213 protein-coding genes, 3 tRNA genes and 1 riboswitch (1 of these 217 running past the window's edge) are annotated in these 225,434 nt (G+C 63.4%); of the genes, 105 read left to right on the top strand and 111 right to left on the bottom strand.

Annotation, left to right across the window (positions count from 1 at the left end; translation table 11 throughout):
• The 3 genes from IB267_RS29925 to IB267_RS29915 form a co-directional block, all read left to right on the top strand.
• Window positions 1-2,242, top strand: the 3' portion of a protein-coding gene (locus IB267_RS29925; RefSeq protein WP_192451044.1) for an ABC transporter permease. The gene continues 311 nt to the left of window position 1, outside the view; the window shows 2,242 of its 2,553 coding nt (coding positions 312-2,553); its start codon lies off the left edge, out of view; the stop codon is at window positions 2,240-2,242.
• 221 nt (window positions 2,243-2,463) lie between these two features.
• Window positions 2,464-3,210, top strand: a complete 747-nt coding sequence (locus IB267_RS29920; RefSeq protein ID WP_192451043.1) for a Bax inhibitor-1/YccA family protein — start codon at window positions 2,464-2,466, stop codon at window positions 3,208-3,210.
• A gap of 122 nt (window positions 3,211-3,332) precedes the next feature.
• Window positions 3,333-3,887, top strand: a complete 555-nt coding sequence (locus IB267_RS29915) for a GNAT family N-acetyltransferase (RefSeq protein WP_192451042.1) — start codon at window positions 3,333-3,335, stop codon at window positions 3,885-3,887.
• Between the two features lie 116 nt (window positions 3,888-4,003).
• Here IB267_RS29915 and IB267_RS29910 read toward each other — a convergent pair whose 3' ends face one another.
• From IB267_RS29910 to IB267_RS29895, 4 genes are all read right to left on the bottom strand, one after another.
• A complete protein-coding gene (locus IB267_RS29910; RefSeq protein ID WP_034802844.1) occupies window positions 4,004-4,408 on the bottom strand; it encodes a DUF2794 domain-containing protein in 405 nt (134 codons plus the stop codon).
• A 314-nt stretch (window positions 4,409-4,722) separates the two neighbouring features.
• Window positions 4,723-5,496, bottom strand: coding sequence for a thioredoxin family protein (locus tag IB267_RS29905; RefSeq protein WP_192451041.1), 774 nt, complete (start codon window positions 5,494-5,496; stop codon window positions 4,723-4,725).
• Between the two features lie 205 nt (window positions 5,497-5,701).
• Complete coding sequence (gene acnA / locus IB267_RS29900; protein WP_192451040.1) at window positions 5,702-8,392, bottom strand: aconitate hydratase AcnA; 2,691 nt, start codon at window positions 8,390-8,392, stop codon at window positions 5,702-5,704.
• Between the two features lie 115 nt (window positions 8,393-8,507).
• Window positions 8,508-8,663, bottom strand: a complete 156-nt coding sequence (locus IB267_RS29895; RefSeq protein WP_192451039.1) for a hypothetical protein — start codon at window positions 8,661-8,663, stop codon at window positions 8,508-8,510.
• Here IB267_RS29895 and ccmA point away from each other — a divergent pair.
• The 5 genes from ccmA to IB267_RS29870 all read left to right on the top strand — a co-directional run bounded on the left by ccmA (window position 8,662) and on the right by IB267_RS29870 (window position 11,748).
• Window positions 8,662-9,312, top strand: a complete 651-nt coding sequence (gene ccmA / locus IB267_RS29890) for a heme ABC exporter ATP-binding protein CcmA (protein WP_192451038.1) — start codon at window positions 8,662-8,664, stop codon at window positions 9,310-9,312. The two genes, IB267_RS29895 and ccmA, sit on opposite strands and share 2 nt — an antisense overlap.
• A gap of 63 nt (window positions 9,313-9,375) precedes the next feature.
• Window positions 9,376-10,035, top strand: coding sequence for a heme exporter protein CcmB (ccmB, locus tag IB267_RS29885; RefSeq protein WP_192451037.1), 660 nt, complete (start codon window positions 9,376-9,378; stop codon window positions 10,033-10,035).
• A 164-nt stretch (window positions 10,036-10,199) separates the two neighbouring features.
• On the top strand, window positions 10,200-10,970 hold the full coding sequence (locus IB267_RS29880) for a heme ABC transporter permease (RefSeq protein WP_192451036.1): 771 nt from the start codon (window positions 10,200-10,202) through the stop codon (window positions 10,968-10,970).
• The gene (ccmD, locus tag IB267_RS29875; RefSeq protein ID WP_192451035.1) at window positions 10,967-11,143 is read left to right on the top strand and encodes a heme exporter protein CcmD; all 177 of its coding nucleotides are present in this window, start codon (window positions 10,967-10,969) and stop codon (window positions 11,141-11,143) included. Before IB267_RS29880 ends, ccmD begins: the two co-directional genes overlap by 4 nt.
• Window positions 11,140-11,748, top strand: a complete 609-nt coding sequence (locus tag IB267_RS29870; protein WP_192451034.1) for a DsbE family thiol:disulfide interchange protein — start codon at window positions 11,140-11,142, stop codon at window positions 11,746-11,748. The genes ccmD and IB267_RS29870 overlap by 4 nt, the downstream gene beginning before the upstream one ends.
• Window positions 11,749-12,014: 266 nt before the next feature.
• Here the strand turns inward: IB267_RS29870 and IB267_RS29865 are convergent, their stop codons facing one another.
• The 6 genes from IB267_RS29865 to IB267_RS29840 all read right to left on the bottom strand — a co-directional run bounded on the left by IB267_RS29865 (window position 12,015) and on the right by IB267_RS29840 (window position 18,440).
• Window positions 12,015-12,599, bottom strand: coding sequence for a DUF2585 domain-containing protein (locus tag IB267_RS29865; RefSeq protein ID WP_192451117.1), 585 nt, complete (start codon window positions 12,597-12,599; stop codon window positions 12,015-12,017).
• Window positions 12,600-12,604: 5 nt separating this feature from the next.
• The gene (locus IB267_RS29860; RefSeq protein ID WP_156134322.1) at window positions 12,605-13,237 is read right to left on the bottom strand and encodes a septation protein A; all 633 of its coding nucleotides are present in this window, start codon (window positions 13,235-13,237) and stop codon (window positions 12,605-12,607) included.
• A 108-nt stretch (window positions 13,238-13,345) separates the two neighbouring features.
• Complete coding sequence (ftsY, locus tag IB267_RS29855; RefSeq protein WP_192451033.1) at window positions 13,346-15,133, bottom strand: signal recognition particle-docking protein FtsY; 1,788 nt, start codon at window positions 15,131-15,133, stop codon at window positions 13,346-13,348.
• A gap of 18 nt (window positions 15,134-15,151) precedes the next feature.
• Complete coding sequence (gene mtaB / locus IB267_RS29850; RefSeq protein WP_192451032.1) at window positions 15,152-16,426, bottom strand: tRNA (N(6)-L-threonylcarbamoyladenosine(37)-C(2))-methylthiotransferase MtaB; 1,275 nt, start codon at window positions 16,424-16,426, stop codon at window positions 15,152-15,154.
• On the bottom strand, window positions 16,423-17,334 hold the full coding sequence (dapF, locus tag IB267_RS29845; protein WP_192451031.1) for a diaminopimelate epimerase: 912 nt from the start codon (window positions 17,332-17,334) through the stop codon (window positions 16,423-16,425). The genes mtaB and dapF overlap by 4 nt, the downstream gene beginning before the upstream one ends.
• A gap of 92 nt (window positions 17,335-17,426) precedes the next feature.
• The gene (locus IB267_RS29840) at window positions 17,427-18,440 is read right to left on the bottom strand and encodes an MBL fold metallo-hydrolase (protein ID WP_192451030.1); all 1,014 of its coding nucleotides are present in this window, start codon (window positions 18,438-18,440) and stop codon (window positions 17,427-17,429) included.
• Between the two features lie 78 nt (window positions 18,441-18,518).
• On the opposite strand from IB267_RS29840, the gene IB267_RS29835 reads away from it, so the two are divergent.
• The 6 genes from IB267_RS29835 (at window position 18,519) to trmD (ending at window position 22,982) form a co-directional block, all read left to right on the top strand.
• Window positions 18,519-19,001, top strand: coding sequence for a MarR family winged helix-turn-helix transcriptional regulator (locus tag IB267_RS29835; protein ID WP_192451029.1), 483 nt, complete (start codon window positions 18,519-18,521; stop codon window positions 18,999-19,001).
• A gap of 255 nt (window positions 19,002-19,256) precedes the next feature.
• Entirely contained in the window at window positions 19,257-20,822 is a 1,566-nt protein-coding gene (gene ffh, locus IB267_RS29830; RefSeq protein WP_192451028.1) for a signal recognition particle protein, read from the top strand.
• Window positions 20,823-20,835: 13 nt separating this feature from the next.
• Entirely contained in the window at window positions 20,836-21,171 is a 336-nt protein-coding gene (locus IB267_RS29825) for a chorismate mutase (RefSeq protein WP_192451027.1), read from the top strand.
• 37 nt (window positions 21,172-21,208) lie between these two features.
• Complete coding sequence (gene rpsP, locus IB267_RS29820; protein ID WP_043625614.1) at window positions 21,209-21,571, top strand: 30S ribosomal protein S16; 363 nt, start codon at window positions 21,209-21,211, stop codon at window positions 21,569-21,571.
• 145 nt (window positions 21,572-21,716) lie between these two features.
• Window positions 21,717-22,280: a ribosome maturation factor RimM gene (gene rimM / locus IB267_RS29815; protein ID WP_192451026.1), complete on the top strand. Its 564-nt coding sequence runs from the start codon at window positions 21,717-21,719 to the stop codon at window positions 22,278-22,280.
• A gap of 9 nt (window positions 22,281-22,289) precedes the next feature.
• Window positions 22,290-22,982, top strand: coding sequence for a tRNA (guanosine(37)-N1)-methyltransferase TrmD (gene trmD, locus IB267_RS29810; protein ID WP_192451025.1), 693 nt, complete (start codon window positions 22,290-22,292; stop codon window positions 22,980-22,982).
• Here the strand turns inward: trmD and IB267_RS29805 are convergent.
• Complete coding sequence (locus tag IB267_RS29805; protein ID WP_192451024.1) at window positions 22,964-23,710, bottom strand: sulfite exporter TauE/SafE family protein; 747 nt, start codon at window positions 23,708-23,710, stop codon at window positions 22,964-22,966. The two genes, trmD and IB267_RS29805, sit on opposite strands and share 19 nt — an antisense overlap.
• A 326-nt stretch (window positions 23,711-24,036) precedes the next feature.
• Between IB267_RS29805 and rplS the strand changes: the two genes are divergently transcribed.
• The 5 genes from rplS to IB267_RS29780 all read left to right on the top strand — a co-directional run bounded on the left by rplS (window position 24,037) and on the right by IB267_RS29780 (window position 28,638).
• Window positions 24,037-24,555 (top strand): 50S ribosomal protein L19, encoded by a 519-nt coding sequence (gene rplS, locus IB267_RS29800; RefSeq protein WP_043625625.1) that lies wholly within the window; start codon window positions 24,037-24,039, stop codon window positions 24,553-24,555.
• Between the two features lie 125 nt (window positions 24,556-24,680).
• Window positions 24,681-25,490: a transporter substrate-binding domain-containing protein gene (locus tag IB267_RS29795; RefSeq protein ID WP_192451023.1), complete on the top strand. Its 810-nt coding sequence runs from the start codon at window positions 24,681-24,683 to the stop codon at window positions 25,488-25,490.
• A 9-nt stretch (window positions 25,491-25,499) separates the two neighbouring features.
• On the top strand, window positions 25,500-26,321 hold the full coding sequence (locus tag IB267_RS29790) for an amino acid ABC transporter permease (protein WP_192451022.1): 822 nt from the start codon (window positions 25,500-25,502) through the stop codon (window positions 26,319-26,321).
• 242 nt (window positions 26,322-26,563) lie between these two features.
• Window positions 26,564-27,973 carry a 3-isopropylmalate dehydratase large subunit gene (gene leuC / locus IB267_RS29785; protein ID WP_043625634.1) on the top strand — a complete coding sequence of 470 codons (1,410 nt, stop codon included), beginning with the start codon at window positions 26,564-26,566 and terminating at the stop codon, window positions 27,971-27,973.
• A gap of 128 nt (window positions 27,974-28,101) precedes the next feature.
• Window positions 28,102-28,638, top strand: coding sequence for a histidine phosphatase family protein (locus IB267_RS29780; RefSeq protein WP_192451021.1), 537 nt, complete (start codon window positions 28,102-28,104; stop codon window positions 28,636-28,638).
• 18 nt (window positions 28,639-28,656) lie between these two features.
• Here the strand turns inward: IB267_RS29780 and IB267_RS29775 are convergent, their stop codons facing one another.
• Window positions 28,657-29,205, bottom strand: a complete 549-nt coding sequence (locus IB267_RS29775; protein WP_192451116.1) for a L,D-transpeptidase — start codon at window positions 29,203-29,205, stop codon at window positions 28,657-28,659.
• Between the two features lie 144 nt (window positions 29,206-29,349).
• On the opposite strand from IB267_RS29775, the gene IB267_RS29770 reads away from it, so the two are divergent.
• Window positions 29,350-30,033, top strand: a complete 684-nt coding sequence (locus IB267_RS29770) for a response regulator transcription factor (RefSeq protein ID WP_034802783.1) — start codon at window positions 29,350-29,352, stop codon at window positions 30,031-30,033.
• A gap of 119 nt (window positions 30,034-30,152) precedes the next feature.
• The gene (locus IB267_RS29765; RefSeq protein WP_043625643.1) at window positions 30,153-30,608 is read left to right on the top strand and encodes a cyclic nucleotide-binding domain-containing protein; all 456 of its coding nucleotides are present in this window, start codon (window positions 30,153-30,155) and stop codon (window positions 30,606-30,608) included.
• A gap of 19 nt (window positions 30,609-30,627) precedes the next feature.
• Here IB267_RS29765 and IB267_RS29760 read toward each other — a convergent pair whose 3' ends face one another.
• The 7 genes from IB267_RS29760 to tesB form a co-directional block, all read right to left on the bottom strand.
• Entirely contained in the window at window positions 30,628-32,811 is a 2,184-nt protein-coding gene (locus tag IB267_RS29760) for a TonB-dependent siderophore receptor (protein ID WP_192451020.1), read from the bottom strand.
• 320 nt (window positions 32,812-33,131) lie between these two features.
• Window positions 33,132-33,938, bottom strand: a complete 807-nt coding sequence (locus IB267_RS29755) for an exodeoxyribonuclease III (protein ID WP_192451019.1) — start codon at window positions 33,936-33,938, stop codon at window positions 33,132-33,134.
• Window positions 33,939-34,125: 187 nt separating this feature from the next.
• Window positions 34,126-34,788 (bottom strand): outer membrane lipoprotein carrier protein LolA, encoded by a 663-nt coding sequence (locus IB267_RS29750; protein WP_192451018.1) that lies wholly within the window; start codon window positions 34,786-34,788, stop codon window positions 34,126-34,128.
• 206 nt (window positions 34,789-34,994) lie between these two features.
• Window positions 34,995-37,652, bottom strand: coding sequence for a DNA translocase FtsK (locus IB267_RS29745; protein ID WP_192451017.1), 2,658 nt, complete (start codon window positions 37,650-37,652; stop codon window positions 34,995-34,997).
• A 235-nt stretch (window positions 37,653-37,887) separates the two neighbouring features.
• A complete protein-coding gene (locus tag IB267_RS29740; RefSeq protein WP_192451016.1) occupies window positions 37,888-39,243 on the bottom strand; it encodes an ammonium transporter in 1,356 nt (451 codons plus the stop codon).
• Window positions 39,244-39,270: 27 nt separating this feature from the next.
• The gene (locus IB267_RS29735) at window positions 39,271-39,609 is read right to left on the bottom strand and encodes a P-II family nitrogen regulator (RefSeq protein WP_192451015.1); all 339 of its coding nucleotides are present in this window, start codon (window positions 39,607-39,609) and stop codon (window positions 39,271-39,273) included.
• A gap of 235 nt (window positions 39,610-39,844) precedes the next feature.
• The gene (gene tesB, locus IB267_RS29730; RefSeq protein ID WP_043624878.1) at window positions 39,845-40,729 is read right to left on the bottom strand and encodes an acyl-CoA thioesterase II; all 885 of its coding nucleotides are present in this window, start codon (window positions 40,727-40,729) and stop codon (window positions 39,845-39,847) included.
• A gap of 84 nt (window positions 40,730-40,813) precedes the next feature.
• Between tesB and IB267_RS29725 the strand changes: the two genes are divergently transcribed.
• Window positions 40,814-42,028, top strand: coding sequence for a ubiquinone biosynthesis hydroxylase (locus IB267_RS29725; RefSeq protein WP_192451014.1), 1,215 nt, complete (start codon window positions 40,814-40,816; stop codon window positions 42,026-42,028).
• A gap of 135 nt (window positions 42,029-42,163) precedes the next feature.
• Here the strand turns inward: IB267_RS29725 and IB267_RS29720 are convergent, their stop codons facing one another.
• The 4 genes from IB267_RS29720 to IB267_RS29705 all read right to left on the bottom strand — a co-directional run bounded on the left by IB267_RS29720 (window position 42,164) and on the right by IB267_RS29705 (window position 44,780).
• Window positions 42,164-42,352, bottom strand: a complete 189-nt coding sequence (locus IB267_RS29720; RefSeq protein WP_192451013.1) for a Trm112 family protein — start codon at window positions 42,350-42,352, stop codon at window positions 42,164-42,166.
• 10 nt (window positions 42,353-42,362) lie between these two features.
• Complete coding sequence (locus IB267_RS29715; RefSeq protein ID WP_034802753.1) at window positions 42,363-43,043, bottom strand: LON peptidase substrate-binding domain-containing protein; 681 nt, start codon at window positions 43,041-43,043, stop codon at window positions 42,363-42,365.
• A 194-nt stretch (window positions 43,044-43,237) separates the two neighbouring features.
• Window positions 43,238-44,212: a thioredoxin gene (gene trxA / locus IB267_RS29710; protein ID WP_192451012.1), complete on the bottom strand. Its 975-nt coding sequence runs from the start codon at window positions 44,210-44,212 to the stop codon at window positions 43,238-43,240.
• Window positions 44,213-44,270: 58 nt separating this feature from the next.
• Window positions 44,271-44,780: a prolyl-tRNA synthetase associated domain-containing protein gene (locus IB267_RS29705; protein ID WP_082006222.1), complete on the bottom strand. Its 510-nt coding sequence runs from the start codon at window positions 44,778-44,780 to the stop codon at window positions 44,271-44,273.
• A 251-nt stretch (window positions 44,781-45,031) separates the two neighbouring features.
• Here IB267_RS29705 and IB267_RS29700 point away from each other — a divergent pair.
• Window positions 45,032-45,106: transfer RNA gene (locus IB267_RS29700), tRNA-Gly, on the top strand.
• Between the two features lie 166 nt (window positions 45,107-45,272).
• Here the strand turns inward: IB267_RS29700 and IB267_RS29695 are convergent.
• The 9 genes from IB267_RS29695 to IB267_RS29655 all read right to left on the bottom strand — a co-directional run bounded on the left by IB267_RS29695 (window position 45,273) and on the right by IB267_RS29655 (window position 52,278).
• On the bottom strand, window positions 45,273-46,289 hold the full coding sequence (locus IB267_RS29695; protein WP_192451115.1) for an aldose epimerase family protein: 1,017 nt from the start codon (window positions 46,287-46,289) through the stop codon (window positions 45,273-45,275).
• 195 nt (window positions 46,290-46,484) lie between these two features.
• A complete protein-coding gene (locus IB267_RS29690; RefSeq protein WP_192451011.1) occupies window positions 46,485-47,669 on the bottom strand; it encodes a VWA domain-containing protein in 1,185 nt (394 codons plus the stop codon).
• A gap of 6 nt (window positions 47,670-47,675) precedes the next feature.
• Window positions 47,676-48,602, bottom strand: a complete 927-nt coding sequence (metA, locus tag IB267_RS29685) for a homoserine O-succinyltransferase (protein WP_192451010.1) — start codon at window positions 48,600-48,602, stop codon at window positions 47,676-47,678.
• Between the two features lie 61 nt (window positions 48,603-48,663).
• A riboswitch (SAM riboswitch) is annotated at window positions 48,664-48,741 on the bottom strand.
• A gap of 124 nt (window positions 48,742-48,865) precedes the next feature.
• Window positions 48,866-49,306, bottom strand: a complete 441-nt coding sequence (locus IB267_RS29680) for an NUDIX domain-containing protein (protein ID WP_192451009.1) — start codon at window positions 49,304-49,306, stop codon at window positions 48,866-48,868.
• Window positions 49,303-50,142, bottom strand: a complete 840-nt coding sequence (locus IB267_RS29675; RefSeq protein WP_043620012.1) for a MoxR family ATPase — start codon at window positions 50,140-50,142, stop codon at window positions 49,303-49,305. Before IB267_RS29675 ends, IB267_RS29680 begins: the two co-directional genes overlap by 4 nt.
• A gap of 103 nt (window positions 50,143-50,245) precedes the next feature.
• On the bottom strand, window positions 50,246-50,626 hold the full coding sequence (locus IB267_RS29670) for a RidA family protein (protein WP_034802728.1): 381 nt from the start codon (window positions 50,624-50,626) through the stop codon (window positions 50,246-50,248).
• Between the two features lie 10 nt (window positions 50,627-50,636).
• Window positions 50,637-51,242, bottom strand: coding sequence for a 3-isopropylmalate dehydratase small subunit (leuD, locus tag IB267_RS29665; RefSeq protein WP_192451008.1), 606 nt, complete (start codon window positions 51,240-51,242; stop codon window positions 50,637-50,639).
• Between the two features lie 155 nt (window positions 51,243-51,397).
• Window positions 51,398-51,814, bottom strand: coding sequence for a glyoxalase/bleomycin resistance/extradiol dioxygenase family protein (locus IB267_RS29660; protein WP_192451007.1), 417 nt, complete (start codon window positions 51,812-51,814; stop codon window positions 51,398-51,400).
• Between the two features lie 209 nt (window positions 51,815-52,023).
• Window positions 52,024-52,278, bottom strand: coding sequence for a hypothetical protein (locus IB267_RS29655; RefSeq protein ID WP_043620010.1), 255 nt, complete (start codon window positions 52,276-52,278; stop codon window positions 52,024-52,026).
• 125 nt (window positions 52,279-52,403) lie between these two features.
• Between IB267_RS29655 and IB267_RS29650 the strand changes: the two genes are divergently transcribed.
• Window positions 52,404-53,309, top strand: a complete 906-nt coding sequence (locus IB267_RS29650) for a CoA ester lyase (RefSeq protein ID WP_192451006.1) — start codon at window positions 52,404-52,406, stop codon at window positions 53,307-53,309.
• Complete coding sequence (locus IB267_RS29645) at window positions 53,306-53,512, top strand: DUF1737 domain-containing protein (protein WP_043620008.1); 207 nt, start codon at window positions 53,306-53,308, stop codon at window positions 53,510-53,512. Before IB267_RS29650 ends, IB267_RS29645 begins: the two co-directional genes overlap by 4 nt.
• Window positions 53,513-53,747: 235 nt before the next feature.
• Here IB267_RS29645 and IB267_RS29640 read toward each other — a convergent pair whose 3' ends face one another.
• Window positions 53,748-54,182 (bottom strand): metallopeptidase family protein, encoded by a 435-nt coding sequence (locus tag IB267_RS29640; RefSeq protein WP_043620007.1) that lies wholly within the window; start codon window positions 54,180-54,182, stop codon window positions 53,748-53,750.
• 169 nt (window positions 54,183-54,351) lie between these two features.
• Between IB267_RS29640 and IB267_RS33555 the strand changes: the two genes are divergently transcribed.
• The 5 genes from IB267_RS33555 to bfr all read left to right on the top strand — a co-directional run bounded on the left by IB267_RS33555 (window position 54,352) and on the right by bfr (window position 61,266).
• On the top strand, window positions 54,352-55,305 hold the full coding sequence (locus tag IB267_RS33555; protein ID WP_246764938.1) for an ImuA family protein: 954 nt from the start codon (window positions 54,352-54,354) through the stop codon (window positions 55,303-55,305).
• On the top strand, window positions 55,190-56,773 hold the full coding sequence (locus IB267_RS29635; protein WP_246810895.1) for a DNA polymerase Y family protein: 1,584 nt from the start codon (window positions 55,190-55,192) through the stop codon (window positions 56,771-56,773). Before IB267_RS33555 ends, IB267_RS29635 begins: the two co-directional genes overlap by 116 nt.
• Entirely contained in the window at window positions 56,770-60,138 is a 3,369-nt protein-coding gene (locus tag IB267_RS29630) for an error-prone DNA polymerase (protein WP_192451004.1), read from the top strand. Before IB267_RS29635 ends, IB267_RS29630 begins: the two co-directional genes overlap by 4 nt.
• Before the next feature lie 359 nt (window positions 60,139-60,497).
• Window positions 60,498-60,809 (top strand): (2Fe-2S)-binding protein, encoded by a 312-nt coding sequence (locus IB267_RS29625; RefSeq protein ID WP_034803108.1) that lies wholly within the window; start codon window positions 60,498-60,500, stop codon window positions 60,807-60,809.
• Window positions 60,775-61,266, top strand: a complete 492-nt coding sequence (gene bfr, locus IB267_RS29620) for a bacterioferritin (RefSeq protein ID WP_192451003.1) — start codon at window positions 60,775-60,777, stop codon at window positions 61,264-61,266. The genes IB267_RS29625 and bfr overlap by 35 nt, the downstream gene beginning before the upstream one ends.
• A gap of 76 nt (window positions 61,267-61,342) precedes the next feature.
• Here the strand turns inward: bfr and IB267_RS29615 are convergent, their stop codons facing one another.
• The 10 genes from IB267_RS29615 to obgE all read right to left on the bottom strand — a co-directional run bounded on the left by IB267_RS29615 (window position 61,343) and on the right by obgE (window position 71,728).
• Window positions 61,343-61,864 (bottom strand): RNA pyrophosphohydrolase, encoded by a 522-nt coding sequence (locus tag IB267_RS29615; protein WP_043620001.1) that lies wholly within the window; start codon window positions 61,862-61,864, stop codon window positions 61,343-61,345.
• A gap of 52 nt (window positions 61,865-61,916) precedes the next feature.
• Window positions 61,917-63,131: a divergent polysaccharide deacetylase family protein gene (locus tag IB267_RS29610; RefSeq protein ID WP_192451002.1), complete on the bottom strand. Its 1,215-nt coding sequence runs from the start codon at window positions 63,129-63,131 to the stop codon at window positions 61,917-61,919.
• A 245-nt stretch (window positions 63,132-63,376) separates the two neighbouring features.
• Window positions 63,377-64,699, bottom strand: coding sequence for a S41 family peptidase (locus IB267_RS29605; protein ID WP_192451001.1), 1,323 nt, complete (start codon window positions 64,697-64,699; stop codon window positions 63,377-63,379).
• Window positions 64,689-66,086: a murein hydrolase activator EnvC gene (locus tag IB267_RS29600; RefSeq protein ID WP_246810891.1), complete on the bottom strand. Its 1,398-nt coding sequence runs from the start codon at window positions 66,084-66,086 to the stop codon at window positions 64,689-64,691. Before IB267_RS29600 ends, IB267_RS29605 begins: the two co-directional genes overlap by 11 nt.
• A 159-nt stretch (window positions 66,087-66,245) precedes the next feature.
• The gene (rlmH, locus tag IB267_RS29595; RefSeq protein ID WP_192450999.1) at window positions 66,246-66,728 is read right to left on the bottom strand and encodes a 23S rRNA (pseudouridine(1915)-N(3))-methyltransferase RlmH; all 483 of its coding nucleotides are present in this window, start codon (window positions 66,726-66,728) and stop codon (window positions 66,246-66,248) included.
• A 371-nt stretch (window positions 66,729-67,099) separates the two neighbouring features.
• Window positions 67,100-67,531, bottom strand: a complete 432-nt coding sequence (rsfS, locus tag IB267_RS29590; protein ID WP_192451114.1) for a ribosome silencing factor — start codon at window positions 67,529-67,531, stop codon at window positions 67,100-67,102.
• Window positions 67,532-67,633: 102 nt separating this feature from the next.
• The gene (locus tag IB267_RS29585) at window positions 67,634-68,221 is read right to left on the bottom strand and encodes a nicotinate-nucleotide adenylyltransferase (RefSeq protein WP_192451113.1); all 588 of its coding nucleotides are present in this window, start codon (window positions 68,219-68,221) and stop codon (window positions 67,634-67,636) included.
• 37 nt (window positions 68,222-68,258) lie between these two features.
• The gene (locus IB267_RS29580) at window positions 68,259-69,542 is read right to left on the bottom strand and encodes a glutamate-5-semialdehyde dehydrogenase (RefSeq protein ID WP_192450998.1); all 1,284 of its coding nucleotides are present in this window, start codon (window positions 69,540-69,542) and stop codon (window positions 68,259-68,261) included.
• Entirely contained in the window at window positions 69,535-70,704 is a 1,170-nt protein-coding gene (gene proB / locus IB267_RS29575; RefSeq protein ID WP_192450997.1) for a glutamate 5-kinase, read from the bottom strand. The genes IB267_RS29580 and proB overlap by 8 nt, the downstream gene beginning before the upstream one ends.
• Window position 70,705: 1 nt before the next feature.
• Window positions 70,706-71,728 carry a GTPase ObgE gene (gene obgE / locus IB267_RS29570; protein ID WP_043619985.1) on the bottom strand — a complete coding sequence of 341 codons (1,023 nt, stop codon included), beginning with the start codon at window positions 71,726-71,728 and terminating at the stop codon, window positions 70,706-70,708.
• 135 nt (window positions 71,729-71,863) lie between these two features.
• On the opposite strand from obgE, the gene IB267_RS29565 reads away from it, so the two are divergent.
• On the top strand, window positions 71,864-72,724 hold the full coding sequence (locus IB267_RS29565; RefSeq protein WP_192450996.1) for an endonuclease/exonuclease/phosphatase family protein: 861 nt from the start codon (window positions 71,864-71,866) through the stop codon (window positions 72,722-72,724).
• Between the two features lie 41 nt (window positions 72,725-72,765).
• Here the strand turns inward: IB267_RS29565 and IB267_RS29560 are convergent, their stop codons facing one another.
• From IB267_RS29560 to rplU, 4 genes are all read right to left on the bottom strand, one after another.
• Window positions 72,766-73,350 carry a GNAT family N-acetyltransferase gene (locus IB267_RS29560; protein ID WP_192450995.1) on the bottom strand — a complete coding sequence of 195 codons (585 nt, stop codon included), beginning with the start codon at window positions 73,348-73,350 and terminating at the stop codon, window positions 72,766-72,768.
• Window positions 73,347-73,979, bottom strand: coding sequence for a GNAT family N-acetyltransferase (locus IB267_RS29555; RefSeq protein ID WP_043619979.1), 633 nt, complete (start codon window positions 73,977-73,979; stop codon window positions 73,347-73,349). The genes IB267_RS29560 and IB267_RS29555 overlap by 4 nt, the downstream gene beginning before the upstream one ends.
• Window positions 73,980-74,105: 126 nt before the next feature.
• Window positions 74,106-74,375 (bottom strand): 50S ribosomal protein L27, encoded by a 270-nt coding sequence (rpmA, locus tag IB267_RS29550; protein WP_043619976.1) that lies wholly within the window; start codon window positions 74,373-74,375, stop codon window positions 74,106-74,108.
• A gap of 33 nt (window positions 74,376-74,408) precedes the next feature.
• Window positions 74,409-74,783 carry a 50S ribosomal protein L21 gene (gene rplU / locus IB267_RS29545; protein WP_034802644.1) on the bottom strand — a complete coding sequence of 125 codons (375 nt, stop codon included), beginning with the start codon at window positions 74,781-74,783 and terminating at the stop codon, window positions 74,409-74,411.
• Between the two features lie 294 nt (window positions 74,784-75,077).
• On the opposite strand from rplU, the gene IB267_RS29540 reads away from it, so the two are divergent.
• A tRNA-Ser gene (locus IB267_RS29540) sits at window positions 75,078-75,167 on the top strand.
• Between the two features lie 126 nt (window positions 75,168-75,293).
• Here the strand turns inward: IB267_RS29540 and rtcR are convergent.
• Window positions 75,294-76,898 (bottom strand): RNA repair transcriptional activator RtcR, encoded by a 1,605-nt coding sequence (gene rtcR / locus IB267_RS29535; RefSeq protein WP_192450994.1) that lies wholly within the window; start codon window positions 76,896-76,898, stop codon window positions 75,294-75,296.
• A gap of 208 nt (window positions 76,899-77,106) precedes the next feature.
• On the opposite strand from rtcR, the gene IB267_RS29530 reads away from it, so the two are divergent.
• Entirely contained in the window at window positions 77,107-78,663 is a 1,557-nt protein-coding gene (locus tag IB267_RS29530) for a TROVE domain-containing protein (protein WP_192451112.1), read from the top strand.
• A 767-nt stretch (window positions 78,664-79,430) separates the two neighbouring features.
• Window positions 79,431-80,834 (top strand): RtcB family protein, encoded by a 1,404-nt coding sequence (locus IB267_RS29525; protein WP_192451111.1) that lies wholly within the window; start codon window positions 79,431-79,433, stop codon window positions 80,832-80,834.
• A gap of 116 nt (window positions 80,835-80,950) precedes the next feature.
• Here IB267_RS29525 and IB267_RS29520 read toward each other — a convergent pair whose 3' ends face one another.
• The 4 genes from IB267_RS29520 to IB267_RS29505 form a co-directional block, all read right to left on the bottom strand.
• Window positions 80,951-82,621, bottom strand: coding sequence for a flotillin family protein (locus IB267_RS29520; RefSeq protein WP_192450993.1), 1,671 nt, complete (start codon window positions 82,619-82,621; stop codon window positions 80,951-80,953).
• Between the two features lie 33 nt (window positions 82,622-82,654).
• The gene (locus IB267_RS29515; protein WP_043619967.1) at window positions 82,655-83,284 is read right to left on the bottom strand and encodes an OB-fold-containig protein; all 630 of its coding nucleotides are present in this window, start codon (window positions 83,282-83,284) and stop codon (window positions 82,655-82,657) included.
• 5 nt (window positions 83,285-83,289) lie between these two features.
• Window positions 83,290-84,435, bottom strand: coding sequence for a PspA/IM30 family protein (locus tag IB267_RS29510; protein WP_246810894.1), 1,146 nt, complete (start codon window positions 84,433-84,435; stop codon window positions 83,290-83,292).
• A gap of 148 nt (window positions 84,436-84,583) precedes the next feature.
• Window positions 84,584-85,087 (bottom strand): hypothetical protein, encoded by a 504-nt coding sequence (locus IB267_RS29505; RefSeq protein WP_192450992.1) that lies wholly within the window; start codon window positions 85,085-85,087, stop codon window positions 84,584-84,586.
• Window positions 85,088-85,330: 243 nt separating this feature from the next.
• On the opposite strand from IB267_RS29505, the gene IB267_RS29500 reads away from it, so the two are divergent.
• Window positions 85,331-85,492, top strand: a complete 162-nt coding sequence (locus IB267_RS29500; RefSeq protein ID WP_192450991.1) for a hypothetical protein — start codon at window positions 85,331-85,333, stop codon at window positions 85,490-85,492.
• Between the two features lie 162 nt (window positions 85,493-85,654).
• Window positions 85,655-85,744: a twin-arginine translocase TatA/TatE family subunit gene (locus IB267_RS33830; protein WP_192450990.1), complete on the top strand. Its 90-nt coding sequence runs from the start codon at window positions 85,655-85,657 to the stop codon at window positions 85,742-85,744.
• A gap of 158 nt (window positions 85,745-85,902) precedes the next feature.
• Here IB267_RS33830 and IB267_RS29490 read toward each other — a convergent pair whose 3' ends face one another.
• Window positions 85,903-87,213 (bottom strand): amidase, encoded by a 1,311-nt coding sequence (locus IB267_RS29490; protein ID WP_371742662.1) that lies wholly within the window; start codon window positions 87,211-87,213, stop codon window positions 85,903-85,905.
• Between the two features lie 259 nt (window positions 87,214-87,472).
• Here IB267_RS29490 and IB267_RS29485 point away from each other — a divergent pair, with 259 nt between their 5' ends.
• From IB267_RS29485 to IB267_RS29475, 3 genes are all read left to right on the top strand, one after another.
• On the top strand, window positions 87,473-89,035 hold the full coding sequence (locus tag IB267_RS29485; protein ID WP_192450989.1) for an alkaline phosphatase: 1,563 nt from the start codon (window positions 87,473-87,475) through the stop codon (window positions 89,033-89,035).
• Between the two features lie 201 nt (window positions 89,036-89,236).
• Window positions 89,237-91,063: a translational GTPase TypA gene (gene typA / locus IB267_RS29480; RefSeq protein WP_192450988.1), complete on the top strand. Its 1,827-nt coding sequence runs from the start codon at window positions 89,237-89,239 to the stop codon at window positions 91,061-91,063.
• Between the two features lie 207 nt (window positions 91,064-91,270).
• Window positions 91,271-91,777, top strand: a complete 507-nt coding sequence (locus IB267_RS29475) for a GNAT family N-acetyltransferase (RefSeq protein WP_034802619.1) — start codon at window positions 91,271-91,273, stop codon at window positions 91,775-91,777.
• A gap of 33 nt (window positions 91,778-91,810) precedes the next feature.
• On the opposite strand, the gene IB267_RS29470 is transcribed toward IB267_RS29475, so the two are convergent.
• Entirely contained in the window at window positions 91,811-92,410 is a 600-nt protein-coding gene (locus IB267_RS29470; RefSeq protein ID WP_192450987.1) for a hypothetical protein, read from the bottom strand.
• Window positions 92,411-92,570: 160 nt separating this feature from the next.
• Here IB267_RS29470 and ppa point away from each other — a divergent pair, with 160 nt between their 5' ends.
• Entirely contained in the window at window positions 92,571-93,104 is a 534-nt protein-coding gene (gene ppa / locus IB267_RS29465) for an inorganic diphosphatase (RefSeq protein WP_043619957.1), read from the top strand.
• 3 nt (window positions 93,105-93,107) lie between these two features.
• Here the strand turns inward: ppa and IB267_RS29460 are convergent, their stop codons facing one another.
• Entirely contained in the window at window positions 93,108-93,425 is a 318-nt protein-coding gene (locus IB267_RS29460; RefSeq protein WP_192450986.1) for a DUF167 domain-containing protein, read from the bottom strand.
• A 2-nt stretch (window positions 93,426-93,427) separates the two neighbouring features.
• On the bottom strand, window positions 93,428-93,721 hold the full coding sequence (locus IB267_RS29455; RefSeq protein WP_139108271.1) for a YggT family protein: 294 nt from the start codon (window positions 93,719-93,721) through the stop codon (window positions 93,428-93,430).
• 235 nt (window positions 93,722-93,956) lie between these two features.
• On the opposite strand from IB267_RS29455, the gene IB267_RS29450 reads away from it, so the two are divergent.
• On the top strand, window positions 93,957-95,198 hold the full coding sequence (locus IB267_RS29450) for an MFS transporter (protein WP_192450985.1): 1,242 nt from the start codon (window positions 93,957-93,959) through the stop codon (window positions 95,196-95,198).
• A gap of 24 nt (window positions 95,199-95,222) precedes the next feature.
• Here the strand turns inward: IB267_RS29450 and IB267_RS29445 are convergent, their stop codons facing one another.
• The 6 genes from IB267_RS29445 to hemC all read right to left on the bottom strand — a co-directional run bounded on the left by IB267_RS29445 (window position 95,223) and on the right by hemC (window position 101,144).
• Complete coding sequence (locus IB267_RS29445) at window positions 95,223-95,954, bottom strand: glutamine amidotransferase (protein ID WP_371742661.1); 732 nt, start codon at window positions 95,952-95,954, stop codon at window positions 95,223-95,225.
• A 1-nt stretch (window position 95,955) separates the two neighbouring features.
• On the bottom strand, window positions 95,956-96,438 hold the full coding sequence (locus tag IB267_RS29440; RefSeq protein ID WP_034802604.1) for a TerB family tellurite resistance protein: 483 nt from the start codon (window positions 96,436-96,438) through the stop codon (window positions 95,956-95,958).
• A gap of 26 nt (window positions 96,439-96,464) precedes the next feature.
• Window positions 96,465-98,099 carry a heme biosynthesis protein HemY gene (locus IB267_RS29435; RefSeq protein WP_192450984.1) on the bottom strand — a complete coding sequence of 545 codons (1,635 nt, stop codon included), beginning with the start codon at window positions 98,097-98,099 and terminating at the stop codon, window positions 96,465-96,467.
• An 11-nt stretch (window positions 98,100-98,110) separates the two neighbouring features.
• Window positions 98,111-99,394: a COG4223 family protein gene (locus tag IB267_RS29430; protein WP_192450983.1), complete on the bottom strand. Its 1,284-nt coding sequence runs from the start codon at window positions 99,392-99,394 to the stop codon at window positions 98,111-98,113.
• Window positions 99,395-99,496: 102 nt separating this feature from the next.
• The gene (locus IB267_RS29425) at window positions 99,497-100,210 is read right to left on the bottom strand and encodes a uroporphyrinogen-III synthase (protein ID WP_192450982.1); all 714 of its coding nucleotides are present in this window, start codon (window positions 100,208-100,210) and stop codon (window positions 99,497-99,499) included.
• A 4-nt stretch (window positions 100,211-100,214) separates the two neighbouring features.
• Complete coding sequence (hemC, locus tag IB267_RS29420; protein WP_192450981.1) at window positions 100,215-101,144, bottom strand: hydroxymethylbilane synthase; 930 nt, start codon at window positions 101,142-101,144, stop codon at window positions 100,215-100,217.
• A gap of 74 nt (window positions 101,145-101,218) precedes the next feature.
• Between hemC and tsaD the strand changes: the two genes are divergently transcribed.
• From tsaD to IB267_RS29395, 5 genes are read left to right on the top strand one after another with little or no spacing between them, the layout of a single operon-like run.
• Window positions 101,219-102,313 (top strand): tRNA (adenosine(37)-N6)-threonylcarbamoyltransferase complex transferase subunit TsaD, encoded by a 1,095-nt coding sequence (gene tsaD / locus IB267_RS29415; RefSeq protein WP_192450980.1) that lies wholly within the window; start codon window positions 101,219-101,221, stop codon window positions 102,311-102,313.
• Between the two features lie 26 nt (window positions 102,314-102,339).
• Complete coding sequence (locus IB267_RS29410; protein WP_192450979.1) at window positions 102,340-103,341, top strand: NAD(P)H-dependent glycerol-3-phosphate dehydrogenase; 1,002 nt, start codon at window positions 102,340-102,342, stop codon at window positions 103,339-103,341.
• 55 nt (window positions 103,342-103,396) lie between these two features.
• Window positions 103,397-103,690 (top strand): YciI-like protein, encoded by a 294-nt coding sequence (locus IB267_RS29405; RefSeq protein ID WP_034802587.1) that lies wholly within the window; start codon window positions 103,397-103,399, stop codon window positions 103,688-103,690.
• 7 nt (window positions 103,691-103,697) lie between these two features.
• Window positions 103,698-104,129, top strand: coding sequence for an EVE domain-containing protein (locus IB267_RS29400; RefSeq protein WP_192450978.1), 432 nt, complete (start codon window positions 103,698-103,700; stop codon window positions 104,127-104,129).
• A 48-nt stretch (window positions 104,130-104,177) separates the two neighbouring features.
• Window positions 104,178-104,837 (top strand): methyltransferase, encoded by a 660-nt coding sequence (locus IB267_RS29395; protein ID WP_192450977.1) that lies wholly within the window; start codon window positions 104,178-104,180, stop codon window positions 104,835-104,837.
• Between the two features lie 77 nt (window positions 104,838-104,914).
• On the opposite strand, the gene IB267_RS29390 is transcribed toward IB267_RS29395, so the two are convergent.
• Window positions 104,915-105,742, bottom strand: coding sequence for a hypothetical protein (locus IB267_RS29390; RefSeq protein ID WP_192450976.1), 828 nt, complete (start codon window positions 105,740-105,742; stop codon window positions 104,915-104,917).
• A 305-nt stretch (window positions 105,743-106,047) separates the two neighbouring features.
• Between IB267_RS29390 and sdhC the strand changes: the two genes are divergently transcribed.
• The 17 genes from sdhC (at window position 106,048) to lpdA (ending at window position 123,801) form a co-directional block, all read left to right on the top strand.
• Window positions 106,048-106,440 (top strand): succinate dehydrogenase, cytochrome b556 subunit, encoded by a 393-nt coding sequence (gene sdhC, locus IB267_RS29385; RefSeq protein WP_034802580.1) that lies wholly within the window; start codon window positions 106,048-106,050, stop codon window positions 106,438-106,440.
• 17 nt (window positions 106,441-106,457) lie between these two features.
• A complete protein-coding gene (sdhD, locus tag IB267_RS29380) occupies window positions 106,458-106,838 on the top strand; it encodes a succinate dehydrogenase, hydrophobic membrane anchor protein (protein WP_043613972.1) in 381 nt (126 codons plus the stop codon).
• 7 nt (window positions 106,839-106,845) lie between these two features.
• Complete coding sequence (sdhA, locus tag IB267_RS29375) at window positions 106,846-108,687, top strand: succinate dehydrogenase flavoprotein subunit (protein WP_192450975.1); 1,842 nt, start codon at window positions 106,846-106,848, stop codon at window positions 108,685-108,687.
• 18 nt (window positions 108,688-108,705) lie between these two features.
• The gene (locus tag IB267_RS29370; protein WP_034802573.1) at window positions 108,706-109,485 is read left to right on the top strand and encodes a succinate dehydrogenase iron-sulfur subunit; all 780 of its coding nucleotides are present in this window, start codon (window positions 108,706-108,708) and stop codon (window positions 109,483-109,485) included.
• A gap of 300 nt (window positions 109,486-109,785) precedes the next feature.
• Window positions 109,786-110,331 (top strand): protease inhibitor Inh/omp19 family protein, encoded by a 546-nt coding sequence (locus IB267_RS29365; RefSeq protein ID WP_043613967.1) that lies wholly within the window; start codon window positions 109,786-109,788, stop codon window positions 110,329-110,331.
• Between the two features lie 59 nt (window positions 110,332-110,390).
• Complete coding sequence (zapE, locus tag IB267_RS29360) at window positions 110,391-111,545, top strand: cell division protein ZapE (protein WP_192450974.1); 1,155 nt, start codon at window positions 110,391-110,393, stop codon at window positions 111,543-111,545.
• Between the two features lie 184 nt (window positions 111,546-111,729).
• Window positions 111,730-112,695: a malate dehydrogenase gene (gene mdh, locus IB267_RS29355; protein ID WP_034802565.1), complete on the top strand. Its 966-nt coding sequence runs from the start codon at window positions 111,730-111,732 to the stop codon at window positions 112,693-112,695.
• A gap of 112 nt (window positions 112,696-112,807) precedes the next feature.
• Complete coding sequence (gene sucC, locus IB267_RS29350; RefSeq protein WP_060521401.1) at window positions 112,808-114,001, top strand: ADP-forming succinate--CoA ligase subunit beta; 1,194 nt, start codon at window positions 112,808-112,810, stop codon at window positions 113,999-114,001.
• A gap of 15 nt (window positions 114,002-114,016) precedes the next feature.
• Window positions 114,017-114,919 carry a succinate--CoA ligase subunit alpha gene (sucD, locus tag IB267_RS29345; RefSeq protein WP_058321727.1) on the top strand — a complete coding sequence of 301 codons (903 nt, stop codon included), beginning with the start codon at window positions 114,017-114,019 and terminating at the stop codon, window positions 114,917-114,919.
• A 247-nt stretch (window positions 114,920-115,166) separates the two neighbouring features.
• Complete coding sequence (locus IB267_RS29340; RefSeq protein ID WP_043613956.1) at window positions 115,167-118,163, top strand: 2-oxoglutarate dehydrogenase E1 component; 2,997 nt, start codon at window positions 115,167-115,169, stop codon at window positions 118,161-118,163.
• Window positions 118,164-118,219: 56 nt separating this feature from the next.
• Window positions 118,220-119,458: a 2-oxoglutarate dehydrogenase complex dihydrolipoyllysine-residue succinyltransferase gene (odhB, locus tag IB267_RS29335; RefSeq protein WP_192450973.1), complete on the top strand. Its 1,239-nt coding sequence runs from the start codon at window positions 118,220-118,222 to the stop codon at window positions 119,456-119,458.
• A gap of 148 nt (window positions 119,459-119,606) precedes the next feature.
• Window positions 119,607-120,023, top strand: a complete 417-nt coding sequence (locus IB267_RS29330; protein ID WP_371742660.1) for an MAPEG family protein — start codon at window positions 119,607-119,609, stop codon at window positions 120,021-120,023.
• Window positions 120,024-120,054: 31 nt separating this feature from the next.
• Window positions 120,055-120,480 (top strand): VOC family protein, encoded by a 426-nt coding sequence (locus IB267_RS29325; protein WP_192450972.1) that lies wholly within the window; start codon window positions 120,055-120,057, stop codon window positions 120,478-120,480.
• Window positions 120,477-121,118 (top strand): LysE family translocator, encoded by a 642-nt coding sequence (locus IB267_RS29320; RefSeq protein ID WP_192450971.1) that lies wholly within the window; start codon window positions 120,477-120,479, stop codon window positions 121,116-121,118. The genes IB267_RS29325 and IB267_RS29320 overlap by 4 nt, the downstream gene beginning before the upstream one ends.
• Window positions 121,119-121,120: 2 nt before the next feature.
• Window positions 121,121-121,621: a hypothetical protein gene (locus IB267_RS29315; protein ID WP_192450970.1), complete on the top strand. Its 501-nt coding sequence runs from the start codon at window positions 121,121-121,123 to the stop codon at window positions 121,619-121,621.
• Window positions 121,618-122,370, top strand: a complete 753-nt coding sequence (locus IB267_RS29310; protein WP_192450969.1) for an SDR family oxidoreductase — start codon at window positions 121,618-121,620, stop codon at window positions 122,368-122,370. Before IB267_RS29315 ends, IB267_RS29310 begins: the two co-directional genes overlap by 4 nt.
• A gap of 24 nt (window positions 122,371-122,394) precedes the next feature.
• On the top strand, window positions 122,395-123,801 hold the full coding sequence (gene lpdA / locus IB267_RS29305; protein ID WP_192450968.1) for a dihydrolipoyl dehydrogenase: 1,407 nt from the start codon (window positions 122,395-122,397) through the stop codon (window positions 123,799-123,801).
• A gap of 149 nt (window positions 123,802-123,950) precedes the next feature.
• On the opposite strand, the gene IB267_RS29300 is transcribed toward lpdA, so the two are convergent.
• Complete coding sequence (locus IB267_RS29300; RefSeq protein ID WP_192450967.1) at window positions 123,951-124,445, bottom strand: acyl-CoA thioesterase; 495 nt, start codon at window positions 124,443-124,445, stop codon at window positions 123,951-123,953.
• Between the two features lie 197 nt (window positions 124,446-124,642).
• Between IB267_RS29300 and IB267_RS29295 the strand changes: the two genes are divergently transcribed.
• The gene (locus tag IB267_RS29295) at window positions 124,643-125,113 is read left to right on the top strand and encodes a DUF2867 domain-containing protein (RefSeq protein WP_192450966.1); all 471 of its coding nucleotides are present in this window, start codon (window positions 124,643-124,645) and stop codon (window positions 125,111-125,113) included.
• Here the strand turns inward: IB267_RS29295 and IB267_RS29290 are convergent.
• A complete protein-coding gene (locus IB267_RS29290) occupies window positions 125,110-125,706 on the bottom strand; it encodes a TetR/AcrR family transcriptional regulator (RefSeq protein WP_192450965.1) in 597 nt (198 codons plus the stop codon). The genes IB267_RS29295 and IB267_RS29290 overlap by 4 nt on opposite strands.
• A 121-nt stretch (window positions 125,707-125,827) precedes the next feature.
• Between IB267_RS29290 and IB267_RS29285 the strand changes: the two genes are divergently transcribed.
• Window positions 125,828-127,066: an MFS transporter gene (locus IB267_RS29285; protein WP_192450964.1), complete on the top strand. Its 1,239-nt coding sequence runs from the start codon at window positions 125,828-125,830 to the stop codon at window positions 127,064-127,066.
• 43 nt (window positions 127,067-127,109) lie between these two features.
• Here the strand turns inward: IB267_RS29285 and IB267_RS29280 are convergent, their stop codons facing one another.
• Both IB267_RS29280 and IB267_RS29275 read right to left on the bottom strand, forming a co-directional pair.
• Window positions 127,110-128,195, bottom strand: a complete 1,086-nt coding sequence (locus IB267_RS29280) for a TraB/GumN family protein (RefSeq protein ID WP_192450963.1) — start codon at window positions 128,193-128,195, stop codon at window positions 127,110-127,112.
• Between the two features lie 99 nt (window positions 128,196-128,294).
• A complete protein-coding gene (locus IB267_RS29275) occupies window positions 128,295-129,230 on the bottom strand; it encodes a tyrosine recombinase XerC (RefSeq protein ID WP_192450962.1) in 936 nt (311 codons plus the stop codon).
• 135 nt (window positions 129,231-129,365) lie between these two features.
• Between IB267_RS29275 and IB267_RS29270 the strand changes: the two genes are divergently transcribed.
• Both IB267_RS29270 and IB267_RS29265 read left to right on the top strand, forming a co-directional pair.
• Window positions 129,366-130,289 (top strand): GNAT family N-acetyltransferase, encoded by a 924-nt coding sequence (locus IB267_RS29270; RefSeq protein WP_192450961.1) that lies wholly within the window; start codon window positions 129,366-129,368, stop codon window positions 130,287-130,289.
• Between the two features lie 69 nt (window positions 130,290-130,358).
• On the top strand, window positions 130,359-131,492 hold the full coding sequence (locus tag IB267_RS29265; RefSeq protein WP_192450960.1) for an AAA family ATPase: 1,134 nt from the start codon (window positions 130,359-130,361) through the stop codon (window positions 131,490-131,492).
• Window positions 131,493-131,545: 53 nt separating this feature from the next.
• Here the strand turns inward: IB267_RS29265 and fsa are convergent, their stop codons facing one another.
• A complete protein-coding gene (gene fsa / locus IB267_RS29260; RefSeq protein WP_192450959.1) occupies window positions 131,546-132,199 on the bottom strand; it encodes a fructose-6-phosphate aldolase in 654 nt (217 codons plus the stop codon).
• 179 nt (window positions 132,200-132,378) lie between these two features.
• Here fsa and IB267_RS29255 point away from each other — a divergent pair, with 179 nt between their 5' ends.
• From IB267_RS29255 to IB267_RS29220, 8 genes are all read left to right on the top strand, one after another.
• Window positions 132,379-134,595 carry a primosomal protein N' gene (locus IB267_RS29255; RefSeq protein ID WP_192450958.1) on the top strand — a complete coding sequence of 739 codons (2,217 nt, stop codon included), beginning with the start codon at window positions 132,379-132,381 and terminating at the stop codon, window positions 134,593-134,595.
• A gap of 138 nt (window positions 134,596-134,733) precedes the next feature.
• Complete coding sequence (locus tag IB267_RS29250) at window positions 134,734-135,120, top strand: hypothetical protein (protein WP_043619162.1); 387 nt, start codon at window positions 134,734-134,736, stop codon at window positions 135,118-135,120.
• A 263-nt stretch (window positions 135,121-135,383) separates the two neighbouring features.
• A complete protein-coding gene (locus IB267_RS29245) occupies window positions 135,384-135,944 on the top strand; it encodes a F0F1 ATP synthase subunit delta (RefSeq protein WP_305728137.1) in 561 nt (186 codons plus the stop codon).
• A complete protein-coding gene (atpA, locus tag IB267_RS29240) occupies window positions 135,944-137,473 on the top strand; it encodes a F0F1 ATP synthase subunit alpha (RefSeq protein ID WP_043619148.1) in 1,530 nt (509 codons plus the stop codon). The genes IB267_RS29245 and atpA overlap by 1 nt, the downstream gene beginning before the upstream one ends.
• A 27-nt stretch (window positions 137,474-137,500) precedes the next feature.
• The gene (locus IB267_RS29235; RefSeq protein ID WP_043619147.1) at window positions 137,501-138,382 is read left to right on the top strand and encodes a F0F1 ATP synthase subunit gamma; all 882 of its coding nucleotides are present in this window, start codon (window positions 137,501-137,503) and stop codon (window positions 138,380-138,382) included.
• Window positions 138,383-138,406: 24 nt separating this feature from the next.
• Window positions 138,407-139,924 carry a F0F1 ATP synthase subunit beta gene (atpD, locus tag IB267_RS29230; protein ID WP_043619145.1) on the top strand — a complete coding sequence of 506 codons (1,518 nt, stop codon included), beginning with the start codon at window positions 138,407-138,409 and terminating at the stop codon, window positions 139,922-139,924.
• A gap of 120 nt (window positions 139,925-140,044) precedes the next feature.
• Window positions 140,045-140,446 (top strand): F0F1 ATP synthase subunit epsilon, encoded by a 402-nt coding sequence (locus tag IB267_RS29225; protein ID WP_192450957.1) that lies wholly within the window; start codon window positions 140,045-140,047, stop codon window positions 140,444-140,446.
• Window positions 140,447-140,633: 187 nt separating this feature from the next.
• Window positions 140,634-142,061, top strand: coding sequence for a mannose-1-phosphate guanylyltransferase/mannose-6-phosphate isomerase (locus IB267_RS29220; RefSeq protein WP_192450956.1), 1,428 nt, complete (start codon window positions 140,634-140,636; stop codon window positions 142,059-142,061).
• A gap of 86 nt (window positions 142,062-142,147) precedes the next feature.
• Here IB267_RS29220 and IB267_RS29215 read toward each other — a convergent pair whose 3' ends face one another.
• Window positions 142,148-143,251: a saccharopine dehydrogenase family protein gene (locus tag IB267_RS29215; RefSeq protein ID WP_192450955.1), complete on the bottom strand. Its 1,104-nt coding sequence runs from the start codon at window positions 143,249-143,251 to the stop codon at window positions 142,148-142,150.
• 125 nt (window positions 143,252-143,376) lie between these two features.
• Between IB267_RS29215 and IB267_RS29210 the strand changes: the two genes are divergently transcribed.
• Window positions 143,377-143,808, top strand: a complete 432-nt coding sequence (locus IB267_RS29210; RefSeq protein ID WP_043619168.1) for an Lrp/AsnC family transcriptional regulator — start codon at window positions 143,377-143,379, stop codon at window positions 143,806-143,808.
• Window positions 143,809-143,844: 36 nt separating this feature from the next.
• On the opposite strand, the gene IB267_RS29205 is transcribed toward IB267_RS29210, so the two are convergent.
• Window positions 143,845-144,759, bottom strand: a complete 915-nt coding sequence (locus IB267_RS29205; RefSeq protein WP_246810889.1) for a DUF6030 family protein — start codon at window positions 144,757-144,759, stop codon at window positions 143,845-143,847.
• A 285-nt stretch (window positions 144,760-145,044) separates the two neighbouring features.
• On the opposite strand from IB267_RS29205, the gene IB267_RS29200 reads away from it, so the two are divergent.
• Both IB267_RS29200 and IB267_RS29195 read left to right on the top strand, forming a co-directional pair.
• Window positions 145,045-145,950, top strand: coding sequence for an aminoglycoside phosphotransferase family protein (locus IB267_RS29200; protein WP_192450954.1), 906 nt, complete (start codon window positions 145,045-145,047; stop codon window positions 145,948-145,950).
• 328 nt (window positions 145,951-146,278) lie between these two features.
• Window positions 146,279-147,028, top strand: coding sequence for a F0F1 ATP synthase subunit A (locus tag IB267_RS29195; RefSeq protein ID WP_192451106.1), 750 nt, complete (start codon window positions 146,279-146,281; stop codon window positions 147,026-147,028).
• Window positions 147,029-147,079: 51 nt separating this feature from the next.
• On the opposite strand, the gene IB267_RS29190 is transcribed toward IB267_RS29195, so the two are convergent.
• The 4 genes from IB267_RS29190 to IB267_RS29175 are packed head-to-tail and all read right to left on the bottom strand — an operon-like array spanning window position 147,080 to window position 150,622.
• Window positions 147,080-147,931 carry a metal ABC transporter permease gene (locus IB267_RS29190; protein WP_192450953.1) on the bottom strand — a complete coding sequence of 284 codons (852 nt, stop codon included), beginning with the start codon at window positions 147,929-147,931 and terminating at the stop codon, window positions 147,080-147,082.
• Window positions 147,928-148,788 carry a metal ABC transporter permease gene (locus IB267_RS29185; RefSeq protein ID WP_192450952.1) on the bottom strand — a complete coding sequence of 287 codons (861 nt, stop codon included), beginning with the start codon at window positions 148,786-148,788 and terminating at the stop codon, window positions 147,928-147,930. The genes IB267_RS29190 and IB267_RS29185 overlap by 4 nt, the downstream gene beginning before the upstream one ends.
• The gene (locus IB267_RS29180) at window positions 148,785-149,720 is read right to left on the bottom strand and encodes a manganese/iron ABC transporter ATP-binding protein (protein ID WP_205237599.1); all 936 of its coding nucleotides are present in this window, start codon (window positions 149,718-149,720) and stop codon (window positions 148,785-148,787) included. Before IB267_RS29180 ends, IB267_RS29185 begins: the two co-directional genes overlap by 4 nt.
• Complete coding sequence (locus IB267_RS29175; RefSeq protein ID WP_192450951.1) at window positions 149,717-150,622, bottom strand: metal ABC transporter substrate-binding protein; 906 nt, start codon at window positions 150,620-150,622, stop codon at window positions 149,717-149,719. Before IB267_RS29175 ends, IB267_RS29180 begins: the two co-directional genes overlap by 4 nt.
• A 121-nt stretch (window positions 150,623-150,743) precedes the next feature.
• Between IB267_RS29175 and IB267_RS29170 the strand changes: the two genes are divergently transcribed.
• A complete protein-coding gene (locus IB267_RS29170) occupies window positions 150,744-151,172 on the top strand; it encodes a Fur family transcriptional regulator (protein WP_034802472.1) in 429 nt (142 codons plus the stop codon).
• 59 nt (window positions 151,173-151,231) lie between these two features.
• On the opposite strand, the gene IB267_RS29165 is transcribed toward IB267_RS29170, so the two are convergent.
• Entirely contained in the window at window positions 151,232-152,143 is a 912-nt protein-coding gene (locus IB267_RS29165) for a DMT family transporter (protein WP_192450950.1), read from the bottom strand.
• Between the two features lie 154 nt (window positions 152,144-152,297).
• Entirely contained in the window at window positions 152,298-153,782 is a 1,485-nt protein-coding gene (locus IB267_RS29160; protein WP_192450949.1) for a nucleobase:cation symporter-2 family protein, read from the bottom strand.
• Window positions 153,783-154,118: 336 nt separating this feature from the next.
• On the opposite strand from IB267_RS29160, the gene IB267_RS29155 reads away from it, so the two are divergent.
• Window positions 154,119-154,571, top strand: coding sequence for a hypothetical protein (locus tag IB267_RS29155; protein ID WP_192450948.1), 453 nt, complete (start codon window positions 154,119-154,121; stop codon window positions 154,569-154,571).
• A gap of 110 nt (window positions 154,572-154,681) precedes the next feature.
• Here the strand turns inward: IB267_RS29155 and IB267_RS29150 are convergent, their stop codons facing one another.
• The 8 genes from IB267_RS29150 to IB267_RS29115 all read right to left on the bottom strand — a co-directional run bounded on the left by IB267_RS29150 (window position 154,682) and on the right by IB267_RS29115 (window position 163,324).
• Window positions 154,682-156,403, bottom strand: coding sequence for an ABC transporter substrate-binding protein (locus IB267_RS29150; RefSeq protein ID WP_192450947.1), 1,722 nt, complete (start codon window positions 156,401-156,403; stop codon window positions 154,682-154,684).
• 82 nt (window positions 156,404-156,485) lie between these two features.
• Window positions 156,486-156,908 carry a DUF2160 domain-containing protein gene (locus IB267_RS29145; protein WP_192450946.1) on the bottom strand — a complete coding sequence of 141 codons (423 nt, stop codon included), beginning with the start codon at window positions 156,906-156,908 and terminating at the stop codon, window positions 156,486-156,488.
• Window positions 156,908-157,726: a carbohydrate ABC transporter permease gene (locus IB267_RS29140; RefSeq protein ID WP_043619107.1), complete on the bottom strand. Its 819-nt coding sequence runs from the start codon at window positions 157,724-157,726 to the stop codon at window positions 156,908-156,910. Before IB267_RS29140 ends, IB267_RS29145 begins: the two co-directional genes overlap by 1 nt.
• Before the next feature lie 22 nt (window positions 157,727-157,748).
• A complete protein-coding gene (locus tag IB267_RS29135; RefSeq protein ID WP_192450945.1) occupies window positions 157,749-158,615 on the bottom strand; it encodes a carbohydrate ABC transporter permease in 867 nt (288 codons plus the stop codon).
• Window positions 158,616-158,617: 2 nt separating this feature from the next.
• Window positions 158,618-159,688, bottom strand: coding sequence for an ABC transporter ATP-binding protein (locus IB267_RS29130; RefSeq protein WP_192450944.1), 1,071 nt, complete (start codon window positions 159,686-159,688; stop codon window positions 158,618-158,620).
• Between the two features lie 21 nt (window positions 159,689-159,709).
• Window positions 159,710-160,780 (bottom strand): ABC transporter ATP-binding protein, encoded by a 1,071-nt coding sequence (locus IB267_RS29125; RefSeq protein WP_192450943.1) that lies wholly within the window; start codon window positions 160,778-160,780, stop codon window positions 159,710-159,712.
• Between the two features lie 130 nt (window positions 160,781-160,910).
• A complete protein-coding gene (gene glpD / locus IB267_RS29120; RefSeq protein WP_192450942.1) occupies window positions 160,911-162,428 on the bottom strand; it encodes a glycerol-3-phosphate dehydrogenase in 1,518 nt (505 codons plus the stop codon).
• A 131-nt stretch (window positions 162,429-162,559) separates the two neighbouring features.
• Window positions 162,560-163,324 carry a DeoR/GlpR family DNA-binding transcription regulator gene (locus tag IB267_RS29115; protein ID WP_034802440.1) on the bottom strand — a complete coding sequence of 255 codons (765 nt, stop codon included), beginning with the start codon at window positions 163,322-163,324 and terminating at the stop codon, window positions 162,560-162,562.
• A 172-nt stretch (window positions 163,325-163,496) separates the two neighbouring features.
• Between IB267_RS29115 and IB267_RS29110 the strand changes: the two genes are divergently transcribed.
• The 7 genes from IB267_RS29110 to IB267_RS29080 all read left to right on the top strand — a co-directional run bounded on the left by IB267_RS29110 (window position 163,497) and on the right by IB267_RS29080 (window position 171,489).
• Window positions 163,497-164,264, top strand: coding sequence for an SDR family NAD(P)-dependent oxidoreductase (locus IB267_RS29110; RefSeq protein ID WP_192450941.1), 768 nt, complete (start codon window positions 163,497-163,499; stop codon window positions 164,262-164,264).
• 144 nt (window positions 164,265-164,408) lie between these two features.
• Window positions 164,409-165,305 carry a LysR family transcriptional regulator gene (locus IB267_RS29105; protein ID WP_192450940.1) on the top strand — a complete coding sequence of 299 codons (897 nt, stop codon included), beginning with the start codon at window positions 164,409-164,411 and terminating at the stop codon, window positions 165,303-165,305.
• A 176-nt stretch (window positions 165,306-165,481) separates the two neighbouring features.
• Window positions 165,482-165,961 carry a formate dehydrogenase subunit gamma gene (locus IB267_RS29100; RefSeq protein ID WP_192450939.1) on the top strand — a complete coding sequence of 160 codons (480 nt, stop codon included), beginning with the start codon at window positions 165,482-165,484 and terminating at the stop codon, window positions 165,959-165,961.
• Window positions 165,958-167,514: an NADH-quinone oxidoreductase subunit NuoF gene (locus tag IB267_RS29095; protein WP_192450938.1), complete on the top strand. Its 1,557-nt coding sequence runs from the start codon at window positions 165,958-165,960 to the stop codon at window positions 167,512-167,514. Before IB267_RS29100 ends, IB267_RS29095 begins: the two co-directional genes overlap by 4 nt.
• An 11-nt stretch (window positions 167,515-167,525) precedes the next feature.
• On the top strand, window positions 167,526-170,405 hold the full coding sequence (gene fdhF, locus IB267_RS29090) for a formate dehydrogenase subunit alpha (protein ID WP_192450937.1): 2,880 nt from the start codon (window positions 167,526-167,528) through the stop codon (window positions 170,403-170,405).
• Between the two features lie 21 nt (window positions 170,406-170,426).
• The gene (gene fdhD / locus IB267_RS29085; RefSeq protein ID WP_192450936.1) at window positions 170,427-171,266 is read left to right on the top strand and encodes a formate dehydrogenase accessory sulfurtransferase FdhD; all 840 of its coding nucleotides are present in this window, start codon (window positions 170,427-170,429) and stop codon (window positions 171,264-171,266) included.
• Window positions 171,256-171,489, top strand: a complete 234-nt coding sequence (locus IB267_RS29080) for a formate dehydrogenase subunit delta (RefSeq protein ID WP_192450935.1) — start codon at window positions 171,256-171,258, stop codon at window positions 171,487-171,489. Before fdhD ends, IB267_RS29080 begins: the two co-directional genes overlap by 11 nt.
• A gap of 145 nt (window positions 171,490-171,634) precedes the next feature.
• Here the strand turns inward: IB267_RS29080 and IB267_RS29075 are convergent, their stop codons facing one another.
• The 4 genes from IB267_RS29075 to rocF form a co-directional block, all read right to left on the bottom strand.
• Window positions 171,635-173,419 carry a PAS domain-containing methyl-accepting chemotaxis protein gene (locus IB267_RS29075; protein WP_192450934.1) on the bottom strand — a complete coding sequence of 595 codons (1,785 nt, stop codon included), beginning with the start codon at window positions 173,417-173,419 and terminating at the stop codon, window positions 171,635-171,637.
• A gap of 423 nt (window positions 173,420-173,842) precedes the next feature.
• Window positions 173,843-174,322, bottom strand: coding sequence for a chemotaxis protein CheW (locus IB267_RS29070; RefSeq protein ID WP_034803080.1), 480 nt, complete (start codon window positions 174,320-174,322; stop codon window positions 173,843-173,845).
• A 296-nt stretch (window positions 174,323-174,618) separates the two neighbouring features.
• Window positions 174,619-175,824, bottom strand: coding sequence for an ornithine--oxo-acid transaminase (gene rocD / locus IB267_RS29065; RefSeq protein ID WP_192450933.1), 1,206 nt, complete (start codon window positions 175,822-175,824; stop codon window positions 174,619-174,621).
• 27 nt (window positions 175,825-175,851) lie between these two features.
• Window positions 175,852-176,775, bottom strand: coding sequence for an arginase (gene rocF / locus IB267_RS29060; protein WP_192450932.1), 924 nt, complete (start codon window positions 176,773-176,775; stop codon window positions 175,852-175,854).
• Window positions 176,776-176,930: 155 nt separating this feature from the next.
• On the opposite strand from rocF, the gene IB267_RS29055 reads away from it, so the two are divergent.
• Together IB267_RS29055 and IB267_RS29050 are read left to right on the top strand one after the other, a co-directional pair.
• Window positions 176,931-177,365 (top strand): Lrp/AsnC family transcriptional regulator, encoded by a 435-nt coding sequence (locus tag IB267_RS29055; protein WP_043614769.1) that lies wholly within the window; start codon window positions 176,931-176,933, stop codon window positions 177,363-177,365.
• Window positions 177,366-177,476: 111 nt separating this feature from the next.
• Window positions 177,477-177,959, top strand: coding sequence for a VOC family protein (locus tag IB267_RS29050; protein ID WP_043614772.1), 483 nt, complete (start codon window positions 177,477-177,479; stop codon window positions 177,957-177,959).
• Window positions 177,960-178,009: 50 nt separating this feature from the next.
• On the opposite strand, the gene IB267_RS29045 is transcribed toward IB267_RS29050, so the two are convergent.
• Window positions 178,010-178,801, bottom strand: coding sequence for an APH(3') family aminoglycoside O-phosphotransferase (locus IB267_RS29045; protein ID WP_246810888.1), 792 nt, complete (start codon window positions 178,799-178,801; stop codon window positions 178,010-178,012).
• A gap of 233 nt (window positions 178,802-179,034) precedes the next feature.
• Here IB267_RS29045 and IB267_RS29040 point away from each other — a divergent pair, with 233 nt between their 5' ends.
• Complete coding sequence (locus IB267_RS29040; protein ID WP_192450930.1) at window positions 179,035-179,529, top strand: MerR family transcriptional regulator; 495 nt, start codon at window positions 179,035-179,037, stop codon at window positions 179,527-179,529.
• Between the two features lie 214 nt (window positions 179,530-179,743).
• On the opposite strand, the gene IB267_RS29035 is transcribed toward IB267_RS29040, so the two are convergent.
• The 4 genes from IB267_RS29035 to IB267_RS29020 all read right to left on the bottom strand — a co-directional run bounded on the left by IB267_RS29035 (window position 179,744) and on the right by IB267_RS29020 (window position 187,905).
• Complete coding sequence (locus tag IB267_RS29035; protein ID WP_192450929.1) at window positions 179,744-183,922, bottom strand: translocation/assembly module TamB domain-containing protein; 4,179 nt, start codon at window positions 183,920-183,922, stop codon at window positions 179,744-179,746.
• A gap of 103 nt (window positions 183,923-184,025) precedes the next feature.
• Window positions 184,026-185,939, bottom strand: coding sequence for an autotransporter assembly complex family protein (locus IB267_RS29030; RefSeq protein ID WP_192450928.1), 1,914 nt, complete (start codon window positions 185,937-185,939; stop codon window positions 184,026-184,028).
• Between the two features lie 264 nt (window positions 185,940-186,203).
• Window positions 186,204-187,433: an MFS transporter gene (locus IB267_RS29025; RefSeq protein WP_192450927.1), complete on the bottom strand. Its 1,230-nt coding sequence runs from the start codon at window positions 187,431-187,433 to the stop codon at window positions 186,204-186,206.
• A 214-nt stretch (window positions 187,434-187,647) separates the two neighbouring features.
• Window positions 187,648-187,905: a glycine zipper domain-containing protein gene (locus tag IB267_RS29020; RefSeq protein ID WP_034802400.1), complete on the bottom strand. Its 258-nt coding sequence runs from the start codon at window positions 187,903-187,905 to the stop codon at window positions 187,648-187,650.
• A gap of 432 nt (window positions 187,906-188,337) precedes the next feature.
• On the opposite strand from IB267_RS29020, the gene IB267_RS29015 reads away from it, so the two are divergent.
• The 4 genes from IB267_RS29015 (at window position 188,338) to hemA (ending at window position 193,624) form a co-directional block, all read left to right on the top strand.
• Window positions 188,338-188,826 (top strand): (2Fe-2S)-binding protein, encoded by a 489-nt coding sequence (locus tag IB267_RS29015; RefSeq protein ID WP_192450926.1) that lies wholly within the window; start codon window positions 188,338-188,340, stop codon window positions 188,824-188,826.
• A gap of 100 nt (window positions 188,827-188,926) precedes the next feature.
• Window positions 188,927-191,272, top strand: a complete 2,346-nt coding sequence (locus tag IB267_RS29010) for a xanthine dehydrogenase family protein molybdopterin-binding subunit (RefSeq protein ID WP_192450925.1) — start codon at window positions 188,927-188,929, stop codon at window positions 191,270-191,272.
• 11 nt (window positions 191,273-191,283) lie between these two features.
• The gene (locus tag IB267_RS29005; protein ID WP_192450924.1) at window positions 191,284-192,081 is read left to right on the top strand and encodes a xanthine dehydrogenase family protein subunit M; all 798 of its coding nucleotides are present in this window, start codon (window positions 191,284-191,286) and stop codon (window positions 192,079-192,081) included.
• 328 nt (window positions 192,082-192,409) lie between these two features.
• Window positions 192,410-193,624: a 5-aminolevulinate synthase gene (hemA, locus tag IB267_RS29000; RefSeq protein WP_043614792.1), complete on the top strand. Its 1,215-nt coding sequence runs from the start codon at window positions 192,410-192,412 to the stop codon at window positions 193,622-193,624.
• A 45-nt stretch (window positions 193,625-193,669) separates the two neighbouring features.
• Here hemA and dxr read toward each other — a convergent pair whose 3' ends face one another.
• Window positions 193,670-194,845: a 1-deoxy-D-xylulose-5-phosphate reductoisomerase gene (gene dxr, locus IB267_RS28995; protein WP_192450923.1), complete on the bottom strand. Its 1,176-nt coding sequence runs from the start codon at window positions 194,843-194,845 to the stop codon at window positions 193,670-193,672.
• 208 nt (window positions 194,846-195,053) lie between these two features.
• Between dxr and IB267_RS28990 the strand changes: the two genes are divergently transcribed.
• The 3 genes from IB267_RS28990 (at window position 195,054) to IB267_RS28980 (ending at window position 196,578) form a co-directional block, all read left to right on the top strand.
• Window positions 195,054-195,776: an META domain-containing protein gene (locus IB267_RS28990; protein WP_192450922.1), complete on the top strand. Its 723-nt coding sequence runs from the start codon at window positions 195,054-195,056 to the stop codon at window positions 195,774-195,776.
• A 146-nt stretch (window positions 195,777-195,922) separates the two neighbouring features.
• Complete coding sequence (locus IB267_RS28985) at window positions 195,923-196,084, top strand: Thivi_2564 family membrane protein (protein WP_089044368.1); 162 nt, start codon at window positions 195,923-195,925, stop codon at window positions 196,082-196,084.
• A gap of 125 nt (window positions 196,085-196,209) precedes the next feature.
• The gene (locus IB267_RS28980; protein WP_192450921.1) at window positions 196,210-196,578 is read left to right on the top strand and encodes a VOC family protein; all 369 of its coding nucleotides are present in this window, start codon (window positions 196,210-196,212) and stop codon (window positions 196,576-196,578) included.
• Window positions 196,579-196,619: 41 nt separating this feature from the next.
• Here the strand turns inward: IB267_RS28980 and IB267_RS28975 are convergent, their stop codons facing one another.
• Both IB267_RS28975 and IB267_RS28970 read right to left on the bottom strand, forming a co-directional pair.
• On the bottom strand, window positions 196,620-196,889 hold the full coding sequence (locus IB267_RS28975) for a hypothetical protein (protein WP_043614800.1): 270 nt from the start codon (window positions 196,887-196,889) through the stop codon (window positions 196,620-196,622).
• A 284-nt stretch (window positions 196,890-197,173) separates the two neighbouring features.
• Window positions 197,174-197,896, bottom strand: coding sequence for an SDR family NAD(P)-dependent oxidoreductase (locus IB267_RS28970; RefSeq protein ID WP_192450920.1), 723 nt, complete (start codon window positions 197,894-197,896; stop codon window positions 197,174-197,176).
• 112 nt (window positions 197,897-198,008) lie between these two features.
• On the opposite strand from IB267_RS28970, the gene IB267_RS28965 reads away from it, so the two are divergent.
• Window positions 198,009-198,911, top strand: a complete 903-nt coding sequence (locus IB267_RS28965; protein WP_192450919.1) for a LysR family transcriptional regulator — start codon at window positions 198,009-198,011, stop codon at window positions 198,909-198,911.
• A 7-nt stretch (window positions 198,912-198,918) separates the two neighbouring features.
• Here the strand turns inward: IB267_RS28965 and IB267_RS28960 are convergent, their stop codons facing one another.
• Together IB267_RS28960 and IB267_RS28955 are read right to left on the bottom strand one after the other, a co-directional pair.
• Window positions 198,919-199,395, bottom strand: coding sequence for an N-acetyltransferase (locus IB267_RS28960; RefSeq protein ID WP_192450918.1), 477 nt, complete (start codon window positions 199,393-199,395; stop codon window positions 198,919-198,921).
• Between the two features lie 114 nt (window positions 199,396-199,509).
• Window positions 199,510-199,586, bottom strand: a tRNA-Arg gene (locus tag IB267_RS28955).
• A gap of 241 nt (window positions 199,587-199,827) precedes the next feature.
• On the opposite strand from IB267_RS28955, the gene IB267_RS28950 reads away from it, so the two are divergent.
• From IB267_RS28950 to metH, 4 genes are all read left to right on the top strand, one after another.
• Window positions 199,828-200,724: an ROK family protein gene (locus IB267_RS28950; RefSeq protein WP_192450917.1), complete on the top strand. Its 897-nt coding sequence runs from the start codon at window positions 199,828-199,830 to the stop codon at window positions 200,722-200,724.
• A gap of 5 nt (window positions 200,725-200,729) precedes the next feature.
• A complete protein-coding gene (locus tag IB267_RS28945) occupies window positions 200,730-201,224 on the top strand; it encodes a heme-degrading domain-containing protein (protein ID WP_192450916.1) in 495 nt (164 codons plus the stop codon).
• Window positions 201,225-201,233: 9 nt separating this feature from the next.
• Window positions 201,234-202,388: an AGE family epimerase/isomerase gene (locus tag IB267_RS28940; RefSeq protein ID WP_371742664.1), complete on the top strand. Its 1,155-nt coding sequence runs from the start codon at window positions 201,234-201,236 to the stop codon at window positions 202,386-202,388.
• 166 nt (window positions 202,389-202,554) lie between these two features.
• Complete coding sequence (gene metH / locus IB267_RS28935; protein ID WP_192450914.1) at window positions 202,555-206,325, top strand: methionine synthase; 3,771 nt, start codon at window positions 202,555-202,557, stop codon at window positions 206,323-206,325.
• Between the two features lie 37 nt (window positions 206,326-206,362).
• Here metH and IB267_RS28930 read toward each other — a convergent pair whose 3' ends face one another.
• Together IB267_RS28930 and IB267_RS28925 are read right to left on the bottom strand one after the other, a co-directional pair.
• Window positions 206,363-207,196, bottom strand: a complete 834-nt coding sequence (locus IB267_RS28930; protein ID WP_192450913.1) for an alpha/beta fold hydrolase — start codon at window positions 207,194-207,196, stop codon at window positions 206,363-206,365.
• 30 nt (window positions 207,197-207,226) lie between these two features.
• The gene (locus tag IB267_RS28925; protein ID WP_192450912.1) at window positions 207,227-208,252 is read right to left on the bottom strand and encodes a DUF1254 domain-containing protein; all 1,026 of its coding nucleotides are present in this window, start codon (window positions 208,250-208,252) and stop codon (window positions 207,227-207,229) included.
• A 251-nt stretch (window positions 208,253-208,503) separates the two neighbouring features.
• Between IB267_RS28925 and IB267_RS28920 the strand changes: the two genes are divergently transcribed.
• Entirely contained in the window at window positions 208,504-210,723 is a 2,220-nt protein-coding gene (locus IB267_RS28920; RefSeq protein WP_192450911.1) for an adenylate/guanylate cyclase domain-containing protein, read from the top strand.
• 27 nt (window positions 210,724-210,750) lie between these two features.
• Here the strand turns inward: IB267_RS28920 and IB267_RS28915 are convergent, their stop codons facing one another.
• The 9 genes from IB267_RS28915 to IB267_RS28875 form a co-directional block, all read right to left on the bottom strand.
• Entirely contained in the window at window positions 210,751-211,254 is a 504-nt protein-coding gene (locus IB267_RS28915; RefSeq protein WP_192450910.1) for a YHS domain-containing (seleno)protein, read from the bottom strand.
• 27 nt (window positions 211,255-211,281) lie between these two features.
• Window positions 211,282-211,872 carry an ankyrin repeat domain-containing protein gene (locus IB267_RS28910; protein WP_192450909.1) on the bottom strand — a complete coding sequence of 197 codons (591 nt, stop codon included), beginning with the start codon at window positions 211,870-211,872 and terminating at the stop codon, window positions 211,282-211,284.
• 135 nt (window positions 211,873-212,007) lie between these two features.
• Window positions 212,008-212,667: an aspartate/glutamate racemase family protein gene (locus tag IB267_RS28905; protein ID WP_192450908.1), complete on the bottom strand. Its 660-nt coding sequence runs from the start codon at window positions 212,665-212,667 to the stop codon at window positions 212,008-212,010.
• A complete protein-coding gene (locus IB267_RS28900; RefSeq protein ID WP_192450907.1) occupies window positions 212,664-214,127 on the bottom strand; it encodes an MFS transporter in 1,464 nt (487 codons plus the stop codon). The genes IB267_RS28905 and IB267_RS28900 overlap by 4 nt, the downstream gene beginning before the upstream one ends.
• 292 nt (window positions 214,128-214,419) lie before the next feature.
• Window positions 214,420-215,262: a MurR/RpiR family transcriptional regulator gene (locus IB267_RS28895; RefSeq protein WP_192450906.1), complete on the bottom strand. Its 843-nt coding sequence runs from the start codon at window positions 215,260-215,262 to the stop codon at window positions 214,420-214,422.
• Between the two features lie 122 nt (window positions 215,263-215,384).
• Window positions 215,385-216,305: a polyphosphate kinase 2 gene (ppk2, locus tag IB267_RS28890; protein ID WP_192450905.1), complete on the bottom strand. Its 921-nt coding sequence runs from the start codon at window positions 216,303-216,305 to the stop codon at window positions 215,385-215,387.
• A gap of 118 nt (window positions 216,306-216,423) precedes the next feature.
• Window positions 216,424-217,902, bottom strand: a complete 1,479-nt coding sequence (locus IB267_RS28885; protein WP_192450904.1) for an aldehyde dehydrogenase family protein — start codon at window positions 217,900-217,902, stop codon at window positions 216,424-216,426.
• 103 nt (window positions 217,903-218,005) lie between these two features.
• On the bottom strand, window positions 218,006-219,211 hold the full coding sequence (locus tag IB267_RS28880) for an MFS transporter (protein WP_192450903.1): 1,206 nt from the start codon (window positions 219,209-219,211) through the stop codon (window positions 218,006-218,008).
• A gap of 255 nt (window positions 219,212-219,466) precedes the next feature.
• Window positions 219,467-219,955: a DMT family transporter gene (locus IB267_RS28875; RefSeq protein WP_043619501.1), complete on the bottom strand. Its 489-nt coding sequence runs from the start codon at window positions 219,953-219,955 to the stop codon at window positions 219,467-219,469.
• Window positions 219,956-220,039: 84 nt separating this feature from the next.
• Here IB267_RS28875 and IB267_RS28870 point away from each other — a divergent pair, with 84 nt between their 5' ends.
• Window positions 220,040-220,966, top strand: coding sequence for a LysR substrate-binding domain-containing protein (locus tag IB267_RS28870; protein ID WP_192450902.1), 927 nt, complete (start codon window positions 220,040-220,042; stop codon window positions 220,964-220,966).
• A 69-nt stretch (window positions 220,967-221,035) separates the two neighbouring features.
• On the opposite strand, the gene IB267_RS28865 is transcribed toward IB267_RS28870, so the two are convergent.
• Together IB267_RS28865 and IB267_RS28860 are read right to left on the bottom strand one after the other, a co-directional pair.
• On the bottom strand, window positions 221,036-222,037 hold the full coding sequence (locus tag IB267_RS28865; RefSeq protein WP_371742663.1) for a Tim44 domain-containing protein: 1,002 nt from the start codon (window positions 222,035-222,037) through the stop codon (window positions 221,036-221,038).
• A 240-nt stretch (window positions 222,038-222,277) separates the two neighbouring features.
• The gene (locus IB267_RS28860) at window positions 222,278-223,873 is read right to left on the bottom strand and encodes a GMC family oxidoreductase (RefSeq protein ID WP_192450900.1); all 1,596 of its coding nucleotides are present in this window, start codon (window positions 223,871-223,873) and stop codon (window positions 222,278-222,280) included.
• A 326-nt stretch (window positions 223,874-224,199) separates the two neighbouring features.
• On the opposite strand from IB267_RS28860, the gene IB267_RS28855 reads away from it, so the two are divergent.
• Window positions 224,200-225,144, top strand: a complete 945-nt coding sequence (locus IB267_RS28855; RefSeq protein ID WP_192450899.1) for a LysR family transcriptional regulator — start codon at window positions 224,200-224,202, stop codon at window positions 225,142-225,144.
• Window positions 225,145-225,434 lie beyond the last annotated feature (290 nt).

Genomic DNA, 225,434 nt, shown 5'->3' with positions numbered 1-225,434 from the left:
GCCGGATGGCTCCAACCAGGCCCTGGTGGAACTGAAGGCCGTCGATGCGGCCTATCCGCTCTACGGCACGCTGGAAAGCGCACCCGACCGGCCGCTACCCGACCTCATCGCCCGCGACGGCGACGTCTTCGGTGCGGTCGTGGCGCCTCTGCTGCTCGACCGCCTGGACGTCAAGGTCGGAGACGAAATCCTTCTCGGCAACGCCCGTGTCCGGATCGCCGGCACGATCACGCGCGAGCCCGACGCGCTTTCCGACGGTTTTGGCTTCGCGCCGCGCATGATGGTTTCAGAAGAAGCCCTGGCGGCGACGGGACTGGTGCAGACCGGAAGCCTCGTTGAGCACACATACAAGGTGAAGCTTGCCGACCCGGCAGGGGTCGCCACCGTTCGCACCGAGGCGGAGAAAAGCCAGCCGGCCGCCGGCTGGTCGATCCGCACCAGCGGCAACGCAGCACCGGCGCTGACGGCCAACATCACCCGCTTCTCGCAGTTCCTGACGCTTGTCGGCCTGACGGCGCTGATCGTCGGCGGCGTCGGCGTCGCCAATGCGGTGCGCGCCTATCTCGATGCCAAACGCAGCGTGATCGCGACCTTCAAATGCCTGGGCGCGCCTGCCGCCTTGGTGGCGATGATCTATCTCGCACAGATCCTGATGATCGCGCTGATCGGCATCGTCATCGGGCTCGTGCTCGGGGCTCTGATCCCCTTTGTCGCAGCGCAATTCCTGGCCGACCTGCTGCCGATTTCGACCGCTTTCCATCTCTATCCGGGCGCGCTTGGGCTTGCCGCTCTGTTCGGTGTGCTGACGGCGCTGACCTTCGCCATCCTGCCGCTCGGCCGGGCGCGCGCCATTCCGGCGACGGCGCTCTTCCGCCAGCAGGGCTTCGATCCCTCGGGCTTTCCGGCATGGCCCTATCTGCTCGGTGCCGTCGCGTGTCTGGCCGCGCTTGCGGGCCTGGCGATCTTTACGGCCTACGACCGCTACATCTCGCTCGTCTTCCTCGGCGCAATCGCCTTCGCCTTCATCGTGCTCAGGGCCGTTGCTCTTGCGATCGCCTGGCTGGCGCGCCGCAGCCCGCGGGTCAATTCGCCGGCTCTCAGGCTGGCGATCGGCAACATTCACCGTCCGGGTGCGCTGACCTCCTCGGTGGTGCTGTCGCTCGGCCTCGGGCTTGCGCTGCTCGTGACGCTGGCGCTGATCGACGGCAATCTGCGCCGCGAACTCACCGGAAGCATGGCGGAGCGCGCGCCGAACTTCTTCTTCGTCGATATCCAGGGCAGCGAGATCGAAGGTTTCCGCTCGGTGCTGAACCAGGCGATCCCGAGGGGCAAGGTCATCGAGGTGCCGATGCTGCGCGGCCGCATCACCGCCTTCAACGGCGAGGACGTGAACGGCCGCAACGTGCCGCCCGCAGGCCAATGGGTGCTGCGCGGCGACCGAGGCATCACGTACGCCAAGAACAAGCCGGAGAACTCGACGCTGTCCGAGGGCACCTGGTGGCCGGCCGACTACAGCGGCGAACCCCTGGTTTCCTTTTCGTCCGAGGAGGCCGGCGAACTCGGCCTGAAGATCGGCGATACGGTCACGGTCAACGTGCTCGGCCGCAACATCACCGCCAAGATTGCCAACTTCCGCAATGTCGAGTGGGAATCGCTGTCGATCAACTTCGTCATGGTGTTCTCGCCGAATACCTTTGCCGGCGCACCGCATGCCTGGCTGGCGACGGTGATCGATCCGTCGGCGACGCCGGAAGAGGAGGCGGCGGTTCTGAAGGCCGTCACCAATGCCTATCCGACGATCACCAGCGTGCGGGTGAAGGACGCTCTCGACATTGTGAATGGTCTGCTCGGGCAGCTGGCAACGGCGATCCGGGCGGCGGCCGCCGTGGCGCTGGTCGCTTCCGTGCTGGTACTGGCCGGCGCGCTTGCTGCCGGCAACCGGGCGCGCGTCCATGACGCGGTCGTTCTGAAGACGCTGGGGGCAACGCGGGTGACGCTCATCAAGGCGTTCAGCTACGAATACGCGATCCTCGGTCTTGCAACCGCCGTTTTTGCGCTGTTTGCCGGCGGTATCGCCGCCTGGTTCGTCGTCAGCCGCATCATGACGCTGCCATCGAGCTTCCTGCCCGACGTGGCGATCGTGACGGTTGTGGCGGCGCTGGTGATGACGGTCGGCATCGGACTTGCCGGTACATGGCGCATTCTCGGGCAGAAGGCGGCGCCGGTCCTGCGCGAACTTTGACCGGGCCGAGTTAACCGTAAATCCCTATTGCACCGGACTGAATCGGTCCGGTGAAACGGAATCCGGGAGTGCCGGGTCTTGTGTGCAGCGGGTTTCGGCATCATATTTGTCCACAGGCATGCTGGAGCTCCGCAGCGGCGCCTGGGCGTGGAAGCTCATCTTCCAGGGCGATACTCGCCGCCCGACACCGTAACATCCACCGGAGCTTGAATGAGGAAACAATGGCTGATCTGAGAAATTACCAAACCCGAATGTCGCCCGCCGGCGCTCAGGCGGGTGCCGTGATTGACGAAGGCCTTCGCGCATACATGCTGAAGGTCTACAACCTGATGGCGCTTGGTCTGGCGATCACTGGCGTCGCGGCCTACCTGGCCTTTCAGATGGCGTTTTCGGATGGCCAGCTGACTGCCTTCGGTGCTGCGATCTACACGAGCCCGCTGAAGTGGGTGGTGATGCTGGCGCCGCTGGGACTCGTGTTCTTCATGAGCTTCCGCATCAATAGCATGAGCGTTTCTGCCGCGCAGACGACGTTCTGGATCTATGCCGCCCTGATGGGCCTGTCGCTGTCGTCGATCTTCGTGATCTACACCGGCCAGAGCATCGTTCAGACGTTCTTCGTGACCGCCGCTTCGTTCGGCGCCCTGTCGCTTTACGGCTACACCACGAAGAAGGACCTGTCCGGCATGGGTTCGTTCCTGATTATGGGTCTGTTCGGCGTCATCATCGCGTCTATCGTCAACATCTTCCTCGGCTCTTCGGCGCTCGCCTTCGCGATCAGCGTGATCGGCGTGCTGATCTTCGCAGGCCTCACCGCCTACGACACGCAGAAGATCAAGGAAATGTACTTTGAAGCCGATGACAGCACCGTTGCCGGCCGCAAGGCGATCATGGGCGCGCTGACGCTCTACCTCGACTTCATCAACCTGTTCATGTTCCTGCTCCAGTTCATGGGCAACCGGAACAACTAAGTCTGAACAGCAGACGGAAAAGGCGGCTTCGGCCGCCTTTTTTGTTTCTTGAAGCAGCTTGAAAGCGTCCGGGCTCCGTGGGAGTGAAAGGACGACGAAACCTTGGGATCAAGTCTAAAGCCATGTCCCTGACCCTGCGCGACGCCACCCTGGCCGATCTTCCCGTCATCACCGAGATCTATCGCGAATCCGTGTTGCACGGCGTTGCGACCTACGAGATCAACCCGCCATCCGAAAAGGAGATGCGGGCCCGGTTCGAAACGATCATCGGCAACGGCTACCCTTATATGGTCGCGGTAGACGAGGGCGGGACGATCATAGGCTATGCCTACGCATCCGGTTTCCGCACGCGCACGGCCTATCGTTTCCTGGTCGAGGATTCCATCTACCTGGCGCCGGAAGCCCGCGGCAAGGGCGCCGGCAAGGCGCTGCTGGTCGAACTCGTCCGGCGTTGCACGGAGCTCGGCTTCCGCCAGATGGTCGCGGTGATCGGTGGTGCCCATCCAGCCTCGATCGCCGTACATCGGTCGCTCGGCTTCGAACTGCAGGGCACGATGAAAGCGACCGGCTTCAAGCACGGCCGCTGGCTCGACACGACGATCATGCAACTCGCGCTTGGCGAGGGACAGGCGACCGACCCGCCGGAAGACGTCTATCCGGACACGCTCTACCAGTGATCGTCGCTTGCTGAAGGGTCTCGGTCGGCGAAGTGCGCTCGCAGCGCGGTAGCCAAATCGGGCCGTTTCCACCTGTGACGTCGGCGTGCGTCCTGATGGCACCCTTTCCCGGGTGGTCAGGTTTCCACCAGCCTCAGCACCTTGTCGAACACCTTGAGCACCTGGGCGAGCTCGTGGCCGCGTTTCAGGATCGTGCCGTGAATGTTCAGCACGCTATAGGCGCCCTGTTTCGCGGCCAGTTTCGGGTTCTTCTCGATCCGGTAGAGCGGCATTTCGCCCGAACGCTTGAACACCGAGAAGACCGCGCGGTCCCTCAAGTGGTCGATGGCGTAGTCCCGCCACTCGCCTTCGCCGACCATGCGGCCGTAGACCCACAGGATCTGGTCCAGTTCGCGGCGATGGAAAGTGATGGGGGGAGCGTTCTTGGCGTTCTTGTATTCGTGAAGATCGACGACCACTTCGGAAGTGGTCTCGCGCTGATGGCGCGCCTCGCCTTGCGGCAAATCCGGCTCATCGGTCATCGGCAATCCGGCCTTCTGTTGTGACAGAACGATTACAGTGTGCCTGACACGAGCCGAAAAGCAAGCCGGAAGCCATGGGACGGTGAGGTCATTTCTTGCCTCTGCCCCATTTCAGTCAAACCGGCGCCCCAATTCATCGCAAAACTCGCGGGCGCTGACGGACAGAGTCGTTGCCACCGTATGTCCGGTCAGATCGTCATGCTGCGGGAGTTCACCGAACGCAGTTATGGCCGGTTCGGTCCGGTAACTTCGAACCCTCAGCCCCAGCCCCTCGATGCTGCCGGGCCGAACCAACCCCTTGCGCTTCGCCGTCCCTACAATTTGCCCTGAGGGCCGGCGAGCACGGCCGCAGCGCCGATGATGGCGCCCGGCGTTTCCTTGTCCTTCATCGATTGCAGCAGGATCGCGCAGCCGCTGTTTCCGGGGCGCTCGGTCAGCACCGTCGCCGGCAGCGTGAAGGTCGCAGGCTGGCCGTCCCACATGCCGATCGTCTGAATGTCACGCACCGCATGCCAATAGGGGACTTCCTTGCCGCTGTTTTCCCCCTTTTCCATCTTCACGATCTTGGCGCGATCGAAATAGACGACGACGACATTGGCCTTGCCGATACCGCTGCCGACGGTGATCTGGATTTCTTCACCAAGGATCTTGGCGTCGACGGGAACGGCAAGCCCCTTGCCTTCCGCCTTCATCGTTTCCAGCCGCGTCTTGATTGCCTGCAGGTTGCCGCCGTTCAAATGGTCGCGGCCATTCAGGATCGCCTGCGGCGTGTAGACGCCGTTGCGACCGAGCATGCGCGCATAGGCATATTGCCGCTCGGTGTTTTCCTTCGATGCCAGCGTGTCGGCCCAGCCGAGATAGTTCCAGTAGTCGACGTGATAGGCGAGCGCCACCACATCGCCTTCGTCGACCAGCGACTTCAGCGCCGCATCCGCCGGCGGACAGGACGAGCAGCCCTGGCTGGTGAACAGTTCGACAACGCCCTTGACCGCCTGTTTCTCCTGCGCCCCGACGGGGGTAGTGGCGGCTGCGAGCAGCCCGAGAGCCAGCGCAACAGGACGAATGAAAGAACGGTCTGCGGATGTCATGGCGTCACTTCGTTACCGGCCGTCGGCCTACTCCTTGTGGGGGAGTTCACTACATACGACGCCCCTGCATCAACGGGAAGTCACGTTGGAGTGAGGTGGCAAGTGAGTGCGATCCAGCAGCCGGATCGCGGCAGTTGCACCTCAAAGAAAGAGCCGGGGCGCCTGTCGGCGTCCCGGCTCCAGAGCCTTGTCTGCGCTCGCGCGATTAAGCGGCGAGGTCGCGCAGAACCGTCTGCAGGATGCCGCCGTTGTTGACGTAGGTCACTTCATCGAGCGTATCGATACGGCAGACCAGCGGCACGTCCTTCACGCTGCCGTCGCCATAGGTGACCTTTGCAACGCGCTTTTCGCGCGGCTGTACGTTGGCGAGGTTTTCGATGGTGACGATCTCATCGCCCTTGAGGCCCAGCGATTCCCAGGTCGTGCCTTCCTCGAAGACGAAGGGAATGACGCCCATACCGACGAGGTTCGAGCGGTGGATACGCTCGAAGGACTGCGCGATGACGGCCTTGACGCCGAGCAGGTTGGTGCCCTTGGCAGCCCAGTCGCGCGACGAGCCGTTGCCGTATTCGACGCCGGCGAAGATGACGAGCGGAACGCCCTCTTCCTTGTACTGCATGGCGGCGTCGTAGATCGACATCTCTTCCTTCGACGGATAGTGGATGGTGTAGCCACCTTCCTTGCCGTTCGGGCCGAGCATGTGGTTGCGGATGCGGATGTTGGCAAACGTGCCGCGCATCATCACCTCATGGTTGCCACGACGCGTACCGTACTGGTTGAAGTCGGCAACGCCGACGCCATGACCGATGAGGTAGGCACCAGCCGGCGAGGCAGCCTTGATCGAACCGGCCGGCGAGATGTGGTCGGTGGTGATCTTGTCGCCGAAGAGACCAAGCACGCGGGCGCCCTTGATGTCGGAGATGCCCGAACCGGACTTGCCCATGCCGACGAAGTAGGGCGGGTTCTGGACGTAGGTCGAACCATCGTCCCAGGCGTAGGTCTGGCCCGGAGGAACCTGAACGGCCTGCCAGTTTTCGTCGCCCTTGAACACGTCGGCGTACTTGGTCGCGTAGAGTTCGCGGGTGACGTACTTGAAGATGAACTCCTGGATTTCCTTGGAGGTCGGCCAGATGTCCTTGAGGAAGACCGGCTTGCCGTCCTTGTCTTCGCCGAGCGGCTCGCTGGTCAGGTCCTTCTGGACGGAACCTGCAAGCGCGTAGGCGACGACGAGCGGCGGCGAGGCGAGGTAGTTCGCCTGGACGTCCGGCGAGATACGGCCTTCGAAGTTACGGTTGCCCGAGAGAACGCCGGCGGCGATCAGGCCCTTGTCGTTGATCGTCTTCGAGATCGGCGCCGGCAGTGGGCCGGAGTTGCCGATGCAGGTCGTGCAGCCGAAGCCGACGAGGTTGAAGCCGAGCGCGTCGAGGTCCTTCTGCAGGCCGGACTTGGCGAGGTATTCGCCGACGACCTGCGATCCCGGTGCGAGCGAGGTCTTGACCCACGGCTTGGACTTCAGGCCCTTGGCGACCGCGTTGCGGGCGAGAAGGCCGGCAGCGATCAGGACCGACGGGTTGGAGGTGTTGGTGCACGACGTGATCGCAGCGATGGCAACGTCGCCATGGCCGAGATCGAAATCGGTGCCTTCGACGGCGTAGCGGTTCGAAAGCTGGCCCGGCTTCTTGTAGTCGCCTTCAAGTGCGGTGGCGAAGCCCGAGGCGATGTTTTCGAGCGGGATGCGGCCTTCCGGACGCTTAGGACCAGCCATGGCCGGAACGACGTCGCCGAGGTCGAGTTCGAGCGTGTCGGTGAAGACGAGCTCGGAACCGTCACCGTCGCGCCACATGCCCTGCGCCTTGGAATAGGCTTCGACGAGAGCGATGCGGCTCTCTTCGCGGCCGGACATGGTGAGGTAGTTGATGGTTTCGCTGTCGACCGGGAAGAAGCCGCAGGTCGCGCCGTATTCCGGGCCCATGTTGCCGATGGTGGCGCGGTCGGCGAGCGTCATGTTGTCGAGGCCGGGGCCGAAGAATTCGACGAACTTCGAGACAACGCCCTTCTTGCGCAGCATCTGGACGACCATGAGCACGAGGTCGGTCGCGGTAACGCCTTCCTTGAGCTTGCCGGTCAGCTTGAAGCCGATGACCTCGGGCAGAAGCATGGAGACCGGCTGGCCGAGCATCGCGGCTTCCGCCTCGATACCGCCGACGCCCCAGCCGAGAACGCCGAGACCGTTGATCATGGTGGTGTGGCTGTCGGTGCCGACGCAGGTATCCGGGTAGGCGGTGATCTCGCCATCTTCTTCACGGGTCCAGACGGTCTGGCCCAGATACTCCAGATTGACCTGGTGACAGATGCCGGTGCCCGGAGGCACGACGCGGAAGTTCTTGAATGCCTGCTGGCCCCACTTCAGGAAGCGGTAGCGCTCGCCGTTGCGCTCGTATTCGAGCTCGACGTTGCGGGCAAAGGCGTTCGGCGTGCCGAATTCGTCGACGATGACCGAGTGGTCGATGACGAGGTCGACGGGAACGAGCGGGTTGATCTTCTCCGGGTCGCCGCCGAGCGAGACCATGGCATCGCGCATCGCTGCGAGGTCGACGACTGCCGGAACGCCGGTGAAGTCCTGCATCAGCACGCGGGCCGGACGGTAGGCGATCTCGTTTTCAGCCGTGCCCTTGTCGTTGAGCCAGGCGGCAATGTTCTCGATGTCCTTCTTGGTGACGGAGCGGCCATCTTCGTTGCGCAGCAGGTTCTCGAGCAGAACCTTCATCGAGTAGGGAAGCTTGGATACGCCGGCGAGACCGTTCGCCTCAGCCTTGGGCAGGCTGTAATAGACGTAGTCCACACCGTTGACGGTGAGCGTGGAGCGACAATTGAAGCTATCTAGGGACTTGGACACTGGATAATACCCCGTTCCGTCTGATCGCCAAAAACTGACGTACGAACGCCCGAGCGCCTGTGAAGCGCGAATTGGGATGCGGGTGCGGCCATTTCCGCTGTCCGTACGTGGAAAATCATTCCATGTTCGGCGCTAGGATGAAATTCACGCCGACCGCTGGCGTGTTGGCCGCCTTATAGATAATTTCTCCAAAACGTGCCAGAGCAACGAAGGTCGAAAGGGGACTTTTTTTGCCCTGCGACAAAGAGAGTGAAGGAAGCTGATAGTTCATGCGCCTCATGGCTGAAGGGTTGAGCGCGAAGCGCGGTGAGGATCTGATTTTTAACGATATTTCCTTTGTTCTCGGCGCCTTCGAAGCCCTTGTCGTGACAGGCCCGAACGGGTCGGGAAAGTCGACTTTGCTGCGGGTTCTGGCGGGGTTGTTGAGGCCCGAAAGCGGGCATCTGAAACTTGAGAATGCCCCCCCGGAAATAGCCCATCCATCCGAGATCAGCCACTATCTCGGACACCGCAACGCGATGAAGCGCGAACTGACCGTCGCGGAAAATCTCTCCTTCTGGCGGGACTTCATGGGTGATTCACCAGGGGGGAAGGGCGCGACGCTCACCGAGGCCGTCGAAGCGGTCGGCTTGCCGGATATCGCTCATCTGCCCTTCGGCTATCTCTCGGCCGGACAGCAGCGGCGCATGGCGATGGCGAAGCTGCTCATTGCCTATCGGCCGATCTGGATCCTCGACGAGCCGACAGCAGCCCTTGACGCCGGCGCCGACCGGCTGTTTGCCGACCTGGTGAAGGCGCATCTTGGCAAGGGCGGCATCGTCATTGCGGCGACCCACCAGCCGCTCGGGCTCGACCGCACGAAGGAACTGCACATGACGGGGTTCGAGCATCTGGCGGGAGACCACTGGCATGATGCATAGGGACGCGATGCCTGGACGCCCATTGCCGGAAAACGCGCCCGTGCCCAGCCGGACACTGCCGCTATGATCGCGCTCTTCTTCCGCGATCTCAAGCTGTCGATCCGCGCCGGCGGCGGGGCGATGATCGGCGTGCTCTTTTTCATGACGGTGGTGGCGGTCATTCCCTTCGGCGTCGGTCCGGACCTGAACCTGCTTTCGCGCATCGGACCCGCCATTCTCTGGATTGGGGCGCTGCTCGCCTCGCTGCTCGGACTCGACCGGCTGTTCCAGGCCGAGCGCGACGATGGCTCGCTCGACCTGATGCTGATGCAGGAAACGCCGCTGCTTGCCACCGTCTTCGTCAAATGCGCGGCCCATTGGGCGGCGACCGGCCTGCCGCTGGTGATTGCCTCGCCACTGCTCGGGCTCTTCATGAACATGAGCGAGATCGCCATCGGCGCCACCATGCTGACGCTTCTGATCGGCACGCCGGCGATCACCTTCATCGGCGCAGTGGGTGCGGCCGTTGCCGTGTCGCTGCCCCGTGGGGGCCTGCTGGTATCGATCCTGGTGCTGCCGCTGGCGATCCCGGTGCTGATCTTCGGCGTCAGCGCCGTCTATGCGGCGATCGAGGATCCGGCGCCGTTCCTGCCGCCCTTGATGATCCTTGCGGCGATCACCCTGTTCTTCGCCGTCATCGGCCCGGTCGCCGCCGCTGCCGCCCTTCGGCACGCGTCCGATTGACGCAATCGCGCCAGAACGGGCGAAAGTGTTTGCGGCGTTCCCATGGATTTGGCGCTAAACTGTTCAGATCGAACACATTTATGGTCCGCGCTCCAACTCGATCGTGATCGGGCGATTGACGCGGATCAATTGCAGCCGGGCGCCTTAAGCGTTAAAGAGCCAACATGAGCGAAAACAGCCTGGCCATCCGCAAATTCAGCGATCTCGCCAACCCGACGCGGTTCCTGGCGCTGGCCGACCGTCTGCTGCCCTGGCTCGCCGGGCTGACGGCGCTGTTCTTCGTTGCCGGCCTCTGGCTTTCCTTCACGACGGAAGGCGACTACCAGCAGGGCGAGACGGTGCGCATCATGTATGTGCACGTGCCGGCCGCCTGGCTGTCGATGATGTGTTATTCGGTGATGGCGCTCGCCGCCCTTGGTACGCTCGTCTGGCGCCATCCGCTTGCCGACGTCTCATCGCGCGCTGCAGCGCCGATCGGTGCCTGTTTCACCTTCCTGGCGCTCGTCACCGGCTCGCTCTGGGGCAAGCCGATGTGGGGCACCTGGTGGGTCTGGGACGCGCGGCTGACCTCGGTCTTCGTGCTGTTTCTCATGTATCTCGGGCTGATGGCGCTCAACCGCGCCATCGACGATCCGGCCCGCTCTTCCAAGGTTTCGGCCATTCTGGTCCTGGTCGGCTTCGTCAACATCCCGATCATCAAGTTCTCGGTCGAATGGTGGAACACGCTGCACCAGCCGGCGAGCGTCATGCGGCTCGACGGGCCGACGATCGATCCGGAGTTCCTGCGGCCGCTGATCGTGATGGCGATCGCATTTACGCTGCTGTTCTTCACGCTGCACATCGCCGCCATGCGCAACGAGATCCTGCGTCGGCGTGTGACCGCGCTGAGGCGGCTTGCCGCGCGTGCCGCCGGCCGGGGAGCCCGCACGAAATGATGAGCCACGCCGCCTACGTCTTTACGAGCTACGGGATTGCGACGCTGACGGTGCTCGGGCTGATCGCCTGGGTTGTCCTCGACGGTCGCGCCCGCCGTCGCGAACTGGCTGAACTCGAGGCTTCCGGCATTCGCCGACGCTCGGCCGGTCAGGGCCCGGGAGAAACGCCATGAGAAACATCCCCCCTCCGCGCGGTGAGGAGCGCAAGCCCGGGCCGATGCGCTTCGTGCTGGCGGCGTTGCCGCTGATCATCTTCGCCGGGCTTGCAGCGATCTTCTGGAGCCAGCTCAACTCCGGCAAGGACGTGAGCGAAATCCCCTCGGCGCTGATCGGCACCAAGGCCCCGAAGCTCGACATGCCGGTGCTCGAGGGCGCCACCCGTGACGGCCAGCCGATGCCGGCTTTGACCGATGCGGCGATCAAGGGCAAGCTGACGCTCGTCAACGTCTGGGCCTCCTGGTGCGTGCCGTGCCGGCAGGAGCATCCCTTTATCCTGGAACTGTCGAAGGATCCGCGGCTGACCGTTGTCGGCATCAACTACAAGGACCAGAACGAAAACGCGCTCAGGTTCCTCGGTGAGCTCGGCAATCCCTTCTCAGCCATCGGCGTCGATCCGCGCGGCAAGGCGGCGATCGACTGGGGCGTCTACGGTATTCCGGAGTCCTATCTCGTCGGCGCTGACGGCACGATCCTCTACAAGCGCGTCGGCCCGTTCGACGAAAATAGCGTGAAAACCGGTCTGCTGCCGGCGATCGAGAAGGCGACTGCGGGTTCGTAACCGCTCCCGGCATTGGCTCTTGATTCAGACGGTGAGGACTTACTTCTCATCCGGCCTGCCGGCCACCTTTCCCCGCAGGCGGGGCGAAGGAAACGCACGGCACCCGGTTGCTCTAAGCTGTCGCCTAGCATCGATGGAACACAACAGTGCTTTTTGTCTGCCGGGTCGTCGCGGAACGCGGCGAGTGCTCCAAGTCCCTTCGCCCCCGCTTGCGGGGAGAAGGTCGCGGCAGCGGGATGAGGGGCAGCGACGATGGCCGAGCCCGCTTAAATTCCCGCCTGCCAGTCCCGGACCGCATCCAGCGGCCAGACGAGCATCAGCACGTTGAGCGTGAGGTTGTCACGGATCAGCCAGCCGGTGAAGAGCTCGAAGACGATGGCGACCGTCACGGTCAGCCAGACCGGCATGCGGGCGGCAAACAGGAAGCCGGCCGCCATGGCCAGCGTATCCATCGTCGAATTCAGGATGCTGTCGCCGAAATAGTCGAGCGAGATCGTTGCCGAGCGGTAGCGGTTGATCACCATCGGCGTGTTTTCGGCGATCTCCCAGGCGGATTCGATCACTGTCCCAAGGAAGAGTTTTGCCGTCAGCGGCTTGCCGCGCAGGAGCAGATGGCCGAGGCCGTAGAACAGGAAGCCGTGGATGATGTGCGACGGCGTGTACCAGTCGGCGATGTGTTGCGAGTTGCCGCTGGATTTGGCGACCGGCTCGAACAGTTTGACGTAGCCGCATTCGCAGATCCAGAGACGACCCATCAGATGCTGGGTGACGATCTGGATGACGAGAACAGCAAGACAGGCGGCGAGCCAGAGGAGTGCGTGCTGGTTGCGGCTGTCATTCTCCTCGAGCATCGTGCTCACTCGGCGTTCTCCTGGTCAAGCGAGTGCTTCATGATCAGCGGCATCTGGGCGAGCGTGAACAGAATGGTGATCGGCATCGTGCCCCAGACCTTGAAGGCGACCCAGAAATCGGTCGAGAACGAGCGCCAGACCACTTCGTTGAGCACCGCCAGGAAGAGGAAGAACACGCCCCAGCGCAGCGTCAGCTTGCGCCAGCCGGCCTCGTCGAGCTTGAAGGCGGAGTGGAAGACGTAGCCGAGCAGCGACTTGCCGAACAGCAGGCCGCCGAGCAGGATCGCGCCGAACAGCGTGTTGACGATCGTCGGCTTCATCTTGATGAAGGTGTCGTTCTGCAGCCAGAGCGTCAGCGCGCCGAAGACGAAGACGACGATGCCCGAAATCAGCGGCATCATCGGCAGGGTGCGGGTCAGCACCCAGGAGACGGCAAGCGCGATCGCGGTCGCGGCCATGAACAGGCCTGTGGCTATGAAGATGGGACCGCCGAGCTCGGCAAGCGCCGGAAAATGCCCGGCCAGCCATTCGCCGCGCGAGTTGGCAAAGAAGAAGACCATCAGCGGCCCAAGCTCCAGCACCATCTTGAGCAAGGGGCTGACTTCCTTCTGCGGCTTGGAAGCCTCGATCGACGACATCTGGGGGTCCTGTTTCTGCATGTACCTGCTGCTCATAACACCAGCTTTGCGGCAAAACCATATCAAGGCAACGGGCCGGCGCAACTACGCGCGCGCCCGATCGCCCCGTCAGGCGGCAACGCCGGCGATCGCCTCGGCAAAATCCTTGGCTTCGAAGGGTTCAAGATCGTCGATGCCTTCGCCGACACCGATGAAATAGACCGGCAGCTTGTGCTTGGCAGAGATGGCCACGAGGATGCCGCCGCGCGCCGTGCCGTCCAGCTTGGTCATGATCAGTCCACTGACGCCGGCGACGTTGCGGAAGATCTCGACCTGCTGCAGCGCGTTCTGGCCGGTGGTGGCGTCGAGCGTCTGCAGCACGGTGTGCGGCGCATCCGGATCGAGCTTGCCGAGCACGCGCACGATCTTTTCGAGTTCGGCCATCAGCTCCGCCTTGTTCTGCAGGCGGCCGGCCGTGTCGATGATCAGCACGTCGGACTTCTTCTCGCGCGCCTGCTGGAAGGCTTCATAGGCGAGGCCAGCGGCGTCGGCGCCGAGTTTGGAGGAAACGATTTCGGAGTTGGTGCGCTCGGCCCAGATCTTCAGCTGCTCGATCGCGGCGGCCCGGAAGGTGTCGCCGGCGGCGAGCATGACCTTCAGGCCCGCGCCCGACAGCTTGGCGGCGAGCTTGCCGATCGTCGTGGTCTTGCCGGTGCCGTTGACGCCGACCACAAGGATGACGTGCGGCTTGTGGCTGAGATCGAGTTCCAGCGGCTTGGCGACGGGCGAAAGCACCTTGGTGATCTCGCCGGCCATGATGCGCGAAACGTCCTCGCCGGAGACATCCTTGCCGTAGCGTTCCGAGGCGAGCGTGTCGGTGATGCGCATCGCGGTTTCGACGCCGAGGTCGGCCTGGATCAGTAGGTCTTCGAGGTCCTGCAACGTCGCTTCGTCGAGCTTGCGCTTGGTGAACAGGCTGGCGATCTGGCCGGTCAGTTGCGACGAGGTGCGCGCAAGGCCGCGGCGCAGGCGCTGGTACCAGCTGAGCTTTTCCTTCGGCGCGGCGACGGGTTCTTCCTTGGGCTTGCGCTCGCTGGCCGAGAAGCCTTTGGGGAGAGCGGGGGCGGCAGTGGGCTCGGCCTCGGTTGTCTCGGTCGATGGGGTTTCGGCCGCACCTGCCGTGTCGGTCTCCGCGGTCTCGACGCTCTCGCGGAGCGCTGCGCCTGCGGCTTCATCCCCCTCTGCCCTGTCGGGCATCTCCTCGACAGGGGGGGAGATTGCGCTGGGCTCGCTCTCGAGCTCGTAAGCGAGCGTTTCGGTCGTTGCTTCCACTTCGACATCGTTGGCGTCGGCTGGCACCGTGTCCGCGGTGTTTTCGATGGTCTCCGCGTGAGCGGCTGCGAGCGTGTCTTCCTCGGTTGCCGGGCTTTCGCTGGCAACTGGTTCCGCAGTCTCGGTAGCTGCTACCGCTTCTTCTGCCGCAGCCTCGGCCTCCGTCGGCTCTCCCTCCTTGTGGGGGAGATGTCCCGAAGAAACAGAGGGGGGTATCTCGGTCTCGGTCTCGGCTGGTGTTACCTCAGCCTCGACCGGGGCGGCATCGTCACGCGCCAGTTCCTCGGCATCATCCGAAGCCGGGCCGCCGGCGGTCTCGATCTCGGCTTCCAGCACAGGATCGCTGTCGGAGAGTGGCAAGGTCTCGATCTCGACGGGCGGTTCGAAAGCAGCTTCCGAGCTCTCTTCGACCTCTGCCTCAACGACGGGGGCGGCCGCTTCGGGACTTTCCGTGGACGGCGGAGACGGCTGTTCCGCTTCGGGCGCAGAGACGATGGTCTCCTCCGGCACACCTTCCGGCGGCTTCGTTTCCTCCACCGCGCCCTTGCCGAAGGTGAAGATCCTCTTGATGAAACCCATTGCCATTCAGGAATTCCGCATAAATCAGGCCGCAGCCATTTGTTTTACCTGCATCGTCAGATGCTTGCCATTGTGGCCGGTGATTGAGACCGGGACAAGCGCACGGGGCGTCAGGCCAACCGCGTCGACGAGCGTGAAGTTTTGTGTGTGGGCAAGCCCGTTGTTCTCGACCAGGATCGTCTGCTCGCTGCCGACCATGCCGTCGAGGTGGTGGGCATAGAGCATCGCGCCGACGGCGCGAAGCCTAGCGGCACGATCCTTGACGAGGCCCCGGTCGAGCTGCGGCATGCGTGCCGCCGGCGTGCCTGGACGCGGGCTGTAGGGGAAGACGTGCAGATGCGCGATCCCGCAGTCCCCGGCCAGCCTCGCGGCATTTTCGAACATCTCCTCGGTTTCGGTCGGGAAGCCGGCGATCATGTCGGCGCCGAGGCTGATCTCCGGGCGCAGGCGGCGGACCTGATCGGCAAAATCGCGGGCGTCGGCGCTCGAATGGCGACGCTTCATGCGCTTCAGGATCAAATCGTCGCCATGCTGCAGCGACAGGTGCAGGTGCGGCATGAAGCGTGCTTCGTCGGCGATCAGGTCGAAGAGGTGCTTGTCGGCCTCGATACCGTCGATCGAGGAAAGGCGCAGGCGGCGAATTTCCGGTACCTGCTTCAGGAGCGTCTTGGCGAGCATCCCGAGCGTCGGCGTGCCCGGTAGGTCGGCGCCGTAGCTCGTCGCGTCGACGCCGGTCAGCACAATCTCGCAATAACCCGTTTCGACCAGTCTGCGCGCCTGGTCGACCACAGCACCCATCGGCACGGAGCGGGAATTGCCGCGACCATAGGGGATGATGCAGAAGGTGCAGCGGTGGTCGCAGCCGTTCTGCACCTGGATGAAGGCACGCACATGGCCGTCGATGTGCTTGACCATCTGGGGCGCGGTGGCGCGCACGCTCATGATGTCGTTGACCCGCAGCTTCTCTTCCGCCGAGACGCCGAAATCCGGCAGCGAACGATAGGAGGCGCTCTTCAGCTTCTCCTCGTTGCCGAGCACGGCATCGACCTCGGCCATTTCGGCAAAGGTTTCCTTCTCGGTCTGCGCGGCGCAGCCGGTGACGATGATGCGGGCATGCGGGTTGTCGCGACGGGCGCGGCGGATCGCCTGGCGCGCCTGGCGCACCGCCTCGCCGGTGACGGCGCAGGTGTTGACGAGGATGGCGTTGTTCAGCCCCGCCTTCTCGGCTTCCGCCCGCATCACTTCGGATTCGTAGGTATTGAGACGGCAGCCGAAGGTTATGACCTCGACGCCACTCAAAGCGCCCGGGCTCCGCCGGCTTCGGCCGCGTCGCGCTGCCAGATGCCGGTCGTCGGGTTCAGCGTGCCGGACCATTCCCATTCGGCAGGTCCCGTCATGACGACATGATCGTCGTGCTCACGCCATTCGATCGTCAGCTTTGCCGGGGCAGGGGCGGATGCGACGTCGATCGCCACCTTGCGGCCGGTGCGGCCGGTGCGCACGGCGCTGACCGCAGCCGCGCAAGCCGCCGAACCGCAGGCAAGCGTCAACCCGGCGCCGCGTTCCCAGGTGCGGGTGCGCAGTGACGAGGGCGAAAGCACCTGCGCCAGCGTGATGTTGGCGCGCTCGGGAAACATCGGATGGTTTTCGAGCAGCGGGCCGAAACGATCGAGATCGAAGGACATCGGGTCCTTGTCGACCCAGAAGATCGCGTGCGGATTGCCCATCGACATGGCCGAGGGCGAATGCAGGACGGGATTGTCGATGGGGCCGATCTGCAGTTCGATGCGGCTCGTATCGGCAAATTCCTCGGCAAGCGGGATTTTGTCCCAGGCAAAGACCGGCTTGCCCATGTCGACCGAGATCGTGCCGTCTTCATGCTCCGTTGCATTCAGGATGCCGGCGATCGTCTGGAAGGTGAAGGCCTTCTTGCCGGTCTCGGCGGCCAGCGCCTGGACGACGCAGCGTGTGCCGTTGCCGCAGGCCTGGGCCATCGAGCCGTCGCAATTGACGATATCGATCCAGGCGTCGGTGCCCTGAGCCTTGGGGTCGTGGATCGCCATGATCTGGTCGAAGGCGGTTGCCGGATCGGCATTGAGCGCGATCGCGGCCGCCGGCGTCACCCGATCCTTCCGACCGCGCATGTCAACGACGAGGATCTTGTTTCCAAGCCCGTTCATCCTGGCAAATTGCACGTTGTCGGTCATGTCGCGATTGTCCAAACGGGCCCACTCCGGGCGGGCCATCCTTCATTCGGCCTGTATATGGCTGAAAAGCCCGGAAAATACCAGTGCCGCCTTTATTTGGCTCCCTCGCTGCCGGCCGGTACATCGAAGATTTCGCCGGGGCGAAGCGGCCGGAAGCGGCTGCGGGCGATGCCGGCCGCATCGAGCGCCCGCTCCAGCGCCTGTCGCGGCTCCTCGACGCCTTCGTCGGTCAGTCGAAACGTACCCCAATGGTGGCCGGCGACATGGGCGGCGGCGCAATCGACCATGCCGCGCACGGCTTCCTCCGGGTTCTGGTGCTGGTCCTGCATGAACCAGCGCGGCTCGTAGGCCCCGAAGGGTAGGTTGGCGAGCCGGAAGGCGCCGTGTTTTTCGCGGGCTGCCCGATAGTTGATGCCGTCGTGAAAGCCCGTATCGCCGACGTGGTAGATCTTGCCGGCCGGAGTCTCCAGCACGAAGGCGGCCCAGAGCGCCATGCGCCGGTCGCGCGAGCCGCGCGCCGACCAGTGGTGGCAGGGCTCGGCGTGAAGAATGACGTCATCGCCGCAATCGAGCTGGTCGCCCCAGTCGACCACGTCGATTTCGGCCTCGGGAACGGCGCGGCGGATGATCGTGTCGTTGCCGAGGGGGGTGATGATGCGGGGAGCATGTTCCTCGTGAAGGGCTGCCAGCGTCTCGACGTCGAGGTGATCGTAGTGATTGTGGGTGACGAGCACGATGTCGATCGGCGGCAGGTCGTCGAGGTCGATGCCAGGCGCATTGTGGCGCTGTGGGCCGGCGAAGGTGAGGGGGCTGGCGCGGCGCGACCAGACGGGGTCGGTGAGGATGTTGAACCCACGCACCTGGATGAGCAGCGTCGCATGGCCGACCATCGTCACGCGCATGCGCTCGCCTTCGACGCTTGCCTCGGGTTTCACCTGCGCAAACGGGCTCGGATTGTTTGCCGGCCAGCGGGCCTTGCCGCCGCCGAACTGCCAGCGCAGCAGGTCGGCGGCGCCTTTGGGCGGCTTGCCGTCGGGGTTGAAGAAGCGGGTGCCGTCGAAATGATCCGAGGCGGGACCTTGGTAGTATGGATTGCGTGTCTTCATCCGGGCGGTTCGCCTTGGTTGAAAGGTCAAGGTTTAATAAATTCTTGAAGACAGCAACTGGATTGCTATCGTGTTTCCATGCTCGTTCGATTCGACCCGCAAGAACGTCTCTACAAGACCCTGAAGCTGGTCCGCTCCATCCATCTCAATATGCAGCGCTCGGCAGAGCATATGCTCGATGGTGCCGGCATATCAGTGGCGGAGCGGGCGGTTCTCGAACTTTTTTACGAAACGCCGCTGACGGTGCCGGAGGCGGCGCGTCGCCTGTCGATGAAGCGGCAGTTCGTGCTCAGGATCGTCAATGGGCTGACAGACAAGGCGTTGCTGGAAAGACGGCCGAATCCGGAGCATCGCCGCGCCTATTTTTGCGCGCCGACCGCCGCCGGGCGCGACCTGTTCGAGGAGATCCATCGCCGCGAGGTGGAGTTGCTGCATGCCCTGCTCGGCGATATCAACCAGACCGAAGTGGTGGCCGCGCTTCGGGTGATGACGCGGGTGTCGACCGCCTTCGAACAGCTGGCCGGCGAACTGGACGAGGCCGATGAGGACGAGGCGCTCTGAGGCGAAAGTGCCTCATTTGCCTGCCGTCCTTGACTTTTGCCGCGCTTTCCTGTTTATCCGCGCCAATTCCTTCGCAAGCTCAAGTCTTCGAAGCCACCGACCGGGTCCCGTAAAGGTATAAAGAGAACCCGGAGGTCAACACCCGACAGCGCGTGGCGCCCTCGGGTGGTTTTTGGCTTTGCGCCTTGTTTTCCGCGCGAAGGAACCCACGTTTCCGGCGAGTTGATCGCCACCGGAAACCAGAAGGAAGTGAGAATGTTCGAGAGCCTCCAGGACCGCCTTGGTTCCATATTGAATGGACTGACCGGCCGCGGCGCATTGTCGGAAGCCGATGTTTCCGCTGCGCTCCGCGAGGTTCGCCGTGCGTTGCTCGAAGCCGACGTCGCGCTCGACGTCGTGCGCGCCTTCACCGAAAAGGTTCGTGAAAAGGCCGTCGGTGCCGAGATCCTGAAGTCGATCAAGCCCGGCCAGATGGTCGTCAAGATCGTCCATGACCAGCTCGTTGAGATGCTCGGCTCCGAGGGCGTCACCATCGACCTCAATGCGCCGGCGCCCGTCGTCATCATGATGGTCGGTCTGCAGGGCTCGGGTAAGACGACGACCACCGGCAAGATCGCCAGCCGGATGAAGACCAGGGACAAGAAGAAGGTCCTGATGGCTTCGCTCGACACGCGTCGTCCGGCAGCCCAGGAGCAGCTTCGCCAGCTCGGCGTACAGACCGGCGTCGACACGCTGCCTGTTATCGCCGGCCAGTCGCCGACCGATATCGCCGCGCGCGCCGTCCAGGCTGCCAAGCTCGGCGGTCATGACGTCGTCATCCTCGACACCGCCGGCCGTACCCATATCGACGAGCCGCTGATGATCGAGATGGCGGAGATCAAGCGGAAGTCCAATCCGCATGAAATCCTGCTCGTCGCCGATGCGCTGACCGGTCAGGACGCCGTCAACCTCGCCCGCAACTTCGACGAACGCGTCGGCATCACCGGCCTCGTGCTCACCCGTATGGACGGCGATGGCCGTGGCGGTGCGGCGCTGTCGATGCGCGCGGTCACCGGCAAGCCGATCAAGCTCATCGGTGTCGGCGAAAAGATGGGCGAACTCGAAGAGTTCCATCCCCGCCGCGTCGCCGACCGTATTCTCGGCATGGGCGACATCGTCTCGCTCGTCGAGAAGGCGGCCGAGAACATCGACGCCGAGAAGGCGGCCGCCATGGCCGCCAAGATGGCCAAGGGCAAGTTCGACCTGAACGACCTCGCCGACCAGCTCGGCCAGATGCAGAAGATGGGTGGCATGGGCGGTATCATGGGCCTGATGCCCGGCATGGCCGGCATGAAGGACAAGATGGCTGCCGCCGGCCTCGACGACAGCCTGTTCAAGCGCCAGCTCGCCATCATCTCGTCGATGACCAAGGCCGAGCGCGCCAACCCGGACCTGCTCAAGCATTCGCGCAAGAAGCGCATCGCAGCCGGTTCCGGCACCGATGCCGCAGACATCAACAAGCTTCTGAAGATGCACCGCCAGATGGCGGACATGATGAAGATGATGGGCGGCAAGGGCAAAGGCGGCATGATGAAGCAGATGATGGGCGGCCTTGCCAACAAGATGGGCCTTGGCGGCCTCGGTGGCGGTGGCATGCCCGATCTGTCGAAGCTCGACCCGAAGCAGCTCGAAGCCCTGCAGAAGCAGGCGGAAGCGGCCGGTCTGAAGCCGGGCGGCATGCCTGGCCTTGGCGGCGGTGGCCTGCCTGGCCTCGGCGGCGCCAAGCTTCCGGGTCTCGGTGGCGGCTTCCCCGGCCTTCCCGGCCTGCCGAAGAAGAAGTGAGGATCGCTAAGACATGATTGATCCCGAAATCAAAAAGGAATTGGCGGGTTACCGGCAGTCGATCGACAACATCGATGCCGCGCTCGTCCACATGCTGGCTGAACGCTTCCGCTGCACCCAGGCAGTCGGCGTTCTGAAAGCCAAGCACGAACTGCCGCCGGCGGACCCGGCGCGCGAAGAATACCAGATCGAACGCCTGCGCCGCCTGGCCAAGGATGCCAATCTGGATCCGGATTTCGCCGAGAAGTTCCTGAACTTCATCATCAAGGAAGTCATCCGGCATCATGAAGCCATCGCCGCCGATCGCTCGCATTCCGCGGGCACCGCCGGCACAAACCATTCCGCTTGAACGAAGCGGTCAAGAAAGCCTGCAAGGAGTTACTCAAATGGCACTGAAAATTCGTCTCGCCCGTGGCGGTTCCAAGAAGCGTCCTTACTACCAGATCGTTGTTGCCGACGCCCGCAGCCCGCGTGACGGCCGCTTCCTCGAGAAGATCGGCTCGTGGAACCCGATGCTCGGCAAGGACGACGAAAAGCGCGTCGAGCTCGACGCCGAGCGCGTCAACCACTGGATCGCCCAGGGCGCCCAGCCGACCGACCGCGTTCTGCGCTTCCTCGACCAGGCTGGCCTCGCAAAGCGTCCGGCTCGCAGCAACCCGACCAAGGGCGTCCCGGGCAAGAAGGCCCAGGAGCGCGCTGCTGAAGCCAAGCAGAAGGCTGAAGACGCCGCTGCTGCTGCTGCTGAATAAGAGCCGGCGAACGGTCTGGAGAGTGATCGGCGGACATCTGCCGACGCACCTTTCCGGCTGGCCGTGACTTAAGGAAACGGGTGGCATTTCCATGCCGCCCGTTTTCCGTTATGTGCACCGAGATATACCGAAACGGACGCGGACGATGAGCAAACTCGAAAACCCGGTTCTGATGGCGACGATCGGCGCGGCGCAGGGCTTGCGCGGCGAGGTCAGGGTCAAGTCCTTTACCGATGATCCGACCGCGCTCGGAGAGTATGGCAATCTGCACAGCGCCGACGGCCGTGTGTTCGAGGTGCTGGAAATCCGCGAGGCGAAGAACGTCGTTATCGTGCGTTTTCGCGGCGTCAATGATCGCAACGCTGCCGAGGCGCTCAACGGCCTCGACCTGTTCATCGAGCGCGACAACCTGCACGATGACGAACTCGACGAGGATGAGTTCTTCTATGCCGATCTCGAAGGTCTGGAAGCGATCGACGGCAATGGCACGAGCTACGGCAAGGTCAGCGGCGTCTTCGATTTCGGCGCCGGCGACCTGCTCGAGCTGAAGGGTCCGGGCCGACGTCCGGTGCTGATCCCCTTTACCGAATGGTCAGTGCTGGAGATCGACCTGGAAGCCGGGCGTCTGCTGGTTGACCCGGTGGCCGCCGGCCTTTCGGACGACAAGGACCAGGATCCGGGCAGCCCGTTTTCCGCAAAGCGCAAGTGAGCTGCGGCAATGACGTTTCGCGCCACCATCCTGACGCTCTATCCTGAAATGTTTCCGGGCCATCTCGGCGCGTCGCTTTCCGGCAAGGCGCTGGAGCGTGGCCAATGGTCGATCGAGCCGGTGCAGATCCGCGATTTCGCCGAGGACAAACACCGCACCGTCGACGACACGCCGGCCGGCGGTGGCGCCGGCATGGTGCTCAAAGCCGATGTGCTCGCGCGCGCGATCGATCGTGTCTCGGAGAACGACGACCGGCCGCGATTGCTGATGAGCCCGCGCGGCCGACCGTTGACACAGGCGCGGGTGCGTGAACTCGCCGCCGGCCCCGGCGTCGTCATCGTTTGCGGCCGCTTCGAAGGGATCGACCAGCGTGTGATCGATGCCCGCGGCCTCGAGGAAGTTTCCATAGGCGACTATATTCTTTCGGGCGGCGAGCCGGCGGCGCTCACGCTGCTCGATGCTGTTGTGCGCATCCTGCCGGGTGTGATGGGCAACGAGCTTTCCGGCGTGCACGAGAGCTTCGAAGGCGGGTTGCTGGAGCACCCGCATTATACCCGCCCGCAGGTCTTCGAGGGCCGCGAAATCCCGGCGGTGCTGACCTCGGGCAATCACGGCGCCATTGCCAAATGGCGTGAAGCGGAGGCGCGTCGGCTGACCGCCGAGCGCCGGCCCGATCTTCTTGATCAGCCCGTGAAGAAATAATAGGCTGCCAGCAGCAGGCCTACGGCGACGACCAGCGCGCGGATGACCGCTTGCGGCACGCGTCTTGCCGCCCAGACGCCGCTGTAGCCGCCAAGGGCGGCTCCCGGCACCATGATCGCCGCATGCAGCCAGGAGACGACCCCACCGGCGGCAAAGACGACGATGGCAATCGCGGCAATCACGATCGAGATGAAGTTCTTCAGCGCATTCAGCCGGTGATAGCCGCCGCCGGTCGCCAGCCCCAGCACCGCCAGCATCATGATGCCCATGCCGGCGCCGAAGAAGCCGCCATAAATGGAGGTGACGAACTGGGCGCCGATGCCGACCGGATTGAACGCATGCTCGTCGACGCGGGCTTTGGGTTTCAGGAGCGGTCCGGCAGCGAAGATCGCCGTTGCGGCCAGCAGCAGCCAGGGCACAAGCGCGCGGAAGGAGGCGTTGGAGAGCGAGATGAGCAACAGGGCACCGGCAAGACCGCCGATTGCCGAGATCACCCCGAGCAGGATCGCATAGCGTTTGTCGGCCCGGATCTCCTTGGCATAGGCGAGCGCCGAGGTGATATAGCCCGGGAACTGGATGATCGACGAAGTCGCGTTGGCGACGATCGGCGAGAGCCCGCCAAGCGTCATCGCCCCGAAGGTCAGGAACGTTCCGCCGCCGGCGATGGCATTGACGACGCCGGACAGGAAGCCGGCCGCAAACAGCATGAGTATTTCGAAGATGTTCATGGTCTCCCCCGACCCCTCATGCTCGGGATAGCCGGTGGTTGTGCCGGCCGCAAGTCCGTTGCATCGGACAATCGCACCGGGTGTGTTTGCGCATTTTCTGATAAATTCGGCTTTCCTGGCGCGGATGCCTTAGAAATTATGGCCTTCAGGGATGACAAGGCAGTGTGATTGGTGTAAGTGCCGCCCCGGTTCGGGTTTCATGCCCGTCGACCACAACAAAGAATGGCGAATCCGCTCCTGCCGTATCCGGCAAGACCTGAAGGCTGGTCCGACAGGTTCATCGAGAGCGCTCTGGCTGTTTCAGAAGAACTTGAAAGGTTAGACCGATGAACATCATCCAGCAGCTGGAAGCCGAACAGGCCGCCAAGATTGCCGCCAAGCGCACCCTCCCGGAATTCTCCGCAGGCGACACGCTGCGCGTCAACGTCCGCGTTGTCGAAGGCAACCGTACCCGCGTACAGGCCTATGAAGGCGTTTGCATCGCTCGTTCGGGCGGCGGCATCAACGAGAGCTTCACCGTTCGCAAGATCTCCTACGGCGAAGGCGTCGAGCGCGTATTCCCGGTTTACTCCCCGCTCGTCGAGAGCGTCGAAGTGGTTCGCCGTGGTAAGGTCCGTCGCGCCAAGCTCTACTACCTGCGCGACCGTCGCGGCAAGTCGGCTCGTATCGTCGAGAACACCGGCACGCGCGCCCGCAAGCTGAACGAAGCCGAGCGTCAGGCGATTGCCGAGGAAAAGGCACGCATCGAGGCTGAAAAGGTTGCAGCAGCTCAGGCGCTCGCCGCCGAGAAGGCAGCAGCCGAAGCTGCCGAAGCAAAGGCAGCAGCGGAAGCCGCAGCAGAATAAGTTTTCAATCCTTTCGGATTGTTGGAAAGGCGGCCTCGGCCGCCTTTCTTTTTTGGTACTATCCGCTTGTCTTTCCGATGGAATTTGTGACATTTTCCGCTGCCACAATTTTCGGGAGCCCTCCAATGACAATCCGTCGCCACGTGCTTGCGGGCATCGCAGCTGCACTTGCCGTTCCTTTCGCATTCTCTGCACCGGCCGTTGCCAGCGACCTGCCGGACCTCGGCGGCAAGACGGTTGTCGTCGTCACGGAAAACGCCTACCCGCCGCTGCAGTTCGTCGATCCGAAGTCCGGCGAAGCCAAGGGCTGGGAATACGACGCGATGAACGAGATCGCCAAGCGGTTGAATTTCAAGGTCGAATACCAGAACACCAGCTGGGACGCGATGATCCAGGCGGTGCATGACGGCCAGTACCAGATCGGCATGACCGGCATCACCATCAAGGACGATCGCAAGGAAAAGGTCGACTTTTCGGACCCCTACATGCGCTCGCAGCAGTTCATGCTGGTGCGCAGCGACGAGGCCCGCTTCAACGATGGCAAGAGCTTCGGCGCCTTTGCCGACGGTCTCGTCGGCGCACAGCCGGGGACCTCGCCGTTCTACACCGCCGTCTACGAAATGCTCGACGGCAACGAGCAAAACCCGCGCATCAAGCTGTTTGAGACCTTCGGCGCGACCGTCCAGGCTCTGAAGGCCGGCGACGTCGACGTGGTCCTGACCGACAGCGTCGCCGCCAAGGGCTATGTCGATTCCTCCGAAGGAAAGCTCAAGGTCGTCGGCGGCCCGCTCGGCACCGAGGATTTCGGCTTCATCTTCCCGAAGGGCTCGGATCTCGTTGCCCCGGTCAACGCTGCGATCAAGGCGCTGAAGGAAGACGGTACCTTCGACGCCCTCGATAAGAAGTGGTTCCTCGAATACAAGATGGGCGGCTGATAGCAGGCTATGGCCGCTCCACAATCTTCAGACATGTCCGGCAAGGGCGACTATCCCTGGTGGTTGGTCGCCCTTGTTGTGATCGCTGTGGCGCTCGCCGCCGTGATCATCAGCAATGACATCTTCTCGGAAGTCTTCACCGTCGTCTTCAAGGGCCTTGGCGTCACCGTCTTCGTGACCCTCATGGGCTTCGTGCTGGCGACGACGCTCGGCCTCGGCATCGCGCTGATGGCGCTCTCCGAGCACTCGTCCCTTCGGCAGATCGCCCGCTTCTATACGGAAGTCATCCGCGGCGTGCCGATCCTGGTGCTTCTGTTCTACATTGCCTTCGTCGGCGCGCCGGGGCTCGTCGTCGCGGCCAATTTCATCTCAGCACCGCTGATTAGCGCCGGCTGGATGGAGCCGGTTGTCGTGCGCGACATCTCATTGATGTGGCGGGCGATCCTGGCGCTGATGATCGGCTATTCTGCGTTCATCGCCGAAGTGTTCCGGGCGGGTATCCTCTCGGTAGACAAGGGGCAGGTCGAAGCCGCCAAGGCGCTCGGGCTTTCACGCTACCAGCGCTTTCGTCTCGTCATCTTTCCGCAGGCGATCCGCGTGATCCTGCCGCCGCTTGGCAACGATTTTATCGCCATGGTCAAGGACAGTTCGCTCGTCTCGGTGCTCGGCGTCGCCGACATTACGCAGATGGGCAAGGTCTATGCCTCCGGCTCCTTTCGCTTCTTCGAGACCTATTCGATCGTTGCCTATGTCTATCTCGTGCTGACCATCGGTCTGTCGCTGGGACTACGGGGGCTGGAGCGGCGGCTCAGGCGCGCGGAGCGGCGCTGAGTCCGTTTCCAGCAATTGCCGACCTGTCAGAAAATTGATATGAACACGGCCATGGAATCCAAATTCGGATGTAGCGAGCAGAAAATCGTCGTGCTGCAGGACCACAAGCGTCTGCCGGCACGCTTCTTTGCGCGCGTCCACGGGGCGCTTACAAGCCGCCTATCCTGATCTCCTGATCAGTGCTTCCGGCCGCCTTGCCGCCGGCTTTCCTACCTCTTTGAAAACTCGATGGATATACCGCCATGAGCGCACCGCGTACCCTCTATGACAAGATCTGGGACGATCACCTGGTCAACGAACAGGACGACGGCACCTGTCTTCTCTACATCGACCGTCACCTCGTTCACGAAGTGACGAGTCCGCAGGCCTTCGAAGGTCTGCGCATGGCCGGCCGCCAGGTCCGCGCGCCGGAAAAGACGCTTGCTGTCGTCGACCATAACGTTCCGACCTCGGCCGACCGCCACCTCGGCATCAAGAACGAGGAAAGCCGCATCCAGGTCGAGGCGCTCGCCAGGAACGCCGCCGACTTCGGCGTCGAATACTACTCGGAAAACGACAAGCGCCAGGGCATCGTGCACATCGTCGGCCCGGAGCAGGGCTTCACCCTGCCGGGCATGACGATCGTCTGCGGTGACAGCCACACCTCGACGCACGGCGCCTTCGGTTCGCTGGCCCACGGCATCGGCACGTCGGAAGTCGAGCACGTGCTCGCCACCCAGACGCTGATCCAGAAGAAGGCGAAGAACATGCTGGTGCGCGTCGACGGCCAGTTGCCGCCGGGTGTTACCGCCAAGGACATCATTCTTGCCATCATCGGCGAGATCGGCACGGCTGGCGGAACCGGCCACGTCATCGAGTTTGCCGGCGAAGCGATCCGCTCGCTGTCGATGGAAGGCCGCATGACCATCTGCAACATGACGATCGAAGGCGGCGCCCGCGCCGGCCTGATCGCGCCTGACGAAACGACGTTCGACTACATCAAGGACAAGCCGCGCGCTCCGAAGGGCAAGGCCTGGGACATGGCGCTCGACTACTGGAAGACGCTGCACACGGACGAGGGCGCGCACTACGATCGCGTCGTCGTGCTCGATGCCGCCAACCTGCCGCCGATCGTCTCCTGGGGCTCGTCGCCGGAAGACGTCATCTCGGTTCAGGGCATCGTTCCCAATCCGGACGAGATCCAGGAAGAGAACAAGCGGGCCTCCAAGTGGCGCGCGCTCGACTATATGGGCCTGAAGCCGGGCACGAAGATCACCGACATTGCCGTCGATCGCGTCTTCATCGGCTCGTGCACCAACGGCCGCATCGAGGATCTCCGGGCCGTGGCCGAGGTGGTCGAAGGCCGCAAGGTCGCCTCGACCGTTTCGGCGATGATCGTTCCGGGCTCCGGCCTCGTGAAGGAACAGGCCGAGGCCGAAGGTCTCGACAAGATCTTCAAGGAAGCCGGTTTCGACTGGCGCGAGCCGGGCTGCTCCATGTGCCTGGCGATGAACGACGACCGTCTGAAGCCGGGCGAGCGCTGCGCCTCCACCTCAAACCGCAACTTCGAAGGCCGTCAGGGCTTCAAGGGTCGCACGCATCTGGTCTCGCCGGCCATGGCGGCAGCGGCTGCGGTCGCCGGTCACTTCGTCGATATCCGCGAATGGAAATAAGCCGGACTTGAGCTTGTCCGGCGTTGATGGCCGCCCTTCGGGGCGGCCTTTTTTATTTGGGCTCTCCCCACCTGTGCGCCGGAAATGCGCTAAGCTATCTGGCGGAGGCATCTTGGGAGAAGGATGGGATGAGCGACGATCTGCCTGTTCAGCGCTACCGTCTGCTGCTGTTGCGCCATGCCAAGTCCGCTTGGCCGGATGGCGTCGCCGACATCAACCGGCCGCTCGGCGAGCGCGGCCGCAAGTCGGCGCCACTGATGGGGGGCTACATGGCGCGGCATGCGCTCGTGCCGGATCTCGCCCTCGTCTCGACGGCGAAACGGGCGCAGGAGACCTGGAAGCTGGTATCTGCCGCCCTGCCGCCCGGCATCGCGGTCGAAAATACCCGGGCGATCTACGAGGTGGGCGCCGCCCAGATCCTCAGTGTCCTGCGCGCAACCGACCCGGCCATCAGAACACTGCTGATCGTCGGCCACAACCCCGGCATGGAGGACCTGGCGCACGAGCTCGTCGGCTCCGGCGATGCGGATCTGCGCATGCGCATGGCGGACAAGTTTCCGACGGCCGCCCTTGCCGTCCTTGAATTCGAAGCGACAGGCTGGCGCGAGCTTTTGTCCGGCGGTGCCAGGCTGGCGCGCTTCGTGACGCCGCGTTCGCTCGATTGAGCCGATCGGACGTCGAGGTCAGATTACCTTCACGACGGTGCCGCGGCGCATATGCGGGATCAGCCGGCGCATCGCGGGCAGGCTGACGGCGACGCAGCCCTGCGTCGGCTCGTAGCCCGGCCGGATCAGGTGGAAGAAGATCGCCGAACCGGCATTTCGACGGCGCGCGAGAAGGTTCCAGTCCATCACCAGGCAGATGTCGTAGAGCCCGTCGTCACGCATCATCTCCTCATGGCTCGGCTGGAAGGGCGCCTTGACCGGGCGATTGTAGAGCGCGTGGCGCGCCGCGTCGCACCAGAGCATGCCCGTGCGGGTGGTCCGGGTCGGCAGCGGCGTCGGTGGTAGCAAGAGCCGGTCGCGCCTGACATAGCCGCCGATCAGCTTCATCGCCGCGCGTGGCGTAGCGCCGTCGCCCTCACGCTTCAGGCTGGTAATGCCGCTTCGCCCGATGGCGGCGTGCTCGACGCGGCCGTCGAACGAGACGAGCGCCCGCTTGCGATCGCGCGGTGCGGCGCGCACGGTGATGACAGATTTGGCTGGTCTTCTTCCCGACGTTTTCTTGCGCATCATTCTCACGGATTTTTGCTTTGCCCGTGATTTGGGGGGGCACCATAAGCACGGTTACGGATATAAAGACGTAGCAACGCTGGTTCGCTTGCCAACACAGGCATTTGAGCTAGTTTGAAAACGGAAGCAAACAGGAATTGTCCCATGGCGACCCGTACCATTCTTCTTGTCGATGACGACAATGACCTGCGCGAGACCCTGGTCGAGCAGCTCTCGCTCTACGAGGAATTCGACCTCATCCAGGAAGCGACTGCCGGCAAGGGCATCCAGACGGCGCGTGCCCAGCAGGTGGACCTGTTGATCATGGATGTCGGCCTGCCGGACATGGACGGCCGCGAGGCGGTGAAGCTGCTGCGCAAGGGCGGCTTCAAGGCGCCGATCATCATGCTGACCGGCCACGATACCGATTCCGATACGATCCTCGGTCTCGAGGCCGGCGCCAACGATTATGTGACGAAGCCATTCCGTTTCGCCGTGCTGCTCGCCCGCATCCGGGCGCAGCTGCGCCAGCACGAGCAAAGCGAGGACGCGACCTTCAGCGTCGGGCCCTATACGTTCAAGCCCAGCCAGAAGCTGCTGACGCTCGAAAACGGCCAGAAGATCCGGCTGACCGAGAAGGAAGCGGCGATCATCCGCTATCTCTACCGCGCCGACCAGAAGGTGGTGACGCGCGACGTGCTCTTGGAAGAGGTCTGGGGCTACAATTCCGGCGTGACCACCCATACGCTCGAAACCCACGTCTATCGTCTGCGCCAGAAAATCGAGCGGGACCCTTCCAATGCCGAGATTTTGGTGACAGAGAACGGCGGCTACAAGATCGTTCCGTAGCCGGAATGCGCAGGGTGGAAAACCGATTCTCGCGCGTTCTCCGTAGACTGCTGTTTGCATGGGTTGCGTGCGCGATCCGGTCTAGGCCGGCACCAACGTGACCGTGGGAGGTTAGCCGCTTGGCGCTTAACGACGATATCGTGCTTCTGTCCAACGTGCCGCTGTTCGCCGATATCAGCGAGGACAAGCTGAGGCTGATCGCCTTCGGCGCGGAACGGCGCCGCATCTTCAAGGGACAGGAGCTGTTTCGAGAGGGCGCGCCGGCCGATTGTGCCTATGCGATCGCCAGCGGCAGCCTGTCCCTGTCGAAGGTCGGTGTCGACGGAGCCGAGACGGCGGTCTCGACGGTCAGCCGCGGGGCGCTTCTGTCGGAGCTGGCGCTGATCTCGATGGTCGAGCGCAAGTTCACGGCGACGGCCGAGGAAGACAGCGAAGTCATTCGCATCAATCGGCCGCTCTTCCGCCGCATGCTCGAGGAATATCCTGAAGTGGCCGAGCTCGTCGAAGCGCGCATCCGCGAAAACCTCCAGGCGATGATCCGCCGGGCCGGCGCGCTCGCCGGCCGTTTTGCCTGAACCGCGTTACGGTTCCCCGTTACCACCGATACTTCAGCGAACCGAGCACCGTGCGGCCCTGGCCGAAATAGCAATAGCCATCGGTGCAGACCCCTTCGCGGCGGTCGCCGAGATTGGTGGCGCTGACGGCGAGCGACAATCCGTCGAGTTCGGGGTTCTTGACGCCGAAGTCATAGGCGATCGAGGCGTCGAAATAGACGGCGCCACCGTTCTCGGCGGTGTTGGCATCGGATGTGTAGGAGCTTGACACCAGCCGCACGCCGCCGCCGAGGCTCAGGCCCGCAAGCTGCGTGTCTTCGGGCAGGAGATAGTTCACCCACAGTGATGCGACGTGGCGCGGCTTCGTCGACGGCACGTTGCCGATCAGCGACGGATCGACGTTTCCGGTGATTTCGGCGTCGTTATAGTTATAGGCGGCGATAAAGCTCAGGCCGTTGTCGAACTCCCGGCGTCCTTCCACCTCGAAACCGTTGGTCGTCACCTCGCCGGCCGACTTGTAGTAGTAGCCGACGGGAAGGGACGGGTCGGACACATATTGCGGCGCGCCGCTTTCGACGATCCGGTAATAGGCCGCGCTCAGAGAATAGGCTTCGCCTTCCGGCTGGTACTTCACGCCCAGTTCGACCTGCTCGCCGGTCGTCGGATCGAGCACGCGGCCATCGGCTGAAAGCTCGGTACGCGGCACGAAGGAGGTGCTGTAGCTGGCATAGGGCGCAATGCCGTTGTCGAAGAGGTAGAGCAGGCCCGCCTGTCCGGTGAGTTCGCCATCGTCCTTGCGATCGACGACGCCGGTGTTCTTGTCGGTGCTGGTCTGGTCGACCCAGTCGTAGCGAAGACCGCCGACGGCGCGCCAGTTGCCGAACTCCAGCTGATCCTGGACATAGATGCCGGTCTGACGCAGATCCCGCCCGCTGAAGCTGGTCAGCGCTGGCGTCGGACCGCCGACGCCGAAGGTCGGGTTGTCGAGGTCGAAGCGATAGGCCGGATCGACGGCGCCGAAGCCGAGGCCGAAGTCGGAGGTGATCCAGGTGTAGTCGAGGCCGGTCAGCAGTGTGTGCGAGACCGCACCGGTGTCGAAGGCGGCTTCGAGCTGGTTGTCGATCTGGTAGGCGCGCTGGTCGTCCTTGATGGCAACGGGCAAGCGGTCGAAGACGCCGGGCGCCACCTCTGTCCCGAATTGCAGGTAACGGGCCTTCAAATCCAGATCGCTGACGCGCCCGTGCTGGCGAAAGGTCAGGCCGTTGTCGAATTCGTGCTCGAACTTGTAACCCGCCTGGACCTGGCCGACCTTCTGGTAGTCGTAGTCCGGGTCGCTGTAGCGCAGCAACCGGCCGTCATGCTCGAGCACGCGCGGGCTGGCGTCGCTTTCGCCCTTCTGCCCGAGGCCGTAGACGGTCAGCGACGTGCCTTCGTCCGGCTTCCAGGTGACGGAGGGCTGCAGCAGGTAACGGTCGTCGGCAACGTCGTAGCTGGTCTCGCCGTTTCGCAGAAGCCCGACGATGCGGTAGAGGACGTCGCCGTCGGCCGTTACCGGCCCACCGACATCGAAGGCGGCCTGGGCGCGGCCGATCGTGCCGTATTGCAGCTCGACTCCGCGGTGGGTCTCCTCTTCGGGCATCTTCGAGATGCGGTTGACGATACCGCCGACGCCGGCAGCACCATACATGACCGAGACCGGACCTTTCAGGATCTCGATCCGCTCGAGGCCATAAACCTCCGTCGGGAAGGTGCCGTAATTCATGTAGGGCTGGCGCAGGCCGTCACGGAAATCGCCGGTCGTCGTCGTCTCGAAACCGCGGATATAGATCTGGTCGAATCGCGGATCGAAGCCGAAAGCGCCGGTGGTAACGCCGGCGGCATAACGCGTTGCCTGGATCATGTCCTGCACGCCGCGCTCTTCAAGCTCCTTGCGCGTGACGACCGAGACGGAACGGGGCGTTTCGATCAGCGGCGTGTCGGTCTTCAGCGCCGAGACGTTGCGTGTCGGCACGATCGTGCCGTTGTCCTCGGCGATCGTCGCAGCCGCCTTGCCAGCCGTCGCTTCGATCTTTTCCAAGCGGGTGGTCTTCTGGTTTTCGGCCGATTGCGCACGGGTCGCTGCCGGCGAAAGGATCATGGCGACAGCGCTCGCGGTCAGAACTGTGGTTGCGGAGAGCGTGCGGCGCGAGGCGCGCAGGAAGGTGATCGGCAAGGTCTTCGACATGTCTGGCCCTCTTGCGGGCGCACGAAAACCTTCCGGCAAAAGCCAGAGAAAAGCACCCGAATATCCGAGCGGGACGACATCCCGCTCTCATTTTTGAGAATCGATCACGGCCATGATTGTGGGCCGAACCGACCCGCAATCATTGTGATCTCGTGAAAACGACAGCCGAGCGGCCATCGGAGGCGGTGTCCCCGCCGCCCGACAAGAGGGATAGTCCGTTTGGAAATGCGCATCAAGAAAAATATGATTATTTTAGTCATGTTTTTCTTGATGGAGCGGTAGGCGCCGGAGGCGCGTACCGCCGCCCGGAAAATCATGTCCTAGATGTCGAAGTGCGCGATGACGGGCACGTGGTCGGAGGGGCGCTCCCAGCCGCGCGCTTCCCGCAGGATGTCGACGTTCTTGAGCGCCGGCGCGAGGTCGGCGGACGACCAGATATGGTCGAGCCGGCGACCACGGTCGGCGGCCTCCCAGTCCTTCGCCCGATAGCTCCACCAGGTGTAGAGCTTGGTCGGGGAAGGCGTGTGCTGGCGCATCAGGTCGATCCAGCCGCCGCCGTTCATGACCGTGGTCAGACCTTCGGTCTCGATCGGCGTATGGCTGACGATCTTCAGGAGCTGCTTGTGCGACCAGACGTCGTGTTCCAGCGGCGCGATGTTGAGGTCGCCGACGAGGATCGAGGAAATGCCGGCTTCGGCTTCCGCGTGCAGCAGTTTCATCTCCTCGACGAAATCGAGCTTGTGACCGAATTTCGGGTTGATGCTGCGATCCGGCTCGTCGCCGCCGGCCGGCACGTAGAAATTATGTAGCCGGATCTTCTTGCCGCCCGCCTCGAAGACGACCGAGAGGTGGCGGGCGTCGCCGACGCCGCAATAGTCGCGCCGGTCGCTAAGCTCATGCAGCGGCAGGCGCGAGATCGTCGCCACGCCGTGATAGCCCTTCTGGCCGTGCATCTCGATATGATTGTAGCCGAGCGCCTTCAAGGGCTTGGAGGGAAACTGGTCGTTCGGGCACTTGGTTTCCTGCAGGCAGAGGATATCGGGCTGCCAGGTCTTCAAGAGATGCTCGACCAGCGGCATGCGCAGGCGAACGGAGTTGATGTTCCAAGTGGCGACGGAAAGGGCCATGCGTCATTCCCTGATCGGCTGAGGCCGGACGCTTGCGAAGGGAAGGCCGGCTCGGGATGGATGTTTGACCCGAGCTTTAAGCAGGTCCGGCGCGCCGGGACAAGGAATGGAGGGGAGGCAAGGCATGAAAAAAGGCCGCACCAATGGAGGGCGGCCTGGTGTCGACAAATCCAGCGATTGAGATTGCTCAGCCGCCCTTTTTGTTGCGAACCTCGTCATAGGGGATCTGGAAGACCTTGTCGTCCAGCGCCATGCCGGTCTGGACGTTGAAGATCATCACCGAGGTATCCTTCTTCTGGGCGTCGGTGATTGTCCACTGGCGCAGGTCGTAGGTCTTCGGGTCGAACATCATGGTGATGGTCGAATCGCCGAAGATCGAGCGGTCGCCGAGCACGATGGTGATGAGGTCGGACTCTTCCTTGACGCCACGCACCATCTTGCCAGTCAGGTCGATCCTCTCGCTCAGCAGCAGATTGAGCGGTGTCTTCGACAGCGGATAGATGTCCCAGGTCTTGAGCTTCATGTTGCCGATGACGACGGACTTGCCGTCGGCGATGACGCGCATCGGGGAGGGGGCCTCGTAATTGAAGCGGATGCGGCCGGGACGGCGGATATAGAACTTGCCGCCGGTCTGCTCGCCGCGCGGGCCGAACTGAACGAATTCGCCGGCCATGGTCTTCACCGAGGAGAAATGGTCGGCGATCTTCTGGGCAGCGCTCGGGGCCTGCGCGAAGGCCGGGCCGAGGTTAAGACCGGTGCCGCCGATGCCGCCGAGTGCCGCAAGCCCGCACGCGAAGAGGCGGCGCGACATCACCGGGTGGTTGCGCTCGCCAGTCTTAGTCTCTGTCATCTCGGTCTCCTTCATTTACGAATCATCTGGAGCGCAAGTGCGGCGCCTTCAAGGCGCCATTTTCGAGCTTTTTCGCTCGCGCTCTCACATGACTGTTACCGGTTTGGCCGTTTATGCGGGGCCTTTGCCCGCGTCCGCCGGGCGTCTTTTCTTTCAATGCCTTCGCTTGACGCGAATCTGCTGGAATCGCCTTGCCGTCCGGTGGCTTACTCTTCGGTCGGAACGAGGATCTCGCGCTTGCCGGCGTGGTTCGCCGGGCCGATGATGCCTTCCTGCTCCATGCGCTCGATCAGCGATGCGGCACGATTGTAACCGATTCCGAGGCGACGCTGCACGTAGGACGTGGAGGCCTTGCCGTCGCGCAGAACGACGGCGACCGCCTGGTCGTAGGGATCGTCGGAATCGGCGAGATTGGAGGTGCCGGCCGGGCCGCCGCCCTCGCCATCCTCGTCGTCATCCTCGGTGATGGCATCGAGATATTGCGGCACGCCTTGCGTCTTCAGATAGGCGACGACCTCTTCGACCTCGGTGTCGGAGACGAAGGGGCCGTGGACGCGCTGGATGCGGCCGCCACCGGCCATGTAGAGCATGTCGCCCATGCCGAGCAGCTGTTCGGCGCCCTGTTCGCCAAGGATAGTACGGCTGTCGATCTTCGAGGTGACCTGGAACGAGATGCGCGTCGGGAAGTTCGCCTTGATCGTGCCGGTGATGACGTCGACCGAGGGGCGCTGGGTCGCCATGATGACGTGGATGCCGGCGGCGCGGGCCATCTGCGCGAGCCGCTGCACGGCGCCTTCGATGTCCTTGCCGGCGACCATCATCAGGTCGGCCATTTCGTCGATGATGACGACGATGTAGGGCATCGGCGCCAGATCGAATTCTTCCGTCTCGTACATGGCTTCGCCGGTCTGGCGGTCGAAGCCGGTCTGCACTGTGCGGGTGATCTGCTCGCCCTTGGCAAGCGCCTGCTCGACGCGGCTGTTGAAGCCGTCGATGTTGCGCACGCCGATCTTCGACATCTTCTTGTAGCGCTCTTCCATCTCGCGCACCGTCCACTTCAGTGCGACGACCGCCTTCTTGGGGTCGGTCACGACAGGCGAAAGCAGGTGCGGGATGCCGTCATAGACGGAGAGTTCGAGCATCTTCGGGTCGATCATGATCAGGCGGCACTGATCGGGGCTCAGCCGATAGAGCAGCGACAGGATCATGGTGTTGATCGCGACCGATTTGCCGGAGCCGGTGGTACCGGCGACGAGCAGATGCGGCATCTTGGCGAGATCGGCAACGACGGGCTCGCCGCCGATCGTCTTGCCGAGCGCCATGGCAAGGCGGGCCTTGGAGGTTTCGAAGTCGCGCGAGCCGATGAGTTCGCGCAGATAGACGGTTTCGCGCCTCTGGTTCGGCAGTTCGATGCCGATGGCATTGCGGCCGGGAACGACGGCGACGCGGGCCGCGATCGCGCTCATCGAGCGGGCGATATCGTCGGCAAGGCCAATGACGCGGGAGGACTTGATGCCGGGCGCCGGTTCCAGTTCGTAGAGTGTAACGACCGGGCCGGGGCGAACGTGGATGATCTCGCCCTTGACGCCGAAGTCTTCAAGCACGCCTTCGAGCATGCGGGCGTTCTGTTCCAGCGCATCGGGCGAGAGCGAGGCGTCGCGGCTGACATTCTTCGGCTCGGCGAGGAAATGCATCGGCGGCAGTGTGAAGTCGCCGTCGTTGTCTTCGACGAAGGAGCGCTGGGCTTCGCGTTCGATCCGCTGGCCGGTCTTCGGGCGGGGACCCGGCGTGACGACGCGCGAGCCGCCCTTGGGCAGGCCCTGCTTCGGCGGCGCCGCCTTCGGCGCCCAGTCGGCAGCCGGATCGTAGTCTTCGTCGTCGGGCAGAATGCCGGCGGGGCGGCGCTCGTCGATGTCGAAGGGCATGTCGTCATCCTCGTCGTCGGCCATGATCGGCGGCGGGGTGAGGATGCGGCGCTCGGAGCGGTCGAGCGAGGGCTCGATGCGGTCGCCGGCGGCCATCGGCTTCGGCCGGGCGGGCTCGTTCAGCGTGCCGAACTCGTCGTTGTTGAAATCATAGGGCTCGTCGTACTGGCGCTTGGGTGTGGCGCGGGTGCCGCTCATGCCGAAGATGCGGCGCATGCGCGCGTGCATGGTGTAGCGCATATGGGCAAAGGAGCCCATCAGCAGGGTGAAGGGGCCTTCGCTGTCGTCCTCGTCCAGTTCGTCGCGCACGGTGCGCGCCTTGCTCGGCGTCGGCTCGGCGATTTCCTCTTCCTCCTCCTCGTCGCTGACGCCGATCAGGCCGGCGCTATAGACCAGGCACCAGGCGGCGGGAACGGCGAAGATACAGGCAAGAATGGTCGCAAGCGTGCCGGTCGGGAAGGCACCGGTAAAGAGCGCCGGGAACCGCAGGATCATGTCGCCGAAGACGCCGCCGAGGCCGTTGGGCAGCGGCCAGGTGATGGGGGCGGGAACGCAGCTGAGTGCTGCGCCGGCAAGCACGGAACCGACGAACCAGAGACCGAGGCGCTTGAAGACCTTGTCGAAACGCTTGCCGCCGATCAGCACCAGGGCCCAGGCGACGGCCGGCAGGAGGGCCACGACGCTGGCCAGCCCGAAGAACTGCATGAAGATGTCGGCAAAGGCAGCGCCGGTGTAACCGAGCACATTGGTCGGCGCTTGTGACGTGGCGTAGGAGAAGCTTGGATCGGCGACATTCCACGTTGAGAGCGCAGCGACGGCCAGCGCCAATGCGCCGAACAGCGCAAAGCCCGCCAGCGACGCGATCTGTCGCCAAACGAAGGTGGTTAGCACGAACCGGTTGGAACGGCTGTCAAGCGCTGCCGGATTGCTTCTGCTCATGTTGCCTGCTGCCCGTCTCGATCTTCACGGCGCATTGCGCGCCATGGAATCAACCTAAGCGGTGTACGGTTAATGCGACATTAACCATGCGTAGTTGGCGCTAAAATAGCAGTCGCAGCCGGACCGATCGGCACGAAAAAGGCCCGGAGCTTCCGATCCGGGCCAAGAGCGATCCGCGTGGGGCGGATCGCGACGGGACTGTAGACGGCGCCGGACTGCCGGCGCCGCGATCCGCTTAGCTGTGGTAGGCGGCTTCGCCGTGCGACGAGAGGTCGAGGCCCTCGCGTTCGGCTTCGACGGAGACGCGCAGGCCGACGATCGAGTCCACCAGCTTGTAGAGGATGACCGAGACGGCGCCGCACCAGACGATGGTGATGGCAACCGCGGTCAGCTGGGTCATGAACTGGCCACCCATGGTGACGCCGTCGGCATAACCGATGCCGCCGAGCGACGAGGAGGCGAAGATGCCGGTCGCAAGCGCACCGAAGAAGCCGCCGACGCCGTGGACGCCGAAGACGTCTGCGGTGTCGTCGTAGTGGAACTTGTTCTTCACGACCGAGACGAAGAAGTAGCAAAGCGGCGAGACGAGCACGCCCATGACGATCGCGCCCATCGGGCCGGCAATGCCGGCGGCCGGCGTGATGGCGACGAGGCCGGCGATCATGCCCGAGGCTGCACCCAGCATGGAGGCCTTGCCGCGGGTGATGGTTTCGACCACTGACCAGGAGAGGACTGCGGCTGCGGTTGCAAGGAAGGTGTTGACGGTTGCGAGAACCGCGCCGCCCGAGGCTTCGAGGTTCGAGCCGGCGTTGAAGCCGAACCAGCCGAACCAAAGCATGGCAGCACCGACCAGCGTCAGCGTCATCGAGTGCGGTGCCATCATGTCACGGCCGTAGCCGGTGCGCTTGCCGACCATGATCGCGCCGATCAGGCCCGCAACGCCGGCATTGATGTGAACGACGGTGCCGCCGGCAAAATCGAGCGCGCCCATGCCGAAGAGCAGGCCGTTGCTGTCCCAGACCATGTGGGCGATCGGGAAGTAGACGAAGGTGGCCCAGAGGATGGAGAAGAGCACTGCGGCCGAGAACTTGATGCGTTCGGCAAACGCGCCGACGATGAGCGCCGGCGTCAGCGCCGCGAAGGTCATCTGGAACAGCATGAAGATGTATTCCGGAATGACGACGCCTTCCGAGAAGGTTGCCGCCGTGCTCTCACCGGTGACGCCGGCAAGGAACATCTTGGCGAAGCCGCCGAAATAGGGGCTGGTCGAGCCGCCGAAGGCGAAGGAGTAGCCGTAGACGACCCAGACGATCATCATCGCCGCGCCGATCACGGTGCACTGCATCAGCACCGACAGCATGTTCTTGGCGCGCACGAGGCCGCCGTAGAAGAGTGCGAGGCCGGGGATCAGCATGAAGAAGACGAGAAGCGTCGAGAAGAACATGAAGGCGGTATCGGCCTTGTCCGGGACCGGCGCTGCGGCGGCTGCAGCCGGAGCTGCTTCCTGTGCGAAGGCGATGGCCGGCGCAAGCAAGGCGGCGCCGAGTGCGCCGAGGCGTCCAAGAGAGGTGGTAAGTTTGCTGGATGACATCGAGAAGTGCTCCCTGAACGGCGTGATTTACAACGCTTCTGAATCGGTTTCGCCGGTGCGGATGCGCACGGCATGGTCAATGGCGTAGACGAAGATCTTGCCGTCGCCGATCTGGCCGGTCTTGGCGGCTACGGCGATCGCTTCAACGGCCTTGTCGACGAGCTCCGAAGGGACGGCGATCTCGACCTTCAGTTTCGGCAGGAAGCTCACGGCATATTCGGTGCCGCGGTAGATTTCGGTATGTCCCTTCTGGCGGCCGTAGCCTTTGACTTCGGTCACGGTCAGGCCCTGGATGCCGACAGCAGTGAGGGCTTCGCGAACCTCATCGAGCTTGAACGGCTTGATAATGGCCATCACAATTTTCATCTGGTTTCATCCTTGTTCGCCTCCGGCGGAGGCCGTCTCTCCTTGCTGCGGAGCGCCCCAAGCGCCGTGCAACCGAACCATGACATTCAAGGGGCGTGCCAGATTCGGATGTCTGTCTTAAGTGTATGAAAAAAAATAGAAAAAAAGAAAGCCGCAGCACGAATGCTGCGGCGCATCAAAAAATCGGCACTTTAGAAGATTAAAAAATAGGCAGAATGAAACTTCTGCTTATTTCCTATTCAGATGCCTTTTTCCGGATCAGCCCTTCCTGCGCGACGGAGGCGATCAGTACGCCGGAACGCGTAAAAAGGCTGCCTCTGGTCATCCCGCGGGCACCATGTGCACTCGGACTGTCCTGGGTATAGAGCAGCCAGTCGTCCATCTTGCAGGGGCGGTGGAACCACATGGCATGGTCGAGGCTTGCGACCTGCAGGTTGCGGTCGAAGACCGACGTGCCGTGCGCGTAGAGCGAGGTGTCGAGCAGCGTCATGTCGGAGAGATAGGCAAGGATCGCCGCCTGGATATGGCGCTCGTCCGGAACGGTGCCCACCGCCTTGACCCAGACATCCTGGATCGGTTTGCCGTCGTCGCGGGTGAAATAATGGTGAAACGAAGCCGGGCGGATCTCGATCGGCCGTGGCCGTTCCCAGTAGCGACGGATCGCCTCGGGCGCATGCACGAGGAACTTTTCCTTCAGCTCCTGCTCGCCCGGCAGCGTCTCGGGCATGGCGAGATCAGGCATGTCGATCTGGTGGTCGAAGCCGTCCTCGTCGTACTGGAAGGAGGCGGACATCGAGAAGATCGCCTTGCCATGCTGGATGGCGACGACCCGGCGGGTGGCGAAGCTCGTACCGTCGCGGATGCGGTCGACCTCGTAGATGATCGGCACCGAAGGGTCGCCTGGCCGCATGAAATAGGCGTGCAGCGAGTGGACGAAGCGGTCCGCATCCACGGTGCGCTGGGCGGCAACCAGCGCCTGGCCGATCACCTGGCCGCCGAAGACCCGCTGCCAGCCGACCTGTGGGCTCAAGCCCCGGAACAGATTTTCCTCGAGTTTTTCGAGATCGAGAATGGCCAGCAGCGCATCCATGGGGGTGGCGGTCTCGGTGGGGCGCGACATTTCGGCTTTCTCCGATGGTAGGAACGTCGATGGCATTGATCTATATAGACATAAAACGATGCTCAAGTGCGACGGAGAAAGCCGATGCTCGATGTCTTGATTGCCGGTGGCGGCTATGTCGGCCTTTCGCTCGCGGTGTCCTTGAAGAAGGCGGCGCCGCATCTCGACGTGATGGTGATCGACGGCGCGCCGGAAGATGCCTGGAAAAAGGACCAGCGCGCTTCCGCCGTTGCGTCCGCGGCCGAGCGCATGCTCGACGTGCTCGGCGTCTGGGATGAGATCGCGCCGGAGGCCGAGCCGATCCGCCGCATGGTGATCACCGATTCGAAGGCGGCCGATCCGGTGCGCCCCGTGTTCCTGACCTTCGACGGCGACGGCGGCGAGGGTCGTCCCTTCGCCCATATGGTGCCGAACACGGCGATGGTCGGCGCACTGCGCCGCGCTTGCGAGGCGCTCGGCGTCGTCAATCGCCAGTCGACCATGGTCGAGAGCTTCAAGAGCGGCGACCATGCGGTGGCCGTGACGCTTGCCGGAGGGGAAGAGCTGCAGGCCCGTCTTCTGGTCGCTTGCGACGGCGTGCGCTCGAAGCTGCGCGATGCCGCAGGCATCAAGACCGTCGAGTTCGATTATGGCCAGTCCGGCATCGTCACGACCGTCGAGCACGAGCGGCCGCACGAGGGCACGGCGGAGGAGCATTTTCTGCCGGCCGGGCCGTTTGCGACCCTGCCGCTCAAGAACAACCGCTCGTCGCTCGTCTGGACCGAGCGCACCGAGGATGCCGAACGCCTGGTCAAGGGCGACGATTTCCTGTTCGAGGAAGAACTGGAGCGCCGCTTCGGCCACAAGCTCGGCCACCTGAAGGTGGTCGGCGGCAGGCGGGCATTCCCGCTCGGGCTGACGCTTGCCCGTGATTTCGTCAAGCCGCGCTTCGCACTTGCCGGCGACGCGGCCCATGGCATCCACCCGATCTCGGGGCAGGGGCTCAATCTCGGCTTCAAGGATGTGGCAGCGTTGGCCGAGACCATCGTCGAGGCGGATCGTCTCGGGCTCGACATCGGCTCGCTTGCGGTGCTTGAGCGCTACCAGAGCTGGCGGCGCTTCGACACGTTCCGCATGGGTGTGACGACCGACGTGCTCAACCGGCTGTTTTCCAACGACATCACTCCGGTCAGGATCGCCCGCGATTTCGGCCTTGGCCTCGTCGATCGCATGCCTTCGCTGAAAAGCTTCTTTATCCGCCAGGCGGCCGGCATTGCCGGAGACGCGGATCCGCGGCTGCTGTCCGGCCAGCCGATCTAGGCTCGTGTGGTTTGGAGTTTGACCCTGTCCTCGGGTTTAACCTGAGGACTGGCCCTCTCCCTGCAAGCGGGGAGTGGCCGGCAGGCCGGATGAGGGGCAGCTGAAAACGTGACGTTCGAGGGGCCGACTCGGCCCTCAATCCTCGATCTTGCGGGCTTCCGAGATCAGCATGATCGGCACGCCGTCGCGGATCGGATAGGCGAGGCGGGCCTTTTCCGAGATGAGCTCGCCGGCTTCCGCATGATAGCTGAGACGGCCCTTGGTCAGCGGGCAGACGAGCAGTTCGAGCAGTTTCGGGTCGACCTTGCTGGCATTGATATCCATTGTCCGTCGCTCACTGCAAAATGCTGTCCATATCGCCGAAGTCGCGCGCGAGCACGATCTCGGTGATGGCGATCAGGGTTTCGGCACGGGTCTTGAGATCGGGGGCCTCGAGCAGCGCCTGTTTCTCCGCCGGGCCATAGGGCGACATCATCGCCATGGAGTTGACCAGCGTGCGGTTGCTCGCGCGCTCGACGCTTTCCCAGTCGGCTTTCAGCTTGTTGGCTTCGAGATAGGCCTTGAAGGCGGCCAGCAGCGCCGCTCGATCGACGAGGGTCTCGTCGTCGCGATTTTCGAGATCGGCGGCAAAGGGGCCGATGCGGAAGCGGCGGTAGCCGCGGGTGCCGCCGACTTCCGAAAACAGCCGGTAGCGGCACACGCCCGTGAGCGAGGTGATGTAGCGGCCGTCGCCGGTCTCGGCAAAGGAAGTGATGCGGCCGATGCAGCCAACCTCGCAGAGCGCCTGCATCGGGCCGGTGGCGGTGTCGTTGCGACCTTCACAGAAGGACGGTTGCACGATGCCGATCAGCCGGTTGCCGGAAAGCGCGTCGTCGAGCATGGCGAGATAGCGCGGCTCGAAGATGTTGAGGGGAAGCTGGGCGCCGGGAAGCAGCAAGGCACCGGTCAACGGAAACACCGGAATGATCTCCGGCAAGTCCTTCGGACCGAGATAGCGTGCATTTCCGACGTGCATTTCCGATAGACCCTGCCGGTATTCGCTTTGCCCCGCCAAGGAAGCGCGGTCAACCAGATCAAAAGATGGTGCGCTGCTTGAAAATCTCAAGGGAGGAGCCTGTCGATCTTCACAGGTGAAGATGGATCGTGATCGGATCCGCTTACGAAAAGGGGCGCCGACGCGCCCCTTTCAAAAAAAACATGCCTGCCGGTTCAGGAGAACAGGATCGACGAGAGCTTGCGCCGGGCAGCGATCGTTGCCGGATCCTTCGGGCCCCAGACTTCGAAGAAGGAAAGCAGCTCGCGACGCGCGCCGTCGTCGTCGTAAGCCCGGTCGCGCTTCATGATCGTGAGCAGATGGTCGGCCGCAGCCATCCGGTCGCCCTCGACGTTGCGGATCTTGGCGAGCAGCACGCGCGCCTCGTGATCATCGGGGTTTGCGGCGAGGCGCCGTTCGAACTCGTTGGGATCGCCGAGCTTGCGGGCTTCCTCGATCTGGTCGAGCTTCTTGCCGAGGGCGGCAATGCCGGCGTCCTTGGCAAGATCTTCCGGCAGGCTGGACAGCGCCTCGCGGGCCTCGGCGAGCTGCCCGAGCGCGATCATGCAATCGACCATGCCGGCGATCGCGACGACGTTTTCGGGATCGGCCTGCAGCACGGCGCCATAGAGGCCGGCGGCGTTCTCGGCATCGCCGGCATCGATCAGCGCCTTGGCGTCGGCGAGAACCGCTTCGATCTCGGCCTTGCTGTCGTCAACGGCGGGGCCGGCGATCTTTTCGATGAACTGCTTGATCTGGCTTTCCGGTACCGCGCCCATGAAGCCGTCGACCGGGCGGCCGCCGACGAAGGCGATGACGGCGGGGATCGACTGGATGCCGAGCTGGCCGGCGATCGAAGGATGATCGTCGATGTTCATCTTGACGAGCTTGACGCGGCCTGCGGCTTCCGTGACCACCTTTTCGATGACGGGGGTCAGCTGCTTGCAGGGACCGCACCAGGGCGCCCAGAAATCGACGAGAACCGGCTGCTGCCTGGAGGCTTCGAGCACGTCCTTGGTGAAGTTGGCAGTGGTGGTTTCCTTGATCAGGTCGCCGCTCGACGCGGCCGCCGGCGCCGGCTGGCCGAAGGAGGCCGAGGCCGTCATCTGAGTGCCGAAAGACCCTGCATAGGGATTGTCGCTGCCCGTCATTCTTCTCTCCTCGCCGGCTCGTCCGCCAGCTTACTGCATTCGCGCCAAAGATCGTATGTCAGGCCGTGACTTTCAAGACAAGCGGTTCGTGTCCGGTCGCTTCCATGAAGCGCAGAAGATCCTTCGAAGCGATCGCGGTCGTCGCGTCATTGGAAAGCGGGTGGCAGTTGACGATATCGAACGTCATCAGCGCCTCGTCGAGGATGACCTTGACGTTGCCCCCGGTGTCGTTGATCGCGCCGAAGGCGGTCACCGCACCCGGAATGACGCCGAGATATTCCATCAGCTTCTCCGGCTTGCCGAAGGACACCTTGCTGGCCGCGCCGATCACCTGGTGCACGGTCTTCAGGTCCACCGTCGCGTGCTCCTCGACGGTCAGCAGGAAATAGTTGTCCTTCTTGTCCTTCACGAAGAGGTTCTTCGTGTGGCCGCCGGGCATCTCGTCGCGAAGCGCCACCGATTCAGCCACGGTGAAAACCGGTGCGTGGGTCTTCGTCTTATGCTCGATTCCAAGTCCATCGAGAAAATTGAAGAGGTCTTCGGCGGTTTTCGGCTGTGATTCACGCATGATTCTCATCCCTTGGGCACTCGTTTCGTCTCAGCTTTAGGGGAGAAGCCCGTCAGGACGCAATCTCACAGGCGGCGAGGCCAGCCAAAAACGCGGCATTTCCGGGCTTTGCGGGGGGTCTCCCAAAAAATATTCGATTTCTCGTCATTTCCCTGTTGCATTCCAAAATCGCTTAGGCCATATACCGCCCGTCGCCGCAAGACAGCGCCGACGCCACGGTCCACCGACTACCCCCGGACCTTGGATGATGAGCGGGTGTAGCTCAGGGGTAGAGCACAACCTTGCCAAGGTTGGGGTCGGGCGTTCGAATCGCCTCACCCGCTCCAATTTCTCCCAACCACTTCATTTCACAGCCATTTCTGGAATGAAACGGCATTTGCCGTCAGGCATTGCATGCGCCGTTAGTGCGAGTCCGCACCATGTGGTTCGGACCGCCGAGACGGCTCCTTTGCGTTTTGCCTTTGTTGGTGAAGCCGGCTGGCGCTTCCGCGCTCAGCTCTTCATGAACACGTAGTCCGTTTCCTGCCGGCGGGTCTCGCCCGGGCGCAGCACGGCGTTCGGGAAGCCGGCATGGTTGATCGCGTCCGGCCAGATCTGTGTTTCCAGGCAGAAGCCGGCAAAGGCGCCGTAGCGGCGGCCTTCGAGGCCGGGGACGGGGATGTTCAGCTTTGCGCCGGTATAGAGCTGCACGCCGGGCTCGGTCGTCAGCACTTCCATCGTGACGCCCGAATCGATGCTGCGGGCAAGCGCCACCGAATGTTTCACCATGCGTTCGTTCGAAAGGCAGAAATTATGATCGTAGGCGACGCGCTCGCCTTCGGTCTGGCGGCTGAGCCGCGTCATCTCCCTGAGATCGAAGGCGGTGCCTTCGACGGCAAGGATCGCACCCGTCGGCACCTGGCGTTCGGTGGTCGGCAGATAGTGGTCGGCGGCGATCATGATGTCGTGGCCGAGGGCGTCGGCGCTGCCGTCGAGATTGAAATAGCTGTGCTGGCAGACATTGGCGAGCGTCGCTCGGTCGGTTTCGCTCTCGTAGACGACGCTCAGGACACCGCCGGGCTTCAGCTGGTAGGTGCAGGTAACCTTGCAATTGCCGGGATAGCCGGCGCGACCATCCGGGTCGGTAATGGCGAGCGTGACGCTGTCGGGCGTGTGCCGAACGATCGTCCAGTTGCGCTTGCCGATATTGTCGCTGCCACCGTGCAGATGCGTGACGCCCTTCTCGTTCAATTCGAGCTGGTAGGCCTCGCCATCGAGCGTGAAGCGGCCGTTGCCGATGCGATTGGCGCAGCGGCCGGGCGTAGCGCCGAGATAGGGCGAATGGGCGAGATAGCTTTCGAGATCGGTGAAGCCGAGCACCAGCGGCGGCTCGTGGCCTTCCAGGCGCAGGTCCTGGATCACCGAACCCCAGGTGAGCACATGCGCGGTGAGGCCGCCACCGGAAAGCACCACACGATGGACCGGCTCGCCGGATGGCAGGTGGCCGAAGATTTCCGTGTTCTGATGCATGTTCACCGCTTACTCCCCTCTTCGCGATCGCAGCAACCTGCGTCATTTCAAAGAGCGCGGCAACTGGAATTCTCACTGCACGTGCCGTTAAATCGTCTCCGCTGCCGGCACGAAAACATGCAAGCCATTCAAAGCGCTACGGCGACCCTGGCGTCTGTTCAAAGGCACACGGCGCTCAAGATTTTCGTGGCGCGTTCAACGCGACAGCTGCTTGGTCGCATCCTGAAGGCCAGCGAGCGTCAAAGGAAACATCCGCCCCTCGAACAGGCTCTTCACCATGCCGATCGACTGGGTGTAACTCCAGTGCTGTTCGGGCACGGGGTTGATCCAGATCGAGCGCGGAAAATGCGCCGTCAGACGCGAGAGCCAGAGGGCGCCTGCCTCGTCGTTCCAATGCTCGACCGAGCCGCCGGGGTGGCTGATCTCATAAGGGCTCATCGAGGCGTCGCCGACGAAGATCGCGCGGTAGTCGCCGCCATAGGTGCGCAGCACTTCGGTCGTCCGGGTGATGTCAACGCGCCGGCGGCGATTGTCCTTCCACAGGCCCTCGTAGACGCAATTGTGGAAGTAGAAATGCTCCATGTGGCGGAACTCGCTGCGAGCCGCTGAAAACAGTTCTTCGACGATGCGGATATGATCGTCCATCGAGCCGCCGATGTCGAAGAACATCAGGAGCTTCACGGCATTGCGACGCTCGGGCCTTGTCACCACGTCGAGATAGCCGTGTTCGGCGGTGGCGCGGATCGTGCCACCGAGATCAAGCTCGTCGGCAGCACCCTGGCGCACCCAGCGCCGGAGGCGTTTTAGCGCCACCTTGATGTTGCGCGTGCCGAGTTCGACCGTGTCGTCGTAATCCTTGAACTCGCGCCGGTCCCAGACCTTGACGGCGCGGCGGTGGCGCGACTGGTCCTGGCCGATCCGCACACCCTCGGGGTTGTATCCATAGGCGCCGAAAGGCGAGGTGCCGGCGGTGCCGATCCATTTCGAGCCGCCCTGGTGCCGGCCCTTTTGTTCCTGCAGCCGCTGGCGCAAGGTCTCCATCAGCTTGTCGAAGCCACCGAGCGCCTCGATCAGGCGTTTTTCTTCCTCGCTCAGATGCTTCTCTGCGAGCTTGCGCAGCCAGTCCTCGGGGATGACGGCCTCTTCGCCCGCCTCCATCGGGTTGACGGCTTCAAGACCGGAAAAGCAATGCTGGAACACCCGGTCGAAGCGGTCGATATGGCGCTCGTCCTTCACCAGTGCCGTGCGCGCCAGATAGTAGAAGGCCTCGACGTCGAAGGTGGCGATGCCCGCCTCCATCCCCTCGATCAAGGACAGGAATTCCCGGAGCGTGACCGGGACCTTCGCCGCCTTGAGTTCGAGGAAGAAGGGAATGAACATCTGACCTCAGCTTTTCCCGGCGCCGATCTCCGCGACATCATACGGCGTCGTCTGGTACATCTCGTTGATCCAGTTGCCGAAGAAGAGATGCGCATGACTGCGCCAGCGATTCTGCGGCGGCAGGGTCGAATCGTTGTGCGGGAAGTAGTCGTGCGGCATCTTGATCGGCACGCCCGCATCCACGTCGCGGAAGTATTCGTCCGACAGCGAGGTCGAATCATACTCCACGTGGTTGAACATGTAGAGCCGGTTGCCCTTCTTCTCGTGCACCAGGCAGACGCCCATCTCCTTCGATTCCATCAGGATTTCGAGGCTCGGCACCTTGTCGATGTCGGCGCGGCGGACCTCGGTCCAGCGCGAGACCGGGACGGCGAAATCGTCGGAGAAGCCGTTGAGGTAGACGGAGGAACGATTGAGGTTCTGGTGGCGGTAGACGCCGAAGGCCTTTTCCTTCAGCGGATACTTCGGCACGTTGTGGAAGTGATAGATCGCCGCCATCGCGCCCCAGCAGACGTTGAGCGTCGAATGCACGTTGGTCTCGGTCCAGTCGAGGATGCGCTTCAGTTCGTCCCAATAGGTGACGTCCTCGTATTCGAGCGTCTCGACCGGCGCGCCGGTGATTATGAAGCCGTCGAACTTGCGGCCCTGCACTTCTTCCCAGGTCTCGTAGAAGGAGAGCAGGTGATCTTCCGAGGTGTTCTTGGCCCGGTGAGCGCCGATGCGCACCAGTGACAATTCCACCTGCAGCGGCGAGGCGCCGATCAGGCGCGCCATCTGGATCTCCGTCTTGATCTTGTTCGGCATGAGGTTCAGGAGCCCGATCTGGAGCGGGCGGATATCCTGACGGATCGCCACGGTCTCGGTCATCACCCGCACGCCCTCATGCACGAGGGTTTCGAAGGCGGGCAGCGTATCGGGAATCTTGATGGGCATGGGCTTCCACTCGATCAATACAAAAAAACCGGCGGCGATTGATCGCGACCGGTCCTCGGAAATCCAACTTTCCTCGGCCCTTTAGCGACTTGTTTAACGTGGCTGCAAGCCGGCCGGCCAAATCACCACAGGGAATTTGATAGCGCGAGTGGGCCGCGGGGGTCAAGAAAAACGATTCGGGGTGTCGTGGTCCCTCATCCCGCTGCCGCGACCTTCTCGCCGTTTTGACGGGGAGGAGGCGCCTTGCTGCTCCCAGTTGGCGTCTACCACTCAACAGTTCGCAGCAGGCTTAGAGCATCCCGCATGCCATAACCGAGCCGGCGCTCAGCCTCATCGAGGCCGAGCCAGAAGAAGCGGAAGCGGATCGGCTCGCCGCCGCCAAAAGGCGTCATTTCCTGATGTATCCAGGTCTGCCGTTGCTCGCCGGCGAGCGCGACGTGAAAGTAGTGCCGCCGATGGCAGATCGTCCTGCCGTCCTTCGGGTAGTGGTAGTCCTGCGTGACGAGATGTGTGAGTGTCTGCGACGGCGTCAGCCCTGTCTCCTCGACGAACTCCCGCAAGGCCGATGTCTGCGGGCTTTCGCCCGGCTCCATCGTGCCGCCCGGCACCTGCAGCTCGATCTCGGGAAAGTCCGGTTCGTCGAAGACCAGCAGCCGGTCCTGCCAGGTGCCATAGATCAGCACCTTATGGGCGTCGGGCGTCATTGGTCGCGGCGGGCCATGAAGGCGAGGCGCTCGAAGAGGTGCACGTCCTGCTCGTTCTTCAAGAGCGCACCATGCAGCTTCGGCAGCATGGTCTTGGCGTCGGCCCTGAGGTCGGCCGGATCGACCTCGTCGGCGACGAGCAGGCGGATCCAGTCGAGCGCCTCGGACGTGGAGGGTTTCTTCTTGAGGCCCGGCACCTGGCGGATGTCGTAGAAGGCGGCGAGCGCTGCGGACAGCAGCGTCTTGCGGATGCCGGGATAATGCACCTCGACGATGCGGGCGAGCGTGTCCGCGTCGGGGAAGCGGATATAGTGAAAGAAGCAGCGGCGCAAAAATGCGTCCGGCAGCTCCTTCTCGTTGTTGGACGTGATGATGACGATCGGCCGGTGACGGGCGCCGATCATCTCGCCGGTCTCGTAGACATGGAATTCCATGCGGTCGAGTTCCTGCAGCAGGTCGTTCGGAAACTCGATGTCGGCCTTGTCGATCTCGTCGATCAGAAGCACCACGCGGCGGTCCGCCTCGAAGGCCTGCCAGAGCTTGCCCTTGCGGATGTAGTTGCGGACCTCGTTGACGCGCTCGTCGCCGAGCTGGCTGTCGCGAAGCCGCGACACGGCGTCATATTCGTAAAGGCCCTGCTGCGCCTTGGTCGTCGACTTGACGCTCCATTCGATCAGTTCGAGGCCAAGGGCTGCGGCGATCTGGCGGGCAAGCTCGGTCTTGCCGGTGCCGGGCTCGCCCTTGACCAACAGTGGCCGCTCCAATCGGATCGCGGCGTTGACGGCGATCATCAGGTCCTTGTCGGCGATATAGTCGGCGGTGCCTTGAAATTGCATGGGCGTCTTCCGGTTCAGCGTAAGTCAGGCGAAGTCATGCCCTATGGACTATCGCATAATGGCTTAAATCGGAATCGTTTTGAGGGCAGGCGTGATCAAGCGGTCAGCCGCGAAGGGCGGTGACTTCGATCTCGATCAGCATTTCCGGGCGGATCAGGTCGCAGACGATCATCGTTGCGGCCGGGCGGATCTCGCCGAAGACTTCGCCGAAGATCGGGAACACCCGGTCGGCGAAGCTGGCATCGGTGACGTAGTAGTGGTTGCGCACCACATCCTTCATCGAGAAGCCCGCTTCCTTCAGCGCGCCCTCGATCGTCTTCAGGCAATTGCGCGCCTGCTCCTCCACCGTCTCGGGCATGGTCATGGTGGCGTAGTCATAGCCGGTCGTGCCGGAGACGAAGCACCAGTCGCCCATCGCGACGGCACGCGAATAGCCTGCCGTCTTTTCGAAGGGTGAACCCGAGGAGATGAGCTTGCGCGCCATGCTTCTCGCTTTAAGCCCAGGGACGCGAAGCGCCGACCGTCTTTTCGAAGTTGTCGATGGCGGTTGCCTTTTCCAGCGTCAGGCCGATGTCGTCGAGGCCGTTCAGCAGGCAGTGACGCTTGAAGGCATCGACCTCGAACTTGACCGAGCCGCCGTCCGGGCCGGTGATTTCCTGGGATTCCAGGTCGATCGAGAGGATGGCGTTGGAGCCGCGCGAGGCGTCGTCCATCAGCTTGTCGAGGTCAGCCTGGCTGACGACGATCGGCAGAATGCCGTTCTTGAAACAGTTGTTGTAGAAGATGTCGGCAAAGGACGTGGAGATCACGCAGCGGATGCCGAAGTCGAGCAGCGCCCACGGAGCATGCTCGCGAGAGGAGCCACAGCCGAAGTTGTCGCCGGCAACGAGGATGCTTGCGTTCTGGTAGGCCGGCTTGTTGAGGACGAAATCCGGGTTGACCGAGCCGTCTTCGTTGTAGCGGGCTTCGGCGAAGAGGCCCTTGCCAAGGCCGGTGCGCTTGATCGTCTTCAGGTAATCCTTCGGAATGATCATGTCCGTGTCGATGTTGACGACGGGGAGGGGGGCGGCGACACCGGTGAGCTTGACGAATTTTTCCATAACTTCAGGCCTTCGATTTCAGAAGAATGTTGCGCTAGCGTTTAGATGAGTTTTGCGCCGAAATGAAGGAAAATCTGTTCAAATACGCTTCGCCGGGCGGGTGAAAATGCCCGCCCGGCGAGAGCTTCGTCCGGATTTCGATTGTCTGCAGGGACTTAGCCTGCCTTCACCGGGCTGTTCATGGCCCAGAGAACGCCGAAAGGATCGCGGAGCTGGCCGTAGCGGTCGCCCCAGAACATCACCTCGATCGGCATCACCACCTCGGCGCCGGCGGCAACCGCACGGTCCCACCAGGCATCGATATCCTCGACGGTGAGCGTCAGGGTGAAGGCCTGCGGCTTTTCCAAGGGATGGCCGTATTCCGGATAGGCATCGGCCAGCATCAGCGAGCTGCCGTTGATGTAGAGGTGGATGTGCATCGTCCGGCCCTGCTCGTCGAGCGGATGCCGGCCCACTTCCTTGCCGCCAAAGGCGCGCTGGTAGAATTCGGAGGCCTTGGTGGCGCCATCGACCTGAAGATAGGGCAGAAGGCCGTTGAGGACCGGTGCCGGCTGCTGCGTCTGGGTATCCATATCGTTCTCCATCCTGTTCGAAGAGCCAGGACCGTGCTGGCCTGCCTCAAGGACGGACATGGAATGGTCGATCCGACATGGGGTCGAAAAAAAATCGCAGCCGGCTGAACGACGGTTTTCAAGGGACGCAAACAGGGTTCGAGCCGATCGTCGATCGGCCCGATTGCGGGGTACCAAGATCGCTGGAGATCGATTCCGACCGCAGGGAATTAGAGGTCGATGATCGTGCCGCGACCGTCGTTCCAGATGCGCATCTCGCGCTGGCCCTGGGCGGGACCTGCGGCAGCCGGGCGCACGGTGGCGCGGGCTGGCCTGAAGTTCAGCCGGGTGGCAATGGCGCTGCCGACCACGACGACGGCCGCGATGCCGGCAAGGGCCAGCGCCAACGAGGCGGTAAGCACAAAGGCCGCGAACGTGATGGTCAGGGCTGCGGCCGTAAAGAGAACAGAGCGAATGCTTTGCATAATCGTCACCTTTCTGATGGCGATGTGGGGGCTCGCCTTCGGACTTGCAAGAGGCGGGCCCTCGAAAGGGGTGCGGCGGTTCGCCTCGTCTTGCGGAACGCGGCAAAGGCGGGCACAACTGAAGCATGAACAAATCGAGCGAACATCACCCGGTACGCCTGCGCCGCTCGGTGCTTTGCGTGCCGGCCGACAATGCCCGCGCGCTTGCCAAGGTCGCGGAACTTGTGACGGATGCTGCGATCTTCGATCTCGAGGATGCGGTTGCGCCCGAGCGCAAGGTGGAAGCGCGTGCGGCGCTGGTGCAGTATCTGACGACAAGCCGGCCGGATTGCGAGATCGTCATCCGCATCAATGCGATCGGCTCGGACTATGGTCAGGGCGATCTTGCTGCAGCGCTTGTGGCCAATCCCGACGCCATTCTGTTGCCGAAGGTCGAAAGCCCGGCGGATATCCAGGCGGCAGCCGACTGGCTCGACGAGAACGATGCGCCGGAAACGCTGCGCCTCTGGGCGATGATCGAGACGCCGCGCGGAGTGATCAACGCGCCTCTTGTCGCCGAGGCCGGCCGCACCTTCAGCGGCAGGCTCGATTGTTTCGTCGTCGGCCTCAACGACCTGCGCAAGGAGACCGGCGTTCCGGATCGTCCGGGCCGGCCCTATCTCATCCCCTGGCTGATGCAGATCCTGCTTGCCGCGCGTGGCGGCGGGCTCGATGTCATCGACGCCGTGTTCAACGATTTTCGCGATGCTGCCACCTTCGACGAGGAATGCCGGCAGGGCCGCGACATGGGCTATGACGGCAAGATGCTGATCCATCCGGCGCAGATCGGCCCGGCGAACGAGCGCTTCGGCGTCGAGCAGATCGCCGTCGACGAGGCCCGCGCGATCATCGCCGCCTTTGCGCTCTCGGAAAATGCCGGCAAGGGCGTCATCAATCTCAACGGACGCATGGTCGAGCGGCTGCATCTCGACCAGGCCGTAAAGCTTGCCGCCAAGGCGGACCTCATCGAACAACGAAAGACAAGATCTTGAAACTCTACCGCTTCCTGACCGGTCCCGACGACGCCACCTTCTGCCACAAGGTGACGGCGGCGCTGAACCAGGGCTGGAGCCTGCACGGCTCGCCCACCTATGCCTTCAATGCCGATACGCAGCACATGCAGTGCGGCCAGGCGGTGGTCAAAGAGGTCGAGGGCAAGGATTACACCCCGGATATCAAGCTGTCGGAACAGTAGGCAGTTTAGCCCTCTCCTCGGGTTTAACCCGAGAACTAACCCTCTCCCCGAGGGCAGGGAGAGGGGACGCGACGGACGCTTGGTCATCGCGAATAGTCGGCGCGTGAAGCCCGTTTCTGGAATTGGGTATGAATGCGAGCGGGTGCCGCGCGTTTCCTTCGCCCCGCCTGCGAGGATCAAAGTGCCTGCAGGCGGATGGGGGCAGCCCTCACCGCGATGATAGGCAAATGAAGCGTCAGCCGCCGACGTGCTCGACGCTGGCCTCGATCCGTTCCATGTCGTCGTCGGAAAGGCCGAAATGGTGGCCGATCTCGTGGATCAGAACGTGGGTGATGATGTCGCCGAGCGTCTCCTCGTTCTCCGCCCAGTAGTCGATGATCGGGCGGCGATAGAGGGTGATGCGGTTCGGAAACTGGCCGGTTTCCATGGTGAAGCGTTCGCTGATGCCGCTGCCTTCGAAGAGGCCGAGCAGGTCGAAAGGCGTTTCCAGCGCCATGTCCTCGAAAACGTCGTCGCTCGGGAAGTCGGCAACTTCGATGACAAGGTCGGTCGTCAGCTGGCGGAATTCCTGCGGCAGGTGGCCATAGGCCTCCAGCGCAAGTTGCTCGAAAGTGGTAAGCGTCGGTGCGTGGCGTTCCCGCCAATCATCGGTCTGGTCAATGCGGGCCATAGGCACTCCTTGTTGCCCTCCATATAGCGATTTTGCCTTTGTTTTTCGAGTGTTGAATTCCTTGACCACAGGGACAGGAATAAATTCTTAGAATTGGCTGTTGACTCATTTAGGAAGCTCTGGAATCTAATAGAACATAACATGAACATACTGATGGGAGTTGACCGTCATGGCCGACACAGCCGTGCAGCGGGAGACGGTACTTTCGCTCCGAGAAACCATAGCCAGGATCGAAAACCGTCGGCTTCCGGGCGTCGTGCGCACCGCCAAGGCGGCCGATCCCGGCGGCTTCCGTCAACGGGAAGAAGACGAACCAGGCCGCAAGTCGCTGGCGCTCGGCGTTCCCGATCTGGACGATCTTCTCGAAGGCGGTCTGCCGCTTGAAGGCATGACGGAAATCCGCAATGCCGAGACGCGCGATGCGGGTGCTGCCGCCGGTTTTGCCGCAGCACTTGGCGTGCTCTGCCAACGGGCGCGGCTTGAGAAGGGAGAGCCGGCCGCCCCCGTTCTCTGGATCAGCCAGTCGATGGCTTCCAACGAGGCGGGCATGCCCTATGGCCTGGGTCTGAAGGCCTTTGGTCTCGATGTCCGCGGCCTCGTCTTCAGCCTGCCGCGCACGATAAAGGACGCGCTCTGGATCGCCGAGGCTGCACTTTCCGTCCCGAGCTTCTGCGCCGTCATTCTCGAAATTCGCGGCAACCCGGCTGCCCTGGCACTCAGCGAGAGCCGGCGCCTGCATGTGCGCTCGCGCGCCGGCCACGTCCCCCTTCTGCTTTTGCGCCAATCCGGACACGAGGAGGCGAGCAGCGCCTTCTTCCGCTTCCTCGTCGAGCCGGCGCCGGCGCGCGAGCGACCGCTACCGGATGGATCGATGCTTCGCGGCAGCATCGGCCATCCCGTCTTTCACGTCATTGCCGAGAAGAGCAGGGCTCCTGCGCCGCTCGGCTTCTTCCTGGAGTGGAACCCCCATGACCGCCGCCTTTACCCCGTCGAGCCCCTATCAGCCGCTGCTGCGGCAGATCCACAACCAGCGCATTCTGTCGCTCGCCTTTCCGCATCTTCCGGCCGATCGGGTCGCGCGCAAGCGCTGGGGGAACTCGTGGCTTTCCCGCGGGCGTCCTGAGCATCCGCCCGTCGTCTTCGCCGACAAGGTGAAGAGCGCGATGCGTCTTGTCGCGCTCGATGGTTTTGCTGAAAGGCGTGGGTTTCACATCGGCCAGGGTGTCGCCGAAGCGCGGGCCATGTGTCCCGAGATCGACGTGCTGCCGGCCGATTCCGCCGCCGATCGGGCGCTGCTTGCAGGGCTGGCGGACTGGTGCAGCCGTTACACCCCGCTCGTCGCGCTTGATGGCGACAGCGGCCTCTTTCTCGACATCACCGGCTGCGCCCATCTTCTCGGCGGGGAAAAGGCGCTGCTCGACGATCTGCTTGCTCGCCTTTTCCATCTGGGCGTCGAGGCCCGGGCGGCGATCTCCTCGTCCGCCGGGCTCTCCTGGGCGGTGGCGCGTTTCGGCTCCGACGCTATCCTTGCCGAGGATGAGGCGGCGCGGGCGCTGGCGCCGTTGCCGATGGCAGCACTCCGGCTGCCGCGGGAAACGATCGAAACACTTGGCCGGGTCGGGCTCAAGCAGATCGGCGACCTCATCGAGGCGCCGCGGGCGCCGCTTGCCCGCCGGTTCGGCGCAACCCTGCTTCTGCGTCTCGATCAGGCGCTCGGGCGCGAGGACGAGCCGCTGTCGCCACGATTGCCGGTCGCAGCCCTTTCGGCAGAGCGGCGTCTCGGCGAGCCGGTCCAGGGTGAAGACGATATATTGGGCCTGGCGGAAGAACTGGCACTGCGGCTGAAACCGGAGCTGGAGAAGCGCGGCGAGGGCGGACGCCTGTTCGAGCTTCTGCTTTTCCGCGTCGACGGTGCGGTCTTCCGCATCGCCGCCGGTACCTCCTCGCCGCTCAACGATCCGCGGCGTGTCGCCGGTCTATTCCGCGAGCGCTTGCAGGCGGTGCACGACGATCTCGATGCCGGCTTCGGCTTTGAAATCCTCCGGCTTTCGGTGCCGAAGAGCGAAAAATACGAGGTGATGCAGGAGGATTTCTCCGGCACGCCGGATCGCGCGCGTCCGCTTGCCGCCTTCGCCGACCGGGTCATGGCGCGGTTCGGCGCAGAAAGCCTCATGGTGCCGGCGCTCTCGGAAAGCCATGTGCCGGAGCGGGCGGCAAGCTTCCGGCCGCTCACGGACTTGGCGGTGATCGGCAAGGCTGAGGAACCGGCGCAAAACATTCCGGCGCCCCTGCTTGCCGCCGCCGCCCGGCCGCAGCGGCTCTTCCCAAGTCCCGAGCCGGTTGAGGCGGTTGCCGAGGTGCCGGAGGGGCCGCCGAGAAGCTTTCGCTGGCGGCGCACGCTGCACCGCATCGCGCGGGCCGAGGGGCCGGAGCGGATCGCCGGCGAATGGTGGCTCGACGGCGAGCCGGCGCTGGAGCGCGACTATTTCCGGGTGGAGGACGATAGCGGCCGGCGGTTCTGGCTGTTTCGCGAGGGTCATTATGGCGCCAGCGCCCCGCCACGCTGGTTCATGCATGGAGTCTTCGCATGAGCGACGTTGCCCCCTATTTCGAGATCGGCGCCTGGTCGAATTTCTCCTTCCTCGAAGGTGCCTCCCATCCGGGTGAGATGGTGGTTGCGGCGAGCCGCCTCGGTATTGGCGGCCTTGGCATTGCCGATCGCAACACGGTCGCCGGCGTGGTGCGCGCCCATGCGCAGGCCAAGGTGGAGAAGTCGGCCTTCCAGCCGGGTGCGCGGCTCTCCTTTGCCGAAGACCTGCCCGACGTGCTCGCCTACCCCCTAAACCGCCGCGGCTGGGGCAATCTCTGCCGGATGCTGAGTGCCGGAAACCTGCGCGCCAAGAAGGGTACCTGCACGCTCTACGAGACCGATCTCATCGAATGGGGCGAGGATTTGCTTCTCGCGGTGCTGCCGGGTCCCGTCATCGGTGCGCCGGAGGCAACCCTGCTTGCCGATTTCCTCAAGCGGCTGAAACCGCATTTTGGCGACCGGCTCTATCTGGCGCTGGTGCCGCGTTATGACGGCTTCGACCAGCTTGCCTTTGCCGGGCTCGCGACCATTGCCCGCCATGCGTCCGTCAAGCTCGTCGCCACCAACAGTCCTCTGTTCCATGCCGCCGATCGACGGCCGCTTGCCGATGTCGTCACCGCCATCCGCGAGCATGTGACGATCGCCTCGGCCGGCTATCGGCTGCATGCCAATGCCGAGCGGCATCTGAAGACGCCCGCCGAAATGGCGCGCATTTTTCGCGACTATCCGGAAGCGATCGCCAATACCGGGCATTTCTTTGGACGCCTGAAGTTCTCGCTGTCGGATCTCGAATATCAATATCCGGATGAGAGTATTCCGGGTGAAACACCGACGCAGACCTTGCGGCGGCTGACCATGGAAGGCGCGCGCGAGCGGTATCCCGGTGAGATCCCCAAGAAGATTTCGACGCAGATCGAGTACGAGCTCGAATTGATCGCCAGCAAGCGTTACGAGCCCTACTTCCTGACGGTGCGAAATATCATGCAGTTTGCGCGCGGTGCCGAGATCCTGTGCCAGGGTCGCGGCTCGGCGGCCAATTCCACCGTCTGCTACTGTCTGAGGATCACCGAAGTCGATCCGCTTTCGACCACCCTGCTCTTCGATCGTTTCCTCTCGACCGAACGGGACGAGCCGCCGGATATCGACGTCGATTTCGAGCACGAGAAGCGGGAAGAGGTGATCCAGCACATCTACCGCACTTACGGCAAAGAACATGCGGGGCTGACGGCCGCCGTCACCAGCTACCGGGCGCGTTCCGCCGGCCGCGAGACCGCCAAGGCTTTCGGGTTCTCGGAAGACGTGCAGTCGGCGCTTGCCGGGTCGGTCTGGGGCTGGTCGGCCGCCGATCTCTCGGAGCGCGAGGCGCAGGCCGCCGGTCTCGATACGAAGGACCCGACGACCGTGAAGGTGCTCGATTACGCCACCGAGCTGATGAGCTTCCCGCGCCATCTCTCCCAGCATGTCGGCGGCTTTGTCATGACCCGCGATCGGCTCGACGAGGTGGTGCCGATCATGAATACGGCGATGCCCGACCGCTTCATGATCGAGTGGGACAAGGACGACCTCGACACGCTGAAGATCCTGAAGATCGACGTTCTGGCGCTCGGCATGCTGACCTGCATCGCCCGGGCCTTTGACCTGCTCGACCGGCATTACAATGAGCAGAAGAACCTGCATCAGCTCTTCAAGGATCATCAGGACGCCGTCTACGACATGATCTGCCGGGCCGATACGATCGGCGTCTTCCAGATCGAGAGCCGGGCACAGATGAGCATGTTGCCGCGGCTGAAGCCGAAGAAATTCTATGACCTCGTCATCGAGGTGGCGATCGTCCGACCCGGACCGATCCAGGGCAACATGGTGCATCCCTATCTGAAACGGCGGGAGCAGCACGCACTCGGCATTCCCATCGAATACCCGAGCAAGGAACTGGAGCTCGTTCTGGAGCGAACGCTTGGCGTGCCGCTCTTTCAGGAGCAGGCAATGCAGATCGCCATCACTGCCGCTGGCTTCTCACCCAGCGAGGCCGACCGGTTACGGCGTGCGATGGCGACCTTCAAGCGCACCGGGACCATCCATACCTTCCACGAGAAGATGATCGAGGGCATGGTCACGAACGGTTATGACAGGGACTTCGCCGAGCGTTGCTTCAAGCAGATCGAAGGTTTTGGCGAATACGGTTTTCCCGAAAGCCACGCCGCGTCCTTCGCGCTGCTCGTCTATGTCTCGTCGTGGCTGAAGACCTATTATCCGGATGTCTTCTGCGCGGCGCTTCTGAACTCGCAGCCGATGGGCTTTTACGCGCCGGCGCAATTGATACGCGATGCCAGAGAGCATGGGGTGCGGGCGCGGCCTGTCGATATCAACCATTCGGTCTGGGATGCCGATCTCGAAGATGGGGGCCTGGATCGCAACGCCATCGAACCGCGGCATCGCGAGATGCAGGATGTGATCAGGACGACGAAAGCGATGCGTCTCGGCTTCGGCTCGATCAAAGGGCTGAAGCAGGAGGAGATCGAGGATAAGCTCGTCGCCAACCGGGGCGCCGGTTACGCAACGGTGCGCGATCTCTGGCTGCGCTCCGGCCTCTCCCGTTCCGCGCTCGAAAGGCTTGCCGACGCGGATGCCTTCCGCTCGATCGGGCTCGATCGTCGCAAGGCGCTCTGGGCGGTGAAGGCGCTCGACGAAAAAAGCGCTGCCGAGCGGCTGCCGCTTTTCGAGGGGGCTGCGAGAGAGGAGTTGCGGCCCGAGCCGGCGATGCTCCTGCCGGAGATGCTGGCGGGTGAGCAGGTGATCAACGACTACCGCTATCTCTCCTTCTCACTGAAGGCGCATCCGGTTTCCTTCCTCAGAGATACACTTGCCGCACAGGGGATCGTGCAGAGCCGCATGCTTGCGACCGCCCCGGTCGGGCGGCGGGTGACCGTTGCCGGGCTGGTGCTCGTCCGCCAGCGCCCGGGTTCGGCCAAGGGCGTCATCTTCATGACGATCGAGGACGAGACCGGTGTTGCCAATGCGATCGTCTGGCCGAAGGTGTTTGCGACCTATCGGCCGGTGGTCATGGGCGCGCGTCTCGTGAAGATCCGCGGCCGGCTGCAGCGCGAAAGCAGCGTCATTCATGTGGTCGCCGAACATATCGAGGACATCACGCCGATGCTCGGGCTGTTGCGCAAGGAGGCGCGGCGGTTCGGCGCAAGCGAGCGTGCCGACGAAGCGCTGAGACCGACCGGTGACGCGCGCATGAAACGGGCGCAAGGCGACCAGCGCCTACCGATGGCCCGCCACTCCGGCAGTAATTCCAGCAATCCGGATCGGGCGACAGCCGAGGTGGCTGAGGTGATGCCGAAGGGGCGCAACTTCCATTGAAAGCCTCCGGCTTAGGCTTTACCGCCTCTCGAGTGAGTGGGCTGTCTGGGGAAGCGCTGCCGGGTCGCCGGAAGGATTCTACGGAATGCTTCCGGCGCAGTTCACGGGCAGGGTTTCCCGCGGTCGCGATCGGAGGTGTGTAAAAATGTCGCAGGCTGCGCGCCTCGCGACCCATTCAGGGTTTGCAGGATCAGTCGCCCGGGAATCTCTAAAATTCTGAAAAGGCGAAGTTTTTTGTCAAGTTTAGAGTCGTTCTAATCCGCCCGCAACTTCCGCTCGCGGAGTTTTTAGTTGACACTAAATGTCCTGTTTTGCTTTATGCGCTGATAAAGGGCGTTGCGTACGACAGGCGAGACGACATGCTGGTTTGCAGCTGCAATTTCATCACGGAAAAGGAGATCGAGGACACGATCATTGGTCTCCTCGACGAGGACTGTTGGCAGCTGATCGTGCCGGCGAAAGTCTACCACGCGATGGAAAAACGTGGCCGTTGCTGCGGCTGTTTCCCCAATGTCGTCGACATCATCATCCGCACCACCGAGCAATATCACGCGCACCGCGACTCGACGGACGCAGAGATATTTGATTTCATGACCCGCCTCAGACAATTCCACGACGACAACCGGAGGGCGGATCTTGAAAGGCGACAAAAAAGTCATCGAGCAGCTTAACGAAGCGCTCTATCTCGAACTCGGTGCCGTCAACCAGTATTGGCTGCATTACCGCCTCCTCGAAGACTGGGGCTATACGCTTCTCGCCAAGAAGGAGCGGGCCGAATCCATCGAGGAGATGCAGCATGCCGACAAGCTCGTCGCGCGCATCATCTTCCTTGAAGGCCATCCCAACCTGCAGACGGTTGCGCCGCTGCGCATCGGCCAGAACGTGAAGGAAGTGCTGAAGGCGGACCTGGCCGGCGAATACGACGCCCGCACCGCCTACAAGAAATCCCGCGACATCTGTCATGCCGCCGGAGACTATGTCTCCATGAAGCTCTTCGAAGAGCTGCTCGCTGACGAGGAAGGCCATATCGACTTCCTCGAAACCCAGCTCGAGCTGCTCGACAAGATCGGCGAAGAGAAATACGGCCAGCTCAATGCTTCGCCTGCCAACGAGGCCGAATCCGACTGAGCCTGGTGAAAGCCTAGAAATACAAAGGCCGGCGATCTCGCCGGCCTTTGTCGTTTCAGGAGCGCGCAGCACCGGTTCACGGCGCCAGATGCGTGAAAGCCGCGACCACTTCCTCGTAGACCTTGCGCTTGAACGGCACGATCAGCTCCGGTAGGTCGCGCATCGGCTTCCATTCCCAGGCGTCGAATTCCGGTTCGTGCCCGCCCGGCGGCGGGTTGATGGCGATCTCGTTTTCCTCGCCTTCGAAGCGGAAGGCATACCAGCGCTGCGTCTGGCCGCGATACTTGCCCTTGAGGCCGATGCCGATCAGGTGTTCGGGCAGATCGTAGTTGATCCAACCGGGCGCTTCCGCAAGCAGCGAGACGGTGCTCATGCCGGTCTCTTCGTAGAGCTCGCGATAGGCCGCCTTCAGCGGGTCTTCGTTCTTGTCGATGCCACCCTGCGGCATCTGCCATTGCTGCGGCGAGCCGTCATATTCGGAATTGCCGACGGCGATGCGATGGCCGGCCCAGACGAGGCCCGACCGGTTCAGCACCATCACGCCGACACAGGGGCGATAGGGAAGGTCGTCCGCCTTCAGTTTCTTGTCCTTGCTCATCGGCTGCCTCTTCTTTGCAAACGTCGATTGGTCCCATCGGGACGGCTTTAAGCTAGTTCTGTTGCGGATCCTTGACGAGCGCGGAAACGCCGACGATCTCGATGCCGCGGGCCTGTGCCTCGCTGACCCAGGAGGCAATCGCGCCGACGCTTTCGTCGAAGGCGGAAGCGACGCCGATGGCAGTACCGTTGCGGCGCGCGATGCGCTCGAGTTCGTCGAGCTTGCGCAGGATCGCGCCGCGGCTGAGTTCACTGTCAAGCGTCAGGTCGGCAAAGCCGTGCGGCACGTCGAAGGCGCCGGCAAGCTTGCCGGAGAGCGATTGCGCCGAGGTCCCGTCGTCGAGGAACAGCAGGCCGCGCTTGCCGAGATCGCGCATGACCGGCTCCAACGCATCGGCATCGGACAGGAAGCGGCCGCCAAGATAATTCATGACGCCGGTATAGTTGGTGATCTCGGCGAGGTTGCGGTGCAGTTCCGCGAGGTTCTTCTTTTCGCTGAGGCCGACGCGCAGCGCATTGGGGCCGGGATCGTTGGCCGGATAGTCGAACGGCTCCATCGGCAATTGCAGCAGGATCTCGTGGCCGCTCCGGCGCGCTTCCTGCATCCAGCGCTGCAGGCTGTTTCCGGCCGTGGCAAAGCCGAGTGTCACCTCGCCCGGCAGGTCGCGGATCGCCTTCTGGGTTCCCGTCTGGCTGAGGCCGAGCCCGCCGACGACAAGTGCGATGCGCGTGCCGCGCGCACCCGACCAGGGGCGTGCATATTGATCGAGTGGACGCAGTCCGTCGGGGCCGATGGTCGGCAGGCGCCCGGCGGGGCTTTCTTCCAGCAGGTCGTCATTGGGCATCGCCGCCATGCGCGGATCCTGGCCGCGGATCGGACCGACATTGATCAGCGCCGGACCCTTGCCGTCGCGGCCGCGTGGCGAGAACGTCGTGACGGTGGAGCCGTCGTCGGTGAGCGTGCGCTCGACATCGGCGCCGGAATAGGCCGTCCCCGGCGTCATCGTTCCGGAACCGACGCCCGTCCGGCCGCTTTCCGGATTGGATGCCTTGTCGCCCGGGCTCTTCGCCTTCTCGGCGGTTGCGACCGGCAACGCGGGATCACGCCGCAAACCGTCCGGCGAAAGCGTGTTCCAGGCGGAAAGGCCAATCACCGCGGCGATGCAAAGGCCGGCAAGAGAAAACCCGAGCAGCCGCCGGGGATTGCGCTTCGACGCTGGCTTGGCCCGCCGGTTCTGGCCGAGCGGTGCATTGAGATCAGTTCCCAAAACGGAGCCTCGGTCGAGCTGTGGGATGTTGCCGCTGGAGCGAGGCCGGCGCCAGGACGCGTGCCGATCCTCTCCCGTCGCACGCCGTATGCCTTCGAAGAATCAGTGGCCGCGGCAGCGCTTGCTAACCCTATAATTTAGTGGCGAAGGCTTGACCAGTGCATCGGCCGGACCAGCCATGGGCCAAACGCAAAGCGCCGCATGTTCGGTTGAACATGCGGCGCTTTGTTTCGTGTCTGTCAGGCTTACTTCTTCAGCTGCGCCTGTTCGGGGCTCGCCGGGAAGGACGGGTCCGTCTTCTTGCCGCGCAGAAGGTCGAGCGCGTAGTTCAGTTGCAGGTCGTCCTTGGTTTCCGGCGGGACATAGGCGACCGAGCCGGAGCCTTCGTCGGTCTCGCTCTGGCCCTGGATGTGGCCACGCAGATCGGACTCGCCCTGAGCCTCGACCTTGCCGAGCAGTTCCGGCGGAAGCGGCTGTTCGACCTTGACGTCGGGCGTGATGCCCGTGCCCTGGATCGATTTGCCCGACGGCGTGTAGTAGAGCGCGGTCGTCAGACGCAACGCACCAGCTTCGCCGAGCGGGATGATCGTCTGGACCGAACCCTTGCCGAAAGAGCGGGTGCCGAGCACGGTTGCGCGCTTCAGGTCCTGCAGGGCGCCGGCGACGATTTCCGAAGCGGAAGCAGAGCCGCCGTTGACCAGCACGATCACCGGCTTGCCATCGGTCAGGTCGCCCGGCGTGGCGTTGAAGCGGCGGGTCTCGTCCGGGTTGCGGCCGCGGGTCGAAACGACTTCGCCGCGCTCCAGGAAGGCGTCGGAGACGTTGATCGCCTGGTCGAGCAGACCGCCCGGGTTGAGGCGCAGGTCGAGCACGTAGCCCTTCAGCTTGTCGGCCGGCACTTCCGCCTTGATCTTTTCGATGCCCTTCTTCAGGTCGTCATAGGTCTTTTCAGTGAAGGATATGACGCGCAGGTAGCCGACATCGCCTTCGGTGCGGAACTTGACCGCGCGAACGGCGATGACGTCGCGGACGATCGTCAGTTCGATCGGCTTGTCCGCGCCCTTGCGCAGGATCGTCAGCTTGATCGGGGTGCCGATGGCGCCGCGCATCTTTTCGACCGCGTCCTCGAGCTTCAGGCCGCGAACGTCCGCCCCGTCGATCTTGGAAATGAAGTCGCCGGCAAGCACGCCGGCGCGCGCTGCGGGCGTGTCGTCGATCGGGCTCGTGACCTTGACGAGGTCGTCTTCCATCGTCACTTCGATGCCAAGGCCACCGAATTCACCGCGGGTCTGGGTGCGCATGTCCTCGGCGTCGGCCGAGTTCATGTAGCTCGAATGCGGGTCGAGCGAGGAAAGCATGCCGTTGATGGCGTTCTCGATCAGCTTGTCGTCCTGCGGCGGCGTCACGTATTGCGCCCGCACGCGTTCGAACACGTCGCCGAAGATTGCCAGTTCGCGGTAGGTCGAGGTGTTGGCAGCGACGGCCGGAACGACAGCCGAATAAACCACGCCCATCGCGGTCGCGCCCATCAGCGCCCCGACCAGAACAAGTGAAGCCCTACGTATCATTTCGCGCCTTTCCAACCTCTGCTGCGGTCCACCATGGTCGGGAATCAACCGGTTTTCCGTCTTTTCGGAATTCAATGTAAAGCGTCGGCCGGTCCGTTTCCAGCGCCAAGGCCGCAGCGCTCGCCACTCTTTTTGCACCCATCGTCGCCAGCGGTTCTCCGGCCACGACGAACTGCCCAGTCTGCACGCTCACCTTCTCCATCCCCGAAAGCACGACGTGATAGCCGTCGCCCGGGTTGAGAATGATCATCTGTCCATAACTGCGGAAATTGCCTGCATAGACGATCCAGCCATCTGACGGCGCGGTCACCAGCGCGCCGGGATTGGTTTCCAACATGATCCCTTGCAGGGAATGCCCCGTGCCGTCTGCATCGCCAAATTTGCGCAACAGCGATCCCGCAGCCGGATAGGCAAGCTTGTTCCTCAGCTCCGAAAACACATATGCGGGCGCAATGCGGTTTTTGTCAGGCACCGCGTTGCGGGCCAATTCCCGCGCCGCTTCGCGCTCGGCCTCGCTCATGCGCCGGCGTTCTTCCTCCTGCGCCCGCGCCGCTTCGGCGGCCTCGCGAACGGAGGAGATCTGATCCTCGAGCGAACCGATCAGGCCCTGGAGATTGGTCGCCTGCGAGGCCAGTTCCTGCGCCTTGCGCTGCTCGGCAGCAAGCTCGGTGGCACTCGACTGACGCAGCTTCTCCTTCTCGGCGACCAGCATCGACATGCGGCGCTCTTCCTCGACATTGGCGGTCATTGCCGCCGTCAGATCTTCGCGCTGCCGGTCGATGCCGGCGCGGATATCGGCGAGCGCCTTGAGGTCGGCCACCAGGTTTTCGGTTTCCTTGCGCAGGCCGGGCACGACGGCGCCAAGCAGGATGGCGCTGCGCACGGAGCCGAGCGCATCCTCGGGCGTCACCAGGATCGCTGGTGGTGGGTTGCGCCCCATCCGCTGCAGGGCGGCGAGCACCTCGGCAAGCACACCGCGGCGGGAGCGCAGCGAGCGGCGGACCGTATCTTCCTTGGTTCTCAGGTCGCTCAGCTTTTTCTCGCCGTCGACGATCTGCTGCTCGAGATCCTGGCGCTTCTTCGCGGACTCGACGATCGCGGCGCGCAGTGCCTCGTTGGTCTTGTCGATCTCGGCAATGGTTTCCGTCAGCGCATTGGCGCGCTCCTGGGAAAGCGTAATCGTCTTGGACAGCGCATCCAGTTCGCTGCGCGTGCTGTTGCGGCGAAGCGTGAGGTCGGCGGCGGGGTCGGGTGGCCCCTGTTCCTGACCGGTCGCGGCGGCGGCGGGCGGCGTGGCCTCCTGGGCGCTCGCCGGCAGGCCGATTGCAAGCGCAAGCGCAAAGGCCGCCGCTTTACGGGCAAGCCGTCCTGCGTCGTCTCTTCCCATGCCGAAAACGCTGGTCCTGTCTCGGGGCGTCATCCGTTGCGTGCGTCCATCCGAAAATATGAGGAAAAAACCTAATCTGATTTGGCGCGCACGACCAAGCATATTCTCGTTATCGCCGCGTGTAGCGGGTGGGGAATCCGGCACGGCAGTCCCGTCGCTTCAGGCCCGATGATAGGGGTGACCGGAGAGAATGGTGACGGCGCGGTAGAGCTGTTCGGCGATCAGGATGCGCACGAGTTGGTGCGGCCAGGTCATCTTTCCAAGGTTGAGCACCGCATCGGCGCGGGCGTGGAGGCTCGGATCGAGACCATCGGCGCCACCGATCGCGACCATCAGGTCGCGCTTGCCGCTGTCGCGGAAGGTTCCGAGAAGCGATGCGAAGCCTTCCGAATCCAGCGCCTTGCCGCGTTCGTCCAGAAGCACGAGCAGGCTGCCTTCGGCCAGTGCCTTTTCGAGCTGTGCGGCTTCCTCGCGTTTGCGCGTTTCGGCGTTCGAAGCGCGGCTTTCATTGACTTCGACGACGCGGGAAAGCTCAAGCCCGATCGCCGGACCGGCCTTGGAGAAGCGATCGAGATAACGGGCCGCAAGATCCTTTTCCGGCCCCGCCTTGAGGCGGCCGACTGCGAAAAGTCCGATACGCATGACCTTGTCCGTCCTCGCTACTGCATGTTTCCTTTAATCGCAGCCGATTAAAGGAAACATGAAGCGATTCAAAGTGCTACAGCGTCCTTTGCGCGTCCGATAAGACGCGCGGCGCTGTAGTGCCTGTAGTGCTGCAACGCGCACTGCATAGTTCCTGAAATCGGGTCGATTCAAGGAGAATCTTATGCCGCGTTCCTGGAGCCTTGCAGCGCCGCTGCGCGCCTCGTCCGGTTGACGGGCCTGAAAGTTACGATCAGTCGCAACAAACATCCGGCTGACAACGCCGCCCAAGGCGGCGCCAGCCCTTCACATTCATGCATGACCGCAACTCGGCTCGTCCGGCATTTAGCTGCGCGGCGACCCGGTCGGTCTCAATGCAAGGTGCCGTCCTCGATCTCGGGAGCCGCCCACATCTTCTCGATGTTGTAGAACTCCCGGATTTCCGGCCGGAAGATGTGAACGATCACATCACCGGTGTCGATCAGCACCCAGTCACCACCTTCCAGACCTTCGACACGGGCATTGCCAAAGCCCCCGTCTTTCAGGTCGGTCGTCAGGTGATCGGCTATGGCCATCACATGCCTGCTCGATCGCCCGGAGACAACGACCATGAAGTCTCCCAGCGCCGACTTACCGGCAATGTTGATGCTGACGATGTCTTCTGCCTTCGAGTCCTCTAGGCTCTCGAGGACCAGTTGAAGCGCACGGACAGCGGCTTCGTCGCTAGATCCCGTGCTGCGCGGGAATGCGGTAACCGCATACCCCTTGGCGTGTGCTGTTGTCAGGGTCTTTCCTTTCCACATGAACAGAACAGGCACTTTCGATTCGAACAAAGATCGAACCGTCCATGAATGTAGGCATCAAACCGTAGCTGTTTCAAGACAGCAGAACTGAATCCCAGGAAATCATACTCCACCGGCGGCGCGCAGCGCCGTCGAGCTCATCGATGAGCGCGGTCCATGGATGAAGGTCCAGGCGGGCGCGCGGTGGAAGGGGAGGCGCCGCGCATCGTCCTCGTCGATGCGGGCATAGTCGAAGGTTTTCGCCATGCGCGAGGAGAGATAGGCGAGCGTCGAGCCCGGCCGATCGATGACGGCGATCGGGAAGGTGCGGGCGATCTTCTGCCAGTTCTGCCAGCGGTGGAAACTTTTCAGGTTGTCGGCGCCCATGATCCAGACGAAGCGAATGTCGCGGTTTCGCGCCTGGACGATCTCGAGCGTGCGGGCGGTATAGCTCTGCCCAAGCGCCTTTTCGAAAGCGGTCACCTTGATGCGCGGGTTTCCCGCGATCTCCTCGCTCATGGCGATGCGGTCGGAAAGCGGCGCGAGATTGTTGTGGTCTTTCAGCGGATTGCCGGGTGTGACCATCCACCAGAGCTGATCGAGCCCGAGCCGCTGGATCGCGGTGTCGGCAACAAGCACATGGCCTTCGTGCGGCGGATTGAAGGATCCGCCGAAAAGGCCGACCACCATGCCGGCTTCGACATGGGGCATGCGCAGGTAGCGGGCGTTGACCTTGCCCGCCGTCACCTCAGGGCCTGACCTGTCCAGCACCACGCACCCGATACTTGAAGGAGGTCAACTGTTCGACGCCGACCGGGCCGCGCGCATGCATCTTGCCTGTGGCGATGCCGATCTCGCCGCCCATGCCGAATTCGCCGCCATCGGCAAACTGGGTCGAGGCGTTGTGCAAGAGGATCGCGGAATCGATTTCCGAGAAGAAGCGCTCGACGACCTCCGGGTCTTCGGCAATCACCGCTTCCGTATGCGCCGACGACCAGGTGGAGATGTGCTCGATGGCACCCGAAATGCCGTCCACCAGCTTCACCGAGATGATGGCGTCGAGATATTCCGTCGCCCAGTCCTCGTCCTTGGCCGCCTTCAACCCGTCGACGATGCCTGCGAGTTCGTCGGAGACGCGCACTTCGCAGCCCGCTGCCAGCAGCGCGTTCAGCAACGGCTTGACCAGCCGCTCGGCGTCGTTGCGGTCGATCAGCAGCGTTTCGGCAGCACCGCAGATGCCGGTGCGGCGCATCTTGGCGTTGACGACGATTTTTTCCGCCATGGCGAGATCGGCCGAGGCGTCGACATAGATGTGGCAGAGCCCTTCGAGATGGGCAAAGACCGGCACGCGCGCTTCGTTCTGGACGCGAGCCACCAGGCTCTTGCCGCCGCGGGGAACGATGACGTCGATCGTGCCGCCAAGACCCGAAAGCATGGCTCCGACGGCGGCGCGGTCGGCGACCGGCACCATCTGGATCGCATGTTCGGGCAGACCGGCAGCCTTCAGCCCCTCGACCAGGCAGGCGTGGATCGCGCCCGAGGAATGAAAGCTGTCGGAGCCGCCGCGCAAGATCACGGCATTGCCGGCCTTGAGGCAGAGCGCGCCGGCGTCAGCCGTCACATTGGGCCGGCTTTCATAGATGACGCCGATGACGCCGAGCGGCGTGCGCACGCGCTCGATATGCAATCCGTTCGGGCGATCCCATTCGGCAATGACGTCGCCGACCGGATCCTTGAATTCGGCAATTGCACGAATGCCGTTCGCCATGTCGCGGATGCGGCTTTCGCTCAGTGTCAGGCGGTCGATGAAAGAGGCGGCGACGCCGCTTTCGCGGGCGTTTTCAAGGTCGATCGCATTGGCGGCCAGGATATCGTGCGTGCGGGCGACGACCGCGTCGGCCATGGCGATCAGGGCGGCGTGCTTGCGTTCGGCGCTGGCGATGGCGAGCGGTCGGCTGGCGGCCTTGGCGTTGCGGCCGATCTCCAGCATGACGCTTTCGACGTCTTGCCTGTTCTTCACCTCGTCAAGCATGGACTTCATCCTTCCGGCTGCCCTCGGCCTCAGCGCGTTTTCCGGTCATCACCATATCGTCGCGGTGCACCATGGCGGCGCGGCCGGCATAGCCAAGGATCGCGGCGATCTCGGCCGATTTCTTGCCGGCGATCTGGCGGGCCTCGTCGGCATCGTAGCCGGCAAGACCACGGGCGATCTCGCGGCCGGAGGTGCCGAGAATGGCGATCGTGTCGCCGCGGCTGAAGCTACCCGTCACGTCACGAACACCGGCCGGTAGCAGGCTCTTGCCCGAGCGCAGCGCCTCTTCGGCGCCGGCATCGACGCGGAGCGTTCCGGCCGGCAGCAATTGCCCGGCAATCCAGGTCTTGCGCGCGGTCACCGGCGACCCTGATGGGGCGAACCAGGACGAGCGGGCACCGTCTTCGATCGCCGCCAGCGGATGATCGGGCTTGCCCGACGCGATGATCATGGCGCAGCCGGCGGTCGTGGCGATCTTGCCGGCGTCGATCTTGGTGCGCATGCCGCCACGCGAAAGCTCGGATGCCGCACCGCCGGCCATCGCCTCGATTTCGGGCGTGATCTCGGCGATCGTTTCGAGGAAACGGGCGTTGGGGTCGAGATGCGGCGGGGCCGTGTAGAGCCCATCGATATCGGAGAGCAGCACCAGCAAATCGGCGCCGACCATGGTGGCGACGCGGGCGGCGAGGCGATCGTTGTCGCCATAGCGGATTTCCGTTGTGGCGACCGTATCGTTCTCGTTGATGATCGGCACGGCGCCGAGCTTCAGCAACTGGTTGATGGTGGCGCGGGCGTTCAAATACCGGCGGCGTTCTTCCGTGTCACCCAGCGTCAAAAGCACCTGGCCGGCGACGATGGCGTCGGTCGAAAGGCTCTCCGACCAGGCACGCGCCAGCGCGATCTGGCCGACGGCGGCGGCGGCCTGGCTCTCCTCCAGCTTCAGCGCGCCCGAGGGCACATTGAGCACGGTGCGGCCGAGCGCGATTGCGCCCGAGGAGACGACCAGCACTTCGACGCCCTTGGCCTTGAGGCCGGCGATGTCGGCGCACATGGCGTCGAGCCAGGCTTTCTTCAGCCCGGTGGCGCGGTCGACCAGCAATGCCGACCCGATCTTGATGACGACCCGGCGATACTTCAAAAGCGGCTTGCGGGTCTTGGTCATCTCAGAGGTTCTCCTCGCCGAAGCCTTCACCGGCCTTGGCGGCGACGATGACGCTGCGCAATGCCCGCAGCGCTTCGGTCATGCCCTTGCCGACCGCGGCGGACAGCAGCAGGGGCTGCTCTCCACAGGCCTTCGCCAGCGCCTTGGCCTTCACCTTCAGTTCGTCCTCGTCGAGCACGTCGATCTGCGACAGCGCCACGATCTGCGGCTTGTCTTCGAGGCCGCCGCCATAGGCTTCGAGCTCGTGCCTGACGGTCTTATAGGCCTTGGCGACATCTTCTTCCTGGGCGGAGACGAGATGGAGCAGCACGCGGGTGCGCTCGACATGACCGAGGAAACGGTCGCCGATGCCCACACCCTCATGCGCGCCTTCGATGAGGCCCGGAATGTCGGCGATGATGAACTCGTTGCCGTCGATGGTGGCGACGCCGAGATTGGGATGCAGCGTCGTGAACGGATAGTTGGCGATCTTCGGCCGCGCGCGGGTGCAGGCGGCAAGGAAGGTCGACTTGCCGGCGTTCGGCAGCCCGACGAGACCGGCGTCGGCGATCAGCTTCAGCCGCAGCCACAGCGTCTTCTCGTCACCTTCGAGGCCGGGGTTGGCCCAGTTCGGCGCCTGGTTGGTCGAAGACCTGAAATGAGCGTTGCCGAAGCCGCCGTTGCCGCCGGCGGCCAACCGGTAGCGCTGGCCTTCAGCGACCATGTCGACGATCAGGGTCTCGTTGTCTTCTTCGAAGATCTGGGTGCCGACCGGTACCTTCAGCGTCACGTCGTCGCCGCCGGCGCCGGTGCGGTTGCGGCCCATGCCGTGCTGGCCGGTCTTGGCCTTGAAGTGCTGCTGGTAGCGGAAGTCGATGAGGGTGTTGAGGCCGTTGACGGCCTCCACCCAGACATCGCCGCCACGGCCGCCGTCGCCGCCGTCCGGTCCGCCGAACTCGATGAACTTCTCGCGCCGGAACGAGACGGCGCCTGCGCCGCCGTCGCCGGAGCGGATATAGACTTTCGTTTCGTCGAGAAATTTCATTGGGCTGCCATCTGTTCGGTGTAAGTGCGCGGTCTTAGAAAGTGCTACGGCGACCTTTGCGTGTCCAAAAGGGCGCGCGGCGCTGTAATTTGCCGCCATCGATATAGGCGGTTTATTCGGAGGTCAAAGAATATCGTGCGGTTCGTAAGCTACAACATCCAATACGGCATCGGCCTCGACGGCCGTTTCGACCCCGAGCGCATTGCCGCCGAGATCGGCGATGCCGATATCATTGCGCTGCAGGAAGTGACACGCGGCTTTCACCGCAACGGCCATGTCGATCTCGTCACCCGCTTCGAAAAGCTGTTTCCCGGCCATTTCTCCGCCTTCCATGCCCCCTGCGACATCGACGTCGGTTCGGCGATCGAGGATGGACGCGCCGTCAGCCGCCGTTTCCAGTTCGGCAACATGATCCTGTCGCGCTGGCCAATCCTTGCGACGAGGCTCATCCCCTTGCCGCGCACCCGCACGATCAGCCCAATGAACCTGCAGCGCGGGGCGACGGAAGCGCTGATCGCAACGCCTGCCGGTCCGCTGCGGGTCTATTCCGTACATCTCGATCATGTGCTGCCGGCCGAGCGCATCGCCCAGATCCGTTATCTCAAGGACCGGCTGCTCGGTTATCCGCTCGAAGGCGGCGCGATCACCGGGGCGGCCGATTTCGGCATGGCCGAGCCGCCGCATCCGGAGGACTTCGTCGTCATGGGCGATTTCAACATGGAGCCGGAGACGCCGGAATACTGCGCGATGACGGGCTCGCGCGACGCCTTCTACGGCCGTTCGCTGCGGCTTGAGAATCCGGTCGATGCGCTTGCCCATCTCGGCCGCCTGACGTCTGAAAGCTATAGCTGGATCCATCCCGAAAACCCCGAAAAACGCATGCATCTCGACTATTGTTTCCTGAGCGCCGGCCTTGCGTCTCGTCTCACCGATGCCTGGACCGACTATGAGGCCAAGGGTTCCGACCACCTGCCCATCGGCTTCACGCTTGCATGACGAAAACACCCCCGCGAAGCTGAGCTTCGCGGGGGTGTCCTTTAGTGCGGTCGGTGCAGATCGGCGGCGGTCAGCCGCGTCTCGATATGGGCGACCATGGCGTTGCGCGCGAGCGCATAAACCTGGGTGCAGCCGGTGATCTGGAAGCCGATCTTCTCCTGCACCTTCAGCGATCCCGGATTGTCGGCAAAGACGCCGGAATGCAGGGTCGTTTCGGGCATGCGGCGGAAGAAGCGCTCGACGGCCGCATAGGCTGCCTCCGAGGCAAAGCCCTTGCCCCAGTAGAAACGGTTCAGCCAGTAGCCGACATGCCATTGGCCGTGGCGGAGTTCGATGCCGACGCAGCCGATATGCACGTCGTCACCGGTGGTGACGGCGAAGGTCCAGTCGGGCGTCAGCCCCGAGGTCTGCGCCGTCAACCAGTCGAGCGCGTCCTGCTGATCGTAGGGCGCGGGAACGCGCGCCAGCATGCGCGCCACCTGGAAATCGCCGAGCGACTGGGCGATCGCCTCGGCGTCGTTCCGTCGGTGCGGGCGCAGGACCAGGCGCTTGGTCTCGATGACCGGGCAGGGGCCGGGACCGGGGCGGGCAACGACCCGCTGGCGTTCGGAGGCGAGCGCGTTCATCGCATGCCTCCCCAGCTTCTCAAGGAGACCCAGGTCTTGCGGTCGAGCCGGTACCATTCGACTGATATCGAGCCGCCGAGCGCCAGGCTGCCGACCATGCCGCTTCCCTGGAACTGGAAGCCGCACTTCTGGATGACCCGGCGCGACGCGAGGTTCATGACGCGGCAGCGCGCATCGATCTGGTCGATATCACGGGTGCGGAAGGCCATGTCGGTCAGGACCTGGGCCGCCTCGGTGGCATAACCCTGGTTCCAGTAAGGCTCGCCCAGCCAGTAGCCGAGTTCCGCCGTCTTGCCGTCGGGATGCGGCTCGATACCGCAGCAACCGAGAAATGCGCCATTGTCCGCTTTGGTAATCGCGTAGACGCACTTGCCAATCGTGCCGGCTTTCGCGCGTCGCACGAAGTCGGCGGCGTCGGCCGTCGTATACGGGTGCGGCATGCGCGAGACCATGGTCGCGACATTGGCATTGTTGGCAAGATGGGCAAGGGCGTCGATATCGTCTTCATGGGGCGCGCGCAGAACGAGCCGGGGTGACAACAATATCGGGCAATCGGTCCTTGACCGTTGGGGCCGCAGCCTCTGCTCGGGAGACCGGGATTGGTCTTCCCTCAACAACTCGGTTTGCATGGTTTCCTCCAGAAACGAAAAAGGGGAGTTGGGTATTGCCCCATCTCCCCTTTGAAGTCTGGCTTGGAACCATCAGGTGCGTCAGCCGGGTCGATGAGACGCCGGCTGTTTTAGAGCGCTACCGGCTTATTCCGCTGCTTCGGCTTTCGGCATTACAGACACGTACACGCGGCCATTGGCCTTCGTACGGAAGTTCACGTTGCCGGCCGTAAGTGCAAAAATCGTGTGGTCCTTACCGAGGCCGACATTGGCGCCCGGATGCCACTTGGTGCCGCGCTGACGCAGAATAATGTTGCCGGCGATGACCTGCTCGCCGCCGAACTTCTTCACGCCAAGGCGCTTGGACTCAGAATCGCGACCGTTACGCGACGAACCGCCAGCTTTTTTGTGTGCCATTGGTGTTCTCCTTTAAACCTTAGATCCAGGAACTCAGTTTGCAGCGGCTTCAGCGGCAGCTTCGGACTTCTTCGAAGCCTTCTTTGCCTTGCCACCGGCAGCAGCGATGTCCAGGATGCGGACGGTCGTCTGGTGCTGGCGGTGACCGCGCGAGCGCTTGGAGTTCTGGCGGCGACGCTTCTTGAAGGCGATGACCTTCTTGGCGCGACCCTGCTCAACAACTTCAGCGCTGACTACGGCGCCTTCAACGAACGGAGCACCGATGGTTGCATCGGCGCCGACGCCGACCATCAGGATCTCGGTGAATTCGATCTTGTCGCCTGCAACGCCTTCCAGCTTTTCGATGGTGAGGACGTCGTTGGCGGCCACGCGGTACTGCTTACCGCCGGTCTTGATGACTGCGAACATTTTTTATCCTTTCATGTTCGATCCGGCTCTCTGCCCGAAGACAAGGCCGTCTTTTTCTCAGTCGACAGTTGAGTGGATCTCCTTTTCGGATATCCACCGGTGAATGGGCGCAAATCACACCCGATGCGGTGAGCTAGGCCACACCACTTCATTGCGCGGATTACAAGGATTTGCACAGGTGTGTCAAGGCGAAAGCAACGGGGCCGTTACATATTCTTCAAACAAGGCCCTTGCCAGCACCCGAATCTGCCGCTATGAACCCGACCGCGCCGAACAAGCGCCGACCAGCAAAGCGGAGAGGTGGCTGAGTGGTCGAAAGCACCGCACTCGAAATGCGGCGTACGGGCAACCGTACCGTGGGTTCGAATCCCACCCTCTCCGCCATGCTGAACTCCGGTTTCGGAGTTTTTTTATGCCTCTGCGGCGATCTCCTTTGTTCTTGAATATGTCGTTCTCACTGGTCTGCCGCGCGCTTGCCTGCGGGCGCTGTGACGTTTCCTCCGCAACGACCTAGCTCCGTTTTATATCGTCGAACCTGATGTCGAAGCGCGCCAGGTATTTGCTCAGGCGGTCGGCGTCGTTGCTGCTTTTCTTTTCCAGCCGTGACTGAGCGAACAGGGCGCGGCCGGCGGCGCTGAGCGTCGGGTGTTCGCGGCAGGCGCGGATCACGGCCGAGAGTTGGACGGCGTCGAAGCGGTCGAGGCGGGCGGCGGCTTCCGTGCCGAGCAGGTCCTGAAGGGTCGCATCGTCTGCGTCCTTGACCGACGACGTGTGCCAGAACGCGTTCAGGCGTTGGACTTCGTCATCGACGACATCAGTCGTGATGCGTCCGTGTGGCGCCAGCGTCGCCATCCGGGTGACGGAGGCCGAGAGGTCGCGGAAATTGGCATTCCAGACGCCCTGAGGCCCGGTTGCAAAGGCCAGATAGCGTTCGCGGGCTTCCTTGTTGAAGGTGATGTTCTCGCCCTCGCGTTCGAGAAAGCGTTTCAGTTCGAACTCCAGATTGGGCTCTATGTCCTCCCGGCGTTCGCGCAGGGCCGGCAGTCGAAATGTCCAGAGATTGAGGCGCGCATAGAGGTCTTCGCGGAATCTCCCCTTGGCGACCTCCGCGCCGAGGTCGCGGTTGGTGCCGGCGAGAAGCTGGAAGTCCGCGGAAACTTCGCGGTCCGCGCCGACCGGCAGAAAGCGTTTCTCCTCGATCGCCCGCAGGCACATTGCCTGTTCGTCGAGGCCGAGTTCGCCGATCTCGTCGAGGAAGAGCACGCCCTGGTCCGCCGATTTGAGCAGGCCGGCCCGTTCGGTGGCTGCCCCCGTGAAGGCGCCTTTCACGTGCCCGAACAGGGTCGACATCGCCTGGTCGCCCCTGAGTGTTGCACAATTGACTTCGACGAAGGCGCCGCTGGCCTTCCGCTGTGATTTCTTCAGTTCATAGATACGGCGCGCGAGCTGCGATTTTCCGGCGCCGGTCGGTCCGGTCAGCAAAACGGGCGCGGTCGAGCGGATCGCCACGCGTTCGATTTCGTCGATCATCCGGTTGAAGGCGACATTGCGGGTCGAGATGCCCGATTTCAGGAAAGAGGCGGCGTCCTCACGTTCCGAGGCAAAGCGTTTGGCGATCTCGTCGTAGCGCGACAGGTCCAGGTCGATGATCCGGTGCGTGCCGGCGAAATCCTGGCCCGGCTCGCGGTCGCGCGGTGGCGACAGTTGAAGCAGTCGGGCGGGAATGATGCGGGCCTCGGTCAGCAGGAACCAGCAGATCTGCGCCACGTGCGTGCCGGTGGTGATGTTGATGAGATAGTCTTCGGCATCCGGGTCGAAGGCATAGCTGCGGGCAAAGTCCCTGAGGCTGGTATAGACCTCCGAGAAATCCCAGGGATCTCGGAAATTGATGGTGTTGCTGCGCACTTGCGTGGCCGGCGATACGGTTTCGATGTCGCCGATGATCCGCCGGGCCAGCGGCGAGGCGTGATTGTCGTGGATCAGTTCCAGTCGGTCGACGAAAAGCCCGGGCTGTTGGCATAGCCCGACATTCGGCCGCCACCGGTTCCAGCGGTCCTCCCATTTGCCCATGTCGAGCGTGGTTCCCAGGATGCTGATGACGACACGACGTTTCATGTTTATCCAAGTTTATAAGAACGTATATTTTTGGATAGTATATCTTGCGTTGCGCCGTTTCGCAAATTTTCGTCGAAATTCGCCGGCGAAAATTTTATTGTTTTAAAACAACATCATGAGTGAGTATTTGCCAATTTTTCTGCGGAGTTTTCGAAACTGGCACGCCTCTTGACTTGTATCTGGCATGAAACAACCAAGAGGTGCCGTCATGGTCAACAAGGCGATCTTCAAGACCTATCTCGGAAAATTGCTTCCGGGCACGGACACGAAAAACCACGCAGCCGCGCCGGCCTATAGGCTGACCCCGCGCGAAGCGCTTGCGCAGTATGCGGTGACGGGAACCTTCAACGGCACGTTTTACGCCGACGGCGCAGAACAGCTCGAGGCGGTCAGGGCGCTGGCAGTCGAGGTCGAGCCGGATTTCGTGGCCAAGGTGGCAGTCTATGCCGCCGAGCGTGGTCACATGAAGGATATGCCGGTGATGCTGCTGGCCCTGCTTTCGAGCCTGCAAAGCGACGTCTTTGCCCGCGCATTCCCGCGTGTGGTCAAGAGCGGCAAGATGCTGCGCGGCTTCGTACAGGTGATGCGTTCGGGCGCGGCAGGGCGCAAGTCGCTCGGCACGCGGCCGAAGAAGGCGGTGCAGGCCTGGCTGGAGCACGCCAGCACGATGCAGGTCCTCAGGGCAATGGTGGGCAACGATCCATCCTTGGCCGATGTGATCCGTATGGTTCACCCGCGGCCGGCCACGCCGGAGCGACAGGCGTTCTATGCCTGGGCGCTCGGCAAGCCGTACGACTACGCGGCGCTGCCGGACGTGGTGAAAGCTCTGCAGGCCTTCAGGCGCGACCAGACCCAGCCGCTGCCGGACGTTCCGTTCCAGTTGCTGACGTCTCTTGCCCTGACGCGGGAGCATTGGGTCGAGATCGCAGCCAAGGGCGGCTGGCAGATGCTGCGGCAGAACCTCAAAACCTTCGCGCGCAACGGCGTGTTCGAGGTGGAAGGGGTCGCCGAGGCGATCGCTCGGCGCCTGGCGGATCCGGACGAGATCCATAGGTCGAAGGTCTTCCCCTATCAGTTGATGATGGCGTGGAAGATGGTCGACGGTCAGGTGCCGGAAGTCGTGCGAGACGCATTGCAGGATGCGATGGACATCGCCATCGGCAATGTGCCGTCGCTCGCCGGCCATGTGGTGTTGTGCCCGGATGTTTCCGGCTCGATGGGTTCGTCCGTGACCGGCTACCGCCAGGGCGCCACATCCGCGGTTCGTTGCATCGACGTTGCCGCGCTGATGACGGCCGCATTCCTGCAGCGCAACCCGCAAGCACGCGTGTTGCCGTTCGGGAACAACGTGGTGAACGTCAGCCTCAACCGGCGAGACACGGTCATGACCAATGCCGAGAAACTGGTTGCCGTCGGCGGTGGCGGAACGAACTGCTCCGCACCGTTGAGGGCGCTCGCAAATGAGAAGGTCAAGGTCGATCTCGCCGTTTTCATCTCGGACAACGAATCCTGGGTGGATGCGACCCGGGGCGGTCAGGCAACGGCCGTCATGGCGGAATGGGCAAGGATCAAGCGGGTCAACCCGGCTGCAAAGCTGGTCTGCCTCGACATCCAGCCCTATGCGACGACGCAGGCGCCGACGCGGGACGACGTTCTCAACATCGGCGGCTTCTCGGATGCCGTCTATGGGGTCATCGCATCCTTTGCCGCCGGCACCAACGGAGCGGACGGCTGGGTGAAAACCATCGAGGCGACCGAACTTTAAAAACAAGGCAATACCCTCGCGCCGCCGTGAACGGCGCGGGGGACCGTGACGAATGCCGGTTGAAACTACAGATCGTTAATCTCCAGGTCGCGGGTTCAAATCCCGTCGGATCCCCCACTTTGTGGACCCGTAGCTCAGCGGATAGAGCAGGACGTTTCACCACACCTCGTCGTCACGGACCAGAGATATGGCGAATGCAAGAGGAACTACATGGCCGCGGCAGGTTCGAATCCTGCAAGGGATCACGCATCCCTTCGGTAGCGGGGCGTTTCTCAATCACTTGTCGCCATAGCCGAACGCAGCGGCGAATGCCGGACGGAACTACATCGCCACCACAACTGGATGGCCTGGCAGGTTCGACTCCTCCTCGGCATACGCTCTCTGGCACGAGCGGGGCCATCCGGTTTCGTCCACCCTCGTCGCCGCTGCATGGCTTTCAATGACGCCCGCCTGGCGGGCGTGAAATGCCCGGCGAATGCCGGCAGGACTACAGGTAGAGCGGCTCGCCGGTTTCGGCGGGCAGGTCGGATGTTCAAGTCATCCCGCTTCCCCGAAAGGCGGAGCGTAGCTCAGCAAACCGTCCTGCCAAAACTCGTCGCCGGGAGACGACCCACGGCGAATGCCGCTGGAGACACCATTGGGTCGCATCGCGCCACGACCGTGGAATGCGAGCGGCAATGTTTCCGGCCTACGCTTGTCGGTTGGGGACAAGATGAAACACAGAGCACAGAAGGACTGCGAACGCAGAAAAGACAATGGCTGAGACAATGAGCGGACAGGATTTGATCGATGCCGGCATGCGCCAGGGCAAGTGGTTTCGCGATGCGCTGGACGCCGCCAACAGGGCGCTCGTCGCCGGCAGCTCCATGACCGATGCGCTGGAAATCGCTCGCGGCTATCAGCCGGGGCCGACCCTGCCGCTGAAGGCCGCCAACGACGTGTCGATCCACATGAACATCCGCGCCGAGAACGCCCACGAACAGGAGAATATAGAGAAGGTGAGCGCGACCATGCGCGAGCTCACCCGCACGCCGGTCGTGCGGTCGGCGGCGATTATGCCTGACGCCTGCCCGTCCGGACCCGTCGGAACGATCCCGGTTGGCGGCGTGGTCGCGTCCGAAGCGATCCATCCGGGCATGCATTCGGCCGATATCTGCTGCTCGATGGCGATCTCCATCTTTCCGGGCGTGGCCCCGAAGGCGTTGCTCGATGCCGTGCATGCCGTGACGCATTTCGGTCCGGGTGGTCGTCCGCGCGGCTCCCAGCTCAAGCCTTCGGAAGCGACCCTGTCGGCGTTTGAGGAAAACCCGTTGTTGAAGGATTTCATCAGCATCGGCATCGACCACTTCGCCACCCAGGGTGACGGCAACCACTTTGCCTATGTCGGACAGATGAAGTCGACCGGCGAGACGGCGCTCGTCACGCATCACGGATCGCGTGCGCCCGGTGCGCGGCTTTACGATCGCGGCATGAAGATCGCCAACCGGTTCCGTGAGGAGCTGTCGCCCGAAACGCTCCGGGACAATGCGTGGATTCCGGCCGACAGCGACGAGGGGGAAATGTACTGGTCGGCATTGCAGACGATCCGTCAGTGGACGAAGGAGAACCACTACGCGATCCATGACATGACGGCGGAAAGCTTGGCTACGCGTGTCGGCGATCGCTTCTGGAACGAGCATAACTTCGTTTTCAGAAAGTCCGACGGCCTGTTCTATCACGGCAAGGGGGCGACACCCGCCTTTGACGGGTGGGCTGGCGATGCGACCGATCTGACGATCATTCCGCTCAACATGGCGGAGCCGATCCTGATCGTGCGTGGGTCCAATGCGGCTCACGGACTCGGGTTTTCGCCGCACGGGGCCGGCCGGAATTTTTCGCGTACGGCACATATGCGCCGGCTCGGCGACGATTTCGGTGCAGACGGTCGCGGGCTCAGCCCGAACAACATCGCTGCCGTCATGGAGCGCGAGACCGTCGGCCTCGACGCACGCTTCTTTTCCGGCCACCCCGACGTTTCCGAGTTGCCGAGCGCCTACAAGAACGCGGCGGCCGTTCGGGAGCAGATCGCCGAGTACGGCCTTGCCGACATCGTCGACGAGGTGATCCCTTACGGATGCATCATGGCGGGCGACTGGCAGAAGGATGCGCCCTGGCGCAAGAAGCGCCGCTAGCATCAAATGTCGAGGAGGAAGGCGGCGATTGCCGCCTTCCTCCAATTTTCCCGAAGGATCGGGCCGTTCGGCTTTGCCCCCCGACCGTCAGATCGATCAGGGAAGGCCGGATCACATCATTTCTTCGGTGTCTTCTCCGCCGGTACTGCCGGGGCCTGCAGGTTGCCGAGAAGCGACGAGATCGCGTTTTCGCCGTTGAATCCTGCCTCCTTCAGCAGTTGGTCGACGATCGGCTTGTTGGCCTGATAGGACAGGAGCTGGCCCGCCAGGCCGTCGCCAAGGCCGATGCCGTTCGTAGCACCGTCGCCGTTGCGGCCGAGCATGCCGCCGGTGTCGAAGATGCGGATGTCGGAGATCTTCTCGATCGGCTTGACCGCTTCGGCGAGTGCTTCGGGAATGATGCGGATGCGTTCGCGCAGGATCTCGAACTCGATGATGGCGGAGCTCAGCTTGTTGCGGGCGTCGTTGAGCAGCGCCTCGCTTTCGGCCGCAGCCTTGCCGGTTTCGAGCACGCCCTTGGCCTTGATGATGGCGGCGTCGGCCTCAGCGGTGGCAAGCGTCTTGATCGCATCGGCCTGGTCGAGGGCCGCCTGCTTTTCGGCTTCGGCGCCGACGGTCACGGCGGTCGCTTCGGTTTCGGCGTTCTTGCGGGCGTCGATGACGGCGATCTGGCGTTCGCGTTCGGCGATTTCCACGGCCTTTGCGGTTTCCACCTTTTCTTCCGCGGCAATGGCGAGCGCGCGGGCGGTTTCAGCCTTGGCCTTGGCCTCGGACTCTTCCCGGCTCTTGTTGGCAACCGCGATGGCGCTTTCCTGCGAAACGATCTGCAGGTCGCGGCGGGCTTCCGTGTCGCGCTGCTGCACGGCGCGGGTGGCGTCGATGTTGGCGCTTTCGCGCGCCTGCTTGGCGAGTGCCTCGCGCTCGGCGATCGCCTGTTCGGCGGCGATGCGGGCCTCCTCCTCGGCGCGTTTGGCCGCCTGTTCTTGTTGCGCGGTTTCGGCGCGGGTGGCGGCCGACTTGTTGGCGATGTCGCGTTCCTGGTTCAGTTCCGCCTCGCGCTTGGTGCGTTCGATCGTCAGCGATTGCTGGCGGGCTTCCAGGTCCTTCTGGGCGATCGCCACTTCGGTATCGCGCACGATCTCGTTGCGCTCCTTCTTGCGGCCTTCGGTGATGCGGGTCAGCGCCGCAAGACCATGGGCGTCGAAGAAGTTGTTGGCGTTGAAGTGCTTGATATCCGTCTGGTCCAGCCTCGTCAGCGAAACGGACTCGAGTTCGAGACCGTTCGACTGCAGATCCGCGCCGACGGCTTCCTGCACCGCCTTGACGAAATCCATGCGCTGTTCCTGCAGCGCGTCGAGGCTCATGGTGGCGGCAACCGAGCGCAGGCCGTCGACGAACTTGGCCTCGATCAGCACGCGCAGTTGTTCGGCGTCGTTGGTGCGGTCGCCGAGCGTCTGGGCTGCCAGCGCGATCGAGGAAGCATCGGGCTTCACGCGGACATAGAATTCCGCACCGATATCGACGCGCATGCGGTCCTTGGTAATCAGTGCATCGCCTTCGCCGCGCCGGACTTCGAGGCGCAGCGTCTTGAGGTTGACGCGGGCGATCGAGTGGAAGATCGGCAGCACGATGGAGCCGCCGTCGAGGACCACCTTCTGGCCGCCGAGGCCGGTGCGCACATAGGCTTCGTCGCGGCTCGAGCGGGTATAGAGCGATGCAAGAACAAAGCCGATGCCGAGGATCAGGACGATGCCGATGCCGGCCGGCACCAAGAGTTCATAAAACATGATTGCTCCGTGAGACTTTAAGACGAGGGAATATTAAGGATTGGGCGGCGTCAGCAGGTCTGCCGGCGCCGATATCGCAATGAAAATGTTGGAAACACGATCGACGACGAGCACCTGTGCGCCGATGGCGATCGGTTGCTCGTTGCGGGCAGCGCGTGCGCGCAGCACATGCCAGTTGCCGTGGCGGTCCTTGAGGCGGATGCGTCCCGGCAGGCCCTGGTCCAGCGGGCCGACGGTGACTTCGCCGCTGCGGCCGACGAAGTCGCCGAGATCGACGGCATAGCTTTCGTCACGCGGCACGATCTTTGCCACCCATCGGCTCGACATCCGAACCGCAGGCAGCGAGACGGCGAGGGCCGGCAGCGCCGCGACAAGGGCCGGCAACGGTGCCCACAGGGCCCCGGCCACCGCCTGGATGACAAAGCCGGTCATCGCGAAGAGGCCGAGGAAAAGCATCAGGAGGACCAGCAGCGGCACACCGCCGACATTGAACCAGGACATCAGTCCGCCCAATGCGTTGTGGTCGTCCAGCCAGGCCTTGTCGATCGCCTCGCCCAGCGAGAAGCCGAGCAGCAGGCAAAGGAGCTCGATGCCGGTGAAGGCGGCCAACATCACCGCCGCAACCGCGAAGGGCAGGGATTCCGGGGCGAGGAAGAACAGCATGGGCGTCAGTGCTGCTTTGCCTTGAGCGCGGCCAGCCTTGCCTCGATCGCCTGGTCGCGATGCAGGCGGTCGAGTTCGTCCAGCTCGGCGCTGTTGCTGTGTTCTCCGCCGGGTACCCCCGTGGCGCGGGAGACGGCGGCAGCGGCGCGGGCCGCACCGTCCACCGGGCTGGGCTTCGCCAGGCCCGAAACCTTGCTGTCGGGGAATTGGGCGATGCTGCGCTTGAGATCGGCAAGCCGCGCCTCGGCCTCGCGGCGGGTGGCGAGCACCGCCTGCAGCGCCTGCTGGCCCTCTTCGAGATCGGTGCGGGCGCCGGCGAGAGCCTTGTCCAGCGCGGCCAGCTGCGATTCCAGGTCGATCTGGCGGGCGACGCCGGCCTTGGCGAGATCCTCTCGCGCGGCGGAGATTGCGGTGCGGATCTTTTCGTCCAGCTTTTCGAGATCGGCGCCGATTTCGTCGCGGCGGCTGAGGATGCGATATTCCTCGGCGCGCGCCTGGCCGATATCGACCCGGGCCTCTTCGGCGGCCGCGTCGATTTCGCGGAGTGCCTGCTCGACGATCACGATCTTGTTGCCGCCTTCCGCCTTGTCGACGGCGGCATTGGCGAGACCGGCGATCAAGCGGCCCATGCGGGACAGGATGCCTTCATTCGTCATCATTTTCTTCTCCGTTCGGTCGGAATGCGGGGTGACGCCGATGTGGATCTGATAGCCGCCGTCCTGCGCAACGAGCTGGGCGGCGAAGATATTCAGGGTGCCGGATGTATAACCGGCGACGTCGTATGGGATCGCGACGCGACCGCGCACGGTGGCGACGGTCAGGTCCGACGGTCCCTTGATTGCAAAAAGCTTGTCGTCCAGCGGCAGCCGGCCGACATTGGCCTGCTGTCCGCGATTTGCCGCGAAGTCACGCAATCCGAGCGTGACCATCCGTGCCGGAAGCCCGGTGCGCTCCCGGACCGTTTCGTAGGCAAGTTCATGCAACGTTACGAGGTTGGCGCCCGCCTTTTCGCCGGCGAGTTCATCGAGCATCGCCAGCATGTCGGCGTAGGCCACGAAGGTTTCTTCCAGCGCGTGTCTGGCGTCCGCGTCCGGCGCGAGGTCGTAGCACAAGATCGACGTGTGGTTGCTCTGAGCCATGAGCAATAACATAAAGCACCGCTTTCGTGCTTTCAAGGATCTGCTCAGGTTTAAGTTGCAATTTTCTTTTGCTGAACGCGCGCAACGGTCGCGGCGCCGGCAATGCGGGTTGCAGCGGCGGAGAAATGGGGCGTCGAAAGCGGACGATTGACCTGTAGGTTCATTCCGCCGCGTTGTTGCGCAGCCAGGTTTCCAGCGCGGCAATCACCGAGAGCCGCAGGCTCGCGCCCTTCGACAGGGCGCGGGTGAGGGACAGGTCGTCGCCGGCAAATCCCATCTCGGCCATGATGTCGTTCGCCCGCATCCGGCGGCGGTTCATGATCGTGCGGATTTCGGCGATCGTTTCGGGCAGCAGGTAACGACCGCTCGCAATCGCGGGGGGCGCTGCAAGCGGTGGATCGATTTGAGCGCGCGGAGCAAACCCGTCCGCGGCGCCGTTGCTGCTCAGCCAATTGAGGAACGTTTCACGCTCGGCCGGGCTTGCCTTGGTCCAGGAATTCTTGAGCTTGTCGAGGCGCGTGCGCTCGTCCTTGAGCCCTGCCGCGATAAGCGCCTTGCGCAGCGACGGGATGCGCCCGGCGATGAGATCCGCATGGATATCAGGGAAATCGAGCTTCAGGCGCTGCACGTCCGCGGTTTCGTCGCTCTTGGTTTTCTTCGACATGCTCATTCCCGCGCCGTTCGTCCGCGACATGCTCTAGCGTGCTCGGCCGCCCGGCGCGAGCGAAATAGGTCGCTATCCTCTATCCTTTGTCGGCCGACCTCGTTAGGGAACGCAGGGAGAGTAACGCGACGTTGCGTGCAGAATGCCCTTTGTCGGACATCATGCATCCAGCTTTACGCAAGTCCCTTCGCCTATCGTCACCGCAATGGCCGGGATGTGACACGGCGAATAAAGGACAATGATATGTCAAACGATATCGAGCATTACCGCGATCCATCCGATTCGATGGTTGCCCTCTATCTCGCGAACAATGACGGCGACGAACTGACCGACGTGCTGGTCGCCGCCCTTGAAGATGCCTTCCGCATCCTGAGCGACGAGATCTCCGGCGAAACGATGCATTGAAGCAGGGCGCGTCTCCCCGGGGAGCTACCCCTCCGGGCTGATCCACCGTCGGTTGCGAATCGGCGAGGAAACATCCTATCTTCGCCCGGTTCTAACCGGCGACGTGTCGACCTTTTCGAGAGAGCTCGGAATGCGCGTCGCTAGCGCAAGGGGTGGAGGCGCATGATGACAATTTCTATCTGGCATTGGGTGGTGATTTTGCTGGTCATCGGTGTGCCCGTCTGGCTGATCCTTCGCGCCCTGAAGCGTTGACGCTATGCGCCCGCAGGCGGGCGCGCGGCGGCAGAGGACAAGGCTTTGCGGATCCTGTTTGGACGGCCCAATCGTCGCTCCGGCACCCTTGTCCGTAACGACTGCCGCCCCGGCCTGCTTGCAGGCCGACCGGCCGTGGCATGACCAGCGGCTGCCGCTCAGTTTTCCTGCAGCAACGCTTCGGCCGAAAGAGCGACGGATAGGACGGTCGCATCGGTTCCGTTTCTCCCCACCAGCATCAGTCCAGCCGGACGCACGAGGCCCGGCATCGGCACGGTAATGGCGGTGAGATCGAACTGGTTGGCGACCTGGCAGTTGCGCAGCAGCAGACTTTCCACGCGGTCGTACTCTTTGGCGTCGTTGTCGACGCTGGCAATCGACACGGCGGCAATCGGCGTCGTCGGCAGTGCGATGAGGTCATAGGGCGAAAGCCGCTCGTCCATGGCGAGGGTGAGCGCATGCCGGGTTTGCAGCAGGTCCGAGATCGCCGCGTCGGCCACCAAGATGCGACGGCGAAGCGAGACTTTGACCCTGTCGTCGACGCGGGCGGTCTCGTCGCCCAGCCAGTCCGCATGGACGCGGCTTGCCTCCAGGCCCGCAATCGAGCCGATGCGTGTCGCTTCGCCGAGTTTCTCGATCAAGTCGTCGATCGTGCAGTCGACAATCTCAGCACCCGCTTTCTCCAACCGGTCGAGGCTTGCGGCGAAGGCATCGGCGACTTCGGGGGAGAGGTCTTCAAACAACCTGCCGCGGGGGATGCCGATCCGTAGGCCCGCAATCGAACGGCCGACGGGCGGTTTTGGTTGCTCGCCGGCCATCACGGCGTCAGCTGCAACGCAATCGGCAACGGTCCGGGCGAGCGGTCCGAGCGAATCCAGAACCGGCGAGAGCGGAAAGCCACCATCGAGCGGAATGCGGTTCGCCGTCGGCTTGAAGCCGACGATGCCGTTCAGCGCCGCAGGGATGCGGATGGAGCCGCCGGTGTCGGAGCCGATGGCGATGTCGCAGGTGCCTTCGGCCGCCGAGACGCCGGCGCCAGAGGATGAGCCACCGGGGATCAGGCTTTCGTCGGTGGCGTTGCCGGGCACGGGGTAGTGCGGATTGAGCCCGACCGCCGTGAAGGCGAACTCTGTCATATGCGTCTTGCCGATAATCACGGCGCCGGCAGCACGCAGCCGCTGGACAACGAGCGCGTCTTCTTGGGCCGGCGGCGCGCCGCGGCGAATGATGGAGCCGGCAAGCGTCGGTTCGCCGGCGACATCCAAGAGATCCTTGATCGAGATGATCTTGCCGTCGAGCGGCCCAAGGCTATCCCCCGCCTGCCGGCGCCGGTCGGCCGCGTCGGCCTCGCGGCGCGCGCTTTCCTCGTAGAGACGGACGAAAGCCTTTTCCGCGTGCCGGCGATCGTTGAGCCGGCTCAGGATCTGTTCCAGGCGGTCGCGGACGGAGACGTTGGCGGCGTGGGGCACGATAATCACCTGTCGAATAGGGGGCCGCCATCGGCGGCAGGGGCGGGGTCGTTGCCTGGGTTCACCGAGGTCAACGACGGTCACCTTGATAGCAGCATTGTTGGCGATTGCCATCGTGCCATTGTCGCCGCGGCCGGCGCCGACCTTCACCGAACTGTCGCCAAACCGTTCAAATAGTTTCATGGCCCTGTTACGTCGCTGACACCCAGATGACCAAAGGTCCGGCACGCACGATGGCGCTGCCGAATCGGAGGTCTGTTTGGCCGATATCCTCAAGACGCTTTCAAGGCGTTCTTTCCTGCTTTCCGCCGGTGCCGCGGGCTTCGTGGCCTCATCCGGTCTCGCGACACCTTTTTATGCGCGCGGCTACGGGCGGCCGGAATTCATTCATGGCGTGCAATCGGGCGATGTCGACACATCCTCCGGCATGATCTGGACGCGAGTGGATCGTCCGTCGAAGGTGTCGGTCGAATATTCGACCACCGAGAGCTTCTCCAATTCCTTTCGCCTTGCCGATCTGACCGCGACGCCGCAGACGGACTGTGCGGTCAAGTGCTCGCTCGATGGGTTGCTGCCGGACCAGGACATCTTCTATCGCTTCACCGCCACGGATCTCTACGACGTGAACCACGTCTCCGAGCCGGTCACCGGCCGATTCCGTACGGCCCCCTTGCGCAAGCGCTCGATCCGCTTCGTCTGGTCTGGCGATACCGCCGGGCAGGGCTGGGGCATCGACGATGTCGGCATGAAGACCTATGCGACGATGCGCCAGCACGAGCCGGACTTCTTCATTCACTCCGGCGATACGATCTATGCCGACAACCCGATTCCCGACGAGATCAAGCTTCGCGACGGCGGCATCTGGAAGAACAGGGTGGTGACGCACGAGAAACGTGACGTGGCGCGCACGCTCGAAGAATATCGCGGGCAATGGAAATACAATCTGCTCGACGAGCATGTGCGGCAACTCAACGCCGTGTGCCCCACTTTCTATCAATGGGACGACCACGAGGTGCTGAACAACTGGTCGGCCTCGACCGACCTGCGCGACGACGCGCGCTATCCGGAAAAGGATGTTGCCGTCTATGCGGAGCGGGCGGCGCGGGCGTTCAATGAGATGACGCCGATCCGCAACGTCGCGACGCAGCCCGGCCGCATCTTCCGCAAGATCGCCTATGGCCCCATGCTCGACGTGTTTTTCGTCGACCTCAGATCCTATCGTGGCGCCAACCAGGAAGACGGCGGCGGCGCGCTGTTCGGCTGGCGACAGGTCGACTGGCTAAAGCGCGAGTTGGCTGCCTCGCGGGCCACCTGGAAAGTGATCGCCTGCGACATGCCGATCGGTCTCGTCGTCTGGGACGATTACACCAACCGGCGCGGTTCGGACGCGATCGCCAATGGCGATAATGGCGCGCCTCAAGGGCGCGAGCGCGAGTTTGCCGATCTTCTGCGCTTCATCCGCGACAACGGCATCGACAATCTCGTCTGGCTGACGGCGGACGTGCACTACACCGCCGCGCATCACTACGATCCGGGTCGCGCCGCCTTCAAGGATTTCACGCCGTTTTGGGAGTTCGTGTCCGGGCCGCTGCATTCCGGCACCTACGGGCCGAAGGAGCTCGACATGACCTTCGGGCCGGAGGTCCGCTTCATCAAGGCGTCCGGCGGCGGCATCGACAGCAACCTGCCGCCATCGGCCGGCCTGCAGTTCTTCGGCATCGTCGATATCAACGGCCAGACGCAGCAAATGACGGTGCGGCTGATGGACCGGCAGGACCAGGAACTCTGGCGCGTGACGCTCGATCCGGCCGCAATTGCATGAGGAATTCGGTTGCGGCCAACAGCTTTCCAAACGGCGTTCGCGAGACCCCTGGCGAGTGCAAACCCATGGCCTACCGGCATTTGACCACGACGCTCATGCGTGCGCCCCCCTTTCGCAATCGCAAAAAAACCTGTATGAGCGCGACCATTGAAAAAGCGGCGTGGCCCATCGGGGCTTGCCCTGAACCTTCCGAGACGAAAAATGAGCATTCGTAACATCGCGATTATCGCGCACGTCGACCATGGGAAAACGACCCTTGTTGACGAGCTCCTGAAGCAGTCGGGCTCGTTCCGCGAAAACCAGCGCGTTGCCGAACGCGTCATGGACTCCAACGACATCGAAAAAGAACGCGGCATCACCATTCTCGCCAAGGCGACCTCGGTCGAGTGGAAGGGAACGCGCATCAACATCGTCGACACCCCCGGCCACGCCGACTTCGGCGGTGAAGTCGAGCGCATCCTGTCGATGGTGGATGGCGCCATCGTTCTCGTCGACGCTTCCGAAGGCCCGATGCCGCAGACGAAGTTCGTCGTCGGCAAGGCCTTGAAGGTCGGTCTGAAGCCGATCGTCGCCATCAACAAGATCGACCGCCCGGATGGTCGCCACGAAGAAGTCATCAACGAAGTCTTCGACCTCTTCGCCAACCTCGACGCTTCCGACGAGCAGCTCGACTTCCCGATCCTCTACGGTTCGGGCCGCGATGGCTGGATGAACGTCAACCCGGAAGGTCCGAAGGACCAGGGCATGGCGCCGTTGCTCGACCTGGTGCTCAAGCACGTGCCGGAGCCGACGGTTGCCGAAGGCCCGTTCCGCATGATCGGCACGATCCTTGAGGCCAACCCCTTCCTCGGCCGTATCATCACCGGCCGCGTTCACTCGGGCTCGGTCAAGCCGAACCAGGCCGTCAAGGTGCTCGGCCAGGATGGCAAGCTGCTCGAAAGCGGCCGTATCTCGAAGATCCTCGCCTTCCGCGGCATCGAGCGCCAGCCGATCGAAGAAGCGCAGGCAGGCGACATCGTCGCGATCGCCGGCCTTACCAAGGGCACCGTCGCCGACACCTTCTGCGACCCGAGTGTTGCCGAAGCGCTGACCGCCCAGCCGATCGACCCGCCGACCGTCACCATGTCCTTCATCGTCAACGACTCGCCGCTTGCCGGCACCGAAGGCGACAAGGTCACGAGCCGCGTCATCCGCGATCGCCTGTTCAAGGAAGCCGAAGGCAACGTTGCGCTGAAGATCGAAGAATCCTCGGAAAAGGACTCCTTCTTCGTATCGGGCCGCGGCGAACTGCAGCTTGCGGTTCTGATCGAAACCATGCGCCGCGAAGGCTTCGAACTTGCCGTTTCGCGTCCGCGCGTGGTCATGCACAAGGATGACAACGGCCAGCTGCTCGAGCCGATCGAAGAAGTGGTCATCGACGTCGACGAAGAGCATTCGGGCGTCGTCGTTCAGAAGATGTCCGAGCGCAAGGCCGAGATGGTCGAACTGCGTCCTTCGGGCGGCAATCGCGTTCGCCTGGTGTTCTTCGCTCCGACCCGCGGCCTCATCGGCTACCAGTCGGAACTTCTGACCGACACCCGCGGCACGGCGATCATGAACCGCCTGTTCCACGCCTATCAGCCCTACAAGGGTGAGATCGGTGGTCGCGTCAACGGCGTTCTCTTGTCGAATGACGCCGGTGAATCGGTTGCCTACGCGATGTTCAACCTGGAAGACCGCGGCCCGATGATCATCGACGCCGGCGAGAAGGTCTATGCCGGCATGATCATCGGCATCCACACCCGCGACAACGACCTCGAAGTGAACGTTCTCAAGGGCAAGAAGCTCACCAACATGCGCGCCGCCGGCAAGGACGAAGCTGTTCGCCTGACGCCGCCGATCCGCATGACGCTCGAGCGCGCGCTCTCCTGGATCCAGGACGACGAGCTTGTCGAAGTGACGCCGAAGTCGATCCGCCTGCGCAAGTTGCATCTCGACCCGAACGATCGCAAGCGCTTCGAAAAGGCCCGCACGGCCGGCGCTGCCTGATCGATCCTGATCGATCCCATGACTTTCAGAAAACCCCGGAGCGATCCGGGGTTTTTTGCTGTGTGTGCCACCGATGGGCGACTTGCGGATAAAGTTAAAAAGGCGTTAACCTTCCATTGGGTGCCGTTAAAGTTGCCTGTGGGTTAACGCAGGCCGGCAACCGGGCGGGATTCCTGTTCGCCTTGTGTGTGTTTAGAGTCGCGAGTCATGAAGACTGTTTCGATAGAGATTCGGCCCGGGGAGCCGCAGGAAGCGTCGGCAATTGCCGATGTGCACCGCGTTTCGTGGCTGCAGACCTATGGTGGTCTCATCCCCCATCGTCCGCTCGTTCAGATGGTCAATCGCCGCGACGAGACTTGGTGGCGCAAGGCGACCCGTGGGCCTGCGACGCTGCTCGTCGTTGACGTGGCCGGAACCATCGCCGGCTATGCAACGCTCGGCCTCAGCCGCGCCAAGGCGCTGCCGCAGGAAGGCGAGATCTACGAGATCTACCTTCGGCCGGAATACCAGGGCATCGGCCTCGGGCGTATCCTCTTCGGCGAGGCCAAGAGCCTGCTGCGTTCGCTCGGCTGCCGTGGCCTCGTCGTCTGGTGCCTCGAGGACAGTGAGCATGCCTACCAGTTCTTCCAGGGTGCCGGCGGTACCGACATCGCCGAAGGCATGGAAGATTTCGGCGACAAACACCTGAAGAAGGTCGGCTTCGCCTGGAACTAGGCGCGATGCCTTCGCAACACTGAAATCAAAGACTTATTCAGGCAATTGGTTGTTGGGGGCGGCCGCCTTGTCGCCCCGCGTGCCGTGATAGGCGGGCTTGTCGATGCCGCAGCGGAAGGTCGGTGCCACCTCGTCGGCGATCTTGCGGGCGAGCGCATTCGGATCGGGATTGGCAAGCGCATCGACATAGGCGGCGACGCAGCCCTTGCCGTCATCCTTCTCGGCCACCTTGGAGATGACGAGCACCTGCCCTTGAAGTGCGGGAACCGAAGCGCCGGACGCGTCGGTGTTCTCGATGAACCAGCGCAGGATCGTCGCGACGGCCTTGCCATCCTTGGCAATCCGCCACTCCACGGTCGTGCCGGCGTGGTTGAACGGAATGAAACTCTCGAAAGCATCGTCGGCATAGCGTTGGTTCAGGTGACCGAACGAGACGCTCTGGCGGATGTCGGCCTCCTTGAAGCGAACGGGGTAGTCCGCATGACCGGGGCAGGTCATCAGCGCGTACATGCCCTCTTCTTCGGCGATCGTCTTGCACGTGTCGCGGCTTAAGTCGGTATAGACGCTCTCATTGGCCAAGACGGGGCCGGCGGACAAAAGCACCAGCGCCAGGCATGCAACCCTTCCGTTCATACGAAACTCCCTCAAACGCGATTGGCAGACCCTTGGCGGTCGATCGACGGGCGCGAAACGAACGGTTGAATCTGCGCTACGGACGAAAGTTATGTTGCATCGCGGCATGTTTCCCTTTATCCGACGGGCAAACTTCTCAAACCGACCCTGGAGTAGATCCATGCGCATCGACGCGATTTCCATCGGAAAGAATCCACCAGAAGATGTCAACGTGATCGTTGAAGTTCCCGTCGGCGGCCATCCGATCAAGTACGAGATGGACAAGGAAGCCGGCACGCTGGTTGTCGACCGCTTCCTCTACACGCCGATGACCTATCCGGGCAACTACGGCTTCGTGCCGCACACGCTCTCGGACGATGGCGACCCGATCGACGTTCTGATCTGCAACACCCGTCCGCTGGTTCCCGGCTGCGTCATCAACGTCCGCCCGATCGGCGTGATGATGATGGAAGACAACTCCGGCAAGGACGAAAAGATCATCGCCGTTCCGTCGGCTCATCTGACCCAGCGCTACGACAAGGTGCATGAATACACCGACCTGCCCGAAATCACGCTGAAGCAGATCGAGCACTTCTTCGAGCACTACAAGGATCTGGAGCCCGGCAAGTGGGTGAAGATCTTCGGCTGGAAGGACGCTTCCGTCGCCAAGCAGCTGATCGCGGAAGCGGTTGAGCGCGCCAAGGGCGCCAAGTAAGCCTTACCTGCCGGACAGTTCGGCAAGACGCCTTATCAAATCCTCCGGGTCGCCCTCGATCCGGAGGATTTTTTTGCGCTGTGTTTCGCCTGAGATGAGGGAGAGCTTGCTCTTGGCGAGCCCGAGCTTCTTGGCGAGAAAGGCAAGCAGGGCCTGGTTGGCCTTGCCCTTCTCCGGAACCGCGCTGACGCGAACCTTCAGGTGTTCGTCTCCGTCGGCAGCCGCTTCCACGCCATCAATGGCATCGCGGCCGCCATTCGGCGTCAGGCGCACCGTCAGGCGAATGTGATCGCCGTGCGCGGTGAGGGCCTTGCTGACCATGGTTAGCCAAGCAGGGCCGGCGCGATCGTGGTGTTGAGGAAGAGCTGGATGAAATAGAGGATCACCAGCACGACCAGCGGCGACAGGTCAACGCCGCCCATGTCGGGAAGCACGCGGCGGATCGGGCGATAGAGCGGCTCGGTCAGCTGGTAGAGCGAGCGGCCGATCATGTTGATCGCCTGGTTGTTCACGTTGATGACGTTGAACGCGTAGAGCCAGGAAAAGATGGCCGACGCGATGACCAGAAACCACGCGATGTTGATGATGAAGTTCAAAGTGCCGATGACAGCAAGCATGCCGGTCTCCAAATCGTTATTGACAGACATGTAGACATTGAGACCTAAACGGGCAAGTACGCCGGTTTATCGGGCGCGATCATGTTTAACATGAGGCCGTTCGACAGTCGGTGTCAGTAAAGCGCGGTGTGATCTTTCGGACCCGCCGCTTGCGCTTTAGGTTCTGAGTTGTCGCATGTCGTTCTCGCAAAGCCGCTACACACTCTCGCGCGACGTGCTTTAGGAGCGTCTCCCCATGTCCGCCGTTCATGCCTCGCATCGTTTTGCCGCCTTTCGGCATGTCGGCTATCGCCGCTATTTCTTTTCCCGCTTCCTCGCTTACTTCGCGATCCAGATCATCTCTGTCGCCGTCGGGTGGCAGATCTATGATCTGACGCGCGATCCTTTCGATCTCGGCCTGATCGGTCTCTTCCAGTTTTTGCCGTCGCTGGTGTTGATCCTCGTCACCGGATCCGTGGCGGACCGCTACAACCGGCGCATGATCATGGGTGTCTGCATGGTCGTCAGCACGCTTTGCGCGGCGGCGCTGCTCGCGCTCACGGTCACCGGGCTGTTTTCGCCCTGGCCGGTCTATGCGGTTCTCGTGGTCTTCGGCATCGAGCGCGCGTTCCTCGCGCCGGCGTCGCAATCGCTGGCGCCCAATCTCGTGCCGCCCGAGGACCTACCCAATGCGATCGCCTGGAACTCCACCTCCTGGCAGACCGCGATGATCGTCGGCCCCGTGGCGGGCGGCCTGATCTATGCGCTGGGCGCGGTCTATCCCTATGCGATCGGCTTCTGCTTCTTCCTCGCCTCCGCATTCATGGTCTTTGCCATTCCGAAGCCGGCAACGCGCACCGCGCCCTCGGCGCAAAGCTGGCAGACGATCACGGCAGGCTTTCGCTACATCAAGGCGGAGAAGGTGGTGCTCGGCGCCATATCGCTCGACCTCTTTGCGGTGCTGCTCGGCGGCGCTGTGGCGCTGATGCCGGTCTTTGCCCGCGATATCCTCGACCTCGGCCCCTGGGGGCTCGGTCTCCTGCGTGCTGCCCCTGGTATCGGCGCCGTCGCCATGGCCGTCTGGCTTGCCGCCCATCCGATCCGTCACCGCGCCGGCTTTTACATGTTCTTAGGGGTAGCGCTGTTCGGTCTCGGCACGGTCGTCTTCGGTCTTTCGGCAACGCCCTGGATCTCGATCGGAGCGCTTGTCGTGATGGGCGCTGCCGACATGGTCTCGGTCTATGTGCGCGAGACGCTGATCACGCTCTGGACGCCGGACGAGCTGCGCGGCCGGGTCAACGCCGTCAATATGGTCTTCATCGGCGCGTCGAACGAACTGGGTGAGTTCCGCGCCGGCATGATGGCGTCCGGTTTCGGCGGGGTCTTTGCCGTCGTCTTCGGCGGCATGGGCACGCTGCTCGTCTCAGGGCTTTGGGCGCTCGGCTTCCCGCAACTGCGCAAGATCGACACGCTCGACGTGCCTGATCACCACAAGTAGACGGTGGGGCGGGGGGGGGGCGCGTTACGCGCTTTGCGCCCTTCGTTCATTGCTTAGGAAGATCAATTCCAGGAAGTTTTCCATCCAGGTGCGCAGCGGCCCGTCGTGCTGCATGCGGCCGTCGAGATGGGCCTTGCCCACCTGGGCGCCGGGCATCTCGAAGCGGTGCGCGCCGTGCACCACCCAGCGATGCATCATGGCGCGGGTAAGCTCGCCGTGGAACTGGATGCCCCAGGCATTGTCGCCATAGCGGAAGGCCTGGTTGGGATAGGTGTCGCCGGTTGCGAGCAGTTCGGCGCCGGAGGGCAGGTCGAAGCCTTCGCGATGGAAATGGTAGACCATGGCCGGCCAGTCCATCAGCGCCTTTCCGGCTTCGGTCGCAACCAGCGGATACCAGCCGATTTCGGTCATGCCCTCGTGATGCGGCGCCACGGATCCGCCGAGGTTGCGCGCCAGCATCTGCGCGCCGAGGCAGATGCCGAGATAGGGCTTGTTTTCCTTGAGCGGCACGGAAAGCCAGTCGATCTCACGGCGGACGAACTCTTCCTCGTCATTGGCGCTCATCGGACCGCCGAACACGATCGTGCCGCTATGCCGTTCCAGCGTTTCCGGCAGATCGTCGCCAAGCGCCGGGCGACGGATGTCGAGCCTGAAACCCTTCTGTTCGAGTATCTGGCCGACGCGGCCGGCGCTCGATCGCTCCTGATGCAGGATGATCAGGACGGGCTTTCGGGCGCTGTCGTCGGGCATCGGCATTTCAGTTATCCTGTTGTGACTCGGCTTTCTCGACCGTGTCGCTTCTGGCTGCCGCCTCCTGGCGCTGCAGCACCCGGTCGCGACCGGAGACCCCGAGCAGATCGGCAATACGCCAGATCACGTGATCTTCCATCTCGCTGCGCTCGCCATCGGCATAGACAACGTCCCAGAGCATGCCGACGAGTTCGACGCGTTGCTCCTCGGAGAGGTGGCGCTTGAGCTCGGCGGTGAATTGATAGAAGTCGATCGCCTCGCTCTCGGCAGTCTCGCCGGCTTCGATCAAGGCGGAGAGCGAGGCATCGTCGAGCTTGTAGTGCTCCTTGATGACCTTGCGCATCTTGCGCCGTTCGGACGCGAGGATCCGGCCGTCGGCCTCCATCACCTGGAAACAGAGAGCGATGACCGCCACGCGCGGATCGCCATGCTCTATGCGCTTCGCCGGGCCGGTCAGGCCATCGAGAAACGTCCGTAAGCGTTCAAACATGTATTTTGCCACAGCCCCTTGAGAACTCAGAACAATCGGAAAGTCGTCTTTTCCGGCGCCTTCTCGCCAGCGGCCGGATCGCGCACGCCGGGGTCATCCGGCGGGCGGCCGAAGAAGGGATCGGGCCTGTGCTCGCCATTCGCACCCTCTTCCTTTTCCGCCTTGACCGGAGGCTTGTCGGCGATCGGCTCCGGCGCCTTGCGCTCGGCGACCTTGATCGGACGCGGCTCCTCGCGCTCGGCCTCCAGGATCACGGGTGCCTCGCTGCGCCGGGCTGCGGGTGCGGGCTCGTGCACATGCGCCTCCACCACGGCGGGCAGGCTGCGGATCGCCTCGTCGGCGTTCGACTGGTCGTGGTCGACCGTGGCCGAAAGCGTATGCGGTGGCGCCTTCCATTCGAAGGCGTCGAGACGGCCACTGACCGGCGAGACGGGCAGCCAGGTCGGCGAGGTCACGCCATCGGCGGTCCAGGCGGGATCGCGCGGGCTCTTCAGCGCCTGCGCCATCCAGTGACGGATGCGCCCCTCGTCGCCGGTGTCGGCCTCTTCGATGTCGGCAAGCAACAGGAAGATGCTCTCGGTCGGGTCGAGCCGGGCGGCGGCTTCCGCCTTGGTGCGGGCCAGAAGCAGCTCGCGCGCTTCGTGTGCTGCCTCGGCGACGGCGGCCATCGCCACGGCATTGTTGGGCTTCAAGGCTTCGAGCTTGCGTGCCCGTTTCAACCGGTCGACGGCAGTGTCGCCGCCGCGGGCGCGCACGTAGAGCCGTGCCACGTCCGGATGCGGCTCGTGCTTCCAGTTCTTTTCGAGGATCGCGGTGCCCTTGCGCAGGTTGTCCTCGCGAAACAGCGCCTTGGCGGCCGTCAGCGCCGCCGGCACCAGATGTTCGTCGAGCTTCAGCGCGGCAAGCGCGTCGTCGCGCGCCGCCTTGACATCGCCGTCGAGCTTGCTGATCGCCCGGGCAGTCAAAAGGACGGCCTTCTTGCGGTCGGCTTCCTTGCGGTCGACCACATGGGCGATACGGCTCTGGTCGAGCAGGCGCAACGCATCGTCCCACTGTCCCGCCTGGCTCTGGCTGTCGAGGGTCGCAAGGGCTGCCCAGGGCAGGTGCGGCGACTTTTCGGCGGCCCGCTCGGCATATTGCCGGGCGGCCTCATGGGCGCCGAGCCGCTTGGCCTCGAGATAGAGGCCGCGAAGTCCGAGTTCACGCGTCTCCGGATCGTCGGCCATCAGCTCGAACTTGCGGCGGGCATCGTCGTACTTGCCTTCGATCAGCGCGGTCTGGGCTTCGAGCAGGTGGATCAGCGGTTCCTGGTCGGCGCTGATCAGGCCGCGGGTGCGGGCAGTCATCTTGCGGGCAAGATTGGCGTCACCGGCGCCGGCGGCGATCAGGCCGGTCGATAGTGCCTGGTAGCCGCGGTCGCGCTTGCGGGCTCGGAAATAGCGGGTGACCGTGTGCGGCGAGAGCCAGATGGTGCGCACCAGCCAGACGACGATCAGCACCGCGGCAATCAGCGAGATCAGCAGCGATGCGGCGCGCATCAGGCTCATCTCGATCAGCTGGCCCTGCCAGACGACCGAGAGTTCACCCGGCCGGTCGGCGAGCCAGGCGAAGCCGAGGCCGAGACCAAGCACGATCAGGATGAAAATCAGAATGCGGATCATATCTGGTTCCCTCAGCCTTCCGTGCCTGGTTTAGCCATCGTCGCAGCGACGGCGGCATCGATCGCGGCTTCGACCCGCAGACGCTGGTCGAGCTTGGCCTTGTAGGCCTCGCCCACAGGCTTGGCCGCGTCCGGCAGCCCATCCCATTCCAAAGCGGCGCCCTTGAGATCGCCATTGTTCAGCTTGTCCTCGATCCGGGCGATGACGGCTTCGGGCGTTTCGCCCTCGACGCTGCCGACGGGACGCACGCGGATGCCGGACATGGCGCTGGACACTAGCCGGTCGAAGATGCCCTCGTTCGGATCGGGCTGGTTGAGAGCGTCGAGCATGGAGTCGGCGGTTTTCGGGAATTCGCGGCGCAGATCCGTGCGGGTCGGCACGCCGACCTGGGCATCCTGGGCGAGCGCCGCGACGGCCTGTTCGTCCGGCGCGATGCTGCGCAGCGCGTCGAGTTCGGCGAGGAAGGGCCCGCCGCGATCGATCGCCGACTTCAGTGCGGTGACCGCAACGGCCTTCGCCATCTGGATATCGTTGACCGGCTCGTTGAGCTTCTGCTCGGCGGTCTCGATGCGGCTCGTCAGTTCCGCCTTCTCGGCGGTTGCTGCCTGCTGCGCGTCGGCGAGCGCCGTCTTCAGGCCGGCGAGTTCCTTGGTGAGATTATCGACCTCCGCCTTCAGCGTCTCGACCGCGGCGCTGGGTGCGCCGTTTGTGGTCGGCTGGGAGGCGGACTGCTCGAGCGCGGCGATACGACCTTCGAGCGCGGTGTTGTCGACGACGGCTGCGGGCGTGGGCAGCGCCGCGATCTGGTCGCGCAGGGCCTGCAGCTCGCCGGAAATGTTCTGCTCGACGCCGCGGGTCGGCCCGAGCCCGGGGACGATGCCGGCATATTGCAGGCCGCCAAAGCCAAGCAGCGTCACGAGACCGCCGACGATGCCGGCGGCAAGCGCTCCAGAATTGGAGACCGGTTTAGGCCGTGGCGTCGGTTCCGGGTCACGCGTCACGACGTGCGGCGGCTCTTCGGCAAAGGCGGCCGCAGCCGCGTCGGCGGCAGCATCGGCGCGCTGCTCCTCGATTTCTTCGTCCAGGCGGGATCCGGCGGCGCTGTTGTCGCTGCTGTCCGTTACCGGTTCATCCGTCTCGGTCTTGTTCGATGCGCTTTCGGTCGCAGTGTCTGCCAGCGTCTCGCCGGTTGCTTCCGGGCCGGCCGGTTCCGCAACGGTTTTCTCCGCTTCGAGGTCGATCGTCAGCGGTTCCTTCTCGGACTTCGAGCGGCGCGGCGGGTTTTCCGATACCATGGTGACCTCTTACCGTTGGTGCCTGTCGGCTCTTCCTTCAAACCTAGTCAGCCGGAACGGTGAGGGAAAGCCCCTCCATTCCGTTTTTGGATGAATTCGATGTTAGAGAAGACTGAAAAGGCTGTCTTCATCGGGCTTTGCGGCAGTCTCCGCCACGACGTTACCCGGCAGCGCCTCGGCCACCACGGGGCTGAGGCAGAGGTAGCGCGGCGCAAAGGAAGCGGCATCGACACCGGCTTCGCAAAGCAGGCGAACGAACTGTCGCGCGGTCTCCCGCGAGTATAAAAGCACGGTGTCAGGACGGTTGCTTCGCCGCAGATCTTCGATCGCGGCGCGCGGATGGGCGATCGGCTCCATCCGGTAGCACTCGACCGTCCGGTGCTCGATGCCGTCTTGCCTCAGGCCCATTTCCAGCCCTTCGGAGCGCGGCGTTCCTGCCAGGTAGAGCAGGGGAAGCGGTGGCAGCGTGTCGATGGTCGCGCCGATCAGTTCCGCCAGGGACTGGCCGGTTCCCTCCGCTATGCGCAGATCGGTGAAACCGAGCCCGGCTGCCGCCTGCGCCGTCGCAGCGCCGACGCAGAAGCACGGGGTCGCCAGATGTTGTGACAGGTCTGCGCCGGACGAGACGAGCACCCGGACGGCTTCGGCGCTGGTGAGTATGATCGCCGCATGCGGCGCTGCAAGCGCGGTGATGGCGGTGGCAGCAAGATGGGTTGCCTGCATCAAGGGCAGCAGGATCGGCTGGTGGCCGGCGGCCTCCAGCCGGCGTACCGTCGCCTCGGCGGCCGGAAGCGGCCGGGTGACGAGCACGCGCATGGCTTTAGGTCCAGCTTGCAAAGAAGCCGGGGCCGGCCTTGGTGCGGATCTCTTCGCCCGCCTTTTGCCCAAGCGCTTCGGCGTCGGTGGCCTTGCCCTCGATGGTGACGCGATGATGGGTCTGTCCGTCCGGCGTGAGGATCATGCCGGAGAAGCTCAGGTGGCTGCCGTCCGAGGTGGCGAGGCCGGCGATCGGCGTGCGGCAGGAGCCGTCGAGCGTCGCAAGGAAGCCACGCTCGCAGGCGACGGCCTCATGGGTGCGGGCATCGTCGATGGCTGCGAGCAGGTCGTTGATGCGGCTGTCGCCGATGCGGCTCTCGATGCAGATCGCGCCTTGCGCCGGAGCCGGCGGGAATTGCTCGGGGTCGAGCAGTTCGGTCGGAACGTCGGTCATGCCGAGCCGCTTGAGGCCCGCATAGGCAAGCAACGTCGCGTCGACCTGGCCCTCTGCGAGTTTCCGCAGCCGCGTCTCCACCTGGCCGCGATAGGTGATGACATTGATATCCGGACGCAGCCGGCGGATCAGCGCCTGCCGTCGCAGCGACGAGGAGCCGACGGTCACGCCCTGAGGCAGCTCCATCAGTTTTTTTGCCGTCCCGCCGATGAAGGCATCGCGAATGTCCTCACGCGGCAGGAAGGCGGAAAGACAGAGCCCGTCAGGCAGTTTCGTCGGCATGTCCTTGGACGAATGCACGGCGAAATCGAGTTCGCCCGACAGCAATTGCTGCTCGATCTCTTCGGTGAACAGACCCTTGCCGCCGATCTCGGCGAGCGAGCGGTCGGTGATCCGGTCGCCCTTGGTCGAGAGGATGACGACCTCGAACATTTCCGGCGAAAGACCATGCGCCGCAGCGAGGCGATCGCGCGTTTCATGGGCTTGAGCGAGCGCCAGCGGGCTGCCGCGCGTGCCGATCCGGAAAGGTTTCGTTTGCATCAAAGGCTATCCATTGTTACCGGAGTTCCGTGTACCCACCTTTCGGTGCGACCGCAATCTTTGAGTAAACCCTGATGTCTCCGCCCCTGCGCATCCTCGGCATAGAAACAAGCTGCGACGAAACCGCCGCTTCCGTCATTTTGCGCGATTCCGACGGCAAGGGCCATATCCTCGGCGACGTGGTCTTAAGCCAGCTGGAAGAGCACAGCGCCTATGGCGGCGTGGTTCCGGAGATCGCGGCGCGCGCCCATGTGGAGGCGCTCGATACGCTGATCGAGGAAGCGCTGCTCAGGGCCGGCGTTACCCTTTCCGATATCGACGCCATTGCTGCGACAAGTGGTCCCGGTCTGATCGGCGGCCTGATCGTCGGGCTGATGACCGGCAAGGCAATCGCGCGGGCAACCGGCAAGCCGCTCTATGCCGTCAACCATCTCGAGGGCCATGCGCTGACGGCGCGGCTGACCGATGGGCTCTCCTTCCCCTATCTGATGCTGCTCGTCTCCGGCGGCCATACGCAGCTGATCCTCGTCAAAGGTGTCGGCGACTACGAACGCTGGGGCACGACGATCGACGATGCACTCGGCGAGGCCTTCGACAAGACGGCCAAGCTGCTCGGCCTTCCCTACCCGGGTGGTCCGGCGGTGGAGCGGGCAGCGCTTGCGGGCGATCCGCAGCGTTTCGATTTTCCGCGCCCGCTCGTTGGCGATGCCAGGCTCGACTTCTCCTTCTCGGGATTGAAGACGGCAGTGCGCCAGGCGGCGCAATCGCTGGAGCCGGTCACGGAGCAGGACATCGCCGATATCTGCGCCTCCTTCCAGCGGGCGATCTCGCGCACGCTCAAGGATCGCGTCGGTCGCGGCCTGAAGCGCTTCAAGGCGGAACATGGCGGTGTTGCGCACCCGGCACTGGTGGTGGCCGGCGGCGTTGCCGCCAACCAGGTGCTGCGGGCGACACTGCAGGAACTCTGTGGCAAGAACGGCTTCGAGTTCATCGCGCCGCCGCTTTCTCTCTGCACCGACAATGCGGCGATGATCGCCTGGGCCGGTGCCGAACGGCTGGCGGCAGGCATGGCAGCCGACGGCCTTGATGTCGCGCCGCGCTCGCGCTGGCCGCTCGACGCCCAGGCGCAGGCGCTGCTCGGTTCCGGCAAACGCGGCGCCAAGGCGTGACAAGATTTAGAGCATACGGATAGAGCATGAACGACATTTCCAAGAACGGGCCGAAGATCGTCGTGGTCGGCGCTGGCGCCTTTGGCACCGCGCTCGCCGCGGTTGCCGCCTCGGCTGAAGGCAGCAACGTGACGCTGCTGGCCCGTCGTCCGGAGATTGCCGAAGCCTGCCGCGACACCGGCCGCAATGAGGATGCGCTGCCGGGTATCGATCTGCCGGCGGCGCTGAAGCATACGGCCGATGTCTCCGTGCTCGCGGACGCCGAAGTCGTGCTCTTCGTCATGCCGTCGCAGGCACACCGGGATGCGGCACGGCAGTATGGCCCTCAGATCAACGCTGCAGCCACGATCGTCACCTGTGCCAAGGGCATGGAGCAGGCGACCGGCCGCTTGCTGACAGACGTTCTGGCGGAGGAATTACCCGGCCGTTCGATCGGCGTGCTCTCGGGGCCCGGTTTTGCCGCCGATATCGCCAAAGGACTGCCGACCGCCATGGTGATCGCAGCGGCCGATGCTGCGACCGCGACGATGCTGGCCGAGGTGCTCTCGGGCCCGACATTCCGACTCTACCCCTCGGAGGATCGCATCGGCGTGCAGCTCGGCGGCGCGCTCAAAAACGTGCTGGCGATCGCCTGTGGCATCGTCGAGGGCGCGGGCCTTGGCGATAGCGCTCGTGCGGCGCTGATTTCGCGTGGCCTTGCCGAGATGTCGCGCTTCATTGCTGCCGAGGGCGGCGAGGCCGATACGGTGCGTGGTCTCTCCGGCCTTGGCGATCTCGTGTTGACGGCGACCAGCCATCAGTCGCGCAACCTGCGTTTCGGCATTGCGCTCGGCAAGGATGGCCGGGCCAGCGGACGCAAGGGCGAACTGGTCGAAGGCGCATTCGCCGCATCGGTCGCCGCCCGCGTCGCCCATGATCTTGGCGTCGAAATGCCGATCACCGAAGCGGTGGCGGCGATCATCGACGGCAAGCTCGATGTCCGCACCGCGCTCGAACAGTTGATGACCCGCCCGATCACCCAGGAATGAAGGGAGCGGCGGTCTTCCGCCCGCACCCGCGCCAACGAAAACTCTAGGAGGAAGCATGCTCTTCGCACTTCATTGCACCGACAAGCCGGGCGCGCTGCAGCTTCGGCTCGACACGCGTCCCGATCACGTCGCCTATCTCAACGATCTGAATGCCAAGGGTATCCTGAAAATGGCCGGCCCCTTCCTCGGCGACGACGGCAAGCCGACCGGCAGCCTGGTGCTTGTCAAGGCCGAGACGATCGACGAGGCGCGGGCGATCGCCGAAGCCGATCCCTATGCCAAGGCCGGGCTCTTTTCCAATGTCGAGATCAAGGCCTTCAACTGGGTCTTCAACAATCCGGAGGCTTGAGACCAAGATGGCGCATTGGCTCTACAAATCCGAACCGTTCAAGTGGTCCTGGCAGATGCAGAAGGATGCGGGCGCCAAGGGTACCGAATGGACTGGCGTGCGCAACTATCAGGCGCGCAACAACATGCGGGCGATGCAGATCGGCGACAAAGGCTTCTTCTACCACTCGAATGAGGGGCTGGAGATCGTCGGCATCTCCGAGGTCTGCGCGCTGTCGCATCCGGATTCGACCGCCGAGGGCGACGCCCGCTGGGACTGCGTCGATATCCGCGCCGTGATGGACATGCCGCGGCCGGTGACGCTGAAGGAGATCAAGGACAATCCGAAGCTCGCCAAGATGTCGCTCGTCACCTCCATGCGCCTGTCGGTGCAGCCGGTGACCGAGGACGAGTGGATCGAGGTCTGCCGCATGGGCGGGCTCGACAATCCGCCGCGCTAGTCCTGTTTTCCGCCTGTCCGGGACGCTCGGGCAGGCGCGGAGAGTTTCGTGAAGACCGATCCGGAAAGCTTCATCCTCGAAAACACCGATGTGCTCACGCCGCCGCATGTGCCGGAGATCCGCCTGCACCTGGCGACGGAAGCGCATGAACTCTGGCTGAAGACCGAGGAAGAGTTGCAGGAGATCGGCCTGCCGCCGCCGTTCTGGGCCTTTGCCTGGGCCGGCGGGCAGGGGCTCGCCCGCTACATCCTCGATCATCCCGAGGTCGTGCGCGGCCGCCGTGTGGTCGACTTTGCCTCCGGTTCGGGGCTGGTGGCGATCGCGGCGATGAAGGCGGGCGCAGCATCGGTGCTCGCCGCCGATATCGACCCCTGGGCGGAAACGGCCGTCCGGCTCAATGCCGCACTCAACGACGTCACGCTTTCCTATACCGGCGACGATATCACCGGCCGCGACCTTGAAGCCGAAGTCTATCTCGCCGGAGACGTCTTCTACGACAAGGCATTTGCCGACCGGTTGAAACCCTGGTTCTCGGGACTTGCCGCAGGCGGCGCCTCCGTGATCGTCGGCGATCCCGGACGTTCCTACTGTCCGCGCGAAATGATGACGACGCTTGCCACGTACGAGGTTCCCGTCACCCGAGCGCTGGAGGACAGCGAGGTCAAGCGCACCACCGTCTGGCGCTTCGGCACAGCCGCACACGATTAATCGTGCCCGCATCTCCGACGATACACCCGATCATCGAAGCCGTTGACCTGCCAGCCTGACGGGGCCTGTCGTCGCGACTACCGGCGGATGACGCAGACGCCGTGTTCGTAGGTGCAGGAGCTGTTCATCGTCTGTGGCGTGACGTCGATGATCTTGCCGCGTCTCGCCTCGGGCTGAGGCGCAAAGTCTGCCTCATCCGCATAGCCGTAGTCGCCTTCCTGGCTGAAATAGATGCCGTTGCCGACGTCGACATAGGCCGAAATGCCGCCGACATAGGTGCCGATACCAGGAATGACGTCCGGATATTCGTCTCCGCCATAATAGTTCGGGCGATAATCGCGGCCCTGGTTGTTCGATGTCCAGATCTCCCGTCCGGCCTGATCGCGCATCCATCCGCCGCCATTGCCCCAACGCTCCGGATAGGCCCGATATTGCGGCAAGGGGACATGGCGGGTGCGGGTCGAGACCTGCGGCGGCACGTCATAGATGCCAGGGCGACCGTCGTGCCTGCGGGCGTCGGACGTCCAGTAGTCGCGGCCGGCTCCGTCGCGCACCCATCCGCCTCCGCCACGCTGCTCCGACCGTCCCGCGTAAGCGCCGGGGTAGGGGCGGTAGCGCGGCAGGCGAACGTGCCGGGTGCGCGTGTTCAGTTCCGGCGGCCCACCGTTGGACGCCCAGTCGCTGCGCGGTCCGCGATGGCGGTCCCGGTCGTTGCGATAACCGGTGCGGTCGAAATCGTGACGAGGATAGGGACGATCGGCGTTCAGCCTGACATGGCGCGTTCGCGTCTGCACCTCCGGCAGTCCGCCCCGGTCTCGGGCTTCCATCGGAATGCAGCTGGTGGCGATGACCAGGCCGGCAATCGCTAGCACTTTGGTCGCATGGATTGCCCTGAACAGAATCATTCTGCCCGCCCTCCGGGTGACGCTTAACAAATCGTTAAGAGCACTCTGGGCCACATCGGCGGGAAAGTCACGGAATTGCTTGGCTTTTTGTCGCTATCGTTAACGCGCGCCCATGTCTCCGGCTGGCAGGAAAATGGCGCAATTCGTCTAATCGATTAAATTGATTTTGCACCGCAAACACACTTGTCGTTAAGCTTTATGGTGATTAAAGGTCCGAATGACTGAATTGCGCACAATCAGGTGCGATACCGGACTAAAATCGTCCAGTTTTTTGGGCGGAAATCCGGGCATTCCGTGAGGTTCCGATGACGAATGTCACAAGAAGCCGGCCACTCTCGCCGCATCTTCAAATCTATAAACCTATCCCGACAATGGTGATGTCCATTGTGCACCGCATCACAGGTGGCGCGCTCTACTTCGGGACTATCCTCGTTGCCTGGTGGCTGATCGCCGCCGCGTCGGGCGCTGCCTATTACGACTGGGTCAGCTGGCTGTTCGGTACGCTGATCGGCAAGCTGGTGCTGTTCGGCTATACCTGGGCATTGGTGCACCACATGCTCGGTGGCTTGCGCCACTTCGCCTGGGATCTCGGCTACGGCTACGAGAAGCACTTCGCCACCAAGATGGCCAAGGCAACGATCATCGGTTCGGTGGCGCTGACGCTGCTGATCTGGGTGGTCGGCTATCTCGTTCGCTGACTGAGGGGAGAATACTCATGGATATGCGCACTCCTCTCGGCAAGGTTCGCGGTCTTGGCTCGGCCAAGGAAGGCACGGATCATTTCTGGCGCCAGCGCCTGACAGCCGTCGCCAACGTTCCGCTGTTGATCTTCTTCGTCATCTTCCTCGTTCGCTACGCAGGCGCCCCTTACGCGGATGTCCTTGCCGCGCTGGCGAACCCCTTCGTCGCCGTCGTCATGGCGCTCGTCGTGCTCTCGGGTCTCGTTCACATGCGGCTCGGCATGCAGGTGATCATCGAAGACTACGTGCATGGCGAAGGCATGAAGATCGTGCTTCTCATGCTCAATACATTTTTCACGATCGCGGTTGGCGGGCTCTGTCTCTTCGCCATCCTGAAGATCGCTTTTGCAGGGTAATTTCGCCATGGCATCGAACAGTTCACCCGCTGCAAACGGCAAGGCCTATCAATATGTCGATCACGCCTTCGACGTCGTCGTCGTCGGCGCCGGCGGCGCGGGCTTGCGCGCGACCCTCGGCATGGCCGAGCAGGGTCTGAAGACCGCCTGCATCACCAAGGTCTTCCCGACCCGCTCGCACACGGTTGCCGCCCAAGGCGGTATTGCCGCCTCGCTGCAGAACATGACGCCGGACAGCTGGCAGTGGCACCTCTACGACACCGTCAAGGGTTCCGACTGGCTCGGCGACGTCGACGCCATGCAGTATCTCGCCATGGAAGCGCCGAAGGCGGTCTATGAGCTCGAGCACTATGGCGTGCCGTTCTCGCGTAACGCCGAAGGCAAGATCTACCAGCGGCCGTTCGGCGGCCACATGCAGAACTACGGCGAAGGCCCGCCGGTACAGCGCACCTGCGCTGCCGCGGACCGTACCGGCCACGCCATCCTGCACACGCTCTATGGTCAGTCCCTGCGCAACAACGCCGAGTTCTTCATCGAGTATTTCGCGCTGGACCTGATCATGTCGGATGACGGCCGCTGCACGGGTGTCGTCGCCTGGAACCTCGACGACGGCACGATCCATCGCTTCTCCGCCAAGATGGTGGTGCTGGCGACCGGCGGTTACGGCCGCGCCTACTTCTCGGCCACTTCGGCGCACACCTGCACCGGCGACGGCGGCGGCATGATCGCTCGTGCCGGCCTGCCGCTGCAGGACATGGAGTTCGTCCAGTTCCACCCGACCGGTATTTACGGCGCGGGCTGCCTGATCACCGAAGGCGCACGCGGCGAAGGCGGCTATCTCGTCAACTCCGAAGGCGAGCGCTTCATGGAGCGCTATGCGCCGTCCGCCAAGGACCTTGCCTCGCGTGACGTCGTCTCGCGCTGCATGACGATGGAAATCCGTGAAGGCCGCGGCGTCGGCAAGAACAAGGACCACATCTTCCTGCACCTGGATCACCTCGATCCGGCCGTCCTGCACGAGCGCCTGCCGGGTATTTCGGAATCGGCGAAGATCTTTGCCGGCGTCGACGTGACGCGCGAGCCGATCCCGGTTCTGCCGACGGTGCACTACAACATGGGCGGCGTGCCGACCAACTACTGGGGCGAGGTGCTCAACGCCGACGCCCAGAACCCGGAGCGCATCGCGCCCGGCCTGATGGCCGTCGGCGAAGCCGGCTGCGCCTCGGTGCACGGTGCCAACCGCCTCGGCTCCAACTCGCTGATCGACCTCGTGGTCTTCGGCCGTGCCGCCGCCATCCGCGCCGGCCAGGTCATCGACCGCGACGAGGCCGTGCCGGAACTCAACAAGGCCGCCTGCGACCGGATCATGGACCGCTTCGACCGCCTGCGGAATGCCAATGGCTCGACGCCGACGGCGGTGCTGCGCGAGAAGATGCAGCGCGCCATGCAGGAAGACGCGGCCGTGTTCCGCACCCAGGAATCGCTGGAATCGGGCTGCAAGCGCATCTCGGCGATCTGGAAGGAACTGCCCGACATCAAGGTCACCGACCGCTCGATGATCTGGAACTCCGACCTCGTCGAGACGCTGGAACTCGAAAACCTCATGGCCAACGCCATCACGACGATCTACGGCGCCGAAGCGCGCAAGGAGAGCCGTGGTTCGCACGCCCGCGAGGACTTCACGGAGGGTCCGCTCGGCGGCCGCGACGACGTCAACTGGCGCAAGCACACGCTCGCCTGGGTCAACGAGGCCGGCGACGTCAAGCTCGACTACCGCCCCGTCCATACCGACCTGATCGCCGACGGCATCGATCCCAAGAAGATCGAGCCGAAGGCCCGCGTCTATTGATCTTGAGGAACAAGCCACATGGTTGAACTCGCTCTCCCCAAGAACTCGCAGATGACGGAAGGCAAGGTCTGGCCGAAGCCTGCCGGCGCGACCAATGTCCGCGAATACCGTATCTACCGCTGGAACCCGGATGACGGAGCCAATCCGCGCATCGATACCTTCTATATCGATGTCGACGATTGCGGCCCGATGGTGCTCGACGGTCTGCTCTACATCAAGAACAAGATCGACCCGACGCTAACGCTGCGCCGCTCCTGCCGCGAAGGCATCTGCGGCTCCTGCGCCATGAACATCGACGGCACCAACACGCTCGCCTGCACCAAGGGCATGGACGAGGTGAAGGGCGCGGTGAAGGTCTATCCGCTGCCGCACATGCCGGTTGTGAAGGACCTGGTTCCCGACCTCACCAACTTCTACGCCCAGCACCGCTCGATCGAGCCCTGGCTGAAGACGGTATCGCCGACTCCGGCCAAGGAATGGAAGCAGAGCCACGAGGACCGCCTCAAGCTCGACGGCCTCTACGAGTGCATTCTGTGCGCCTGCTGCTCGACCTCCTGTCCGAGCTATTGGTGGAACGGCGACCGCTACCTCGGTCCGGCGGTTCTGCTGCAGGCCTATCGCTGGCTGATCGATAGCCGCGACGAAGCGACCGGTGAGCGCCTCGACAACCTCGAGGATCCCTTCCGCCTCTATCGTTGCCACACGATCATGAACTGCGCCCAGGCCTGTCCGAAGGGCCTGAACCCGGCCAAGGCGATCGGCGAGATCAAGAAGATGCTGGTCGAGCGCCGCGTCTAATCGGTCGGACCGGAGATGAGCTTTTGGAAACGGCGGGCCATGGCTCGCCGTTTTCTGCTTTGCCCCTCTCCAGGACGGCGGACAATTCGTGATTGTGCCGGTGCGGGAGAGGCGGGTTGCCGGTCGGAGGCGAGGATACCTGGCGAGGCCGTGGCCGCCCGATCCGGCCGTTCGGACGTTTCAATCCTGCAACAGGTCGCCAGGAATCGTCGTCCCTTGATTTGTCAGGTGGATTTGCTGTATTTCGGCCTATATTATCGCGTTGCATCATGGTTCGCGGACACGAACAGGAGTAGGGATATGCGGGTAATTCATGCGGCGGCGGGGCTGGCGGTTGTGCTTGCGCTGACCGGATGCCAACGGACGTCGATGGGCGGTTTCAGCTCCCAGGACGCCTCGCCCGCTCCCATCCAGGCAGCACCGGTTCCGTCGGTTTCGTCGAACCAGCTTCCGGCGCCGACCGGAAACACCTCACAATTCCCGGCTGCACCGACGAGCGGCACGGCGATGCCCGGTACGGTTCAACAGCCCGGCACGCAGGTCGCTGCGGCGGCGGGCGGCGGACTTGACGTCACCAAGGAATCGATGGTCGGCAACTGGCGTGTTTCGAGTGCCGGCAGCTCCTGCGACATGTTCCTGACGCTCACCAATCTCGGCTCCGGCTCGCGCGGCGGCACCCGCGGCTGCGCCGGCGAACTGACGACCATGGGCTCCTGGGAAGTGGCCGGCAAGCAGGTGGTCCTCAAGGACCGCAACGGCAATGCCATCGCTCGCCTCTACAAGACGGCCGACGCCCGTTTCGACGGCTCGACCAATGGCGGTCAGCCGGTCAGCCTCAGCCGCTGACGCCTCTCCAGCCCGGTCTCGTGCCGGGCTTTTGTTTTCCGTCCCATCTCGGGTGAGACGTGCTCAATCCTGACGACAGCATTTACCGCAAGCTCGAAGCGCTCGTCGCCTGCGGCGAGCGCAAGCGTGACCCCGCGCAGTTTACGATCGCCCGGCGGTTCGATCATCTCTCGGCCGAGCTGCTCGCCAGCCGTCCGTCGCGCAAGACCAATGCGCTCGGCTGGCTGTTTGCCTCGCGCAAGAAGGACCATCCGCCGGTCAAGGGTCTCTACATCCACGGGGGCGTCGGGCGCGGCAAGACCATGCTGATGGACATGTTCTTCGACGCGGTGCCGATCCAGCGCAAGCGCCGGGCGCATTTCCACGAGTTCATGGCCGATGTGCACGAGCGCATCTACAAGCACCGGCAGAAGCTGAAGAACGGCGAGACCAAGCAGGCCGACCCGATCCCGCCCGTCGCCTCCGAGCTCTTCGGTGAAGCGCGGCTGCTCTGCTTCGACGAATTCACCGTGACCGATATCGCCGATGCGATGATCCTCGGCCGCCTGTTCGGCGAACTCTTCGCCAAGGGCTGCGTGCTGGTCGCGACCTCGAACGTCGCGCCCGACGATCTCTATCGCGACGGCCTCAACCGCGGCTTGTTCCTGCCCTTCATCGATCTCCTGAAGGCGAATGCCGAGGTCATCTCGCTGGATACGGACACCGATTACCGGCTGACGAAGACCGATGGCAGTCCGGTGTGGCTCTCGCCGCTCGGGCCCGAGGCGGATGCGGCGATGGCGCTCGCTTGGGCCCAGGAAACCCGTAACGAGGCCGCTGTCCCGACGGAAGTGCCGCGCAAGGGGCGCAAGATCCCCGTGCCGGCTGCGTCCGGCAAGAGTGCCCGCTTCAAATTTGCCGACCTCTGCCAGCAACCGCTTGGGGCTGCGGACTATCTGGCGATCCTCGAGCGCTATTCGACGATCTTCGTCGACCATGTGCCGCATCTCGGTCCGCACATGCGCAACGAGACCAAGCGGTTCATCCTCCTGGTCGACACGCTCTACGACAACGGTGCCCGGCTCTTTGCCTCGGCCGCGGCGCAGCCGCAGGATCTGCTGACCCAGAAGAAGGGCACGGAGGGCTTCGAGTTCGATCGCACGGTTTCGCGGCTGATCGAGATGCAAAGCGAGGAATATGCCGCCTCGCACCCCGCCAATATTGCTGTTTCGTGACGTGATCGTGGCGAAAACTCTTACGTTTACGTAAGAATTTTATGATCTAACCGATTGAAATTACTTCACCAAAAAGTATCGATTGATATTTTAACGTTTGCCGTTTAATGGCTTGCGGCGAAGGTTTGGCGTTTGCCGCGTTCCAGGCCTCGATCAGATTTGGGATCACAAAGGAAGCACTTTCATGGCGCGCAACAAGATCGCACTTATCGGTTCAGGGATGATTGGTGGTACGCTGGCACATCTCGCCGGCCTGAAGGAACTGGGCGACATCGTCCTCTTCGACATCGCCGACGGCATTCCGCAGGGCAAGGGTCTCGACATCGGTCAGTCCTCCCCGGTCGAAGGCTTCGACGTGAACCTGACGGGTGCCAGCGACTACTCCGCCATCGAAGGCGCCGACGTCTGCATCGTCACCGCCGGCGTTGCCCGCAAGCCGGGCATGAGCCGCGACGACCTGCTCGGCATCAACCTCAAGGTCATGGAACAGGTCGGCGCCGGCATCAAGAAGTATGCCCCGAACGCCTTCGTCATCTGCATCACCAACCCGCTCGACGCCATGGTGTGGGCGCTGCAGAAGTTCTCGGGCCTGCCGAAGAACAAGGTCGTCGGCATGGCCGGCGTTCTCGATAGCTCGCGCTTCCGCCTGTTCCTCTCCCAGGAATTCAACGTTTCGGTCCAGGACGTCACCGCCTTCGTTCTCGGCGGCCACGGCGACACCATGGTGCCGCTCGCCCGTTACTCGACGGTTGCCGGCATTCCGCTCACCGACCTCGTGCAGATGGGCTGGGTCACCAAGGAGCGCCTGGAAGAAATCATCCAGCGCACCCGTGACGGCGGCGCCGAAATTGTCGGTCTGCTCAAGACCGGTTCGGCCTACTACGCACCGGCCGCTTCGGCGATCGAAATGGCTGAGGCCTACCTCAAGGACAAGAAGCGCGTTCTGCCTTGCGCTGCGCACCTGACCGGCCAGTACGGCGTCAAGGACATGTATGTCGGCGTACCGACCGTCATCGGCGCCGGCGGCGTCGAGCGCATCATCGAGATCGATCTCAACAAGGCCGAGAAGGAAGCGTTCGACAAGTCCGTCGCTTCGGTCGCCGGTCTTTGCGAAGCCTGCATTGGCATTGCGCCGAGCCTGAAGCAGTAATCGCGTCCCGCTGAGCGGACGCTCCGTCGCCGCTCGGCCTCTTTGTTTTTGCCGCATTGGTGCGGGTAGGTGCCCCACCTGCCCGCACAATGCTCCAGACAGGAAAAACACCATGAACATTCATGAATACCAGGCCAAGGCTCTCCTGAAGAGCTACGGCGCACCGGTCGCGGAAGGTGTCGCGATCTTCTCGGCTGACGAAGCTGAAGCCGCTGCAAAGTCGCTCCCGGGCCCGCTCTACGTGGTCAAGAGCCAGATCCATGCCGGCGGCCGCGGCAAGGGCAAGTTCAAGGAACTGTCCGCCGACGCCAAGGGCGGCGTTCGTCTTGCCTTCTCGATCGACGAAGCCAAGGCTCATGCCAAGGAAATGCTCGGCAACACGCTCGTCACCGCCCAGACCGGCCCCGCCGGCAAGCAGGTGAACCGCCTCTACATCGAGGACGGCGCCGACATCGAACGCGAACTCTATCTGTCGCTGCTCGTCGACCGCTCGGTCGGCCAGGTTGCCTTCGTCGTTTCGACGGAAGGCGGCATGGACATCGAGGCTGTTGCGCACGACACGCCGGAAAAGATCGTCAACGTCGCGATCAACCCGGAAGCCGGCGTCACCGCCGCTGATCTCGCCAAGCTCACGGCTGCCCTGAAGCTCGAAGGTGAAGCCAAGGCTGACGCCGAAAAGCTCTTCCCGATCCTTTATAAGGCCTTTGTCGAGAAGGACATGAGCCTGCTCGAGATCAACCCGCTGATCGTCATGAAGAACGGCCGCATGCGCGTTCTCGACGCCAAGGTCTCGTTCGACGGCAACGCGCTGTTCCGCCATGACGACATCAAGGCGCTGCGCGACGAAACCGAAGAAGACGCCAAGGAAATCGAGGCCTCGAAGTGGGATCTCGCCTATGTCGCGCTCGACGGCAACATCGGCTGCATGGTCAACGGCGCCGGCCTCGCCATGGCGACGATGGACATCATCAAGCTCTACGGCAAGGAGCCGGCGAACTTCTGCGACGTCGGCGGCGGCGCCGGCAAGGAGAAGGTTGCGGCAGCCTTCAAGATCATCACGGCCGACCCGAAGGTCGAGGGCATCCTCGTCAACATCTTCGGCGGCATCATGAAGTGCGATGTCATCGCTGAAGGCGTCGTCGCGGCCGTGCAGGAAGTCGGCCTCAAGGTTCCGCTGGTCGTTCGTCTCGAAGGCACGAATGTCGAGCTTGGCAAGAAGATCCTGAACGAATCCGGCCTGGCGATCACCGCCGCCGACGATCTGGACGATGCTGCCAAGAAGATCGTCGCCGCGATCAACGGCTAACTGAAGGACCACCTCATGTCGATTCTCGTTAACAAGAACACCAAGGTCCTCGTTCAGGGCCTGACCGGCAAGACCGGCACCTTCCATACCGAACAGGCGCTTGCCTATTACGGCACGCAGATGGTCGGCGGCATTCACCCGAAAAAGGGCGGCGAAACCTGGACCGGTTCCAAGGGCGAAACCCTGCCGATCTTCGCCTCGGTTGCCGAAGGCCGTGAAAAGACCGGTGCGGACGCATCCGTGATCTACGTTCCGCCGGCAGGTGCCGCGGACGCGATCATCGAGGCGATCGATGCGGAAATCCCGTTCATCACCTGCATCACCGAAGGCATCCCGGTTGCCGACATGGTGCGCGTCAAGGCTCGCCTCGACCGCTCCAAGTCGCGCCTGCTCGGCCCGAACTGCCCCGGTATCCTGACGCCGGAAGAATGCAAGATCGGCATCATGCCGGGCTCGATCTTCCGCAAGGGTTCGGTCGGTATCGTCTCGCGCTCCGGCACGCTCACCTATGAAGCCGTGTTCCAGACCTCCAACGAGGGCCTCGGCCAGACGACGGCTGTCGGCATCGGCGGCGACCCGGTCAAGGGCACCGAGTTCATCGACGTGCTCGAGATGTTCCTGGCCGACGAAGCCACGACCTCGATCATCATGATCGGCGAAATCGGCGGCTCGGCCGAAGAGGATGCTGCACAGTTCCTCATCGACGAAGCGAAGAAGGGCCGCAAGAAGCCGATGGCCGGCTTCATCGCTGGCCGTACCGCGCCGAAGGGCCGCACCATGGGTCACGCCGGCGCTGTCGTTTCCGGCGGCAAGGGCGATGCGGAATCCAAGATTGCAGCGATGGAGCAGGCAGGCATCCGCGTGTCGCCTTCGCCGGCTCGTCTCGGCAAGACGCTCGTCGAAGTCCTCAAGGGCTGATCGCAAGACTTCTGACCGGGGCGGAGCGATCCGGCCCGGTCAATCTGCAGTCCGCGTGTTTCCTTGGCTGATGCAAGATCAGGATACGCGGCAATGAAGTGCCACGGTGACCCGGCGCGTCCTCGAGGATGCGCGGCACCGTAGGAAAAAGGCCCGGCGCCCGGACGCGCCGAACGAACATGAACGACCGGGATACCCGGCAACCCAACTTCAGTCAGGAGGCGGACAGATCAGTCCGCGTGAGACCATGACAAGGCAAGAGGCCAACGAGCAATTCCAGCTCACTTCGTTTCTGGACGGCGCCAACGCCGCCTATATCGAGCAGCTCCATGCACGCTACGAGGCGGACCCGGCGTCCGTGTCGGCCGAATGGCAGGCCTTCTTCAAGGCGCTCGCCGACCGGCCGGAAGATGTGGTGAAGGCAGCCAAGGGCGCCTCCTGGAAAAAGAACAACTGGCCGATCCCGGCCAATGGCGAACTGGTCTCGGCGCTCGACGGCGACTGGGGCACGGTCGAAAAGGTCATCGAGAAAAAGGTCAAGGCGAAGGTTGAGGAAACGGCCGCCGCCACCGGTACCGTTGCCAGCGCCGCCGACATCCACCAGGCGACGCGCGATTCCGTCCGCGCCATCATGATGATCCGCGCCTACCGCGCCCGCGGGCACCTGCATGCCAAGCTTGACCCGCTCGGCCTTGCTGCCGCGGTTGAGGACTACAACGAGCTGTCGCCGTCGAACTACGGTTTCGAGGACAAGGATCTCGACCGCAAGATTTTCATCGACAACGTGCTCGGCCTCGAATACGCGACGGTTCGCGAGATGGTCGAAATCCTTGAGCGCACCTACTGCTCGACGATCGGCGTCGAGTTCATGCACATGTCCAACCCGGAAGAGAAGGGCTGGATCCAGGAGCGCATCGAAGGTCCGGACAAGGGCGTCGACTTCACCCCCGAAGGCAAGAAGGCGATCCTGCAGAAGCTGATCGAGTCGGAAGGCTTCGAGCAGTTCATCGACGTCAAGTACAAGGGCACCAAGCGCTTTGGTCTCGACGGCGGCGAATCGCTCATCCCGGCGCTCGAGCAGATCATCAAGCGCGGCGGCCAGGAAGGCCTCAAGGAAATCGTTCTCGGCATGGCCCACCGCGGCCGTCTGAACGTGCTTTCCCAGGTCATGGCAAAGCCGCACCGCGCCATCTTCCACGAGTTCAAGGGTGGTTCCTACGCGCCTGACGATGTCGAAGGTTCGGGCGACGTGAAGTACCACCTCGGTGCGTCTTCCGACCGCGAATTCGACGGCAACAAGGTTCACCTGTCGCTGACGGCGAACCCGTCGCACCTGGAAATCGTCAACCCTGTGGTCATGGGCAAGGCCCGCGCCAAGCAGGACCAGATGGCGACCGTCTTTGAAGGCGACATCATTCCGCTGCGCGAACGCTCCAAGGTCATGCCGCTGCTGCTGCATGGCGATGCGGCGTTTGCCGGCCAGGGCGTGATTGCCGAAATCCTCGGCCTTTCCGGTCTGCGCGGCCACCGCGTTGCCGGTACGGTTCACTTCATCATCAACAACCAGATCGGCTTCACCACCAATCCGGCCTTCTCGCGCTCGTCGCCCTATCCGTCCGACGTCGCCAAGATGATCGAAGCGCCGATCTTCCACGTCAACGGCGACGATCCGGAAGCGGTCGTCTACGCGGCCAAGATCGCCACCGAATTCCGGATGAAGTTCCACAAGCCTGTCGTCATCGACATGTTCTGCTACCGCCGCTTCGGCCACAACGAAGGCGACGAGCCGGCGTTCACGCAGCCGAAGATGTACAAGGTCATCCGCGGCCACAAGACGGTCGTTCAGCTCTATTCGGACCGACTGATCGCCGAAGGCCTGATCTCCGAAGGCGAAGTCGAGAAGATGAAGGCCGACTGGCGCGCCCACCTCGAGCAGGAGTTCGAGGCCGGCCAGTCCTACAAGCCGAACAAGGCCGACTGGCTCGATGGTGCCTGGTCTGGTCTGCGCTCGGCCGACAACCAGGACGAACAGCGCCGCGGCAAGACCTCGGTACCGATGAAGCAGCTGAAGGAAGTCGGTCGCAAGATCTCCGAGATCCCGGCAGGCTTCAACGCGCACCGCACGATCCAGCGCTTCATGGAAAACCGCGCCAACATGATCCAGACCGGCGAAGGCGTCGACTGGGCCATGGCTGAAGCGCTTGCTTTCGGCACGCTCTGCGTCGAGGGCACCAAGATCCGCCTGTCGGGCCAGGACTGCGAACGCGGCACCTTCTCGCAGCGCCACTCGGTTCTCTACGATCAGCAGTCCGAAGAGCGCTACATCCCGCTCGCCAACCTGTCGCCGACCCAGGCACGTTACGAAGTCATCAACTCGATGCTTTCGGAAGAGGCGGTTCTCGGCTTCGAATACGGCTACTCGCTCGCTCGTCCGAACGCGCTGACCCTCTGGGAAGCCCAGTTCGGCGACTTCGCCAACGGTGCACAGGTCGTCTTCGACCAGTTCATCTCGTCGGGCGAACGCAAGTGGCTGCGCATGTCGGGTCTCGTCTGCCTGCTGCCGCACGGCTATGAGGGCCAGGGTCCGGAGCACTCGTCGGCTCGCCTCGAGCGCTTCCTGCAGCTTTGCGCCGAAGACAACATGCAGGTCGCCAACGTCACGACGCCGGCGAACTACTTCCACATCCTGCGCCGCCAGGTGAAGCGCGACTTCCGCAAGCCGCTGATCCTGATGACGCCGAAGTCGTTGCTGCGTCACAAGCGTGCGGTCTCCAGCCTGTCGGAAATGGCCGGCGAGAGCTCGTTCCACCGCCTGCTGTGGGACGATGCCGAGGTGATCAAGGATGGCCCGATCAAGCTGCAGAAGGATTCCAAGATCCGTCGCGTCGTGCTCTGCTCGGGCAAGGTCTACTACGACCTGCTCGAAGAACGCGAAAAGCGCGGCATCGACGACATCTACCTGCTGCGCGTCGAACAGCTCTATCCGTTCCCGGCCAAGGCGCTCATCAACGAGCTCAGCCGCTTCCGCAACGCGGAGATGGTCTGGTGCCAGGAAGAGCCGAAGAACATGGGCGGCTGGTCGTTCATCGACCCGTACCTGGAATGGGTTCTCGCCCATATCGACGCCAAGTATCAGCGCGTGCGCTACACCGGCCGTCCGGCCGCCGCATCGCCGGCGACGGGCCTGATGTCGAAGCACCAGGCGCAGCTTGCCGCCTTCCTCGAGGACGCGCTGGGGGGCTGATGCTCCCCTCGCTCTGAGCCAATAGAAACAGATATCTGATCAACGGAACAAAAATCATGGCAACAGAAATCCGCGTTCCCACCCTTGGCGAGTCCGTCAGCGAAGCGACCGTCGGCACCTGGTTCAAGAAGGTCGGCGACGCCATCAAGGCCGATGAACCCCTGCTCGAACTCGAAACCGACAAGGTGACGATCGAAGTTCCGGCGCCGGCCGCAGGCACGCTGTCGGAGATCGTCGCGCAGGCCGGCGAGACCGTCGGTCTCGGCGCGCTGCTCGGCCAGATCGCTGCAGGTGCGGCCGGCGCCGCTGCGGCTCCGGCCGCTGCCGCTGAAAAGAAGGCCGAGCCGGCTGCTGCCGCTCCGGCTGCCTCGGCTGCTGTTGCAGCACCTGCCGCCTCGTCGATGCCGCCGGCACCGTCGGCCGGCAAGCTGCTTGCCGAAAACAACCTCTCGGCCGACCAGGTCGACGGCTCCGGCAAGCGTGGCCAGGTGCTGAAGGGCGACGTGCTTGCTGCCGTTGCCAAGGGCATCTCGACCCCGGCCGCGTCCGAGCCGGCCAAGGTCCAGGCCCGTGCACCGTCGACGGCGGAAGACGTCGTTCGCGAAGAGCGCGTCAAGATGACCCGCCTGCGCCAGACGATCGCCCGTCGCCTCAAGGACGCGCAGAACACTGCCGCCATGCTCACCACCTACAACGAGGTGGACATGAGCGCGGTCATGTCGCTGCGCAACAAGTACAAGGACATCTTTGAAAAGAAGCACGGCGTGAAGCTCGGCTTCATGGGCTTCTTCACTAAGGCCGTCACCCACGCGCTGAAGGAAATCCCGGCCGTCAACGCCGAGATCGACGGCACCGACATCATCTACAAGAACTACTGCCACATCGGCGTCGCCGTCGGCACGGACAAGGGTCTTGTGGTTCCGATCGTTCGCGATGCCGACCAGATGTCGATCGCGGAGGTCGAAAAGGACATCGGCCGTCTCGGCAAGGCTGCCCGTGACGGCGCACTGTCGATGGCCGACATGCAGGGCGGCACCTTCACCATCTCCAACGGTGGTGTCTACGGTTCGCTGATGTCCTCGCCGATCCTCAACGCACCGCAGTCGGGCATCCTCGGCATGCACAAGATCCAGGAGCGTCCGGTCGCCATCGGCGGCCAGGTCGTCATCCGTCCGATGATGTACCTCGCGCTCTCCTACGATCACCGCATCGTCGACGGCAAGGAAGCCGTGACCTTCCTCGTGCGCGTCAAGGAAAGCCTGGAAGATCCGGAACGCCTGGTTCTCGATCTCTAATATCCGCAAGCGGCGGGGGCGTCCTTCATGCCCCCGCCCTTCGCCGTCCGCGATCACGCACGGCGAGAACCGTCCCTGCGGCCCGGCCGGAGAGACTGGCCCTCAGGGCCGATGATGCCGATCCGAACCGCTCCTGCGATTGCGAGGGATGATGGAAGCCGCTGCAGCGTCGACTGAAATCTGGGTGCTTGGCTGGAGCGTGGTGTTCCTGATCGTGCACATCCTGGTGCAGGCACTGTCGCTCGATCTGTCCGGCGATTTCACGATCAGATACCTGCTCGGCCCACGCGACGAGCAACGGGCGCCCAAGAGCGTGGTGTCCGGTCGTCTGCTGCGCTCGCTTCACAACATGCTGGAGACCTATCCGGCCTTCGTCGCTCTCGCCCTTGCACTGGCGGTGACCGGCAAGACCGGTGGTCTTGGCGCCATCGGCGCGGCGACCTGGCTTCAGGCACGGGTGGTTTACACCGTTCTCTACGTGGCCGGCGTTCCGGTCCTGCGTACCCTCGTCTGGTTCGTGTCGATCATCGCGCTTGTGCTGATGGTCGTCCGGCTCATGGCATAGCATCCCGGCGACAAGGCAAGAGGAGACCGGCATGGCATTCGGACCCGACGTTCCGCCGATCCAGGCGCATATCTGCGTCAAGGACGGGCTTGCTGCCATCGCTTTTTACGAGAAGGCGCTCGGTGCGGTGAACACCTTCCACGCGATGGCCGAAGACGGCAAGCGCGTCATGCACGCCAATCTGGCGATCCACGGCGGCGAAGTGATGCTGCACGACGAGTTCCCCGAATTCGGCGGCAGCGTGATGTCGCCCAACACGATCGGCGGCACCGGCGTTGCGATCTGCATCAACCTGGCGAAGCCGGCCGATGTCGACGCTGCCTACGACCGGGCGATGGCCGCCGGGGCATCGACAGTTCTGGAGCCGCAGGATACCTTCTGGCACGCACGCTACGCGCGCATAAAGGATCCCTTCGGCCACGTCTGGGCCTTCAACGCACCGGTCGCAAACCCATGAGCCAGTATTTCTTCGAACTCGCATCGCTGATGGCGATCTTCGCCTTCGCCATCGTCTCCCCCGGCGCCGATCTCGCCATGGTCATGCGCCAATCGATCGTGCATGGCCGCCGCCCGGCGATCATCACGTCCTTCGGCATCGGCACGTCGCTGATGTTCCATGTGACCTACACGATCCTCGGCCTCGGGCTGATCATTTCGCAGTCGATCTATCTGTTCAACATCGTCAAATGGTGCGGTGTCGCTTACCTGATCTATATCGGCATCAAGGCGCTGCGCGCCGGCCAGACGGAGATCAAGGTCGACCACACGGAAGGCAACGGGTCGATCAAGGGCCAGTCGGCGGCCAAGGCCTTCGGCCTCGGCTTTGCCGCCAACGCGCTCAACCCCAAGCCGGTGTTCTTCTTCCTGTCGATCTTCTCGACGGTCGTTCACGCCCATACGCCGATGATGATCAAGTTCGGCTACGGCCTTGTCATGGCGACCTGCCTGATCGCGTGGTTCGTCGGCGTCAGCATGTTCATGACGACGCCGCGCATGCGCGCCGCCTTCACTCGCGCCAGCAAGTGGATCGACCGCGCCAGCGGCGTGGTGTTCATCGCGCTCGGCCTCAAGCTTGCGACGGAGAAGGCTGTCTGATCATGCTCTCCGGTCGTCTCCTTTCAGCCCTGTTCGGCCTTGTCTTTACTGCGCCGGCGATCGCCGCCGACTGCAAGCAGTCGCACGCGATCTACGGCGACCGCGACGGGGCCTACGAGCTGCGTTTCGAACCGGTCGGCTCGGCAAGCGCCGCGACCAGCAACCACTTCAAGGTGGCGGTGCTGAAGCCCGGCCTGCTGCTCGATGGCGTCGTCATGCCGGCGGGCGAGCCGGAACGGGCGACCGGGCTGATCATGCACAATTGCCCCGAGGGGGATGCGACCGGCGAGGAACTGCGCGCCTGTACTGTGTGGCAGGGTGTGGTCTACGCGCTCGACAAGGCCGGGGCGATCAGCGAGATCCCGCAAGAGACCGAGACGGCGGCCGAGCAACTGCTGCTTCCCGATTTCGGGCCGTCGCTTCGCGCTTCGACGGCCTGGGGCAAGGGCAAGGCCGAGGCCGACAGTTGGGATGCCTTCACCTTCAAGGGATGCGCCGCATGAGTGCGAGCCCTGTTCTTCTCGTGACCGGCGGCAGCCGCGGCATCGGCGCGGCAATCTGCCTTGGTGCGGCGAAAGCCGGCTGGCGGGTCGCCGTCAACTATGCGTCGAACCGCGATGCGGCCGATGCGGTCGTCGGCGCGATAGAGCGGGCCGGCGGCACGGCGATCGCGGTTCAGGGCGATGTCGGCTCCGAGGCGGATATTCAGGCGATCTTTGCGGCTGTCGATGCCGCCTTCGGCCGGCTGGACGGTCTCGTCAACAATGCCGGCATTGTCGGCCCGACCGAACGGGTCGACGAAATGTCGCCCGAGCGGCTCGAACGCATGTTCCGCATCAACGTCACCGGTTCCATCCGCTGTGCGGCGGAGGCCGTCCGGCGCATGTCGACACGTTACGGGCACCACGGCGGCGTCATCGTCAACATCTCCTCGGTCGCTGCCACGCTCGGCTCGCCAGGACAATATGTCGACTACGCCGCCTCAAAGGGCGCGATCGACACGCTTACCATCGGCCTCGCACGCGAGGTCGCGACCGAGGGCATCCGCGTCAACGCGATCCGCCCCGGCATCATCGATACCGAGATCCACGCTTCCGGCGGTCTGCCGGACCGGGCGCGCGATCTTGCCTCCACCATTCCCGTTCAGCGACCCGGCACGGCCGAGGAAGTCGCTGACGCGGTTCTCTACCTCCTGTCGGATAAGGCGACTTATGTGACGGGGGCAATTCTCAATGTCAGCGGCGGACGGTAACCGTCCTGAAGGAAGGATATTCTAATGGCTTATGATCTCATCGTTATCGGCAGTGGCCCCGGCGGCTATGTCTGCGCCATCAAGGCGGCTCAGCTCGGCCTGAAGGTTGGCGTCGTAGAGAAGCGCGCCACCTACGGCGGCACCTGCCTCAACATCGGCTGCATCCCGTCGAAGGCGCTGCTGCATGCTTCCGAGGTGTTCCATCAGGTCGCCCACGGCGTCGATACGCTCGGCGTCGAAGTCGCGGCGCCGAAGCTGAACCTCGAAAAGATGATGGCGCACAAGGACGCGACCGTTAAGGCCAACGTCGACGGCGTCTCGTTCCTGTTCAAGAAGAACAAGATCGACGGCATCCAGGGCACCGGCAAGGTGCTCGGCCAGGGCAAGGTCTCCGTCACCAACGACAAGGGCGAGGAACAGATCCTCGAAACCAAGAACATCGTGATCGCCACCGGCTCCGACGTTGCCGGCATTCCGGGCGTCAAGGTCGACATCGACGAGAAGGTCATCATCTCGTCCACCGGCGGCATCGCGCTCGAAAAGGTTCCGGCCAACATGATCGTCGTCGGCGGCGGTGTCATCGGTCTCGAACTCGGCTCGGTCTGGGCCCGTCTCGGCGCCAAGGTCACCGTTGTCGAGTATCTCGATTCGATCCTCGGCGGCATGGACGGCGAGGTCTCCAAGCAGTTCCAGCGCATGCTGGCCAAGCAGGGCATGGACTTCAAGCTCGGCGCCAAGGTGACCGGCGTTGTCAAGGACGGCAAGGGCGCCAAGGTGACCTTCGAGCCGGTCAAGGGCGGTGACGCTGTGACGCTCGATGCCGACGTGGTGCTGATCGCCACCGGCCGCCGCCCCTACACCGACGGTCTCGGCCTCGATACGGCCGGCGTCGTCATGGACCAGCGCGGTCGCGTCGAGATCGACAATCACTTCCAGACGAGCGTTGCAGGCATTTACGCGATCGGCGACGTCGTGCGCGGCCCGATGCTCGCCCACAAGGCGGAAGACGAAGGTGTCGCCGTTGCCGAAATCCTCGCCGGTCAGGCCGGTCACGTGAACTATGACGTAATCCCCGGGGTCGTCTACACCCAGCCGGAAGTCGCCTCCGTCGGCAAGACTGAGGAAGAGCTGAAGGCCGCGGGCGTCGCCTACAAGGTCGGCAAGTTCCCGTTCACGGCCAACGGCCGCGCACGGGCGATGCAGGTGACCGACGGTTTCGTCAAGATCCTCGCCGACAAGGAAACCGACCGGGTGCTCGGCGGCCATATCGTCGGCTTCGGCGCCGGCGAGATGATCCACGAGATTGCCGTGCTGATGGAATTCGGCGGTTCGTCGGAAGACCTCGGCCGCACCTGCCACGCACACCCGACCATGTCGGAAGCGGTCAAGGAAGCGGCGCTGTCGACCTTCTTCAAGCCCATCCACATGTAAGGAACATGCAGGGGGCTGTGATCACGCGGCCCCTTGTTCCCGGCCGCGTTTCGTGCGTGCCGGCTGCCCCTTGTGGCCATTGCTCACTCAGTGGCGTCAACGCCCGCTGACATTGTCGCCATCGGCAGTCCTGTTCGCAAGCGACCGTATCATTCTTCCGAAGCGGACCTGAGGGCGTGGAAACGCTCCTCGAACTCGCGCCTCAGGCTGCGCCGTGCCTCGGCAGCGCGCTGCCGGCGTTTGCGGTCGGCTGTGTCGGTGACAAGGGCAGGGACAGGCGTCGGGCTGCCGTCGGCATCGACGGCGACCATGGTAAAATAGCAGGAATTGGTGTGGCGGCGCTCGCCGCTGCGGATGTTTTCGGCCTCGACCCGGATGCCGATTTCCATCGAAGTGCGGCCGGCATTGTTGACGGCTGCACGGAAGGTGACGAGCTCGCCGACATGGATCGGCTGGCGGAAGGTGACCTGGTCGACCGAGAGCGTCACGGCATATTGCTGCGAAAAGCGCGAGGCACAGGAGAAGGCGACGCGATCGAGGAGATTGAGCAGCGCGCCGCCATGGACCTTGCCGCTGAAGTTCGCCATATCCGGCGTCATCAGCACGACCATTTCGAGTTCGCGTGTGTCGTAGCTGGTTTCCATTGTCCATCTCCAGATTTGCAGCGTTCCGCCTGAGTTATGCAGCTTGCCGGAGCGAAGGGAAGGGGCGGAGTCGGGTGCTCTGGACGAGGGGATGTGACGATTGGCCCGAGGGCTGCGACAAGCGGTCTTCTGTCCAGGCACGGGGGAGGGCGCAATCATGTCCGCAAGGACAGACGACGCGCGCGTCAGGAGGAAAGATGAAACCGAGAGCCGTGGCCATATCGCTGCCGAGCCGGCACCTACCGGATGCCGATTGGGCCGACCGCTTCGAGCTTGCGCTTGACGGCAAGGGCGTGACCGCGGCGGAAGCCGCCGAACGTTCGCTTGGCCGGTCGCCGCGGTGGGTCCGCGTGCTGCTGGGCCTGCGTAACCGCATCGTCTCGGTCGTCGGCCTGAAGTCGGCGGCGCCCTCCAGCCGCCTGGGGCTGATCGGTGCGTTTCCTGTCGTATCGAAGAGCGATGACGAAGTGGTGCTCGGCTTCGACGACAAGCATCTCGATTTCCGCATCGTCGTCGATGTCAGGGCGGGATCTGCTGTCAACCAGATCGTCGGCGTCACCACGCTCGTGCGCAGGCACAACACGCTCGGACGGGTTTACCTCTTGGCCGTCACGCCGTTTCACAAGGCGATCGTTCCGACACTTCTTTCGCGGGTGGCGGGCCCCTAAGCCCGGCCTTCGGTTCTCAGTCCGGACAAGAGCAGGTCGAGATTGTCGCGTGCGCTGGTGAGGCGCAGGGCCGGATCGTCCGCCTCGGCAATCCAGAGCGCCGCGTCGGTGAGCGCGCCATTGATCAGCCGCGCCAATGTCTCCGCGTCTCCTTTCCGCACGACGCCCGCGGCCATCATCGCCGAAAGCCTGGCGGCAAGCGATGCGAGGCATTGGCGCCGGCTCGGTTCCAGCATGCTTGCGCCGAGTACGGCCGGGGCATCTTTCAAGACGATCTGTCGGATTTCCGGGTCGAGCGACATCTCCAGATAGAGCCTGCAGCGGCGCACGAACCCGTCCCACGGGTCCGGGGTCGCGGAGGCTGCGTCGAGCCGTGTATCCATCTCGCCGTCCAGGGTCTCCACGACCGCACGCAGCAGGCCCTTCTTGTCGCCGAAGTGATGATAGAGCGCGCCGCGCGTGAGCCCGGCGGCGGCGGTGAAATCGTCCATCGACGTCTCCGCGTAGCCGCTTCGGGTGAACGCTTGCCGGGCAGCGGCGATCAGCTTTGCCCTTGTTTCCGCGATCATGTCGCTGCGCGCGCGCCTCGTCATCGGCAACTCCTTTTGCATACGGTGCGTATGCTAATTGACATGCACAACGTATGTCAATATCACTTGCATACGCTGCGTATGTTAATTCGGCGGCGCTAAAACACCCATTGCAGGAGCTTCCATGGCCAATCCCTACGCACAGATCTTTGCCGCCAAAGGCACGGTGGGCTTCACCCTGGCGGGATTGGTGTCGCGCCTGCCGCTGTCGATGATGGGCATCGGCATCATCACCATGCTGGCCCAGTCCCGCGGCAGCTATGGCTTGGCCGGCGGTGTGGCCGCCGCCTTCACGCTTGCCTCGGCACTGCTGGCGCCGCAGGTTTCCCGGCTCGTCGACCGCTTCGGCCAGAGCCGGGTGCTGCCGGTTGCCGCAGCGCTCAGCCTTCTCGGCACGTCGGCCCTCCTCGCCTCGACCCATTGGCGGGCGCCGGACTGGACGCTCTTCGTCTTTGCAGTAATTGCCGGGTGCACGCCGAGCATGTCGGCGATGACCCGGGCGCGATGGACCGAGCTCTATCGCGGTCGCCCGGAGCTCAAGACCGCCTTTTCGCTCGAATCGGTCTTCGACGAGATCTGCTTCATCGTCGGCCCGCCCATCGCAGTGGGCTTAAGCGTCGGTCTGTTTCCCGAGGCCGGGCCGCTGGCTGCCGCTGCATGCCTCGCCATCGGGGTCACCGCCTTCGTGCTGCAGAAGGGCACCGAGCCACCGGTCAAGCCTGCGGAGACGATGGCGCCCGGTTCGGTCCTTCGCTACCCCGCGCTGCGCGTCCTGATCGTCGCGCTTGCCGGCATGGGCGTGATCGTCGGCACGATCGACGTGGTCAGCGTCGCCTTTGCCGAGGCCGAAGGGCGGCCGGCGGCAGCGAGCCTCGTGCTCTCCCTCTACGCGCTCGGTTCCTGCATCGCCGGCCTGGCGTTCGGCGCGACCAGGATCGGCCTGCCTTTGGCGAAGCTGTTCCTGATCGGGGCGGGCATGACGGCCGCTACCACATTGCCGCTACTCTTTGCCGGCGGGATCGGCAGCCTTGCGACGATGATGTTCATTTCGGGCGTGTTTTTTGCGCCGACGATGATCGTCGCGTTGAGCATCGGCGAAACCGCCGTGCCGCCGTCGAAGCTGACGGAAGGGCTGACCTGGTTGACCACGGGCCTCGGGATCGGGGTTGCGGCGGGTGCCGCGGTGTCAGGGGGTGTGGTCGCACGCTTCGGCGTTCAGGCCGGCTTCACCATTGCGCTCGCCGCTGGTGTCCTGATCCTTGGCGCTGCGTTCTGGGGCTATCGCGGCCTGTCGCGGATCGAGGGCGATGGTGCAACCGCAGGCGCAGCCGAGGTCGTTTCGCGCGCCGGTGCGCAGGGCTGAGGCGGGGGCAATGTGCCGGCGGCGTCCGTTGCCGGCCTACCCGTCAGTTGGCGCGCGTGACCGTAAAGCCCTGGCCGCGCAGCAGCTCAACCAGGCCTTCCTTGCCCGGTAGGTGCAGTGCGCCGACGGCCATGAAGGCGCCACCGTCCTTCAGGATCGGTTGGGCGCGCGTCGCCATGGTTTTGTTGCGGTCGACGATGATGCGCTGCTCGAAGTCGGCATAGCCGAAATCCTCGGCGCTCTTGTCCGACACGGCCTTCATCATCGGCATGATCATGCCGGTGTCGCCGGAGAGATAGAGATCGGTCATCGTCGCGAAGACGTCGTCGATGGTCTTGCCGAGCGCGAGCGTCTCGATGAGGGCGCGCAGGTGCAGTTCGGTCGGCAGCGAGTCCATGGCGGCGAGCTGTTCGACCAGCGTTTCCAGGCCCTTCAGCGTCTTGCCCTGACTGACCGCATCCTCGGCGATCTTCTTGTCGAGGAAGGAGGCGCCCGCGGCCTTGCGGCTCATTTCGCAGGCGGGCAGCGCGACGAAGCTCGCGATCATCCAGGGCTTCATGCGTGAAACCAGGGGCAACGGAATGCCGCGTGCCTTGAGGCCCGTTTCGAGCTGTTCGCGGTCGTCGGGCTTCAGGAAGTCTGCGATCGTCTTGTTGTCCGGAAGCATGGTGAGATCGGGCCGCATCAGGATCGCGGCGGCCGACTTCTTCTCATCTATGATCTCGTCCGATTCGACGATGACGGTCGAGGCTGCCTCGAAGGCGGCGGGCGCCTCGGTCGGCAGGGCCAGCACGCGCGGATCGGTGACATGCATCGTGCCGAGCAGCCAGGACGGCGCGACACCGTCCTTCTCGATCTTCCAGAAGATGCCCTTGCTGTTCGGGATGGCGGCGGCTTCCGCTTCGAGTGCGGCCAGTTTCGTCGGATCGGATTTTGCAAGCGCGGTCAGAACGTTCGTGCCGCCGCATTCCACCTCTGCGGCGTCGGCCTCAGCGACAAAGACGAGTGCGACGATGAGGCAGGCGGCGAGCAGGACATGCAGCAGGGCGACCAGCCAAAGTGCGCCGTCGGCGAGCCGCGCAAGCAGGTGCCGCGGCAGGTTTTGCTGAGGTCTCGCAAAGGCGGTCATCGTTCTTCCCTGACAGTCGCATGGTCGATTGCCGACCCTAGGCCCGGGCCGGTCACAGCTTCCTTAATGGGCATGGTTAATCCGCCCTTTCGCCGAAAATCAGGCGCGCGGGTGGGCGCGGTCGTAGATCTCCAGAAGCCGCGCCGAATCGACGCCGGTATAGACCTGGGTGGTCGACAGGCTGGCATGGCCGAGCAGTTCCTGAATGGTCCTGAGATCGCCGCCGCCGGCCAGCAGATGCGTGGCGAAGGAGTGGCGCAGCGCATGTGGCGTTGCGGTCTCGGGCAGCCCGAGCGCGCCGCGCAGCTTCTGCATTTCGCGCTGGATGATCGCCGGCTGCAGCTTGGCACCGCGCGCGCCGAGGAACAACGGCGCATCCGCGGCGATCGAGTAGGGGCAGAGCTTCAAGTAGGTGGCGACCGCCGCACGTGCCGCTTCGATCAGCGGCACGATGCGCGTCTTGTCGCCCTTGCCGACGATGCGCAGCGACGTGGGTGCGCCGGAAAATTCCGACGGCGTGAGGCCGAGCGCCTCGGAAATGCGCAGGCCGCAGCCATAAAGCAAGGTCAGCACCGCTGCGTTGCGTGCGGCGATCCAAGGCTCCTCGGCAAGCTGCGCCTGCGACGTTACGACAGTCAGCGCGTCGCGATCGGTGAGCGGCTTCGGCAGGGATTTAGGCTGTTTGGGCGAGCGCACCGCGGCCGCACCGGCCGCATTGGCAAGGCCGTTGCGTTCGAGATAGCGCAGGAAGGAGCGAAGCCCGGCCAGCCCGCGGCCGAGCGTGCGGGCGCCGGCGCCGCCCTTGCGACGCTGGGCGAGGAAGCCGCGCAGGTCGGCCGGCCTCAGTGTACGGATGTCGGAAAGCCGCGGCGGCCCGGCGAGATGGCCGGTGAGAAACGTCAGGAATTGCCGGGTGTCGCGCTCATAGGCCTCGACGGTGTTGTCGGAGAGGCGGCGCTCCCGCATGAGCCCGTCAAGCCAGCGCTGACGCTCGGCAAGAAGCTCCGGATGGCCGATGACGAGGAGCTCGTTCATTGTCGCTTTCCATTGATGGTCCGCCCGCGACAATGCCCTGACGCGTCTTAGGTTTTTGCTAATGCACCCTTGGAATTTGTCATTCTTCGATCATATAGAATTGCGATGGTCAGCCGCAAACAAACGGATCGGACTATGGCGGGACGGGATTCAGTGAACGGAATCGCGCATTTTGCTGAAGTGATCGCCCTGGTCTCCCAGGGGCAGCCTGGCCACATCGTCGACACCCTGATTGCCGAACGCGGTCAGCGGATCGTCAAGAGCCCGCTCTGGCCGCTGATGCGGCCTTTTCTCTATACGCTGCTGAATTATCGCAAGGCGCACGAGTTTGCCGATGCGGTCGCCAACATGCCGGGATTCCAGGCCTTCGAGCATCTGAGCTCGCTGTTGTCGCTGGAGGTGCGGGTCGATCGCGCCGAGCGCATTCCGCAGAAAGGTGGCTTCCTGCTCGTCAGCAACCACCCGACCGGCATTGCCGATGGGATCGCAGTCTTCGACCTCTTGAAGAGCCGGCGGCCGGACATGATGTTCTTCGCCAATCGCGATGCGATCCGCGTCAATCCGCGTTTCGTCGAAATGGTCATTCCGGTCGAATGGCGCGAGGAACACAAGAGCAAGCTGAAGGCGCGCGAGACGCTGCAGGTCACCAACCGGGCGATCGGCGAGGGCAAGGCGACCGTGCTCTTTCCTTCCGGGCGCATCGCCTATTGGGCCGATGGTTGCCTCAACGAACGGCCATGGAAGACGTCGGCCGTGGGCTTTGCGCGTAAATACGGGCTGCCGATCCTGCCGGTGCATATGAGCGCCCGCAATTCCGGCCTGTTCTACTGGTTCGCCAAATGGTCGACCGAGCTGCGCGACATGACGGTGTTCCACGAGCTGCTGAACAAGAAGGGCGATCTCTTCGACTTTCGCATCGGCAACCTCATTCCGCCGGAGGCGCTGGAGGGCGAAGCGGGCGAGGTGACGAAGGCGCTCGAACGGCACACTGTCTTCGATCTGGCGATGGATGCCGACGCGGCGTTCAGGCCCAGGCTGCAAACGGCGGCCGCGCTCTAGCGACCGTCGTGGTCCACGCAAACGCCATCGGGCTTCACCCCGCGCGGCGGATCGGCTAGGTCTTGAGCCATGCAGCTTCAATCCATGTTCGCCGAAAACTACCGTTCGCTGAAGTCGATCCGCATGGATCTGACCGGGGTCAACCTGTTCATCGGCGAAAACGGCGTCGGAAAGTCCAATCTCTATCGCGCGCTTCAACTCGTGCAAGCCGCCACGCGCGGCACGCTGGCGCGTGAGATTGCCGAGGAGGGCGGCATGTCCTCGGCGCTCTGGAGCGGCCGTCGGCGTGCCGACAAGCCGGCGCGCATAAGGCTCGAAACCGAGCTTCTGGACGAGGAACGGGCGATCACCTTCCGCTACCGGATCGAGGCCGGGCTGCGTCCGCCGAAGGCTGCGGCCGGGTTCGCCTATGAGCCGCAAGTCAAGGAAGAGGAACTGACGGTCGAAACCGGCCGCCGTCCGGTGACGATGATGAAACGATCCGGGCCCGGCATCTTCGTGCGCGGCGAACGCGCGCGGATGGAGGGTTATCCGGAGCAGGCGTTGACGTCCGAGACCGCGATCTCGCTGCTCGGCGACGCCGGCCACTACCCGGAGGTCGGCACTTTCCGCCGTGCAGTCGAACAGTGGCGCTTCTTTCACGGCTTCCGCACCGACCGCGATTCGCCGCTGCGGCTGCCCTGCCTTGCGGTGACCGCGCCGCTGCTCGACGAGACCGGCGTCAATATGGCGGCGGTCTTTGCGACGCTCCGCCACACGCGCGAAGACACGGTCGACCTCGACCGGGCGATCGCCGATGCGTTCGGCGGCGCTTACCTCGATGTTCCCGAACCCGGCCAGTTCGCCGAATTCTCGCTGGTCTTTCCGGATTTTCCCAGCCGGCCGTTTTCGCCGCGTGAGCTTTCCGACGGCCAGATGCGCTTCCTGGCGCTCGCCGCCGCTCTGCTCTCCTACCGGCGTCCGCGCTTCATCGCGCTCAATGAGCCGGAGACGAGCCTGCACCCGGACATGCTGCCGGCGCTTGCCGACATGATCGCCAGCGCTTCCAGGGAGAGCCAGATCTGGATCGTCACCCATTCGGAAAGACTGGCGGAAGAAGTGCGCCAGCGCTCAGGTATCCGTCCGCGCCGGGTGATCCGCAAGGACAGCGCCACCTGGATCGACGGCATGCGGCTGACAGGGCTGATGGACGACGACGAGTAGGCAACAAAAAACCCCGCATCGCTGCGGGGTTTATTTGTTCATTCCCGAAACAATCAGGCGATCTTCTGGCCGGTCTTGGCCCAGTCGGCCAGGAAGGTTTCGAGGCCCTTGTCGGTCAGCGGGTGCTTGACCAGCGCCTTCAGCGTTGCCGGCGGCGCGGTGACGACGTCGGCGCCGATGAGGGCGGCTTCCTTGACGTGGTTCACGGTGCGGATCGAAGCTGCAAGGATCTCGGTCTCGTAGCCGTAGTTGTCGTAGATGTGGCGGATCTCGCGGATCAGGTCCATGCCGTCGAAGGCGATGTCGTCGAGACGGCCGACGAAGGGCGAGATGAAGGTGGCGCCGGCCTTTGCCGCAAGCAGTGCCTGGTTGGCCGAAAAGCACAGGGTCACGTTGGTCTCGTGGCCGTCCGAGGTCAGCGCCTTGCAGGCCTTCAGGCCGTCGAGCGTCAGCGGCAGCTTGATGCAGATGTTGTCGGCGATCTTCGCGAGAACGGCCGCTTCCTTCATCATCTCCGCATATTCGGTCGCGGTCACTTCAGCCGAAACCGGACCTTCGACGATCGAGCAAATTTCCTTCGTGACTTCCGTGATGTCACGGCCCGACTTCAGGATCAGCGACGGGTTGGTGGTGACGCCATCGAGAAGGCCGAGATCGTTCAGCTCGCGGATTTCCTTGACGTCGGCGGTATCAACGAAAAATTTCATGGGGTCACTCCCTTGGGGCACGATTGCCGTTCGGCGCATATCTACCGGGGAGGAATTCCGTTGGCAGAGATCGCGCGCGTTGAAACTCTGGTGGAACCGTGACAAACCCTGCGGCCTGCAAGGCTGCGGTTCGCAGCGCAGTTTTCTTTAACCGAAACACGTGGCAAGGTCACGGCAAAATGACTCGCGATTCAACCGATTTATTCGGCGATTTGCTCGGGCCCGTTTCGGCCCGTCGCGTCGTGCCGGTCCTGGTGCCCATGCCGGCGCCGAAAGCCTATTCCTATGCGGTTCCCGACGGCATGGCGGTCGAGCCGGGCTCGATCGTGCAGGTGCCGCTCGGCCCCCGCCTCGTCGTCGGCGTGGTCTGGGATGGCGACGATGACGGGAGCGTCGACGCCAAGAAACTCAAGACGATCGAGAAGGCTTTCGACTGCCCGCCGCTGACGCGCGACATGCGGACCTTTCTCGATTGGGTGGCCGCCTATACCGTCACGCCGCCGGGGCTGGTCGCGCGCATGGCGCTTCGCGCACCCGCCGCGTTCGATCCGGAACCGATGGTGGAGGCGCTGCGTCTCACCGAGATGCGACCGGAGCGCATGACGGCGGCGCGCGAACGGGTGATCGCTGCCGCCAGCGACGGCTTTTCCTGGACACGCTCGGGGCTGGCGCATGCCGCCGGCACGTCGTCGAGCGTCATCGAAGGGCTGACCCAGCAAGGCGTCTTCGAGACCGTCTTCATGGCGCCGCCGCCGGTCGTCGCCCTGCCGGATCCCGATTTTACCGCCCCCCGGCTCGAAGGCCCGCAGAAGGATGCAGCTGCCGATCTGCTGGCAGCGGTCGAGGAGGGCGGTTTCTCGGTGTCGCTGATCGACGGCATCACCGGATCCGGCAAGACAGAGGTCTATTTCGAGGCGATCGCCGCGACGCTTCGGGCGGGCAAGCAGGTGTTGATCCTGCTTCCCGAAATCGCGCTGACGTCGAGCTTCCTCGAACGCTTCCAGGATCGTTTCGGCGCCAAGCCCGCCGAGTGGCATTCGGACTTGGCCCCCCGCACCCGTGAAAAGGTCTGGCGCCAGGTGACGACCGGCACGGTCCGTGTCGTTGCCGGCGCCCGTTCGGCGCTGTTCCTGCCCTTCGAGGAACTGGGTCTCATCATCGTCGACGAAGAGCACGACCCTGCCTACAAGCAGGAAGACCGCGTCTTCTACAATGCGCGCGACATGGCGGTCGTTCGTGGTCGCATCACCGGTTTTCCCGTCGTGCTCGTCTCGGCGACGCCGTCGCTCGAAAGCCGGGTCAATGGTGACGTCGGCCGTTACAAACCGATCCACCTGCCGACCCGTTTCGGTGATGCGGCGCTGCCGCGGCTCGGCGTTGTCGACATGCGCCAGCATCCGCCGGCACGCGGCGGGTTTCTCTCGCCGGTGCTCTTGAACCAGGTCGGCAAGGCGATCGAGCGTGGCGAACAGGCGCTGCTGTTCCTCAATCGTCGCGGCTATGCGCCGCTGACGCTGTGCCGCGTCTGCGGCCATCGCTTCCAGTGCCCGGATTGTTCGAGCTGGCTGGTCGAGCATCGCTTCCGCGGGCAGATCCAGTGCCACCAGTGCGGCTATTCCGAGCGCACGCCGGAAGCCTGCCCGGAATGCGGCACGCTCGATCATCTGGTCGCCTGTGGGCCGGGGGTCGAACGCATCGCCGAAGAGGTGGAGCGGCATTTTCCCGAGGCGCGCACGATCGTGCTTTCTTCCGACCTGATGGGCGTCAAGCGGCTGAGGCTTGAACTTGAAGCCATCACGCGTGGCGAGGCCGATATCGTCATCGGCACGCAACTCGTCGCCAAGGGCCATAACTTTCCGCTGATGACACTGGTCGGCATCGTCGATGCGGATCTGGGACTTGCGAACGGCGATCCGCGTGCGGCGGAGCGGACCTTCCAGCTGCTCTCGCAGGTGACCGGCCGTGCGGGCCGAACGGGTCTCAAGAGCCTTGGGTTGCTGCAGACCTATCAGCCGCAGCATCCGGTGATGCAGGCGATCGTGTCGGGCGATGCCGACGCCTTCTACGATCGTGAGATCGCCGAGCGCGAAAAGGCGCTGCTGCCGCCGTTCGGTCGGCTCGCTTCGCTGATCGTTTCGGCCGACACCCGGCAGGATGCCGAGGGCCATGCTCGGGGCTTGCGAATGGCAGCGCCAAGGACGGATGGCATTTCCATCCTCGGTCCAGCCGAGGCGCCGCTGGCGCTGGTGCGCGGGCGGCATCGCTTCCGGCTGCTGGTGCATGGCCGGCGCAACAGCGACATGCAAGCCTTCGTCAAGGCGATGATCGCCGCCGGCCCCAAGGAGCGCGGCTCGATCAGCGTCCAGCTCGACATCGATCCCCAAAGCTTCCTGTAGTTCAAGTTTCCTGTGATCGCCGCATTGAAGAGGCCGTGGGCGATTCACAACCGGGACGACATGCGCTAGAGGTCAGGGACGCATCGCTCCGGCCGACGACGGAGCGGCATGACAACGGGCTCATCTGCGGGAACGGGCATGGAGTTTTATATTCCGACGGAAACCGGCGAGTTCCTCGCCTTCTGTGCGGCGGCGGCGGCAGCGCTGATCGGCGTCGTCATGCTGTTTGCTCCGCGGCTGACCTTTCGCTTGGCCGGCATCGGCATTGCCGAGGGACGGCGCGGCGGCCTTGCCGAGGCGCGCTCGACCATGGGCGGCATGCATCTGGGACTCGGACTTGCTGCCATTCTGCTCGCCCAGCCGATGGTTTATCTGGCTGTCGGGGCTGCCTTTGCGCTCGCCGCCTTCGGCCGAATCCTCTCTATGATGAGCGACAATGGCAGCACGCTCTACAACTGGGCGGCGCTCATCGTTCAGGCGGCGCTCGCCATCCTTCCGCTCGGCTATGTCTTCGGCATGATCTGATCGCGATTGCGGGCATCCCCGCGATTCACAGCGCAGGACCGAATTTACGGCAAAATTCGGCCAAAGGTGGCCGACTTATGCCGCATTCCTGCCGTTCGCGTGTTGCGAGTCCAAACATCCTATGCTAGACGAACCGCGAATTGCGGGGGAAGTGGGTCGCCAGGCCTCGATATCCTGCAAATTATTGCAGCAAATTCAAGAGCTTAAGTTGACGGCCCACCGCCAGCACCGTTCTTGGATGAAATTGAGAGAAGCTTGTGCCCGTGGCAGACACATCCCAGCTTATTTCCGGTGTTGCAGAAAGATATGCGTCCTCGCTTTTTGAACTCGCGCTCAGCGCCGGTTCGGTCGAGGCAGTCGGTGCGGATCTCACCCGCGTCCAGACCCTGATCGACGGTAGCGACGATCTGAAGCGGCTGATCGCCAGCCCGGTCTTTTCTGCAGACGACCAGTTCAAGGCCATTTCGGCTGTTGCAGCGAAAGCTGGCATCTCCGGGCTCGTTGGCAACTTCCTCAAGGTCGTTGCCCGCAATCGCCGCCTCTTCGCGCTGCCGGGCATGATCAAGGCGTTCCGCCTGATCGCCGCGCGCCATCGTGGCGAAATTTCCGCCGACGTCACGTCGGCCCATGCGCTCTCCGCAGCGCAGGAAACTGAATTGAAGGCGACGCTTAAGAGCGTCACCGGCAAAGACGTGGCGGTCAACGTCACCGTCGACCCGTCTATTCTTGGAGGTCTGATCGTCAAGGTCGGGTCCCGCCAGATTGACACTTCCCTTCGCACCAAACTCTCTAGCCTTAAGCTTGCACTGAAAGAGGTCGGCTGATGGATATCCGCGCCGCGGAAATTTCCGCAATTCTTAAAGATCAGATCAAAAATTTCGGCCAGGAAGCAGAAGTCTCCGAAGTCGGTCAGGTGCTTTCCGTCGGTGACGGTATTGCCCGCGTCTACGGCCTCGACAATGTCCAGGCAGGCGAAATGGTCGAATTCCCGGGTGGAATTCGCGGCATGGCGCTGAACCTCGAAGCCGACAACGTCGGTGTCGTTATTTTCGGTTCGGACCGTGACATCAAGGAAGGCGACACCGTCAAGCGGACTGGCGCCATCGTGGACGTTCCGGTTGGTCCGGAGCTGCTCGGCCGCGTCGTCGACGCGCTCGGCAACCCGATCGACGGCAAGGGCCCGATCAACGCCAAGCAGCGCGCACGCGTTGACGTCAAGGCTCCGGGCATCATTCCGCGCAAGTCGGTTCATGAGCCGATGTCGACCGGCCTCAAGGCCATCGACGCTCTGATCCCGGTTGGCCGTGGCCAGCGCGAACTCGTCATCGGCGACCGCCAGACCGGCAAGACCGCGATCATCCTCGACACGATCCTCAACCAGAAGGCCATTCACGACAATGGTCCGGATGGTGACAAGCTGTATTGCGTCTACGTCGCAATCGGCCAGAAGCGTTCGACGGTTGCCCAGTTCGTGAAGGTTCTGGAAGAGCGCGGCGCCCTGCAGTACTCGATCATCGTTGCTGCAACGGCTTCCGATCCGGCTCCGATGCAGTACCTCGCACCGTTCGCCGGCTGCGCGATGGGCGAATACTTCCGTGACAACGGCAAGCACGCTCTCATCGGCTACGACGACCTGTCCAAGCAGGCCGTTGCCTACCGTCAGATGTCGCTGCTGCTGCGCCGCCCGCCGGGCCGCGAAGCTTACCCGGGCGACGTTTTCTACCTGCACTCCCGCCTGCTCGAGCGCGCTGCAAAGCTGAACGACGACATGGGCGCTGGCTCGCTGACGGCTCTGCCGGTCATCGAAACGCAGGGCAACGACGTTTCGGCGTTCATCCCGACCAACGTGATCTCGATCACTGACGGCCAGATCTTCCTTGAAACCGACCTGTTCTACCAGGGCATCCGTCCGGCCGTTAACGTCGGCCTGTCGGTTTCCCGCGTTGGCTCGGCCGCGCAGATCAAGGCGATGAAGCAGGTTGCCGGCTCGATCAAGGGCGAACTCGCCCAGTATCGCGAAATGGCCGCCTTCGCACAGTTCGGCTCGGACCTCGATGCCGCTACGCAGCGCCTGCTGAACCGCGGTGCCCGCTTGACCGAACTCCTGAAGCAGCCGCAGTTCTCGCCGCTGAAGACGGAAGAGCAGGTCGCTGTCATCTTCGCAGGTGTCAACGGTTACCTCGACAAGCTGCCGGTCAACCAGGTCGGCAAGTTCGAGCAGGGCCTGCTTTCGTACATGCGTTCGGAAGGCAAGGACATCCTGGAAACCATCCGCAAGGACAAGGCGATCTCCGACGACGTCAAGGGCAAGCTGAAGGCTGCAATCGACAGCTTCGCCAAGTCTTTCGCCTGAGCGGATTTCAGTTAGGACGGATAACGGATGCCTTCACTTAAGGATCTGAAGAACCGGATCGCCTCCGTCAAGGCGACGCAGAAGATCACCAAGGCGATGAAAATGGTCGCCGCGGCGAAGCTTCGGCGTGCGCAGGAGGCGGCTGAGGCCGCCCGGCCTTACTCGCAGCGTATGGCTGCCGTTCTCGCCAACATCGCCCAGGCGGTTGGCGCGGACGACAGCGCGCCTGCGCTGATGACCGGAACCGGCAAGGACGATACGCACCTTCTGGTCGTCTGCACGGCTGAACGCGGCCTTTGCGGCGGCTTCAACTCGCAGATCGCCCGTCATGCCCGCGACCACGTTCGCAAGCTGCTTGCAGCCGGCAAGACGGTCAAGATCATCTGCGTCGGCAAGAAGGGCTTCGATATTCTGCGCCGCGAATACGCGTCGCTGATCATCGACCGTGTCGACCTGCGTGAGGTCAAGAAGATCGGCTTTGAAAACGCCGACCAGATTGGCCACAAGGTCATCGCGCTCTTCGAAAAGGGCGAGTTCGATGTCTGCACGCTGTTCTATTCTGAGTTCAAGTCCGTTATCGCCCAGATTCCGACGGCTCAGCAGCTGATCCCCGCTTCGGCCGGCCCGGTCGCAGCGGAAGCATCGGATGCTTCGGCTGTCTACGAATATGAGCCGGACGCGGGCGCGATCCTCAGCGATCTCATTCCGCGCAACATTTCGGTGCAGATCTTCCGGGCCTTGCTCGAGAACGTCGCAGGCGAAATGGGTGCCAAGATGAGCGCGATGGATAACGCGACGCGCAATGCTGGTGAGATGATCAACAAGCTGACGCTGAACTACAACCGTCAGCGCCAGGCTCAGATCACCAAGGAACTCATTGAAATCATCTCGGGCGCGGAAGCGCTCTAAGGTCACGAGAAGAGGGTAAGGATTATGGCTAAGGCAGCTACCCCGAAAGAAACCGCAGCGGAGAAGAAGCCCGCTGCACCGAGGAAGGCAGCTTCCGCCAAGACCGCAGCAGCAGCCGCAACCGGCGCTGTCGGTCGCGTAACGCAGGTCATCGGCGCCGTCGTCGACGTCGCGTTCGACGAAGGCCAGCTTCCGCAGATCCTGAACGCGCTGGAGACCGACAACAACGGTAACCGCCTCGTTCTCGAAGTCGCACAGCACCTCGGTGAAAACTCCGTTCGCACGATCGCCATGGACTCGACCGAAGGTCTGGTTCGCGGCCAGTCGGTTACCGACACCGGCGCACCGATCACGGTTCCGGTCGGCGACGAAACGCTCGGCCGCATCATGAACGTCATCGGCGAGCCGGTTGACGAAGCCGGTCCGCTCGTCACCTCCGGCAAGCGCGCCATCCACCAGGAAGCGCCGTCCTACGTCGAGCAGTCGACGGAAGCGCAGATCCTCGTCACCGGCATCAAGGTCGTCGACCTTCTCGCTCCTTACGCAAAGGGCGGCAAGATCGGCCTCTTCGGCGGCGCAGGCGTCGGCAAGACCGTTCTCATCATGGAACTGATCAACAACGTCGCCAAGGCGCACGGTGGTTACTCGGTGTTCGCAGGCGTGGGTGAACGTACCCGCGAAGGCAACGACCTCTACCACGAAATGATCGAGTCCGGCGTTAACAAGCACGGCGGCGGTGCAGGCTCCAAGGCTGCGCTCGTTTACGGCCAGATGAACGAACCGCCGGGCGCCCGCGCTCGCGTCGCTCTGACCGGTCTGACGATCGCTGAAGACTTCCGCGACAAGGGCCAGGACGTTCTGTTCTTCGTCGACAACATCTTCCGCTTCACCCAGGCAGGCTCCGAAGTGTCGGCTCTGCTCGGCCGTATCCCGTCGGCCGTGGGTTACCAGCCGACGCTGGCGACCGACATGGGTCAGATGCAGGAACGCATCACCACCACGACCAAGGGTTCGATCACCTCGGTTCAGGCCATCTACGTTCCGGCCGACGACTTGACCGACCCGGCGCCGGCAACCTCGTTCGCCCACCTGGACGCAACGACCGTTCTGTCGCGCTCGATCGCCGAAAAGGGTATCTACCCGGCCGTTGACCCGCTCGACTCGACCTCGCGCATGCTCGACCCGATGATCGTCGGCGAAGAGCACTACGAAGTGTCGCGTAAGGTGCAGACGACCCTGCAGCGCTACAAGGCTCTCCAGGACATCATCGCCATCCTGGGCATGGACGAACTGTCTGAAGAAGACAAGCTGGCCGTTGCCCGCGCTCGTAAGATCGAACGCTTCCTGTCGCAGCCGTTCTTCGTCGCCGAAGTCTTCACTGGTTCGCCGGGCAAGCTCGTCGCTCTCGAAGACACGATCAAGGGCTTCAAAGGCCTGGTCAACGGCGAGTACGACCATCTGCCGGAAGCTGCCTTCTACATGGTTGGCTCGATCGAAGAAGCGATTGAAAAGGCCAAGAAGCTGGCTGCTGAAGCCGCTTGATAGCACTGTTAAGCCTCGGCGCTGCACAAGCGCCGAGGCTTTCATCCTGTCCTTTCGCAAGGATAGGGAAGACATGCACAGCCGCCTCTCAGGTGGCGCGCCCACAAGAAGTGAATGGTCATGGCCGATTTCAACTTTGAGCTTGTTTCCCCCGAGCGCCTGCTCGTCTCCGAAAAGGTGACGGAAGTCGTCATTCCGGCGACCGAGGGCGAGATGACCGTGATGGCCAATCACGCGCCGACGATGACGACGGTGAAGCCCGGCGTGGTCACGGTGAAGCTGGCCGACGGCAAGACGGAGCGCTTTGCGGTGTTTGGCGGCTTTGCCGACATCCTGCCGACCGGCTGCACGCTGCTCGCCGAATCCGCCGTTCATGTCGATGAACTCGACCGCACGGCTCTCGAAAGCCGTATCGACGCGGTTCGCGCCGAGCTGGAAGGCGCCGGTGACGAGAAGAAGACCCGTCTGGAGCAGTTCGTCGCCGAACTGACCAAGCTCGGCGAGACCGTCATCCCGGCCTGAAAGGGACACCCGGAAGGGTGAAGCGCAGAAACAAAGCCCCGCCTTCGAGCGGGGTTTTTTTATGCATTCATCCGGGCCGCTCCCGCTGCAACGCGGCTGGTGGCTCCCATCGGCGACTTTAGCTATTCTTCACCGTCGATCCTGTATTCATCGATGACCACGCAGCCCACGAGGAAAGACCGCTGGCATGACGTCTAAGATTGTTCCTGTCATCATGGCCGGTGGAAAGGGCACCCGACTGTGGCCGCTCTCGCGCTCCGCCGCGCCGAAGCAGTTCCTGCAGATCCTTTCCGAGCGATCGCTGTTTCAGCAGACGCTCGAGCGTGTCGGCGACCGAACGCGCTACGAGCCGGCGATCGTCGTCACCAACAGCGACTTTCGCTTCATCGTCGCCGAGCAGGCGCGCACGATCGAGGCCGCGCTCGGCGACATTCTCCTGGAGCCGGTGGCGCGCAACACCGCACCGGCCCTTGCCGCCGCCGCCTTCGCCGTGCTTGGCCGTTACGGCGAAGGCGCGATCATGCAGGTGCTCGCTTCCGATCACGAGATCGACGCCGGCGTCCTCTACGAGGATAGCATCCTGAGAGCGCAGGCGGCCGCCCAGCGGGGAGAGCTGGTGACGTTCGGCATCACCCCGACTGAACCGGCAACCGGCTACGGCTATATCGAATGCGGCGACGAACTGGCCGAAGGCACGAACCGGGTGGCGCGCTTCGTCGAGAAGCCGGATCGGGTGAAAGCCGAGGCGATGATCGCGACCGGGCGCTATCTCTGGAACTCCGGCCTGTTCATGCTGCCCGTGACGCTCTTTCTTGACGAGTTGAAGCGGTTTGCGCCGGAGGTCTTCGACGCAGCGAAGGCCGCCGTCGAAGGTGCCTACAAGGATCTCGACTTCACTCGGTTGCATGGCGAAAGTTTTGCTGCAGCACCTGATATTTCCATCGACTATGCGGTGTTCGAAAAGACCGAACATGCCGCCGTTGTGCCGTCTTCCTTCCCCTGGTCGGATCTCGGAAGCTGGGATGCGGTGTGGAAGACCGGGCGCAAGGACGCCGATGGCAATGTCGTGACGGAGAGGGCGACGGTCTCGAACACCCGCAACTCGCTGGTTCTGTCGCGCGACATTCACCTGGCGGTCCAGGGGCTGGAAGACGTGGCTGTCATTGCCGGCGAGGACGCCGTCTATGTCGGGCGGCTGGATGACAGCCAGAGCGTCGGCCATATCGTCAAGGCGCTCGCCCGCTCTCCCAAAACCGCGGCGCTGACGGAAGTGCATCCGACCTCCTATCGTCCCTGGGGCGCGGTGGCCGCACTTTCCGACGGTGAGCGCTTCTCGGTGAAACGCCTACACGTGACGCCCGGCAAGAAGATCTCGCTGCAGAAGCACCATCACCGTGCGGAGCACTGGGTCGTCGTGCGCGGCACGGCGGAGATCACCATGGGTGGCGAGACGCGGCTGCTCCACGAGAACGAGTCGGTGTTCATTCCGCAGGGCACGGTGCACCGGCTGCACAATCCGGGCAAAATCCCGCTGGAACTGATCGAGGTCCAGACCGGTTCCTATCTCGGCGACGACGACACCGTCCGCATCGAGGACGAATTCGGCCGCGAATAGGCGCATCGCATCGTTGTCCTACGGCGAAACGAAAAATGCCCGGGCGAAACCCGGGCATTGAAGTCGGCGCTTCAGGACTGATTGGCTCAGCCGGCGACGCGCGCGCTCTCGCCCTTCTGGGCGTAGTAATGGCCGAAGCGGTTTGCGAGGAAGGTGTCGAGGCCGATGTCTTCCTGGCGAACGAAACCCTTCTGCGCGATCTTGCCTTCGGCAAGCAGATCGAGCACGGCGCAGATGCTGCCGGCGGTGGTGATCTGGATGCCGCTCTGCATGCGACCGGCAACGACGCCGCTATAGACCTTGTTGGCGTAGGTTTCCTGGATCAGGCGACCGTCGCGGAAGCCCGAAACGGTGACGAAGATCACGACGACGTCCTGGGTGGTGGTCGGCAGCGAATTTTCGAAGATGTCCTTGAGGACTTCGCGGCGGTGACGCAGGCCGAGGTCGTTGAGGAGCGCCTTCATGATGGCGGCGTGACCCGGGTAGCGGATCGTCTTGTAGTTCAGCGTGCGGACCTTGCCCTTCAGCGTTTCGCACAGCGTGCCGAGGCCGCCCGAGGTGTTGAAGGCTTCGTAGGTAACGCCGTCGAGCGAGAACTCTTCGCGCTCTTCCATGGCCGGCACTTCGATCAGGTTGCTCTCAACGATCGCTTCGCAGGGCTCGATGTATTCGTTGATGACGCCGTCGGTGCTCCAGGTGAGGTTGTAGTTGAGCGCGTTCGACGGGTACTGCGGCAGGGCGCCGACGCGCATGCGCACGCTTTCCAGCGTCTGGAAACGGCTGGCGAGGTCGTTGGCGACGATCGAGATGAAGCCCGGTGCGAGGCCGCACTGCGGAATGAAGGCGGTGTTTGCCTTGGCGGCGATCGCCTTGACCTGGCGGGTGGATTCGACGTCTTCGGTAAGATCCAGGTAGTGGATGCCGGCTTCGGCAGCGGCTTCGGCGATGGCGACCGTCAGGTGGAACGGAGCCGCGCTCAGAACCGCGAACTTGCCGGAGAGAAGCGCGACGAGCGCGTTCTTGTCGCCGATGTCGACGGTCGCCGTCGTGATCGCGGCATGCTTTTCGACCTGCTCCAGCTGCTCGGCGGCGCGGTCGGCGACGCAGACGCTGTAGTCGCCGGTGTGTGCCAGCATGCGAGCGATGGTGGAGCCGATCTTGCCTGCTCCGATGACGACGATATTCTTCATTCTTTCCCCCAGGGCATGAGAACTGTTTGTGTCTCTATTGTTGTGGGAGGGGCTGTTGATTTGAAGCGCTGATGTGACTAAATCGCCTATCTAAATTCGGCAGATTGCCCAACTGGACCGACGAAATGCAGATTACGGACAAGGATCGGGAGCTCCTCGCCATCTTGAGCGAAAACGCCCGCATGCCGACGGCGACGATTGCCCGAAGGCTCGGCCTGTCGCGCACGACGGTGCAGGCTCGCATCGAGCGGCTGGAGCGCGAAGGCATCATCGCCGGCTATGGCGTGCGCCTGTCGGAAAGCTACGAGAAGGGGCTTGTCAAGGCGCATGTGCTGATCACCATTGCGCCGCGGGCGCTCTCGCGCGTGACCCCGGAGCTGAGCGCCATCCGGGAAATCCAGACGCTGCATTCGGTCAGCGGCAGCTTCGACCTGATTGCCGTCGTTGCCGCGACGTCGATCAGCGAACTCGACCTGCTGATCGACCGCATCGGCGAGATCGACGGCGTCGACCGGACGCTGTCGTCGATCATTCTCTCGACGCGGATCGATCGCTAGACCGTCCTTCGGTTCGAGCGACAGGCGGCGCGATCATCAGGGCGGGCTGGCGGCCGGTTCGGATTCCTCTTTGCCCGTGCCCGTTCCGTCCGGCACCTTGGCCGGGGCGTTCCAGGCACTCGGTCCCCGAACGAAACTGCGCAGGCTGCCATCGCCATAGGCGAGCCACTTGCTGCGGTCGAAATATTGCTCGGCAATGCTCTTCGGGCGGGCACGGGCGGACTGGTTGGCGAGGAAATTGTAGCGCTGTGTCTCCTCGTCGGATTCACGCTTGAGCTGGATGCGGCTGCCAAAGCGCTTGAGGTCGAATTCCCTCAGCGCCTGGATCTGCAAGGTGACGCTGGCCGCATCCGCCCAGCGCACGTGATCGAGGAAGACGGATGCCGCCCGCGCTGCTGCCGTCGTCACCGCCTGGCTGTCCTCCTGGCGCTCGATGTTGAGCTTGACGCGGAACGACGAGATCTCCTCCTCGCCGCTGCCCTTGACGAAGATGAAGATCGACGAGGGTTTGTCCTCGCCCGGCCGGGGCAAGGAAATCAGCGAGGAGCATTCCCACTGGGCCCGTTCGCCGGCGCTCGATTTCCATTCGAGTTCCCGAAATCCGGCATCGCGCAACTCGTCGCAAAGCGCCTTTGGGTCGCTGCGGATGACGCGCAGGAACTGCTGCTCCGGCGTCTGCAGGTCCTGGAAGGTCCAGGCGGGCAGGACGACGCGCGGCGGCACGCGCCTCTCGCGCTTCGTGCCCGTCGTCTCGTCTGGTCTCCCTCTTTCGAGAAAGGTCGTCGGCAGGCCGAGTGCGAGCAGAACCTTCTTCAGATTGCGTTGCTCGTTGGCGAGCAGGGCCGTCGCGACGATGGCGGTGACGATCAGCAGCAGCGCCACGATGAAGAAGCGCAGACCGGTGCTTCGAGCCGGCTTGCCGGCGGGCGTCTTGCCTTTGGTCGTGCTCATGCAGCCTCGCTCGCCCGATGATGGGCGATGAGTTGCGGAGCCTCCAGCGAAGGGCGGTCGGTCTGCCGGGTTTCCATGATCTCAGGCTAGCAAGATGTCCAAGCTTTCTTCATCCTCGAAATCCGTCGCTGCGGCAATATGCAACCACCGATAACCGCGTGGCGACTGTTGCATCTCGGAACAATTATTCGGTGAGCCATCGCCGGAGTGAACTAAAAAGTTGAAATCCGGAAGTGACTGCCTAACTAGCGTCCGCAGAAATTAAAACCGGAGCGCATGTCCGTCATGACAGAGCCGACATCCACAACGCCGTCGATCGACGTAGCACTGGTGCGCCGGCTACTCGCGGCGCAGTTTCCGCAATGGTGGGACCTCGACCTACGCCCGATCGAACCGGGCGGCTGGGACAACAGGACGTTTCGCCTCGGCGACCGGATGACCGTCCGGTTGCCGAGCGCCGAACACTACGTTCTGCAGGTGGAGAAGGAACATCGCTGGCTGCCGCTGCTGGCGCCGCAACTGCCGCTGCCCATTCCGGTGCCTCTCGGAAAGGGCGTGCCGGGAGAGGGTTTTCCCTGGCCCTGGTCGGTCTATCGATATCTTACCGGGGACACACTGGCTGTGGAGCGGGTCGATGATGTCGGGCAGGTGGCGAAGGACCTGACGGGGTTCCTGCGCGCGCTGATGCAAGCGGATGCCACTGGTGGGCCCATGCCCGGCGATCACAATTTCCATCGCGGCGCACCGCCCGCCTTCTACGACGCGCAGACGCGCCAGGCGCTTACGCTGCTTGCGGGCGATGTCGACACGATGGCGGCAGCAGAGGTCTGGGAGGCCGCACTTGCCGCACCCTTCGAGGGAGCGCCCGTCTGGTTTCACGGTGATATCGCCTGGGGCAACCTGCTGGTCGAGAACGGCAGCCTCAGCGGCGTCATCGACTTCGGTACCTCCGGCGTCGGAGACCCCGCTTGCGATCTGGCGATTGCCTGGACGTTCTTCGACGGCGAAAGCCGCGAGATCTTCCGTGATGGCATGGCTCTCGATCACGGCGCCTGGGCGCGGGGCCGCGGCTGGACGCTGTGGAAGGCGCTGATCGTACTTGCCGGCATGGCTGGCGCGCCGGCGAGCGAAAAGGCAAAGCAGCGCGTGGTGATCGACGAAGTGCTTGCGGATCACCGTCGCTACGGCTGAGACCGGTTGCGCGCCGGCCAGGCGCCGACTTGACCCCGGCGCAAATTGCCTCTAGGTCAGGCGCACGCGGGACGACCCGCGTCGGTGTTTCGCCTGGGGACGGCCCCATTATCTCGACCGAGATATTGGAGACGATCGTACCATGCAGCCCCGTAGCCCGCGGCACGCCCGCGTGACCATTTCCTTCATCGAGCAGCCCGATCACCCCGCCCGAAGCCATCGTTTCGTGGAACGATCCCGGACGCCGATCGCTTTGCCAACATATTGAAGCGCGGGTGGCCGCCCGCGCGCGCCGCCGACGTTTCGTCACCAACGCACGAGGTTGATGATGGCCGGACCCATCGAACAATTTGAGATCAAGTCGCTCTTCCCGATCGCCGAAGTCGGCGGCCACCAGATCAGCTTTACCAACTCGGCCGGCTATATGGTGCTGACGATCGCGATCGCCAGCCTCTTCCTGATCCTGTCGACCAGGAGACGGGGCCTCGTGCCGAATCGGGCGCAGTCGGCGGCCGAAATCCTCTATGAGTTTGCGGCAAAGACATTGCGCGACAATGCCGGCGAGAAGGGCATGCGCTTCTTTCCGCTGGTATTCTCGCTGTTCATGTTCATCCTCACCGCCAACCTGATCGGCATGTTCCCCTATGCCTTCACGGTGACGAGCCATATCGCCGTCACCTTCGCACTGGCGATGCTGGTGTTCCTGACGGTCACGCTCTACGGCCTCTACCGGCACGGTCTCGGCTTTCTCAGGCTGTTCATGCCCTCAGGCGTGCCGCTGATCCTGGCGCCGATCATCATCCCGATCGAGGTGGTCTCCTACCTCTCGCGCCCGGTCAGCCACTCGGTGCGTCTGTTCGCGGTCATGCTCGCCGGCCACATCACGCTCAAGGTTTTCGCGGGCTTCGTCGTGGGCCTGAGCGGCTTCGGCGCGCTCGGCATTCTCGCGGCGATCATGCCGCTTCTGATGACGGTGGCGCTGACCGGGCTGGAACTGCTGATGGCCCTCATCCAGGCCTATATCTTCACCATGCTGACCTGCATGTATCTCAACGACGCGCTGCATCCGAGCCACTGAGACGAGCCAGTGGGAAAAGGCAAGGAGGCCCCCGCAACGGGAGCCTCCTTTTCATTCGGCCGCGACGCGCCGGGCTTCGTTGCGGTAGGTCCGCCAGGACGACCAGCCGAAGGCCATCAGGAACATCGCGGTCATCAGGAGCACGATGGTTGGCGCCGGCGCGCTGTCGATGAAGAAGGACAGGTAGACGCCGGTAAACGACGCCGTCATCGCGACCAGCACGGCGACGATAAGCATCATGCCCATTGTCCGGGTGATCAGGAAGGCGATGGCGCCCGGCGCGATCAGCATGGCGATGGCGAGGATCAGCCCCACCGCCTTCAGCGCGCCGACGATTGTCAGCGACAGGATCGCCAGCAGCCCATAGTGCAGCCAGTTGACCGGCAGGCCGACGGCCTTGGCCTGGGCCGGGTCGAAGGCATGCAGCAGGAAATCCCGCCACTTGACCGCAAGGATGCCGGCGGCCACCAGCGCAATCAGGCCGGTCTCTACAATGTCGGGCCAACCAATGCCGAGCATGTCGCCGAAGAGGATGTGATCGAGGTGCACGTCGCTCTGGATCTTGGTGTAGAGCACCAGGCCGAAACCGAACATGCCGGAAAAGACCACGCCCATGACCGTATCCTGCTTGATGCGGCTGTTCTCCTTGAGATAGCCGGTCAGAAGCGCGCAGGACATGCCGGCGGCAAAGGCGCCGACGGCGAGCGGCAGGCCGACGATGTAGGAGATCACCACGCCGGGAAAGACGGCGTGCGAGATCGCATCGCCCATCAGCGACCAGCCCTTCAGCACCAGGAAGCAGGAGAGCATCGCGGTTGGGATCGCCACCAATACCGAGATCAGAAGCGCGTTACGCATGAACTCGAATTCGAACACGGCAAGCATCATGTCGAGCGAGATCATCGGCCAGCCTCCGCCGGTTCGGCGCCACGCCGGCGCGCGGCGAGAAGCCCGTGTTTCGGGGCAAAGACGAAGGCCGTCAGGAAGATCAGCGTCTGCAGCACGATGATGATGCCGCCGGTCGCGCCATCGAGGAAGTAGCTGAAATAGGCGCCGAAGAAGCTCGTCAGCGTGCCGATGGCGACGCTGATCAGGATCAGCCGTGGAAAACGATCGGTCAGCAGATAGGCGGTGGCCCCCGGCGTCACCACCATGGCGATGACGAGGAAGGCGCCGACGGTCTGCAGCGCCGCGACCGTGCAGGCCGAAAGCAGTGTGAAGAACAGGACCTTGAGGAAGGTCGTCGGGATGCCGATCGAGCGGGCATGGCTTTCGTCGAAGAAGGTAACCATCAGGTCCTTCCACTTGGCCGTCAGGATGATCAGCGAGACGATGCCGATGATCGCCAGCTGCAGCGTGTCGGCCGGCGTGATCGCCAGGATGTTGCCGAGCACGATCGTCTGGATGTTCACCGACGTCGGCGACAGCGACACCATGAAGAGGCCGAGGCCGAAGAAGGAGGTGAAGATGAGGCCGATGATCGTGTCTTCCTTGAGCCTTGTGCGCTGGTTGAGGAAGAGCATGGCGCCGGCGGCAAGCGCGCCGGAGAAGAAGGCGCCGAGCGAGAAGGGCAGGCCGAGCATGTAGGCGCCGGCAACGCCGGGCACGATCGAATGCGAGAGCGCGTCCCCGATCAGCGACCAGCCCTTAAGCATCAGATAGGAAGACAGGAAGGCGCAGACGCCGCCGACCAGCGCGCTCACCCACATGGCGTTGAGCATGTAGCCGTAGGTGAAGGGTTCGAGAAGCGTGGCGGTCATTTGCCGTTCGGCTCCGTGTTCGCTTCGGGCTTTGCCGGCTGTGCCACCATGCGGTCCTTGTCGCCATACATGACGAGCGGACGCTCGTCGTCGGTGATGACGGCAAGCTGGCGGGGATCGGCGTCGTCGTGCAGGTTTTCACCGCCGAGCACGAAGTGCCGGAGCACGCCGCCAAAGGCGAGCTCGAGGTTTTCGCGGGTGAAGGTGGTTTCGGTCGGGCCGTAGGCAAGCACGGTGTTTTTCAGAAGCACGGTGCGGTCGCAGAACTCCGGCACGCTGCCGAGATTGTGGGTCGAGACCAGCATGACCCGGCCCTCGTCGCGAAGCCCGATGAGCAGACGGATGATCGCGTCCTCGGTCTTGACGTCGACACCGGTGAAGGGCTCGTCGAGCAGGATGACCTTGCCGTCCTGGGCAAGGGCGCGCGCGAGGAAGACGCGCTTCTTCTGGCCGCCGGAGAGTTCGCCGATCTGGCGCTTGCGGTAGTCGCTCATGCCGACGCGGGCAAGGGCTGCCTCGACCGCCTCGTGATCGATCTTCTTCGGGATGCGCAGCATGTTCATGTGGCCATAGCGGCCCATCATGACGACGTCTTCGACCAGCACCGGGAAGTTCCAGTCGACTTCTTCGGCCTGGGGCACATAGGCGACGAGGTTTTTCTTCAGCGCCTCCGGTACGGAAAGACCAAGGATCGCGATCTCGCCGCGCGACAGGCGGGCAAAGCCCATGATCGCCTTGAACAGTGTCGACTTGCCGCTGCCGTTGACGCCGACGAGTGCGGTGATCGTGCCGGTCGGGATCTCGAAGCTGGCGTCGCGCAGCGCCCGCAGGCCGTTGCGGTAGGTGACGGTGGCGCCGGCAACGCGGATGCCGCTTCCTTGCTCGCCGGAAGTAGGTGCCGGGCCGGAGCGCGTTTTCACCTGAAGGTTCATTGTGCAAGACCCTTGGCGATGGTTTCCGATGTGACGCGCAGCAGGTCGACATAGGTTGGAACCGGGCCGTCCGCTTCGCTCAGGGAATCAACGTAAAGCACGCCGCCGTATTTTGCACCGGTCTCGCGTGCCACTTGCTCTGCCGGATCAGGCGAAATCGTGCTTTCGGAGAAGACGACCGGGATATGATTGGCGCGGACGGCGTCGATCACCTTGCGGACCTGCTGCGGGGTGCCCTGCTGGTCGGCGTTGATCGGCCAGAGATAGAGTTCCTTCATGCCGAAATCGCGGATCAGATAGCTGAAGGCGCCTTCGCTCGAGACCAGCCAGCGCTTGTCCTCGGGGATCTTGGCGATCTCGGCGCGGATCGGCGCGATGGTCGCTTCGATCTTCTGCTTGTAGGCCTCTGCGTTGGCCTTGTAGGTCTCGGCATTATCAGGGTCGTACTTCACGAAGGCGTCGCGGATGTTGTCGACATAGATCAACGCGGCCGACGGCGACATCCAGGCATGCGGATTGGGCTTGCCGGAATAGGGCCCCTCGGCAATGCCCATGGGGTCGATGCCGGTCGAGACGACGACGCCGGGAACATCGTCGAAGTTCTGGAAGAACTTTTCGAACCAGCGCTCCAGGTTCAGGCCGTTCCAGAGGATCAGCTTGGCGTCATGCGCCTTCAGGATATCGCGCGGCGTCGGCTGGTAGTTGTGGATCTCGGCGCCCGGCTTGGTGATTGATTCGACGATGGCTGCGTCGCCTGCGACATTCTTTGCCATGTCGGCAATGACCGTGAAGGTCGTCACGGCCTTGAATTTCTCCTGCGCGTAAGCGGCGCCTGGAACGAGCGCAATGGCTGCGACGGCCGTCATTGCCGCCAGGATCGCGCGCCTCGTCTGATCGATCATTCTCTACTCCCAGATGTTGATGCTCACAGGAGTAGGGGAATGATTTGCATAAGTCAATGCAAATGAGAAGCATTCGCAACTGGCTATTTTCAAAGGCCGTGCCCTTGGCTAGTGTACGGCCATGAAACAGAACAAGAATCGTGTCGAAGAACTGGAAGGCGTGTTGCGGGATGGCGGCGTGCGCGTGACGCGCCAGCGTGCCGCAATCCTGAAGATCCTCGCCACCGCAGAAGACCATCCGGATGCAAACGAACTGCATCGCCGGGCGAAGGAAATCGACGCCACCGTCTCGCTGTCGACGGTCTACCGGACGTTGTCTGCGCTTGAGCAACAGGGCGTGGTGCAGCGCCATGCCTTCGAGAGTGCGACTGCTCGCTTCGAGACTGCCGATGCGCCGCATCATGACCACCTGATCGATATCGACACCGGCGCGGTGATCGAGTTCCGCTCCGACAAGATCGAGCAGCTTCAGGCGGAAATCGCCGCCGAACTCGGCTATGACCTCGTACGTCACCGGCTGGAACTCTACTGCCGCAAGCGCAAGGACTGAGGCGTCGGCAACGGTGCGCCAGACGGCGCGCGATCTCTTCTCTTTATCCGTGAGTGGGCTCAGCGGCGGTCGGCGATCGCGGCGGCGCTTCGCCGTGCCGGGATGGTCATGGCCGCGACCCCGACGATGACGCAGCCAAGGCCGATCCAGGCGGTGTCGGACAGCCGTTCGCCGAGAAAGAGCGCACCGATGGCAACGCCGATCGGCACGCGCAGATAGGCCTGGGCCGTGGCGCCGACCGAGCCCAGTGTCTGAATCAGCCGGAAGTAGATGGCAAAGGCAAGGGCGGTCGAGAAGACGGCGAGGCCGATGAGCGCCAGCAACGACTCCGCCGATGGTGACAGCGTCCAGGGCCTGTCGACGACAAGGCTTACCGGGATCAACAGCGCAGCGCCTGCAATCAACGATCCGGCAGCGGGCATCATCGGGTCGAGCCCCTTGAAGCCGCGACCGAAGATGGCGGCGCCCGCGTAGCAGACGGTGGCGAGCACGACGGCGAGCTGCGGCAGCAACTGTTCGCCGAGACCGCCGAAGGCCTCCATGCCGATGATCAGGCTGATGCCGGTCATGCCGGCAACGATGCCGACCAGCTTGCGGGCCGTGACGGCTTCGTGGCGGGTGATCAGCGCCGTCATCAGGAAGGCAAAGATCGGCGTCGTCGCATTGAGGATCGAGGCGATGCCGGCATCGATCGTCTGCTCGGCCCAGGCGATCATCGTGAAGGGCACGACGCTGTTGAGGCAGGCCTGGAACAGGAAGCGCCGCCAGGTTGCCGCGTCACGTGGCAGGCTGAGGCCGCGCCAGCGCAGAACGGCAAGAAGAAGCGTGCCGGCAATCAGGGTGCGGGCGGCAATCAGCGTGACCGGCGGAATGGTCTCGATGCCGATCTTGATGAAGGTGTAGGAGGCGCCCCAGAGCGTTGCGAGCGCCAGAAGCAACAGGAGTTCGAGGGAGAGGTTGGTCTTGGCCATCGGGGTCGCATCCTTGCGTCGTCATTGTTGCCATCGTTCTAGCGCGACGCTGGCGGCGGATGCTTCGTTGGTGGTCGAAGTATCGGGATCTTGCCGTGTGAAAAGCGAAACCCCGGCTTTCGCGGGAAGCCGGGGTTTCGCGATTGCGGTTGGCTCAATGGCTATCGGCAAGTTTGGCAGCATTGACGCTGGCTGTGCTTTCGAAGCTGAGACCGTTGAAGAAGGCGTTGAGCACGACCGCCGAGATCGAAGCAAGCACGATGCCGGACTCGATGATCGGGTGGATCGCATGTGGCAGCCAGATCAGGAAGTTCGGCGCGATCAGCGGGATCAGGCCGAAGCCGACCGAGACGGCGACCACGAACAGGTTGTTGCGCGACGACTTGAAATCGACGGTCGACAGGATGCGTACGCCGGTCGCAGCAACCATGCCGAACATGACAAGGCCGGCGCCGCCGAGCACGAAGGTCGGAACCGCTTCGACCAGAGCGCCCATCTTGGGGATCAGGCCGAGCGCGATCATGATGACGCCCCCCATCACGCAGACGTAGCGGCTCTTGACGCCGGTGACGCCGACAAGGCCGACATTCTGCGAGAAGCTCGTATAGGGGAAGGTGTTGAACAGGCCGCCGATCATGGTGCCGAGACCATCGACCCTAAGGCCGGCCGTCAACTGCTGCCTTGAGACTTCGCGGTTGGTGATTTCGCCGAGTGCCAGGAACATGCCGGTCGATTCGATCATCACAACGATCATGACCAGCGACATGGTGGCGATCAGCACCGGATCGAAGATCGGCATGCCGAAGCGCAGCGGTGTGACGACGGCAAACCAGCCGGCATCCGCCACCCGGTCGAAATGCATCATGCCGAGTGCTGCGGCGACGACGCAGCCGACGACGACGCCGGTCAGTACCGCGATGTTGCTGATCAATCCGCGGCCGAAGCGGGCAATCACGAGAATGGAGAGGAGCACGAAGCCGGCAAGCGCAATGTGGCTCGGCTCGGCGTAGAGCGGGTTTGGTACGCTGGCGCCAAGCACCAGGCCATCCGGAACCGCCGGGCCTCCGGTGGCTGCGGCCTTCTTGAGCTCCGCCAGCCATTCTGCATGGGTTGGATCGACGAGCTTGGGTGCGGTCGGGCCGAAGGGGTTGCCGAAGATCCAGTTCACGCCGACGCGCATCAGCGAAACGCCGATGACGAGAATGATCGTGCCGGTGACCACAGGGGGGAAGAACCTCAGGAGCCGGCCCATGACCGGCGCAAGCAGCAGCGCGACGAGGCCGGCGCCGATGATCGCGCCGAAGATCATCCGGGCACCCTCCTGTCCAGGCGTCATCGCTGCCATCGACACCATCGGGCCGACCGAGGCGAAGGTGACGCCCATCATGACCGGGAGCCGGATGCCGATGCTGCGGCCGACGCCCAGCGACTGGATGATGGTGACGAGGCCGCAAACGAAAAGATCGGCCGAAATCAGAAAAGCGACGTCCTGAGGGCTGAGCTGCAAGGCACGGCCGACGATCAGAGGCACTGCGACGGCGCCGCCATACATGACAAGGACATGCTGTAACCCGAGGGTCGCAAGCCTGCCCACGGGCAGCCTTTCGTCCACGGGATGTATGCTGGAAACGTCGCTCATGGTTCCTCCTCCCATTGCATCGACCAGTCCGGCCCCCCGTCCTCCAACAGGGGAAACGCTATCTTCGGTTGTCGAGACAGAATGTCGCAAGTCTTGCCGGAACGAAAACACTTTCCGGATTCCGGGGGGAGTTGTCGAGGGGTGATCGGGGCGGAAAAGGTCCGGATTTGACCGTCGAACGGCTCTGACCGGGCACGTCTTGCCGAAGAAAGCCCCAAGGCATGGCAAAGAACGAGGTGATCCTAGCAACGATGCAACGTTGCTGCAATGCGAAACGACGATGGTTCGTCGCGCCGGGTGCGACGGTTCCGCCACGGTTCGTTTGGGATCATGTCGATGAAATCTTGCAGATTGGCCTTTTCGCCTCCCGGTCGTGTGCTTCTCGCGCTGCTGATCGTTCTCTGGCCTGCGGTTGCCGGGGCGAGCGGCGTGAGCTTCCAGGGGCAATGGCAGCAGGTCGTCTCCGGTGCCGGTGACTGCGAGAGCTGCTCGGTCGAGATCCGGCGGAACGGCCCCGTGCTCAAGGTGACGGGCAGGGACGGATGGTTCGCGGTGACCCATCTCGGCCGGGTCGAGGGTTCGAGTGCCGAAGGCATCGGTCGCTGGAACGAGGATGGCGCCAGCCGTTATCGCGGCAAGCCTTTCGATATCCGCATCACGATCGTCGACGAGCATCTCTACATGGACATGAGCGTGCGCATGGATGACGGCTCGAAGCAGGCGATCAGAGCAATCTTCGACAAGCGCCGGTTAGAGAAGTCCGGGCGCCTGCGGCTTGCCCATATGTAGGCATGGTCGGCGTCCCCCGGCAGCCGGCAAAGAAATACCGGGGCCGTTGCCGACCCCGGTGCCGCATCTCCTGAAAAGAAAAGGCCGCCCGGTTTGGGGCGGCCTTCCTGTTACTTCTGCCAGCTCTTGACCAGATCGTCGTAGTTGACGGTCTGCGGCTTTTCCTTCTCGTTCTCGATCTTCAGCTGCGGAGCGAGGTTGCCCTTGGATACGGCGTCCTTGTTCCAGTACTCGAGATCGTGCTCTTCGGCGAGCTTCGGACCGATGTCGCCCTGAACGCCCGAGCGTTCGAGACGGGAGAGAACCTTCTCCTGCTCGGCGCAGAGCGAGTCCATGGCTTCTTGAGCGGTCTTGGCACCCGAGGATGCATCGCCGATCGCCTGCCACCACAGCTGAGCCAGCTTCGGATAGTCAGGAACGTTCGTACCGGTCGGCGACCACTGCAGGCGGGCCGGCGAACGGTAGAACTCGATCAGACCGCCGAGCTTCGGAGCGCGGTCCGTGAAGCTCTTGTGGTCCAGCGTCGACTGGCGGATGAAGGTGAGGCCGACATGGCTCTTCTTCACGTCGACGGTCTTCGAGGTCACGAACTGCGCGTAGAGCCAGGCGGCCTTGGCGCGATCGTCAGGCGTGGACTTCAGAAGCGTCCAGGAACCGGCGTCCTGGTAACCGAGCTTCATGCCGTCCTTCCAGTAGACGCCATGCGGGCTCGGAGCAAAACGCCACTTCGGCGTGCCGTCCTCGTTGACAACAGGCAGACCCGGCTTCACGAAGTCGGCGGTGAACGCCGTGTAGGTGAACATCTGCTGGGCGACTTCGCCCTGCGACGGGACCGGGCCGGATTCCGAGAAGGTCATGCCCTGGGCAGCTGCCGGTGCATAGGCCTTCATCCAGTCGAGGTACTTCTGGATGGAGTAGACGGCAGCCGGGCCGTTGGTGTCGCCACCGCGGGCAACGCAGGAGCCGACCGGACGCGAATTCTCGTCGACCTTGATGCCCCATTCGTCGACCGGCTTGCCGTTCGGAATGCCCTTGTCGCCGTTGCCGGCCATCGACAGCCAGGCGTCGGTGAAGCGCCAGCCGAGCGACGGGTCCTTCTTGCCGTAGTCCATGTGGCCATAGACTTTCTTGCCGTCGACTTCGCGGCCGGTGAAGAACTCGGCGATGTCTTCGTAAGCGGACCAGTTGACCGGAACGCCGAGGTCGTAGCCGTACTTCGCCTTGAAGTCCGCCTTGTTCTTCTCGTCGTTGAACCAGTCGTAGCGGAACCAGTAGAGGTTTGCGAACTGCTGGTCGGGCAGCTGGTAGAGCTTGCCGTCAGGTGCTGTCGTGAAGGACTTGCCGATGAAGTCGTCGATGTCGAGGTTCGGGTTGGTGACGTCCTTGCCTTCATTGGCCATGAAGTCGGTCAGGCTGCGGGCCTGCTGGTAGCGCCAATGGGTACCGATCAGATCCGAGTCGTTGATGTAGGCGTCATAGACGTTTTCGCCCGACTGCATCTGCGTCTGCAGCTTTTCGACGACGTCGCCTTCGCCGATCAGGTCGTGGGTGATCTTGATGCCGGTGATGTCGGAGAAGGCCTTGGCCAGCGTCTTCGATTCGTATTCATGGGTGGTGATCGTTTCGGAAACGACCTTGATTTCCATGCCGGCAAAGGGCTTCGCCGCATCGACGAACCACTGCATTTCGGCTTCCTGGGCCGCGCGGTCGAGCGAGGACATGTCGCCGATCTCGCTGTCGAGGAACTTCTTGGCTTCGTCCATGCCGGCGAATGCGGTGCCGGTGAATGCCAGCAGCATAGCTGCCGTCGTAGTCAAAAGATGCCGTCGCATAATTCCCTCCCTTAGGTTTGCGAATGCGGTTCTTTGGCTTTCGAGGGGTCGCTGGTTTAGCGGCCCCTCAAATCGGTTCGCCTCAGACGTAGCGGAAGACGCCGACGGCATAGACCAGGGAGAGCGCGAGCGCCCACCACAGGTTCTGCCCGCCGACGAAGCCGAGCCATGCGAGGTGAATGAAGGCGCTGCCGAGCAGTGACACGAAGAGGCGATCGCCCCGTGTCGTCTCGAAGCGCAGGATGCCGACGCGCGGGTTGCCACCGGGCGAGGCATATTCCCAGACCGCCATCATCGACAGCAGCGCGAAGATGGTGAGGAAGAACATGGCCGACGGAAACGACCAGGCCATCCAGCCACCGGGGATGAGCGGCGCGAACCAGTCGCGCGCGCCGTCCTTGATCGGCAGCATGCTGAAGAGCAGCCCCGCAACGGCGGCGTAGACGACGAGAACGGCGGCAAACGGCAGTTGCCAACGCGCCTTGCGAATGGGTTGAGCGGTCATCATACCCTCCCCAGGGCAAAGCCCTTGGCGATGTAGTTGCGAACGAAATAGATCACCAGCGCGCCCGGAATGATGGTGAGCACGCCGGCAGCGGCGAGCACGCCCCAGTCGAGACCGGAGGCGGAAACCGTGCGGGTCATGGTGGCGGCGATCGGCTTGGCGTCCGTGGTCGTCAGCGTGCGGGCAAGCAAGAGTTCGACCCACGAGAACATGAAGCAGAAGAAGGCGGCGACACCGATGCCGGACGCGATCAGCGGCATGAAGATCTTCACGAAGAAGCGCGGGAACGAGTAACCGTCGATATAGGCGGTTTCGTCGATCTCCTTCGGCACGCCCGACATGAAGCCTTCCAGGATCCAGACGGCGAGCGGCACGTTGAACAGGCAGTGCGCAAGCGCCACCGCGATGTGCGTGTCGATCAGGCCGAAGGCCGAATAGAGCTGGAAGAAGGGCAGGGCGAAGACGGCCGGCGGCGCCATGCGGTTGGTCAAGAGCCAGAAGAACAGGTGCTTGTCGCCGAGGAAGCGGTAGCGCGAGAAGGCGTAGGCCGCCGGCAGCGCCGCCGTCACCGAGATCACCGTGTTCATGACGACGTAGATGATCGAGTTGATGTAGCCGTTGTACCAGGAGGGATCGGTGAAGATCACCTCATAGTTCCGGAGCGTCGGATTGACCGGCCAGAGCGAGAAGGTGCTGAGGATCTCGCTCGTTTCCTTGAAGCTCATGTTGACGAGCCAGTAGATCGGCAGGAGCAGGAAGACGATGTAGATCGTCGGCACCAGCCAGGACAGGCGTTCGGTAAGCGGTTGTTTTTGCATTTTGTTTCTCCTCCCGCCTTTGTCAGCCCTGCGCGTCGCTCGTGGTCATCACGGTGTAGAAGATCCACGAGAGCAGCAGGATGATGAGGAAGTAGATGATCGATAGCGCTGCCGCCGGACCGAGGTCGAACTGGCCGATGGCCGTCTTGACGAGGTCGATCGACAGGAAGGTGGTCGAGTTGCCCGGGCCGCCGCCGGTGACGACGAAGGGCTCGGTGTAGATCATGAAGCTATCCATGAACCGCAGCAGGAAGGCGATCAGTAGAACGCGCTTCATCTTCGGCAGCTGGATGTAGCGGAACACCGACCAGCGCGAGGCGCCGTCGATCTTGGCCGCCTGGTAATAGGCGTCGGGGATCGAGACGAGGCCGGCATAGCAGAGCAGCACGACGAGGCTCGTCCAGTGCCAGACGTCCATGACGATCAGCGTGACCCAGGCGGCAACGGGGTTCTGCACGTAATTGTAGTTGATGCCGACCGCTTCGAGCGTGCGGCCGAGCAAGCCGATGTCGACGCGGCCGAAGACCTGCCAGATGGTGCCGACGACGTTCCACGGGATCAGGAGCGGCAGAGCCATTAGGACGAGGCAGACCGGCACGCCGAGACCCTTCTTCGGCATGTTGAGCGCGATGATGATGCCGAGCGGGATTTCGATGGCCAGAATGATCGCCGAGAAGATCAGGTTGCGGCTGAGCGCATCCCAGAAGCGGTCCGACGTCAGCACCTGGACGTACCAGTCGGTGCCGGCCCAGAAGAACTGGTTGTTGCCGAAGGTGTCCTGGACCGAATAGTTGACGACGGTCATCAGCGGGATGACGGCCGAGAAGGCGACCAGCACGAGGACCGGCAGCACCATGAACCAGGCCTTGTTGTTCCAGGTTTTCTCCATGGTCAGGCCTCCTCGCCGACGCGCCAGGAATCGGCGTAGATATTGATGGCTTTCGGATCGAAGGTGACGCGCGGTTCGGCGGGGATCTCGCCGTCCTCGTCGACGATGATCGAGATCGGCTGGTCGGCGAAACGGGCGCGCACGATCTTGTGGCGACCGATGTCTTCGACCTTGGTGATCGCGACCGGCATGCCTTCGCGGCCGAGCGAGACGAATTCCGGGCGGATGCCGAGCTCGGTCTTGGCGCCGGCCTTGATTGTGGGCTGGAAGGTAAGGCCCAGCTGTTCGCCGCCAACCGTCGCAGTGCTGCCGTCGAGCTTGACCGGCAGCACGTTCATGCCCGGCGAGCCGATGAAGTAGCCGACGAAGGTGTGGCGCGGCCGCTCGAAGAGTTCCGCCGGCGTGCCGATCTGGACGATCTGGCCGTCATACATGACGACGACCTTGTCGGCGAAGGTCAGCGCTTCCGTCTGGTCGTGGGTGACATAGACCATAGTGAAGCCAAACTGCTTGTGCAGGCGCTTGATCTGCGAGCGCAGCACCCACTTCATTTCCGGATCGATGACCGTCAGCGGCTCGTCGAACAGGATGGCGCTGACGTCGTTGCGCACGAGGCCGCGGCCGAGCGAGATCTTCTGCTTCTGGTCGGCGGTAAGCCCGCGAGCCGTCTTCTTCGCCCAGCCGCCAAGGCCGATCATCTCGATCGTTTCCTTGACGCGGCGGTCGACCTCGGCCTCCGGCACATGCCGGTTGCGCAAGGGGAAGGCGAGATTGTCGTAGACCGTCATCGTGTCGTAGATGACCGGGAACTGGAACACTTGGGCGATGTTGCGTTCCTGGGTCGACAGATGCGTCACGTCCTTGCCGTCGAAGAGGATCTGGCCTTCCGACGGGTTGATCAGGCCGGAGATGATGTTGAGCAGTGTGGTCTTGCCACAGCCGGATGGCCCGAGCAGCGCATAGGCGCCGCCGTCGTTCCACTCGTGGTGCACTTCCTTCAGCGCGTAGTCGTTTTCCGACTTCGGCTTGGCGCCATAGGCGTGGCGGATATGGTTGAGATTGATGCGTGCCATGTTTTCCTCCCAGCGCCCCCTTTAGGCCGCGCCGCCGATGGCGCGTCCGTCCGGCCCGAAGGCCATGAGGTGGCGGGTATCGACGAAGACATCCAGGGTCGCGTCGGGTTCGATGTCGTGGATGCCCGGCGCCAGCATCACCCAGCGCGCATTGGCAAAGCCGACGTGAATGAAGCTTTCCGAGCCGGCGATCTCGGAGATCGCCGTCTTGACGGTGAGCGCATCGCCGCCGCCGTGCGGGCGGTCGAATGAAATGTGGTGCGGCTGGAACGCGACCGTGCAGAGACCGTCGGCGATGCCAGCCAGATGCGTGGGCACCGTCAGCACCGGCTTGCCGTCGAGCGTGAAGGCCGCGCCCGACTTGACCAGCTCGATGCAGTTCAGCGGCGGATCGGCAAAGGTGCGGGCGGTGATCAGGTCGACCGGGCGGCGATAGACGTCGATCGTCCTGCCGAACTGGGTAATGCGGCCCTGGCTCATGGCAGCCGTATTGCCGCCGAGCAACAGCGCTTCCGAGGGCTCGGTGGTCGCGTAGACGAAGATCGCGCCGGAGGCGGCGAAGATCTTCGGCAGTTCTTCACGCAGTTCCTCGCGCAGCTTGTAGTCGAGGTTGGCGAGCGGTTCGTCGAGCAGCACGAGATCGGCATTCTTGACGATGGCGCGCGCAAGCGCGGTGCGCTGCTGCTGGCCGCCCGAGAGGTTCAGGGGCGTGCGGTCGAGATAGGGCGTCAGCTTCAAGAGATCGGCGGCCTTGCGCACCTCGCGGTCGATCGTGGCGGCGTCGGCGCCGCTTATGCGCATCGGCGAGGCGATGTTCTCATAGACCGTCATCGCCGGATAGTTGATGAACTGCTGGTAGACCATGGCGACCGAGCGCTTCTGCACCGGCAGGCCGGTGACGTCGGTACCGTCGAAAAGCAGCGAACCGGAGGCGGGCTTGTCGAGGCCGGCCATCAGCCGCATCAGCGACGTCTTGCCGGAAAGGGTCGGGCCGAGCAGAACGTTCAGCGACCCCCTCTCCAGCACCAGGTCGGTCGGGTAGATGTGCGTCTCCCCGCCCACGACCTTGGATATCTTCTTCATTTCAAGCATTGAATTCTCCACCCAGCCCTAAGGCAGTCCGAGCGTTCTCCACCCCAGCGCGGAAACGCTCTGTCTCATCGGTCTTCTGCATTTCCGGACGCGCGCGCCCGTTCTGGAAATGCGTTGCATGCGAGCGTTCTCAGGCGGCTGCGTTGGCCGCGCCCCGCATGTATTCCTCCAGCGCTACCGCCTCGCCCGGCGTCAGCTTCAATCCCAGCTTCGTGCGCCGCCACAGCACGTCCTCGGCGTGCCGTGCCCACTCCTGCGTCATCAGCCACTTGACCTCGGCCTCGTAGAGATTGGCACCGAAATGGTGACCAAGAGCGGCCTCGTTCGACGCCGAACCGAGCAGCGCTGCGGCGCGCGTGCCATAGAGGCGCACGAGGCGACGCGCATGCTGGCGCGCAAGGAAGGGATATTGCTTCTGCAGTCTTGCAACTTCGTCGCCGTAGCCCTGGGCAGGAAAATCGCCGCCCGGAAGCCTGGAGCCGGCCGTCCATTTCGACCCCTTGACGCCGATCGCCTCGCCGATCTTTTCGAGTGCGGACTCGCCGAGACGGCGGTAGGTCGTGAGCTTGCCACCGAAGACGTTGAGCAGCGGTGCCGCTCCCTTGTCGCCCTCGACCCGCAGCACGTAGTCGCGCGTTGCTTCCTGCGCCTTGCTGGCGCCGTCGTCGTAGAGCGGGCGAACGGCCGAATAGGTCCAGACGATATCGTCCTTCGTCACCGGCTCGAGGAAATATTCGCTCGCTGCCTGGCAGAGATAATCGACCTCGGTGTCGCTGATGCGCACATCGGCCGGGTTGCCGGTATAGTCGCGGTCGGTGGTGCCGATCAGCGTGAAGTCTTCTTCGTAAGGGATGGCGAACATGATGCGGCCATCCGGGTTCTGGAAGAAGTAGGCGCGCGGATCGTCGAACTTCTTCTTCACGACGATATGGCTGCCCTGCACGAGGCGGACATTGTGCACGTCGTTCTTGCCGAGTGCGCCCGAGAGCACCGCGTCGACCCAGGGGCCGGCGGCATTGACGAGCATGCGGGCCTTGAGCGTCTTGCGTTCGCCGGTTGCCTGGTTTTCGGTTTCGATCGTCCAGAGGGCGCCGTCGCGCCGTGCCGAGACGACGCGGGTGCGCGCCATGATGACGGCGCCGCGGTCGGCAGCGTCGCGGGCGTTGAGCACCACCAGGCGGGCGTCGTTGACCCAGCCGTCGGAATATTCGAACGCCTTGTTGAACAGGCGCTTCAGCGGCTTGCCGGCGGGATCGCGGTTCATGTCCAGCGTCGCCGTTGCCGGCAGCAGCTTGCGGCCGCCGATATGATCATAAAGGAAGAGGCCGAGGCGGATGAGCCAGGCCGGGCGCAGGCCGCCCTTGTGATAGGGCAGCACGAAGCGCATCGGCCAGATGACGTGCGGCGCCATCGCCCAGAGCACTTCCCGCTCCATCAGCGCTTCGCGCACGAGGCGGAATTCGTAATGTTCGAGGTAGCGCAGGCCGCCGTGAATGAGCTTGGTGGAGCCGGAGGACGTGCCGGAGGCGAAATCGTTCATTTCGGCCAAGGCGACCGAGTATCCACGGCCGACCGCGTCGCGCGCGATGCCGCATCCGTTGATGCCGCCGCCGATGACGAAGACGTCGTAGATTGCCTGCTCTGACACTGCTGTTTCCCCTCCACATTTCGCGATGCACAAATTGATGCATCAGCGAAAGTGAAATCAGTTAAAACGAAAACATATCGAATGTCAAACGAATGCACTGCGAATCTTAAGGGGTGGCTAAATCTCCCGTTTCAGGCGTCGGTTTCGATCAGGCGAACATCCTGTTCGACACAGATTTTCCTGACATTTTCGAGCGTACAGCGATCGGTGATGAAGGTCTGAACCTGCGAGATATGGCCGATGCGAACAGGCGCGGTTCTTTCGAACTTGGTCGAGTCGGAAACCAGAATGACATGGCGGGCATTGGCGATGATCGCCTGGGCGACTTTCACTTCGCGAAAATCGAAATCGAGAAGCGCGCCGTCATGATCGATCGCCGAGGCGCCGATGACGGCGAAGTCGACCTTGAACTGCTTGATGAAGTCGACGGCGGCCTCGCCGACGATGCCGCCGTCCGAGCCGCGCACGACGCCGCCCGTGATCACCACCTCGATCGAGGGGAAAACGCGTAAGCGGTTGGCGACATTGATGTTGTTGGTGATGACCATCAGTTCCTTGTGGTCGAGCAGAGCCTCGCCCACGGCTTCGGTCGTCGTGCCGATGTTGATGAAAAGCGACGCGTTGTCGGGGATGAGTTCGGCGGCGGCCTTGCCGATCGCCTGTTTCTCCGGTGCCGCGATCTGGCGGCGTGCGTCGTATTTGACGTTTTCCTTGCCGCTCGGGAAGATGGCGCCACCATGAATGCGGTTCAGGATCTTGGCGTCGCAGAGGTCGTTCAGGTCCTTTCGGATGGTTTGCGGCGTGACGGAAAAGCGCTGCGCCAGTTCCTCGACCAGCACCCGCCCCTCGCTTTTTGCCAGTTCCAGGATCTCCTCCTGCCGACCGGTCAAATACATTCCGTCCTCCCCATTTTCGTTTTGTTTCATAATATGCAAAAACGAAAGCCGTGCAATTTCAGAATCGGCGTTTGCGGCGAAATCGCTTTCGCAGCGAGGCCAGGGTGTCGGCGCGCGTTGCATTCGCTACGGCGATAGGCGACCCTGCCTTAGGAGTGAAGAGGGGAAAGACATGTTTCATCCGGCCTTGTTCAAGGGCATGACCGTCGTGATCACCGGTGCCGGGCGCGGCATCGGGCTGGAGGTTGCCCGCCAGTTCCTGGATTGCGGCGCGCATGTGCTCGTCCATGCCGGCCGGTCGATCGGCGACCTGCCCGATTTTCTCGAAACGGCGGCGACGGAAGGCCGGGCCTATGTGGCGACAGCGGACTTTCTCGCGCCGGATGGTGTCGAGGGGCTGGCCGATGTCGTGCGCAGCCGCTTCGAGAGTGTCGATATCCTGATCAACAATGCCGGAACGATGGTTGGCCGCTTTCCGGCGGCTGAACTGACCGACGAGCAGTACCAGACCGTCGTTCAGCTCAACCAGACGGCCGTCGTCGAGATGACGCGGGCGATGCTGCCGCTGTTGCGCAAGGGCACGCACCCGGCGATCGTCAACACCGTCTCGATCTCGGCGCTGACCGGCGGCAGCGCCGGGTCGTCGATCTATTCGGCGACGAAGGCCTTCGTCTCCACCTATTCCAAGGCCTTGGCGCGGGAACTTGCGCCTGAGGGCATCCGGGTCAACTGCGTTTCGCCCGGCACGATCACCACCGACTTCCACGAGCGCTACTCGTCGCCGGGGAAGCTGGAGGCGACGCGCAAGACCATTCCGCTCGGGCGGCTCGGGACGGCGGAAGACTGCGCACCGGCCTATCTCTTCCTCGCCTCGCATGCCTTGTCGGGCTACATCACCGGCCAGGTGCTGGAAGTGAATGGCGGGCAATTGATCGTGTGAACAGGGGATCAGCATTTGCCCCGCATCCACCTGCCGTCACCTTCTCTTGCAGGCTCTTACAGGCGGAGAGCAGGGATAAGCCGCACCGTATTCATTCGACCTTGACCGCAGGGTGAGGGCCAGACCAGTCCTCAAAGGGTAGCCATGATCGACAAGCTGGAAATGTTCCTCGTTCTTGCACGCGAACGGCACTTTGGCAGGGCGGCGGAGGAGTGCGGCGTGACGCAGCCGACGTTGTCGGCGGCCATTCGTCAGCTCGAGGATCAGCTCGGTGTCATGCTCGTCAGCCGCGGTTCGCGTTTTCAGGGGCTGACGCCCGAGGGGCAGCGGGTGCTCGAATGGGCGCGCCGCATCGTCGGCGATACCCGCACCATGCGCGAGGAGATGCGGGCGGCGCGCAAGGGTCTTTCCGGCCATATCCGGCTTGCCGCGGTGCCGACGACACTTGCCATGGTGCCGATGATCACGGCGCCGTTCCAGGAAAAGCACCCTGATGTCACCTTTTCCGTGCTGTCGACGACATCGGTGCAGATCCTGGCGTTGCTCGAAAATCTCGAGATCGATGCGGGGCTCACCTATCTGGAGAACGAACCGCTCGGCCGGGTGACCAGCGTTCCGCTCCAGATCGAGCGCTATCACCTCGTCACCGCCGCCGGAACGCCGCTTTCGGAGCGGGAAAGCGTGACGTGGAAAGAGGTTAGCGACGTTCGGCTTTGTCTATTGACGGCCGATATGCAGAATCGCCGTATCATCAACCAGCATTTCTCCGAAGCGGGCGCCGTCGCCAAGCCGACGCTCGAATCGAACTCGATGATCGTGCTTTTTTCCCACGTGCGCACCGGTCGCTGGGCCAGCATCATGCCGTTCAACGTCGCGAAATCATTCGGTTTTCACGAGGATATCCGGATGATCCCTATCGTCGATCCGGACGCCCGTCACACCGTCGGTCTGGTTGCGACGCATCGTGAGCCGTTTACGCCGCTGGTCTCGGCCTTGCTCCACGAAGCACGCATTCTCGGCGAGCGAAATCAGGTTCAATAGATTTTTTCTATCGACCGACGGAACAGCGTTATTGACCCATGCGGCCATAAGCGCGAAGCTTTTTGATCATGGCCGGAGACCGCCGAGGAACGGCCTTCGCCAGAAGTGAAATGTCGGCTGTGCCGGTCGCCCGTTTCGGGTGCTGCCGCCTCGCCCACGAGCCGGGAGGGCTCCCGTTGAACATCCATCAGCCGCGTGCCGATATCGCGGAGACCACGCTCGCCATCGTCGAGGAGCTGAAGAGGCTCGAAGGGCCCTTGCTGCCGATCCTGCACGAGCTGCAGGAAGAGTTCGGCTACGTGCCGCAGGAATGTCTTCCGGTGATTGCCCGCGAACTCAACCTCTCGCGCGCCGAAGTTTACGGAGTCATGAGCTTCTACCATGATTTCCGCGAGCACCCGGCCGGGCGTCACGTGCTGAAGCTCTGTCGCGCCGAAGCTTGCCAGTCGATGGGCGGCGACGCGCTTGCCGAACGCGCCAAGCGGCTGCTCGGTATCGATTTTCACGAGACGACGCCTGACGGAGCCGTGACACTGGAGCCGGTCTACTGTCTCGGGCTCTGTTCCTGCGCACCCTCCGCCATGCTGGACGGAGAGGTGCATGCCCGCGTCGACGCCACTGACCTCGAAGCACTCGTTCAGGAGGCGCGGCGATGACGGTGAAGATCTACATCCCGCGCGATGCGGCAGCGATCGCGCTCGGTGCCGAGAAGGTCGTAAAGGCGATGAGCGAGGCGGTCGAAGCCCGCGGCCTCGACGCCGTGATCGTTCGCAACGGCTCGCGTGGCATGCATTGGCTGGAACCCCTGGTCGAGGTGGAAACCGCCGGCGGCCGCGTGGCCTATGGCCAGGTCAAGGCGCGTGACGTGACCTCGCTGCTCGATGCCGGCCTACTCGAGGGCGGCGATCACGCACTCTGTCTCGGAAAGACCGAGGAGATCCCCTTCCTCAAGCAGCAGACGCGTCTGACCTTTGCTCGCTGCGGCATCATCGATCCGCTGTCGCTCGACGATTACCAGGCCCATGGCGGGCTCGCTGGGCTGCGCAACGCCATTGCCATGGCGCCGCAGGACATCGTCGCCCAGGTGACCGAAAGCGGCCTTCGCGGTCGCGGCGGCGCGGGCTTTCCGACCGGCATCAAGTGGAAGACCGTTCTCGATGCGGTGGGTGCGCGCAAGTACATCGTCTGCAACGCCGACGAGGGCGACAGCGGCACCTTCGCCGACCGGATGATCATGGAAGGCGATCCCTTCGTCTTGATCGAGGGCATGGCGATCGCCGGCATCGCGACCGGCGCCACCAAGGGCTTCATCTATACCCGCTCGGAATACCCGCATGCGATCGCGGCGATGGCCGCGGCGATCGAGATCGCCCGCAAGGCCGGTGTGCTCGGGCCTTCGGTGCTCGGCTCCGGCAGGGCTTTCGATATGGAAGTGCGCGAGGGCGCCGGCGCCTATGTCTGCGGCGAGGAAACGGCGCTTCTGAACAGCCTCGAAGGCAAGCGCGGCATCGTGCGCGCCAAGCCGCCGCTTCCGGCCCACAAGGGGCTGTTTGACTGTCCGACCGTGATCAACAACGTGATCTCGCTCGCCTCCGTCCCCGTCATCATGGACAAGGGCGCTGCCTATTACCGCGACTTCGGCATGGGCCGGTCGCGCGGCACGATCCCGATCCAGATCGCCGGCAACGTCAAGCATGCCGGCCTCTATGAGACCGCCTTCGGCTTGGCGCTTGGCGAGATCATCGATCATATCGGCGGCGGCACGGCGAGCGGCCGGCCGGTGAAGGCGGTGCAGGTCGGCGGCCCGCTCGGCGCCTATTTTCCCCGTGCGCTGTTCGATACGCCGTTCGACTATGAGGCCTTTGCGGCGCGAGACGGCCTCATCGGCCACGCCGGCATCGTCGTTTTCGACGATACGGTCGACATGCTCAACCAGGCCCGTTTCGCGATGGAGTTCTGTGCCGTTGAAAGCTGCGGCAAGTGCACGCCGTGCCGCATCGGTTCGACCCGCGGTGTCGAGGTCGCCGACAAGATCGCCGCCGGCATCGAGCCGGAAAAGAACCGCGAGCTGCTCGCCGATCTCTGCAACACGATGAAGTTCGGTTCGCTCTGTGCGCTGGGCGGTTTCACGCCCTATCCCGTCATGAGCGCGATGACCCATTTCCCGGATGATTTTCAGCCGGCACCGCGCGTTGAAGCGGCGGAGTGAGGAGGAAGACCATGTCTCTCATTCATGAAATCGACTACGGCACTCCTGCTTCCAAGTCCGAAAAGCTGGTGACGCTGACGATCGACGGCCGCGAGGTCACGGTGCCCGAGGGTACTTCGATCATGCGGGCGGCGATGGATGCTGGCATCGAGGTGCCGAAGCTCTGCGCGTCGGACATGATGGATGCCTTCGGCTCCTGCCGGCTTTGTCTCGTCGAGATCAAGGGGCGCAACGGCATGCCGGCCTCTTGCACGACGCCGGTTGCGGCCGGCATCGAGGTCTCCACCCAGACGCCCCGGCTGAAGGATGTGCGGCGCGGGGTGATGGAACTCTACATCTCCGACCATCCGCTCGACTGTCTGACCTGTGCGGCCAACGGCGATTGCGAGTTGCAGGACATGGCCGGTGCCGTGGGCCTGCGCGACGTGCGCTACGGCTATGAGGGTGAGAACCATGTCACCGCGCGCAACAATGGCGAGATCAACGCCAAGTGGATGCCGAAAGACGATTCCAATCCCTATTTCACCTATGATCCGGCCAAATGCATCGTCTGTTCGCGTTGCGTGCGCGCCTGCGAGGAAGTGCAGGGTACCTTCGCGCTGACGATCGGCGGCCGTGGCTTCGACAGCCGCGTTTCGGCCGGCATGGCGGAAGACTTCCTGTCGTCGGAATGCGTCTCCTGCGGCGCCTGCGTGCAGGCCTGCCCGACCGCGACGCTCACCGAAAAGTCGGTGATCGAGATCGGCCAGCCGGAGCATTCCGAGGTGACGACCTGCGCCTATTGCGGCGTCGGCTGCTCGTTCAAGGCGGAAATGCGCGGCGAAGAACTGGTGCGCATGGTGCCTTGGAAGGACGGCCAGGCCAACCGCGGCCACTCCTGCGTCAAGGGCCGCTTCGCCTATGGCTATTCCAACCACAAGGACCGCATCCTCAACCCGATGATCCGCGAGAAGATCTCCGATCCCTGGCGCGAGGTTACCTGGGAGGAGGCCTATGCGCATGTGGCCTCCGAGTTCCGGCGGATCCAGTATCAGTACGGCCGCGATTCCGTTGGCGGCATCACCTCGTCGCGCTGCACCAATGAAGAGACCTATCTGGTGCAGAAGCTGGTGCGCGCCGGCTTCGGCAACAACAACGTCGACACCTGCGCTCGCGTCTGCCACTCGCCGACAGGCTACGGCCTCGGCCAGGCCTTTGGCACCTCTGCCGGCACGCAGAACTTCGATTCGGTCGAGTTCACCGACGTTGCCGTCATCATCGGCGCCAATCCGACCGATGGCCATCCGGTCTTCGGTTCGCGACTGAAGAAGCGCTTACGCGAAGGCGCCAAGCTGATCGTCATCGATCCGCGTCGCACCGACATCGTGCGCTCGCCGCATGTGGAGGCGGCCTATCACCTGCCGCTGCAGCCCGGCACCAATGTCGCCATCTTGACCTCGATCGCCCATGTGATCGTCACTGAAGGCCTCACCAACGAGAAGTTCATCCGCGAGCGCTGCGACTGGTCGGAATACGAGGACTGGGCGTCCTTCGTCGCCGAGCCCTACCACAGCCCGGAGGCGACCGAAGCCTATACCGGCGTGCCCGCCGATCTGGTGCGTGGTGCCGCAAGGCTCTACGCCACCGGCGGCAACGGCGCGATCTATTACGGTCTCGGTGTTACCGAACACAGCCAGGGCTCGACGACGGTCATGGCGATCGCCAACCTCGCCATGGTCACCGGCAACATCGGCCGGCCGGGCGTCGGCGTGAACCCGCTGCGCGGCCAGAACAACGTGCAGGGTTCCTGCGACATGGGTTCGTTCCCGCACGAACTGCCAGGCTACCGCCACATCTCCGACGATGCGACCCGCGAAACCTTCGAGAAGCTCTGGGGCGTCGAGATCTCCAACGAGCCGGGCCTGCGCATCCCCAACATGCTCGACGCTGCGGTCGACGGCACGTTCAAGGCGCTCTACATCCAGGGCGAGGACATCCTGCAGTCCGACCCGGACACCAAGCATGTGGCCGCCGGCCTCGCCGCGATGGAATGCGTCGTCGTGCACGACCTGTTCCTGAACGAAACGGCCAACTACGCGCATGTCTTCCTGCCGGGCTCGACCTTCCTCGAAAAGGACGGCACGTTCACCAATGCCGAGCGCCGCATCAACCGTGTGCGCAAGGTGATGACGCCGAAGAACGGTTATGCCGACTGGGAGGTCACGCAGAAGCTCGCTCAGGCCATGGGCCTCAACTGGAACTACCGCCATCCGTCCGAGATCATGGACGAGATCGCCGCGACGACGCCGAGCTTCGCGCTCGTCTCCTACGACTATCTCGAGAAAATGGGCTCGGTGCAGTGGCCCTGCAACGAGGCGCATCCCGAGGGTTCGCCGATCATGCATGTCGACGGCTTCGTGCGCGGCAAGGGCAAGTTCATTCGCACCGAATATGTGGCGACCGACGAACGCACCGGCCCGCGTTTCCCGCTGCTTTTGACCACCGGCCGTATCCTCAGCCAATACAATGTCGGCGCCCAGACGCGGCGCACCGACAACGTCGTGTGGCATGCGGAAGACCGGCTGGAGATCCACCCGCACGACGCCGAGCAGCGCGGCATCCGTGATGGCGACTGGATCCGGCTCGCAAGCCGCGCCGGCGAGACGACCCTGCGTTCGCTGATCACCGATCGCGTCGCGCCCGGCGTCGTCTACACCACCTTCCACCACCCATCGACGCAGGCGAACGTCATCACGACCGACTTCTCCGACTGGGCGACCAACTGCCCGGAATACAAGGTGACGGCGGTGCAGGTGATGCCGTCCAACGGTCCTTCGGACTGGCAGGTGGACTATGACGAGCAGGCTCGCCAGTCGCGCCGGATTTCCGGCAAGCTGGAGGCGGCGGAGTGATGGCCCGCACTGCGATCGATCATGGCGACGTTTAAGACATCCAAGACCGTTCCCGAGGCCGCCCGCCGCAACGGCGCGCTTCGGGAAGGTGCGCGCGCCGTGCCGGAGGAGACGCCGGTCGCTTTCAGCTATGGCGGCTCGACCCATGCGGTGATGATGGCGACACCCGGCGATCTCGAGGATTTCGCCGTCGGCTTCAGCCTGACCGAGGGCATCATTACCGATCCCGGCCAGATCGAAACGGTGGAGATCGTCTCCGAGACGGTCGCCGGCAATCTCGGCATCGACCTGCAGATCGTGCTTCAGGACGAAGAGAACGACATGCTGCGCCAGCGCCGACGGCACATGGCGGGGCCTGTCGGCTGCGGCCTTTGCGGCATCGAATCGATCGAGCAGGCGGTACGGCCGACGCCGGACGTTTCCCGTTCGAGATTGACACTGTCGCAGGAGGACGTGGTTTCGGCCGTGTCGCTGCTTAACGGCCAGCAGCCGCTCCATTTCGAGACGCGGGCCGTGCACGGTGCCGCTTTCTATGTGCCTGGCCGCGGGCTGATCGCAGTGCGCGAGGATGTCGGCCGCCACAATGCGCTCGACAAGTTGATCGGTGCTTCGGCACGCGCCGGTTTCAAGGGCAGCGAGGGCGCCGTCGTCGTCACCAGCCGAGTCTCCGTCGAGATGGTGCAGAAGACGGCGGTCGTCGGCAGCCCCGTGATCATTGCCATCTCGGCGCCGACGGCGCTCGCCATCCGCACCGCCGAAGCCGCAGGCATGACGCTGATTGCGCTCGTGCGCGGCGACGAGTTCGAGATTTTCACCCATGCCGAACGCATCAAGTCCGGAGCTGCCGTCGATGTCGCATGACAATACCAACGCCAAGCTGATCTACATGGCGAACCAGATCGCCACCTTCTTCAAGAGCCAGCCGTCGAGCGAGGCGGCGCAGGGCGTCGCCACCCATATCAACAAGTATTGGGAGCCGCGCATGCGGCGCAAATTGTTCGAGCATATCGACAAGGGCGGCGAAGGCCTGACGCCGCTGGTGCTGGAGGCGGCCGCAAAGATCAAGCGTCCGGAAGCGGCTTAGACTGTCTCCTTTACCCGCCAGAGCTTCTGCGCGCTCATCGACAGCCCGTTTTCCTAAGCAAGCACTCTTCCGAAAAGATTTAAGGGAAGGCGGCTACCGGTAGCCGCCTTCCCCATTCCCGAGCGCGGGGTGCAGGGATGTGCGCTCAGAAATTCTGCCAGCCATCCGCGGCCGGTGCCGCAGCGAGGCTCGTTCGTTGGCCGCCGCGCAAGGCGCGGGCGGTGGCGTGCAGGCGTGACGGCTGCGCGCGATCTTCGATGTGGCGGTTTGCGTCGACGACCTGGGCCTGCTCGCCGTAGCGGAACTGGCGGAGCAGTTCGTGCAGCGCTTCCGCCTCGCGGGCCATGGCGTGGCTGGCCGCCGTGCTTTCCTCGACCATGGCGGCGTTCTGTTGGGTCGCCTGGTCCATCGAGTTGACCGCCTGGTTGATCTCCTTGAGACCGGTCGACTGTTCGCGGGCGGCTTCGACGATCGCCGAGACGTTGGCGTTGATCTCCTGAACCTGGACGAGGATTTCCTCGAGCGCCGCCCCGGTCTGGCCGACCAGCGACACGCCGTTCTTGACGTGCTCGGTGGAGGTGCCGATCAGCGCCTTGATGTCCTTGGCGGCACTGGCCGAACGCTGCGCCAGTTCGCGCACCTCCTGGGCGACGACGGCGAAGCCCTTGCCGGCCTCACCGGCCCGCGCCGCTTCGACGCCGGCGTTCAGCGCCAAAAGGTTCGTCTGGAAGGCGATGTCGTCGATCACGCCGATGATGTTGGAAATTTCGCGGGACGACTGTTCGATCTGGTCCATGGCGCCGATCGCGCTCTTGACCACATTGCCGGAGCGTTCGGCACCGGCCTTGGTCTTGGCGACCAGGCCTCCCGCCTCCTCGGCGCGGCGGCTGGAGTCCGAGACGGTCGTGGTAATCTCGTCGAGCGCTGCGGCGGTCTCTTCCACGGACGCGGCCTGCTGTTCGGTGCGTTTCGACAGGTCGTCGGCGGCGGCCCGGATTTCGCGGGCGCCGGAGGCGATCGCGCTGGCATTGTCGCCGACGGTCCGCATCGCCCCGCGCAGCTTGGCGGTCGCGTCGTTGAAGTCTGTGCGCACCGCTTCCATGCTCGGCACGAAGGGCGTGTCGAGGTTTCGCGTCAGATCGCCTTCGGCGAGCGCCCGCAGGCCGGCTCCGAGGCTGTTGATGGCGCTCATGCGCTCGCTGACATCGGTCGCGAACTTGACGACCTTGTAGACCTTGCCGCTGAAGTCGCGGATCGGGTTATAGGCTGCCTGGATCCAGATTTCCTTGCCACCCTTGCCGTAGCGCACGAACTCGTTGGAGAAGAACTCGCCGGCGGCGAGCCGTTTCCAGAAGTCGGCATATTCGGCGGTGCGGGCATAGTTGGGCTCGCAGAACATGCTGTGGTGCTTGCCCTGGATTTCCTGGAGGCTGTAGCCGAGCGCGGCGCAGAAGTTTTCGTTGGCGGTCAGGATCTCGCCCAATGGCGTGAACTCGATCACGGCCTGGGAGCGGGAAATCGCGTCGAGCTTGCCGGCATCTTCCGTGGCTCTCGCCTTGGCGGCGGTGATGTCGCTGGCGAACTTGACCACCTTGTAGGGCTTGCCGTTGCGAAGCACCGGGTTGTAGGTCGCCTGGATCCAGATTTCGCGGCCACCCTTGGCGACACGTTTGTAGGCATTGACGTCGAATTCGCCGCGGCCGAGCCGGGCCCAGAAGTCGCGGTATTCCTGCGTCTGGGCGTAGTCGGCGGAGCAGAACATGCGGTGGTGCTGGCCGACGATTTCGCTGAGGCCGTAACCAAGGGCCTGGCAGAAATTCTCATTGGCAGTCAGGATCTTGCCGGTCAGGTCGAACTGGATGATGGCCTGCGACTTCGAGAGCGCGGCGATGATCTGGTTCGCGTCTGCAATTTTTCCGAGAGCGAACATTGTAACCCTCTTCTCGTTTGGTGGCTCAAGCCGGGGGCTTCGTGCCTTCCTTGACAGGGCTTGCGGGGCCGAAGCGGCGCAACGCCCGGACTAAGACAAATGCCGGCCTGCCGAAAATTGTCTGGTCGTCCCACGCCGACCCGCCGGGGTCAGCGATTTCGTGCTTCGTGAGGGGAGTTCGAACTGTCGGGCTTCATGCCCAAGGCGCCGTGTTTATGCAATCTAGGTTAGTGATATGACTATTAAGCATGTGTTAAAATAGCAACTATCAAATTTCAGTTGTAAGAACTCATAGGTCCCAATTTTAGTTGAATTAGTCTCTCCTGCTTTTCTAAAGTATTGCCCTCTGGCTGAGCAAATAACCAACAAAAAAGCCGCCCGACGAGACGTCGGACGGCCTTGAATGTCGCCTGACCTGTTGCTTTAGGCGGCCAGTTCCTCGACTTCTCGTTCCTTGAACATCCGGGCGAGGTTCAGGAAGCAGATCATGCCGGTTTCGTTGGCAATGATGCCTTCGGCGAAACTCTTGTCGAAGGAGGCCGTGACTTCCGGCACCGGCTGCACCTGGCTGCCCTGGACCGTGAGAATGTCCGACACGCGGTCGACGACGAGGCCGATCACCATGTTGTGCACTTCGGCGACGACGATGGCGCTGCGCTCGTTGGCGGTGGTCGATTTCATGCCGAGCTTGTGGGCGAGGTCGATGATCGGGATCACCGTGCCGCGCAGGTTCATGACGCCGATCACTTCCGGCGGCGAATGCGGGATGGGCGTCGAGGGCGCCCAGCCGCGGATTTCACGGATCGTCGTCGTCTTGACGCAGAATTCCTGATCGTGGAGGCGGAACGCAATGATTTCCAGCGTCTCGCCGTCGAACCCGGCCGTCCTGAGTGTGCTTGTCATCGAAGGTCCTTCCAGCTTTCCGGTCGACGCCTCTGGGCGCGACATCGCCAAACTCCAGATCTCTCCGCATGGCTGACGGCGCGTGAGGCGCGGCCAATGATCCTTAAAGGAGAGATCCTTCCAGTCCGCCGATTACATCCGGCAGGGCGCAGCTGCATCATGCGCGGAGGAACCGCTTTGCGCTTTGGGAAAGGACTATAGGCCGGAATTCGTTAAGACTTGCTTTTGCAAGAGCTTAAAGACATTGCGCCCCGGTTGAAGCCGGGGCGCGATTGAAGGCGTCGGAACCACGACGATCAGGCGCAAGCGAGAACCTTGGCAAACTGTTCGACCGCCCAATCCACCTGCTCGGCAGTGATGACGAGCGGCGGCGCGATGCGGATGGTGTCGCCGTGGGTGTCCTTGGCAAGGATGCCGAGCCCTTTCAGCGCTTCGCAATACTTGCGGGCGCCGCCGGCTTCCGGCACCAGTTCCACCGCCAGCATCAGGCCGCGACCGCGCACTTCCTTGATGATGTTGGAACGGATGTCGGTGAGGCCCTTCTGGAAGCGTTCGCCCATCTTGGCCGAGTTTTCGATCATGCCTTCTTCCGTCAGCGCTTTCAGCGCAGCGCGGGCAATGGCGCAGGCGAGCGGATTGCCGCCGAAGGTCGAGCCGTGCTGGCCGGGCTTCAGGACGCCGAGCACTTCGGAGTTCGAAAGCACGGCCGAGACGGGGTAGAAACCGCCTGATAGAGCCTTGCCGATCAGCGTCACGTCGGCTTCGATCGCCTCATGCTCTTCGGCAAGCAGCTTGCCGGTGCGGCCGAGACCGGTCTGGATCTCGTCGAGGATCAGCGTGATGCCGTGCTTGGTGCAGAGTTCGCGCACCGTCGTGAAGTAGCCGACCGGCGGTACGATGACGCCGGCTTCGCCCTGGATCGGCTCGACGAGGAAGGCAACGGTGTTTTCGTTGATCGCCGCGCGGAAGGCGTCGATGTCACCGAAAGGCACTACGCGGAAGCCGGGCGCGAACGGGCCGAAACCGGTGCGGGCGTCCGGGTCGGTGGAGAAGCCGACGATGCCCATGGTGCGGCCGTGGAAGTTGTTGGAGCAGACGATGATTTCGGCCTTGTTCTCGGCAACGCCCTTGACCTCATAGCCCCACTTGCGCACTGCCTTGACGGCGGTTTCGACGGCTTCCGCGCCGGAGTTCATCGGCAGCACCTTGTGCGAGCCGGTGAGCGCTGCGATCTCTTCGTAGAAATGCGCCAGCTGGTCGTTGCGGAAGGCGCGGGAGGTCAGCGTCAGCTTCTGCGCCTGCTCCATCATCGCCTGCAGGATCTTCGGGTGGCAATGGCCCTGGTTCACGGCGGAGTAGGCCGAGAGACAGTCGAGGTAGCGATTGCCCTCCATGTCCCAGACATAGACGCCTTCGCCGCGCGAGAGCACCACGTCGAGCGGCTTGTAGTTATGGGCGCCGAGCCGGTATTCGGTTTCGATCAGGGCTGCCGTCGTGTTCATATATCGTCCTCCGTTTGTCTTTTTTTCTCAGGCGCTGCGGGTCGGCCGGTCGAGAACGCGGCGGCCGAAGAGGCTTGCCGTCAGTTCGACCAGGACGCGCGCGCTCTTGCCGCGGTCGTCGAGGAAGGGGTTGAGCTCGACGACGTCGAGCGAGGAAACAAGCCCGCTTTCCCAGAGCATTTCCATGATCAGGTGCGCTTCGCGGAAGGTGGCGCCGCCGGGAACGGTGGTGCCGACGCCGGGCGCAAGGTCTGGATCCATGAAGTCGACGTCGAGGCTGACATGCAGCAGGCCGTTGGCGGCGCGAACCTCTTCGAGGATCTGGCGCATGATATGGGCCATGCCGAGTTCGTCGACGGCGCGCATGTCATAAACGCGGACGCCATGCTCGGCGATCTCTTCACGCTCGCGGTCGTCGACCGAGCGGATGCCGACCTGGAAGACCTTGGTTGGGTCGACGAGCAAACGGTCGGACGGCAGGATCGGGGCGAATTCCGCCTGGCCGCAGAAAAAGGCGACCGGCATGCCGTGCATGTTGCCGGAGGGCGAGGTCGACGGCGAGTTGAAGTCGGCATGGGCGTCGAGCCAGAGCACGAAGAGCGGTCGGCCGACGTCGGCGGCGTAGCGCGCCATGCCGGAGACGCTGCCCATGGAAAGCGCGTGGTCGCCACCCAGGATGATCGGGAAGTGGCCCTTGCGCACCGTGTCGTGCACCGAATCATGCAGCGCACGGGCGAAGGCTGCGACGATCTGCAGGTTGTTGGCGCCCGGGTGGTTGGCAAGGTCGCGGGCCGGCAGCGGCTTGACGTCGCCTTCGTCGTGAACGGTATGGCCGAGGTCGCGCAGCACGGTGTCGATGCCGGCGATGCGCAGGGCCGTCGGGCCCATGGCCGCGCCGCGCCGTCCAGAACCTTCCTCGATGGGTGCGCCGATCAGCGTGATGGTCGTCATGTCCGCCCGATTCCTTCTCAAGATAATTCCCATGTGATCCCGTTCGGGATGTGTGGATTATGGCGAAAATGGGCGTCAGCAAAAAGATGGAAAACTGCCGATTAGTGAGCTAAATTCGACAGATTGATAAGTCCCATTTTGCAAAGTGACAGGCAATGGATGATCTCGACCAGGCGCTCATCAGCGCTCTGCGCCAGAATGCGCGCATTCCCGTTTCGACGCTATCGGAAATGACGGGCGTGTCGCGGGCGACGGTCGCTGCCCGCATCGACAGGCTGGTCGCCAACGGCACGATCGCCGCCTTTACCATCCGCACCGGTGCGGAAATCCCGGCTTCGGGGGTTCGTGCCGTGGTCATGATCGAGGTGCACGGCAAGATGGCCGACCGTGTTGCCGAGCAGTTGCGCGGCCTGCCGCAGGTGCGCGCGCTGCACAGCACCAATGGACGTTGGGACTTTATCGCCGAGCTTCAGGACCGCGATCTCGTCTCCTTCGACGAGACGCTGCGGCGCATCCGTCTGATCGACGGCATCACCGTCACGGAGACGAATATTCTGTTGAAAACCAGCAAGATGACCGGCGCATTCTGAACGTTTCGGGCGGCTCGAACCGGCGAGGAAAATGCCTCTCGGAGTCGAATTGTTCTTGATTTGTTCTCATGTTCCGCTATGATGGCCGCCTCACCCAAGATGGAGGATGTCATGGTTGCCAATGGCGGCAGGCTTGCCGATCGGCAGATCTGTGTGAAGCTGTTCGTCAGGCATGGCGACGAGGATCGCGCTATCGCCTTCTATCGCGAAGCGCTCGGTGCCGAACTGCTGCAGCGGCATGAATGGCCGAGCGGCATTCTGACGAGTGCGGACTTGAGGATCGGGGAATCGGTGTTTCGGATTGCCGGGGCCAACCCGCGCCGCGATGCCGAGCCCAAGCTTGGCGGGCCGCGCTCGCCGCATGCGCTCGGCACGACGGCGGTGATCCTGGAACTGCATGTGCGCGACGTCGATCGCGTCATCGGCCGGGCGATCGGCGCCGGAGCAAGCCTTCGCAATGCGGCCGAAACCTTGTCGACGGGCGATCGTGTCGGCGCCTTCATCGATCCGTTCGGCCATATCTGGGCGTTGTTCAACGCCATGGAAGATGCCGATATCGTCGACCTGAGCATCGAGGCCCGCAACGCCGCCTGAGGCGTTGCGGGCCTTTCGCTATCTGGGCATATGCTTTGATGGCTACGCGATCAGAAGAACTCATCGAGCAGGCAGTAGAAGTCGCGTTTCTCGGAATCGTCCTTGTCGATACCGTAGCGGGTCAGAAACGGCTGAACCCATTCCTCGCCGAGATTGTAGGCGACGCTGCGGCAGGCGAGTGCGATGTCCTGATAGGGGTCGGCGACGCCCAGCCGGCTGCAATCGATGAAGCCGGAAAACAGGCCGTTCTTCTCGATGATGTTCGGCAGGCAGGCGTCGCCATGGGTGACGACGAGCTTGCCGGCTTGGGGCATGCGCGCCTGCAGTTCGGCAAAGAGATCCGCCGCCGTGCGGCCGAGCCGCGTTTCGTCGAAGTCGCTCTCGTCGATCACGCCGGCCTGGGTGCGTGCTTTCGCGATGGCGATGCGCTTTTCGATCCGATGATCGAAGGGGCAGTTGGCGATATCCAGCGCATGCAGTCGCTTCAGGGCGTCGGCAAGGATGACGACCTGGTCCTTGGGCGACAATGTCGTGGAGGCGAGGTCTGTCCCTTCCACGGCCTGCAGCAGAAGCCAGTTGGTTTGCGCGCCGAAGGAGCGGGCGATCACCTGGGGGCAGGGCACATCCTTTGATGCCAGCCAATCAAGCCGCGCAGCCTCGTCGACGAACTCGCCGAACGGGCCGGCTTCCTCGAGTTTCAGAACCAGCATGGGACGATCGGGCGCCTTGAGGAGAAAGATGCTCGAGTCGGATTGCCCGAGCAGATCACGGTTCCACTGATAGCCGTCGACGAAGGGGTGGAATTGGGCGGGCAGTTGGGGATGCGGAAAAGAAGAGGGCAAGGCAATCACCTGAAAAAGGAATGAAACAAATGGGGCGTGCGGTCGCGCGCCGACACCGATGTAGGTTCGGCAAAGTGGCAATTCCACGGAGCGATCTCGGAAGTTTTCGACACCGCCTGAGCGCAAATCGCCTTTCATGGTGCGTCTTCGTCAAATCTCCATCAAAACTTCGCAAAGCCCGCTCGGGCTGACCGCAAAGTCACCTTTTTTGAACGTGTTTCGAAGAGGTGCTCATGGGCGTGAACCACGATGAACTGCTGTCGGCTGCCGAATGCGCCGACCGCCTCGGCCTAACCATCCGCGCTCTCAAGGTCTATGAGGATCGCGGCCTGATCTCGCCGCGGCGGACGGAGAAGAAGTGGCGGCTCTATGGTGCCGTCGAAATCGCGCGGCTGACCGAAATCCTGGCGCTGCGACGGCTTGGCCTCAGCCTCACCCGGATTACCGAGATGCTTGCCGGTACCGCGCCGGCCCTTGGGCAAACGCTTGCCGTCCAGCAATCGGCATTCTTGGACCTGCGCGACCGTGTCGAACACAGCCTGTCCTTGATCGATGCGGCGCTCGAGAAGATCGAGCGGGGCGATGCTCTCTCTATCGACGAACTCGTCGCGCTTGCCCGAAGGACCGAGATGACGAGCCTGTCGCCCGACGCCGTCGCGTGGAGCCGCTACGAGCAGACGCGCCCGCGCCGCGAGGCCTCCTTCGTTCCCGAGAACGGCTGGGCCTGAAACAGGTCGTGCAGGAATGCGCGGCGGTTCTGCGCTGATGCCATGCAGCAGAGCCGAGCTTGAAGCACCACCGGCGCATTTGAAGGATTGCGGCAGACTTCGCCGTCGAGGCGATCTTCGTGAAGAGAGATGAGCCCGCGGATCGCGACCGGATCCGCGGGCTCCCTCATGCTCACTGCTGAGCAGGGCAGGCGTATTTTTCGCCGGGCGCCGCTCAATATTCCTTTTCGAAGAAGACACCGCCCGAGGCCGAACCGTCGCCGGCGGCCGAGCCTTTGAGCTTTACGCCCTTGCCGACATCGAGATTGATGACCGCCTTGCTGGAGGCGGAATCGGAGCCCTGCTGCAGTTCGATATAGGTGCGGTCGTTGAGATACTTGCCGGCGCGCACGGACGCACCGCCATTCTCGTCGGTGGTGACGTCGAGATCGTCGACGCCGAGTTTGTTGCGCAGGCCGTCGAGCAGCGACGTCGAGCCGCCGCCGGCCAACTGGCTGACGGCGGACGCAAGCTGGGCGATCTGGAAGGCCGAGAGGTTCGACAGCGACCGGTTGAAGATCAGCTGCGCCAGGATTTCATCCTGCGGCAGGGCCGGGGAGGACGAGAAGGCGATCTGCGGATTGTTGGCGAGGCCCGCCACCGAGACGGTGATGGTGGTCGCGCCGACGCTGGACGTCGCCTTCAGATCGAGCGTCGGGATCAGGTCGCCGCCAAAGCCGATATTGCCGTCGGTGAAGGTCAGGCGCTTGCCGAGGATTTCAAGCCGCCCGCGGCGCATCTCGAAGCCACCGGAAATGACCGGCTGCACCGCAGTGCCGCGGATCGTCAGGTCGCCGCCAAGTTCCGCGTCGATGCCGCGGCCGCGCACGAAGATCTGGTGCGCATTGACGCCGAGATCGAAGGCGATCACGCCGCTGGCATTGGCGCCGGCAGCCGGCACTTCGTCCTTGCGCAGGTCCTTGACCATCTTCTGCACCTTGGGCGGTGCATTCTTGTGCTTGATGTCAATCGCCGACAGCGAGGTCGGCAGCTTCTCGGGAATGGTGATCGAGGCCTTGCGGATCGTCACCTTGCCGCCGAGCGTCGGGGTCGCGACCAGGGGGCCGGTCAGCGTCATCTCGCCGGCGACATTGGCGTTGAACAGCGTGCCGTCGACGTAGGTCGCGTTGTTCAGCTTGATCTTCAGGTTGGCCGGGAAGCCTGAACCCGGCACGGTGCCGACGGTGCCGCTGGCTTCGACCGAGCCGCCGGTCGCGAGATTGGCCGAGAGCCTCGAGATCGTCGCCTGCTTGCCGTCGAGCGCGACATTGGCGGTCAGGTCGTTGAGCGCCAGGTTGCGGCGCACGTCGACGAGGCGCCCACCTGACGTGGCGATCGTGCCGGCGATCTGCGGCGCCTTGGCCGAGCCGGAAATCGCCACATCGACATTCGCCTGACCCGTCAGCGTGAAGCCCTTTTCCGCCATCAGGTTGGCGATGAGCGCGAAGGGGACGTTGCCATTGAACTTCATCGCGATCGGCATGTTGCCGCCGATATCGACATTGCCGCCGCCCTTGAAGGAAAGGCCGCCGGCGCCCGAAAGCGTCGTATCGAGCGTCACCTTGTTGTTGGCAAACTTGCCGTCCGCCGTCACGTCAAAAGCCGCAACGCCGGCCGTTCGCGCCGCTGCGAGCGAGGCGCCCGACCATTTGAGATCGTAGGCGACGACCGGTGCAGACGCGCCACCCTCGACATCGACGGTGCCGGCGATCGTACCCTCGGCGCCGAGATCCGGCGCAAAGGCGTTGACCAGTGCTGCGGGCAGGGCGTTGAGCTTCGCCGTGATGTCGAGCTTTTCGCCAGCGGTGCCGTTGACGGCGATCGTGCCTTTCGACGCCTGGATCGTCAGCGCGTTGAGACGGACGGTGCCGTTTTCGATGGCGATCACCGTCGGCTGCGCCAGTTTCAGGGCAATGCCTTTCGGCGTTGCGCCAAAGGATGTGAGGCGGATTTCCGTGCGGCCTTTGGAGCTGGCAAGGTCGCCCTTCACCGTCAGCGGTCCGCCGTCGTATTTGCCGTCGACGGAAAAGCCGGTGCGGCCGGCCTGTTGCTCGAAATCGACGGCGAGTCCGGAAACACGGTTTTCGCCCTGCGCCACGGTTTCGGCGCGGATGCTGCCCTTGACCGCAAGGACCGCAAGGTCCGCGATGGTGATGTCGGCGGTCGGCTTGGAAATCGTCAGCTGATCGCGCTTGATGCCGCTGCCGCCGGCCTTGACGACGACGGAGGTAATGCCGTTTGCGGTCTTGATGGCAGCGGAACCGTTGAGGTCGCCGGATGCCTTCTGCCCGGCCATGGCGGCAAGCAGGCCGAGATCAGGCAGGTCGAAGCTGATCGTGCCGTCCGGCTTGAAATCGGGGGTGAAGCTGATCGCCCCGGTCAGCTTGTTCTCGCCGATCCTGGCTTCGAGCACCGGGATTGCGGTCTGGCCGTCCTTCGAGACGACGTCGGCCTTGACGTCGATGGCCTGGCCGTCGAGCGCACCGGTTGCCGTCAGACTTGCCTGCGGGCTCGATGGGTTGGCCTTGGCGTCGGCCTTGACGTTGAGGTCGCTGAGCGTGCGCCCGGCCAATGTCGCGCCGCTTGAGGTCAGCTCGGCCTTGATGCCGAGTTCGGCGAGCGGGCCGGTCACGGCGGCAGTGAATTCGGCCTTGCCCTTGGCATCGTCAAGCACCTTGCCGAGATCGGGCAGTGTGCCCTTGAGATCGGCCGTCAGGTTGCTCTGTGCGAGCGCAACGGTGCCGGCCGCCTCGATCGTGCCCGACTTGAGCTCGATACCCTCCACGGTGACGCCGCCGTCGCTTGCCGTCTTCACCTCGCCCGAGAGTGCGATCGTGCCGTCGAACTTCGCTGCGGCTGCCGGCGGCAGCGCGCCTGGAACGGCAAAGAGCTTGAAGGCGGCGGAAACCGTATTCTCGTCGCGATAGAAGGCGCCGGTGAGCGAACCGCCAACGCCGGGGCTCTCGATCGTTACCGGATTGAAGGCGATGCTTTCCTTCGTCACGGACAGGTTGGCGTCGATCTTCATCGGCACCTGCACCAGGCGGGCGAGGTTTGCATCGTTGAAGCCGGCTTCGCCCACTTCGATTGCCGCCTTCACCAGACCGGATTGCGCCTGGACATTGAAGCCGTCGCTACGTGCCGAGAGCTTGACTGCGCCGAGCGCCACGTCCGGCAGCGCCACGGAGGTGACGTCTGCGGCGAGATCGAGGATCGCGGCTTGCGCGTCGCCGATGAGCGAGAAGTCGACGGAATTGATCTTGGCCTGCGCCTCACCCTTCTGCAGCGGCCAGCGGAAATCGACCGGGCCGTTGGTGCCGGCAAGCCTGGCCTTGAGGTTGTTCTCGCCCTTGCTGTCGTAGGTTCCAAAAGCGGCAAAGGAGAGCGCGCCGGTCGCCACATGAGCCTTGTCGACCTGCACCAGCCCCTGGTCGTTGAACGCGGCGGCGATGTCGATCCTGGTCTCACCCTCGAACATCGGGCGCAGCGCTGGCGGCATCAGCGAGCCGAAGCCGCCGCCACCGTCGACCGTCAGCCGGTGCATTCCGTCAGGCGTCTGGACGTGGCGACCGTCGAGCTTGAGAATTTTGCTGCCGTCGAGTGCTGCCGTAGCGCTGCCGCTCCAGTCGGAAAGCGGGCCTTCACCGGTCAGCTTGATGTTGACCGAAGGCTCGTTCGGGAGGCGAAGCAGCTTTGCCAGCACGCCGTTGTTCGGTTCGTCCACGGTCGCTTCAAGCTTCAGCTCGTTGCCCGCCGGATTGAAGACGATATCGGCGACCGCGCGTGCTTCCGGCCGGTCGCGCTGGGCGGCCGCAAGCTGAAGGGCGATGCTTTCGTTGGTCGCGTTCACCTTGCCGCTGGCGGTCAGGAACTGGTCCTCGCCGGCGATCGCCTTGCCGATGATGATCTCCTTGAGATCAATCGCGTCGATCTTGACGTCGACGGGAAGCGCAAAGGTCGAGCGGACTTCCTTGGTCTCGGAGGAGGGGATCGGCAGGCGCTCGACGCGGATCGAGCCGGCCGAGAGCGCTGCGGCTTCGAAGCGGAAGGAGAGGAGGGCGGCGGGCGACCAGTCGAGATTGACGTCGCGCACTTCGGCATAGATGCCCTCGCCATCGAACAGCGTGATGCTTCCGGCCGTGAACTTGCCGGTCAAAAGCGCGCTCGGATCGGCGATCCGCACGATCTGGTCGGGTGTTGCCGCATATTTCTCGATTGCCCAGGCGACGAGCCGGGCGCCGGGTGTGGTGAAGCCCACGAAGGCGACGAGAAGAAGGGCAACGATCGCAAGCACGCCAAGCACACGAAGGCCATAGCGCAGCGTCGCGCGAAGGAAACGGACGACCTGATTCATGATCTACCCATAACGCAAGTTGCGCGGCAGCGGAATCGCCGCGGGGAGAAACTATCGCGCAATGACGGCGATTTGCCGATTCCTGCGGGAGAAACGGCCTGGATCAGAAGGATTGGCCGATGCCGGCATAGATGCCGTATTTCGTTCCGTTCGGATATTTGTTGAGCGGTACGGCGAAGTCGAGGCGGATCGGGCCGAAGGGCGTGGCATAACGCAGGCCGATGCCGGCGCCGGCGCGAATGTCGGAGAAATCGGGTGTCGTCTTCGCCGAGACGGTACCTGCGTCGATGAAGGGCACGACGCCGATGGTGTCGGTGACCGCGATGCGGGCTTCGAGCGAGGCGTTGACATAGGAGCGCCCGCCGGTCTCGCGGTCGTCGGAATTGCGCGGGCCGATCTCCTGGTAGGAATAGCCGCGCACCGAGCCGCCACCGCCGAGATAGAAGCGACGGTTGGCCGGGATGTCCTCGAGCCCGCTGCCGCCGACGAGCACGCCCGCGCCGATCTTGCCGGCAAGCACGAAGCGCTTCTCGTCGCCGAGCGCATGGTAGCCGGACGCCGACGCTTCGAAGGACGAGAAGAAGGTCTGCCCCTTGATCTCGTAGCTCGGCTTGGCGTTGATCATCGCCCGATAGCCTTCGGTCGCGTTCAGCTTGTCGTTGCGGGTATCGCGAACATATTCGAGCGGGACCGCGGCCGTCAGATAGGAATTCGAGCCGAAGGCGTCGTCGATGTTGGCCCAGCTCAATTCGCCGCCGCCGGAGAAGGTGTCGGTCGGCGAGAGTTCGAAGGTCGCGCCGGCGGCACCCGTCAGGATCTTGGCGCGATAGGCGTCCGGGTCCTGGATGTTGGCCTTGAGGCTGGCGGTAAAGGTGGAGGCGGGACCGAAGGCGCCCGGCTTTGCAAAGAGAATGCCGACCGAATAGTCGAGCTTGTCGAGCTCCTTGGTCTCGCCGATGCGGTCGACCGAGCCCTCGATGCGCAGCGATTCGGCGCGGCCGAAAAGATTGCGGTGTCCCCAATAGCCCGAAAGCCCGAGGCCGTCGGTCGTCGAAACCTGGGCGCCGAAGCCGAAATACTTGTGCTTGCCTTCGGAGACCTCGATCTTCATCGGGATCGATCCATCAGGCGAAAGCGTGTTGGCTTCCTTGATGGTGACGCTCGAAAAGACGCCGAGCTGGCGCAGCCGCTCGGAGGCCTTGCGGATGTCCTCCGGCGAATAGGGACGGCCCTCGTTGAGGCGCGAATAGTCGCGCACGAAACCGGGATCGACGGTCTTCGTCCCGCCGACGGTGACCTCGCCGACCGGGGCGACGGGGCCGCCGCTGGCGCCGATGACGATGTCGACCGTTGAATTGGCGTGGTTGGCGACGGCGCTGCGTTCGGTGAGCTTGGCCATCGGCCGGCCCTGCTCACGCAGGTCGTTCACGACCTTTTCGCCGGCCTTGATGATAAGGGTGGAATCGGCGCGCGCGCCGGCGGGCAGGCCGTAATCGGCGGGACTGAAGCTGGCCGCGTCGCCTTCGAACCTGACGGAACCGACGTTGAAGACCGGGCCCGGCGTCACGGTGACGGTAACCGGGATAGGCTTGCCATCCGGGAAAGACGGATCCGGCGGCAGGCTGTCGATATCCTGGCCGTTGACGCGGATCGCGATGGTGCCGCCGTAGCGCGCCTTTTCGTAGAGTGCGGCCAACAGCCGGTCGCGGTCGTCGCGGGCCCGGATGGCGAGCCCAAGATCGCCGGAGACCGGCTTTTCCTGGCCCTGCACGAGCTGCGAGCTGTTTTCCAGCGCTTCCTTCAGTTCGTCGTCGTCGGTGCCGGCGTCGAAGGTGAGGGTATAGTTGACCGGGTCGATGACCGGCGCTTCTTCCTCGTCGCTCTCGAAAAACTTCATGCCGAAGAGCTTGAAGGCATAGGCCTTCTCGGCGGAAAGCGGGCCGAGCGCGCACGTAAAGGCAACAGCAAGCGCAGTCGCTGCCTTCCAGTACGCAATACTCGACCGTGGTGGGGACATTCGCTTCCGCATCCCGTCTTCAGGCGACCCAATACAAACTGCCTGCTTATGCGGCCGGGTCACTATTGCATGCCTAAGGTTTTCCATCTGTTAACGATGACGATCCGTTGCATCCACCCCTCATGCCGAGATTCGGTGTCGATTTCGTCGAAAAAGCGCGGAAATGTTGTCGGCGCAGCACAACCGCCGGATCTGCGGTGCCGGCAACTAGGTACGCGCCCGGCCTTCGCCGGAGCCGCGGGCCTCGCCCGAGGTGCCATATTGCTAGGCTGCCTCGGGCAGTTCCCGCAGCTGCGGCACAGCGGAAGCGATGATCACCAGGAACTGAACCAGGAAGCCGACGGCTGCGACGGCAAGGCATGCCTCGACGCCGAAGCGCGTGGCAACGACGGCGCCGAGCGCCGCGCCGATCGGCCGTGCGCCGAAGGTGGCGGTGGTGATGAAGGCCGAGACGCGCCCGAGCATCGCATTGGGCGTGACGGCCTGTCGCAAGGTGAGGGTGGCGATCGACCAGAGCACCGGGCCGGCGCCGAACAGGAAGAAGCTGAGGCCGGCGAGGAGGCCGGAGGGAACCCAGATGGTGGAGAGCATGACGGCCGCGGCAGTCAGCCCGCCCAGCGGGCCAAGGGCGATCATCACGCCGAAAGGGATATGGCGCGCAATGGCGGGTGCTGCGAAGGCGCCGATCATCATGCCGGCGCCATAGATGCCAAGCGTGATGCCGACGCCGGTCGCCGTCAGCCCGAGGGTCTGAATGGCATAGGCGACATAGACCGCCTGCAGCACGAACCAGGCCGTGTTGAAGACGATGGCGGTCACCAGAATGGGCCTCAACAGCGCGTGGTCGGCAAGGAAACGGGCACCTTCGGCGAGATCCTGGAGAAGCTTGCGCTTGGGGCTGCTCGGCTGGTGGTGATCACCAAGGCCGGCGAGCAGGACGACGGAGAGAAGGGACAGGGATGTGGCGGCGACATAGGCGAGCGACGCGCCCGTCCATGCGACGAACGCGCCGCCGATCGCCGGCCCGCCGGAATAGGCGAGGCTGCGGGCAAGCTCCATCCAGCGGTTGGCATCAGCCAGTTGCGCACGCGGAACGATTGCCGGGATCAGGGCAGGTGCGGCGACATTGTAGCAGACCGTGCCGATGGCGCCGACGAAGCCCATGACGGCCAGCAACGGCAGCGACAGCAGTCCGCTGAGCATGAGCAACAGCGTGGCGACCAGCGACAGCGCGCGCAGCATTTCCGAGCTGACCATGAGGCCGCGCCGCGATGCGCGGTCGGCAATGAGGCCGGCTGGAATCGAGAGCAGCAGGAATGGCAGCGTCTGCGCCATCTGCAGCCAGCCGGTTTCCGCAGGGCCTGCGGCGAGCAGAAGCACGGCGGCCAGAGGAGCGGCGGCCAGCGCCATCTGCTCTGAAAATTGCGCAAGGAGGTTGGACCAGCCGATCCGCTTGAAGGCCGGGGGAAGGGGTGTGTTTTCTGGTTTCGACATGGGAAGCCTCGATCATGATAGGTCGAGGCCACGAAACGGAATTGCGTGACGCAGAGCCACCCGGTTTGCGCGCGCCCTGTAATTTTAGTCCGGCGTGCATCATTTTTCTCGCTGCCTGCTGCAACGAAAAACCCCCTCAGGGCGATTGCCATGAGGGGGAACCATTCCGTCGACGCGCTTGCGCGACGCCGAGGGACGATCTTCTTGCTGCGCCTTAGCGCGGGCAGGAGTCGATGTAGCGGCGGCCATAGCGGTCGCGGTAGTAGCACTGGCCTGGCTGTTCGGTGACGTTGCCGATGACCGCGCCGGATACGCCGCCGATGGCCGCGCCGACCGCTGCGCCACGGACGTCGCCGGTGACAGCGCCGCCGATGATCGCGCCGGAAACGGCACCGATGCCGGCGCCTTTTTCCGTCTGGGTGCAGCTTGCGACCGCCAGGGCGACCAGCACAAGTGCGATGGCTTTCTTCATGTTGTTCTCTCCGATCTCTACGGATCTCAAGCCTTGCGCTCAGTCCGTCCCGTGGATGATGGCGGAGCCGGGAACATCCCGCTCCACCTGAACTTGCGGTTCGGAAAATACGCGGTCCCCATCGAAAGTCTACGGGAGCGCTGCGGTTTCTTCCTGGCGGCAAGATAATGATATCGTTCCTGAACGGGACATGAAGGCTCAGTTCCCCGCGATACAACCGGGGTAGAAAAATTTTATCGTCCGGCGGGCGGGGGCGGTTGCGGCATTCCAAAAAAAAGACAAATGATACAAACAAGCCTGCAAAATCCGGAGGAGCGGATCCGTGGGCGAAGGGCATCGATATCAGTTGGCGCGTACCTTAGTCGCGTGAACCATCTCACCCGACTTTCCGGCCGCGCTCGTGTTGGCATTGACCGACCCCGGAGGAGCGAAATGGCGAAAGTAACAATGACGGTCAACGGCCGTCAGGTGAGCGGTCATTGCGACGACCGCACATTGCTGGTGCAATTCATACGCGAAAATCTTGGACTGACCGGCACCCATGTCGGCTGCGACACCTCGCAGTGCGGCACCTGCGTCATCCATATGGACGGAAAATCGGTCAAGAGCTGTTCCATCCTCGCCGTCCAGGCGGCAGGCTCCACGATCACCACCATCGAAGGCTTGGCGGCCGACGGCGAGCTGCATCCGGTGCAGGCGGCCTTCAAGGCCAATCACGGCCTGCAATGCGGCTTCTGTACGCCCGGCATGGTGATGACAGCCGTCGACATGATCCGCAGGCACCAGGGCCAGCTGGACGAAGCGACGGTGCGCGCCGAACTCGAAGGCAACATCTGTCGCTGCACCGGTTACCACAACATCGTGAAAGCGATCCTTGCCGCCGCCGCCGAGATGAGCGGCGCCCGCGTGGCCGCAGAATAGCGGTAGATCGAGGGGCGGGACCTCGCCCCTGACGCATGTCACCCAGAACCGACGCATGGCCGTCGGGACTGTCGCTGGATATCTCGGGAGGAGATAGGCAATGGGCGTTGAAGGCATTGGCGCGCGCGTGGCGCGCAAGGAGGACAAGCGGTTCCTGACCGGCAAGGGCCGCTATACGGACGACATGTCCGTGCCGGGAATGAAATATGCAGTCTTCGTGCGCAGCCCGCACGCGCATGCGAAGATCGTGAAGATAGACGCGTCGGCGGCCAAGGGCATGCCGGGTGTGATCGGCGTGCTCGACGGCAAGCAGCTGCTCGCCGACGGTATCGGCAACCTGATCTGCGGCTGGATGATCCATTCCAAGGACGGATCGCCGATGAAGATGGGCGCCTGGCGGCCGCTCGCGCACGAGACCGTGCGCTATGTCGGCGATGCCGTGGCGATCGTCGTTGCCGACAGCGTCGCCGAGGCGCGTGACGCGGCCGAGGCCGTTGTCGTCGAGTACCAGGAGCTTGCCGTCGTCATCGATGCGTCGAAGGCGCTGGAGGCGGGACAGCCGCAGCTTCATCCGGAAGCGCCTGGTAATCTGATCTTCGACTGGCAGATCGGCGACGAGGCGGCAACCGACAAGGCGATCGGCGCTGCAGCGCATGTCACCGAGATCGCCATCCACAACAACCGGCTCTCGCCCAACCCGATGGAGCCGCGCGCGGCCCTCGGCATCTACGACGCCGGCGACGATCACTACACCTGCTACACGACCAGCCAGAACCCGCATGTGGCCCGGCTGGTGATGAGCGCCTTCTATAATGTCGCGCCGGAAAACAAGCTGAGGGTGATCGCGCCCGATGTCGGCGGTGGCTTCGGCTCGAAGATCTACATCTATCCGGAGGAGATCGTCTGCCTCTGGGCGTCGAAGCGCACCGGCGTGCCGGTCAAATGGACGTCGGATCGCACCGAAGCGTTCCTCACCGATGCGCATGGCCGCGACCATGTGTCGAAGGTGAAGATGGCCTTCGACGCCAACAACCGCATCATCGGGCTGAAGGTCGACACGGTCGCCAATCTCGGCGCCTATATGTCGCTGTTCTCGTCGGCGGTGCCGACCTATCTCTATGCGACGCTGCTGTCGGGGCAGTACGATATCCCTGCGATCCACGCGAATGTGCGCACGGTCTACACCAACACGGCGCCGGTCGACGCCTATCGTGGTGCCGGGCGGCCGGAGGCGACCTATCTCCTGGAGCGCACGATGGAGACGGCCGCGCGCGAACTCGGCGTCTCGCCTGCCGAATTGCGGCGGGTCAATTTCATCCGCTCCTTCCCGCACCAGACGCCTGTGATCATGAACTATGACGCCGGCGACTATGACGCTTCGCTCGAAGCGGCGATGAAGGCGGCCGACTGGAACGGCTTTGCCGCCCGCAAGGCGGAAGCGGCCGGTCGGGGCATGAAGCGCGGCATAGGTATGAGCTGCTACATCGAGGCCTGCGGCATCGCGCCGTCGGCAGCCGTGGGGTCGCTCGGCGCCGGCGTCGGCCTTTGGGAATCGGCCGAGGTGCGCGTCAATGCCGTCGGCACGATCGAGGTGCTCACCGGTTCGCACAGCCATGGCCAGGGCCACGAGACGACCTTTGCCCAGCTTGTCGCCGACCGCTTCGGCGTGCCGCTCGACAGCGTCAACATCGTGCATGGCGACACCGACAAGGTGCAGATGGGCATGGGCACCTATGGCTCGCGCTCCGGTGCCGTCGGCATGTCGGCTGTCGTCAAGGCGCTCGACAAGGTCGAAGCCAAAGCGAAGAAGATCGCCGCCCATCTGATGGAGGCTGACGAGAGCGACATCGTCATCGAGAACGGCGAGCTGAAGGTCGCCGGCACCGACAAGGCGGTGCCCTGGTTCCAGATGGCGCTCGCCGCCTATACCGCCCACAATCTGCCTGCCGGCATGGAGCCGGGGCTGAAGGAAGGGGCCTTCTACGACCCGGCCAACTTCACCTTCCCGGCCGGCTGCTACATCTGCGAGGTAGAGGTCGATCCGGAAACGGGCCGGACCAAGATCATCCAGTTCGTCGCCGCCGACGACTTCGGCAACATCATCAACCCGATGATCGTCGAGGGACAGGTGCATGGCGGGCTGGCGCAGGGCATCGGCCAAGCGCTGCTCGAAGGCGTGCACTACGATGCCTCGGGCCAACTGCTGACGGCGAGCTACATGGACTACGCCATGCCGCGCGCCGACGACCTGCCGTCGTTCCAGGTCTCGACCTCGAACACGCCGTGCCCGAACAATCCGTTGGGCATCAAGGGCTGCGGCGAGGCGGGCGCGATCGGCTCGCCACCGGCGCTGATCAACGCCATCACCGACGCCATCGGCAACAACGCGCTCACCATGCCGGCGACACCACACAAGGTGTGGGCGGCGGCAAACGCGGCCAACTGAGGAGGACACTCATGTACGAGACCCAATATCACCGGGCGTCCTCGGTTCAGGACGCCATCAGCCGAATGGAAGCGGCCGGCGAAGGCAAATATGTCTCCGGCGGCATGACGCTGATCCCGACGATGAAACAGCGGCTGGCGTCGCCGAGCGACCTGATCGACCTTCGCCATATCGCTGAAATGCAGGGCATCTCGGTCAACGGCCGATCGGTGCGGATCGGGGCTGCGACCACCCATTACGAGGTGGCGTCGTCGGCAGCGCTCAAAGCCGTCTGTCCGGCAATCTGCAGCCTTGCCAGCCATATCGGCGACCCGCATGTGCGGCACATGGGCACGATCGGCGGGTCGATCGCCAACAACGACCCGGCCGCCGACTATCCGGCGGCGATGCTCGGGCTGGGGGCGACGATCGTCACCAACCGGCGGGAGATCGCGGCCGACGATTTCTTCACCGGCTTGTTCGAAACGGCGCTGGAAGACAGCGAGATCGTCGTCGCCGTTACCTTCGATGCGCCTGCCAAGGCCGCCTACCAGAAGTTCGCCAACCCGGCCTCGCGTTACGCCATGACCGGTGTCTTCGTCGCCAAGCGCGACAATGGCGGGGTCCGGGTCGCGGTCACCGGTGCGGGCGCAGACGGCGTTTTCCGTCAAGCGGAGATGGAGGCCGCACTTTCCGCCAACTGGTCGCCGGACGCGCTCGCTGGCATCAATGTCAGTGCGTCGGACCTGCTCTCCGACCTTCACGCGGATGCGGCCTATCGCGCCAACCTGGTGAAGGTCATGGCCAAACGGGCCGTGGCAGCGGCATGACCGGCCTTCGCCGCCACACAAACAGCGAAAAAGGGCGGCCTCGGCCGTCCTTTTTTCATCCTTGCTTGACTTCGATCAAGCTTGACGTGATGAACATCCACTAAGGCTTTCTTTGGAATGTTTCAAAACTAGGGCTGTTCCCGTTGAAACGGTTTCAGTGAAAGCAGCGAAGATGCTCAGGCTCAAAAATGCTAGATCATCTCGGATGCACTCGCTGGGCAGGCAGCGCTTCAAGGGCCTTTTGCCGCAGTTGGCAGATGCCGGGCATTCCGAGGTTGACCCCAGGTCGCTTTGATTGAAGAAAAGCGTCCGGGCACTGGAGAAAATGATGGATTTCGAAAATTTCTTTAAGAACGAGCTGGACGGGCTGCATCAGGAAGGCCGCTACCGGGTTTTCGCAGACCTCGCCCGTCATCGCGGCCAATTCCCGAAGGCCGCGCGCCACACGGCTCAGGGCGTTCAGGACGTCACCGTCTGGTGTTCGAACGACTATCTCGGCATGGGCCAGCATTCCGTCGTCACCGAGGCGATGAAGCGCGCCATCGACGAATGCGGCGCCGGCGCCGGCGGCACCCGCAACATCTCCGGTACCAACCATTACCACGTCCTGCTTGAGCGCGAGCTCGCGGACCTGCACGGCAAGGAATCGGCGCTTCTGTTCACCTCGGGCTACGTGTCCAACTGGGCAGCGCTCGGCACGCTCTGTTCGAAGATTCCTGGCGTCATCGTCTTCTCGGACGCCGGGAATCACGCTTCGATGATCGAGGGGATCCGTCACTCCAAGTGCGAACGCGTCATCTTCAAACACAATTCGGTCGCTGACCTCGAAGCCAAGCTCGCCGCAGCCGATCCGCGCGCGCCGAAGCTCATTGCCTTCGAGTCCGTCTACTCCATGGACGGCGACATCGCGCCGATCAAGGAATTCTGCGACCTCGCCGACAAGTACGGCGCCATGACCTATCTCGACGAAGTGCATGCCGTCGGCATGTACGGTCCGCGCGGCGGCGGCATTGCCGAGCGCGAAGGCCTGATGCACCGCCTGACGGTCATCGAAGGCACGCTCGGCAAGGCCTTCGGCGTCATGGGCGGCTACATCACCGGCTCGGCAGCACTTTGCGATTTCATCCGCTCGTTCGCATCCGGCTTCATCTTCACGACGGCACTGCCGCCGACGCTCGCCGCCGGCGCGCTCGCCTCGATCCGTCACTTGAAGGAAAGCCAGGTCGAGCGCTTCGCGCACCAGGAGCGCGTGCGTCGTCTGCGCTCGCTGCTCGACCAGCGCGGCATTCCGCACATGCCGAACCCGAGCCATATCGTGCCGGTCATGGTGGGCGATGCCGCTAAGTGCAAGTGGATCTCCGACCTCTTGCTCGACAACTTCGGCGTCTACGTCCAGCCGATCAACTATCCGACGGTGCCGAAGAAGACCGAGCGCCTGCGCATTACGCCCACGCCGCTGCATTCGGACGCCGACATTGATCACCTCGTCGGCGCGCTGCATTCGCTGTGGTCGCGCTGTGCGCTGGCTCGCGCGGTCGCGTAAGGCCATTTTTGCCGGCGCCATGCGCGCCGGTTGGAAAGCTCCGAACTACTGAAGCAGCCCGGCCGCCAAGTGTCGGGCTTTTTCGTCGGCGGCAAAGACGTCGTCCATCGTTGCGGCGGCCGGCAGGTCCGCGAGCTTGTCCATCACCTTTTCGACGATCTCGGCCATGGCGAGAAAGCCGGTGCGGCCGGCGATGAAGGCGTCGAGCGCCGTTTCCTTGGCACCATTGAGCACCGCGCCCTGCACGCCACCTTCGATCATTGCCCGGCGGGCAAGCCGGATCGCCGGGAAGCGCACTTCGTCCGGTGCCTCGAAATCGAGGCGCGACAGCTTGGCGAAATCGAGCCGCTCGATCGGTAGGCTGCAGCGGCTCGGATAGGAGAGCGCATAACCGATGGCGGTGCGCATGTCCGGGCAGCCGAGCTGGGCCAGCACCGATCCGTCGGTGTAGCCGACCATCGAGTGGATGACCGACTGCGGGTGCACGATCACTTCGACCTGCTCGGGCTTGAGCGCGAAGAGGTGCTTCGCCTCGATCATCTCCAGCGCCTTGTTGAACATGGAAGCGCTGTCGATCGAGATCTTCAGGCCCATCGACCAGTTGGGGTGGGCGCGCGCGACGTCCGCCGTCACATGCCGCATCTCCTCAAGCGACTTGGTGCGGAAGGGGCCGCCCGAAGCCGTCAGGATGATGCGCTCGACCGCGTGGCGCTGATGCTCTTCCAGCACCTGGAAGATGGCGTTGTGTTCGCTGTCGACCGGAAGCAGCCGACCACCGCCTTTTTTCACCGCATCGATGAACAGACTGCCGGCCGAAACCAGGCACTCCTTGTTGGCGAGCGCGATGTCGGCGCCGCGGCGGGCGGCAGCAAGCGTCGGGGCGAGGCCGGCATTGCCCACGATCGCGGCCATCACCCAATCAGCATTGCGCTCGGCCGCCTCGATAAGGCCGCTCTTGCCGGCGGCAACTTGGATGCCGGTGCCGACGAGCGCTGCCTTCAGGTTTTCATACTGGCTGTCGTTGGCGGTGACGGCGAGTTCGGCGCCGGCCTTCACGGCCTGCTCGGCAAGCAGGGGAATGTTGCCGTTGCCGGTGACTGCGACGACATCGAAGTGCTCGCGGCCGCCAAGGCGCTCGATGACGTCGAGCGTGTTGGTGCCGATCGAGCCGGTCGAGCCGAGGATCGTCAGTCGGCGCTTCGCACTGTCGCGGGATGCCATGCCAATACCCATGTTCTTCTTTTCGGACGGGATGCCCGGCTGAGCCTTGGCCGCGGGCGCATGATCTGCACGAGATCGATCCGAGTTTTTTATGTTGTTTGCTAGGCTCTACAGGCGAAATCCGCCGGCAACAAGGGCGCGGTCTTCATTCCGTCTCGTCCGCGGGCTAAGAATCAGGTGTCTTGAGTCGGGGCCGAAGGAGTTCGAGATGCTGAAAGTCATGACCGCCGTTTCCTGCGCCTGCGTGGCGATCGAGATGGCCTCGATGCAGCCGGTTGCGGCCGAGAACGTGCCGCAGCAGCTCGTCGGCACCTGGCTTGCCGAGGACATCGGTGGCGGCGGGGTCATCGACAATCTGCAGTCGACACTGGAGATCCGCGAAGACGGCACCTATGGCGGCATGGCTGGCTGCAACCATTTCACCGGAACCTTCAGCCTCTCGGGCTCCAAGGTCACCTTCGGTCCCGCCGCCACGACGCGCAAGATGTGCGTGCCGGCGGTGATGACCCAGGAGCAGAAGTTCCTGGAAGCGCTGCGTTCAGAGCTTTCCTGGTCGGTGGAAGGATCGAAGCTCGTGCTTGGCAACGCCGGTGGTGGCACCGCCGTGAAGCTGGCATCGATGACGGCAGCGTCGGAAGGCTCCGACGTGACGATCCGCATTCCGGGAGCCGACACGGTCGATCGGCAATCGGTCCGCTATGATTGCGGTGGCAAGGCGATCGAGGCGGAGTACATCAACGCGGGCCCGGTTTCACTGGTGACCTTCACCATCGACGGCACGTTCGTCGTTGCATCCAACGTGATTGCCGCGTCCGGGGCCAAATATGCCGGCGGACAATATGTCTGGTGGACGAAGGGCGAGGAGGCGACGCTTTTCGACGCGACGAAAGGTGACCAGGATCAGGGCATCGCCTGCAAGCCGGCGTCCTGACGAGGCGCCGCTTGTTCCTCCCGCTCTTGCCAGACCTTTATCGCGACCGGTGGAAGAAGTTGTGGTGAAAGTCGGAACTTTTGCCCTCGCTTCATAGTTACAATCCCGGCGCTGTCGCGCTGTTGTTGTGAAAAGGGAGTTGATCCATGGGGCTGCTTATCGGAATCCTGATTACGTTCCTCGTCATCGTGCTGGTGCTCTATCTCGTCCAGCGGCTGCCGCTCGACGCGCGTGCCAAGCAGATCGTGCAGATCATCGTCATCATCATCGGCATCATCTCTCTGTTGAAATACCTGGCCGTCTTCTGACGTGCCGCCTTCCAGCCAAAGGCCGCCGGATCGCAAGACCCGGCGGCCTTTGGCTGTCTGGTCGATGCTGACAGGATCTGACAGCGGTAGCGCCTAGGGTCGGGCATCGAAAGGGAGACCCGACGATGCTGTCACCGAACCTCATCCTGTTCTATGTCGAAGACCCGGCAGAAAGCGCCGCGTTCTATACCGGCCTCTTTGGACGCGAACCCGTTGCCTCCTTCCCGACCTATGTGGCCTTCGAACTCGATAACGGGCTGACGTTCAGTCTCTGGTCCACCGGTGCGCGGGATTTCGTCTCGTCCGGTACCGGCCATCGCTCGGAAATCGCCTTCATGGTCAAGGACGATGCTGAGGTCGAGCGCCTTTATGCGGAGTGGCGCAGCAAAGGGATCACGATCGAGCAGGAGCTGAAGACGGCGGTCTTCGGCCGCACCTTCGTGGCGCTTGATCCCGATGGTCATCGCCTGCGCGTATGCAGGCCCGATGATTGAAATCATCAGGTTTCGGTGGACCGAACGCGGAACAGCAGCGCTTATTGCGCGGCGGTCGGCGCTCTGCGATCAAGGATAGCCTGGAACAGGGCGGCCTGATGCTCGGTCGCGGCGCGGATTGCGCTGAGCTGCCGCAACATCGAGCCAAAGGCCGCGAGAAGGATGCCGCTCAGGATCGCACTCAAAGCCCAGGGAAGCACGACCAGCGCTCGAAGCTGCGCCGTTGCCGGATCGGTAGCGAGCAGCGCGATCGCAGCGGCCAGTGCGGCCAGGATGATGACGATGCCGATGATTTGCAGAAGTTTACCCATGGTGTCCTCCCGTCATGCGCGCACCGTCAGGCAGACTGCATCTCCTGTCAAGCAGGCGGCTTCGGCAAGGCAATCTTGCGATCATGACTGAGGGAGCAAAAACCGGCCCAACAAAAAAGGCCGGGGCAAACCCGACCTTCCTCATCACCTTCCGTCGATGCCAGTTCATCCGTGGTCACCAGGAAGATGTGAGTGTTGTTTAGCTGGGGTTGGTGACAGGCGCATGACGTCAGCGCGTTTCTTTTCCCCTTCGCTGCTCTGCGCCAGCGGCGGGCGCTATCGCTTTACCATTTGCCCAGATGCGCGCCGCCGTCGACGTTCAGCACCTCCCCGGTGATGCGCGGCGCCCGGGTCAGGAACAGGACGGCATCCACGATCTCTTCGACGCTGGAGATGCTGTGCATCGGCGAAAGCGTGTTGAGGAAATCCCGCGGATTGTCCTTGTGAAGCGGCGTGTCGACGACACCGGGCGCGACGACGTTGACGCGAATTCCGTCCCTTGCGTATTCCATGGCGATGTTCTTCGAGATGGCGTTGATGCCGCCCTTGGTCAGCATGGCGACCGAAGCGTTCATGCCTGCGATCGGGCGATCGGCAAGCGGCGTCGTGATGCTGACGATGCTGCCGCCTCTTTTCTGCGAAAGCATCTGCTTGATCACAAGCTGGGTCGTGTGGAGGAATCCCTCCATGTTGGTGGCGCTCAGCTGCCGGTAGTCGTCAGTGGTGTAGTCGACGAAGGGTTTGGTGAAGAAGATGCCGGCATTGTTGACCAGCGCGTCGATCGAGCCGAAGCGGTCGATCGCCGTTTCGACCACGCGTTTCGCCGTCTCCGGATCGGCGATATCGCCGTCGACCCGCGCCAGCCGGTCCGATTCGGTGATTTCGCGCGATCGGCTGACAGTGCGCGAGGTTGCGACGACGCTATAGCCCTCTGCCAGAAAAGCGTTTGCGAGGCCCGCGCCGATGCCCTGGGATGCACCGGTGATGATGGCGACTTTGTTTGTCATCTGATCTCTCCGTGGTTGGACGGTTTCGGTGAGATCAATATGGCTGCCGCCGGATTGTGCGATTAGACGGAAATATCTGGAATTACTTTTCCAATGGTGCAAAAATCATCGCATGGTCGATCTGAACGATATCGCGGTCTTTGCCGCCGTGGCCCAATTCGAGAGTTTCAGCCGGGCGGCACGTTCGCTCGGCATGCCGGTCTCCACCGTCAGCCGCAAGGTCACGGCGCTCGAGGCGCAACTGGGCGTCACGCTCATTCAGCGCACGACGCGCAAGCTCAGTCTCACGGCGCAGGGGCGCGCCTATTATGCGGAATGTGGCGAACCGCTGAAGCAGCTTCGCGATGCCGAGCGGGTGCTGAGCGAGGCGCAGAGAAGGCCGGAGGGGTTACTGCGGGTCACCGTTCCCATGACCCTCGGGCAGCCGCCCTTCTTCGATTTCCTGTCCGCATTCATGAGGTCCTATCCCGAGATCGAGGTTGATCTGCTCGTCACCAACATGTTCATGGACCTCGTTGCCGAAAATATCGACGTCGCGGTGCGTTTCGGTGAATTGCGGGATTCGTCGCTTGTCGCGCAGCGCTTGGGCCGAAGCACACACTTCCTGGTGGCCGCGCCCGACTATCTCGACCAACATGGCACCCCATCGCGCCCCGAAGACCTGAGCGGCCATCGCTGCGTTCTGGTCAATGCCCGCGGCAACGAGGCAGAATGGCATCTGGTCAAAGGTGGCGAAACGGCCAGCCTGCGTGTGAGCGGAGCGGTGTCGGTCCATGACATCCAGTCGGCGAGCGCCATGACCGAGCGTGGCCACGGCATCGGACGGCTGCCGCCGATCTTCTGCGACAGCCTGCTTGCGAGCGGCAAGCTCGTGCGCGTGCTTCCGGGATGGTCGGCGCCGGATGTTTTCGTGCACGCGGTCTATCCGACACGGCGCTTCCTGCCATCACGGCTGCAGGTGTTTCTGCAGGAACTCAAAGCCTGGCGCGGCCCGGCGTGGCAGCCGCTTCGGTGAGCATGCGCTAGGGCACGATCTCTTCGAGCTTTTGCGCGAAGATGCTGAAACCGGCCCGACGATACGTAGCCTGCGCCTTCGGATGATCCCATTCGTCGGTATGCAACCAGAACCGGTTTGCACCACGGTTCCAGACGGCGCGCAGCGCATTGTCGAGGAGAAATGGCCCCAGCCTTTGGCCGTAAACGTCCGGAATGAGGCCGAAATGGGTGAGTTCTACATCCTCGGTATCGGCACGGTCGAATTCACAAAGCCCGACCGCGCGGTCGCCCAGCCGGAGGATGTAGAGGCTCGTGGAGGCGCTGCCGAGAAAATCGTCGAGATCGGCTGTTGGCATGCGCAGTCGCTGATCCCAGCGCAATGGTTCGCCGACGGCGCGATAGAGCGAAAGAAACGCAGCGGTATCCGGACGTTCGGACGTAACCACCGCGTGCGCGATCGGTGCCGGAAACGCGTCGCCCGCCGGGCGTTCGAGCATTTCCATATAGGTCACAAGCAGCTGGACCGTGTTTTCTCCGGAAGGGGTAGCTTTAATGTCATCCACGGCGTCAGCACGGCGCGCGCCGCGTCCAGTTCGATTAACAGGGGTCTTGGAGAATGGTGATCCCGCCGCGATTCGAACGCGGGACCCCCAGATTAGGAATCTGGTGCTCTATCCTGCTGAGCTACGGGACCACTTGGATAGCACCCATACAAAAGCAAGGGCTCTTCGCCAAGTGTTTTTGCGTGCGTGCCCGAGGAAATGCGGGCAGCCCCGTCTCCTCGGGGCGGGGTGTTGCCACGGATCGACAGGCTTGAAAACGACGATGAAACGGGGGCTGGTCTTCCACGTCTTCCGAATGCTAAGCAAAGCAAGCGCCGGCCCGAGGAAGCTGGCGCTCCCCATTGAGACCTTCATCAGAGACCTGATCCAGATATGTTCATCGGAATAGATTGGGGCGGCACGAAAATGGAAGTCATCGCGCTCGGCCGCGATGGCGAAACGCGCGCCCGTCATCGCGTCTCGACCCCGACCAGCGGTTATGACGATTGCATTCGCGCCGTTCTCGATCTCGTTGCCGCCGCCGAGCAGACGGCGGGCGAACAGGGCTCGATCGGCATCGGCATTCCCGGCAGCCCCAATCCGCGCACCGGCATCGTGCGCAATTCCAATGCGGTACTGATCAACGGCAAACCGCTCGGTCGCGACCTCGAAACGGCGCTTGGCCGCCCGGTCCGGCTTGCTAACGACGCCAATTGCCTGGCGGTCTCGGAGGCGGTCGACGGTGCCGGCAAGAACGAGCATGTGGTCTTCGGTGTCATCGTCGGTACCGGCCATGGCGGCGGCCTTGCGATCGACAAGAAGGTGCATGCCGGCTACCAGGGCGTTGCCGCCGAGATCGGCCACTATCCGCTGCCCTGGATGACGAAGGACGAATATCCCGGCCACAAATGCTGGTGCGGCAAGCACGGCTGTCTCGACATGTATGCCTGCGGTACCGGCGTCGAACTCGACTACCGGCTCACGACCGGTGTTGAAAAGCGCGGGCGCGACATCATTGAGGCAAAGCGGGCGGGCGACCCGGTTGCGACAGGCGTCTATGAGCGCTTCGTCGACCGGCTGGCGCGCAGCCTGGCGCTGCTGACCAATATCGTCGACCCGGACGTCTACGTGCTTGGCGGCGGCATGTCGAATGTCGACGAGATCTATCAGGACGTTCCGCCGCGCGTGGTCAATTATCTCTTCGGCGACACGTTCGAAACGCCCATTCGCAAGGCCTTGCACGGCGACAGCTCCGGCGTGCGCGGCGCGGCCTGGCTCTGGAAGGACTGAACCCCATGAATATCGACAAGGACCTCGCCCGCATCGCGCGGCAGGAACAGGAATTGCAGTTCGAGCGCTTCGATCTGGATACGGCCTGGGAGCTTGGCATGCTGCTGCGCAAGATGGCGGCCGAGCGCAAGCTTGGCGTCGTCATCGACATCACGCTCTTCTCGATGCAGGTGTTCTATGCCGCGCTCGACGGGGCGACGCCTGACAATCCGAACTGGGTGCGCCGCAAGCGCAACACCGTGTTCCGGCTGTTCAAGAGCAGCTACGCCACCGGCCGCGAGCTTGCCAAGGCACAGACCAATCTGCAGGCGAAGCTCGGATTGGCCGATGCCGATTATGCAGCGCATGGCGGCAGCTTCCCGATCGTCGTCAAGGGCACCGGGTGTATCGGTGCCGTCACCGTATCCGGCCTGCCGCAACGCGAGGACCACAATATGGTGGTCGAAGCGCTCTCGGCCTTGCTCGGCAAGGATCACGGCGCCTTGAAGCTTGAGGACTGAGAATTGGCATTGGATATTCTTTCGCAATCACGCGTGCTGTCGGATTGGCTGGCAGACCAAGCCCTGCCGCTCTGGCGCGACAAGGGCGTGGATCATTCAGGCGGTTTCGTCGAGACGGTCGATATGGCGGGCGAGCCGACCCGCGCCAACCGGCGTGCGCGCGTTCAGCCCCGGCAGGTTTACTGCTTCGCGGAAGCCGGCCGGCGCGGCTGGACAGGCGACTGGCGTGGTGCCGCCGAAGGCGGGCTTGCCTATTTCGACCGCGTTTTCAAGCAGTCGAGCGGCTTTTACGGTGCGCTCGCCGATGCCGATGGCAATCTGCTCGATCCGTCCTTCGACCTCTACAACCAGGCCTTCGCGCTGCTCGCATTCGCCTATTTGGGCGAGGTCGTGCCGGCCCGCAAGGCCGAGATGATCGAGCGCAGCAATGACCTTCGCGCGCGGATAGAGGCGCACGTCAAGCATCCGGTCGCCGGCTTCGAGGAAGACAATCCTCCGCGCTTGCCGCTCTGCTCCAATCCGCATATGCACCTCTTCGAAGCGTGCCTGGCGAGCGAGACTGTCGAGGGCTTCGATCGGGTGGGCTGGGCGAACCTCGCCGATGAAATTGCACATCTGGCGATGGATTATTTCATCGATGCCGAGAGCGGTGTTTTGCGCGAATTCTTCGATCATGACTGGGCGCCGATGGCCGGCGACAAGGGCCGGATCGTCGAGCCCGGTCATCTGTTCGAATGGGCGTGGCTGCTTTTGCGCTGGGCGGAACGCCGCGGCAGTGCCGAGGCGATCGTCAAGGCGCGGCGGCTGTTCGATATCGGCGAGGCGCACGGCATCTGTGCGAACCGCAACGTTGCGATCATGACGCTTCTCGACGACCTGTCGGTCGCCGATCCGATCGCGCGGCTGTGGCCGCAGACCGAGTGGCTAAAGGCGGCCGTCCGCTTTGCCGCACTCACGAACGGTGCCGAGCGCGAGCGTTATCTTGCTTCGGCCGCGCGGGCAGCGGCGGCCCTCCAGACTTTCCTGGCGACGCCGATTGCGGGCCTTTGGCGCGACAAGCAGCAGGCCGACGGCAGCTTCGTTGAGGAGCCGGCGCCGGCGAGCAGCTTCTACCACATCCTTTGCGCCATTTATGAAACCGAGGACTGCCTGGCCCGGCTCTGATTTGCCGATCCAGAGTATCCGCTTTTGTTATGGCCCGTCGCAATTGCGGCGGGCCATTTTCTTTGCTCCGAGGGGTAAATGTGATTGCCGCATATGTTGACATAAAGATATCTTTATGTGATTGACTTGGCTTCGTGTTTGTCGTTTTCAGAACGGGAGATTTCCCATGTCCGCCATCGACGCCCTTTTCGGCGATGTTTCCTCCAAGCCGGATGGCTCCGAGATCAAGCGGGCGCTGGCCCAGGCTGCGCGCGAACGCATCCTGATCATGGATGGCGCGATGGGTACGGAGATCCAGCAACTCGGCTTCATCGAGCAGCATTTCCGTGGCGACCGATTCGGCGGCTGCGCCTGTCACCAGCAGGGCAACAACGATCTTCTGACGCTGACCCAGCCGAAGGCGATCGAGGACATCCACTACGCCTATGCGATCGCCGGCGCCGATATCCTCGAAACCAACACCTTCTCCTCGACCCGGATCGCTCAGGCCGATTACGGCATGGAGGACATGGTCTATGAGCTCAACCGCGACGGCGCCCGGCTGGCGCGCCGCGCCGCCAAGCGCGCAGAGGCCGAAGATGGTCGCCGCCGCTTCGTAGCCGGCGCACTCGGGCCGACAAACCGCACGGCGTCGATTTCGCCCGACGTCAACAATCCCGGTTACCGAGCCGTCACCTTCGACGATTTGCGCATCGCCTATGCCGAGCAGATCCGCGGCCTGATCGACGGCGGCGCCGACATCATCCTGATCGAGACGATCTTCGACACGCTGAACGCCAAGGCGGCGATCTTCGCGACCAAGGAAGTCTTTGCTGAAAAGGGCATCGACCTGCCGATCATGATCTCCGGCACGATCACCGACCTTTCGGGCCGCACGCTTTCCGGCCAGACGCCGACCGCTTTCTGGCACTCGGTGCGCCACGCCGAACCCTTCACCATCGGGCTCAACTGCGCGCTCGGCGCCAATGCCATGCGCGCTCATATCGACGAGCTCTCGGGCGTTGCCGATACCTTCGTCTGCGCCTATCCCAATGCCGGCCTGCCGAACGAGTTCGGCCAGTATGACGAGACGCCGGAGCAGATGGCGGCGCAGGTGGAAGCCTTTGCGCGCGATGGGCTGCTGAACATCGTCGGCGGCTGCTGCGGCTCGACGCCGGCCCATATCAGCGCGATCGCCAGGGCGGTTGCCAAGCATCCGCCGCGCGAGATCCCCAAGGTCGAGCCGCTGATGCGGCTCTCCGGCCTGGAGCCGTTCACGCTGACCTCCGATATTCCCTTCGTCAACGTTGGCGAGCGCACCAACGTCACCGGCTCGGCGAAGTTCCGCAAGCTGATTACCGCCGGCGACTATTCGGCAGCACTCGATGTCGCACGCGATCAGGTGGCTAACGGTGCGCAGATCATCGATATCAACATGGACGAGGGCCTGATCGATTCGAAGCAGGCGATGGTCGAGTTCCTGAACCTCGTCGCATCCGAGCCGGATATCGCCCGCGTTCCCGTGATGATCGATTCGTCGAAATGGGAGGTGATCGAGGCGGGCCTGAAGTGCGTTCAGGGCAAGCCGCTGGTCAATTCCATTTCCATGAAGGAAGGCGAGGAGGCGTTCCTTCACCAGGCCAGGCTCTGCCGCGCCTATGGCGCCGCCGTGGTCATCATGGCCTTCGACGAGGTCGGCCAGGCCGACACCCAGGCGCGCAAGGTCGAGATCTGCACCCGCGCCTACAAGCTTCTGACCGAACAGGCGGGCTTCCCGCCCGAGGACATCATCTTCGATCCGAACATCTTTGCCGTGGCGACGGGCATCGAGGAGCACAACAACTACGGCGTCGACTTCATCGAGGCGACGCGCGAGATCATCAGGACCCTGCCGCATGTGCATGTGTCGGGCGGCGTCTCGAACCTCTCCTTCTCGTTCCGCGGCAACGAGCCTGTGCGCGAGGCGATGCACGCGGTGTTCCTCTACCACGCGATCCAGGCGGGCATGGACATGGGCATCGTCAATGCCGGCCAGCTGGCCGTCTACGACGCGATCGATGCGGACCTGCGCGAGGCCTGCGAGGACGTCGTGCTCAACCGTCGCGCCGATTCGACCGAGCGCATGCTTGAGATCGCCGAGCGTTATCGTGGCCAGGGCGGGGCTCAAGGGCGCGAGAAGGATCTCTCCTGGCGCGAATGGTCGGTGGAGAAGCGCCTCGAACACGCACTCGTCAACGGCATCACCGAGTACATCGAGGCTGATACGGAGGAAGCACGGCTGGCCGCCGCGCGGCCGCTGCACGTCATCGAAGGCCCGCTGATGGCCGGCATGAACGTCGTCGGTGATCTCTTTGGCTCCGGCAAGATGTTCCTGCCGCAGGTGGTCAAATCCGCGCGCGTCATGAAGCAGGCGGTTGCCGTTCTGTTGCCGCACATGGAGGCGGAGAAGCTTGCCAATGGCGGCGAGGCGCGCCAGAGCGCCGGCAAGATCCTGATGGCGACCGTCAAGGGCGACGTGCACGACATCGGCAAGAACATCGTCGGCGTCGTGCTTGCCTGCAACAACTACGAGATCATCGATCTCGGCGTGATGGTGCCGTCTGCCAAAATCCTCGAAGTTGCGCGCGAACAGAAGGTCGACATAATCGGCCTTTCCGGCCTGATCACTCCGTCGCTCGACGAGATGGTGCATGTCGCCTCCGAGCTCGAGCGCGAAGGTTTCGACGTGCCGCTTCTGATCGGCGGCGCGACCACCAGCCGCGTGCACACGGCGGTCAAGATCAATCCGCGCTACGACCGCGGCCAGACGGTTTACGTCACCGACGCGAGCCGCGCCGTCAGCGTCGTTTCGAGCCTGCTGTCGCCGGAAGCGCGCGACAATTACATGGAGACGGTGCGAGCCGAGTACCGCAAGGTTGCCGACGCGCATGCGCGCAACGAGGCGGAAAAGCGCCGACTGCCGCTGTCGCAGGCGCGCGCCAACCAGCACAAGATCGACTGGTCGAACTACCAGACGAAGGCTCCATCCTTCCTCGGCACCCGCGTGTTCCAGAGCTGGGATCTCGCCGAACTCGCCCGCTATATCGACTGGACGCCGTTCTTCCAGACCTGGGAGTTGAAGGGCGTCTATCCGAAGATCCTCGACGACGAGGCGCAAGGGGCGGCGGCCCGGCAGCTGTTCGATGATGCGCAGGCGATGCTCAAGAAGATCATCGACGAAAAATGGTTCGCGCCGAAGGCGGTCGTCGGCTTCTGGCCGGCCGGCACGGTCGGCGACGACATCCGGCTGTTTACCGGCGAGGATCGCGCGTCAGAGCTTGCGACCTTCTTCACGCTGCGCCAGCAGCTTTCGAAGCGCGACGGTCGCGCGAACGTGGCGCTCTCCGATTTCGTCGCGCCTGCCGATAGCGGCTCACACGACTATATCGGCGGCTTCGTGGTGACGGCCGGTATCGAGGAAGTCGCAATTGCCGAGCGCTTCGAGCGCGCCAACGACGATTATTCGTCGATCCTGGTCAAGGCGCTGGCCGACCGGTTTGCCGAAGCCTTCGCCGAGCGCATGCACGAGTATGTGCGCAGGGAGCTCTGGGGCTATGCGGCTGACGAGACGTTTACGCCCGTGGAGCTGATTGGGGAGCCCTATGCCGGCATCCGCCCGGCGCCCGGCTATCCGGCTCAGCCTGACCATACCGAAAAGGCGACGCTCTTCCGGCTGCTCGATGCCGATGCCGCAATCGGCGTCAGCCTGACCGAGAGCTATGCGATGTGGCCGGGGTCGTCGGTATCGGGGCTCTATATCGGCCATCCGGAAGCCTATTACTTCGGTGTCGCCAAGGTCGAGCGCGATCAGGTCGAGGATTATGCGACACGTAAACGCATGCCGGTGCGCGAGGTCGAACGCTGGCTGTCGCCGATCCTCAACTATGTGCCGATGCCGGAAACGGAAGCGGCCGAGTAACGTTCGCATGAAGCGATGACGAGCCGATCCAGGCTCGTCATTGCCAGTGGTCGTTGCCTTCGGGCTGATCGTCCAGCGCGGCAAGGAAGGCCGTGAGCGCCGCATTGAAGCGGTCCGGTCGCTGTAGCGGCGCAAAGTGGCTGACGCCATCAAGCAGGATGAATGCCGCGCCGGGAATGCTGTGGGCGAGATAGTCCGCGTGTTCGCCCTTGATGAATTCGTCGTTTTCGCTCTGAACGATCACCACCGGCACGCGGATCTTGTCGAGATCGTCAGCGGTATAGTTCGGCTCCGTCTTCTGCATCGCGCTGACGGCATCGACGAAGGCGCCGAATTCATCTGATGTTGCTGACAGTTCTCTGTAGTCGGCCGCGTGGCGGCCGAAGCAGCGGTCGAGGATCGGGCTCGATTCGATCTCCCTGGTGCCGCTTGGGTCCATGTTGCAGGCAAAGAAAAAGACGCCACTCGCCCGTTGCGGTGCTTTTGACGCCAGCACCAGAGCGATGCAGGCGCCGTCGCTCCAGCCGGCAAAGGCTGCCTCTGGAAGCTCCAGCCGGTCCATGACGGCAAGCACGTCCGCCGCCATCAGTTCATAGGTATAGGGCCGGGCGTCGCGCGTACTGCGGCCATGGCCGCGGCTGTCGATCAGGATGACGCGGTGGCCGGCATCAAGCAGGGCGGGGACCTGATAACCCCAGTTGCCGCTGTGGCCGAGGCCGCCATGCAAGAGAATCACCGGCTTGCCTGAACCATAGGTCGCATACCAGATGCGGGCACCCTCGCGCTCGACATGGCCCTCGACGGTGGCAGCGGGCAGGGGAAGTGCGCCGTTCTCGGCAAACTTTGCGAGGTCGTCGTCCTGGAATTCCACGGGCCCGTCTCCCTGCTTGGCGCGGCGCGCTTATTTTACCGGCTGCGGCTCCGGAAACTGCCAGGAGCCGTCAAGAATCGCCTGGCGCGGGCGGTAGAGCCGCACCGTATAGTTCCATCCCTCGACCACCGGCAGGCAATTGGCGATCTTGCCGTCGCAGCCGCCGAACTGGATCGCGACACTGCCATCATCCGCTTTCTTGGCGGTGATGTTGTTGATCGTATAGGCGTCGTAGGGGTTCTTTTCGTAGAACCCTTGGGCATCATAGACGCTCACCGACCAAAAGGCGTCGACAGGCACGTCCTTGACGTCGAGCTTGTAAATGGTCTTGCCGTCGTTCTTGGCGGGCGTGACGTTCAAGTAGGTCGCGTCCTTGTCCGGATTGCCACCCCAGCCGGTCGCCGTGCCGATCAGGTGGCGGATCGGGTCGACCTCTTGCTTGGTGCCGAAGGCCTTCTTGAAGTCCGGCATGGTCGAGCCGAGCACCAACAGTGCCTCGCGCACCTTCTTCTGGCTCGCCGGATCAAAGGCCGGGATTTCGAAACTGCCGGCTGCTTGCTGGCTGACCTTGATGGCGTCCTGCAGGGCGTGGACTGCGGCGATGTCCTTGGGGCTGGCCGGATCGACGAGCGTGCGGATACCGACGACGACGTAGCGCGTGCCGACCTTTTCCTTCGTCAGCATGGTTTCGCCAGCGCCGTAGACGACTTCGGGCACATAGTGATCCTCGGTGATCACCTGCAGCGACATGAAGCGCTTGCCCGCGTCCGGCATGGTGATGGTCACCGGGCCAGCGTCGAGATCGAAGACCGCCGACGAATAGAGCGTGTCGCGGTTGAGGCGGATGACGGTCTGATTGTCGATCGAGGCGGGTTCCCGCCGGTGCAGCAGCTTGCCAAGGCCGCCTTCCTTGACCATGCCGGCCGCGTACATGTCGCTTTCTGCGCGAACGAAGTTGTCGACGCCGACCGGCACTAGATCGGCCGCGATCGAGGGCGCAGCCACGAAGGGCAGGAGAAACGCGGAGAGGGCGGTTCGGCGGAAGATGCTGGACATAGACGGTTCCCTTCAGGTGTTGCGACAGGAAACGGACGCGCCTGTCGCGCAAAGCGTGACGTCGCCCGCCATGGTGCGATGGCGGGCCGTCGGCTCTCTGCTGCCTATGTCAGGCCCGGCAGAAGGTTCACGCAAGTACGTAACGGTTACGGACACTGGCGCTTTCGAACACCCTCTCGGCATGATGGCGCCGTTTGCCAAGCTGCGGTAACATCAAAGGCTGGAGTACATCGTACGTTGAGAGCCCGTCGATGGAGCGCCGTCTCGCTGCCGTCCTGATCGCGGATGTCGTCGGTTACAGCCGCCTGAGCCGGCTGGACGAGGAAGGGACGCGTCTGCGATTCCAGTCCGACCTCAACACGATCCTTGAACCCCTCTTTCGCGAACATCATGGACGGCTGGTGAAGACGATGGGCGATGGCTTGCTGGTCGAGTTCCGCAGCGTCGTCGATGCGACGCAATGCGCGATCGAAATCCAGAAGCGCAAGGCGGCGGCAGAAGCCGAAAAGGCGGCGAACGGCGAGAGGCTGGATTTCCGCATCGGCATCAATCTCGGCGACATCATCGTCGAGGGGGACGATATCCACGGCGACGGCGTCAACATTGCCGACCGGGTGCAGGGGCTCGCCGAGCCGGGCGGCATTGCCATCTCGGGCACGGCCTATGACCAGGTGGGTTCGAAGCTGAAGGCCGGTTTCGCGTCGCTCGGGGCGCAGGCGGTCAAGGGGCTCGCCGAACCGATCCGTGTCTATCGCGTGCTTCTTGATCCCGATGCCGCTGGCAAGACGATCGTCGCGCAGAATGGGCGCAACACTGCTCGGCTGAAGAGCGTAGTGATCGCTCTGGCGGTGTTTGCGCTGGCGGCGGCTGTTGGCTGGTGGCAGCCTTGGACGTTGATTGCGCCGCAAGGGCCAGCGCAGCGCTTCGCCTACCCCCTGCCGGACCAGCCTTCCGTCGCCGTGCTGCCCTTCATCAATGTCAGCGGCGACAGTGATCACGACCATCTGGCCGAGGGGCTGACTGACGATCTCATTACCGAGCTGTCCAAGTTGTCCGGCCTCTTTGTGATTGCCCGCCATTCGGTGTTTGCGTTGAAGGGCAGTGCCGACAAGATCCAGGACGTGGCCGCAGAACTCGGCGTGCATTATGTGCTCGAAGGCACGCTGCAGCGGGCCGACCAGCGGCTGCGCATCAACGTCAAGCTCATCGACGCGATGAGCGGACTTTCGCTCTGGGCGGAACGTTACGACCGGCAATATGCCGATCTCTTCGCGGTTCAGGACGACGTGATCGGCAAGATCATAGCGGCACTCGAGGTCAAGCTCAGTGAGGGCGAGCGCGACCAACTGGCGCGCATCCCGACGGACAATCTGGAAGCCTATGACAACTACATGCGGGCGGAACAGCAGGGCCTGATCTGGCGCGATGTCGACACCTATCGCCAGACGCTTTCCTACTATCAGCGGGCGATCGATCTCGATCCGGATTTCGCCGACGCCCATGCGGGCATCGCCCGTGTCGCCGTCGACGTCTGGCGAAACGACTACAACTATCTCTGGTCGGCGGCCGTGGCGCGCAAGATCGCCTATGACGCGGCGGGGCAGGCGCTGAAGCTCGATGCCAACAACGCCCGCGCCCATACGGTGCTGGCGTTGCTGCAACTCGTCGATGGCCGTCCCTTGGAGGCGAAGGAATCGGCACTTCGGGCCGTTTCGGCGCAGCCGAACGATGCGGAAGCGCTGGCCAACCTGGCGCTGGTGCTGGCGCAGACCGGCGAACATGAACAGGCGCTCGACGATATCGAGCGGGCGCTGAGGCTCGATCCTTCGCCCTCATCGAGCCTACAGCTTTTGGCCGGCATCGTTTACTACACCTCGCGCCGCCTCGAGAAGGCGATCCCGTTGATCGAAGCGGCCGGCGCGTCCTTACCGAAGGCCGAAGCGGTACGCGAGTACCTGGCTTCCGCCTATGCCCAGCGCGGTGACCAGCAGAGTGCCGCTGCACAAGCGTCGGAACTCCTGAAGCTCTTCCCGGATACGAACCTCAGCTACTATGGTTATCTCTACGACTACTGGCGCGAAGAGGATCTCTATCGGCACCTCTTCGGCCTGCGCGTCGCCGGTGTTCCCGAATGGCCCTTCGGCTTCGTCGGTGCCGCCAGCGACCGGCTCGGCCCTGCCGAACTCAAGCAACTGACCACCGACAAAACCTGGGTTGGCATGCACAAGAACGGCACGAGCTTCGCGCAGTTCTTCGACAAGGACGGCAATACTGCCTATCGGACCAGCAACACCAACATCACCGGACGCATCGAAGTGAAGGGCAATCAGCTCTGCGAGAAATACGACGGCTATTTTCTCGACCGCATGGTCTGCGGCTACGTCTACCGCAACACCGCCAAGGGTGAGCGCACCGCCGACTACATCAACGTGACGCCGCAGGCGTTAAAATTCTTCTCGATCGAGAAATGACGGTTATCGTCGCCGGAGCGCAGGCCTTCAGGGCTGGGGCTTCGTCCAGTTGATGTTCGCCTTCTCGGTGAGCAACGTCTGCTCGACCTCGGACCAGTGCTTGCGCGAATCCACCACCTTGTTCGGGTTCTTGACCAGACCGTCGGCCGCACCCGGATCGTAGCTGAGATAGAGCTTGTCCTCGATGATGCGCCAGGCCTTCGGGTCGATGTTGGTTGTCACCGTGCCGAAGGAGACACCGTCGGCGCAATAGCCGCCATATTGCGGTGCATAGCGGGTCGGTTCCTTGATGAACTGGTCGCGGTGTTCGGCGCTGGCGAACTGCCAGGTGGCGCCGAGCCAGCGGTAGCTGAATTCGGGCGATCCTTCGACCGCCTTGTTCTCGGTGAAATAGGCGACCGGGTCGTAGCCCTTGATCGCCACGTCGCCGAAATAGCCGGTGTTGACGGGCTCTTCCGCCAGCGACGGGACGGCCGGTAAAAGGAGCGCCGCTGTCGTCGCGATTGCAAATCGTATGGAGTGTCTAGACATGCCTTTTCCTCCGTTTCCGGATCTGATCTATTGCCGTTTCGTGCATTCGCCATAGAGCCAATCGCCGACAAGCTCGGCCTTCTGGCAGGTGGCCCCGGCCTTGAGGAGCAGCTCGGCGGCCGGCCAGTACGATCGCCAGCCGGCTTGTGTCAGCGGCGTGTAGCCGTTGCGCTCCTTGGCCTCGATGTCGGCCTTGTTGGCCAAGAGAAAGGCGACAATCTCGGCGTGGCCCTCTTCAGCGGCCGCGTGCAGCGGCGACATCTTGTAGAAGTTGGCGGTATCGTTGACGGCAGCGCCCCTGGCGACGAGCAGCTTCACGGTGTCGAGACTGCCGCCATAGGCGGCCGCGTGCAGCGCCGTCAGGCCGCCCTTGTTGCGGATCTCGATGTCGGTGCCCCGGTCAAGGAGGAGCGCGACCACTTCGGTGCGTCCTTTCAGAGCCGCGATCAGCAGCGCCGGTTCGCCGGCCGCATCCGGCTCGGTGATGTCGCTTCCCAGGTCGAGCAACTGTTTGACGCGTGCCGTATCGCCGTCCCGTGCCGCGTCGTGCAAAGGGCCGGCCATGGCTGTCGCGGTGAAGAACCCCACCGCGGCCAGCGAAGCAAAGAGCGATTTCATCGCGCAACCTCCGCCCCAGCTTTGGTCTCGCTTCCTAAGGAACAGCGAAAATACCACAGGGCGGCCGGTGGAAACAGGTTTTCCGCTCGCCCGATCCATACTCCTTTTGGGCGATCATGGGCTTGCGGGCGCCGCTCAGGCGGCGACCTGCATCAGCTGGAGCATGCGGTTGATGGCGCTCGGAATGGGCGCGATGATCGGTGTCGCAAACAACGGCTGCAGTTCGTCGGCCGCCTGGCCGAGCGGACCGCCGCCGATGATGACAGCCTCGGCGCTGTCGTCTTCGATGCATTGACGCACCGCTTCGCCGAGCGCCGCGAGGAGACGGTCCGGGTGCGCGGAGAGCGCGAGCGGATCGCCCGGCGTGCAGCGGATGCCGGTATATTGCGGCCAGACGCCGAGGTCGCGGGCGCGCTCGTCGATGGCCTCAATCAGTTCCGGTGTCGTGGTGGCGACGCCGAATTTTCGGCCGTTCCTGGAGGCCTCAATCATCGAAGCCTCGCAGATACCGATGACCGGGATATCGAGCCTCTGCTTGAGGGCGGCAAGGCCGGGATCGCCGAAGGCGCTGACGACGATGCCACGGCATCCCGCGTCATGCTTTTCACCGATCTCGACGACCTCGGCTGCAGCGTCCGTCAGCTGCTCCGGCGTCACGATCATCGGCGGGTTCCGCATGGCCGTGGCGACTGCCACGGCCATGCGTCCTGATGCAGCCCGGCGTGCAATGGCGACCATCATGTCGCTGGTGGCACGCGAACTGTTCGGGTTGATCAGAAGGATATGTGTGTTCACGTTCTCAGTTCCGCGCCGACCTTGATTTCGGAAGTGTCAGACTTTGTAAGGTCCGTATCGGCTGGCTGGGTCAGGTCTTCCATCGACATGCCGTAGGTCTCTGGCCCGAGCTGGATGCAGAAGGCGAAGACCGCATACATGCCGGCGGCAAGCCCGAAGACACCGACCATGCCGTAGACGTCGAAGAGGGCGCCGGCGATGGTGGGCACGAAGGAGCCCGCGGCCGAGCCGGTTGCCAGGATCAGCGCCACGCCGAAGGCGCGGATGCGGGTGGGGAAGAGTTCAGGTGCATAGATCCAGATCGAGGTGTTGAGCAGCAGCACGAAGAACTGGAAGATCGCGCCGAACATCAGCACCAGATAGATATTGGTGCCGAGATAGGCGATCGAGACGGCCGCGAGGCAGGCGAAGACCGCACCCAGCGTCAGCACCTTCTTGCGCGGGAAGTAATAGCCGAACATCGAGGCGGCGATGGCGCCGAGCACGCTGCCGCTCTGGATGATCATACTGTAGAGCAGGCTGCCCTGCAGCGTGTAGCCCATGGAGACGAAGATGATCGGCATCAGCGTCAGCACCGAAAGCTGCGCGCCGTAGCTCATCAGGATGGCGATGGCGACGGGAATGGTGCGGCCGATGAAGGGCGCGCGGAAGAGTTCCTTCCAGTCGCTCTTGGCCGGCTCTTCATCCTTCAGGTGATCCTTGGTGAGGTACTCCTGGACCTTGAGATTGCGTGGGCGCAGCGAGCCGGAGGCAAGGATGGAAAGTACCTTGTTGGCTTCGTCGATCTTGCCCTGCGATGCCAGGAAGCGCGGTGTCTCCGGCACGAAACGGCGGTAGAAGACGACGAGCAGGGCCGGCAAGGCGAGCGAGGCAAACAGCCAGCGCCAGCTGTTTTCACCCGGGAAGAGGGTGAAGATCATCAGGCCGAAGGCGGGTGCGAGGAAGTTGCCGAAGCCGCCGGCGCCGACATTGACGAGGCCGGCTGCCGTGCCGCGGAATTTCGGCGAGCAGAATTCCGACAGCATGGTGACGGCCGTCGAGATCTCGCCGCCGACGCCGAAACCGACGATGGCGCGGGCGAAGCAGAGCGTGGCGAAATTCGGCGCCATGGCGCAGGCGGCAGAGCCGATGGTGAAAAGCAGGAGGTTGATGGTCAGCATTACGCGGCGGCCGTAACGGTCGCCGAGGATGCCGGAGAGCAGGCGGCCGATCGCTGCGCTGCCGAAGGTGATGGTGTTGAGAAAACCGATGTCGGTGCCGGTCAGGCCCCAATGTTCTTTCAGGATCGGGCCGGCGACGCCGATGGTGTTCTGCTCGAAACTGTCGAACAGGCAGCCGATGAGCACGAGGGCGAGGATCTGCTTGTGGGCGCCGGTGACGCCGATCTTGGTGAAGGCTGATTCCAACTGTCTGATGACCGGCGATGACCTGCCGGACGGTACCATATTTTCCGCTGCCATGGTTCGTTCCCCTTTATGGCTTAACAACGTGAAAATGTGAAAACTCAGTTTCATGAAATCTATATCATGAAATCTCAGTTTCATAGGAGATTCTATGACGCGCTGCGAAAGGAAATGGCCGTTCGCAACCCAGGCTAGGGAAAGCAGATTTCGTGCCATTCTATGAGAAACTAAGGTTTCTCGTTTATCGTCAAAAGCTTGGCGACAGATTGCGCTCGAACGAGCAGTTGAAACTCAGATTTCGTCTGCTTGAAAAATGTTCTGCCGTTTCAGGCAAATGCCCAATCGACGCTCACAGTTCGTCGAGCGCGTCGTTGATCGCCTCGATGCCGCGCAGGCGATTTCGGCCGGCGGGACCGGCGATTTCGATGCATCGGGTGGTGAGCAGATGGCAGAGCGCCATCACCGAGACGTGGTTGAACAAAGGCCCCGGCGCCAGCGTCTGGCAGCGGAAGTGCCACTCCGCCTGGTTGAGGAAGGGAACGCCTTCGTCGGTGATATAGAGCAGCCTTGCGCCCGCTTTTTCGAGCTGCGCCAGGATCGGTTCGATCAAGGTGACGCGGCGGCGCAGGCCGAAAAGGATGACGACGTCGTCGCTACCGATGCTGACCAGATGTTCGCCGAGCGTCTGGCCGCCACCGGGTATGGCCGATATGTGCTCGACCACCTGGGTCATCTGCCATTGCAGATAGGTGGCGAAGGAATGGCTGGCGCGAAAGCCGATAACCCAGACCTTGCGGGCGCCGAGAATGGCGGTGGCGGCCGCCGTCACCTGGGTTTCGGAAATGGCGAGGAACGTCGCTTCGATGTTGGCGACGCCCTGCGCCACGTGCGAGGTGAGCGACTGCTCGCCGCCGCTGTCGGTGGCGGTCGCGAGAAACAGGCGCGACCCCGTCTGCTTGTCGGCGCGGGCATGCCGGCGCGCTTCCTCGTAATTGTCGTAGCCGAGCCGCTGGATGAAGCGCGACACCGTCGCCTTCGACACATGCGCCAACGCCGCCAGTTCCTGGGCGGAGTAGCTGGCGACCTCGCCTGGAAAATCGCAGAGGAAATCGCCCAGCCGCCGCTCGGCCGGATGCAGCTCCGGCAGCACTTGGCGAACACGGGTGAGGAAGGAACGTTCTTTCGGGCTCATGCGATGTCCATGAAACTGGCGTTTCACGGCAATCTCTGATTTTCGCGGGAATATTGCAAGCAAGGCGGGCGGATGCCGCCCCGCTTTCAACGGCGGCCGACGCGGGCAGTTGCTCGCGCACGTCAGTATTTGGACGGCACGTAGAGTTCCGGCGGCAGCACCTTGCGCTCGTAGTCCGGGTTGAAGACGCGTTCCGGCAGCGAGATTTCCTCGTGCGGCACATCCTCGTAGGGGATCTGCGCCAATAGATGGTCGATACAGTTCAGCCGGGCACGCTTCTTGTCGTTGCCTTCAACGATATGCCACGGGGCTTCGGGAATGTTGGTGCGGGAAAAGGTCTCTTCCTTGGCCTTGGTATAGGCCTCCCAGCGCACCCGCGACTGCAGGTCCATCGGCGACAGTTTCCACTGCTTCAGCGGATCATGGATGCGCACGAGAAAGCGCATCTGCTGCTCTTCGTCGGTGATCGAGAACCAGTATTTGACAAGACGGATACCGGAGCGAACCAGCATGCGCTCGAATTCCGGCACGTCGTCGAAGAACTGCTCGACCTGATTTTCGGTGGCAAAGCCCATGACGCGCTCGACGCCGGAGCGGTTGTACCAGGAGCGGTCGAAGAGCACGATCTCGCCACCGGCCGGCAGGTGCGGCACGTAGCGCTGGAAGTACCATTGCGTCTTTTCGCGGTCGGACGGCGCCGGCAGTGCGACGACACGCACGACGCGGGGGTTGAGCCGCTGGGTGATGCGCTTGATGACGCCGCCCTTGCCGGCGGAATCGCGGCCCTCAAAGATCACCACCACCTTTTCCTTGTGATGGACCACCCAGTCCTGCAGCTTGATCAGTTCTGATTGCAGTCTGAGTAGAGAGCGAAAGTAGTCGATGCGCGGGATCGATGGCGGATGGTTCTTGCGGTAGATCTTGCGGATCTCTTCCGATAGCGCCGGCTCGGAAAGCTCGAGTTCGTAATCCTCGTCGAGCGTGTCGGCCAGTTCCGCTTCCAGCCAGTCCTGCGTTTCGATCTCGTCGTTCGACCTGTTCATCTGACCCTCCGGATTCCGTGTGCTCCACGACAGCTTTGCATGATGCCATCGTTAGTCGGCTTATTTCACAGCCGCATGAAGGGAATTTGACGCCGGTACCTCCACCCTCCGATCGGCGCTATCCCTTGATGTACCAGCCCCAGGGCTCGTCGGCATCGAAGCTGGTGATCTGCTTGGTCTCCAGATAGTTCGAAAGCCCCCAGCGGCCGAGTTCGCGGCCGATGCCCGATTGTTTGTAGCCGCCCCATGGCGCTTCGGTGAAGGTCGGCTGCGAGCAGTTGATCCAGACGATGCCGGCGCGAAAGGCGCGGGCGACGCGCTCGCAGCGGTCCCTGTCGGCCGACATGACGGCGGCTGCAAGACCGAAGCGGCTGTCGTTGGCCATGCGGATCGCGTCTGCCTCTTCGCCAAACGGCTTGACGCAGACAACCGGGCCGAAGATCTCCTCGCGCCAGACGTAGCTGTCCTCGCGCATATCGGTCAGCACCGTCGGCTCGATGAAGTAGCCGCTGTTGAGGCCGGCCGGGCGGCCTCCGCCGGCAGCCACGGTGGCACCGTCCTGGCGGGCGCGGTCGATCGCGCCCATGATCTTGTCGTACTGGCCCTTGGAGACGATCGGCCCGAGCAGGGTACCGTCATCGATGCCGTTGCCGATGGTGATTTTCGCGGCCTCCTCGCAGAGGCGCTTGACGACGCTCTCGTAGATCGTCTCCTCGACGAGCACGCGTGAGGTCGCCGAGCAGACCTGGCCCTGGTTCCAGAAGATGCCGAACATGATCCATTCGACGGCCTTGTCGATATCGCTGTCGGCGAAGACGACGAAGGGCGACTTGCCGCCGAGTTCGAGGCTGACGTTCTTGATGTCCTGGGCTCCGGCCATCATCACCTTGCGGCCGGTGACGACAGAGCCGGTGAAGGCAAGCTTGTCGACCAGCGGATGCTCGGTCAACGGCTGGCCGGCGTCCTGGCCGGTGCCGGTGAGGATGTTGAGCACGCCGGCTGGCAGCCCGACCTCCTCGGCGATGACGCCGAGCTCGAGCGCTGTCAGCGGCGTCAGCTCCGACGGTTTGAGCACGATGGTGCAGCCGGCGGCGAGCGCCGGCGCCACCTTCCACGACACCATCAGCAGCGGATAGTTCCAGGGTGTGATTGCGCCGACGACACCAAGCGGTTCGCGCACGGCACGTGACGTGAAGCGGCTGTCGCCGACGGTGATCGCCTCCTCCGGGTTGGCGTCCAGTTCCTCGGCGAGGCCAGCATAATAGCGGAAGCAGCCGGCGGCATCGTCGATGTCCCACAATGCTTCCGGCAGCGGCTTGCCGTTGTCGGCGACTTCGAGCCGGGCCAGCGAGTGGCGCTTCTCTTCGATCTTGGCAGCGATCGCGCGAAGATAGGCGGCGCGCTCGGTTCCCGACAGTTTCGGCCAGGGACCGCTGTCGAAGGCGATGCGGGCAGCCTTAGTGGCCCGGTCCACGTCTTCGTAGGTTGCGGCAGGCGCACGATGGATGACCTCTTCCGTCGCCGGGTCGATCACGTCGAGCGTGCCGCCGCGGCGCGGTTTTTCCCATTTTCCGTCGATGAACAACCGGTCCTGCATGCAATACCCCTTTATAGCCCGGTGCGAGTATGGCCAGTCAAAGTGAAACGCGCCAGCCGTAAGTTACGGCTGGCGTTGGTCTTTTTCCCGCGGGGAGACGGCTCTAACGGTTGGTCGCCGACCCGCGCCACACAAGGAACGGCAAAACCGGCAGCACGGCGCAGGCGCTGGCAAAGAGCCAGAACTGCCCGAGCGTCACGAGATCGCTGGTATACAAGGCTCCCGAGACGATGCCGGCGATCAAGCTGGCATCCATGAGTGGCAAGCTGACGGCATAAAACAAGGCCTGGCGCTCAAGAGGCAGGCAGCGTTGCACGAGGGTAAAGTAGGTGGCGAAGGCGATCATCTCCGGTATGCCGCCGACGATCAGCAGTGCGCTCGCGACCAGATAGTTGGGCGTGAAAATCAGCGCGAAGGTCGAAAGGCCCTCGAGCAGGCTGGAGATGAGATAGGCGCGAAGCAGCGCTTGCGTGCTGGTCAAAGCCCCTGCCAATTGATGCGAGACGATGGCGCCGATCAGGGCGCCGGCACCCTGCGCCGCCAGAAGCAAAGTCCACATCTCGGGGCCGAGATGAAACTGGTCACGATTGAGCCAGAACAGGAACGGCTGCAGTGCCCCGAGCGAGACCATGTAGCCGAAAGCCGGGAGCAGCAAGGCCCAGAGTACGGGGTTCTCGCGGAACATCGCAAGGATTTCCCGTTCGAAGCCCGGAGCGTGTGAAGGGGCCGCGTTCTCTTGCACCTGCCTGTCGCGTGGTTGAAGCACCAGTAGAAGGGCTGTCGCGATCTGGGCGAGCGCCAGCGCAGCAAGCGTTGCCTCGATCGAGGCGGAGGCGACTGCGAGACCCGCTGCCGGCGGTCCGAAAATCTTGCCGAAGCGGTCGATCGCCTGGAATGCGGTATTGGCCTCCATGTTGCGACCGGCGGGAACGACGGCGGCGCGTAGCATCAGGAGGCCCGGCGTGATCCCCGCATCCGCAGTGCCGATGACCAGGACAATCATCTGCACTGTCATCGCGTTCGGCGCGAATGCAAGGCCGGGAATGGCGACGGCGGTCACCAACAGGGAGCATAGCACCGGAAGCCTAGGGCCGCTCCGCCGCAGGAGCGCGGCGACGATCGGCGCAAGCAGGAGGCTCGGCAGCAGGCGCAAGGCAAGACTGCCGACCAGTTCCGCACCGGCGCCGAAACGCGTTGCGACGACGAGCGGTAACGCGGCGACGAGCATCCAGGAGCAGAAGGAATCGACGGTGAGGACAAGGCTGATGCGCCGGAAGGCGGCATCGCCCCAAAGATTGGAAGTGTTCATAGGAGAGCCCGATGAGACGCAATCGATCTCGGGTCTGCTGCATTGGCAGGTTTGATGAGATCGACGCGAACAGGATAAGCCCGCGCGAGAGGCGGACGGTTCTGGGCTCACAGATGCAAGCCCCGCCTTGCGGGGCTAATCAGGCCATCAAATGGGGTTCGCTCGACATGGCCAGCCATCTACCATGGGCGCTTCTCAGGTGACAAGCGGCAGCCTTCATGGTGATGGCTGCCGCGATGGATAGGCGGCCCTGCGCTATCGCGGTGCGTTGGCCAAGGCCGGCGTGACATTGGCGATCTGCGTGATCACCATGCCGCCGACGATGAAGAACAGGCCGGTCAGCCGCGCCGCATTGACTGGCTTTTGCGGAAAACCCATCAGGCCGTAGTGGTCGATCAGCATGGAAATGACCATCTGGCCGGCAATGACGGCAACAATGAAGCTTGCCGCGCCGAGCTTCGGCGCAAGGAGGAGGGCCGCGGTAATGTAGATCACGCCGGCGAGGCCGCCGATCCAGATCCACCACGGACCCTTGAATGCCACAGCCAGGTTGGGCAACGGCGCCCGGAATGCAATCAGCATCGGCAGGATGAGCGCGAGGCTGACGCCGAGCGAGACAACCGTCGCCCAGAGCGGATGGCCGAGGAGGCGGCCAAGGTTGGCATTGGCGCCGGCCTGGAGGGGGACGACGGCGCCGGCGAAGATCGCCACGGCAAGCAACAGGAGGGAGGAGAGATTGGGCATTGTTTTTTTCCTTTTGTTGCCGTGATCCTCTCTCATTTGCGCGGAGAATGGAAATTCCGATTTTGCAGGTGCTATATTCGTGCGATGAATAATCTTGGCGCTATCGACCTGAACCTGCTCGTGGTGCTCGACGCCCTCCTGGCGGAGCGCCATGTCTCGCGCGCGGCTCTCCGGCTGAACAAGAGCCAGCCTGCCGTCAGCCATGCGCTGGCGCGGTTGCGCGCACTGTTCGACGACCCGTTGCTGGTGCGCCACGGCGGCCAGCTCGAGCCGACGGTGCGGGCGCTGGAGATCGCGCCGCAGCTTGCCGAAGCGCTCGCGCATATGCGTCAGCTCATGGGGTCTCAGCCGTTCGATCCGGCGCGCGCGCGCCATGTCTTCCGGCTGGCGATGTCCGACTACGCAGCACTTGTGCTGCTTCCGCAACTGACGGCAGTGCTGCGCCAGCAGGCGCCGAACGTCGATCTCATTGTCAGCCAGGCGAGCCGCGAAGTGATGATGGCGCAGGCCATCGACGGGGAGATCGATCTGGCGCTCGGGGTTTTCCCGACGCTTGCCGAGGATCTGAGAACATCCTTGCTGTTTGAGGAGCACTTTGCCTGCCTGGCCGATCGTGTGAGCCTCGGTGGCGAAACTACGATGGATCTTTCCGCCTATCTGCAGCGGCCGCATATCCTCGTTTCGCTGCGCGGCGATACCGGCAACGAGATCGACCTCGCGCTTTCGGCTATCGGACACAAGCGCCGTATCGCGCTGGCTTTGCCCCATTGGAGTGCGGCGCCCGGTCTCGTTGCCGGAACCGACCTCGTGCTGACGGTCGCGCGCCGTATCCTGCCCCGCGACGGGGAGGCCGGGCAGCTTGCCATCTTCCCGCCGCCTTTCGCGATCCCGCCCTTCGCCTTCCGGCAGATCTGGCACCGGCGGCGCGACGGCGATCCGGCCCATCGCTGGCTGCGGGACCTGATCGCCGGTGTTCTGGCGCCGTCGACTGCGGCCCCCGCCGCCGTGTGACGCGTGAAAACGAAAAGGCCCGGTGCGGCGATGCCGACCGGGCCTTTCTTATAGGCTTTGTTTAGTGCGTCAGTGGCTGACGCCCTGGATCGCCGAAACCTGCCACTCGGCGCCCGGCTTGCGCACGAAGGTCCAGAGTTCGACGGCTTCCGTCAGATTGTCCGGATCGCCGCTGATTACCTTGCCGGTGGTGCGGTCACGCATGACGTCGATGCTCTCGTAGCGCATGGCGACGGTCGCGAACTCCGTTCCGTTTTCCGACCAGGCCTCGGCGACGTCGCCCTGAACCAGGTGCACATCGCGCACATCGTTCTTGACGCCGCTCGTGGCGTTGTCGCTGAGCTCTTCGGCGAGGTAGGACATGGCTTCCGGCGTCGTCAGGCGACGCAGCGTGCCGTAGTCTTCCGCAGCATAAGCGGCCTGGACCTCCTTCAGCATCTTTTCGAATTGCTCGAGGTCGGAGCCCTGGATGCCGATCTCATCGGTCGGGCCGTCGGTGACGGGCGCTGCCTGAGGGGAAGCCTGGGGCCGCGCCTGCGGCTGGCCGCTTGCCTGGCCACCGCCGATGCTCGGGATCTTGAACGACGGCATGCCGTTCGAAGGCTGCTGGCCCGACGAGCGCTCGGACGGACCGGCATAGGCCGTCTGCTGGCGGTTGCGGTTGAAGAAGCGCATGGCGAGCATGATCAGGCCGCCGATTAGCAGCATCTGCACGATCAGGCCGAGGAAGCCGGCAGCGCCGCCGAAGCCGCCGCCCATCAGCATGCCGATGAGACCACCGACCATCAGGCCGCCGAGCAGCGAACCGCCAAAGCCGCTGAAGAATCCCGGACGGGCGTTCGGCTGGGTGGCGTTCGGACGCGTCTGGCCGGCCGCCGGAGTGGCGGCGGCGGGGCCTGCGTCCTGGCGCGGCGTCATCGAACGGTTGATCGGTGCCGCGCTCGTCGGCGCGGTGTTGGTGGTTGCCGGCTGCGAGAAGGTGCGGGTGCCGCGGCTACCGAAGCCGCCGCCCGAACGCCGCGCTTCGGCGACGTCCACAACGGTCAGCGCGACGACCATGCCGATCGCCATCATTGCCAGAGTTCGTCCAAAACGCCCAAATCGCTGCATTGCCATCACAACCCCTAAATCTTGCTTGGGCTCAAACCGAGCCATCAGGGCCTGATATAGGGGCTCGACGCCTGAGATTTAAGCTTTTCGCGTCGTTTTTCGGCCAGTTTACCGTTATCCGACACCGCTACCTGGCCGAATCCGGCGTGGAATCAGCATCTTCGCCGGGCGCCGAACGCCGCCCGCCCTTGCCCGAGACGCCTAGCGATTGGCCGCGAGGATCATCGTCGCCGCCTTTTCGGCGATCATGATCGTCGGCGAGTTGGTGTTGCCCGAGGTGATTGTCGGCATGACCGAGGCGTCGGCGATGCGCAATCCCTTGAGCCCCCGTAGGCGCAGTTCCGGATCGACGACGCTGTCGGGATCGGCGCCCATGCGGCAGGTCCCGACCGGATGGAAGATCGTCGTGCCGATGTCGCCGGCCGCACGCTTCAGGTCCTCCTCGGTCTCGTAGGAAGGCCCCGGCTTGAACTCGACCGGGTTGAAGCGGGCGAAGGAAGGTTGCCTGACGATCTGCCGCGTTAGCCGGATGGCATTGACCGCGACGTTTCGGTCGGCCTCCGCCGTCAGGTAGCGCGGCCGGATGTCCGGTGAGGCGGCAAAGTCCGGCCCTTTGAGATGCACCGAACCGCGGCTTTCCGGACGAAGGTTGCACACACTGGCGGTGATAGCCGGGAAGGAATGAACCGGCTCGCCGAACTTGTCGAGCGACACCGGCTGCACGTGATACTGCAGATCCGGCGTTTCCTTCTCCGGCCCGGAGCGGGTGAAGATGCCGAGCTGGCTCGGCGCCATCGCCATTGGCCCGGAACGTTTCAAGAGATATTCGAGCCCGATCGACGCCTTGCCGAACAGCGAGTTTGCCTTTTCGTTGAGCGTCGGTACGCCTGTCACCTTGTAGGCCATGCGCAGTTGCAGATGATCCTGCAGGTTCTCGCCGACGCCGGCCCGCTCATGACGAAGCGCGATGCCGTTTTCCTGCAGCACGTCGCCGCGACCGATGCCGGAGAGTTCGAGGATGTGCGGCGAGCCGATTGCGCCGGCGGAAAGTACCGTCTCGCGTGTGGCCGAGGCGCGCTTGACTGTGCCGTCGTGCTGGAATTCGACGCCTGCGACGCGATCGCCCTCGATGATCAGCTTGCGCACATGCGCTTTGGTCAAAACCGTAAGGTTGCCGCGCTTCTGCGCCGGGCGCAGGAACGCCTTTGCGGTGTTCCAGCGGATCCCAGAGCGCTGGTTGACGTCGAAATAGCCGGAGCCTTCGTTGCTGCCGCGGTTGAAATCCGGCGTTTCGGGAATGCCGGCTTCGCTTGCCGCCTTCTGGAATGCGTCGAGCACGTCCCAGCGCACGCGCGCCTTTTCCACCCGCCATTCGCCGCCGGCGCCATGCATTTCGTTGGCGCCGCGATAATGGTCCTCGGATTTCTTGAACAGCGGCAGCACGTCGTCCCAGCCCCAGCCGGTGCAGCCGAGCTGGCGCCAATGGTCGTAGTCCTGTGCCTGGCCGCGCATATAGATCATGCCGTTGATCGACGAGCAGCCGCCGAGCACCTTGCCGCGGGGATAGCCGAGCGCCCGGCCGTTCAGGCCCTCTTCCGCCGCCGTCGTGAAACACCAGTCTGTACGCGGATTGTTGATGCAATAGAGATAGCCGACGGGAATGTGGATCCAGTGGTAGTTGTCGCGGCCGCCGGCTTCGAGCAGCAGCACGCGGTGCCGCGGGTTTTCCGAAAGGCGGTTGGCCAGCACGCAACCGGCGCTGCCTGCCCCGACGACGATGAAGTCGTATATGTCCATGGTTCTCCCTCGATATCTCCGGCTCGACCCTTCAGATCCGGGGTTCGCGCGAGATCGCTCCTTCAGCCGCGCCCCGGCGCCGCATCCCTTCGCGTCATGCCCTCTTCCCAAACCGCCAGCCGTCGCCAACGAACGCAGGAATGCTCCGGCGCCGGATGGTGGCCGCCGGGGGGCGTTCGTTTCGCTCTGTTCATATTTGGCCAGACATGCTCCTCAGATGTCCGCTCTGGCACGTACCATCGGGAAAAAACTGCTTGGATGCAAGCGTCCGGAACCGTAAATTGCAAAACAGGATCTGTTCATTTTCGAACAGACAGGGAGTGAGCATGAATCCGAATTTCACCTGGGACGATCTGCAGTTCTTTCTGGCGGTGGCCCGTACCGGGCAGCTGTCGACGGCGGCGCGGCGCCTGAGGACCAGCCATGCCACGGTGTCGCGTCGCATCGACCGGCTGGAGTTCGCGCTGAAGGTCAAGCTGTTCGAGCGCAATCCGCGCGGCTACGTCTTGACCGGCATGGGCCAGCGCTTCGTCGAAACCGCCGAACGGATCGAGCGCGAGACCGAACAGTTGCAACTGGACATCAATGACGGCCTGACGGCGCAGCGCGGCGTCGTCCGGCTGAGCACGCTCGAAGGCTTCGGCAATTTCTTCCTGGCCGACCGGCTGGGGGACTTTGCGGCGCGCTATCCGAACGTCTCCCTGGAAATGCTGGCGATCCAGCAGATCATGTCGCTTTCGCGCAAGGAGGCGGATATCCAGGTGGCGCTGACGGCACCGAAGGCCGGGCCTTACCAATCCGAGGTGCTGGCCCCCTATACGCTGCATGTCTATGGCGCGCGCAGCTATCTGTCGAAGCATCCGCGGATCACTGGGCGCAACGATCTCGCGGCCCACCGCTTCGTCGGATATATCGAGGACATGATCTTTGCGCCCGGTCTCGATTACCTGGGGGAGCTGCAGCCAGGCCTGCATGCCCATTTCCAGAGTTCGAGCATCCTGACGCAATTGAAGGCGGTGCGGCAGGGGCTGGGCCTTTGCGTCTTGCCGCACTTCATCGCGCAGCAGGAGGAGGACCTGGAGATCGTCCTGCCGGAAGAGATCGAACTCAAGCGCACCTACTGGCTGGTTTGCCATAGGGATCTGGTGGCCGTGCCGCGGGTGAGGGCGGTGCGCGAATTCCTGATGCAGAGCGTCCGGGAAAACCGCGGCCATTTCACCCGCGAAATGGCGCTGCCGACGACTGACGTTCGGCGCCTGTCGCGTTCCTAAATCCTGCCAGATTGTGGCGATATAAGATCGCGCAACCAGTGGGCGGTGATTTGCGGACCGAAACACCGCGATCTCGTGGATCAAATCGACCTAGTTTATCAACAGCTGGAATTATTGTTTATAAACAGTGAGTTGTCGATTTTTGAAGTTTTTTTGAAGGTTGCTGTTGACGTCTGTGAGGGCGGGGGTCTATAAGCCCGATCACTGACGAGGGCGGCGGCGCTGCTGGCGACGACGACCTTCGCTCTAGAGTTTCCTGGATTGGCTGAGGCTGATTTTGGGTCTGGACC

Origin of the sequence: Ensifer sp. ENS09, from assembly GCF_014852425.1 — a bacterium.
Lineage (GTDB): Bacteria > Pseudomonadota > Alphaproteobacteria > Rhizobiales > Rhizobiaceae > Ensifer.
Note: the sequence above shows the minus strand (reverse complement) of the source record. Positions and strands in the feature narration are given on the sequence as shown.

Excerpts from the sequence above, each read along its gene's own strand:
- IB267_RS29670 (WP_034802728.1), bottom strand. The coding sequence starts at position 50,626 with ATGGCGCGCAAGCTCATCTCCTCGGGTTCACCCTTCGAAAAGACGGCA.
- IB267_RS29865 (WP_192451117.1), bottom strand. The coding sequence starts at position 12,599 with ATGCTCGAGGAGAATGACAGCCGCAACCAGCACGCACTCCTCTGGCTC.
- IB267_RS29310 (WP_192450969.1), top strand. The coding sequence starts at position 121,618 with ATGAGTGCGAGCCCTGTTCTTCTCGTGACCGGCGGCAGCCGCGGCATC.
- IB267_RS29370 (WP_034802573.1), top strand. The coding sequence starts at position 108,706 with ATGGTTGAACTCGCTCTCCCCAAGAACTCGCAGATGACGGAAGGCAAG.
- IB267_RS29105 (WP_192450940.1), top strand. The coding sequence starts at position 164,409 with ATGATCGACAAGCTGGAAATGTTCCTCGTTCTTGCACGCGAACGGCAC.
- IB267_RS29095 (WP_192450938.1), top strand. The coding sequence starts at position 165,958 with ATGACGGTGAAGATCTACATCCCGCGCGATGCGGCAGCGATCGCGCTC.
- trxA (WP_192451012.1), bottom strand. The coding sequence starts at position 44,212 with ATGACGGGCAGCGACAATCCCTATGCAGGGTCTTTCGGCACTCAGATG.
- IB267_RS29705 (WP_082006222.1), bottom strand. The coding sequence starts at position 44,780 with ATGCGTGAATCACAGCCGAAAACCGCCGAAGACCTCTTCAATTTTCTC.
- IB267_RS29015 (WP_192450926.1), top strand. The coding sequence starts at position 188,338 with ATGGCGAAAGTAACAATGACGGTCAACGGCCGTCAGGTGAGCGGTCAT.
- IB267_RS29460 (WP_192450986.1), bottom strand. The coding sequence starts at position 93,425 with ATGGTCAGCAAGGCCCTCACCGCGCACGGCGATCACATTCGCCTGACG.
- IB267_RS28900 (WP_192450907.1), bottom strand. The coding sequence starts at position 214,127 with ATGGCAGCGGAAAATATGGTACCGTCCGGCAGGTCATCGCCGGTCATC.
- IB267_RS29805 (WP_192451024.1), bottom strand. The coding sequence starts at position 23,710 with ATGAACATCTTCGAAATACTCATGCTGTTTGCGGCCGGCTTCCTGTCC.
- IB267_RS29500 (WP_192450991.1), top strand. The coding sequence starts at position 85,331 with ATGTCAAACGATATCGAGCATTACCGCGATCCATCCGATTCGATGGTT.
- IB267_RS29750 (WP_192451018.1), bottom strand. The coding sequence starts at position 34,788 with ATGACAGAGACTAAGACTGGCGAGCGCAACCACCCGGTGATGTCGCGC.
- rtcR (WP_192450994.1), bottom strand. The coding sequence starts at position 76,898 with ATGAAACGTCGTGTCGTCATCAGCATCCTGGGAACCACGCTCGACATG.
- IB267_RS28910 (WP_192450909.1), bottom strand. The coding sequence starts at position 211,872 with ATGAAATCGCTCTTTGCTTCGCTGGCCGCGGTGGGGTTCTTCACCGCG.
- IB267_RS29220 (WP_192450956.1), top strand. The coding sequence starts at position 140,634 with ATGACGTCTAAGATTGTTCCTGTCATCATGGCCGGTGGAAAGGGCACC.
- IB267_RS29650 (WP_192451006.1), top strand. The coding sequence starts at position 52,404 with ATGAACAAATCGAGCGAACATCACCCGGTACGCCTGCGCCGCTCGGTG.
- IB267_RS29910 (WP_034802844.1), bottom strand. The coding sequence starts at position 4,408 with ATGACCGATGAGCCGGATTTGCCGCAAGGCGAGGCGCGCCATCAGCGC.
- IB267_RS28960 (WP_192450918.1), bottom strand. The coding sequence starts at position 199,395 with ATGGAAATGCTCGAACGCCCGGCGGGCGACGCGTTTCCGGCACCGATC.
- IB267_RS28885 (WP_192450904.1), bottom strand. The coding sequence starts at position 217,902 with ATGCAGGACCGGTTGTTCATCGACGGAAAATGGGAAAAACCGCGCCGC.
- IB267_RS29200 (WP_192450954.1), top strand. The coding sequence starts at position 145,045 with ATGACAGAGCCGACATCCACAACGCCGTCGATCGACGTAGCACTGGTG.
- IB267_RS29870 (WP_192451034.1), top strand. The coding sequence starts at position 11,140 with ATGAGAAACATCCCCCCTCCGCGCGGTGAGGAGCGCAAGCCCGGGCCG.
- IB267_RS29625 (WP_034803108.1), top strand. The coding sequence starts at position 60,498 with ATGCTGGTTTGCAGCTGCAATTTCATCACGGAAAAGGAGATCGAGGAC.
- IB267_RS29600 (WP_246810891.1), bottom strand. The coding sequence starts at position 66,086 with ATGGGAAGAGACGACGCAGGACGGCTTGCCCGTAAAGCGGCGGCCTTT.
- ffh (WP_192451028.1), top strand. The coding sequence starts at position 19,257 with ATGTTCGAGAGCCTCCAGGACCGCCTTGGTTCCATATTGAATGGACTG.
- IB267_RS29130 (WP_192450944.1), bottom strand. The coding sequence starts at position 159,688 with ATGGCACGCATCAATCTCAACCATATCCGCCACGCCTATGGCGCCAAG.
- IB267_RS29150 (WP_192450947.1), bottom strand. The coding sequence starts at position 156,403 with ATGCGACGGCATCTTTTGACTACGACGGCAGCTATGCTGCTGGCATTC.
- IB267_RS29030 (WP_192450928.1), bottom strand. The coding sequence starts at position 185,939 with ATGTCCCCACCACGGTCGAGTATTGCGTACTGGAAGGCAGCGACTGCG.
- IB267_RS29455 (WP_139108271.1), bottom strand. The coding sequence starts at position 93,721 with ATGCTTGCTGTCATCGGCACTTTGAACTTCATCATCAACATCGCGTGG.
- atpD (WP_043619145.1), top strand. The coding sequence starts at position 138,407 with ATGGCTAAGGCAGCTACCCCGAAAGAAACCGCAGCGGAGAAGAAGCCC.
- lpdA (WP_192450968.1), top strand. The coding sequence starts at position 122,395 with ATGGCTTATGATCTCATCGTTATCGGCAGTGGCCCCGGCGGCTATGTC.
- IB267_RS28880 (WP_192450903.1), bottom strand. The coding sequence starts at position 219,211 with ATGAACACTTCCAATCTTTGGGGCGATGCCGCCTTCCGGCGCATCAGC.
- IB267_RS29790 (WP_192451022.1), top strand. The coding sequence starts at position 25,500 with ATGGCCGCTCCACAATCTTCAGACATGTCCGGCAAGGGCGACTATCCC.
- atpA (WP_043619148.1), top strand. The coding sequence starts at position 135,944 with ATGGATATCCGCGCCGCGGAAATTTCCGCAATTCTTAAAGATCAGATC.
- IB267_RS29400 (WP_192450978.1), top strand. The coding sequence starts at position 103,698 with ATGGCGCATTGGCTCTACAAATCCGAACCGTTCAAGTGGTCCTGGCAG.
- IB267_RS29615 (WP_043620001.1), bottom strand. The coding sequence starts at position 61,864 with ATGAGCAAGGACAAGAAACTGAAGGCGGACGACCTTCCCTATCGCCCC.
- IB267_RS29470 (WP_192450987.1), bottom strand. The coding sequence starts at position 92,410 with ATGAACGGAAGGGTTGCATGCCTGGCGCTGGTGCTTTTGTCCGCCGGC.
- IB267_RS29825 (WP_192451027.1), top strand. The coding sequence starts at position 20,836 with ATGATTGATCCCGAAATCAAAAAGGAATTGGCGGGTTACCGGCAGTCG.
- IB267_RS29505 (WP_192450992.1), bottom strand. The coding sequence starts at position 85,087 with ATGTCGAAGAAAACCAAGAGCGACGAAACCGCGGACGTGCAGCGCCTG.
- IB267_RS29215 (WP_192450955.1), bottom strand. The coding sequence starts at position 143,251 with ATGAAGAATATCGTCGTCATCGGAGCAGGCAAGATCGGCTCCACCATC.
- IB267_RS29735 (WP_192451015.1), bottom strand. The coding sequence starts at position 39,609 with ATGAAAATTGTGATGGCCATTATCAAGCCGTTCAAGCTCGATGAGGTT.
- IB267_RS29475 (WP_034802619.1), top strand. The coding sequence starts at position 91,271 with ATGAAGACTGTTTCGATAGAGATTCGGCCCGGGGAGCCGCAGGAAGCG.
- fdhF (WP_192450937.1), top strand. The coding sequence starts at position 167,526 with ATGTCTCTCATTCATGAAATCGACTACGGCACTCCTGCTTCCAAGTCC.
- IB267_RS29435 (WP_192450984.1), bottom strand. The coding sequence starts at position 98,099 with ATGATCCGCATTCTGATTTTCATCCTGATCGTGCTTGGTCTCGGCCTC.
- trmD (WP_192451025.1), top strand. The coding sequence starts at position 22,290 with ATGACGTTTCGCGCCACCATCCTGACGCTCTATCCTGAAATGTTTCCG.
- IB267_RS29195 (WP_192451106.1), top strand. The coding sequence starts at position 146,279 with ATGGCCGGACCCATCGAACAATTTGAGATCAAGTCGCTCTTCCCGATC.
- dapF (WP_192451031.1), bottom strand. The coding sequence starts at position 17,334 with ATGACCGACAACGTGCAATTTGCCAGGATGAACGGGCTTGGAAACAAG.
- sucC (WP_060521401.1), top strand. The coding sequence starts at position 112,808 with ATGAACATTCATGAATACCAGGCCAAGGCTCTCCTGAAGAGCTACGGC.
- IB267_RS29835 (WP_192451029.1), top strand. The coding sequence starts at position 18,519 with ATGCTCGTTCGATTCGACCCGCAAGAACGTCTCTACAAGACCCTGAAG.
- IB267_RS29775 (WP_192451116.1), bottom strand. The coding sequence starts at position 29,205 with ATGCGCAAGAAAACGTCGGGAAGAAGACCAGCCAAATCTGTCATCACC.
- hemA (WP_043614792.1), top strand. The coding sequence starts at position 192,410 with ATGGATTTCGAAAATTTCTTTAAGAACGAGCTGGACGGGCTGCATCAG.
- IB267_RS29740 (WP_192451016.1), bottom strand. The coding sequence starts at position 39,243 with ATGTCATCCAGCAAACTTACCACCTCTCTTGGACGCCTCGGCGCACTC.
- typA (WP_192450988.1), top strand. The coding sequence starts at position 89,237 with ATGAGCATTCGTAACATCGCGATTATCGCGCACGTCGACCATGGGAAA.
- IB267_RS28855 (WP_192450899.1), top strand. The coding sequence starts at position 224,200 with ATGAATCCGAATTTCACCTGGGACGATCTGCAGTTCTTTCTGGCGGTG.
- IB267_RS29110 (WP_192450941.1), top strand. The coding sequence starts at position 163,497 with ATGTTTCATCCGGCCTTGTTCAAGGGCATGACCGTCGTGATCACCGGT.
- IB267_RS29300 (WP_192450967.1), bottom strand. The coding sequence starts at position 124,445 with ATGGAAACCAGCTACGACACACGCGAACTCGAAATGGTCGTGCTGATG.
- IB267_RS28975 (WP_043614800.1), bottom strand. The coding sequence starts at position 196,889 with ATGGGTAAACTTCTGCAAATCATCGGCATCGTCATCATCCTGGCCGCA.
- IB267_RS29425 (WP_192450982.1), bottom strand. The coding sequence starts at position 100,210 with ATGCGCGTGCTCGTCACCCGGCCGCTTCCGGCCGCCGAGGCGACGGTA.
- IB267_RS29720 (WP_192451013.1), bottom strand. The coding sequence starts at position 42,352 with ATGGATATCAATGCCAGCAAGGTCGACCCGAAACTGCTCGAACTGCTC.
- IB267_RS29020 (WP_034802400.1), bottom strand. The coding sequence starts at position 187,905 with ATGAAGAAAGCCATCGCACTTGTGCTGGTCGCCCTGGCGGTCGCAAGC.
- IB267_RS29585 (WP_192451113.1), bottom strand. The coding sequence starts at position 68,221 with ATGCCCCATGTCGAAGCCGGCATGGTGGTCGGCCTTTTCGGCGGATCC.
- fdhD (WP_192450936.1), top strand. The coding sequence starts at position 170,427 with ATGGCGACGTTTAAGACATCCAAGACCGTTCCCGAGGCCGCCCGCCGC.
- ppa (WP_043619957.1), top strand. The coding sequence starts at position 92,571 with ATGCGCATCGACGCGATTTCCATCGGAAAGAATCCACCAGAAGATGTC.
- dxr (WP_192450923.1), bottom strand. The coding sequence starts at position 194,845 with ATGGCATCCCGCGACAGTGCGAAGCGCCGACTGACGATCCTCGGCTCG.
- rocD (WP_192450933.1), bottom strand. The coding sequence starts at position 175,824 with ATGAACACGACGGCAGCCCTGATCGAAACCGAATACCGGCTCGGCGCC.
- IB267_RS29075 (WP_192450934.1), bottom strand. The coding sequence starts at position 173,419 with ATGTTCGCTCTCGGAAAAATTGCAGACGCGAACCAGATCATCGCCGCG.
- IB267_RS29290 (WP_192450965.1), bottom strand. The coding sequence starts at position 125,706 with ATGACGAGGCGCGCGCGCAGCGACATGATCGCGGAAACAAGGGCAAAG.
- IB267_RS29285 (WP_192450964.1), top strand. The coding sequence starts at position 125,828 with ATGGCCAATCCCTACGCACAGATCTTTGCCGCCAAAGGCACGGTGGGC.
- IB267_RS29680 (WP_192451009.1), bottom strand. The coding sequence starts at position 49,306 with ATGACGCCCGACGCCCATAAGGTGCTGATCTATGGCACCTGGCAGGAC.
- IB267_RS29295 (WP_192450966.1), top strand. The coding sequence starts at position 124,643 with ATGAAACCGAGAGCCGTGGCCATATCGCTGCCGAGCCGGCACCTACCG.
- IB267_RS29515 (WP_043619967.1), bottom strand. The coding sequence starts at position 83,284 with ATGCTGTTCTTCCTCGCCCCGGAATCCCTGCCCTTCGCGGTTGCGGCG.
- IB267_RS29410 (WP_192450979.1), top strand. The coding sequence starts at position 102,340 with ATGAACGACATTTCCAAGAACGGGCCGAAGATCGTCGTGGTCGGCGCT.
- ftsY (WP_192451033.1), bottom strand. The coding sequence starts at position 15,133 with ATGGCAATGGGTTTCATCAAGAGGATCTTCACCTTCGGCAAGGGCGCG.
- IB267_RS29070 (WP_034803080.1), bottom strand. The coding sequence starts at position 174,322 with ATGACAAGCACACTCAGGACGGCCGGGTTCGACGGCGAGACGCTGGAA.
- IB267_RS29660 (WP_192451007.1), bottom strand. The coding sequence starts at position 51,814 with ATGGATACCCAGACGCAGCAGCCGGCACCGGTCCTCAACGGCCTTCTG.
- tesB (WP_043624878.1), bottom strand. The coding sequence starts at position 40,729 with ATGTCGCGCCCCACCGAGACCGCCACCCCCATGGATGCGCTGCTGGCC.
- IB267_RS29250 (WP_043619162.1), top strand. The coding sequence starts at position 134,734 with ATGGAGTTTTATATTCCGACGGAAACCGGCGAGTTCCTCGCCTTCTGT.
- IB267_RS29895 (WP_192451039.1), bottom strand. The coding sequence starts at position 8,663 with ATGAACTATCAGCTTCCTTCACTCTCTTTGTCGCAGGGCAAAAAAAGT.
- ccmA (WP_192451038.1), top strand. The coding sequence starts at position 8,662 with ATGCGCCTCATGGCTGAAGGGTTGAGCGCGAAGCGCGGTGAGGATCTG.
- ccmB (WP_192451037.1), top strand. The coding sequence starts at position 9,376 with ATGATCGCGCTCTTCTTCCGCGATCTCAAGCTGTCGATCCGCGCCGGC.
- IB267_RS29280 (WP_192450963.1), bottom strand. The coding sequence starts at position 128,195 with ATGACCGCCTTTGCGAGACCTCAGCAAAACCTGCCGCGGCACCTGCTT.
- metA (WP_192451010.1), bottom strand. The coding sequence starts at position 48,602 with ATGCCCATCAAGATTCCCGATACGCTGCCCGCCTTCGAAACCCTCGTG.
- IB267_RS29580 (WP_192450998.1), bottom strand. The coding sequence starts at position 69,542 with ATGCTTGACGAGGTGAAGAACAGGCAAGACGTCGAAAGCGTCATGCTG.
- IB267_RS29920 (WP_192451043.1), top strand. The coding sequence starts at position 2,464 with ATGGCTGATCTGAGAAATTACCAAACCCGAATGTCGCCCGCCGGCGCT.
- rocF (WP_192450932.1), bottom strand. The coding sequence starts at position 176,775 with ATGACGACCATCACGCTGATCGGCGCACCCATCGAGGAAGGTTCTGGA.
- IB267_RS29140 (WP_043619107.1), bottom strand. The coding sequence starts at position 157,726 with ATGCAAAAACAACCGCTTACCGAACGCCTGTCCTGGCTGGTGCCGACG.
- IB267_RS29040 (WP_192450930.1), top strand. The coding sequence starts at position 179,035 with ATGGGCGTGAACCACGATGAACTGCTGTCGGCTGCCGAATGCGCCGAC.
- IB267_RS29180 (WP_205237599.1), bottom strand. The coding sequence starts at position 149,720 with ATGAACCTTCAGGTGAAAACGCGCTCCGGCCCGGCACCTACTTCCGGC.
- IB267_RS28980 (WP_192450921.1), top strand. The coding sequence starts at position 196,210 with ATGCTGTCACCGAACCTCATCCTGTTCTATGTCGAAGACCCGGCAGAA.
- sdhD (WP_043613972.1), top strand. The coding sequence starts at position 106,458 with ATGGATATGCGCACTCCTCTCGGCAAGGTTCGCGGTCTTGGCTCGGCC.
- IB267_RS28870 (WP_192450902.1), top strand. The coding sequence starts at position 220,040 with ATGAATAATCTTGGCGCTATCGACCTGAACCTGCTCGTGGTGCTCGAC.
- IB267_RS29190 (WP_192450953.1), bottom strand. The coding sequence starts at position 147,931 with ATGATCTCGCTCGACATGATGCTTGCCGTGTTCGAATTCGAGTTCATG.
- sdhA (WP_192450975.1), top strand. The coding sequence starts at position 106,846 with ATGGCATCGAACAGTTCACCCGCTGCAAACGGCAAGGCCTATCAATAT.
- IB267_RS28915 (WP_192450910.1), bottom strand. The coding sequence starts at position 211,254 with ATGTCTAGACACTCCATACGATTTGCAATCGCGACGACAGCGGCGCTC.
- IB267_RS33830 (WP_192450990.1), top strand. The coding sequence starts at position 85,655 with ATGATGACAATTTCTATCTGGCATTGGGTGGTGATTTTGCTGGTCATC.
- IB267_RS29655 (WP_043620010.1), bottom strand. The coding sequence starts at position 52,278 with ATGCAAAGCATTCGCTCTGTTCTCTTTACGGCCGCAGCCCTGACCATC.
- IB267_RS29135 (WP_192450945.1), bottom strand. The coding sequence starts at position 158,615 with ATGGAGAAAACCTGGAACAACAAGGCCTGGTTCATGGTGCTGCCGGTC.
- IB267_RS29780 (WP_192451021.1), top strand. The coding sequence starts at position 28,102 with ATGAGCGACGATCTGCCTGTTCAGCGCTACCGTCTGCTGCTGTTGCGC.
- IB267_RS29675 (WP_043620012.1), bottom strand. The coding sequence starts at position 50,142 with ATGCAATTTCAAGGCACCGCCGACTATATCGCCGACAAGGACCTGATG.
- IB267_RS28970 (WP_192450920.1), bottom strand. The coding sequence starts at position 197,896 with ATGACAAACAAAGTCGCCATCATCACCGGTGCATCCCAGGGCATCGGC.
- IB267_RS29760 (WP_192451020.1), bottom strand. The coding sequence starts at position 32,811 with ATGTCGAAGACCTTGCCGATCACCTTCCTGCGCGCCTCGCGCCGCACG.
- IB267_RS29560 (WP_192450995.1), bottom strand. The coding sequence starts at position 73,350 with ATGAACGCGCTCGCCTCCGAACGCCAGCGGGTCGTTGCCCGCCCCGGT.
- IB267_RS29880 (WP_192451036.1), top strand. The coding sequence starts at position 10,200 with ATGAGCGAAAACAGCCTGGCCATCCGCAAATTCAGCGATCTCGCCAAC.
- sucD (WP_058321727.1), top strand. The coding sequence starts at position 114,017 with ATGTCGATTCTCGTTAACAAGAACACCAAGGTCCTCGTTCAGGGCCTG.
- IB267_RS29745 (WP_192451017.1), bottom strand. The coding sequence starts at position 37,652 with ATGAGCAGAAGCAATCCGGCAGCGCTTGACAGCCGTTCCAACCGGTTC.
- sdhC (WP_034802580.1), top strand. The coding sequence starts at position 106,048 with ATGACGAATGTCACAAGAAGCCGGCCACTCTCGCCGCATCTTCAAATC.
- IB267_RS29270 (WP_192450961.1), top strand. The coding sequence starts at position 129,366 with ATGGCGGGACGGGATTCAGTGAACGGAATCGCGCATTTTGCTGAAGTG.
- IB267_RS29050 (WP_043614772.1), top strand. The coding sequence starts at position 177,477 with ATGGTTGCCAATGGCGGCAGGCTTGCCGATCGGCAGATCTGTGTGAAG.
- obgE (WP_043619985.1), bottom strand. The coding sequence starts at position 71,728 with ATGAAATTTCTCGACGAAACGAAAGTCTATATCCGCTCCGGCGACGGC.
- IB267_RS29445 (WP_371742661.1), bottom strand. The coding sequence starts at position 95,954 with ATGCCGATGCCCGACGACAGCGCCCGAAAGCCCGTCCTGATCATCCTG.
- hemC (WP_192450981.1), bottom strand. The coding sequence starts at position 101,144 with ATGCAAACGAAACCTTTCCGGATCGGCACGCGCGGCAGCCCGCTGGCG.
- IB267_RS29255 (WP_192450958.1), top strand. The coding sequence starts at position 132,379 with ATGACTCGCGATTCAACCGATTTATTCGGCGATTTGCTCGGGCCCGTT.
- IB267_RS29695 (WP_192451115.1), bottom strand. The coding sequence starts at position 46,289 with ATGCATCAGAACACGGAAATCTTCGGCCACCTGCCATCCGGCGAGCCG.
- IB267_RS29205 (WP_246810889.1), bottom strand. The coding sequence starts at position 144,759 with ATGAGCACGACCAAAGGCAAGACGCCCGCCGGCAAGCCGGCTCGAAGC.
- IB267_RS29320 (WP_192450971.1), top strand. The coding sequence starts at position 120,477 with ATGAGCCAGTATTTCTTCGAACTCGCATCGCTGATGGCGATCTTCGCC.
- ccmD (WP_192451035.1), top strand. The coding sequence starts at position 10,967 with ATGATGAGCCACGCCGCCTACGTCTTTACGAGCTACGGGATTGCGACG.
- rpsP (WP_043625614.1), top strand. The coding sequence starts at position 21,209 with ATGGCACTGAAAATTCGTCTCGCCCGTGGCGGTTCCAAGAAGCGTCCT.
- rpmA (WP_043619976.1), bottom strand. The coding sequence starts at position 74,375 with ATGGCACACAAAAAAGCTGGCGGTTCGTCGCGTAACGGTCGCGATTCT.
- IB267_RS29605 (WP_192451001.1), bottom strand. The coding sequence starts at position 64,699 with ATGATACGTAGGGCTTCACTTGTTCTGGTCGGGGCGCTGATGGGCGCG.
- IB267_RS29155 (WP_192450948.1), top strand. The coding sequence starts at position 154,119 with ATGAAATCTTGCAGATTGGCCTTTTCGCCTCCCGGTCGTGTGCTTCTC.
- IB267_RS28920 (WP_192450911.1), top strand. The coding sequence starts at position 208,504 with ATGGAGCGCCGTCTCGCTGCCGTCCTGATCGCGGATGTCGTCGGTTAC.
- IB267_RS28990 (WP_192450922.1), top strand. The coding sequence starts at position 195,054 with ATGCTGAAAGTCATGACCGCCGTTTCCTGCGCCTGCGTGGCGATCGAG.
- IB267_RS29450 (WP_192450985.1), top strand. The coding sequence starts at position 93,957 with ATGTCCGCCGTTCATGCCTCGCATCGTTTTGCCGCCTTTCGGCATGTC.
- proB (WP_192450997.1), bottom strand. The coding sequence starts at position 70,704 with ATGACCAAGACCCGCAAGCCGCTTTTGAAGTATCGCCGGGTCGTCATC.
- IB267_RS29530 (WP_192451112.1), top strand. The coding sequence starts at position 77,107 with ATGGTCAACAAGGCGATCTTCAAGACCTATCTCGGAAAATTGCTTCCG.
- IB267_RS29185 (WP_192450952.1), bottom strand. The coding sequence starts at position 148,788 with ATGACCGCCACGCTTCTCGAACCCTTCACCTACGGCTACATGCTCAAC.
- IB267_RS29275 (WP_192450962.1), bottom strand. The coding sequence starts at position 129,230 with ATGAACGAGCTCCTCGTCATCGGCCATCCGGAGCTTCTTGCCGAGCGT.
- IB267_RS29860 (WP_156134322.1), bottom strand. The coding sequence starts at position 13,237 with ATGTCGTCGATCGAGGCTTCCAAGCCGCAGAAGGAAGTCAGCCCCTTG.
- IB267_RS33555 (WP_246764938.1), top strand. The coding sequence starts at position 54,352 with ATGGCCGACACAGCCGTGCAGCGGGAGACGGTACTTTCGCTCCGAGAA.
- IB267_RS28965 (WP_192450919.1), top strand. The coding sequence starts at position 198,009 with ATGGTCGATCTGAACGATATCGCGGTCTTTGCCGCCGTGGCCCAATTC.
- IB267_RS29010 (WP_192450925.1), top strand. The coding sequence starts at position 188,927 with ATGGGCGTTGAAGGCATTGGCGCGCGCGTGGCGCGCAAGGAGGACAAG.
- IB267_RS29340 (WP_043613956.1), top strand. The coding sequence starts at position 115,167 with ATGACAAGGCAAGAGGCCAACGAGCAATTCCAGCTCACTTCGTTTCTG.
- rplU (WP_034802644.1), bottom strand. The coding sequence starts at position 74,783 with ATGTTCGCAGTCATCAAGACCGGCGGTAAGCAGTACCGCGTGGCCGCC.
- IB267_RS29755 (WP_192451019.1), bottom strand. The coding sequence starts at position 33,938 with ATGGCCCTTTCCGTCGCCACTTGGAACATCAACTCCGTTCGCCTGCGC.
- IB267_RS28925 (WP_192450912.1), bottom strand. The coding sequence starts at position 208,252 with ATGTCCAGCATCTTCCGCCGAACCGCCCTCTCCGCGTTTCTCCTGCCC.
- leuC (WP_043625634.1), top strand. The coding sequence starts at position 26,564 with ATGAGCGCACCGCGTACCCTCTATGACAAGATCTGGGACGATCACCTG.
- IB267_RS29795 (WP_192451023.1), top strand. The coding sequence starts at position 24,681 with ATGACAATCCGTCGCCACGTGCTTGCGGGCATCGCAGCTGCACTTGCC.
- IB267_RS29125 (WP_192450943.1), bottom strand. The coding sequence starts at position 160,780 with ATGCTTGAAATGAAGAAGATATCCAAGGTCGTGGGCGGGGAGACGCAC.
- IB267_RS29510 (WP_246810894.1), bottom strand. The coding sequence starts at position 84,435 with ATGTTATTGCTCATGGCTCAGAGCAACCACACGTCGATCTTGTGCTAC.
- ppk2 (WP_192450905.1), bottom strand. The coding sequence starts at position 216,305 with ATGAACAGGTCGAACGACGAGATCGAAACGCAGGACTGGCTGGAAGCG.
- leuD (WP_192451008.1), bottom strand. The coding sequence starts at position 51,242 with ATGGAAAAATTCGTCAAGCTCACCGGTGTCGCCGCCCCCCTCCCCGTC.
- IB267_RS29440 (WP_034802604.1), bottom strand. The coding sequence starts at position 96,438 with ATGTTTGAACGCTTACGGACGTTTCTCGATGGCCTGACCGGCCCGGCG.
- IB267_RS29905 (WP_192451041.1), bottom strand. The coding sequence starts at position 5,496 with ATGACATCCGCAGACCGTTCTTTCATTCGTCCTGTTGCGCTGGCTCTC.
- IB267_RS29915 (WP_192451042.1), top strand. The coding sequence starts at position 3,333 with ATGTCCCTGACCCTGCGCGACGCCACCCTGGCCGATCTTCCCGTCATC.
- IB267_RS29430 (WP_192450983.1), bottom strand. The coding sequence starts at position 99,394 with ATGGTATCGGAAAACCCGCCGCGCCGCTCGAAGTCCGAGAAGGAACCG.
- IB267_RS29115 (WP_034802440.1), bottom strand. The coding sequence starts at position 163,324 with ATGTATTTGACCGGTCGGCAGGAGGAGATCCTGGAACTGGCAAAAAGC.
- IB267_RS29330 (WP_371742660.1), top strand. The coding sequence starts at position 119,607 with ATGATGGAAGCCGCTGCAGCGTCGACTGAAATCTGGGTGCTTGGCTGG.
- IB267_RS29405 (WP_034802587.1), top strand. The coding sequence starts at position 103,397 with ATGCTCTTCGCACTTCATTGCACCGACAAGCCGGGCGCGCTGCAGCTT.
- rimM (WP_192451026.1), top strand. The coding sequence starts at position 21,717 with ATGAGCAAACTCGAAAACCCGGTTCTGATGGCGACGATCGGCGCGGCG.
- fsa (WP_192450959.1), bottom strand. The coding sequence starts at position 132,199 with ATGAAATTTTTCGTTGATACCGCCGACGTCAAGGAAATCCGCGAGCTG.
- IB267_RS28945 (WP_192450916.1), top strand. The coding sequence starts at position 200,730 with ATGAATATCGACAAGGACCTCGCCCGCATCGCGCGGCAGGAACAGGAA.
- IB267_RS29175 (WP_192450951.1), bottom strand. The coding sequence starts at position 150,622 with ATGATCGATCAGACGAGGCGCGCGATCCTGGCGGCAATGACGGCCGTC.
- IB267_RS28860 (WP_192450900.1), bottom strand. The coding sequence starts at position 223,873 with ATGGACATATACGACTTCATCGTCGTCGGGGCAGGCAGCGCCGGTTGC.
- IB267_RS29210 (WP_043619168.1), top strand. The coding sequence starts at position 143,377 with ATGCAGATTACGGACAAGGATCGGGAGCTCCTCGCCATCTTGAGCGAA.
- IB267_RS29365 (WP_043613967.1), top strand. The coding sequence starts at position 109,786 with ATGCGGGTAATTCATGCGGCGGCGGGGCTGGCGGTTGTGCTTGCGCTG.
- IB267_RS29035 (WP_192450929.1), bottom strand. The coding sequence starts at position 183,922 with ATGAATCAGGTCGTCCGTTTCCTTCGCGCGACGCTGCGCTATGGCCTT.
- IB267_RS28950 (WP_192450917.1), top strand. The coding sequence starts at position 199,828 with ATGTTCATCGGAATAGATTGGGGCGGCACGAAAATGGAAGTCATCGCG.
- IB267_RS29170 (WP_034802472.1), top strand. The coding sequence starts at position 150,744 with ATGAAACAGAACAAGAATCGTGTCGAAGAACTGGAAGGCGTGTTGCGG.
- IB267_RS29390 (WP_192450976.1), bottom strand. The coding sequence starts at position 105,742 with ATGATTCTGTTCAGGGCAATCCATGCGACCAAAGTGCTAGCGATTGCC.
- IB267_RS28865 (WP_371742663.1), bottom strand. The coding sequence starts at position 222,037 with ATGGCGATCGGCATGGTCGTCGCGCTGACCGTTGTGGACGTCGCCGAA.
- IB267_RS29520 (WP_192450993.1), bottom strand. The coding sequence starts at position 82,621 with ATGTTTTATGAACTCTTGGTGCCGGCCGGCATCGGCATCGTCCTGATC.
- IB267_RS29235 (WP_043619147.1), top strand. The coding sequence starts at position 137,501 with ATGCCTTCACTTAAGGATCTGAAGAACCGGATCGCCTCCGTCAAGGCG.
- rplS (WP_043625625.1), top strand. The coding sequence starts at position 24,037 with ATGAACATCATCCAGCAGCTGGAAGCCGAACAGGCCGCCAAGATTGCC.
- rsfS (WP_192451114.1), bottom strand. The coding sequence starts at position 67,531 with ATGTGGAAAGGAAAGACCCTGACAACAGCACACGCCAAGGGGTATGCG.
- IB267_RS29325 (WP_192450972.1), top strand. The coding sequence starts at position 120,055 with ATGGCATTCGGACCCGACGTTCCGCCGATCCAGGCGCATATCTGCGTC.
- IB267_RS29840 (WP_192451030.1), bottom strand. The coding sequence starts at position 18,440 with ATGAAGACACGCAATCCATACTACCAAGGTCCCGCCTCGGATCATTTC.
- IB267_RS28895 (WP_192450906.1), bottom strand. The coding sequence starts at position 215,262 with ATGAGCCCGAAAGAACGTTCCTTCCTCACCCGTGTTCGCCAAGTGCTG.
- IB267_RS29225 (WP_192450957.1), top strand. The coding sequence starts at position 140,045 with ATGGCCGATTTCAACTTTGAGCTTGTTTCCCCCGAGCGCCTGCTCGTC.
- tsaD (WP_192450980.1), top strand. The coding sequence starts at position 101,219 with ATGTCTCCGCCCCTGCGCATCCTCGGCATAGAAACAAGCTGCGACGAA.
- IB267_RS29080 (WP_192450935.1), top strand. The coding sequence starts at position 171,256 with ATGTCGCATGACAATACCAACGCCAAGCTGATCTACATGGCGAACCAG.
- IB267_RS29055 (WP_043614769.1), top strand. The coding sequence starts at position 176,931 with ATGGATGATCTCGACCAGGCGCTCATCAGCGCTCTGCGCCAGAATGCG.
- IB267_RS29160 (WP_192450949.1), bottom strand. The coding sequence starts at position 153,782 with ATGAGCGACGTTTCCAGCATACATCCCGTGGACGAAAGGCTGCCCGTG.
- metH (WP_192450914.1), top strand. The coding sequence starts at position 202,555 with ATGTCCGCCATCGACGCCCTTTTCGGCGATGTTTCCTCCAAGCCGGAT.
- IB267_RS29770 (WP_034802783.1), top strand. The coding sequence starts at position 29,350 with ATGGCGACCCGTACCATTCTTCTTGTCGATGACGACAATGACCTGCGC.
- IB267_RS29525 (WP_192451111.1), top strand. The coding sequence starts at position 79,431 with ATGAGCGGACAGGATTTGATCGATGCCGGCATGCGCCAGGGCAAGTGG.
- rlmH (WP_192450999.1), bottom strand. The coding sequence starts at position 66,728 with ATGCGTATCGGACTTTTCGCAGTCGGCCGCCTCAAGGCGGGGCCGGAA.
- IB267_RS29555 (WP_043619979.1), bottom strand. The coding sequence starts at position 73,979 with ATGCAAACCGAGTTGTTGAGGGAAGACCAATCCCGGTCTCCCGAGCAG.
- IB267_RS29145 (WP_192450946.1), bottom strand. The coding sequence starts at position 156,908 with ATGACCGCTCAACCCATTCGCAAGGCGCGTTGGCAACTGCCGTTTGCC.
- IB267_RS29315 (WP_192450970.1), top strand. The coding sequence starts at position 121,121 with ATGCTCTCCGGTCGTCTCCTTTCAGCCCTGTTCGGCCTTGTCTTTACT.
- IB267_RS29025 (WP_192450927.1), bottom strand. The coding sequence starts at position 187,433 with ATGTCGAAACCAGAAAACACACCCCTTCCCCCGGCCTTCAAGCGGATC.
- IB267_RS28875 (WP_043619501.1), bottom strand. The coding sequence starts at position 219,955 with ATGCCCAATCTCTCCTCCCTCCTGTTGCTTGCCGTGGCGATCTTCGCC.
- IB267_RS28985 (WP_089044368.1), top strand. The coding sequence starts at position 195,923 with ATGGGGCTGCTTATCGGAATCCTGATTACGTTCCTCGTCATCGTGCTG.
- IB267_RS29165 (WP_192450950.1), bottom strand. The coding sequence starts at position 152,143 with ATGGCCAAGACCAACCTCTCCCTCGAACTCCTGTTGCTTCTGGCGCTC.
- IB267_RS29640 (WP_043620007.1), bottom strand. The coding sequence starts at position 54,182 with ATGGCCCGCATTGACCAGACCGATGATTGGCGGGAACGCCACGCACCG.
- IB267_RS29690 (WP_192451011.1), bottom strand. The coding sequence starts at position 47,669 with ATGTTCATTCCCTTCTTCCTCGAACTCAAGGCGGCGAAGGTCCCGGTC.
- IB267_RS29725 (WP_192451014.1), top strand. The coding sequence starts at position 40,814 with ATGCTCGATGTCTTGATTGCCGGTGGCGGCTATGTCGGCCTTTCGCTC.
- IB267_RS29715 (WP_034802753.1), bottom strand. The coding sequence starts at position 43,043 with ATGCACGTCGGAAATGCACGCTATCTCGGTCCGAAGGACTTGCCGGAG.
- mdh (WP_034802565.1), top strand. The coding sequence starts at position 111,730 with ATGGCGCGCAACAAGATCGCACTTATCGGTTCAGGGATGATTGGTGGT.
- IB267_RS29005 (WP_192450924.1), top strand. The coding sequence starts at position 191,284 with ATGTACGAGACCCAATATCACCGGGCGTCCTCGGTTCAGGACGCCATC.
- IB267_RS29630 (WP_192451004.1), top strand. The coding sequence starts at position 56,770 with ATGAGCGACGTTGCCCCCTATTTCGAGATCGGCGCCTGGTCGAATTTC.
- IB267_RS29265 (WP_192450960.1), top strand. The coding sequence starts at position 130,359 with ATGCAGCTTCAATCCATGTTCGCCGAAAACTACCGTTCGCTGAAGTCG.
- odhB (WP_192450973.1), top strand. The coding sequence starts at position 118,220 with ATGGCAACAGAAATCCGCGTTCCCACCCTTGGCGAGTCCGTCAGCGAA.